Source organism: Terribacillus halophilus, assembly GCF_900162685.1.
GTDB lineage: Bacteria > Bacillota > Bacilli > Bacillales > Amphibacillaceae > Terribacillus > Terribacillus halophilus_A.
This window is the reverse complement of sequence record NZ_LT727828.1, coordinates 1-230,686: the sequence shown is the minus strand read 5'-3', so window position 1 is coordinate 230,686 and position 230,686 is coordinate 1. Positions and strand designations below refer to the sequence as shown.

227 protein-coding genes, 3 tRNA genes, 1 rRNA gene, 1 other RNA gene, 2 pseudogenes and 3 other annotated features (1 of these 237 cut by a window edge) are annotated in these 230,686 nt (G+C 42.3%); of the genes and pseudogenes, 95 read left to right on the top strand and 139 right to left on the bottom strand.

The window, feature by feature from the left end:
- Window positions 1-121, bottom strand: partial view of a glycosyltransferase family 2 protein gene (locus B1K52_RS05965; protein WP_077306327.1) — the 5' portion only. It extends 1,163 nt beyond the left edge of the window; 121 of the gene's 1,284 nt are visible here — the first part of the coding sequence; it begins with the start codon at window positions 119-121; its stop codon lies off the left edge, out of view.
- Window positions 122-1,145: 1,024 nt separating this feature from the next.
- On the opposite strand from B1K52_RS05965, the gene B1K52_RS05960 reads away from it, so the two are divergent.
- Complete coding sequence (locus B1K52_RS05960) at window positions 1,146-2,669, top strand: glycine betaine uptake BCCT transporter (protein WP_077306325.1); 1,524 nt, start codon at window positions 1,146-1,148, stop codon at window positions 2,667-2,669.
- A 44-nt stretch (window positions 2,670-2,713) separates the two neighbouring features.
- On the opposite strand, the gene B1K52_RS05955 is transcribed toward B1K52_RS05960, so the two are convergent.
- Window positions 2,714-3,268, bottom strand: a complete 555-nt coding sequence (locus B1K52_RS05955; protein WP_077306323.1) for a class I SAM-dependent methyltransferase — start codon at window positions 3,266-3,268, stop codon at window positions 2,714-2,716.
- A 330-nt stretch (window positions 3,269-3,598) separates the two neighbouring features.
- Here B1K52_RS05955 and B1K52_RS05950 point away from each other — a divergent pair, with 330 nt between their 5' ends.
- The gene (locus B1K52_RS05950) at window positions 3,599-4,498 is read left to right on the top strand and encodes a CPBP family intramembrane glutamic endopeptidase (protein WP_077306321.1); all 900 of its coding nucleotides are present in this window, start codon (window positions 3,599-3,601) and stop codon (window positions 4,496-4,498) included.
- Window positions 4,499-4,525: 27 nt separating this feature from the next.
- Here the strand turns inward: B1K52_RS05950 and B1K52_RS05945 are convergent, their stop codons facing one another.
- Entirely contained in the window at window positions 4,526-5,368 is an 843-nt protein-coding gene (locus B1K52_RS05945; protein ID WP_077306319.1) for a sulfurtransferase, read from the bottom strand.
- A gap of 265 nt (window positions 5,369-5,633) precedes the next feature.
- Here B1K52_RS05945 and B1K52_RS05940 point away from each other — a divergent pair, with 265 nt between their 5' ends.
- Window positions 5,634-6,998, top strand: coding sequence for a sodium-dependent transporter (locus tag B1K52_RS05940; protein WP_077306317.1), 1,365 nt, complete (start codon window positions 5,634-5,636; stop codon window positions 6,996-6,998).
- Between the two features lie 87 nt (window positions 6,999-7,085).
- Here B1K52_RS05940 and B1K52_RS05935 read toward each other — a convergent pair whose 3' ends face one another.
- From B1K52_RS05935 to B1K52_RS05925, 4 genes are all read right to left on the bottom strand, one after another.
- A complete protein-coding gene (locus B1K52_RS05935; protein ID WP_077306315.1) occupies window positions 7,086-7,907 on the bottom strand; it encodes a DUF368 domain-containing protein in 822 nt (273 codons plus the stop codon).
- Window positions 7,908-8,226: 319 nt separating this feature from the next.
- A complete protein-coding gene (locus B1K52_RS17870) occupies window positions 8,227-8,400 on the bottom strand; it encodes a hypothetical protein (protein ID WP_179106480.1) in 174 nt (57 codons plus the stop codon).
- A gap of 161 nt (window positions 8,401-8,561) precedes the next feature.
- Window positions 8,562-9,173 (bottom strand): NAD(P)H:quinone oxidoreductase, encoded by a 612-nt coding sequence (wrbA, locus tag B1K52_RS05930; protein ID WP_077310515.1) that lies wholly within the window; start codon window positions 9,171-9,173, stop codon window positions 8,562-8,564.
- A 182-nt stretch (window positions 9,174-9,355) separates the two neighbouring features.
- Window positions 9,356-10,291: a ring-cleaving dioxygenase gene (locus tag B1K52_RS05925; RefSeq protein ID WP_077306312.1), complete on the bottom strand. Its 936-nt coding sequence runs from the start codon at window positions 10,289-10,291 to the stop codon at window positions 9,356-9,358.
- 429 nt (window positions 10,292-10,720) lie between these two features.
- Here B1K52_RS05925 and B1K52_RS05920 point away from each other — a divergent pair, with 429 nt between their 5' ends.
- On the top strand, window positions 10,721-11,233 hold the full coding sequence (locus tag B1K52_RS05920; RefSeq protein WP_077306310.1) for a DUF421 domain-containing protein: 513 nt from the start codon (window positions 10,721-10,723) through the stop codon (window positions 11,231-11,233).
- 80 nt (window positions 11,234-11,313) lie between these two features.
- On the opposite strand, the gene B1K52_RS05915 is transcribed toward B1K52_RS05920, so the two are convergent.
- Window positions 11,314-11,523 carry a DUF5316 domain-containing protein gene (locus B1K52_RS05915; RefSeq protein ID WP_077306308.1) on the bottom strand — a complete coding sequence of 70 codons (210 nt, stop codon included), beginning with the start codon at window positions 11,521-11,523 and terminating at the stop codon, window positions 11,314-11,316.
- A gap of 262 nt (window positions 11,524-11,785) precedes the next feature.
- Between B1K52_RS05915 and B1K52_RS05910 the strand changes: the two genes are divergently transcribed.
- Entirely contained in the window at window positions 11,786-12,166 is a 381-nt protein-coding gene (locus tag B1K52_RS05910) for a VOC family protein (RefSeq protein ID WP_077306306.1), read from the top strand.
- A gap of 49 nt (window positions 12,167-12,215) precedes the next feature.
- Here the strand turns inward: B1K52_RS05910 and B1K52_RS05905 are convergent, their stop codons facing one another.
- Window positions 12,216-12,629 (bottom strand): YbaN family protein, encoded by a 414-nt coding sequence (locus B1K52_RS05905; RefSeq protein WP_256855848.1) that lies wholly within the window; start codon window positions 12,627-12,629, stop codon window positions 12,216-12,218.
- A gap of 171 nt (window positions 12,630-12,800) precedes the next feature.
- The gene (locus B1K52_RS05900) at window positions 12,801-13,292 is read right to left on the bottom strand and encodes an STAS domain-containing protein (protein WP_077306304.1); all 492 of its coding nucleotides are present in this window, start codon (window positions 13,290-13,292) and stop codon (window positions 12,801-12,803) included.
- Window positions 13,293-13,459: 167 nt separating this feature from the next.
- On the opposite strand from B1K52_RS05900, the gene B1K52_RS05895 reads away from it, so the two are divergent.
- Both B1K52_RS05895 and B1K52_RS05890 read left to right on the top strand, forming a co-directional pair.
- Window positions 13,460-14,524: a hypothetical protein gene (locus tag B1K52_RS05895; RefSeq protein WP_077306302.1), complete on the top strand. Its 1,065-nt coding sequence runs from the start codon at window positions 13,460-13,462 to the stop codon at window positions 14,522-14,524.
- Between the two features lie 95 nt (window positions 14,525-14,619).
- On the top strand, window positions 14,620-15,180 hold the full coding sequence (locus B1K52_RS05890) for a GNAT family N-acetyltransferase (RefSeq protein ID WP_179106479.1): 561 nt from the start codon (window positions 14,620-14,622) through the stop codon (window positions 15,178-15,180).
- Window positions 15,181-15,232: 52 nt separating this feature from the next.
- Here the strand turns inward: B1K52_RS05890 and B1K52_RS05885 are convergent, their stop codons facing one another.
- Window positions 15,233-15,658 carry a MaoC family dehydratase gene (locus B1K52_RS05885; protein ID WP_077306298.1) on the bottom strand — a complete coding sequence of 142 codons (426 nt, stop codon included), beginning with the start codon at window positions 15,656-15,658 and terminating at the stop codon, window positions 15,233-15,235.
- 65 nt (window positions 15,659-15,723) lie between these two features.
- Window positions 15,724-16,326, bottom strand: coding sequence for a TetR/AcrR family transcriptional regulator (locus tag B1K52_RS05880; RefSeq protein WP_077306296.1), 603 nt, complete (start codon window positions 16,324-16,326; stop codon window positions 15,724-15,726).
- Window positions 16,327-16,473: 147 nt separating this feature from the next.
- Between B1K52_RS05880 and B1K52_RS05875 the strand changes: the two genes are divergently transcribed.
- Window positions 16,474-17,211 (top strand): SDR family NAD(P)-dependent oxidoreductase, encoded by a 738-nt coding sequence (locus B1K52_RS05875; RefSeq protein WP_077306294.1) that lies wholly within the window; start codon window positions 16,474-16,476, stop codon window positions 17,209-17,211.
- A gap of 38 nt (window positions 17,212-17,249) precedes the next feature.
- Here the strand turns inward: B1K52_RS05875 and B1K52_RS05870 are convergent, their stop codons facing one another.
- Window positions 17,250-17,735: a tetratricopeptide repeat protein gene (locus tag B1K52_RS05870; RefSeq protein WP_077306292.1), complete on the bottom strand. Its 486-nt coding sequence runs from the start codon at window positions 17,733-17,735 to the stop codon at window positions 17,250-17,252.
- A gap of 235 nt (window positions 17,736-17,970) precedes the next feature.
- Here B1K52_RS05870 and B1K52_RS05865 point away from each other — a divergent pair, with 235 nt between their 5' ends.
- The 3 genes from B1K52_RS05865 to B1K52_RS05855 all read left to right on the top strand — a co-directional run bounded on the left by B1K52_RS05865 (window position 17,971) and on the right by B1K52_RS05855 (window position 20,950).
- Window positions 17,971-18,180: a TRADD-N-associated membrane domain-containing protein gene (locus tag B1K52_RS05865; protein ID WP_077306290.1), complete on the top strand. Its 210-nt coding sequence runs from the start codon at window positions 17,971-17,973 to the stop codon at window positions 18,178-18,180.
- 241 nt (window positions 18,181-18,421) lie between these two features.
- Window positions 18,422-20,104 (top strand): alpha-glucosidase, encoded by a 1,683-nt coding sequence (locus B1K52_RS05860; protein ID WP_077306288.1) that lies wholly within the window; start codon window positions 18,422-18,424, stop codon window positions 20,102-20,104.
- Between the two features lie 99 nt (window positions 20,105-20,203).
- The gene (locus B1K52_RS05855) at window positions 20,204-20,950 is read left to right on the top strand and encodes an SDR family NAD(P)-dependent oxidoreductase (RefSeq protein ID WP_077306286.1); all 747 of its coding nucleotides are present in this window, start codon (window positions 20,204-20,206) and stop codon (window positions 20,948-20,950) included.
- 454 nt (window positions 20,951-21,404) lie between these two features.
- On the opposite strand, the gene B1K52_RS05850 is transcribed toward B1K52_RS05855, so the two are convergent.
- Together B1K52_RS05850 and ftsW are read right to left on the bottom strand one after the other, a co-directional pair.
- A complete protein-coding gene (locus B1K52_RS05850; RefSeq protein ID WP_077310513.1) occupies window positions 21,405-22,550 on the bottom strand; it encodes an FtsW/RodA/SpoVE family cell cycle protein in 1,146 nt (381 codons plus the stop codon).
- A 41-nt stretch (window positions 22,551-22,591) separates the two neighbouring features.
- Window positions 22,592-23,731, bottom strand: a complete 1,140-nt coding sequence (ftsW, locus tag B1K52_RS05845; RefSeq protein ID WP_077310512.1) for a putative lipid II flippase FtsW — start codon at window positions 23,729-23,731, stop codon at window positions 22,592-22,594.
- 175 nt (window positions 23,732-23,906) lie between these two features.
- Between ftsW and uppP the strand changes: the two genes are divergently transcribed.
- Both uppP and B1K52_RS05835 read left to right on the top strand, forming a co-directional pair.
- Window positions 23,907-24,719, top strand: coding sequence for an undecaprenyl-diphosphatase UppP (uppP, locus tag B1K52_RS05840; protein ID WP_077306284.1), 813 nt, complete (start codon window positions 23,907-23,909; stop codon window positions 24,717-24,719).
- A gap of 443 nt (window positions 24,720-25,162) precedes the next feature.
- Entirely contained in the window at window positions 25,163-26,221 is a 1,059-nt protein-coding gene (locus B1K52_RS05835) for a tartrate dehydrogenase (RefSeq protein WP_077306282.1), read from the top strand.
- Between the two features lie 111 nt (window positions 26,222-26,332).
- On the opposite strand, the gene B1K52_RS05830 is transcribed toward B1K52_RS05835, so the two are convergent.
- Both B1K52_RS05830 and B1K52_RS05825 read right to left on the bottom strand, forming a co-directional pair.
- Window positions 26,333-26,830 (bottom strand): response regulator, encoded by a 498-nt coding sequence (locus B1K52_RS05830; RefSeq protein WP_077306280.1) that lies wholly within the window; start codon window positions 26,828-26,830, stop codon window positions 26,333-26,335.
- Between the two features lie 201 nt (window positions 26,831-27,031).
- Window positions 27,032-28,078 carry an NAD(P)/FAD-dependent oxidoreductase gene (locus B1K52_RS05825; RefSeq protein WP_077306278.1) on the bottom strand — a complete coding sequence of 349 codons (1,047 nt, stop codon included), beginning with the start codon at window positions 28,076-28,078 and terminating at the stop codon, window positions 27,032-27,034.
- 485 nt (window positions 28,079-28,563) lie between these two features.
- Here B1K52_RS05825 and B1K52_RS05820 point away from each other — a divergent pair, with 485 nt between their 5' ends.
- Window positions 28,564-29,559, top strand: coding sequence for a FecCD family ABC transporter permease (locus B1K52_RS05820; RefSeq protein ID WP_077306276.1), 996 nt, complete (start codon window positions 28,564-28,566; stop codon window positions 29,557-29,559).
- Window positions 29,556-30,560, top strand: a complete 1,005-nt coding sequence (locus tag B1K52_RS05815) for a FecCD family ABC transporter permease (RefSeq protein WP_077306274.1) — start codon at window positions 29,556-29,558, stop codon at window positions 30,558-30,560. Before B1K52_RS05820 ends, B1K52_RS05815 begins: the two co-directional genes overlap by 4 nt.
- A 28-nt stretch (window positions 30,561-30,588) precedes the next feature.
- On the opposite strand, the gene B1K52_RS05810 is transcribed toward B1K52_RS05815, so the two are convergent.
- The 5 genes from B1K52_RS05810 to betB all read right to left on the bottom strand — a co-directional run bounded on the left by B1K52_RS05810 (window position 30,589) and on the right by betB (window position 35,596).
- A complete protein-coding gene (locus B1K52_RS05810) occupies window positions 30,589-30,942 on the bottom strand; it encodes a DMT family transporter (protein ID WP_077306272.1) in 354 nt (117 codons plus the stop codon).
- 12 nt (window positions 30,943-30,954) lie between these two features.
- A complete protein-coding gene (locus tag B1K52_RS05805; RefSeq protein WP_077306270.1) occupies window positions 30,955-31,269 on the bottom strand; it encodes a DMT family transporter in 315 nt (104 codons plus the stop codon).
- Between the two features lie 4 nt (window positions 31,270-31,273).
- Window positions 31,274-31,810, bottom strand: a complete 537-nt coding sequence (locus tag B1K52_RS05800; protein ID WP_179106478.1) for a TetR/AcrR family transcriptional regulator — start codon at window positions 31,808-31,810, stop codon at window positions 31,274-31,276.
- 532 nt (window positions 31,811-32,342) lie between these two features.
- Complete coding sequence (gene betA / locus B1K52_RS05795; RefSeq protein WP_077306266.1) at window positions 32,343-34,025, bottom strand: choline dehydrogenase; 1,683 nt, start codon at window positions 34,023-34,025, stop codon at window positions 32,343-32,345.
- A 98-nt stretch (window positions 34,026-34,123) separates the two neighbouring features.
- The gene (gene betB / locus B1K52_RS05790) at window positions 34,124-35,596 is read right to left on the bottom strand and encodes a betaine-aldehyde dehydrogenase (RefSeq protein ID WP_077306264.1); all 1,473 of its coding nucleotides are present in this window, start codon (window positions 35,594-35,596) and stop codon (window positions 34,124-34,126) included.
- Between the two features lie 280 nt (window positions 35,597-35,876).
- On the opposite strand from betB, the gene cudC reads away from it, so the two are divergent.
- The 3 genes from cudC (at window position 35,877) to licT (ending at window position 38,540) form a co-directional block, all read left to right on the top strand.
- Entirely contained in the window at window positions 35,877-36,428 is a 552-nt protein-coding gene (cudC, locus tag B1K52_RS05785; RefSeq protein WP_077306261.1) for a choline uptake/conversion transcriptional regulator CudC, read from the top strand.
- A gap of 183 nt (window positions 36,429-36,611) precedes the next feature.
- A complete protein-coding gene (locus tag B1K52_RS05780; RefSeq protein WP_077306259.1) occupies window positions 36,612-37,481 on the top strand; it encodes a glycine betaine ABC transporter substrate-binding protein in 870 nt (289 codons plus the stop codon).
- 213 nt (window positions 37,482-37,694) lie between these two features.
- Complete coding sequence (gene licT, locus B1K52_RS05775) at window positions 37,695-38,540, top strand: BglG family transcription antiterminator LicT (RefSeq protein ID WP_077306257.1); 846 nt, start codon at window positions 37,695-37,697, stop codon at window positions 38,538-38,540.
- A 31-nt stretch (window positions 38,541-38,571) separates the two neighbouring features.
- On the opposite strand, the gene B1K52_RS05770 is transcribed toward licT, so the two are convergent.
- The 4 genes from B1K52_RS05770 to B1K52_RS05755 form a co-directional block, all read right to left on the bottom strand.
- Entirely contained in the window at window positions 38,572-39,609 is a 1,038-nt protein-coding gene (locus B1K52_RS05770) for a ribonucleotide-diphosphate reductase subunit beta (protein WP_077306255.1), read from the bottom strand.
- Entirely contained in the window at window positions 39,597-40,046 is a 450-nt protein-coding gene (locus B1K52_RS05765) for a flavodoxin (RefSeq protein ID WP_077306253.1), read from the bottom strand. Before B1K52_RS05765 ends, B1K52_RS05770 begins: the two co-directional genes overlap by 13 nt.
- Before the next feature lie 200 nt (window positions 40,047-40,246).
- A complete protein-coding gene (locus B1K52_RS05760; RefSeq protein WP_143588844.1) occupies window positions 40,247-41,140 on the bottom strand; it encodes a PhzF family phenazine biosynthesis protein in 894 nt (297 codons plus the stop codon).
- On the bottom strand, window positions 41,133-41,585 hold the full coding sequence (locus B1K52_RS05755; RefSeq protein ID WP_077306251.1) for an NUDIX hydrolase: 453 nt from the start codon (window positions 41,583-41,585) through the stop codon (window positions 41,133-41,135). The genes B1K52_RS05760 and B1K52_RS05755 overlap by 8 nt, the downstream gene beginning before the upstream one ends.
- Before the next feature lie 121 nt (window positions 41,586-41,706).
- Between B1K52_RS05755 and B1K52_RS05750 the strand changes: the two genes are divergently transcribed.
- Window positions 41,707-42,915, top strand: a complete 1,209-nt coding sequence (locus B1K52_RS05750; RefSeq protein WP_077306249.1) for an MFS transporter — start codon at window positions 41,707-41,709, stop codon at window positions 42,913-42,915.
- Between the two features lie 29 nt (window positions 42,916-42,944).
- Window positions 42,945-43,388: a MarR family winged helix-turn-helix transcriptional regulator gene (locus tag B1K52_RS05745; RefSeq protein WP_077310510.1), complete on the top strand. Its 444-nt coding sequence runs from the start codon at window positions 42,945-42,947 to the stop codon at window positions 43,386-43,388.
- A 32-nt stretch (window positions 43,389-43,420) separates the two neighbouring features.
- On the opposite strand, the gene B1K52_RS18400 is transcribed toward B1K52_RS05745, so the two are convergent.
- Complete coding sequence (locus B1K52_RS18400; protein WP_306278114.1) at window positions 43,421-45,103, bottom strand: BclA C-terminal domain-containing protein; 1,683 nt, start codon at window positions 45,101-45,103, stop codon at window positions 43,421-43,423.
- Between the two features lie 206 nt (window positions 45,104-45,309).
- On the opposite strand from B1K52_RS18400, the gene thiW reads away from it, so the two are divergent.
- Both thiW and B1K52_RS05730 read left to right on the top strand, forming a co-directional pair.
- Complete coding sequence (gene thiW, locus B1K52_RS05735; protein WP_256855847.1) at window positions 45,310-45,789, top strand: energy coupling factor transporter S component ThiW; 480 nt, start codon at window positions 45,310-45,312, stop codon at window positions 45,787-45,789.
- A 100-nt stretch (window positions 45,790-45,889) separates the two neighbouring features.
- Window positions 45,890-46,939 (top strand): glycoside hydrolase family protein, encoded by a 1,050-nt coding sequence (locus B1K52_RS05730; RefSeq protein WP_077306247.1) that lies wholly within the window; start codon window positions 45,890-45,892, stop codon window positions 46,937-46,939.
- Between the two features lie 32 nt (window positions 46,940-46,971).
- Here the strand turns inward: B1K52_RS05730 and B1K52_RS05725 are convergent, their stop codons facing one another.
- Together B1K52_RS05725 and B1K52_RS05720 are read right to left on the bottom strand one after the other, a co-directional pair.
- Window positions 46,972-47,190, bottom strand: coding sequence for a hypothetical protein (locus B1K52_RS05725; protein ID WP_077306245.1), 219 nt, complete (start codon window positions 47,188-47,190; stop codon window positions 46,972-46,974).
- 55 nt (window positions 47,191-47,245) lie between these two features.
- A complete protein-coding gene (locus B1K52_RS05720) occupies window positions 47,246-47,905 on the bottom strand; it encodes a bifunctional 4-hydroxy-2-oxoglutarate aldolase/2-dehydro-3-deoxy-phosphogluconate aldolase (protein WP_077306243.1) in 660 nt (219 codons plus the stop codon).
- Window positions 47,906-48,004: 99 nt separating this feature from the next.
- On the opposite strand from B1K52_RS05720, the gene B1K52_RS05715 reads away from it, so the two are divergent.
- Window positions 48,005-48,766 carry an IclR family transcriptional regulator gene (locus tag B1K52_RS05715; RefSeq protein WP_077306241.1) on the top strand — a complete coding sequence of 254 codons (762 nt, stop codon included), beginning with the start codon at window positions 48,005-48,007 and terminating at the stop codon, window positions 48,764-48,766.
- Window positions 48,767-48,799: 33 nt separating this feature from the next.
- Here the strand turns inward: B1K52_RS05715 and B1K52_RS05710 are convergent, their stop codons facing one another.
- The 4 genes from B1K52_RS05710 to kduI form a co-directional block, all read right to left on the bottom strand.
- Window positions 48,800-49,750: a sugar kinase gene (locus B1K52_RS05710; protein ID WP_077306239.1), complete on the bottom strand. Its 951-nt coding sequence runs from the start codon at window positions 49,748-49,750 to the stop codon at window positions 48,800-48,802.
- Between the two features lie 57 nt (window positions 49,751-49,807).
- Window positions 49,808-50,818, bottom strand: coding sequence for a 2-keto-3-deoxygluconate transporter (gene kdgT / locus B1K52_RS05705; protein WP_077306237.1), 1,011 nt, complete (start codon window positions 50,816-50,818; stop codon window positions 49,808-49,810).
- A gap of 212 nt (window positions 50,819-51,030) precedes the next feature.
- Window positions 51,031-51,807, bottom strand: coding sequence for a 2-dehydro-3-deoxy-D-gluconate 5-dehydrogenase KduD (gene kduD / locus B1K52_RS05700; protein WP_077306235.1), 777 nt, complete (start codon window positions 51,805-51,807; stop codon window positions 51,031-51,033).
- Window positions 51,808-51,819: 12 nt separating this feature from the next.
- On the bottom strand, window positions 51,820-52,650 hold the full coding sequence (gene kduI, locus B1K52_RS05695) for a 5-dehydro-4-deoxy-D-glucuronate isomerase (protein WP_077306233.1): 831 nt from the start codon (window positions 52,648-52,650) through the stop codon (window positions 51,820-51,822).
- Between the two features lie 326 nt (window positions 52,651-52,976).
- On the opposite strand from kduI, the gene B1K52_RS05690 reads away from it, so the two are divergent.
- The 3 genes from B1K52_RS05690 to B1K52_RS05680 all read left to right on the top strand — a co-directional run bounded on the left by B1K52_RS05690 (window position 52,977) and on the right by B1K52_RS05680 (window position 56,712).
- A complete protein-coding gene (locus B1K52_RS05690; RefSeq protein ID WP_143588843.1) occupies window positions 52,977-54,641 on the top strand; it encodes a LytS/YhcK type 5TM receptor domain-containing protein in 1,665 nt (554 codons plus the stop codon).
- A gap of 2 nt (window positions 54,642-54,643) precedes the next feature.
- The gene (locus B1K52_RS05685) at window positions 54,644-55,375 is read left to right on the top strand and encodes a LytR/AlgR family response regulator transcription factor (RefSeq protein WP_077306231.1); all 732 of its coding nucleotides are present in this window, start codon (window positions 54,644-54,646) and stop codon (window positions 55,373-55,375) included.
- Window positions 55,376-55,485: 110 nt separating this feature from the next.
- Window positions 55,486-56,712: an L-lactate MFS transporter gene (locus B1K52_RS05680; RefSeq protein WP_077306229.1), complete on the top strand. Its 1,227-nt coding sequence runs from the start codon at window positions 55,486-55,488 to the stop codon at window positions 56,710-56,712.
- A 104-nt stretch (window positions 56,713-56,816) separates the two neighbouring features.
- On the opposite strand, the gene B1K52_RS05675 is transcribed toward B1K52_RS05680, so the two are convergent.
- The 3 genes from B1K52_RS05675 to B1K52_RS05665 all read right to left on the bottom strand — a co-directional run bounded on the left by B1K52_RS05675 (window position 56,817) and on the right by B1K52_RS05665 (window position 59,499).
- The gene (locus tag B1K52_RS05675) at window positions 56,817-57,560 is read right to left on the bottom strand and encodes an alpha/beta hydrolase (RefSeq protein ID WP_077306227.1); all 744 of its coding nucleotides are present in this window, start codon (window positions 57,558-57,560) and stop codon (window positions 56,817-56,819) included.
- Window positions 57,561-57,695: 135 nt separating this feature from the next.
- Complete coding sequence (locus B1K52_RS18200) at window positions 57,696-58,040, bottom strand: GNAT family N-acetyltransferase (RefSeq protein ID WP_256855958.1); 345 nt, start codon at window positions 58,038-58,040, stop codon at window positions 57,696-57,698.
- Between the two features lie 262 nt (window positions 58,041-58,302).
- Window positions 58,303-59,499, bottom strand: a complete 1,197-nt coding sequence (locus B1K52_RS05665) for an AGE family epimerase/isomerase (protein ID WP_077306225.1) — start codon at window positions 59,497-59,499, stop codon at window positions 58,303-58,305.
- Between the two features lie 58 nt (window positions 59,500-59,557).
- Between B1K52_RS05665 and B1K52_RS17670 the strand changes: the two are divergent.
- Together B1K52_RS17670 and B1K52_RS05660 are read left to right on the top strand one after the other, a co-directional pair.
- Window positions 59,558-59,731: pseudogene (locus B1K52_RS17670) on the top strand (cation:proton antiporter domain-containing protein); the annotation flags it as partial.
- A 77-nt stretch (window positions 59,732-59,808) separates the two neighbouring features.
- On the top strand, window positions 59,809-60,084 hold the full coding sequence (locus B1K52_RS05660) for a hypothetical protein (RefSeq protein ID WP_077306222.1): 276 nt from the start codon (window positions 59,809-59,811) through the stop codon (window positions 60,082-60,084).
- 193 nt (window positions 60,085-60,277) lie between these two features.
- On the opposite strand, the gene B1K52_RS05655 is transcribed toward B1K52_RS05660, so the two are convergent.
- Both B1K52_RS05655 and lepB read right to left on the bottom strand, forming a co-directional pair.
- Window positions 60,278-60,610, bottom strand: a complete 333-nt coding sequence (locus B1K52_RS05655) for a CHY zinc finger protein (RefSeq protein ID WP_077306220.1) — start codon at window positions 60,608-60,610, stop codon at window positions 60,278-60,280.
- A 1-nt stretch (window position 60,611) separates the two neighbouring features.
- On the bottom strand, window positions 60,612-61,139 hold the full coding sequence (gene lepB / locus B1K52_RS05650) for a signal peptidase I (protein ID WP_077306218.1): 528 nt from the start codon (window positions 61,137-61,139) through the stop codon (window positions 60,612-60,614).
- A 186-nt stretch (window positions 61,140-61,325) separates the two neighbouring features.
- Between lepB and B1K52_RS17865 the strand changes: the two genes are divergently transcribed.
- The gene (locus B1K52_RS17865; RefSeq protein ID WP_373022244.1) at window positions 61,326-62,258 is read left to right on the top strand and encodes a collagen-like protein; all 933 of its coding nucleotides are present in this window, start codon (window positions 61,326-61,328) and stop codon (window positions 62,256-62,258) included.
- 14 nt (window positions 62,259-62,272) lie between these two features.
- Window positions 62,273-62,560, top strand: coding sequence for a carboxypeptidase regulatory-like domain-containing protein (locus tag B1K52_RS05640; RefSeq protein WP_077306216.1), 288 nt, complete (start codon window positions 62,273-62,275; stop codon window positions 62,558-62,560).
- 60 nt (window positions 62,561-62,620) lie between these two features.
- Here B1K52_RS05640 and B1K52_RS05635 read toward each other — a convergent pair whose 3' ends face one another.
- The 6 genes from B1K52_RS05635 to B1K52_RS05610 form a co-directional block, all read right to left on the bottom strand.
- Window positions 62,621-63,199: an AAA family ATPase gene (locus B1K52_RS05635; protein ID WP_077306214.1), complete on the bottom strand. Its 579-nt coding sequence runs from the start codon at window positions 63,197-63,199 to the stop codon at window positions 62,621-62,623.
- The gene (locus B1K52_RS05630; protein ID WP_179106475.1) at window positions 63,196-63,549 is read right to left on the bottom strand and encodes a VOC family protein; all 354 of its coding nucleotides are present in this window, start codon (window positions 63,547-63,549) and stop codon (window positions 63,196-63,198) included. Before B1K52_RS05630 ends, B1K52_RS05635 begins: the two co-directional genes overlap by 4 nt.
- Before the next feature lie 135 nt (window positions 63,550-63,684).
- Window positions 63,685-64,572 (bottom strand): helix-turn-helix domain-containing protein, encoded by an 888-nt coding sequence (locus B1K52_RS05625; protein ID WP_077306210.1) that lies wholly within the window; start codon window positions 64,570-64,572, stop codon window positions 63,685-63,687.
- Window positions 64,573-64,905: 333 nt separating this feature from the next.
- Window positions 64,906-65,490, bottom strand: coding sequence for an LOG family protein (locus B1K52_RS05620; protein ID WP_077306208.1), 585 nt, complete (start codon window positions 65,488-65,490; stop codon window positions 64,906-64,908).
- 4 nt (window positions 65,491-65,494) lie between these two features.
- On the bottom strand, window positions 65,495-66,586 hold the full coding sequence (locus B1K52_RS05615; protein WP_077306206.1) for a DNA alkylation repair protein: 1,092 nt from the start codon (window positions 66,584-66,586) through the stop codon (window positions 65,495-65,497).
- A 70-nt stretch (window positions 66,587-66,656) separates the two neighbouring features.
- Window positions 66,657-67,280 carry a LysE family translocator gene (locus tag B1K52_RS05610; RefSeq protein ID WP_077310505.1) on the bottom strand — a complete coding sequence of 208 codons (624 nt, stop codon included), beginning with the start codon at window positions 67,278-67,280 and terminating at the stop codon, window positions 66,657-66,659.
- A 79-nt stretch (window positions 67,281-67,359) separates the two neighbouring features.
- Between B1K52_RS05610 and B1K52_RS05605 the strand changes: the two genes are divergently transcribed.
- Together B1K52_RS05605 and B1K52_RS05600 are read left to right on the top strand one after the other, a co-directional pair.
- A complete protein-coding gene (locus B1K52_RS05605; RefSeq protein ID WP_077306204.1) occupies window positions 67,360-67,881 on the top strand; it encodes a GNAT family N-acetyltransferase in 522 nt (173 codons plus the stop codon).
- Between the two features lie 56 nt (window positions 67,882-67,937).
- Window positions 67,938-68,384 (top strand): YrvL family regulatory protein, encoded by a 447-nt coding sequence (locus tag B1K52_RS05600; RefSeq protein WP_077306202.1) that lies wholly within the window; start codon window positions 67,938-67,940, stop codon window positions 68,382-68,384.
- Window positions 68,385-68,405: 21 nt separating this feature from the next.
- Here B1K52_RS05600 and B1K52_RS05595 read toward each other — a convergent pair whose 3' ends face one another.
- The 6 genes and pseudogenes from B1K52_RS05595 to B1K52_RS05570 form a co-directional block, all read right to left on the bottom strand.
- Window positions 68,406-68,513 carry a YjcZ family sporulation protein gene (locus tag B1K52_RS05595; RefSeq protein WP_077306200.1) on the bottom strand — a complete coding sequence of 36 codons (108 nt, stop codon included), beginning with the start codon at window positions 68,511-68,513 and terminating at the stop codon, window positions 68,406-68,408.
- A gap of 175 nt (window positions 68,514-68,688) precedes the next feature.
- Window positions 68,689-69,069: a KGG domain-containing protein gene (locus B1K52_RS05590; protein WP_077306198.1), complete on the bottom strand. Its 381-nt coding sequence runs from the start codon at window positions 69,067-69,069 to the stop codon at window positions 68,689-68,691.
- Between the two features lie 258 nt (window positions 69,070-69,327).
- Window positions 69,328-71,622 (bottom strand): hypothetical protein, encoded by a 2,295-nt coding sequence (locus tag B1K52_RS05585; protein WP_077306196.1) that lies wholly within the window; start codon window positions 71,620-71,622, stop codon window positions 69,328-69,330.
- A gap of 191 nt (window positions 71,623-71,813) precedes the next feature.
- A complete protein-coding gene (locus B1K52_RS05580; protein ID WP_077306194.1) occupies window positions 71,814-73,229 on the bottom strand; it encodes a right-handed parallel beta-helix repeat-containing protein in 1,416 nt (471 codons plus the stop codon).
- Between the two features lie 112 nt (window positions 73,230-73,341).
- Complete coding sequence (locus B1K52_RS05575; protein ID WP_077306192.1) at window positions 73,342-73,737, bottom strand: thiol-disulfide oxidoreductase DCC family protein; 396 nt, start codon at window positions 73,735-73,737, stop codon at window positions 73,342-73,344.
- Between the two features lie 135 nt (window positions 73,738-73,872).
- Window positions 73,873-74,440, bottom strand: a pseudogene (locus tag B1K52_RS05570) (AAA family ATPase).
- A gap of 407 nt (window positions 74,441-74,847) precedes the next feature.
- Between B1K52_RS05570 and B1K52_RS05565 the strand changes: the two are divergent.
- On the top strand, window positions 74,848-75,780 hold the full coding sequence (locus B1K52_RS05565) for an LCP family glycopolymer transferase (protein ID WP_077306190.1): 933 nt from the start codon (window positions 74,848-74,850) through the stop codon (window positions 75,778-75,780).
- Window positions 75,781-75,815: 35 nt separating this feature from the next.
- Here the strand turns inward: B1K52_RS05565 and B1K52_RS05560 are convergent, their stop codons facing one another.
- Window positions 75,816-76,448 (bottom strand): YoaK family protein, encoded by a 633-nt coding sequence (locus B1K52_RS05560; protein ID WP_077306188.1) that lies wholly within the window; start codon window positions 76,446-76,448, stop codon window positions 75,816-75,818.
- Window positions 76,449-76,549: 101 nt separating this feature from the next.
- On the opposite strand from B1K52_RS05560, the gene B1K52_RS05555 reads away from it, so the two are divergent.
- Window positions 76,550-77,155 (top strand): DUF1232 domain-containing protein, encoded by a 606-nt coding sequence (locus tag B1K52_RS05555; RefSeq protein ID WP_077306186.1) that lies wholly within the window; start codon window positions 76,550-76,552, stop codon window positions 77,153-77,155.
- Window positions 77,156-77,205: 50 nt separating this feature from the next.
- On the opposite strand, the gene B1K52_RS05550 is transcribed toward B1K52_RS05555, so the two are convergent.
- Both B1K52_RS05550 and B1K52_RS05540 read right to left on the bottom strand, forming a co-directional pair.
- Window positions 77,206-77,949, bottom strand: coding sequence for an SDR family oxidoreductase (locus B1K52_RS05550; RefSeq protein ID WP_077306184.1), 744 nt, complete (start codon window positions 77,947-77,949; stop codon window positions 77,206-77,208).
- 626 nt (window positions 77,950-78,575) lie between these two features.
- A complete protein-coding gene (locus B1K52_RS05540) occupies window positions 78,576-79,556 on the bottom strand; it encodes an ABC transporter substrate-binding protein (protein WP_373022628.1) in 981 nt (326 codons plus the stop codon).
- Window positions 79,557-79,665: 109 nt separating this feature from the next.
- Between B1K52_RS05540 and B1K52_RS05535 the strand changes: the two genes are divergently transcribed.
- The 4 genes from B1K52_RS05535 (at window position 79,666) to B1K52_RS05525 (ending at window position 83,570) form a co-directional block, all read left to right on the top strand.
- The gene (locus B1K52_RS05535; RefSeq protein ID WP_077306180.1) at window positions 79,666-80,667 is read left to right on the top strand and encodes a FecCD family ABC transporter permease; all 1,002 of its coding nucleotides are present in this window, start codon (window positions 79,666-79,668) and stop codon (window positions 80,665-80,667) included.
- Entirely contained in the window at window positions 80,664-81,671 is a 1,008-nt protein-coding gene (locus B1K52_RS05530) for a FecCD family ABC transporter permease (RefSeq protein ID WP_077306178.1), read from the top strand. The genes B1K52_RS05535 and B1K52_RS05530 overlap by 4 nt, the downstream gene beginning before the upstream one ends.
- Window positions 81,672-81,841: 170 nt before the next feature.
- Entirely contained in the window at window positions 81,842-81,901 is a 60-nt protein-coding gene (locus B1K52_RS18460) for a putative holin-like toxin (RefSeq protein WP_371747644.1), read from the top strand.
- A gap of 544 nt (window positions 81,902-82,445) precedes the next feature.
- A complete protein-coding gene (locus tag B1K52_RS05525; RefSeq protein ID WP_077306176.1) occupies window positions 82,446-83,570 on the top strand; it encodes an FAD-dependent monooxygenase in 1,125 nt (374 codons plus the stop codon).
- A 163-nt stretch (window positions 83,571-83,733) separates the two neighbouring features.
- Here B1K52_RS05525 and B1K52_RS05520 read toward each other — a convergent pair whose 3' ends face one another.
- The 3 genes from B1K52_RS05520 to B1K52_RS05510 all read right to left on the bottom strand — a co-directional run bounded on the left by B1K52_RS05520 (window position 83,734) and on the right by B1K52_RS05510 (window position 85,814).
- A complete protein-coding gene (locus B1K52_RS05520) occupies window positions 83,734-84,507 on the bottom strand; it encodes an HAD-IIB family hydrolase (protein WP_077306174.1) in 774 nt (257 codons plus the stop codon).
- Entirely contained in the window at window positions 84,504-85,013 is a 510-nt protein-coding gene (locus B1K52_RS05515; protein ID WP_077306172.1) for a GNAT family N-acetyltransferase, read from the bottom strand. The genes B1K52_RS05520 and B1K52_RS05515 overlap by 4 nt, the downstream gene beginning before the upstream one ends.
- 102 nt (window positions 85,014-85,115) lie before the next feature.
- Window positions 85,116-85,814: a nucleotidyltransferase domain-containing protein gene (locus tag B1K52_RS05510; protein WP_077306170.1), complete on the bottom strand. Its 699-nt coding sequence runs from the start codon at window positions 85,812-85,814 to the stop codon at window positions 85,116-85,118.
- Window positions 85,815-85,876: 62 nt separating this feature from the next.
- Window positions 85,877-86,092: a binding site (T-box leader), on the top strand.
- A gap of 300 nt (window positions 86,093-86,392) precedes the next feature.
- Here B1K52_RS05510 and thrS point away from each other — a divergent pair.
- Window positions 86,393-87,586: a threonine--tRNA ligase gene (gene thrS, locus B1K52_RS05505; RefSeq protein ID WP_077306168.1), complete on the top strand. Its 1,194-nt coding sequence runs from the start codon at window positions 86,393-86,395 to the stop codon at window positions 87,584-87,586.
- A 33-nt stretch (window positions 87,587-87,619) separates the two neighbouring features.
- On the opposite strand, the gene B1K52_RS05500 is transcribed toward thrS, so the two are convergent.
- The 10 genes from B1K52_RS05500 to B1K52_RS05455 all read right to left on the bottom strand — a co-directional run bounded on the left by B1K52_RS05500 (window position 87,620) and on the right by B1K52_RS05455 (window position 99,052).
- The gene (locus B1K52_RS05500) at window positions 87,620-88,381 is read right to left on the bottom strand and encodes an ABC transporter ATP-binding protein (protein ID WP_077306166.1); all 762 of its coding nucleotides are present in this window, start codon (window positions 88,379-88,381) and stop codon (window positions 87,620-87,622) included.
- Window positions 88,378-89,166, bottom strand: a complete 789-nt coding sequence (locus B1K52_RS05495) for an ABC transporter ATP-binding protein (RefSeq protein WP_077306164.1) — start codon at window positions 89,164-89,166, stop codon at window positions 88,378-88,380. The genes B1K52_RS05500 and B1K52_RS05495 overlap by 4 nt, the downstream gene beginning before the upstream one ends.
- The gene (gene nikC / locus B1K52_RS05490; protein ID WP_077306162.1) at window positions 89,163-90,005 is read right to left on the bottom strand and encodes a nickel transporter permease; all 843 of its coding nucleotides are present in this window, start codon (window positions 90,003-90,005) and stop codon (window positions 89,163-89,165) included. The genes B1K52_RS05495 and nikC overlap by 4 nt, the downstream gene beginning before the upstream one ends.
- A 5-nt stretch (window positions 90,006-90,010) precedes the next feature.
- Window positions 90,011-90,949 carry a nickel ABC transporter permease gene (gene nikB, locus B1K52_RS05485; RefSeq protein WP_077306160.1) on the bottom strand — a complete coding sequence of 313 codons (939 nt, stop codon included), beginning with the start codon at window positions 90,947-90,949 and terminating at the stop codon, window positions 90,011-90,013.
- The gene (gene nikA / locus B1K52_RS05480) at window positions 90,949-92,478 is read right to left on the bottom strand and encodes a nickel ABC transporter substrate-binding protein (protein ID WP_077306158.1); all 1,530 of its coding nucleotides are present in this window, start codon (window positions 92,476-92,478) and stop codon (window positions 90,949-90,951) included. The genes nikB and nikA overlap by 1 nt, the downstream gene beginning before the upstream one ends.
- Window positions 92,479-92,621: 143 nt before the next feature.
- On the bottom strand, window positions 92,622-94,523 hold the full coding sequence (locus B1K52_RS05475) for an ABC transporter permease (protein ID WP_077306156.1): 1,902 nt from the start codon (window positions 94,521-94,523) through the stop codon (window positions 92,622-92,624).
- Between the two features lie 41 nt (window positions 94,524-94,564).
- Entirely contained in the window at window positions 94,565-96,508 is a 1,944-nt protein-coding gene (locus tag B1K52_RS05470; RefSeq protein ID WP_077306154.1) for an ABC transporter permease, read from the bottom strand.
- Window positions 96,498-97,259 carry an ABC transporter ATP-binding protein gene (locus B1K52_RS05465; protein WP_077306152.1) on the bottom strand — a complete coding sequence of 254 codons (762 nt, stop codon included), beginning with the start codon at window positions 97,257-97,259 and terminating at the stop codon, window positions 96,498-96,500. Before B1K52_RS05465 ends, B1K52_RS05470 begins: the two co-directional genes overlap by 11 nt.
- A gap of 105 nt (window positions 97,260-97,364) precedes the next feature.
- The gene (locus B1K52_RS05460) at window positions 97,365-98,366 is read right to left on the bottom strand and encodes a sensor histidine kinase (protein ID WP_077306150.1); all 1,002 of its coding nucleotides are present in this window, start codon (window positions 98,364-98,366) and stop codon (window positions 97,365-97,367) included.
- Window positions 98,363-99,052: a response regulator transcription factor gene (locus B1K52_RS05455; protein WP_077306148.1), complete on the bottom strand. Its 690-nt coding sequence runs from the start codon at window positions 99,050-99,052 to the stop codon at window positions 98,363-98,365. The genes B1K52_RS05460 and B1K52_RS05455 overlap by 4 nt, the downstream gene beginning before the upstream one ends.
- Before the next feature lie 131 nt (window positions 99,053-99,183).
- On the opposite strand from B1K52_RS05455, the gene B1K52_RS05450 reads away from it, so the two are divergent.
- On the top strand, window positions 99,184-99,702 hold the full coding sequence (locus B1K52_RS05450; protein WP_306278113.1) for a hypothetical protein: 519 nt from the start codon (window positions 99,184-99,186) through the stop codon (window positions 99,700-99,702).
- 41 nt (window positions 99,703-99,743) lie between these two features.
- On the opposite strand, the gene B1K52_RS05445 is transcribed toward B1K52_RS05450, so the two are convergent.
- Window positions 99,744-100,346 (bottom strand): flavin reductase family protein, encoded by a 603-nt coding sequence (locus tag B1K52_RS05445; protein WP_077306146.1) that lies wholly within the window; start codon window positions 100,344-100,346, stop codon window positions 99,744-99,746.
- Between the two features lie 87 nt (window positions 100,347-100,433).
- Between B1K52_RS05445 and B1K52_RS05440 the strand changes: the two genes are divergently transcribed.
- Both B1K52_RS05440 and B1K52_RS05435 read left to right on the top strand, forming a co-directional pair.
- Complete coding sequence (locus tag B1K52_RS05440) at window positions 100,434-101,144, top strand: ArsR/SmtB family transcription factor (protein ID WP_373022233.1); 711 nt, start codon at window positions 100,434-100,436, stop codon at window positions 101,142-101,144.
- 107 nt (window positions 101,145-101,251) lie between these two features.
- Complete coding sequence (locus tag B1K52_RS05435; protein ID WP_256855845.1) at window positions 101,252-101,845, top strand: C39 family peptidase; 594 nt, start codon at window positions 101,252-101,254, stop codon at window positions 101,843-101,845.
- A gap of 29 nt (window positions 101,846-101,874) precedes the next feature.
- Here B1K52_RS05435 and pbp4b read toward each other — a convergent pair whose 3' ends face one another.
- The 4 genes from pbp4b to B1K52_RS05415 form a co-directional block, all read right to left on the bottom strand.
- Window positions 101,875-103,206 carry a penicillin binding protein PBP4B gene (gene pbp4b / locus B1K52_RS05430; RefSeq protein ID WP_077306140.1) on the bottom strand — a complete coding sequence of 444 codons (1,332 nt, stop codon included), beginning with the start codon at window positions 103,204-103,206 and terminating at the stop codon, window positions 101,875-101,877.
- A 245-nt stretch (window positions 103,207-103,451) separates the two neighbouring features.
- On the bottom strand, window positions 103,452-103,646 hold the full coding sequence (locus B1K52_RS05425; RefSeq protein WP_077306138.1) for a helix-turn-helix transcriptional regulator: 195 nt from the start codon (window positions 103,644-103,646) through the stop codon (window positions 103,452-103,454).
- A 453-nt stretch (window positions 103,647-104,099) separates the two neighbouring features.
- Window positions 104,100-104,849 carry an HAAS domain-containing protein gene (locus tag B1K52_RS05420; RefSeq protein ID WP_077306136.1) on the bottom strand — a complete coding sequence of 250 codons (750 nt, stop codon included), beginning with the start codon at window positions 104,847-104,849 and terminating at the stop codon, window positions 104,100-104,102.
- Window positions 104,846-105,175: a PadR family transcriptional regulator gene (locus B1K52_RS05415; protein ID WP_077306134.1), complete on the bottom strand. Its 330-nt coding sequence runs from the start codon at window positions 105,173-105,175 to the stop codon at window positions 104,846-104,848. The genes B1K52_RS05420 and B1K52_RS05415 overlap by 4 nt, the downstream gene beginning before the upstream one ends.
- Before the next feature lie 193 nt (window positions 105,176-105,368).
- Between B1K52_RS05415 and B1K52_RS05410 the strand changes: the two genes are divergently transcribed.
- On the top strand, window positions 105,369-106,016 hold the full coding sequence (locus B1K52_RS05410; protein ID WP_077306131.1) for a DUF975 family protein: 648 nt from the start codon (window positions 105,369-105,371) through the stop codon (window positions 106,014-106,016).
- Window positions 106,017-106,030: 14 nt separating this feature from the next.
- On the opposite strand, the gene B1K52_RS05405 is transcribed toward B1K52_RS05410, so the two are convergent.
- The 6 genes from B1K52_RS05405 to B1K52_RS05375 all read right to left on the bottom strand — a co-directional run bounded on the left by B1K52_RS05405 (window position 106,031) and on the right by B1K52_RS05375 (window position 109,740).
- Window positions 106,031-106,996: a Gfo/Idh/MocA family protein gene (locus B1K52_RS05405; RefSeq protein ID WP_077306129.1), complete on the bottom strand. Its 966-nt coding sequence runs from the start codon at window positions 106,994-106,996 to the stop codon at window positions 106,031-106,033.
- Window positions 106,997-107,078: 82 nt separating this feature from the next.
- Window positions 107,079-107,732: a DUF3298 and DUF4163 domain-containing protein gene (locus tag B1K52_RS05400; RefSeq protein WP_077306127.1), complete on the bottom strand. Its 654-nt coding sequence runs from the start codon at window positions 107,730-107,732 to the stop codon at window positions 107,079-107,081.
- Window positions 107,733-107,886: 154 nt separating this feature from the next.
- The gene (locus B1K52_RS05395) at window positions 107,887-108,108 is read right to left on the bottom strand and encodes a hypothetical protein (RefSeq protein WP_077306125.1); all 222 of its coding nucleotides are present in this window, start codon (window positions 108,106-108,108) and stop codon (window positions 107,887-107,889) included.
- A 303-nt stretch (window positions 108,109-108,411) separates the two neighbouring features.
- Window positions 108,412-108,669: a hypothetical protein gene (locus tag B1K52_RS05385; RefSeq protein ID WP_077306121.1), complete on the bottom strand. Its 258-nt coding sequence runs from the start codon at window positions 108,667-108,669 to the stop codon at window positions 108,412-108,414.
- Window positions 108,662-109,111: an HIT family protein gene (locus B1K52_RS05380; protein WP_077306119.1), complete on the bottom strand. Its 450-nt coding sequence runs from the start codon at window positions 109,109-109,111 to the stop codon at window positions 108,662-108,664. Before B1K52_RS05380 ends, B1K52_RS05385 begins: the two co-directional genes overlap by 8 nt.
- Window positions 109,112-109,152: 41 nt before the next feature.
- Window positions 109,153-109,353, bottom strand: a binding site (T-box leader).
- On the bottom strand, window positions 109,354-109,740 hold the full coding sequence (locus B1K52_RS05375) for a PH domain-containing protein (protein WP_077306117.1): 387 nt from the start codon (window positions 109,738-109,740) through the stop codon (window positions 109,354-109,356).
- A 329-nt stretch (window positions 109,741-110,069) separates the two neighbouring features.
- On the opposite strand from B1K52_RS05375, the gene B1K52_RS05370 reads away from it, so the two are divergent.
- The gene (locus B1K52_RS05370; protein ID WP_077306115.1) at window positions 110,070-110,720 is read left to right on the top strand and encodes a DUF4352 domain-containing protein; all 651 of its coding nucleotides are present in this window, start codon (window positions 110,070-110,072) and stop codon (window positions 110,718-110,720) included.
- A gap of 43 nt (window positions 110,721-110,763) precedes the next feature.
- Here the strand turns inward: B1K52_RS05370 and B1K52_RS05365 are convergent, their stop codons facing one another.
- From B1K52_RS05365 to proC (B1K52_RS05325), 9 genes are all read right to left on the bottom strand, one after another.
- Window positions 110,764-111,405: a FusB/FusC family EF-G-binding protein gene (locus tag B1K52_RS05365; RefSeq protein WP_077306113.1), complete on the bottom strand. Its 642-nt coding sequence runs from the start codon at window positions 111,403-111,405 to the stop codon at window positions 110,764-110,766.
- Between the two features lie 72 nt (window positions 111,406-111,477).
- Window positions 111,478-112,221, bottom strand: a complete 744-nt coding sequence (locus B1K52_RS05360; protein WP_077306111.1) for an alpha/beta hydrolase — start codon at window positions 112,219-112,221, stop codon at window positions 111,478-111,480.
- A gap of 1 nt (window position 112,222) precedes the next feature.
- Window positions 112,223-113,263, bottom strand: a complete 1,041-nt coding sequence (locus B1K52_RS05355) for a FecCD family ABC transporter permease (RefSeq protein ID WP_077306109.1) — start codon at window positions 113,261-113,263, stop codon at window positions 112,223-112,225.
- The gene (locus B1K52_RS05350) at window positions 113,253-114,269 is read right to left on the bottom strand and encodes a FecCD family ABC transporter permease (RefSeq protein ID WP_077306107.1); all 1,017 of its coding nucleotides are present in this window, start codon (window positions 114,267-114,269) and stop codon (window positions 113,253-113,255) included. Before B1K52_RS05350 ends, B1K52_RS05355 begins: the two co-directional genes overlap by 11 nt.
- Window positions 114,270-114,272: 3 nt before the next feature.
- Window positions 114,273-115,223, bottom strand: a complete 951-nt coding sequence (locus B1K52_RS05345) for an iron-hydroxamate ABC transporter substrate-binding protein (protein WP_077306105.1) — start codon at window positions 115,221-115,223, stop codon at window positions 114,273-114,275.
- A gap of 159 nt (window positions 115,224-115,382) precedes the next feature.
- The gene (locus B1K52_RS05340) at window positions 115,383-116,420 is read right to left on the bottom strand and encodes a PTS sugar transporter subunit IIC (protein ID WP_077306103.1); all 1,038 of its coding nucleotides are present in this window, start codon (window positions 116,418-116,420) and stop codon (window positions 115,383-115,385) included.
- Between the two features lie 107 nt (window positions 116,421-116,527).
- Window positions 116,528-117,790: a glutamate-5-semialdehyde dehydrogenase gene (locus B1K52_RS05335; protein WP_077306101.1), complete on the bottom strand. Its 1,263-nt coding sequence runs from the start codon at window positions 117,788-117,790 to the stop codon at window positions 116,528-116,530.
- 18 nt (window positions 117,791-117,808) lie between these two features.
- Window positions 117,809-118,918, bottom strand: coding sequence for a glutamate 5-kinase (proB, locus tag B1K52_RS05330; RefSeq protein WP_077306099.1), 1,110 nt, complete (start codon window positions 118,916-118,918; stop codon window positions 117,809-117,811).
- A 48-nt stretch (window positions 118,919-118,966) separates the two neighbouring features.
- Window positions 118,967-119,788, bottom strand: a complete 822-nt coding sequence (gene proC / locus B1K52_RS05325; RefSeq protein ID WP_077306097.1) for a pyrroline-5-carboxylate reductase — start codon at window positions 119,786-119,788, stop codon at window positions 118,967-118,969.
- 311 nt (window positions 119,789-120,099) lie between these two features.
- On the opposite strand from proC (B1K52_RS05325), the gene B1K52_RS05320 reads away from it, so the two are divergent.
- The 4 genes from B1K52_RS05320 (at window position 120,100) to B1K52_RS05305 (ending at window position 124,597) form a co-directional block, all read left to right on the top strand.
- The gene (locus B1K52_RS05320) at window positions 120,100-121,470 is read left to right on the top strand and encodes a PepSY-associated TM helix domain-containing protein (protein WP_077306095.1); all 1,371 of its coding nucleotides are present in this window, start codon (window positions 120,100-120,102) and stop codon (window positions 121,468-121,470) included.
- A gap of 16 nt (window positions 121,471-121,486) precedes the next feature.
- Window positions 121,487-121,963: a FixH family protein gene (locus tag B1K52_RS05315; RefSeq protein WP_179106474.1), complete on the top strand. Its 477-nt coding sequence runs from the start codon at window positions 121,487-121,489 to the stop codon at window positions 121,961-121,963.
- A gap of 101 nt (window positions 121,964-122,064) precedes the next feature.
- On the top strand, window positions 122,065-123,216 hold the full coding sequence (locus tag B1K52_RS05310) for an FtsW/RodA/SpoVE family cell cycle protein (protein ID WP_077306091.1): 1,152 nt from the start codon (window positions 122,065-122,067) through the stop codon (window positions 123,214-123,216).
- A gap of 61 nt (window positions 123,217-123,277) precedes the next feature.
- Window positions 123,278-124,597 (top strand): MATE family efflux transporter, encoded by a 1,320-nt coding sequence (locus B1K52_RS05305; protein WP_077306089.1) that lies wholly within the window; start codon window positions 123,278-123,280, stop codon window positions 124,595-124,597.
- 2 nt (window positions 124,598-124,599) lie between these two features.
- On the opposite strand, the gene B1K52_RS05300 is transcribed toward B1K52_RS05305, so the two are convergent.
- The gene (locus B1K52_RS05300; protein ID WP_077306087.1) at window positions 124,600-125,856 is read right to left on the bottom strand and encodes a Y-family DNA polymerase; all 1,257 of its coding nucleotides are present in this window, start codon (window positions 125,854-125,856) and stop codon (window positions 124,600-124,602) included.
- 191 nt (window positions 125,857-126,047) lie between these two features.
- On the opposite strand from B1K52_RS05300, the gene B1K52_RS17860 reads away from it, so the two are divergent.
- The gene (locus B1K52_RS17860; protein WP_179106473.1) at window positions 126,048-126,221 is read left to right on the top strand and encodes a hypothetical protein; all 174 of its coding nucleotides are present in this window, start codon (window positions 126,048-126,050) and stop codon (window positions 126,219-126,221) included.
- 50 nt (window positions 126,222-126,271) lie between these two features.
- Here B1K52_RS17860 and B1K52_RS05295 read toward each other — a convergent pair whose 3' ends face one another.
- Window positions 126,272-127,597, bottom strand: a complete 1,326-nt coding sequence (locus B1K52_RS05295) for a 6-phospho-beta-glucosidase (RefSeq protein ID WP_077306085.1) — start codon at window positions 127,595-127,597, stop codon at window positions 126,272-126,274.
- A 179-nt stretch (window positions 127,598-127,776) separates the two neighbouring features.
- Here B1K52_RS05295 and B1K52_RS05290 point away from each other — a divergent pair, with 179 nt between their 5' ends.
- Together B1K52_RS05290 and B1K52_RS05285 are read left to right on the top strand one after the other, a co-directional pair.
- Window positions 127,777-128,775, top strand: coding sequence for a LacI family DNA-binding transcriptional regulator (locus B1K52_RS05290; protein ID WP_077310502.1), 999 nt, complete (start codon window positions 127,777-127,779; stop codon window positions 128,773-128,775).
- A gap of 72 nt (window positions 128,776-128,847) precedes the next feature.
- Window positions 128,848-129,120 (top strand): LPXTG cell wall anchor domain-containing protein, encoded by a 273-nt coding sequence (locus B1K52_RS05285; RefSeq protein ID WP_077306083.1) that lies wholly within the window; start codon window positions 128,848-128,850, stop codon window positions 129,118-129,120.
- 81 nt (window positions 129,121-129,201) lie between these two features.
- Here the strand turns inward: B1K52_RS05285 and B1K52_RS05280 are convergent, their stop codons facing one another.
- Complete coding sequence (locus tag B1K52_RS05280; protein WP_306278112.1) at window positions 129,202-129,660, bottom strand: NUDIX hydrolase; 459 nt, start codon at window positions 129,658-129,660, stop codon at window positions 129,202-129,204.
- A gap of 100 nt (window positions 129,661-129,760) precedes the next feature.
- Here B1K52_RS05280 and B1K52_RS05275 point away from each other — a divergent pair, with 100 nt between their 5' ends.
- Both B1K52_RS05275 and B1K52_RS05270 read left to right on the top strand, forming a co-directional pair.
- Window positions 129,761-130,120 carry a Lin0512 family protein gene (locus B1K52_RS05275; protein WP_077306079.1) on the top strand — a complete coding sequence of 120 codons (360 nt, stop codon included), beginning with the start codon at window positions 129,761-129,763 and terminating at the stop codon, window positions 130,118-130,120.
- Between the two features lies 1 nt (window position 130,121).
- Window positions 130,122-130,583: an 8-oxo-dGTP diphosphatase gene (locus B1K52_RS05270; protein ID WP_179106472.1), complete on the top strand. Its 462-nt coding sequence runs from the start codon at window positions 130,122-130,124 to the stop codon at window positions 130,581-130,583.
- A 10-nt stretch (window positions 130,584-130,593) separates the two neighbouring features.
- Here the strand turns inward: B1K52_RS05270 and B1K52_RS05265 are convergent, their stop codons facing one another.
- Complete coding sequence (locus B1K52_RS05265) at window positions 130,594-130,779, bottom strand: hypothetical protein (protein ID WP_077306077.1); 186 nt, start codon at window positions 130,777-130,779, stop codon at window positions 130,594-130,596.
- A gap of 427 nt (window positions 130,780-131,206) precedes the next feature.
- On the opposite strand from B1K52_RS05265, the gene B1K52_RS05260 reads away from it, so the two are divergent.
- The gene (locus tag B1K52_RS05260; protein WP_444851939.1) at window positions 131,207-133,609 is read left to right on the top strand and encodes an immune inhibitor A domain-containing protein; all 2,403 of its coding nucleotides are present in this window, start codon (window positions 131,207-131,209) and stop codon (window positions 133,607-133,609) included.
- Window positions 133,610-133,628: 19 nt separating this feature from the next.
- Here the strand turns inward: B1K52_RS05260 and B1K52_RS05255 are convergent, their stop codons facing one another.
- Both B1K52_RS05255 and B1K52_RS05250 read right to left on the bottom strand, forming a co-directional pair.
- Window positions 133,629-135,062: a sensor histidine kinase gene (locus B1K52_RS05255; protein ID WP_077306073.1), complete on the bottom strand. Its 1,434-nt coding sequence runs from the start codon at window positions 135,060-135,062 to the stop codon at window positions 133,629-133,631.
- Window positions 135,059-135,736 (bottom strand): response regulator transcription factor, encoded by a 678-nt coding sequence (locus tag B1K52_RS05250; RefSeq protein ID WP_077306071.1) that lies wholly within the window; start codon window positions 135,734-135,736, stop codon window positions 135,059-135,061. The genes B1K52_RS05255 and B1K52_RS05250 overlap by 4 nt, the downstream gene beginning before the upstream one ends.
- Before the next feature lie 203 nt (window positions 135,737-135,939).
- Here B1K52_RS05250 and B1K52_RS05245 point away from each other — a divergent pair, with 203 nt between their 5' ends.
- Complete coding sequence (locus tag B1K52_RS05245; RefSeq protein WP_077306069.1) at window positions 135,940-137,418, top strand: ABC transporter permease; 1,479 nt, start codon at window positions 135,940-135,942, stop codon at window positions 137,416-137,418.
- 15 nt (window positions 137,419-137,433) lie between these two features.
- Entirely contained in the window at window positions 137,434-138,111 is a 678-nt protein-coding gene (locus B1K52_RS05240) for an ABC transporter ATP-binding protein (RefSeq protein ID WP_077306067.1), read from the top strand.
- Between the two features lie 43 nt (window positions 138,112-138,154).
- Here B1K52_RS05240 and B1K52_RS05235 read toward each other — a convergent pair whose 3' ends face one another.
- Both B1K52_RS05235 and B1K52_RS05230 read right to left on the bottom strand, forming a co-directional pair.
- On the bottom strand, window positions 138,155-139,516 hold the full coding sequence (locus B1K52_RS05235; protein WP_077306065.1) for an amino acid permease: 1,362 nt from the start codon (window positions 139,514-139,516) through the stop codon (window positions 138,155-138,157).
- 35 nt (window positions 139,517-139,551) lie between these two features.
- Entirely contained in the window at window positions 139,552-140,172 is a 621-nt protein-coding gene (locus B1K52_RS05230) for an acetate uptake transporter (protein WP_373022225.1), read from the bottom strand.
- Window positions 140,173-140,323: 151 nt separating this feature from the next.
- Between B1K52_RS05230 and B1K52_RS05225 the strand changes: the two genes are divergently transcribed.
- Together B1K52_RS05225 and B1K52_RS05220 are read left to right on the top strand one after the other, a co-directional pair.
- A complete protein-coding gene (locus tag B1K52_RS05225; RefSeq protein ID WP_077306061.1) occupies window positions 140,324-141,745 on the top strand; it encodes an amidase family protein in 1,422 nt (473 codons plus the stop codon).
- A gap of 296 nt (window positions 141,746-142,041) precedes the next feature.
- The gene (locus B1K52_RS05220) at window positions 142,042-143,517 is read left to right on the top strand and encodes an amino acid permease (RefSeq protein ID WP_373022223.1); all 1,476 of its coding nucleotides are present in this window, start codon (window positions 142,042-142,044) and stop codon (window positions 143,515-143,517) included.
- Window positions 143,518-143,537: 20 nt separating this feature from the next.
- Here B1K52_RS05220 and B1K52_RS05215 read toward each other — a convergent pair whose 3' ends face one another.
- The 3 genes from B1K52_RS05215 to manA form a co-directional block, all read right to left on the bottom strand.
- The gene (locus B1K52_RS05215) at window positions 143,538-143,801 is read right to left on the bottom strand and encodes a hypothetical protein (protein ID WP_077306059.1); all 264 of its coding nucleotides are present in this window, start codon (window positions 143,799-143,801) and stop codon (window positions 143,538-143,540) included.
- Window positions 143,802-143,910: 109 nt separating this feature from the next.
- The gene (locus tag B1K52_RS05210) at window positions 143,911-145,929 is read right to left on the bottom strand and encodes a penicillin-binding transpeptidase domain-containing protein (protein WP_077306057.1); all 2,019 of its coding nucleotides are present in this window, start codon (window positions 145,927-145,929) and stop codon (window positions 143,911-143,913) included.
- A gap of 208 nt (window positions 145,930-146,137) precedes the next feature.
- On the bottom strand, window positions 146,138-147,091 hold the full coding sequence (gene manA / locus B1K52_RS05205; RefSeq protein WP_077306055.1) for a mannose-6-phosphate isomerase, class I: 954 nt from the start codon (window positions 147,089-147,091) through the stop codon (window positions 146,138-146,140).
- A gap of 201 nt (window positions 147,092-147,292) precedes the next feature.
- Between manA and B1K52_RS05200 the strand changes: the two genes are divergently transcribed.
- Window positions 147,293-148,093 (top strand): YtvA family blue-light photoreceptor, encoded by an 801-nt coding sequence (locus B1K52_RS05200; RefSeq protein ID WP_077306053.1) that lies wholly within the window; start codon window positions 147,293-147,295, stop codon window positions 148,091-148,093.
- A 34-nt stretch (window positions 148,094-148,127) separates the two neighbouring features.
- Here the strand turns inward: B1K52_RS05200 and B1K52_RS05195 are convergent, their stop codons facing one another.
- The 13 genes from B1K52_RS05195 to B1K52_RS05135 all read right to left on the bottom strand — a co-directional run bounded on the left by B1K52_RS05195 (window position 148,128) and on the right by B1K52_RS05135 (window position 164,638).
- Window positions 148,128-148,685 carry a TetR/AcrR family transcriptional regulator gene (locus B1K52_RS05195; protein ID WP_077306051.1) on the bottom strand — a complete coding sequence of 186 codons (558 nt, stop codon included), beginning with the start codon at window positions 148,683-148,685 and terminating at the stop codon, window positions 148,128-148,130.
- A 16-nt stretch (window positions 148,686-148,701) separates the two neighbouring features.
- Window positions 148,702-150,996 (bottom strand): YhgE/Pip domain-containing protein, encoded by a 2,295-nt coding sequence (locus B1K52_RS05190; protein ID WP_077306049.1) that lies wholly within the window; start codon window positions 150,994-150,996, stop codon window positions 148,702-148,704.
- Between the two features lie 368 nt (window positions 150,997-151,364).
- Window positions 151,365-152,576: a S1C family serine protease gene (locus tag B1K52_RS05185; RefSeq protein ID WP_077306047.1), complete on the bottom strand. Its 1,212-nt coding sequence runs from the start codon at window positions 152,574-152,576 to the stop codon at window positions 151,365-151,367.
- A gap of 57 nt (window positions 152,577-152,633) precedes the next feature.
- Window positions 152,634-153,431, bottom strand: a complete 798-nt coding sequence (locus B1K52_RS05180; protein WP_077306044.1) for an MBL fold metallo-hydrolase — start codon at window positions 153,429-153,431, stop codon at window positions 152,634-152,636.
- Window positions 153,432-153,444: 13 nt separating this feature from the next.
- Window positions 153,445-154,317: a two-component system regulatory protein YycI gene (locus B1K52_RS05175; protein WP_077306042.1), complete on the bottom strand. Its 873-nt coding sequence runs from the start codon at window positions 154,315-154,317 to the stop codon at window positions 153,445-153,447.
- Window positions 154,317-155,606, bottom strand: a complete 1,290-nt coding sequence (locus B1K52_RS05170; protein ID WP_077306040.1) for a YycH family regulatory protein — start codon at window positions 155,604-155,606, stop codon at window positions 154,317-154,319. Before B1K52_RS05170 ends, B1K52_RS05175 begins: the two co-directional genes overlap by 1 nt.
- Entirely contained in the window at window positions 155,603-157,453 is a 1,851-nt protein-coding gene (walK, locus tag B1K52_RS05165; RefSeq protein ID WP_077306037.1) for a cell wall metabolism sensor histidine kinase WalK, read from the bottom strand. The genes B1K52_RS05170 and walK overlap by 4 nt, the downstream gene beginning before the upstream one ends.
- Before the next feature lie 5 nt (window positions 157,454-157,458).
- Complete coding sequence (gene yycF, locus B1K52_RS05160) at window positions 157,459-158,163, bottom strand: response regulator YycF (protein ID WP_077306035.1); 705 nt, start codon at window positions 158,161-158,163, stop codon at window positions 157,459-157,461.
- A 180-nt stretch (window positions 158,164-158,343) separates the two neighbouring features.
- On the bottom strand, window positions 158,344-159,630 hold the full coding sequence (locus B1K52_RS05155; RefSeq protein ID WP_077306033.1) for an adenylosuccinate synthase: 1,287 nt from the start codon (window positions 159,628-159,630) through the stop codon (window positions 158,344-158,346).
- A 152-nt stretch (window positions 159,631-159,782) separates the two neighbouring features.
- Window positions 159,783-161,147 carry a replicative DNA helicase gene (dnaB, locus tag B1K52_RS05150; RefSeq protein ID WP_077306031.1) on the bottom strand — a complete coding sequence of 455 codons (1,365 nt, stop codon included), beginning with the start codon at window positions 161,145-161,147 and terminating at the stop codon, window positions 159,783-159,785.
- A gap of 102 nt (window positions 161,148-161,249) precedes the next feature.
- Window positions 161,250-161,696 carry a 50S ribosomal protein L9 gene (gene rplI, locus B1K52_RS05145; RefSeq protein ID WP_077306029.1) on the bottom strand — a complete coding sequence of 149 codons (447 nt, stop codon included), beginning with the start codon at window positions 161,694-161,696 and terminating at the stop codon, window positions 161,250-161,252.
- On the bottom strand, window positions 161,693-163,663 hold the full coding sequence (locus tag B1K52_RS05140) for a DHH family phosphoesterase (RefSeq protein ID WP_077306027.1): 1,971 nt from the start codon (window positions 163,661-163,663) through the stop codon (window positions 161,693-161,695). Before B1K52_RS05140 ends, rplI begins: the two co-directional genes overlap by 4 nt.
- Before the next feature lie 36 nt (window positions 163,664-163,699).
- Window positions 163,700-164,638, bottom strand: coding sequence for a YybS family protein (locus B1K52_RS05135; protein ID WP_077306025.1), 939 nt, complete (start codon window positions 164,636-164,638; stop codon window positions 163,700-163,702).
- Window positions 164,639-165,465: 827 nt separating this feature from the next.
- Between B1K52_RS05135 and B1K52_RS05130 the strand changes: the two genes are divergently transcribed.
- Window positions 165,466-166,281, top strand: coding sequence for a histidinol-phosphatase HisJ family protein (locus tag B1K52_RS05130; RefSeq protein ID WP_077306023.1), 816 nt, complete (start codon window positions 165,466-165,468; stop codon window positions 166,279-166,281).
- A 189-nt stretch (window positions 166,282-166,470) separates the two neighbouring features.
- Window positions 166,471-167,793, top strand: coding sequence for an APC family permease (locus B1K52_RS05125; RefSeq protein WP_077306021.1), 1,323 nt, complete (start codon window positions 166,471-166,473; stop codon window positions 167,791-167,793).
- Between the two features lie 15 nt (window positions 167,794-167,808).
- Here the strand turns inward: B1K52_RS05125 and serA are convergent, their stop codons facing one another.
- Both serA and B1K52_RS05115 read right to left on the bottom strand, forming a co-directional pair.
- Window positions 167,809-169,392 (bottom strand): phosphoglycerate dehydrogenase, encoded by a 1,584-nt coding sequence (gene serA, locus B1K52_RS05120; protein ID WP_077306019.1) that lies wholly within the window; start codon window positions 169,390-169,392, stop codon window positions 167,809-167,811.
- Window positions 169,392-170,552: a pyridoxal-phosphate-dependent aminotransferase family protein gene (locus B1K52_RS05115; RefSeq protein ID WP_077306017.1), complete on the bottom strand. Its 1,161-nt coding sequence runs from the start codon at window positions 170,550-170,552 to the stop codon at window positions 169,392-169,394. Before B1K52_RS05115 ends, serA begins: the two co-directional genes overlap by 1 nt.
- 484 nt (window positions 170,553-171,036) lie before the next feature.
- Between B1K52_RS05115 and B1K52_RS05110 the strand changes: the two genes are divergently transcribed.
- Entirely contained in the window at window positions 171,037-171,756 is a 720-nt protein-coding gene (locus tag B1K52_RS05110) for an NAD-dependent protein deacylase (RefSeq protein WP_306278111.1), read from the top strand.
- A 29-nt stretch (window positions 171,757-171,785) separates the two neighbouring features.
- Here B1K52_RS05110 and B1K52_RS05105 read toward each other — a convergent pair whose 3' ends face one another.
- The 8 genes from B1K52_RS05105 to B1K52_RS05070 form a co-directional block, all read right to left on the bottom strand.
- Window positions 171,786-173,216 (bottom strand): MDR family MFS transporter, encoded by a 1,431-nt coding sequence (locus tag B1K52_RS05105; protein WP_077306013.1) that lies wholly within the window; start codon window positions 173,214-173,216, stop codon window positions 171,786-171,788.
- Window positions 173,217-173,445: 229 nt separating this feature from the next.
- Window positions 173,446-173,676: a 30S ribosomal protein S18 gene (rpsR, locus tag B1K52_RS05100; protein ID WP_077306011.1), complete on the bottom strand. Its 231-nt coding sequence runs from the start codon at window positions 173,674-173,676 to the stop codon at window positions 173,446-173,448.
- A gap of 20 nt (window positions 173,677-173,696) precedes the next feature.
- On the bottom strand, window positions 173,697-174,203 hold the full coding sequence (ssb, locus tag B1K52_RS05095; protein ID WP_077306009.1) for a single-stranded DNA-binding protein: 507 nt from the start codon (window positions 174,201-174,203) through the stop codon (window positions 173,697-173,699).
- A 12-nt stretch (window positions 174,204-174,215) separates the two neighbouring features.
- Complete coding sequence (rpsF, locus tag B1K52_RS05090) at window positions 174,216-174,506, bottom strand: 30S ribosomal protein S6 (RefSeq protein WP_077306007.1); 291 nt, start codon at window positions 174,504-174,506, stop codon at window positions 174,216-174,218.
- A 152-nt stretch (window positions 174,507-174,658) separates the two neighbouring features.
- On the bottom strand, window positions 174,659-175,759 hold the full coding sequence (ychF, locus tag B1K52_RS05085; RefSeq protein WP_077306005.1) for a redox-regulated ATPase YchF: 1,101 nt from the start codon (window positions 175,757-175,759) through the stop codon (window positions 174,659-174,661).
- A gap of 329 nt (window positions 175,760-176,088) precedes the next feature.
- Window positions 176,089-176,298, bottom strand: coding sequence for a DUF951 domain-containing protein (locus tag B1K52_RS05080; protein WP_077306003.1), 210 nt, complete (start codon window positions 176,296-176,298; stop codon window positions 176,089-176,091).
- Window positions 176,291-177,211 carry a mechanosensitive ion channel family protein gene (locus B1K52_RS05075; RefSeq protein ID WP_077306001.1) on the bottom strand — a complete coding sequence of 307 codons (921 nt, stop codon included), beginning with the start codon at window positions 177,209-177,211 and terminating at the stop codon, window positions 176,291-176,293. The genes B1K52_RS05080 and B1K52_RS05075 overlap by 8 nt, the downstream gene beginning before the upstream one ends.
- Window positions 177,212-177,256: 45 nt before the next feature.
- A complete protein-coding gene (locus B1K52_RS05070; protein WP_077305999.1) occupies window positions 177,257-178,276 on the bottom strand; it encodes a YkvI family membrane protein in 1,020 nt (339 codons plus the stop codon).
- A gap of 86 nt (window positions 178,277-178,362) precedes the next feature.
- Here B1K52_RS05070 and yyaC point away from each other — a divergent pair, with 86 nt between their 5' ends.
- A complete protein-coding gene (gene yyaC, locus B1K52_RS05065; protein ID WP_077305997.1) occupies window positions 178,363-178,956 on the top strand; it encodes a spore protease YyaC in 594 nt (197 codons plus the stop codon).
- A 58-nt stretch (window positions 178,957-179,014) separates the two neighbouring features.
- Here yyaC and B1K52_RS05060 read toward each other — a convergent pair whose 3' ends face one another.
- The 10 genes from B1K52_RS05060 to rpmH all read right to left on the bottom strand — a co-directional run bounded on the left by B1K52_RS05060 (window position 179,015) and on the right by rpmH (window position 188,193).
- Window positions 179,015-179,854, bottom strand: coding sequence for a ParB/RepB/Spo0J family partition protein (locus B1K52_RS05060; protein ID WP_077305995.1), 840 nt, complete (start codon window positions 179,852-179,854; stop codon window positions 179,015-179,017).
- Complete coding sequence (locus tag B1K52_RS05055) at window positions 179,826-180,608, bottom strand: ParA family protein (protein ID WP_077305993.1); 783 nt, start codon at window positions 180,606-180,608, stop codon at window positions 179,826-179,828. The genes B1K52_RS05060 and B1K52_RS05055 overlap by 29 nt, the downstream gene beginning before the upstream one ends.
- Window positions 180,609-180,759: 151 nt before the next feature.
- The gene (gene noc / locus B1K52_RS05050) at window positions 180,760-181,611 is read right to left on the bottom strand and encodes a nucleoid occlusion protein (protein WP_077305991.1); all 852 of its coding nucleotides are present in this window, start codon (window positions 181,609-181,611) and stop codon (window positions 180,760-180,762) included.
- Window positions 181,612-181,827: 216 nt separating this feature from the next.
- Window positions 181,828-182,544: a 16S rRNA (guanine(527)-N(7))-methyltransferase RsmG gene (gene rsmG, locus B1K52_RS05045; RefSeq protein ID WP_077305989.1), complete on the bottom strand. Its 717-nt coding sequence runs from the start codon at window positions 182,542-182,544 to the stop codon at window positions 181,828-181,830.
- Between the two features lie 21 nt (window positions 182,545-182,565).
- The gene (mnmG, locus tag B1K52_RS05040; RefSeq protein WP_077305987.1) at window positions 182,566-184,452 is read right to left on the bottom strand and encodes a tRNA uridine-5-carboxymethylaminomethyl(34) synthesis enzyme MnmG; all 1,887 of its coding nucleotides are present in this window, start codon (window positions 184,450-184,452) and stop codon (window positions 182,566-182,568) included.
- 17 nt (window positions 184,453-184,469) lie between these two features.
- Window positions 184,470-185,846: a tRNA uridine-5-carboxymethylaminomethyl(34) synthesis GTPase MnmE gene (gene mnmE, locus B1K52_RS05035; protein WP_077305985.1), complete on the bottom strand. Its 1,377-nt coding sequence runs from the start codon at window positions 185,844-185,846 to the stop codon at window positions 184,470-184,472.
- A gap of 198 nt (window positions 185,847-186,044) precedes the next feature.
- Window positions 186,045-186,683, bottom strand: coding sequence for an RNA-binding cell elongation regulator Jag/EloR (gene jag, locus B1K52_RS05030; protein WP_077305983.1), 639 nt, complete (start codon window positions 186,681-186,683; stop codon window positions 186,045-186,047).
- Entirely contained in the window at window positions 186,683-187,462 is a 780-nt protein-coding gene (gene spoIIIJ / locus B1K52_RS05025) for a YidC family membrane integrase SpoIIIJ (RefSeq protein ID WP_077305981.1), read from the bottom strand. Before spoIIIJ ends, jag begins: the two co-directional genes overlap by 1 nt.
- A 39-nt stretch (window positions 187,463-187,501) precedes the next feature.
- Window positions 187,502-187,867 carry a ribonuclease P protein component gene (gene rnpA / locus B1K52_RS05020; protein ID WP_077305979.1) on the bottom strand — a complete coding sequence of 122 codons (366 nt, stop codon included), beginning with the start codon at window positions 187,865-187,867 and terminating at the stop codon, window positions 187,502-187,504.
- 191 nt (window positions 187,868-188,058) lie between these two features.
- Complete coding sequence (gene rpmH, locus B1K52_RS05015; RefSeq protein WP_077305977.1) at window positions 188,059-188,193, bottom strand: 50S ribosomal protein L34; 135 nt, start codon at window positions 188,191-188,193, stop codon at window positions 188,059-188,061.
- A gap of 607 nt (window positions 188,194-188,800) precedes the next feature.
- Between rpmH and dnaA the strand changes: the two genes are divergently transcribed.
- The 8 genes from dnaA to B1K52_RS04975 all read left to right on the top strand — a co-directional run bounded on the left by dnaA (window position 188,801) and on the right by B1K52_RS04975 (window position 198,919).
- Window positions 188,801-190,150 (top strand): chromosomal replication initiator protein DnaA, encoded by a 1,350-nt coding sequence (dnaA, locus tag B1K52_RS05010; RefSeq protein ID WP_077305975.1) that lies wholly within the window; start codon window positions 188,801-188,803, stop codon window positions 190,148-190,150.
- A 188-nt stretch (window positions 190,151-190,338) separates the two neighbouring features.
- Window positions 190,339-191,472, top strand: a complete 1,134-nt coding sequence (dnaN, locus tag B1K52_RS05005; RefSeq protein ID WP_077305973.1) for a DNA polymerase III subunit beta — start codon at window positions 190,339-190,341, stop codon at window positions 191,470-191,472.
- 157 nt (window positions 191,473-191,629) lie between these two features.
- A complete protein-coding gene (yaaA, locus tag B1K52_RS05000; RefSeq protein WP_077305970.1) occupies window positions 191,630-191,851 on the top strand; it encodes a S4 domain-containing protein YaaA in 222 nt (73 codons plus the stop codon).
- Window positions 191,852-191,881: 30 nt separating this feature from the next.
- The gene (gene recF, locus B1K52_RS04995; protein WP_077305968.1) at window positions 191,882-193,006 is read left to right on the top strand and encodes a DNA replication/repair protein RecF; all 1,125 of its coding nucleotides are present in this window, start codon (window positions 191,882-191,884) and stop codon (window positions 193,004-193,006) included.
- 1 nt (window position 193,007) lies between these two features.
- Window positions 193,008-193,253: an extracellular matrix regulator RemB gene (remB, locus tag B1K52_RS04990; RefSeq protein WP_077305966.1), complete on the top strand. Its 246-nt coding sequence runs from the start codon at window positions 193,008-193,010 to the stop codon at window positions 193,251-193,253.
- Between the two features lie 20 nt (window positions 193,254-193,273).
- Window positions 193,274-195,202, top strand: a complete 1,929-nt coding sequence (gene gyrB / locus B1K52_RS04985; protein WP_077305964.1) for a DNA topoisomerase (ATP-hydrolyzing) subunit B — start codon at window positions 193,274-193,276, stop codon at window positions 195,200-195,202.
- 43 nt (window positions 195,203-195,245) lie between these two features.
- Window positions 195,246-197,765, top strand: a complete 2,520-nt coding sequence (gyrA, locus tag B1K52_RS04980; RefSeq protein WP_077305962.1) for a DNA gyrase subunit A — start codon at window positions 195,246-195,248, stop codon at window positions 197,763-197,765.
- A gap of 80 nt (window positions 197,766-197,845) precedes the next feature.
- Complete coding sequence (locus tag B1K52_RS04975) at window positions 197,846-198,919, top strand: HD-GYP domain-containing protein (RefSeq protein WP_077305960.1); 1,074 nt, start codon at window positions 197,846-197,848, stop codon at window positions 198,917-198,919.
- 9 nt (window positions 198,920-198,928) lie between these two features.
- On the opposite strand, the gene B1K52_RS04970 is transcribed toward B1K52_RS04975, so the two are convergent.
- Window positions 198,929-199,885, bottom strand: coding sequence for a YaaC family protein (locus B1K52_RS04970; protein WP_077305958.1), 957 nt, complete (start codon window positions 199,883-199,885; stop codon window positions 198,929-198,931).
- Window positions 199,886-200,020: 135 nt separating this feature from the next.
- On the opposite strand from B1K52_RS04970, the gene guaB reads away from it, so the two are divergent.
- The 10 genes from guaB (at window position 200,021) to proC (B1K52_RS04920) (ending at window position 210,742) form a co-directional block, all read left to right on the top strand.
- Window positions 200,021-201,496 carry an IMP dehydrogenase gene (gene guaB, locus B1K52_RS04965; RefSeq protein WP_077305956.1) on the top strand — a complete coding sequence of 492 codons (1,476 nt, stop codon included), beginning with the start codon at window positions 200,021-200,023 and terminating at the stop codon, window positions 201,494-201,496.
- A 157-nt stretch (window positions 201,497-201,653) separates the two neighbouring features.
- The gene (locus B1K52_RS04960) at window positions 201,654-202,646 is read left to right on the top strand and encodes a TAXI family TRAP transporter solute-binding subunit (protein ID WP_306278110.1); all 993 of its coding nucleotides are present in this window, start codon (window positions 201,654-201,656) and stop codon (window positions 202,644-202,646) included.
- A 70-nt stretch (window positions 202,647-202,716) separates the two neighbouring features.
- Complete coding sequence (locus tag B1K52_RS04955; protein WP_077305954.1) at window positions 202,717-203,241, top strand: DUF1850 domain-containing protein; 525 nt, start codon at window positions 202,717-202,719, stop codon at window positions 203,239-203,241.
- Window positions 203,234-205,342, top strand: coding sequence for a TRAP transporter permease (locus tag B1K52_RS04950; protein ID WP_077305952.1), 2,109 nt, complete (start codon window positions 203,234-203,236; stop codon window positions 205,340-205,342). The genes B1K52_RS04955 and B1K52_RS04950 overlap by 8 nt, the downstream gene beginning before the upstream one ends.
- Window positions 205,343-205,409: 67 nt before the next feature.
- A complete protein-coding gene (locus B1K52_RS04945; RefSeq protein WP_077305950.1) occupies window positions 205,410-206,090 on the top strand; it encodes a uracil-DNA glycosylase in 681 nt (226 codons plus the stop codon).
- A gap of 107 nt (window positions 206,091-206,197) precedes the next feature.
- Window positions 206,198-207,526, top strand: coding sequence for a serine hydrolase (locus B1K52_RS04940; protein ID WP_077305948.1), 1,329 nt, complete (start codon window positions 206,198-206,200; stop codon window positions 207,524-207,526).
- Between the two features lie 426 nt (window positions 207,527-207,952).
- Window positions 207,953-208,155: a binding site (T-box leader), on the top strand.
- Between the two features lie 49 nt (window positions 208,156-208,204).
- Entirely contained in the window at window positions 208,205-209,479 is a 1,275-nt protein-coding gene (gene serS, locus B1K52_RS04935; RefSeq protein WP_077305946.1) for a serine--tRNA ligase, read from the top strand.
- A 61-nt stretch (window positions 209,480-209,540) separates the two neighbouring features.
- Window positions 209,541-209,632: transfer RNA gene (locus tag B1K52_RS04930), tRNA-Ser, on the top strand.
- 62 nt (window positions 209,633-209,694) lie between these two features.
- Window positions 209,695-209,787, top strand: a tRNA-Ser gene (locus B1K52_RS04925).
- A gap of 133 nt (window positions 209,788-209,920) precedes the next feature.
- Complete coding sequence (gene proC, locus B1K52_RS04920; RefSeq protein WP_077305944.1) at window positions 209,921-210,742, top strand: pyrroline-5-carboxylate reductase; 822 nt, start codon at window positions 209,921-209,923, stop codon at window positions 210,740-210,742.
- A gap of 25 nt (window positions 210,743-210,767) precedes the next feature.
- Here the strand turns inward: proC (B1K52_RS04920) and B1K52_RS04915 are convergent, their stop codons facing one another.
- Window positions 210,768-211,448, bottom strand: a complete 681-nt coding sequence (locus tag B1K52_RS04915; protein WP_077305942.1) for a deoxynucleoside kinase — start codon at window positions 211,446-211,448, stop codon at window positions 210,768-210,770.
- Complete coding sequence (locus tag B1K52_RS04910) at window positions 211,445-212,086, bottom strand: deoxynucleoside kinase (RefSeq protein ID WP_077305940.1); 642 nt, start codon at window positions 212,084-212,086, stop codon at window positions 211,445-211,447. The genes B1K52_RS04915 and B1K52_RS04910 overlap by 4 nt, the downstream gene beginning before the upstream one ends.
- A gap of 150 nt (window positions 212,087-212,236) precedes the next feature.
- Between B1K52_RS04910 and B1K52_RS04905 the strand changes: the two genes are divergently transcribed.
- Window positions 212,237-212,309: transfer RNA gene (locus B1K52_RS04905), tRNA-Arg, on the top strand.
- A gap of 202 nt (window positions 212,310-212,511) precedes the next feature.
- On the opposite strand, the gene B1K52_RS04900 is transcribed toward B1K52_RS04905, so the two are convergent.
- The 3 genes from B1K52_RS04900 to B1K52_RS04890 are packed head-to-tail and all read right to left on the bottom strand — an operon-like array spanning window position 212,512 to window position 216,335.
- A complete protein-coding gene (locus tag B1K52_RS04900) occupies window positions 212,512-213,753 on the bottom strand; it encodes a Ger(x)C family spore germination protein (RefSeq protein WP_143588840.1) in 1,242 nt (413 codons plus the stop codon).
- On the bottom strand, window positions 213,750-214,841 hold the full coding sequence (locus B1K52_RS04895) for a GerAB/ArcD/ProY family transporter (RefSeq protein ID WP_077305936.1): 1,092 nt from the start codon (window positions 214,839-214,841) through the stop codon (window positions 213,750-213,752). Before B1K52_RS04895 ends, B1K52_RS04900 begins: the two co-directional genes overlap by 4 nt.
- Before the next feature lie 15 nt (window positions 214,842-214,856).
- Entirely contained in the window at window positions 214,857-216,335 is a 1,479-nt protein-coding gene (locus B1K52_RS04890; RefSeq protein ID WP_077305934.1) for a spore germination protein, read from the bottom strand.
- Window positions 216,336-216,521: 186 nt separating this feature from the next.
- Between B1K52_RS04890 and B1K52_RS04885 the strand changes: the two genes are divergently transcribed.
- Window positions 216,522-217,271, top strand: a complete 750-nt coding sequence (locus B1K52_RS04885) for an N-acetylmuramoyl-L-alanine amidase (RefSeq protein ID WP_077305932.1) — start codon at window positions 216,522-216,524, stop codon at window positions 217,269-217,271.
- Between the two features lie 163 nt (window positions 217,272-217,434).
- On the opposite strand, the gene B1K52_RS04880 is transcribed toward B1K52_RS04885, so the two are convergent.
- On the bottom strand, window positions 217,435-217,626 hold the full coding sequence (locus B1K52_RS04880; protein ID WP_077305930.1) for a CsbD family protein: 192 nt from the start codon (window positions 217,624-217,626) through the stop codon (window positions 217,435-217,437).
- Between the two features lie 245 nt (window positions 217,627-217,871).
- Between B1K52_RS04880 and aldA the strand changes: the two genes are divergently transcribed.
- The 4 genes from aldA to B1K52_RS04860 all read left to right on the top strand — a co-directional run bounded on the left by aldA (window position 217,872) and on the right by B1K52_RS04860 (window position 222,535).
- Window positions 217,872-219,314 (top strand): aldehyde dehydrogenase, encoded by a 1,443-nt coding sequence (aldA, locus tag B1K52_RS04875; protein ID WP_077305928.1) that lies wholly within the window; start codon window positions 217,872-217,874, stop codon window positions 219,312-219,314.
- Window positions 219,315-219,484: 170 nt separating this feature from the next.
- Entirely contained in the window at window positions 219,485-221,188 is a 1,704-nt protein-coding gene (gene acsA, locus B1K52_RS04870; protein ID WP_077305926.1) for an acetate--CoA ligase, read from the top strand.
- 66 nt (window positions 221,189-221,254) lie between these two features.
- On the top strand, window positions 221,255-221,767 hold the full coding sequence (locus tag B1K52_RS04865) for a type 1 glutamine amidotransferase domain-containing protein (RefSeq protein ID WP_077305924.1): 513 nt from the start codon (window positions 221,255-221,257) through the stop codon (window positions 221,765-221,767).
- Window positions 221,768-221,818: 51 nt separating this feature from the next.
- Window positions 221,819-222,535: a DUF3891 family protein gene (locus B1K52_RS04860; RefSeq protein WP_077305922.1), complete on the top strand. Its 717-nt coding sequence runs from the start codon at window positions 221,819-221,821 to the stop codon at window positions 222,533-222,535.
- Between the two features lie 29 nt (window positions 222,536-222,564).
- Here the strand turns inward: B1K52_RS04860 and B1K52_RS04855 are convergent, their stop codons facing one another.
- Both B1K52_RS04855 and B1K52_RS04850 read right to left on the bottom strand, forming a co-directional pair.
- A complete protein-coding gene (locus B1K52_RS04855) occupies window positions 222,565-223,851 on the bottom strand; it encodes a glycoside hydrolase family 18 protein (protein WP_077305920.1) in 1,287 nt (428 codons plus the stop codon).
- A 60-nt stretch (window positions 223,852-223,911) separates the two neighbouring features.
- The gene (locus tag B1K52_RS04850) at window positions 223,912-224,436 is read right to left on the bottom strand and encodes a cysteine hydrolase family protein (RefSeq protein WP_256855843.1); all 525 of its coding nucleotides are present in this window, start codon (window positions 224,434-224,436) and stop codon (window positions 223,912-223,914) included.
- A 101-nt stretch (window positions 224,437-224,537) separates the two neighbouring features.
- Here B1K52_RS04850 and tadA point away from each other — a divergent pair, with 101 nt between their 5' ends.
- From tadA to B1K52_RS04810, 8 genes are all read left to right on the top strand, one after another.
- On the top strand, window positions 224,538-225,017 hold the full coding sequence (gene tadA / locus B1K52_RS04845) for a tRNA adenosine(34) deaminase TadA (protein WP_077305916.1): 480 nt from the start codon (window positions 224,538-224,540) through the stop codon (window positions 225,015-225,017).
- Window positions 225,018-225,086: 69 nt separating this feature from the next.
- An RNA gene (ffs, locus tag B1K52_RS04840) (signal recognition particle sRNA large type) lies at window positions 225,087-225,352 on the top strand.
- Between the two features lie 115 nt (window positions 225,353-225,467).
- A complete protein-coding gene (gene dnaX, locus B1K52_RS04835) occupies window positions 225,468-227,150 on the top strand; it encodes a DNA polymerase III subunit gamma/tau (RefSeq protein WP_077305914.1) in 1,683 nt (560 codons plus the stop codon).
- A 30-nt stretch (window positions 227,151-227,180) separates the two neighbouring features.
- Window positions 227,181-227,498 carry a YbaB/EbfC family nucleoid-associated protein gene (locus B1K52_RS04830; RefSeq protein ID WP_077305912.1) on the top strand — a complete coding sequence of 106 codons (318 nt, stop codon included), beginning with the start codon at window positions 227,181-227,183 and terminating at the stop codon, window positions 227,496-227,498.
- Window positions 227,499-227,514: 16 nt separating this feature from the next.
- Window positions 227,515-228,111 (top strand): recombination mediator RecR, encoded by a 597-nt coding sequence (gene recR, locus B1K52_RS04825; protein WP_077305910.1) that lies wholly within the window; start codon window positions 227,515-227,517, stop codon window positions 228,109-228,111.
- Between the two features lie 14 nt (window positions 228,112-228,125).
- Window positions 228,126-228,341, top strand: coding sequence for a YaaL family protein (locus tag B1K52_RS04820; RefSeq protein ID WP_077305908.1), 216 nt, complete (start codon window positions 228,126-228,128; stop codon window positions 228,339-228,341).
- A 74-nt stretch (window positions 228,342-228,415) separates the two neighbouring features.
- The gene (locus B1K52_RS04815; RefSeq protein WP_077305906.1) at window positions 228,416-228,676 is read left to right on the top strand and encodes a pro-sigmaK processing inhibitor BofA family protein; all 261 of its coding nucleotides are present in this window, start codon (window positions 228,416-228,418) and stop codon (window positions 228,674-228,676) included.
- Window positions 228,677-228,911: 235 nt separating this feature from the next.
- Window positions 228,912-230,473: ribosomal RNA gene (locus tag B1K52_RS04810) — 16S ribosomal RNA — on the top strand.
- Window positions 230,474-230,686 lie beyond the last annotated feature (213 nt).

The window sequence follows — 230,686 nt, the reverse complement described above, 5'->3', positions numbered from 1 at the left end:
CCTCTCTTCTTGCCTTAAACGCAACAACTACATAGATCATCTTATATACAAATAACAGTGTAAATAAAATCCCTATATAGAAAATAAAGTGACTCAAAACCTCTAACATATCTCTGACCATGACGCACCTCATATCTCAGATTAATAGTCTGACAGTCTTGTTGTTGTTCCTAGCTTCATTTCCTATATTAGTAACTAATTTCTCACGATATTTAACGAAGACTACGCGTGTTATAAGCGTTTAAGGCTCACTCCTTTCCCTGCTGCTCTGCAACAGGCAGCCGATTTGCTCCCTTAGGACAGTTATCTGCTTCTTATTCCTCTAATGATTAGGCAATCCGCAAACCTCCACTCTCTATAAAATGTAGCAAACATTAGCCGTTATAGCTGTTTGGTTATTGTTAAAATTTATTAAACAAAAATTAATATCGATGAAACTCGTAAATCTTTTGTAGATTGCTGCTGTATCTTGCTTCTTTTTGTACTGACAAAGTTTACTTTTTCTCCAGATTCGAGAAAAGCAAAAAAGGAGAGGTACCCTTTGAAAGGATGCCTCTCCTTTTTCATGACAGCGCACCTATAAATAGAAGATTCCCACAATTTATACCACTGCATTATAGGAGAATCAAAATTTATTATCACTGTTCACCACTACCACAAAATGTAATATTAAGTTGTTTGATCACTGTATTATTGCTGCTCTCCTCGGGAATAATATATCTATTCAATAGTATATTTCATGAAATAAGGCGGACTTGTGTGTCATATAGTCCATAATCTAGAGCATTATGGAGTATTAAGACGGTCAGATTACTCTAACACTGATTAACGGCTCTAGAACTCAAATAAATCGTGTATATCGCATGTGCTTTATAGTTTTCTCTTTGTTAAGCTATATAAGTACCCCAAAAAGTCCCATTACCTTAGTATACATACCTCTTACGAGATTTTTTATCTGTAGCTTAGCGGGGCTAGAGTTAAAAAATTTGTTATCACTTCTAATTATTTGTTAGTTTTAAGCAGAGTATGTATGGATGATAATAATTGCTTCTGTACAATTTATTTTACTGGTTTTTCATTTCTACATGTTCTCCACTAAAGTAAAAAACCACGAAAAATACAACGATAGGAGTTATACATAACATATGAAGAATGCCTCAGCAGTGTTTTATGCATCGATAGCGATTGTGGCAGCTCTTGTTATTATGGGAGTGACTATGCCAGACTCTCTTGAAAGTGCCACAACGAGCACACAATCTTTTATTACGGATACTTTTGGTTGGTATTACTTAGGTATTGTATCCGTATTTGTTTTAGTATGTTTTTATTTACTAGTAAGTCCAATTGGCCGTATCAAACTGGGGAAACCAGATGATAAGCCTGAATTTTCTAAGCCAACGTGGCTTGCCATGCTATTTAGCGCCGGTGTGGGAATTGGTTTAATTTTCTACGGAACGGCTGAACCAATCAGTCACTATGCAATTAGTTCACCTACAGGAGAGCTTGGAACGGATCAAGGTATTAAAGATGCTATGCGTTTTACATTCTTCCATTGGGGAATTCATGCATGGGCAATCTATGGAACGGTTGCTTTAGTACTTGGTTACTTTACGTTTAGAAAAGGTGAGCGTGCCTTAATCAGTAAAACCTTGCGACCATTGCTTGGTAAGCATGTAGATGGGCCGCTTGGTAAAGTGATTGATACAATCGCAGTTATTTCTACTGTTATTGGGGTTGCCACGACACTAGGGTTTGGTGCAGCACAAATAAACGGCGGACTAACGTATTTATTCGATGTCCCTAGTAATATGACGACGCAAACGATTATTGTCGTTATCGTTACCATTCTATTTATGATTTCCGCTTTAACTGGTTTGAGCAAAGGAATTAAAATTTTGAGCAACTTGAACATGGGGCTTACTGGTCTGCTATTTCTCCTGGTGTTCTTCTTTGGCTCAACAATCTTCACGCTTAACTTGTTTGTTGATACTTTAGGTGGTTATGTGCAGCAATTTGTTGATATGAGTTTACGAATTGCTCCATTAAATGAAGAATCACGCAGCTGGATCAATGGCTGGACGATCTTCTATTGGTCATGGTGGATTGCTTGGTCTCCATTTGTTGGTATCTTTATCGCCCGCGTATCTAAAGGAAGAACAATCCGTGAATTTGTTACTTATGTTCTTATTGTTCCTTCACTCATCAGCTTCCTATGGTTCACTACAATGGGGGGAGCAGCAATCAAAGCCGAATTAGCAGGAATGATATCTATTTCTTCTTTAACAGAAGAACAATCGTTATTCGGCGTATTAGAAGGGTTCCCAATGAGCATGGTGTTATCAATCCTAGCTATTCTAATTATCGTAACATTCTTTGTTACTTCTGCTGACTCCGGTACATTTGTTATTGGTATGATGACAACGAACGGATCCCAAAATCCAAGTACGAAGATTAAGATAATCTGGGGTATATTCCTGGCAATTACCGCTCTTGCTTTGCTTTACTCTGGAGGTTTGCAGGCCTTACAGAACACCATGATAATTGTAGCCCTCCCGTTCTCGGTTATAATGGGCTTCATGGTAATCAGTTTACTCAAATCATTAAATAAAGAAGCAAAAGAACTGGGAATTGGTCAAATTAGAAGACCAAAACCAAAACATACAAAGTAAAACGAAAAGCCTTGTGCCAATTTGGGTGGCACAAGGCTTTTTTGTTATTTTTGAGCAAGAATCATGTACACAGGCTGGTTCATGATTTTAGTTGCTGGATAAATCGTATTAACGATAGTAAAGCCCGCATTTTTCATCTCAGCTACCATATCTTTTGATGACACTCTCCTTCCTGAAGCCGATTCCGTTTCCTCAAAATCAATACACAAAAGCAAGCCCTTATCATCCAGAACTCTGTTGATTTCCTTCAGAGCCGTTGAAAGGGGCTGCACTTCATGCAAAGAAATCGAGGCAATCGCGATATTCAACAGCTTGTCATCTAATGGTATCTTGCGGAAGTCTCCTGCAACTGTGTTAATGTTCGATATGCCCCTTTCCTTTGCCTGTGTATCCAAGTAGGCAAGTATGTCTTGATCCATATCGAATGCATATACCGTATTAACTCGCTTTGCAATGGCCAGCGAAACATAACCTGTACCAGCTCCAAGGTCTAATACGTTATCACTTTCCCTAATAGTCAATAACTCGAAGATTTCTTCTGCCGGCACTCTCTCTATACTGTCTAGTTTGTTGATTTTCTTCTGTAATTTAGGATCCATCTATTTATCTCCTTTTATTATAGATATAATAAGTCTTTAATAACTATAATGCATCGAGCACAATTTGTAAACAAGCATGCTTTATCATAACTGTTATTTATTCATGCTTATCTTGATTGCAATAAGAAAAGATTCTACATTTCCTTTGTAGCTGAAACCAGCAGGTGGATATTGCATTAGAAGATTTATTTGTACTAAGTGGGAATAAAAGGTAGAATTTAAACCGAATGCTCCCTGACTTGGAGAATGAGCATATGTAATTAAAGAAGTCGCTGTAAAGAGTATTAGTCTTACAAGTAATAATCCTAATAACATGAAAGGAACATTGTGATGACAAAATCATTTACAAGCATTGAACAAGGAAAGAATAGTTTTTGGCGCTATTTACTATCTCTCCTAACCATTATATTTTTTATTCTAATAAGCGGTTTCTTCTATGCACTCGCATTATTTCTAATAGACCCAGCAGCATTAGATACACCCGAATTAATCTTAGGAAGACCAATAGCAGATCTTGCTTTATCTCATATATCAATGTTTGCTTGGGTATTAGGTATCTGGTTCAGCATTGCTGTCATCCATAAAAGATCATTAAGAACCCTGATTACACCATATTCAAAAATCAATTGGAAGAAGATAATTTATGGATTTCTAGTTTTCTTCGGCCTTATGGCAATGGAGAATATCGTGGAATTTATCATCTTTCCACAATCTTATTCATTACATCCGTTCGATTTCTTAAACTATATGTGGCTGGTATTGGTTGCAGTCTTACTCGTGCCAATCCAAACTACTTGTGAAGAGTTGATGTTTAGGGGATTTATCTTGCAGTGGGCAGGAAAATGGTTGAGAAACCCTATCTTATTGTCTGTCATAGTAGGCTCGATATTCGGTTCTCTGCATTTTGTAAATCCAGAGATGAGTAGAGGAGCTATAGTTGTAGGTTTCCATTATGTATTCATTGGCTTTATGTTCACGTATATTGCAGTCAAAAGTAACTCTGCGGAATTATCTATTGGAGCTCATGCCGCTAATAACGTATTCCTTATATTGTTTATTGTAAGTGATAACAGCGTAGTAGGAGCTATTCCATCTCTATTTATCGTTTCAGAACAGTCTCCTTATATTAGTACAATATCGTCAGCTATCGTGCTAGTTGCTTTCTACCTTATAACAGTAAAAAGAAAGAAGCATAGACGTTCAAACGAGGAAGAAGAACAAACCGCTTAGGTTACGTTCTTCTTCCCCATTTGAATCTTAAAACTCTTTCCCTTTTGCCACCGGGTTTTCCTCATAAGACACCCAATCACTATAACTACCTGCATACAGTTTTACATTTTCAAATCCGGCCATCTTTAAAGCAATATAGTTAGGCGCAGCTGTTACACCCGATCCGCAATACACAATGACAGGATTAGCTGGATTCAGCTCGGCAAATCGTTTTCTCTGTGCTTCCTGGTCCTTAAATGAACCTTGCTCTAACCCTTCTGCCCAGAATTTATTAATCGCACCTGGTATATGTCCGGCTACTTTATCAATAGGTTCGACTTCGCCTAAGTAGCGTCGCTCGTCTCTTGCATCAATTAATACTGCAGATTTCTTCTTTTGATCTACAAGCTCTTTTACTTCTTCATAAGAAGCTAACATGTCGTCTTGCATCGTCACTTCAAACAATGCTGGTTGATATTCCGGCACTTCCTTGGTCGTGCTGTAACCAGCTCCAGTCCAGCTTTTAAAACCTCCGTCCAGTATATACACTCTTTCATGCCCTGCGTACATCAGCAGCCACCAGAAGCGAGCTGCAAACTGACCATCACTGTCGTCATAAGCTATGACTGTCGTTGTGTTATCAATTCCGGCTTTTTCGATAGCTGCTTGAAATTGTTTCATATCAGGAAGCGGGTGCCGGCCGCCATGCTTTTCTACAGAACCTGATAACTGCTTGTCTAAATCAAAATAGACAGAACCAGGGATATGGCTTTCTTTATAAAGGTTTTCTCCTTTATCAGGCTCACTTAATTCAAATCGACAGTCTACGATTCTAACTTGCGGATTATGTAACTGTTCATAAAGCCATTCCTTGTTAACTTTATAACTCACTGCAACCAGCCCCCATAGATTAGATTATTCATACATAGTTCTCTTACTGTAACAAAATATCCTTTTTAGCAGTATAAACGTTTTCCCTATTGTTTCTGATAACTGTTTACTATCACACAATCACCCTTTTTATACTAGATATGTAAAATCAATTCAGGTGCTCACCTATATATTAACTAAATATTTAAAAAATCAAACTATTCCTTTGCTGTATATGTTAATATCTTTATTATGCCTGAATTACACATTCGGAAAGGAGTCATGTATGTCCCAAGAACAGTGGAAGTCTAAACTTGGTTTTATTTTTGCAGCAGCTGGTTCTGCTATTGGCTTAGGTGCCATTTGGAAATTTCCATATATAGCCGGAACAGGAGGAGGCGGTGCTTTCTTTCTGATCTTTTTATTTTTCACAGTATTATTAGGGGCCCCGTTATTATTAGCGGAATTTGTTGTGGGCCGCAGAGCTCAAAGTGACGCTGTCACAGCTTATAATAAGTTTGCGCCAAACTCATCCTGGAGTCTGATCGGAAAATTAGGAATTGTAACTTGTTTTATCCTCTTATCCTTTTATAGTGTTATTGGCGGCTGGATTATTATTTACTTGTTTGAAGCAGTTCGCGGTGGATTAAACGGGTTATCTCAGGATCAATATGGCGCTTTGTTTGGTGAATTGATTGCCAAACCTTGGTCGACGCTGCTTGCACAGCTTGTTTTCATCTTAATGGCTATTGTTGTTGTAGCAAAGGGTGTACAAAAGGGAATAGAAAAAGCAAGTAAAATTATGATACCTGCACTTTTTATCTTATTTCTTATATTAGTTATCCGGTCTGTCACTTTAGATCAATCAATCGAAGGAATTGAGTTTTTACTCGTTCCTGATTTCACAAAGCTAACATCAGAATCCATTCTATTGGCACTTGGTCAGGCGTTTTTCACCTTATCATTAGGTGTATCAGTTATGGTAACGTACGCCTCTTACTTGCCGAAAACACAGAACCTGCCTTTCTCAGCCATATCTATTATTGTCATTAATATTTTGGTGGCGTTATTGGCTGGATTGGCTATTTTCCCGGGAGTATTTTCATTTGGGATGGAGCCAGACGCTGGACCTGTACTAATATTTGCGGTCTTACCCGCTGTATTTAGTCAGATGCAGTTTGGTGTTATCTTCTTTATTATCTTTTTAATATTGTTCTTGTTTGCAGCATTAACATCCGCCTTTTCCATGCTGGAAATATTTGTTGCAGCTACTACAAAACATGACAAAACAAAGCGTAAAAAACGCGCTTGGACGCTCGGGCTGCTGATCTTCGTACTCGGAATCCCATCTTGTCTGTCGTATGGTGTAATGTCAGATGTTTTGGTGTTCGACAAAACGATATTTGATCTTTTCGATTTTACCGTTAGTAATGTATTAATGCCTTTAGGTGCATTGCTGATTTCGATCTTTGTTCCATTGAAAATATCAAAAAGTGCACTGTATGAGGAGATCTCACTCGGTTCTAAGAGCGGCAAACTGTTCTTTAATGTTTGGTATTATCTACTGAAATATGTGACACCAATTGCGATCGTTATTGTCTTTTTAGATGTCTTGGGTTTTCTAGATAAAATACTTAGCTTATTTAATTGACAAGTAAACTAACTAAAAGCCGAAATGAATAACTGAAATAAAACAGCCGACTCCTCCTCTTAAGGAAAAAGCCGGCTGTTTTGCTATTTAATTCTTTACATCTATCCCACTTAATAGATAGGCACTAATCACACCTGCAATAAATGCGATGATGCTCACAATGATTAAGACTGCATTGCCCGGCAATCCCGGATAAATAATGACTATAGATCCCACTATAAAGCCAATCATAACTGCATAAGTCCCCGCTTTAAACTTAGCTAGCAGGATGGTAATCAGCTTACTTGTAACTAGTACACCAATTAAAACACCCGCTCCAACTGTAAGAATAACCGCGAAATTAAGATTGGAAACCGCATTAATCACGGTTGGATAGACACCTAATAGCAGTAACACAAACGAACCGCTAATTCCAGGCAAGATCATAGCAGAACTCGCAAGCCATCCAGCAAAAAATAACAAGATATAATCACTTTGACCAAGATGCTCGATAACCGCAGTCATGTTGTCATCTTTTACGAACGCAGTACTGGCAACCAAAACTGCCCCAATTAACAGCAAAACATAATGGACTGGAGTAAATGACTTCTTATAATCAATCTCCTTCAGCAAAGTAGGGATGATTCCGATAATAAGCCCCAGGAAGAAAATAAACGTTGGCTGAGGATACGCCTCAATCAGCCATTCTACTAAACGGCTTACCAGCAAAAGCGCAAGCACAATCCCAATTCCTATCGGGATTAAAAACAGCAAGCTTTGCTTCCATCTCTTTGAAAATACGCCATTAATTGAAGCAATGAACTGTTGATAAATTCCAAGCAATAAAGCAATGGTTCCTCCGCTTACGCCCGGAATAAGGTCACTGACTCCCATTGCCATACCTTTAAATATATTACGCCATTGAAACAAATTCTTCTCTCCTTTAAGACAAAAGTATATGTATCTCATAAAACTTAACAAAACTTCGATAACTATCAAAAGTCATCTATTAATCAATTAAGACTGTTCATCGATAAACTGAACTCGCCTATATATCTAGTATACTGCGTCAACATCTTTCCATCTACCTGATACTACTAATTCTCAATAGATTTCCATGCGTAAATCGTATTTCTTGATACTTTATCATTTTGTTACTATATAACAGTTGCGTTCGTCATCTTTATTTAAAGCAGACAAGAAATGAAGTCCTTTCTGATACAAAGAAAGGAACCCGCTAGCGGATTCCCTACTCTGATGCATGCTGCTTTTTAAGTTGTCTGATGTATTCAATTGTAACTGCTACAGCAACAATACACATTGCATAACCAAATACATTTCTGTCATTAATAAAAAACATTACTGCCAATGCAATAGACAAGACAGCAGCAATGAGAAGTCTTATTTTACTCAGAAAGTTCACCTCTACTCCTACTCCTACTCCTACTCCTACTCCTACTCCTACTCCTTCAGTATAGCATGTACATTTTATGTCAGATGTGTCCGTCTTTGCAAGGATGTCTTGTGACTATAAAGAAAAACCCTGCGCTCTTAAACGCAGAGTTCTGAACCTCATATCTTTTCTTACTGATTCCCTTTTTTAACCCATTCTGCAACAGAAACTGTACGTTTTGCTTGGTGCTTCACAGCTGCTTCTACGTCTTCGATCATCTTACCATCTTGACCTACTGTTACGCTTGTGCCGTATGGGTTGCCGCCAGCTGCGAATAGCACTGGGTCCGTGTAGCCTGGTGTTGCGATGATAGCGCCCCAGTGCATCATGGACGTGTAGAGGGATAATAGTGTCGCTTCTTGTCCGCCGTGCGGGTTTTGAGCGGATGTCATTGCGCTAACTACTTTGTTTACTGTTTTGCCCGTTGCCCATAGGCCGCCTTGCAGATCAAGGAACTGCTTCATTTGAGATGGCATGTTACCAAAGCGTGTTGGCACGCTGAAAATGATAGCATCTGCCCATTCAATATCGTCAGAAGACGCAACAGGTACATTTTGCGTTGCTTCTACTTGTGCTTTCCAAGCTGGGTTATTATCAATTACAGACTGTGGTGCTAGTTCTTGCACTTGTAGTACTTTTGCTTCTGCGCCTGCCTCTTTTGCTGCTTCTGCTGCCCATTTTGCCATCTGATAATTTGTACCGCCCATGCTGTAATATACGACTGCTACTTTTACGTTTTCCATTGTTTCATTCTCCTTTGTTTTTCCGAATAATTTATTTAGAAATCCCATTTATACATTCACTCCTTCTATCGATCCACCCGCTCAACACGCGATAAGAACCACCTCCGCAAATGACTTCAACAGTTTTATCGGAATATCTTATCTCTAATTCGAGATATACAGGTGTTTTTCCTTCCATAGCCTTAATCTAGTTCTCTCACTTTAAAAGGTACAACATGATTTTCTATTTTCTCACGATTCTGCTCGTATTGCGGCGGCAGCATTAGTTTCTCGCCCATTGCGTGCTCCTCCTCATCAATAGCAAAGCCTGGGGGATCTGTTGCAATCTCAAACAAGATTTCTCCGTGTTCACGGAAATAGATAGCGTTAAAGTAGTTTCGGTCTTGTACGGGTGTAACTCCGTATCCCAAATCCGCTATATAATCGCTCCAGTCCAACTGATCTTGATCATCGTTTGCACGCCATGCAATATGATGAACGGTACCCACACCCATTGAGCTGCGTCCGCTTGTTGTCTGTTTAATATCAATGATGTTTCCAATCTCACCAGCTGCGCGATAGCGAACATATCCGCCTTCCTCGCCAACATTTTTTAGCCCCATGTTTTCAAGGAGCTCTCCTGTGCTTCCTGGTCTTCTGGAATAAAGCGTTGCACCGCCAAAGCCTTTAATTGCAACATCAGCAGTCACATCACCAAATGTCCACGAGTTTAGCTCACCAGCTTCTCTTTCAACTATCTCTAAATGCAGTCCGTGTACATCATCAAACTGCAAATAAGTTTCGCCAAAGCGTTCCGTTTTCGTATATGCAATATCAAATTTTTCGAGACGGCGTTCCCAGAAAGGCAAAGCTCCTTTTGGAACTGCATAAGAAGTGACACCAACTTGACCGTCACCTATTTTCCCTTGATAGGCATTTGGCCAAGGAAAGAAAGTAATGATGGTGCCTGGTTTTCCTTTTTCATCACCAAAATAGAGATGATAAGTGCCAGGATCATCGAAGTTTACCGTTTTCTTCACGAGACGAAGTCCCAATACGCCGGCATAAAAATCAGCGTTCTCCTGCGGATGGCCGACAATTGCGGTAATATGGTGAATACCTTGCGTTTGTTTGGTCATAATATACACCCTTTATTTATCTCTAATTCGAGATATGTAATTAAAAAAATAGAAGTTGCAATTTATCTCTAATTCGAGGTATTAGTCTAAAAAAATATAATCACGCTTTTTATTTCATTTATCTCTAATTCGAGATAATTATATAACATAACGAATTGTCATGTCAACAGCTTCTTATCTAAATAGAGACCGGGACACTGTAAACTCACGACAATATTGAGCTAATCTCCATATTGTTAGGAAGATACAAGCTCTCAAAACGATGTACTATCGAAATAAAACTAAACGGCATCCTCCTCCTGACAAACTAAACGCATCTATTCAACTAAACTAATAAAATGAATTCCATATTAGACAATATCACTTTCGTTTATCGCCTTTAACTACTGGGAAAACACTTTTACTTTGTTTTATAAGTGAGGTGTAGTTTTGTTTTTTAACAACTGGCAAACGATTGAAAGAACATTAGTAGTCGGAATTCTAGCTTACATTGCATTAGTTCTTTTTTTAAGGGTTTCAGGTAAGCGTACGCTATCTAAAATGAATTCTTTTGATTTTATTGTGACAATCGCACTCGGCTCTACCCTCGCCACTATCTTACTTAGTAAAAAGGTGGCTCTAGCGGAAGGATTAACAGCTTTTTTGGTGCTAATCGGCATGCAGTACCTGATGACCTTTTTGTCTGTGCGTTCTGCTGTATTTAAAAGAATAATTAAAGCTGAGCCTGATTTGCTCTTTTACAATGGAGACTTTATAAAAGAAGCGATGAAAAAGAAGCGAATTTTAGAAGTAGAAGTTTTGCAAGCCGCTCGCACGAATGGAATAAGCTCTATGAAGCAGGTAGAAGCTGTTGTTTTGGAAACTGATGGAAGTATATCTGTTATCAAAACAACCGAAAAAGAAGAACAGTCCACTCTGTCTAATACTACAAAGCCAGAGTGAATGTGTTAAAACGCGAACCTCTCTAATGTCAGGGAGGTTTCATCTATATATTTTCCTCTTATTTTGCTAATCCCCTGCTTCTAAAAAACAAAATAGAACAGCATCCCTATGAGCAGCGATACAAGACCAATGAGCCCACATACCTTACCCACCTTAAACCGCAGTCTGCGTTCTTCCTCCGTTTCCGTGTAGTAGTTCGCGCGTTGCTGCTGCCCTGCAGTAAATGCACCCATAAAGATACCTGCATTTAAGATACCGACAATGCCTATGATCAAAAATATGGTGGACATATGCAATCTCCTCCTATTACTTAGCTATACGCTGTGAGTTAACAAAAAGTTTGTTTTTCCCTTCTTATTAAGACGCCTGCCAAAGGTAAAGGAAGATTGTGGATTCCTATCCTTATCATTTTTTTCATTCTCAAGGAGGAAAAATCACGGATAAGACCGTATTAGAGTAAAATAAGGAGGAAAGCAAAATGAAGACCTTATTTAACTATCGAAACTTTCTAATCACACTGCCTGTTTACTTTCCCGCGAAGGATGCATTTTGATGAAGCTGCCTTTCTTTTCTCATTCGCTGCAGATTTTTCCTTGTCCTAATATGCAAGCAACAGCTGCTTATTATAAGAAACTTGGTTTTCGTGCTGTCGCTTATTTAAGCGGATCGGAACCTCACATACGGCTCTATCGCGATCAAATTGAACTGATGTTGACACAGTCTGCTTTAAACCGGATTTTTCCAAATCGTAAGCAGTATGGATATGGGTATGATGCTTATTTCATCACGGATCAACAAGCTGCGATGCAGCAGGAATTGGTTGAAAAAGGTGTTGCCATTGTACAGCCATTAGTTGTGACGGAGTACGGCAATAAAGTGTTTGTCTTTGAAGATGTTGATGAAAGATGGATTGCGGTAGGGAATAGGCTATAAAAAGGCCGTATCCACACAGGAAACGGCCTTTCTCTTTATCTATACTGAACTATGCTTGGTTTTTTAGTTCTTGCGCTTGCTCAGGCGTGATTGTTTTAATTTTCTTTATGAAGTAATAATGCTTAATCAGACCAAGTATGATTAAGACAATCTTTACTAGTAAAATATCAATATAAAATACCGAGAACAAAATAAAAGCATCCGCAATAATATTGATACGGATCTTTTCCTTTATAGTCATGCCTCTGTTTTCTTTTAAAGCAAGAACGTACTTTTTATAAAAAGTGGTGCTTTGAAACCAAGCTTCGATTCGTTTGGAACTTTTCGCATAACAAAAAGAAGCGATTAATAGAAACGGCCCCCCTGGCAATACAGGGAGAATGATTCCCGCTATACCAAAGCCTAAAGCAATGGTTCCCAGCAGGAAAAACAGAATGCTCTTCAGCTTTCTTATGATAATCACCCTTTATCAATTTCCTTGTATTTACTCGCATTATAACAAATGTTACGGATTGGAAGTAAGCCGTTCGCTCCCCATTTTCCTCGTTAATCTCAAACTGTTGGAATTCTGCCATATTGATGGAAAAGGATAGAAAAAGAGTTTCCACATGTGTGAAAACTCCATACAGTAACCCTATTCTTCTCTTTCTTTTATCTCCAAGCCTTTTTTCTTCAAAAGACTTTTTAATCCAAGACGAAAATTTGCATAAGACTCAAAACCTTGGAAACCGGAGTTGGACAGCACCAGTTTCTGAACTAATTTGGCTGAGAATCCAACAAACATCGTATCTATTCCCATTAACTTTAGAGCATCAGTCAAGTTCTTAATGTTGGCGCTTAGCTCTTGATAGCCAGTTGCATCGATATCCAAGTAATTAATACCTGTCAGATCAATCACAACCGTATCTGTATCCGTCTTAACGACGCTGTTAACGATTGTATTCTGTATATGAATGAACCGCTCTACCGTAAACGTACCAGTCAGCGGCACAAGCATCGTATTCGGTACAATCGATGGAATCATGGGCGCGGCTAGCTCTTTAATGATTGTTTCGTACTTTGCCACCTTTGTCTTTAGCTGCTCTATCTCCTGCTGCAGTTGTTCTTTAGTAGCTATCTTACTCATCACCTTAGTATGAAATTTTCATTGCCATAATTGCTATATGTATTATACACGCTCTCTCGAAATTAGAGAATATCCATTATTTTTATTCTCTCTCTGATGCTTCTTCATCTACAAAAAACGGCGAAAATGGTAATATATAACGACAGACTATTACAAAGGGGACGCGTATGGACAGGAGTTTGCTCGTATTAAATCAAGACGTGACGACGGCTTTGGAAGATTGGTATATGCAAATTCGGCTCGGACAGCAGCAGGCTGCTTTGGATTTGTATCTTGAATTAAGACAGCGAGAAGGGGAATTGAAACAGCAAGACACGCTATACGTCGTGTACTTACTGCTGTCTTGCCGGTTTCACTTGCTTACTTCAGACTTAGATAAGAGTGGCGAATTTCATGAAGAGGCTGCCAAGTACCAACACGTCTTTGTTCCCGCACTTCATTATTATTATCATTTAGCGAAAGGGATGCGCCATTTTGCAGAAAGATCCTACACCTGTGCATTAGCAGCTTACGAGCAAGCAGAGGATTATCTATCTTCTATGGATGATGAAGTGGAACATGGTGATTTCCATTTCCGGAAAGCAGCCGTCTATTATTATTTGGATATCAGCTCTCTGTCTGTTTACCATACAGAGTACGCCATAAAAATATTTGAAAAACACCCCGCTTACCGCTACCTATTAGCCCGCAGTGAATTGATGCGCGGTTTGAACTTTATTGAACGAAAAGAATTCACGCAGGCTGAGCAAGCACTAAATGATGCGCTGGCCCACACAGATGTCGCTCGAGAGAATTCACTTGTGACACTCATTCAGCATAATATCGGCTACTTATATACAGAACAGGAAATGCCGCTTGCTGCGATTCCTTATTTGTCGGCAGCTAGGAGAGATTGCACGTTCCCTGGTTACTTGAAAACTTTATATCTTTTAGCTGATTCCTGCTGGAAGACTGGTCAGCAAGAAATCGCATTTGATGCTTATCAAGAAGGTTTCCAGTTAAGCATTGCGCAAAATGATGATATTTATAAGTGGGAGTTTGCCATGCTGCATAAAAAATATGCAGATCCTGCTAATTTTGAATCAATTTGGATGGAAGGAATTGAATTCTTTCAAGCAGAAGGCGACAGATATAACGTCCGGACCTATGCAAGTGAGCTAGCAGCATATTTTAATGAGACAGAACAAGACGAATTGGCCGTGTATTATTACAAGCTATCTTTGCAGTACTAGCAGATAACTTGTTTTTTTCGTCTTCTCTAGTATTGTTCGATATAATAAAAATGACAACAAGAGGCAGCAGAAATTATCCTGACAAGCAGGAAGATATGTCTCACAAGCTAGTTTTCTTAAAGCCTATTGCACTTGAGGATGCGGAAGCGTTACTGCCGATTTGGTCAGACCGAGAAGTAACAAAATGGACACGGTATCAAACCTTGCAAACACTCACAGAATCGAAAGCAAGAATTAAACGGCTGGAAGAAACGAAGCATACAAGCCGATATACAATCCGGAATCAGGTAACGAAAGCGATTATAGATACGTGTGGATTCAAGCGTTTGAACTTCTTACATGAAACAGCGGAGATTGAGTTCGAACTTGGCAGTGCCTTTTGGCGTCAAGGCTTTATGACAGCTGCGCTGCAAGAGCTGCTGCATATCGGCTTTGACAGGGATCAGCTGAATCGGCTTGAAGTAAAGGTAAATGCGGATAACATTCCCTCCCAACGACTTGTGCAACAAGCTGGCTTCTACCAAGAAGGCATTATCCGTCAAGGACGGAAATGGGAAGAAACATTTCAAGATGTCATCCTCTTCAGCCTGCTGCAAAGCGAGTTCCGCTCTTCTTCTGCTGCCACGGAATCATCTTATGATCTGAAAGTTAGGTAATATTAGTGCAATAAACAAAAAAGAGGCATCGCGATCAATGCCTCCTTTCTCCTTAATTATCTATTAGTGCGCTCAATTCTGCTTGGAATACTTTCACGTCATTTTGATTGTATGTGTTGAGCTGGATAGTCACAATACCGTTGCCTCGTCGTTTCGGCAGGATTTCAATTACTTCCACTACTACACGCAGTTCATCATCCGGATAAACCGGCTTAATGAACTGGATATTGTTCATTCCAGTACCTGCTACAACCTCTTCTCCATAAATTCCTTCTTCAACCCACAATTTAAAGGAAACACTCATCGTCTGCATGCCAGACGCAATAAGATCGCCAAAACGCCCCTGCTTGGCCTTCTCTTCATCTATGTGCATATATTGCGGATCATAGACATTCGCAAAGTCTATGATTGATTCTTTGGATAGCTTGATTGATTTTGTTTCATACCGCTGACCTACTTCAAATTCGCTGAATCTCATCTTAACACCTCTGTTTGCTGTTTCTGCTTATCTACTTTATCGGAAAGACGATAGGTCAGCAAGCACTATTCCCCAATGTATTTGAAAGACTGGATATGTGTCTGTGATAATTCAATCACGTCTTTGGTGAATTGTTCTTCTGAGATTTGGAAATCCTTCGCAATTAAGTTACGTACAAGTCCGTAAAATCCATAAGCTGTATACACTTTAAAGTATGTCATATTCACATGCATATCATTGATTGTTCTGAACTCAAATTGCTTTTCGTAAATACTAAGAATTGCGCTGGGAAAACGCGTATGCATCCCTGGAAGTGTATCATCATATTGGATTAACTCGAAAAAATCCTTATGTTCATAAAAATACGCGATGAGTGAGAAAGAAGGTACATCCAAAGCTTTAGTATCTGTCTTTTTCCCTGGTGTATAATTAATGCCCGCTGACTTCTCTAATCCAGTAAACATCTTGTTGAGTATATCTTCCGCCAAATCGATCTTATCTTGATAGTGAAAATAAAACGTACTTCGATTGTATGCTGCTTCTTCAACAATATCTTTCACCGTTACCGCCTGATATCCTTTTTTCTTAATTAGCTTAATTAACGCTTCGCGAAAATGCTTTTTTGTCCGATTACGCCGCTTGGATGTCGAATCATGTACATGTTCCATTAAGAAAACCCTCCATTCGTCCAACAATATCGATTAATCTGTCTAATTAGCAGACATTTGTCTTTCAGCTACTGATTGAGATATATAAGCAAAGAACTATAATTTAATTGTAACCGATTTATTTCAATTATACTGGGGGAAATAACAATGGGGAAATTACAAAACAAAGTAGCTTTAATCACAGGCGGAGCATCTGGAATTGGTGCCGCTACGGCTCGCCTTTTCGCTTCAGAAGGCGCAAAGCTTGTCCTTGTGGATTTGAATGAAGAAAAAGGAAAAGAAGTAGAAGCAGAGCTAAAGGCGAATAATGCCGAAGCAATCTTCGTTAAGACAAATATTACAAAAGAAGAAGAAGTAACAGCTTTGTTCAAGCAAGCAGCGGAGACATTCGGCAAAATTGATATTGTCTTCAATAATGCCGGAATTGGCCGCGTACATCCAACTCACGATTTGGACTATGCAGAATGGCGCAACACCGTGAATGTAGATTTGGATGGTGTCTTCCTTGTAGCTCGCGAAGCGCTTCGCAGTATGCTTGTGAATGGCAGCGGCTCAATCGTTAATACCGCTTCTATGTACGGCTGGGTCGGCTCACCTGGTTCTGCAGCATACAACGCAGCCAAGGGTGGGGTTGTGAATCTGACACGTTCGCTTGCATTGGAATACGCAGAGAAAAACATCCGCATTAACGCGCTATGCCCAGGCTTTATTGATACACCAATCATTCCAGAAGATGACAAAGTGGTACTTTCGACGATGACACCAATGAAGCGTCTTGGTAAAGCGGAAGAAATGGCGAAAGCTGTCTTATTCCTAGCATCCGATGATTCATCTTATATGACAGGTAACAGCTTGATTGTTGATGGCGGTTATACAGCTCAATAATGAATGCAGCTCATCTCCTAAAGTGGAGATGGGTTTTTTTATTTATTCCAGACTGTATCCAAATTGTCCGCATAAAAATGGATCGCCTTTTGATATGCCCGAATCTCTTCATCTGAACTTGTTTCCGCCAGCAACTTCAAAAGAATCTGCATGGCTTCTCCATACTGGTTGCGATTGTATTGCACCATGGCATAAAAAACGAGAAGAGAATTGTTATTTGGGAATAATTCGATGGCATTCCTCAACGTTTTCTCCGCTTTCTCATATTCTCCTAGTGTTCGGTACGTACTTCCTAAGCCGAGGTATGCTCCTTCCGCTTGCTCCTCTGGTAATCCTAGCGCAATGGCCCGTTCATAATAAGGAACTGCAGCTCTTTCCTGTCCCAGCACATCAAAACTCCACGCACATTGATAGTTCGTCTCTGCATGATCCGGATTAGCAGCTGCTAGTTTGACCAATTGCTTATTAGCTTCTGTAAGATTACCTGCTTCCCGTTGTGCGATTGCCTCTGAAATTTCCTTCATAGCCTGCTCTCTCCTCCTTCGTTAGTATTGCTCGAATGCGCTTTGCACATTACAAGATGGTAGGTAGGTTCATTGCGGTCACAAGATTCTAAGCTGAGCATGATGTACAGCGTCTCCCGAATTCTATTGCTTTCCATTTTATCGGAAAGCGAAAGACATTCCTAGATAATGCCGAAAAAGACGCCTCCTTTCTGTTATAATAGTATAAGTTTAACCGTGTTTAGGAGGCTGTTTTATGTTAAAGAAAAACGCCCTTTATATTATTTTCCTCGGCACAATCTGTATCCTTGCAGGAATAGGAATTATGATTTGGGCTAGTGATAAATTTTACTTAGGTATTGCTTTTGCTGCACTCGGTCTCATTTATGGCTTAGCAGGTATTCTGCTTTATCACCGAGTAAAAAAGAAAGAATCCGAACCAATAAAAGAGCAATCCGAGCAATAAGCTCTTGAGAGAAATGTGACCGACTTTAGCTGGAGGTAAAACTAATGAAACTTTCTATTAAAGTAAAGGTAGAAATCTCTCCATATGTTGCGGCAGGACTTGCAGCAGCCGCATGTATTCTTATCTTCAAGAAAATCCGAAACTGACCCGCTTTGCTGTTTAGCAAAGCGGTTTTTTATTTGCATGCTTTTACGGAAGGAAGGGAATAGTCCTGCAAAAGCACTGGAAGATAGGTGATGAAATGGAGAGAACGTATTGGAAGGAAAGCATTATTTACGAATTGTATACGCGCAGTTTTAAAGATAGTAACGGCGATGGGATTGGCGACTTAGGAGGAATCTTAGAAAAAATAGATTACCTCGATTATCTGGGGATTGATGCCGTCTGGCTGCCGCCAATCTATGCTTCCCCTAACATTGACCATGGCTATGACGTGAAGGATTATCGTGCAATTCAGCCCGAGTACGGAACAATGGAAGACTTTCATTCTGTATTGACTGCTTTTCACCAGCGCAACATCAAACTAGTTCTAGACTTTATTCCCAATCATACCTCCCAAGAACACGAATGGTTCCAGCAAGCTAAAACATCCAAAGATAACCCGTACCATGATTATTATATATGGCAGCAAGCAAAGTCTGACGGCAGTCCGCCATCTAATTGGACTTCCCATCTCGGTCACTCTGCTTGGACTTGGAATGAGCAAACAGAAGAGTACTACTTACACTTATATAGTGACAAGCAACCGGATTTAAATTGGGACAACCCTATGGTACGTCGAGAAATGTATGCAGTTATGCGTTTCTGGCTCGAAAAAGGTATAGACGGTTTCCGCATTGATGCGGTGAATGTTATTTCTAAAGATCGCCGATTTCCTGATTCAAATAAGGATAAGCTGCAAGCCAAAGGCGAAGAATATTTTAAAAATGGTCCCTATGTTCATGATTATCTGCATGAGATGATAAGTGAACTGAAACAGGATTTTGAATTTTTCACCGCTGGGGAAACTTCTGCTGTTCATGATCATGATGTACTTAACTATACGAAGCCCGACCGAGAAGAATTAGATATGGTCTTATCCAGTGAGGCAGCTGAGCTTGCTAATCAAGAAAAGGATAAATATAAAACTAAAACGTGGTCTGTTCACGATTTCCGTGAAGTACTGCGCAAATGGCAAAAAGACGTCGGTGACAACGAAGGCTGGTTCGGCTTATATTTGAGTCATCACGATGCTCCAAGAATGGTTTCTACATTTGCAGATGATGGCAAGTATCGTATACCTTCAGCAAAGCTGCTGGCGACTTTGCTGCATACATTGCGCGGTACGCCATTTATCTTTCAAGGGGAAGAGTTGGGGATGACGAATTATCCTCACTTTGACTCGATTGATTCCATAGAGGAACAAGAAGCCCGCAGCTACTATAACCTCAAAGTAACAGAGCAAGGTGCATCGAAGACTATGATTATGGAAAGGATTAAAAAGAAAACCCGGGATCACGCCAGAACACCAATGCAATGGAATACCTCCGCTCACGCAGGTTTTACAGGTGGAGATCCATGGCTGCCAGTTAATCCGAATTACAGTGAAATTAATGTTCAGGCAGGTATAGATAATTCCGATTCTGTATTGCAATTTTATCGGAAGCTTATTCAAATGCGAAAAAAGAACCCCATCATGGTCTACGGTGAATTAGATATTATTCTAAATGATCATGATCAGCTATTCGGCTACATTCGCCGATTGGGTAATGAAGAATGGGTTATCCTGCTAAACATGACCGATAAAGAGGCATTGTACGATATCCCCAAAGAGTGTGTGGAAGATTGGGATAAAAAGCAATGTATGGTTAGGAATTATCCACATGTGGATAATAATAATATTTTAAGACCTTATGAAGCAGTTGTGTATAAGTACAGAAAATGATGGTTATCTACTTTTAAGTCTTAAAATTTGATAAGTCTAAAAATAAAGTTCATTATTAAATTGAAGTACAAATTACCCATTACATTGGAGGCGGTATTTATGACAGCAATCGAGGGAAAAGTAGCAATTGTAACAGGAGCGGCATCCGGAATCGGACTGGCAACAGCAGAAGCATATGCAAAAAAAGGTGCAAAAGTAGTTATTGCAGATTTCAATGCGGAAGCTGGTCAAAAAGAAACAGATAAACTGAAACAATCTGGTGCTGATGCACTGTTTATCGAGTTCAACGCCGCGGACGAAGAATCAATTAAGAGCTTAATCGATCAAACAATCTCACATTATGGTCAAGTTGATATTCTTGTTAACAATGCTGGCATTGGTAATGAAATGGGACCGACTGATGAGCTGTCCTATGAAGATTATCGCAAAGTCATTGCGGTGAACCAGGACGGTATGTTCTTAGCATCTAAGTACGCTATAAAAAACATGCTAAAAACTGGCAGCGGTGTAATTATCAACACCTCTTCCATCTTAGGATTTGTAGCTCAGCCTGGCGCATTTGCTTATAACGCTAGCAAGGGCGCAGCCAATACACTAACTAAATCTTTAGCAGTGGAATATGCTGACAAAGGTATTCGCGTAAACGCTATAAACCCAGGTTTCGTAGAATCTGGTATGATGAATAAAGAAGCACTAGGTGATTTCTACGACTCTCTTGTAGCAAAACATCCAATCGGACGCCTAGGTAAAGCGGATGAAATCGCCCATGCAATTGTATTCTTAACAGAAAATGACTTTGTAACTGGCGAAACGCTTGTAGTAGATGGCGGTTACTTAGCACAATAACGTAAAGACCTGTAATCTCGGAACTGAACCACGTTTTTGAGACAGGGATCCATACACCTTCAAACAGCCAATTGCCGATATTATATCGGTGATTGGTTGTTTAGTTTCGTTTGAATACGAATGTTATTACTTTAATAAATGTATATTTCGGCAGTACGCTCTACGATAGCAGACCCGTAGTTCAAACTATGCTCTTGAGATGGAATGTTTCAGACTTTAGGGAGCAATGAAACGATTCGATGGATTATCAATGGCGGTTCTTTCCGGGACATGCTGCCTTCTGTTTTATTTCCACTGGATAGCTCACTCTTGTCCCCATAAAAAACCTCCAAGTATTTTTTCGGATAACAACCATCTGCTTTTATCCTTGAAGGTGTTTTTTACTTGTCTCAGCCTATGGGGGTAGTTCTAATTTATACTTCTTACAGTTTATCTATATACTCGCAAACTTTTGTCAGGACACTTTGCCACTACCAAAAAACTGGTGACTATATGTATTCCGAACTGACATAACCATTCCTAACATAATCATATTTGAAAATAAGGAACTGCCTCCGTATGTCAGGAAGGGAAGTGCAATACCTTTAACTGGCAGCATACCTTCAACCATTCCAATATTCTGGACGATTTGAATCGTCAGGCTTAAAGCCAATCCTGCACAGATATAGGCACCATATGCATCATTTGATTTTATACCTATCTCTATAATCCTCACAATTAAAAGAAAGAACAGCAAGATAACAACGGATCCGGTTATAAACCCGCCTTCTTCCGCAATGGATGCAAAGATAAAATCTGTATGTTTTTCGGGTACATACACATCTCCTGCTTCTATCCCTTTTCCTGTCAGACCACCTGTACCAACAGCTAGAACGGATCTGCTGCTTTGAAATGACTCGTTGCTGTTACCACTGGGATCCAGCCAGCCAATAATACGTTCCTGCTGATGAGGTTTGAGTTTCGGGATAATGTCATCGTAAATTAGTTCTGGTTTTACCAGAAACAAAAACACAAGTGTACTGACAAGCAGCATTGGAATTAATATCCCTAGTGTAACAACAGCTTTATGAAGCTTAACCATCCCTAACATTGCTAATATCGCAAACAAGTACAGCATGACCATCCCTGTATCAGGCTGCTGGTAGACGAGTAAACTAGGTATTAAAGTCACAAGTAAAATCTTACCAAATAGTAGGAAATCTCCCTGTATTGACTGACTCAAATGCTTCTCTTTATGCTCAAAAATTAATTTTGCTACTATTAAAATCACTGCAATTCGGAAAAACTCAGATGGCTGGATGGATCCTAAGAGGGGGATGCTAAACCATCTATTCGCACCAAGTATATTAGGAGCTATTGATTCCGGAGCAATAGAAAGGACAACTAATGATAGTGCTGTAAAAAAGTAAAATGGCCATGCCAGCGCACGAAGCTGATTTAAGTCTAGAAATCGAAACAAAAACAGTAAGATAAAACCAATAATATAATTGATGCCTTGCTTTAGTGCAAAGTTCTGTGCACCAAAGTGCCAGCTGGATTGTGTACTGAATATAAATAAAATACTCAAACCGCATAGAATACTTAATAAAATAAGAATCATTTTATCTAATTCATGTAGTCTTAATTTTTTGCCAAGCACAATTAACGCCTGCTTTCTATCCTATACATTCTGATATGTTTTGAATTACATGATACTTGCAAGATAATTCCCATCGAAAATAGATTTACGATAAGAGAAGAACCACCATAACTAATAAAAGGTAATGGGATCCCTGTTATAGGTAAAAGCCCCGAAACGGCACCTAAATTAAAAACTGCTTGCACCATTATCTGAAACAAAAGTCCAATGGAAAGCAAGGTAGCGAAAGAGTCTCTTGCTCGCAAAGCAATGGACACACCTTTAAAGAGAAGTCCAAGATACAGAAAAAAAACAACGCCCAGCCCTAGAATACCTAACTCTTCAAGTACGACAGCCATAATAAAATCTGTGTGTGCTTCAGGAAGGAAACCAAGCTTCTGGACTCCTTCTCCTATTCCTCTTCCAAGTACACCACCTGATGAGATTGCCTCGTATCCATTGATAAGCTGATATCCTTTCCCATCTGGATCATTAAATGGGTCGCGAAAGGATAGAACACGCGCCAACCGATATGGAGCAGATACAGCTAAATAAACCACACCGCTAACACTCAACGTAACGATCGCAAGTATATGGCGTTTTTTTATCCCCGCACAAAGCATAATAAAAACACATGGAAGCGCTATGGAAGTAGCGGTGCCTAAATCAGGTTGCAAAATGATGAGCAGGAATACCACGCCTAACACCAATAGCGGGGGTAATACGTCCTTCTTAAAGCTAGATAACGTCTTTCCTCTCTTGCCAAAAATAGATGCAAAATATATGACAATTGTAAGCTTAACAAGCTCTGCTGGCTGAAGGACAATAGGTCCAATCTGCAGCCAGCGCTGCGAACTATTTCGCATCTCTCCAAACCACGGTGTAAGCACAAGTATTAACATTAGTACAGAGCCTAAGACGAGAACTGGGCTCCATTTACGGTATAGATTGTAGGGGAGAAAGAACCCAATTGTCATAGCGAAGAGTCCAATGATTAAGGACATTCTTTGTTTGTGAAAGAAATACGAAGAGGCATTATACTTAGCAGACGCTAGTGGATAACTAGCGCTATACACCATAATTAGTCCAAATACACAAATACATATAATAAAAAACAGATAGGTTTTGTCTATATTCTTCACTTTTTCTAACACATCAAGCATCTCCAATTTTAAAACGTCAACCTAACAAAATTAGGCTTCCATCATCATAGCGATAGTGTTGACATTTTGTCAACACTATCGCTATATTTCTAGTAGAAGATTGACAAGTAATCAACAATTCTATAAGGTATGCAAGTAGAAAGAAAGTCGGAAACGTTAAGAGAGGAAACAAATCATGGATCTTTGGATTTTACTCGGGAAGTATTTTATTTTAGGCCTTATTCAAGGAATATCAGAACCCATCCCAATTAGCTCAAGCGGGCATTTGATAATTGCGCAGGATTTATTCAAACTGGGAGTTGAGGACTTAAGTTTTGAAGTAGTTGTTAATACAGCTTCCCTTCTAGCTGTCATACTAGTTTATCGGAAGGATATCGTTCGGTTATTTACATCTACTATTAGCTACATAAGTAAAAGAGAAGAATCAACAAAAGATGACTTTAAATTGGTTATCTATCTTATTATTGGTACAATTCCTGCGGCTCTTTTAGGTCTATTATTTAATGACTTTATTGGAGAGCATCTAAAAAGTACTTTCACTGTAGGTATTGCTCTTTTGTTTACAGCTTTCTCGCTATTCTTCATCCGGAACCTAAAAGGCACGAAGAACAGACATGCAATGACTTGGAAAGAAGCGCTGCTTGTCGGCCTTGGGCAAGCTGTTGCCTTAATTCCTGGTGTAAGCCGTTCAGGAGCTACAGTAGTAACTGCTATGCTGATAGGATTAAAACGGGACACTGCCCTTATGTTCTCTTTCTTGCTTTATATACCTGTAAGCTTAGGTGCAAGTGTCCTGGAGCTTCCAGATATGCTAAAACAAGATTTCTCAAGTGACATGCTAATTGCCTATTCTCTAGCATTTATCGCCTCACTTGTAGCAAGCTATTTTGCTTTGAAATGGTTCATCGACGTGATGAAGAAAGGGAAATTGATTTATTTCGCTATCTATTGTTTATTGATAGCAATCATCACACTGTTTCTATTATAAGTATGGAAAAATCCCGGTAAGCATCTGCTTACTGGGATTTTTGTTAAGTACAATTGTAGAGAATCATCTTAAATCAAGACCCGATAACAGCATTCATGCCCCTTCTTATCCTTTCTTAAATTAGTAAAAAGCTTCTTCTCTGATCGTTCCCGTTCCACCTGTCCAAGCCAATATGCTTTCATTTTTAATTCTTTCACCACTCAGGTAAGATAACAGTAAGCCTTTTCAGAGGCGCATCATATGTTTGTTTTATTGTAACTTATAATTGGATTCATCTTTGGTGTCATCCTGTTAATTGGTCTCAGTATGTATAAACCGCTTTGTCAAAAAGCAGTACCAGATAACATTTATAGACCCTTTGATTAAATTACTTCTGTTTCACAGGATGAGTTTCATGAAGAAAAAAGGGAAACAATTACTGATTCAAAACAAGGAGGAGACGTATGAAAAAGCTGAAGATTGCCAGTTTACCAGGAGACGGTGTCGGCAAGGAAGTTGTTCCTGCTGCACAGACAGTTTTGAAAGCGGTTGCCGAGGTACATGGCGGATTGCAATTTGATTTCACGGCTTACCCTTGGAGCTGTGAATATTACCTAGAACATGAAAAAATGATGCCAGACGATGCATTGGACCGCCTGCGGGATGCCGATGCTATCTTTCTTGGTGCTGTCGGAAACCAGAAACTCGTTCCGGATCATATATCGCTTTGGGGTATGCTGATTAAAATACGTCGTGAATTCGAGCAGGTCATTAATGTTCGACCCGCTAAGCTGCTGAGAGGGATTACATCTCCACTTGCCAACCCAAACGACTTCGATTTATTAGTTGTACGAGAGAACAGCGAGGGAGAATACAGTGAAGTGGGCGGGAGAATATTCCGCGGAGAAGATGAAGTGGCTATTCAAAACGCTGTATTCTCGAGACGAGGCACAGAAAGAGCGATGCGCTATGCTTTTAACTTGGCTGCCAAGCGTCAGAAACATGTAACGAGTGCTACAAAGTCAAATGGTATTGTCCATTCGATGCCATTCTGGGATGAAGTCTTTCAATCTGTTAGTCAGGATTATCCGGCCATTAACACAGACAGCCAGCATATCGATGCTCTCGCTGCCTTCTTTGTCACCCAGCCGCAGCGCTTTGATGTGATTGTTGCGAGTAATTTATTTGGGGATGTTCTCACAGATATTGGCGCCGCTATTATGGGCAGTATTGGTATTGCGCCTGCCGCCAATATCAATGTGAACGGTAAATACCCATCCATGTTTGAGCCTGTACACGGCTCTGCACCCGATATTGTTGGAAAAGGCATTGCCAATCCGCTCGGTCAGATATGGACAGCAAAACTTATGCTGGATCATTTTGGTGAGGAAGAACTCGGTGAGAAGCTGCTGGATATTATCGAGGAAGTGACTGCAGCAGGAATTTTGACGCCTGATCTTGGCGGGAAGTATGGAACGGACGATGTTACTGGAGCTATTCTGAAGAAAGTTAACAACTTATAGATTAGAAGTTAAGAAACCCTAGACTATTATATCAGCCTAGGGTTTCTTATAATATGCCAGTTCATTGCGCTAGCTAAGCGTCTTTACTTCTAATGTTTTCATTAGCCTTTATCAGTTAATTACATCTTCTAAATGATTTGTATATCCGAATATACCGTTGTTCCTTTCATCCCTATATACCTCATCCAAAAGGAATCTTGCCAACTTACCTGACAAGACCAGTTCTTCTCTAAAGATATTGCGGATGCTGTCTATAAAGTAGGCTGGATCTGATTCGTATAAGAGGAAACTAGAAGTTCCTAATTGCCAACCCTTCAAGAGGATATTCCGATTAATCTCAGGAAGCATAAAGACAATTTTGATATCTGGAAATCGATATTTTATGTATTCAATCGTAGTAAATGCATGCAAGCTAAGTTTATTCGTATCTACTAACATTACCTGTGGATTTTTCTCTGTAATCAGTTGCACGATTTCGTCAACGTAATTAGAGATACCGACAACTTCCATATCTATTTCACCATTTAAAATTTCTTGGATTCCTTGACCGAGAACGCCATTGTTATCAACTATCAAGATACGAATCATCTCTTCCAACCTTTCATGCATAGAATTCTGTTTCTACCTACTATATGTTTCTAGCCTGTACAATTTCTGAACATGTTCACACAATTCGTATGCTTCTGCTTCTTTCGGTTAGTCGTTTGGAGTTAGTTGGGTTCCTAAATAGCGTTTTTTTACACAAAAAAAGCCAGAAGGAATATTAAGTACCCTTCTGGTCTTGTAATTCTGATATGTGATTTAACCGTTTTATACTAACTTCTTCGATAGCTCGCGGTTTCGCTGCTGGAATAATACATTGTGAGATGAAACCATTCCGATCTTTTCTGCTGTAGGTTCCACATACTGTTTCGCTTTATTAACCGCGTTTGCTGCATCTTGGAAACAGCCGGCAATCAGGTTGACCTTGCCGTCGTGTTTCAGAATATCTCCTGCCGCAAACAATCCTGGAACGGACGACTCGCCGCATGGTGTTCCTGCGATATAATAGTTATCAAGCAGCGTAATATCTACTTCACTATTTTCAATCAGATTCATATCATGCTCATAGCCGTGGTTCACAATGACTTCATCGATTGGCAGCTGCATAATTTCGTTCGTTTCGTGATTTGTCAGCTCAACACGTTCAATATTATGCTGGTTCGGACAAGCTACCAGCTTCGTAATGGAGGTGCAAAGGAAACACTTAGCACCGCCGCACATGAGGCGCTCTACAGATGCTTCATGCCCTTTTAATGCTTCATTTCGATACGTCACATAAACCTTTTTAGCAACCGACTCCAACTCATTTGCCCAATCAACAGCTGAGTTTCCGCCGCCAGAAATAATGACAGTTTTGTCCTTGAATCGCTGCATATCTTTTACCGTATAGTTGAGATTCGCTACCTCGAACTTTTCACAGCCTTCAATGGATAGCTTTTGCGGATTGAGGATACCTCCGCCAACAGCAACGATAATTGCCTTGGAGTAATGCTTCACTCCGCTTGCTGCATGCAGTTCAAAGATGCCATCGTCATTTCGTTTAATGCTTGTTACCTTCTCGTTCACTACCACTTCAGGATCAAAGGTCAGCGCTTGTTCTGTGAGCTGATCAATTAGCTTTCCTGCTGGAAGCGGTGGCATTCCGCCTACATCCCAGACCATTTTTTCCGGATACACATGCAGCTTGCCGCCAAGATAAGGCTGAAACTCAATAATTTTTGTTTTCATTTGCCTTAACCCACTATAAAAAGCAGAATATAATCCCGCCGGACCTCCACCAATGATTGTAACATCATACAGCCACTCTTCCTGCACACTAATTCCTCCTCCATCCGATAGTGATAATCATTCTCATTCTAATATATCGCAAAGTTTTCTGAAAATCAATGTTGACATCCACTTTTTCAGCCCTTATGATGGAGTTAAGCGAGATTGATAATCATTCTCATTCTCATCGTATTGCCTTAGTGCCCTGTCCCCCTAACAGGGCACCCCCCCCTTAATATAATGTAGAAATGGATACATAATGAAAGTAGCCGTTTAAAGGCGTCAAAAGAAAGAAAAATTACAAATCTACGGATTGACCAGCAAGACTAGCATCGCGTATTCTTATTGGTGGATCGTTTGGACTGAATATTTCGATTCTTAAAATATCGTTATCAAAATTGAAGCCCTACTTAAACTTCAGACTAATGACTCCATTCCACGGGCTCACTAGTTGAATCTTTATTATTAATGATAGCTTCCTAGAATAATAGGAAGCTTTTTTACCTTATCTTACATAGAAAGATGCGTGGCTGATGAAGAACATATCATTTCCATTAAAACTTATTGCTGGTGTTTTATTATCACTTGCGGCATTCTTTGTGGCTTTATCGTTCGGCGCTGCAGATGTTTCTTTACGTGATGTTTGGGGAGCACTATTCAGCAGTCCTACAAATGAAGATATGCTGATTATTCGAGAAAATAGACTGCCACGGGAAGTAGGTGCTTTCTTTGTCGGAGCTGCTTTAGCTGTTGCAGGAGCGATTATGCAAGGCTTAACACGTAACCCGTTAGCAGATCCCGGCCTGCTTGGTTTGACAGCTGGTGCCAACGCAGCATTGGCAGCAGCTATGGCGTTTATTCCAGGTGCAAACTACGTTGTTATCATTATTGCTTGCTTTATCGGTGCAGCAATTGGAGCAGGACTCGTCTTTGGCATTGGTTCTCTCCGCCTTGGCGGACTATCTCCAGTAAAAGTGGTCTTAGCGGGGGCAGCCGTTTCGGCATTGTTATATGCTGTCTCCGAAGCGATTGGCTTGAGCTTCGAGCTCTCTAAGCAAGTATCTGCCTGGACTGCTGGCGGTTTAGTCGGTGTGAATTGGACGCAGCTGCAGCTTGTCATTCCTATTCTGTTAGCAGGCACTATTCTTTCCCTATTTCTTTCCCATCAGCTGACATTGCTCAGCTTAAGTGATGAAGTGGCAGTTGGCCTTGGACAGAAAACCTTTGTTATTAAAGCTTTGTTATTTCTGGTGACCATCTTGCTAGCTGGAGCATCTGTTGCTTTAGTTGGAAACATGACCTTCATTGGCTTGATGATTCCGCATATTGTTCGCTTCTTTGCTGGAACGGATTACCGCTACATTTTACCGCTATCCTTTTTTGCCGGCGGGACTTTCATGCTTCTCGCTGATACAGCGGCGCGAACAATCAATGCACCATTTGAGACACCACTTGTGGCAATTGTAGCAGCACTCGGTTTGCCGTTCTTTTTATTCATCGTGCATCGAGGAGGTCGAGCTTACTCATGAAAACAGCAAAGAAAAGCAGACAAGCTATTGTGATGATTGCTCTGACCGCTCTAATTATTCTTACTATTATCATCGGCATGGGGCTCGGTCCGGCTTCCCTTTCTTATTCGCGCTTGCTGCCGACAATAGTAGGTAACGGAACTTTTCCAGAGTCATTTGTGTTATTTGACGTGCGGCTTCCGCGTATTGTTATTACTTTGCTAGCGGGAATGGCCTTAGCTATTGCCGGAACCATCCTTCAGGGGATTACGAGGAATGATTTGGCTGACCCTGGTATTATCGGTATTAATGCCGGAGCTGGACTAGGTATTGCGCTATTCTTCTTGTTCATGCCAATTGATGCGGGAAGCTTTGCTTATGCTCTGCCAATTGTTGGTTTTGCAAGTGCATTTGTTACAGCTATCCTCATTTACCTGTTCTCTTACAGCAAGCGCCATGGCTTGCAGCCGGTTCGCCTCGTATTAGTTGGAGTGGGCTTCTCCATGGCGTTATCTGGTGCGATGATTGTGTTGATTTCTTCAGCCGAGCAAACAAAAGTTGATTTTATTGCGCAGTGGCTAGCAGGGAATATTTGGGGAACGGATTGGCCCTTTATCCTGGCTTTGCTTCCGTGGATTGTTATTATTTTGCCGCTCACGCTTTATATGGCCAATCGCCTGAATGTGTTAGCTCTCAGCGAAGAAGTCGGTGTTGGGATTGGTGTGCAGCTTAATCGAGACCGTATTATTCTATTGGTAGCCGCTGTGGCAATTGCTGCCGCCGCTGTATCGGTTGCGGGCGGTATTAGCTTTGTTGGTTTGATGGCACCGCATCTTGCCCGGGCGCTTGTCGGAGCTAGACACCAGCTCGTGATTCCGGTTGCTGCCCTAATCGGCGGTTGGCTGCTATTGTTAGCCGATACAATTGGCCGTAATATTACAACGGCAGACGGGCTGCCGGCTGGAATTATCGTAGCCTTTATCGGCGCTCCCTATTTTCTGTATTTACTGTTGAAAAAATAAGAGGTACTGCGCCTACGCAGTACCTCTTTTATTGGGAAGCAGAAGATCCCTTTTCCTTTTCTGCTTTATGTTGTGTATTTAAAAGCACCAACCCGATGATAACAAGCAGCAGTCCGCCAAACTTCATTAGAGACACAGCTTCCCCGAAGATTGTGACGCCAATCATAGCTGTTAAAGCTGTACCTGCACCAGACCATGTCGCATAAGCTGTGGACAAGGACATGGACTTCAATGTAAGCGATAGGAGGACGAATGCTCCAAGATATCCAATGACGACAATGATGGATGGAAGTAAAACAGAAAATCCATCTGACACCTTCAGCATGGATGAAGCAATTGTCTCTAATACGATTGCTGCTGCTAAGTATAAAGCTGCCCTCATTTTCCTTCCTCCTTATTTAGATAAGTTCATTAATACAAGGCCTGCAAGTAATACAGCAATCCCTAAAATACCTTTTTTATTAATTCTTTCTTTGAAGAGCAGCACACCAATTATCACTGTCAGTATGGTCCCCACACCGCTCCAGGTCGCATAGACGATACCTAGCGGCAATACTTGCAGCGTTTTGGATAGTGCATAGAAGCTGACGCCATATCCTGCAACTAATATAACTATAGGAATTATGTGCTTAAAACCGTTCGATAATTTCAGCATCGTCGAGCTTAATACCTCAAAAAGAATAGAAGCTGCTAAAAATAGATAGCCCACATCCTCACTCCTCTTCTTTATCTATACGCACAAGCAGCTTGTGTAATAAGTCGGCTGCAAAATCAGATACACGCATCGTACCAGCCACTTCGTTAAACCAAAGTCCATCACAGACAAAGCGAATGGTGGCAGCAGCTTCCCACGTTAAGCCGTCTTGTTCAAACCGCTGCTGCCATCTGGTATAACCTTCCTGCCAAACTGCCATGATTTCCGGATAATCACTAAAGATGGAAATAAGTGCTGTGCTGCGAGGGGTACCTTCTCTCTTAATATCTTCTAATGTCGCCAGCGCATACGCTCTGGTAAAAGCTCCCTTGCCATTCGGCTGCTCTGCAAGATGACGAGCCATTGCTTCTTCAAATTCACGAATCGCCGCGAAATTAAGTTCCTGAAACAGTGCTTCCTTTGTATGGTAGTGATATAACAGACCACCCTTGCTGATAGCTGTCTTCTTGGCAATTTTCGCTAATGTGACGTTACTCACGCCTTCTTCCAATATAAGTTCAGCCGTAGCATCTAATATTTTTTCCTTTGTATTCACATCTTCACCCCTAACCGTCCAGACGGTACAGTAAACTATAGCATATCTATGAACAAAAAAGGTACTGATTTCACTCAGTACCTTTACCACATCTGCTTATATGTAAATCATGGCTGCAAACTGCTCGCCTATCCATATTTTGAGAAGCTAAGTGATAGGTTTTATGAGATTCGGCACACTTACCCTCGGTAATGATTATTCCTTCTTATCCCTACAAGAAATAAAACCGTCGACAATAAGGTTAACGGTATGAAGATGAGAAGAACAGAACCCATTTTCATGCCGCTGTCTCGTAGAAATACAAACAATAAAATACTGACGAATTCTATCAGGCCAGCAACTATAAATATTGGCAGCACTCCTGGAGCGATAATGAATACCTCCTTTCTTTACCCGATAACACCAATCTAGCATTTGTACATTATGGATGGAAAGAGAATACACTGTTTTCTCCATAGAAAAAGAAGGCACTCTATCTAGATGCATTGCTTTTAAGCAATTACATCTGAAAGAGACCTTCTTAAGCATATTGTTATTGGGTTACTGTTCCCGCATCAGCTGGATGGACGCCATGGCGATAGAAATCGGCATCAATCGGATCCAGCGGCTTACGGCCAAGGATAAGATCGGCTGCCTTTTCTGCCAGCATTAATACCGGTGCATGGATATTGCCGTTTGTAACATAAGGCATAGCCGATGCATCAACTACTCGCAGATTTTCCAGTCCGTGTACTTTCATCGTTTTCGGATCAACAACAGCCATTGGATCTGAAGCAGGCCCCATTTTAGCTGTACAAGATGGATGAAGAGCTGTTTCTGCATCTTCTTTTACCCAATCTAAAATTTCTTCGTCTGTCTGAACAGAAGGACCTGGTGACAGTTCTGCTGCATTGTAACGCTTCATTGCTGGTTGAGACATAATCCTACGGGTCACTCGTATCGCTTCTACCCACTCTCGTCTGTCCTGTTCCGTAGAAAGATAATTGTAGACCATGCTTGGATACTCTTTTGGATTTTTTGAGCGGATCTTCAATGATCCTCGAGCATCAGAGTACATTGGCCCTACATGCACTTGGAAACCATGATCTGTTGGTGCTTTTTGGCCATCATACCGTACCGCCAATGGAAGGAAGTGATACATCAAATTCGGATAGTCAACATCTTCATTGGAACGAACGAACCCTCCGCCTTCGAAATGGTTAGTCGCAGCCGGGCCTGTACGCCCAAGCAGCCATTGCAAACCAATCCAAGGCATGCGTGCTTTATTTAAACTAGGCTGTTCGGATACAGGAAGCGGACATGCATGTTGGATATAGACTTCCAAGTGATCCTGAAGATTCTCTCCTACACCCGGAAGATGCGCTACTGGCTTAATACCAAGTGAGCGAAGATGTTCAGCATCTCCAACGCCTGACAGTTGAAGCAGCTGCGGCGTATTAATAGCACCGCCTGAGAGAATAACCTCGCCAGCTTTTACTTGATGTGTCTTTCCATTTCGCTCATATGTTAATCCTGTCGCTTTTTTACCGTCAAAATCAATATGCTTCACAAAAGCACGTGTTCTTACTATTAAGTTTTCACGCTTCATTGCCGGATGCAGGTAAGCACGTGAAGCTGATAGACGGCGTCCTTTGTATACATGCTTATCAAACGGCCCGAATCCTTCCTGACGAAAACCGTTTACATCAGGGGTTCTTGAATAACCGGCTTCTACACCTGCATTAAAGAATGCTTGGAATAGCGGATTCGTCGCTGGTCCGCGTTCTAATTTGATTGGTCCGTCATGGCCGCGAAGATCATCATTTGGTGATCCTAAAGCGTTTTCTAAGCGTTTGAAATAAGGAAGACAATGCGCAAAGTTCCATGTTTCCATTCCTTCATCCGCACCCCAGCGTTCATAGTCCATCGGATTTCCGCGCTGATAAATCATTCCGTTAATGGAACTTGAGCCGCCAAGCAGTTTTCCTCGTGCATGCTTAATTCGGCGTCCATTCATGTATGGTTCAGGATCAGATTCGTATTTCCAATCATAAAGGCTTTTACCCGCTGGGAATGGCAATGCTGCCGGCATTTGAATCAATAAATCCCATGCATAGTCACTGCGCCCTGCCTCTAAAACAAGTACACTTTTCGTCCCATCTTCACTTAAACGGCCGCCGAGTACAGAACCAGCACTCCCGCCTCCTACGATGACAATATCATATGTTTCACTCATATACTGTTCCTCCTTGAAAGTTGGAATTGGAAGGAAGGAATATACCCTTCTTCATTTATTTAATCTAGTTAGCAGTTATATTTTTTAAGATAATCACTTTAGAACCAATTAATAGATTCAGGTTTAAGATTTTGGAAGATATGCTTTGTTTCTGTATATTCTTCCATTCCTAGTCTGCCTAGCTCGCGTCCAATACCAGACTGCTTAAATCCTCCCCATGGAGCATGCGGGAAATACAGGTTAAAATCATTAATCCAAACAGTTCCCATGCGCATTTTCGCTACACAGCGCTCGGCTTTGGCAATATCATTGGTCCAAACACCGCCAGCAAGTCCGTAAATGGAGTCATTAGAAAGCTTTATAGCTTCCTCTTCTGTCGTGAACTTTTCAACCGTGATAATTGGACCAAAAGCTTCATCTTGCACAATGCGCATGTCTGTTGTGCAGTCTGTAAAAATAGTAGGCAGGTAGAAGAATCCTTTTTGCAGTTCCGGATCTTCTGGACGTTTGCCGCCAACCGCTAAGGTAGCTCCTTCTTCCATCCCTGTTTCTACATATTTCTCTACTTTCGCAAGATGTTCTGCTGAAATAAGCGGCCCCATTTGCGTATCTTCGTCAAAACCGCTTCCAAGCTTGAATTTCTTCACTCTCTCCACGAGTGCGTTCACAAACTTATCGTGTATGCTTTCTTCGACAATCAATCTGGTACCAGCAGAACAAATCTGTCCTGCGTGGAAAAACACACCGTTTAATGCTTGATCAACAGCTACTTCAAAATCTGCATCAGCAAATATGATATTCGGATTTTTTCCGCCAAGCTCTAGTGCAAGCTTTTTCACGTTCACGCTTGCTGCTTGCATGATTTTCTTTCCGGTCGCTATGCCGCCTGTAAATGAGATAAGGTCTACATCTGTATTATTAGAAAGCTCTGCGCCAACTGTATCGCCAGCTCCTAGCACTAGATTTGCAACACCAGCAGGTACGCCTGCCTCTTCCATTAGTTCAAACACTTTTATCGTAGTCAGCGGTGTAATTTCACTTGGCTTCATGATTAGCGCATTTCCTGTCGCAAGTGCCGGAGCAAGTTTCCAAGATGCTTGCAGCAATGGATAATTCCAAGGTGTAATTTGACCGCAAACGCCAACAGGTTCATGCACTACTTTACTAATAGCGTTTGGTACTGGGGAATTTATTAATTCTCCGCCATCTTTATCACCAAGTTCACCATAGTAGCGAAATACACCCGCTATGTCATCCATGTCTCCGCGGCTTTCATCCATTGTTTTTCCTGTATCCAATGATTCAAGATAAGCAAGCTCTTCTTTGTCTCTTTCAATTAAATAAGCAATCTTCTTTACCATATTTCCTCGCTCAATCGCAGGAAGTGATGACCATTCTCCTTTATCAAATGCTTCTCTTGCTGCCGTGATGGCTGCCTTCGTATCTGCTTCATCACCTTCTGGGACAGTGGCGATGATTTCTTGGTTAAATGGATTGATAATCTCACGAGTGTTTCCGGAGATCGCATTCACCCATTCACCATTTATGTATTGCTGCAGTTTTAAATTCATATGTATCAACTCCAATTTCAAAGAGTATTAATTTTGTTAAGAATTTATTTAACGTTTTAAACGATACCATGTCTTTTTATGGCTGTCAAAGCCATTTGAAAGATTAAAAAGAATTACAATAGCCGCAGATAGTTAGGATTTATGAGATTGCGACCGTTTTCACCCGAGAAAATGACTGCCTCGATTTGACATTTCATCTGAGTACGTTAACATATAGTCCGTAAATAACATTTGAAATATATTTAATGGGATTTACTTTATATTTTGAAGGAGCGACCTTATGAGTGAATCTACTGAAGGATCCAACAGCAGACTAGAACAGGCGAAAGATAAAGTCATCGGCACCATTGCAGAGACGATGGATTTGTATGGGGTGACACCAGCTACAGCCAATTTATATGCGATGATGTACTTTAAAGACCAGATGACGCTTGATGAAATGCGCACCGAACTCGAGATGAGCAAGCCGAGTATGAGTACTAGTGTACGCAGGCTTCAAGAGATAAAGATGGTAAAAAGAACATTTACACGAGGCTCCAGGAAACATACTTATATAGCGGAGAAAAACTTCTTCCGTTCCTTTATGGGCTTTTATTGTCAGATGTGGGAACGAGAAGTCAAAATGAATATGGAAGCTATTGAGGAATCTCAAAAAGATTTTATCGATATTATAAAAGACGCTGCCAGCACACCAGAAGTTGCAGCTGAAGCACAGCAATACTATGATCAATTAGAAGAATCGAAGACGTACTACCATTGGCTGGACGATTTAGTAGCAAGTATAAGAAGCGGAAAGATATTTGAATTCTTACCGAAAGACCAGCCAGATTAAATGGCAAGAAGTGATAAGGTGGTCTATAGAAAGCAACTGCTATAGACTGCCCAATCAGATAAATATCTCAGTTTTCTGCAGAAAGATGCTATTACTTTGTATTTTCGTTAAAAATTTTCTTAATATATTTAATTTAGGGTGTATTTTCATTACTATACAAATAGATAAAGGGAGTTTTGTTACATGAACAAATGGAGAAAACCACTTAGTCTTATTGCAGCAATTTTAATGGTCGCAGCACTGGCAGCATGCGGAAACAACAGCAGTGCTGATGCAGACTCAGGAGAAATAACGATTGGCCAAGTTAACTGGGCTGAAAATGTTGCTATCACAAATATGTGGAAAGTAATTTTAGAAGACGAAGGCTATGACGTAAAGCTAAACAACTTGAATATGGGTGTGACGATGAAGGCGTTAAAAGGCGGCGACTTAGATGCTAGTTTAGAGATATGGCTGCCAGTACAGGATGCTAATTATTTGAAGCAATACAAGGATTCCGTTAACTTCTCGGATGCTACTTGGTATGACAATGCGAAAGTTGGACTTGTTGTCCCTTCCTACGTAGAGGATGTTAATAGTATAGAAGACTTAAACGAACATAAAGAACTTTTCAATGGCGAAATAGTTGGTTTTGACCCGGGTGCAGGTACAATGGAAGTCACAGAACAACTGCTGAAGGATTATGACCTGAATTACGAACTGTTAAAAAGTTCAGAATCTGCGATGTTAGCTGAAATTAAGAAAGCAGTAAAAGATAAAGAACCAATCGTAGCACCACTTTGGAGCCCGCACTGGATTTTCTCAAAATATGATCTGAAATTTTTGGAGGATCCGCAAAATACATATGGCGGTGTTGAAAAAATTCACCATGCCACAAGACAAGGATTTGAAGAAGATTATCCTAAAGTAAGCCAGTGGTTTAAGAATTGGAAGATGAATGATCAGCAAATTGGTGAGCTGATTGAATATGTAGAAGGTGCTAATACACCTATTGAAGGCGCTGAAAAATGGGTGGAAGAAAATCAGGATTTGGTGAATGAATGGGTAAAATAAAAGCCATTTGTTAAAAATAAAGAAGTTGGTCTCCCTTATTATAGGGAGCCAGCTTCTTTTGCATTTGTTGAGAGAATTAGATGAGAAGATTTGAGAAATTAGTTATGTGCATAGAAGTTTCACATTATTTAATCACCACCGATTGTAATCGTTATCATTTTCTTATACTATAGACCTAGATAGTTTAACCCTCTTAAGGAATAGGTGATCCTGATGCAGATCAAGCAAGTGTTGAATAACAACGTCATCACCGTCTTGGATGAACAGGACCAAGAACTGGTTATTATGGGACGGGGCATTGCCTTTGGTCGCAAAGCTGGCGACGATGTGGATGAATCACGGATTGAGAAAACGTTTAAGCTAGACGATAAGGAAATGAATAAACGGTTATTGGAATTATTAGCGGAAATCCCTCTATCATTTGTAGAAGTATCCGAAAATATTATCCAATATGCCAGAAAGCATACAAATAAAAAAATACATGACAATATCTATGTGAGTCTGACAGATCATATCTATTATGCTGTAGAGAGATTTCAGCAGGGGATTGATATAAAAAATGCACTGCTTTGGGAGACAAAGCGGTTTTACCCGGAGGAATATCGAATTGGGCAGCACGCCTTGTCCATCATCGCAGAGAAGGTCGGCATCATTCTGCCAGAGGACGAAGCTGGCTTTATCGCTTTACACATCGTTAATGCGCAAATGAATGAAGATATGCCGGTAATGATTAATATTACGAAGTTTATCCAGGATGTGCTTCACATTGTGAAGTTCCACTTTGGCATTGAATATGAAGAAGAATCGTTGGCATATTACCGTTTTGTCACGCATCTAAAATTCTTTGCTCAACGAATTCTAAATCATCGTACACAGAGAGAAGACGATAACAGTCTCTTTGAAATGGTGAAAACCAACTACAGCAGAGCTTATGTATGTGCCCAGAAAGTACAATCTTATATTCAAAAGATGTACCAAGAGCAGCTTACGAATGAAGATATGCTTTACCTGACAATCCATATTCACCGGATTGTCCAGAAAAAAGAAGAAAACAGCTAGAGCCAGCCGTCACCGGCTGGCTCTAGTTGTTTTATAGATCATCAAATCCGTTTAAGTCACTTGTTTTCGTGTACTGACGGGATTTTTGTTCGAAGAAGTCTGATTTTGTACCGTTGAAGTTATCTGTATAAGCACGGATCCACTTCATCGGATTCTTTTCATAGCCTTCATAAATTTCGCTTAATCCAAGCATACGAAGCATTTTATTCGCACGGTACTTCACGTAACCTTCCATGTCATCTAAGTCGATGCCATCGATTCCATCTAGTACGTAGCGGCTCCATTTTGTCTCTTGCTCGACAGAATGGCGGAATTCATCATATACCCATTCAATGAACTGTTCGTTATTGTATTCTGGATTCTCAGCTAATGTTGCACGGAACAATTCACTGATGAAACGACCATGATGCAGCTCATCACGATTAATATAGGAAATCATTGTAGATGTACCGACCATTTTTTGGTTTCGTGCTAAGTTATAAAAGAATGCAAACCCACTGTAGAAGAATAGACCTTCTAACAATGCTGAATATACCATGGCCTTCAGCACCGTCTCAATTGTCGGGTTTTCGGCGAATTCGTTATAAACTGCGGCAATTCGTTTATTCCGCTCCAGCAGTACTTCGTCCGTACGTCCTTCATTAAAGGAAGCGATTTGGTTATCGTAATTCGTAACAGAAGCTAATACATACGTATAACTATGGTTGTGCTCGCTTTCCTGGTCAGCTATTGTTGCCAAGATTGATTTGACACTTGGGTCTGTCGAATAGGCAGCGATTTTGGAGGCGATATCCGTTTGCGGACCATCTAATGTCGCAAGCAAACCGATAATCTTCAAGAATGCTGTACGTTCTTCATTCGATAGACTCGCAAATTGCTTCGTATCCGCTACCATGTTTACTTCATTTGCAGTCCAGAACAGACCGCGGATTGTCTTACGCAAGTCATAAAAATGCGGATAAGCTACGTTATCCCAATGCAGGATGCCGCTCGCTTCTCCATTGAATAATGCAGTTGCTTTATTTGGATGCTTCGGCTCAAGTACCGTCGCTTTCATCAATTTAGCCATTCTATTACTCCTCTCGTCCATTCCACTACTTCTTGTTCTTGTGATCCCCTTGGTGACTGCTCAATTTTGAGCGGTGCAAGCGGAGAATGATAAAATTTTGCCAGCTTGTCCGCTGCCATGCAAAACATATCCTCCCCGCCAAACTGGGTATCACCTGTTCCAAAGACAAATACATTCTCCGGTTTATATCCGACATCCGCCACAAAATCCTTCACATCAAATGGCGTATCTCCTGAACCCCATGTATACGTACCGATAAGCATAGCATCATAATCCGGTACATGAGGAAATGGCTCACTGCCGCTAACACAGTAAAGCGTAATGTCCTGTTCCATATGTGTCAGTTCTTTCGCAATCAGCTCTGCAACTTCCTCGGTGTTGCCGCTGACAGATGCATATGCGATGAGTAAGTTTTTTGTTTGGATAGGTTTCGGCATTGTAGCAATTCCTTTTTCAGAATGCACCAGTAATCAGTCCAATCTGTTCATTTTAACATAATCTTAGCCACGATTCGAAATCTTAATAAGGTATTCCCCCATCATCGTAAAGAAACAATATATAGTTTCACCTTAGAAATAATAACACAGATATAGTGTTATCGCCTGCAATAATAGGAACTTATATTGACCTATTATTGCTATTTATCACATGGAACTTCCACTGTTATTTGTTGGAGATATGAGGCCGAGCCGCCCACTCGAACTAATAGATCTCCATCACTGCTTACATCCAACAAAGTTTTCAACTTGGAGACCTGTTTCAAAGCGTGACCTTGTTCAAACATATATACCTTTTCTTCTAGTGGTAACAAATTGTTCTTATACAAATAACACGTAAGTGCCCCCATTGAGGTTCCTGTAGCACTTTCTTCATCGATACCATATAAAGGTGCAAAATTACGACAAATGGCTATTAAACCTCGCTCTGCCTCCAGCGTAAATAAGTGATACCCTACCGTATTATATTTACGGCATAACGCCATAACCTGAGGTAAATCTGGCTTAATTGTATTCAGTGTATGTAAGTCCTTAATCGGAACTAGAATATCCTTTAAGCCTGTTGATACTATCTCAATTGGCAATCTGTCATCCAGATTCGCAGAAGTTATATGCAAGGAATTCAGTATTTCATCCTTGCTATCTATTTCATAATATGCAGGAGGCAATTGTTCTAAAAATACCTCGCCTAAACCATTAATTTCAACTTTTAGTATTCCCGCCCTACATTCAAATGAATAGCTTCCTTCTTTGACAATATCCTTTGATAGCATCAAAGAGAAAGCAGCTATTGTGGCGTGACCGCATATATCTACTTCGTCATTTGGCGTGAAGTAGTGAATCCTGTAGTCTGTCTCTGAATTAGATGACCCTAGGACAAATGCAGTTTCCGAACATCCTACCTTTGCCGCAATCTGCTGCATTTGCTTAGAAGATAATAATTCTTTGTTTACCACTACACCTGCAGGATTGCCTCCTGTTTCTCCATTAGTGAATGCATGTAGAATATTTACTTCCAAACTGATTTCAGCCATTAGTATTCGTTTCCTTTTTACTAGCTGTGATAATACCTTCATCTACATATGGAACTCCTGAACTAATGATACTCTGGATTCCTGCCGGATAATAAGTCATTACGTGATCCACTTCTTCATAGGACATCCATTTGGCTTCAGCTATTTTATCTGTATCTTGTATTTTTATTTCTTCACTAATTTGCTCCGCACGGAATGTTACAAAGGTAGCATGCTCGTTATTGGCTTGCATTTTCGCTTCATTGACTGCCAAGATAGTTGTTACTCGGATGTCTAGTCCTGTTTCTTCCTTTGCTTCCCTGACAGCAGCTTCTGCAAGTGTTTCACCAGGTTCCACTAGGCCACCAGGCAATGTCCAACTTTCGTTCTTTTTATTAGATACCATAAGAATTTGCTTTGTTTCTTCGTTATGAATTAGTGCATAAGCTACGCGAACTTCTCTCATATTTATCCCCCCGCAGATCACTTTACACCATTATATACCAATTTTCGTCGCCTGCATTGACAAGAAAGAAAATCACTTATATAGTTTAGTTTAGTTAACTTAATTATCAGAGGTGTACTCCATGAAAGCTTTATTAAAAAACAAACAATTTGTCTTCCTTCTGCAATCAGAGTTATTTTCTGTCCTAAGTTTTTCTATGTTTATGATTACTATCTCCTGGTATGTCGTAGATGTGCTGCATCATCCGCAATACCTCGGATTAATCATGGCTGCTGCATCCGTCCCGAGAATGCTTACTATGCTCATCGGCGGGGTGCTCGCAGATCGCGTACAAAAATCCAAAATACTCTTTAGTACACGATTGATGCAGGCGCTTTTAATTGGAATCTTATTGTGGGGACATGCCAATGACGCTCTCTCTATTTGGTTATTGCTCATAGTCTCTTTCTTCATTGGGGCATTTGACGGCTTATTTTTCCCAGCTTTGTCATCATCCATTCCAAGTGCTGTATCGCAGAAAGAACTGCAGCCTGCCAATACGCTCATCCATAGTTCACAAGAGCTGCTCTATCTGATCGGTCCAATTGCTGCAGGAGCTATCTTGCATTATTTCAGTTTCAGCGCTACATTTGCAGTCAGTATTGCTGCTTCTATAGTTAGTGCTTGTTTTGTTTTTCCACCGTTTATTAAGGATACAAAACCAATGAAGGCAGAAGTAAAAGTATCTTATATAAAAGAATTCAAAGAAGGCTTCCACTATTTGCGGTCTTCTTCTATCTATGTATCTGCAATCAGCATTATCATCATTGTGAATTTCTTTGTTTTTGGCCCAATGTTCCTTAGCCTGCCTATTCTCGTAGAAGAACTTGGCGGTAGCGCGCTTAACCTTAGCTTTTTAGAAGCTGGTTTTTCAGTTGGGTCTTTAACTGCTACCGTTTTGTTGCTTTTCATTGCGTTTAGAAAAAATCGTGGAAAACTAGTACTCGTTTTCCTGATTGCTAGTGTCCTTTCACTTGGGATATTCAGTCAGATTCCTAGCTTAATATGGCTAATACCTGGTGCAGCATTGATTGGTTTCTTTAGCTTTATCACCTATATTCCAACAGATATCATTATCCAGGAGAAAACAGATCCTGAGATGATGGGAAGGGTGATGAGTATTGTATTTTTAGCTTCTACAGCTTTTGATCCAATTTCTCAAACACTCTTCAGCTCCCTAATGAGCATAGGGCTTTCAGCTCGTGTCCTGCTGGCTGCGTTTGCTGGCACTGGATTGATCCTAGCAATCCTTGTATTTGCAAAAGCAAAAAAATGGCGTAATATGCAATAAAGAAGCCATTAGTGGAAGGAACGATGTATGTGAGCTATTCCTACAAGGAAATCATCCGAAAAATGAATGAAGCATATGAAGAATTCGGGATCCTTACCTCAAGAGAAACAAAGAAATTAGATGATCTTGATTTAACTGTACAGCAGGAATTTATCCTGTCTTATATTTCTAAAAATGAGCAGATTACAGCGAATGATATTGCTGCTGTATTCGATATCTCTAAAAGTGCGGTTAGCCAAGTACTTTCTAAATTGGAGAAGCGAGAAATGATTACCAAGGAAGCTAATCCTTCTAACAAGCGAGAGTATTTCCTAGCCCTCGGTGTGAATGGGCATAAATATATGGAAAGTCTGCTTCAACTGGATGACATACTAATTGACAAGTATTATTCCAAAATAGAAATTGAGGCATTGCAGCAAATGACAGAAACCATGCTTCGAATAAATGAAGTAATTCGCAAACAAAAAAAGTAGAGGAGCTGCCAACTTGGCAACTCCTCTTTCTTTTAACTCAAACGAATGATTGTAAGCGTCGCACCAGTTGACCCACCACCGGCTAATATTGCCGTACCGACTAAACCAAACAATTGTACTGAGACTGTATTACCTGCGGTGAGGTTTACAATAACATTTCCTTCATAGTTGGAGATTGAAACAGCAGGAGATACTATCGTACCAGGAACCGCCGCTCCGTTAACAACAATTCGGGAAGAGATTAGTAACGCTGCTGTTGTGTTAAGCGTGTACGTAATGTAGTATCTTCCGGTTGCCGGTACTGTAAATACCGTAGAACCACCATTAGCTGTAAAGCCATCAAGGTTCTGTGCATTCGGCAAAGGCACATCCGTACCACCAAGGAGAACAAGCACTGTACTACCAATTGTATTTGCAGCATACATAGAGTTTGCTGTAACAGAAGTTCCGGTTGCTCCCGTGATTCCTGTTACTCCCGCAATCCCTGTTGCTCCTGTAGTTCCGGTCGCTCCGGTGATTCCCGTTACTCCTGTTATTCCGGTTGCTCCCGTGATCCCTGTTACTCCTGTTATTCCGGTGGCTCCTGTAGTTCCGGTTGCTCCCGTGATTCCTGTTACTCCCGCAATCCCTGTTACTCCTGTTATTCCGGTTGCTCCTGTAGTTCCTGTTGCTCCTGTAGTTCCTGTTGCTCCGGTGATTCCCGTTACTCCAGTTATTCCGGTGGCTCCCGTGATTCCTGTTACTCCCGCAATCCCTGTTGCTCCTGTAGTTCCGGTCGCTCCGGTGATTCCTCCTAAAAGGAGTGTATAGTCTGGGGAAGTTGATGGGAGTCCAGTTGGTGCAGCTACATCTGTAATATACAATCCGCCTTCATAACTTACTACTTGACCAGCAGGATAAAATGGAGCTGCCGCTGCACTAAATGGAACAACTCCACCTAGCCCAATCCCAGTTGCACCTGTAACACCTGTTAGCCCTGTAGCTCCTGTCGAACCAGTTACTCCTGTAATCCCGGTCAAAAGTGTTGTGTAATCCGGTGATGTTCCTGGTAAGCCCGTTGGACCTGCAACGTTTGTAATATACAGTCCGCCTTCATAACTTACTACTTGGCCGGCTGGATAAAATGGGGCTGCTGCTGGATTAAACGGTACTACTCCACCTAAACCTACTCCTGTTGCTCCAGTGACTCCTGTCACGCCCGTAACACCAGCTGGACCTGTTGCTCCGGTTGCACCTGCAGATGCTAATAGCGTATAATCTGCCGATGTTCCTGGTATCCCGGTTGGCGAAGCAACATTAGCAATGTATAAACCGCCATTGTAGGTGACAACTTGCCCAGCTGGATAAGTTGGCGCTGCAGCAGCACTATAAGATACTACCCCGCCCAACCCAATTCCGGTTGGACCAATCGGCCCTGGAATACCAGTTGCTACCGCAGATGCTAAAAGTGTGTAATCAGGTGAACTGCCTGGTACACCGCTCGGGGAAGCAACGTTTGAAATGTACAGACTTCCGTTATAAGTAACAATTTGCCAAACAGGATAGAAAGGGGCTGCTGCCGGACTGAAGGGGACGACACCCTGCAGCCCGATACCTTGTTCTCCGGTAGTGCCAGTTGGTCCTGTTGGCCCGGTAGCTCCGGTTGCAGTGACAATAACCCTGTTATTATAGATCGTACCCCTGTTACATCCCTCTCCATTGTTTAAAGGAGCCAATATGGTACACCTCCATAATTTCTCACTGCTCACAGCATATGTGCAAGGAGCTGAAAGGCAACCATGAATGCTTTATATGTAATTGAAATAATAACCGTGAGGATAAATCCCCCTGCATCTATAATGGATATCTATCCTTATGCATGATAACCTCTTAGAAAATAACCAATATAACGAAAACAGAATACATAGCGAAGGAGATTCTAATGCAAACAAAAACAAAAAAACTCACCCTCATGGCTGTTCTTATCGCGATTGGGGTGCTCGGAGCCCAGTTTATTTGGTTTCCGACAGGTGTTGCCCGTGCTTTTCCTGTCCAGCACGCCGTGAATGTTATTACTGCCGTTCTGCTTGGTCCTGTTCCGGCTGTTGTCGTTGCTTTTGTTATTGGACTTATTCGTAATATGCTCGGTCTCGGAAGTTTACTAGCTTTTCCTGGGGGAATGATTGGCGCCTTGCTAGCTGGACTGTTTTATCGTTTCTTTAAGCGAAAAGGTGCTGCAGCAATCGGCGAGATGATTGGCACCGGCGTTTTCGGCTCCTTACTCTCGGTCCCATTGGCCAATTTGCTGATGGGACAGAAAGCCGGTGCATTAGCATTTGTACCAGGTTTCTTAGCTAGCTCCATTACAGGCGCTTTGCTCGGCTGGCTGCTCATTAAACGACTAAACAGACCACCAAATTAAGACTTGCCGTAGTAACGAAGTGCAATGCACTTGAATCACTATCACCCTAGTATGATTAGCCGCCCTTCCGTCCATACTGCTTGCTAGTGAGGTGGTAAAGATGGAGGCAAAACCAAATCTATTATATTCCATGCTGAATGGCTATAAGCCAATCCGTAATTTACTAGGATTAGGTGATCCATGTGTAGAGAAGATTGATGATCAATGGTGGATGTTTTTTGGTGGGTTTCAGCGTAATTTTAAAAATAACTTATTCAGTGCCAGTCTTCCCAAAGGAGAACCGCTGACTACAGAAAATAAATGGCGCATCTCAACTTATCCTGGCAAATCACATAAAGCAAAGCCATTACTGCCGCAGCCGAAAGAAGCTGCTTGGGATCGTTATGGATTGCATGAACCTTGTTATGTTGAGGGAAAAGCGGACGGAGAACCTGTCCGCCGTATCTATTACACAGGACGGAGCGCCAGCAATGTGTTGGGAAATGAATCTCCTTACAGCATAGGCTGCCTGGAATTAAGACACGGCAGATGGTTCCGACACCCGAACCCAGTAATGATCGGAACAGTACGAAATGACAGTGTACTTGCTCCAAAAGTGATTTACGATGAAGGAAAGTGGAAAATGTGGTTTGCTGCAACGCCGCACGAACCAGGCAAAGGGGATATTCCCATGCATGAAGTGTATGCCGCTGAAAGTGAAAATGGCCTGGATACCTGGTCAAAGCCACGTTTGTTTTTCACCCGGGAAGATGCCTTTACACATGCTCGGCCAAAGAAAATTAACAATACGTACTACTTGCTCGTCAGCCGCTGCGGCAATGCTTTTGGTGAAGATACGTATAAACCGCAAGATCTCTGGTTATTTAAAAGTGAGAGCGCCAGCTTTACCAGAGCGAATTGGTCAGAAGCGCCAGAACTGCTGATTAAGGCCGATACGGGAGAGGATTGGTACCAAAACGGCATATTTGGCTCATGTTTATGCATGGATGATAATGGCGAAATGGTGATCTTCTTTTCTGCTATCAACAAATCAATTTATTGGCTTAACGAAGCAGGATCCAAACTGAAGCAAGGAAAGAAACCGCCATTCCCTGCTCCATTTTATTTTACTGTCGGAAATCTGCGGGTGAAAGATGTACAAACAAAATAAGCAGGAAGTGCTGACTAGCATTTCCTGCTTTATTACTTTCGCATCTGCCTTACATTCCGAACTAGCTTCGGTCCTCTTTTAATTCCCTCTACACCTGCCATGCTGCAGATAGAAGCAATAATTATTCCTGCTCCCAATAATTTCGCTGTCATATAAAGTCCTGAACCAGCTGCGATATCCACAAGAAGAAATGAATAAATAGCAGTCGCGTTTACAACAATGATAACAATTTCTTTCTTCTTTACCGCCATAAAGCAAGCCCCCTTCACAATGTCCAGTGTATGCCAAGGAAAGCTTGACTCATGTTCAGATATTCACACGTTCTACTCTTGCTTCTTTTACCTTTTGAACGTATTGCCGTGCCATGGAAGTGATTTTGGCAAAGTCACCTGTGGCTGCTGGCGCCACAAGATTCCCGCCAACCCCAACTGCAACTGCCCCGTTCTGCAGCCACAGTCCAATGTTCTCCAAGTCCACTCCGCCTGTAGGCATTATATTAACTTGTGGCAACGGAGCTCTGACAGCCTTCATAAAGCTTGGTCCATAAACACTTCCTGGAAAGAGCTTTACAATATCCGCGCCCGCCTCCATTGCGTGTTTGATTTCAGCAATTGTCATGCAGCCTGGCAAGTAAGGAACTTGGTAGAGGTTGCACATCCTGGCTGTCTCGGCATCAAAAGCCGGGCTAACGATAAAACGGGCTCCTGCCAGCATCGCAAGACGAGCTGTTGTACTATCCAGCACTGTTCCTGCTCCGATTAAGACATTTTCGTTCTCTTTATATTGCGAAGAAAGTTCTTTTATCACCTGATCTGCATCACGGACTGTAAATGTCACCTCAATACCTGTAATTCCACCTTCAATACAGGCACCTGAAATCTGGATCGCCTCCTCTGGCGAATCAGCACGAACAACAGCTACAATCCCTTGCTCGCTAAGCTTAGTTAGAACCAGCGCTTTTTCCATCTGTATTCCCTCCTATTTTATATAAGGCGTTTTACAAACGTTAACCGTTCCCGTATCATAAGATATAGTAATGATCGCAATAGAAACGGAGTAATACCTATGTCTAATGTGCAATCACTCGAACGTGCTTTGACCATTTTGAATACGCTTTCCGATTACCCTGACGGCCTGACGATAGCCAAGCTTTCTAAACTTGTAAATTTATCAAAGAGCACTACACATCGGCTTCTCGCTACACTTGTTAATATGAATTACGTAGCAAAGAATCCGGAAAACGACCGTTACAAAGTTGGCTTGCAGACACTCTATGTCGCGCGCAGCGTCTTGAATAACAACAACATCGCAACTGTGGCAAAACCATACTTAAAGCAGCTTTGCAGTGATGTTAATGAAACTGTTCATCTTTGCCTGGAAGATAAGGGGGAGATTGTTTATATTGATAAGCTGGAAAGCAATCAGACAATTCGCATGTACTCCCGCATTGGCAACCGAGCACCAATGTACTGTACCGCTGTCGGTAAGGTACTTTTGTCCGGTATGACTCCCGGACGATTGGAGGAGATTGCTGATGCTACAACATTCTCTCCGCGGACACCTCGCACCATCACTTCAACAGAAGAACTTAAAGACGAAGTGATAAAAGTACAGCAGCAAGGCTATGCGCTTGACGATATCGAAAATGAAGAAGGCATCCGGTGTATCGCAGCTCCAATTTACAGTCATGAGCACCGTATCGTAGCGAGCTTTAGCATTTCCGGTCCGAGTAACCGCGTGACAATGGAGCGGGTGAATAATGAGTTAATCAAAAAGATGAAAAACTGCAGCCAAGCCATTTCTCGCGCTTTAGGCTATACCAGTTAATACGAAGACCTTCCAAACGGAAGGTCTTTTTTGTCAGCCAATTGGCTCCCGTTTCATAAATTGCCGCAGTTCTTCTCGGTTCGGCAAACCATCATTGTCTCCTGGCGACATAACTGCTAGGGCACCAATTGCAGCTCCTCTAGCAATGCAGTCAGACAACTCCAGTCCTTCCAGCATTCCGCTTACAACGCCGACCGCAAAACCGTCTCCTGCTCCAACTGTGTCGACGACTTCCTTTACCGGAAAACCTTCTGTATAAAATTGCATTCCATCCGCACAGCTTGTAAACGCTCCTTCCGCACCAAGTTTTAACACAACATTAGGTACGCCCGCCGCTTGATAATACGCAGCAATATCCAATACATCACGCTTGCCAGTTAATTGTTTTCCTTCAGCAATCCCAGGAAATATAATATCTGCTTGACTAGCAAGTGCGTTGATCACCTGCACCATTTCTTCCTTATCCGGCCACAGACCTGGACGGATATTTGGATCGAACGATATTTGCAGTCCTTGTTCTCTCGCTTCTTTCATCATTTGGAATACAAGCTCACGGCAGCTACCTGATAAAGCTGGCGGAATACCAGTAAGATGGAGATGATCATATTCCGTCCACTTGATTTTCTTAATCAGCTTTCTGTCCATATGAGATGCTGCTGAATTTTTCCGAGCCGAAAATACCTCAGGGTCTCCACTCTTCACTTTCTGTTTCCATTGCATGCCTGTTAAAAAAGCAGCATCATAGTTTATATAAGATGTATCTATATTGTTTTTCCTTAGGAATTTGTGAATATTTCTGCCAAACGGATCTAAGCCAAGCTGTGTTATATAGGTTACTTCATGCCCAAGTCGCGCCATTCCAATGGAAAAGTTGACCTCTGCTCCGGCGATAAAGCGAGAAAAGCGTTCCGCATCATCCAGTAATCCTTCTTGTTCAGCAACAAATAATGCCATCGGTTCCCCAATTGTAAGAATCCTGCTCATCTTTCAACATCTCCTTTATGCAAAGAGAGACATACTGTATATGCCTCTCCATTTGTTTTATACAGTATTTGAGTTAATATTGTCCGAATCAATAGTAGAATCATCCGAATCTTGCTCTTCTTTCTTCTTCATAAACTGCGCCCAATAGGCCGTAATGATTGGGACAAGAACAGAAGTAACAACAACAGATGCTGCGACAAGTGCAGTAGCCGCTTCTGCAATAGGCATGAACTCCGGTATCATTGTCGCAATAATCATTGGGTTGGCAACAGCTGCTCCGGCTGTACTTGACGCTGCAATTCCAGCGGTTCCGTTTCCGCCTCCAATGAACTTATCAGCGAGCATAAGCGGTATACCAGTAACAACGATAACTAGGACACCAAGAAGAATACCTGCAATACCAGTATCAAGAATAACTCCCAGATCAATTGAGTTACCTAATGCAAAGCCGAAAAATGGGATCATTGTCTGCGTTGCTTTGCCAAAGAAGGTACGAAGATCGCTATCGAGGTTTCCTAGCAGGAAACCGACTAAAAATGGAAGTACTGCTCCCACAAATACTTGCGGTTCAAAAGCAGCAAGTCCGGTGGAGCCAAGAATCACCATTGTCATCAACGGACCAGATTCCAAAGACATCAGCACAAATGCTCCGGCTTCTTCCTTTGACCCATACTGCTGCATGATGGATGCATATAAACCGCCATTGGTCATATCCATCGCTGCAACGAGTGTTAACACCGAAAATCCAGCAAACAAGCCAGTCTGAATACCGCCTTCAGGCAGGAATTGCGCAGCAATAATCGCAACGACCCATGCAACCGCAATTTTTGTGATGACGAGTGTACCCGATTTTCGAAGAATAGTACCCGTTGATTTCAACTGAATGCCAGCTCCCATACAGAAGAACCAAACTGCCAAAATAGGAACGGTACCAGTCATAAGTCCACCTGTAAACGAACCAAAATAATCTGATGAATTTGGTGCAAAGGTATTAATGATTGCCCCTAAAAATAACGGTACGAGCATAAGCCCGCCAGGAATTCTCTCCATCGTCTTCATTATTTTCATTTTGCATCCCTTACCTTTCGTTATAGGTAATCGAGCAAAAGAAATTGAGATATTTGAATCACACGAGGTGATATGCTATTTTAATAATGATCGCCCAGATCATTGGATGAGAGGGTGGCATACACAAAGATGTTCCAGATCTTTGGTCACCTTCCCAGTCCTCTCAATCTCTTTTTCCCGTCAATCAGCTTTGACGCAATTCATCCACATTCCTATCTTGCGAGCCAGCCACCATCAACAGCCAGTACATGACCATTCATATAGTCGGATGCTCGGCTTGCCAGAAATACAACCACACCCATTAAATCAGACGGATCCGCCCAGCGACCGCTTGGAATTCGCGATAAGATTTCCGCATTTCGCTTTTCATCCGCACGAATCGGTGCTGTATTCGCTGTTGCGACATACCCGGGTGCTATGGCGTTTGTCTGGATATTGAACGCTCCCAGCTCGTTCGCAAATGCCTTCGTTAATCCCGCTACTGCATGTTTGCTTGCTGTATAAGACGGTACGAACTTTCCGCCTTGGAATGACAGCATAGATGCCACATTGATAATTTTTCCGCCGCCTTGTTCTTTCATCACTTTCGCTGCTTCCTGCCCTAACAAGTAGACCGCGTGCAGATTCACGTCCATGACCTTATCCCAATCTTCTTCCTTGTACTCTAGCAGCGGCGTCCGAATAATAGTCCCAGCATTGTTTACTAATATATCAACTCTGCCAAATACATCTACGCAGCTGGCAACTACTTGTTTTACTTGCTCTCTATCTGTCAAGTCAGCTTGATGGAACTGCGCCTTGCCGCCGGACTGTTCGATCAGTACCTTTGTTTCCTCCCAGTCATCTCTATGCGTTACCACAAAAACAGCTGCCCCTGCTTTTGCCAAAGCGACAGCGTATCCTTGGCCAAGTCCTTTACTGCCGCCTGTTACAATTGCAACCTTGCCTGCCAGATTAAAATAATCCATTGAAAAGTCCGTTAAGCTCATTGTTCTCCCCCTTTAGCGAAGCTCATCCATTGCCACTTTATCCATGTCGGTGTATGTCTTGTTTTCACCAGCCATCCCCCAAATGAATGCGTAATTGCTTGTTGCACTTCCGCAATGAATGGACCATGGCGGAGAAATAACGGCTTGTTCATTTTTCATGACAAGATGGCGGGTTTCCGTTGGCTCTCCCATTAAATGAAACATGCGGGCTTCCTCATCCAGATCGATATACAAATAGGCTTCCATGCGGCGATTGTGGGTGTGAGTCGGCATCGAATTCCAAACACTGCCGTTTTCGATAATGGTGATACCCATGGCAATTTGACAGCTCTGAATACCTTCGAGGTGAATAATACGGCGGATAACGCGTTCATTAGCACTTTCCTTAGCTCCCATAGCATCACCTGGAACATCTTGGAACGATACATGTTTAGTAGGATAAGAAGTATGTGCAGGTGCCGAAAATAGATAGAACTTTGCAGGAGCTGCTTCCTCACTGCTTGTAAATAGTAATTTTTCCTTGCCCTTGCCGATGTAAATACAATCCTTATTCGCCATTTCAAACGATTCACCGTCTACTGTGATCGTTCCATTACCGCCAATATTGAAAATCCCAACTTCCCGTCTTTCCAGGAAATAATCTGCTTTAATTTCGTCATAACCTTCCAAGGCAATAGCACTGCCCGCTGGTTGGATACCACCGATGATTGTACGGTCCTCCATACTATAGACAAGTTTGGTTTCTCCAGATACAAATAGGTCCTCAACTAAATAATGTTTGCGTAATTCCTCTGTCGTGAATGTTTTTGCATGCTCTGGATGCGTCGCATAACGCAGTTCCATTCCAATCATCTCCTTCCTTAATTTGCGTTGCTTATCCCGCAACCATGAAACCCCTTACATTTAAGTCGAAATAAAAAGTACCCAAAGTTCGATACCCCCATCGTTCCACTATGTGGTACGGTGTTTCATTATAAGTATTATAGCGCTTTCATCGCCTTAAATCCAGCCTAATTCTCAAATATGTTATATTAATTCCTTTTTCTATAACCTGGTTTTATTTATCAAATAAATCTACTATCTACCATCTTAATCATTATCTTGCCAATTCCCTTCCAGTCTAAAAATCTGATAAACTAACACTAACCATGATGAAAGGGATTACACCTATGAACCCAACTTTAGAAATGATTATTTCCATATTTGAGCGTGCTGCTTTACTGCTAATTATTCTTTTCTTCCTGACGAAAATAAAAGGGTTTAAGGAGATTCTGCAGAAAGAGCATCACTCCGTTAGAGAACTTAGTGTATTGACTATCGTTTTCTGCAGCTTTGCTATTTTTGGCACCTACTCTGGAATTGAAGTGGAAGGATCTCTTGTTAATATTCGCACAGTTGCTATTATTTCTGGAGGCATCTTATTCGGACCGTGGGTTGGTATTATTACGGGGATTGTATCCGGTTTGCATCGCTATCTAATTGATATTGACGGGATTACCTCTCTTCCCTGCTTGATTACTAGCGTGACAGCTGGCTTTGCTTCAGGCTTTATCAATAAAAAAATTAAGAAGCATCGCTGGTGGTATGTTGGTATTCTCACCGGGGTGCTGTCTCAAGCACTAACGATGACGCTTATCATTGTACTTAGCGAACCTAAATCATTGGGAATTTCTATTGTGGAGCAGATTGTTATACCAATGATGGTTGGAGAAGTGAGTATTGGATTACTCGTCCTGCTCGTACACAACATCGAAGGCGAGAAAAAACAGATTGCTGCTGCACAAGCGAAACTTGCATTGGATATAGCAAATAAAACACTACCTTACTTCCGTTCGATTACACCTGCTTCCCTGCAGCGCATTTGTCAAATTATCAAAGAAGAAATTGGTGCAGATGCTGTAGCCATAACAGATACCAAGACTGTTATTGCCTATCATGGCCTAGGTGCAGAACGATATCAGAATACATCTCGCATCGTAACCGATATGACCAAAGAGGCACTATCCAGCGGTGACATCGTCATTCGTAATGAAGTCGATGACCTGCATTTACCGCAAATGCACTGTTTGCTGATTGTTCCTTTTCAAGAAGGAAACGAGGTCACAGGTGCTTTAAAAATTTATTATGAGAAGAAAAACAGAATCACAGATTCTCTGCAAACACTTGGAATTGGACTAGCACAAATTATTTCAAACCTTATGGAGATATCGCGGATTGAGCAGATTAAAGAAGCTGCCAATAAAGCGGAGTTAAAGGCACTGCAATCGAAGATCAACCCGCACTTTCTCTTTAATTCACTTAACGCTATTGCCTCTACAACGAGACGTGATCCAAACCGCGCGCGTGAACTGATTCATAATCTGTCTGGCTACTTGCGTTACAACTTGGAGCTGCATGATGAAATGATTGCTATTGAGGAAGAACTAAAGCAGGTTCGCGATTATGTAGAAATTGAGAAATCGCGCTTTGGTGATAAGCTTCACATCATCTATGATATTGACCCTGTGCAGGTAAAGGTACCAAGTCTCCTGCTGCAACCTTTAGTAGAAAACGCTATTCATCACGGGGTGCGAAAAAGCAGATGGCAGGGCGCTGTTTACCTTTCTGTAAAAGCGCAAAAAGATTTTATACGCATAAATGTATCAGACACCGGTGCTGGTATTGAGGAAGAAATTGTTGAGAAGCTATATAAAGATGAGGCACGTGTTAAAAATATTGGATTGGCAAATGTACATCAGCGAGTCCGCCTAAATTACGGAAAAGGCCTAACGATTAATCGGCTTGATCCTGGTACAGAGATTTACTTTGATATACCGGTAAAGGAAGGTAAATAACTATGACGTTACGCGCAATCATTGCAGAAGATGAATTCCCCGCTCAAGAGGAGCTGCAATATTTAATTCAAACATATAGTTCAATTGAAGTAACAAAATGCTTTGATGATGGCTTGGATGTGCTGAAATATTTCCAAGAAAACACAACGGATGTACTTTTCCTCGATATCAACCTGCCTTCATTGGATGGGATGATGCTCGCAGGAAGTTTAGCCAACTTCAAACAAAAACCGATTATCGTGTTTACAACTGCTTATAAAGAACATGCTGCAAAAGCATTCGAGCTGGAGGCTTTTGATTATATATTGAAGCCCTATAGCGAGGAGCGCGTTGCCTCGATGCTTAAGAAACTTGAATCAAAAGGGCAATTACCAAAGCCCGTAACACCAGAACCCAGCCAATCAGCCGAACGATTGAATGTTTGGAAAGAAGAAAAAATCTACGTTATCAACGTACAAGATATCGCATACGCCGAAGCTGATGAAAAACAGACAGTAGTTCACACAAAGGACGGTATTTACACGTATCCTGGTTCGATTAGTACATATGAGGAATTACTTCCTTCCGGGATGTTTTTCCGCTGTCACCGCTCTTATATTGTGAACACCGAGAAAATTCATGAAATCCTGCCTTGGTTTCATAATACGTACCTCGTAAAAATGAAAGGAATGGACGAGCAAATACCAGTCAGCCGCAGCAAGGCAAAACAGTTTCGACAAATCATGCGCCTTTAACGACCATTCATTCCGCTGCACATGCAATTCAGGAGAAACCGCTTTCAGAAACATTTGCAAAGGATATTATAAAACTATCAAAACAACGCAGATGAAATGAGGGATTTCTCATGAAAACAGGAATGAATCGCTGGCTGATCGTCCTCGGTACGATTATTACACAAATTGGTCTCGGTACCATTTATACTTGGAGTTTATTTAACCAGCCCTTGGCTGATGCATATGGTTGGAGCACCTCAGCTGTGGCCGTCACCTTCTCTATTACAAGTTTTGCACTAGCAATTGCTACTTTATTCGGCGGAAAGCTGCAAGATAAGTTAGGTATCAAAAAGCTCGTTATTTGTGCAGGTATCTTGCTTGGAGCCGGCTTGATGCTAAGTTCCTTAGCTTCATCACTATGGCTTATCTATCTGCTGGCGGGTGTAGTCGTCGGCTTTGCAAACGGTATTGCTTACATTACGACACTATCTAATGTAATCAAATGGTTCCCAGAAAAGAAAGGCCTTATATCTGGTATTTCCGTAGGTGCTTTCGGTACAGGAAGCCTTGTCTTTAAATATATCAACCAATCCTTACTTGCTTCTGCAGGTGTGCAAGGCACATTCTTAATTTGGGGAATTGCTGCACTTGTCTTAATTAGCGGAGGCGCATTCTTGCTGAAGGATGCATTGCCGCAAGAAACAAACACAAGCACAACTCAAAAGGACTTCACTGTTAAGGAAATGCTGAAAACCAAACAAGCATACATCCTATTCGTCATCTTCTTGACTGCATGTATGAGTGGATTGTACTTAATCGGAATTGTGAAAGATGCTGGTATGGAGCTAGCTAATCTGTCTGCTGCCACAGCAGCGAATGCTGTCGCTATCGTAGCAATCTGTAATACAACAGGCCGTGTTGTGCTAGGTGCTCTTTCTGACAAAGTAGAGCGATTGTATCTAGTTGCTGCAGGATTGATTGTGACAGCTGGTGCTGTTGCAGTACTTAGCTTGGTGGAGCTCTCCACAACCTTATTCTTTGTTTGTGTAGCAGCCGTCGCATTCTTCTTTGGCGGAAACATCACCGTATTTCCAACGATTGTAGCAGATTACTTCGGTCTGCAAAACCAAGGTAAAAACTATGGTGTCATTTATCAAGGATTCGGTATTGGAGCACTAGGCGGTTCCTTTATCGCTACACTGCTTGGCGGTTTCCAGCCAACATTTGTCGCCATCGGTATTCTTTGTGTCATCAGCTTCTTCCTAGCTGTTACGGTCCGTAGTCCGCAGCAGCCAGCAGCTGTTAAGAAGCAGCGCCAACGTCAGAATACAAGAGCGGTACCGTCTCAGCAGCATTAAAGTTATACCCTCGGTCTTGTTAGTAACCGAATACAAATGAAATATTAAAAAGGATGGATTAGCAACTATCATTGCTAGTCCATCCTTTTGTGATTGACTCTTCTTTAACTATTTTGTTTGATGAACTCTAGTGTTTTATTTATTATATGTTGCTGGTCATGATCCAGTGTAGCAACATGATAACTATTTTCCAAAGGATGGATATTTTTCTCATGTGCATGTATTGCATCGTAAATCACTTGCGTATTATTTGGCGGAACTACATGGTCTTCTTTCGAGACAAAAATCAGAGTTGGACATGTAACTGCACTTAAATCTGCTTTTACTTTATCCATAAGCGTTACTAATTCTTTGATAGACTTCACTGGCGTTTTTTCATAAGCTAATTCCTGTACACCATCTTTTTTAATATCTGATCCAATAGCATCTAAAAATCTGGTTTCTGTTTGATTAGGAGCTGATGTCATTGAAGGTATCTCAATAGCTGGATTAATAAGTGCAATAGCCTTTACTTCAGGGTGCTTTTCAGCCATATACAAAGATAATGTTCCCCCCATTGAAAGACCAACTACGATAATAGCATCACATCTCTCGTCCAACCATTTATAACCTTCCTCCATGGATGTTATCCAATCTTGATGTGTTGTATTTTCCATATCTTCGTAGTGCGTCCCGTGTCCTTTTAAACGCGGTCCGCATACTGTATAACCAGCATCAGCAAATGCCTCTCCAAGCGGTCGCATACTTTGTGTTGACCCCGTAAAACCATGTGAAACTAAAATTCCAACTTCATTTCCTTCAAAGTAAAATGGCTCTGCACCTGATAAAAGTACATATTGCCCACTCATAAAACCCCTCCGTCTCTATATTGTTTCCGCTTACATCAAGTATATGACAAAGACACTATAACAGCAATTAAAGCACTTCATGCATAAAAATAAAAAGCGTTGTTAGAGATAAGTCCAACATGGTGCGAATAATAGCTACTTTGTCCGGTTATCTGTCGCCAAAATTGAATACATATAATGATCTTCAAACTTCCCATCTATCCGCAATACGTCACGTTCCAACCCTTCCCGCTGAAAACCACATTTCTCTAAAACAGCAATGGACCCTTGATTTCGGGGCACTACGCCTGCTTCTACACGATGGAAATGCGCTTCTCCAAACGCAAAATCAAGCACAAGCTGGACTGCCTCTGTCATATAACCTTTTCCATTGTGTGCTTCATCGAGCGAATAGCCAATCATGCATCGTTCAGCTGTTTTTCGTTCAATGAAAAATAAAGATATGGTACCAATCAAACTGTCTTTCTCTTTTAGGAAGATTCCGAATTCGTACCGCTTATCTGCTTTCCAATCATCTAAAGCAGCCTTAATATTCTTCTGATATTTGCATGTGTATAATCGGAATCGTGTCGTTTTACTGGCGAAATTGATTCAAATAGCACCCGGTTACGTAAGTTAAGATCCAAAAGCTGTTCGGTATCCGTTTCCTTCAATGGTCTTATTAGCAATCTATCACTCTGATACAACTGATTCTCCCCCTTTGCCTCATTATACCGAACGAAAAAAGGACCTGCGCATAATGCTACAGATCCTCCCCGCGGTAAGACATAATCAGATAGCTGGCACTGACTGGATGGTAGTCCGTTTTTGGTGAAGGGCTTTTTACCTCTCCTTCAACTTTATTCTCTGTTGTCAGCCATTGATACCATGCACCGTGTTCCGGATCGATGAGGACATCCTGCACATAACAGAATAGCTCTTCGTAATGTTCACTATAGATATCATTACCTGTCTGGCTGTGAAGCAGCGCTGATGCAGCTAAGGCTTCCGCCATAACCCAATATGATTTCCCTTTATCAATAATCTCTTTGTCCGGACTCATCGCGAAATAAATCCCGCCATTGCTTGAATCATGATAATGTTTCCAGCCCGTTTGATACAGCTCCTCCGCTCGTTCCAATAGCCAGCTAGTTGGCTGATGAAGATTTAACCAAGCTAAGAGCTTGCTCCATTCCAACTGATGACCTCCGACAAATCCGTATGCCCGGAATTCATCTCTCGTTTCACCATAGTTAAAGTTTTCATCCTTCATCCACGCTTCGTCGTAGTTCTCCCAAATGAGTCCGTTACTTTGAGCTGCGAGCTCATTGGTTACTTTGTCTGCAATACTTAATGCTTGATCAAGATAATGGCGTTGATCTGTTGCTTCATAAGCTGTAATTAACGATTCACACATGTGCATATTACAGTTTTGTCCGCGATATTCCAGGAAGCTTGACCAATCGCGGCTTGCTTCGTCTTTATACAGTCTGGCAGACGGCTCATACAATTTCTCCGTAAGCACTTGATAAATATCTGCAAGCAGTTCGTCCGCTCCCTCTATTTCTGCCTCCACTGCAGCGACGGCTGCCCGGAAGATAAATGCATGTCCGTAGGTTAATTTCCGATCATCAGCTGCACTACCTTCTTTCCATTCTGTGTAATAACCGCCGTAATCCTGATCTCGCATTCTATTCTGGAAGAAGGTGATCCCATGTTCAGCTGCTTCTTTATATTCCTCTTTTTCTGTAAGCGTGTAACCAACGCTGAAGTTATACAGATGACGTGCTTGTCCAACGATGTGTTTCGTTGTGGCATCAGTTAATGATCCATCCATGTAATAGCCTTCATGATAGCCGCCATACTTCCTGTCTAATGCTTGCGGATAATAGAATGCCAGAGTTTCTTCTATATGTTGCAGTAGACCTTGTCTTGTATGAAAATCGAACGTATTTTTCACGTCACGCCACCCCTCTCGTTTTGGTATGTGTCTTTTATTTTCCCTTTTTTGCCATAGACAAACGAAGCATAAGGAAACCGTAGAGCACAAATTAGAACCAATCGCTTATGGTAGCTTCGTGCCTGTCTTTTTTGTCAGTATTGGGTTGAACATCAGCTTCGAAGGCGTTGGTTCACAAATGCTTATCAGTATTTTGGCAATCGCAACGAAGCTGTTCAGTAGTGCCCTTGGAGACTAACGAAAAACAACAATCAGCTTCTTAGAAAGGCTCTTAATAGATCTTAAAAAAGCGTATACTAGGAGAAAAGGATGTGGAGTTTGGTGCGAAAAGCTGCTTCTTTCACGTTGTACGGTATGTTGATTCTGATTGGGACTGTTACGGTATTACTGGCTGTCTTTTGGCTGCCATCCGCAGCCAGTACAGCTGCTGTGCAAAATCCAGACTATGCTAATTTGCAGGTGCCAGTTTTATTTGGAATTTACGTAACGCTGTTTCCGTTCTTATTGTCAATCACAGAGGCACGCAAACTTGTAAAGGCAATCCTGTCCAAACACGCCACACCTGCACGGACCCGAATCAAATGATACGCTTACTCTTTTGCGTAGTGCATGTATTGGCTTCCTGCTGTTACAGTGAGCTTTGTTCCCTGGCTTCACGATCATCGGACTAACCGTCATTGTCACTTGTTTTACAGCGGCAGCTTTTGCAGTATTTATGCGTCACATATTAAGTCCAAGCGCTTAGCTAGAATACAGCATAAACAAAAGAGGCTGTCGGTTAATGACAGCCCCTTTGTGTTGATTCAAAATATAAATGATGATGCAGCTGGCACCCTGGGTTGAATGCTGCATGACAATGCGGGCAGTAATCTGTATCCATGTATGCATGGATGGTAAGCGTTGATTTACACACACCGCATAATATAGCTTGTTCATCGAAATGTTCTCTCGGCCATACGGCAGCTTTGTGTCCAGCTGCCTCTTCATGGCATTTATAGCAAGGATAGAATTTGTTACAGCATGCAAACTTGATTGCGATGACATCGAGCGGAGAGTGATAATGTGTACACCTTGTCTCTCTATCAACTGTTTTTCCGTGTACTTGGCACATGCTACTTACCAATATGAAAATCAGAGAATGGATAGAAAGTCATCTTCACTTCACCGATTACATCTTCTTTCGATATAAAGCCAAAAATCCGGCTGTCCTTGCTGTTTGTACGGTTATCACCCATGACGAACAGCTTTCCTTCAGGTACAGTTTGTTCGCCAGTCAGTTCTTTTAATTTGAAGTCGCCAGTAATCATATCCTCCGGAAGATAAGATTGATCCTGCGCTTCTCCATTTACATACAACACATTATCTCTCACTTCAATCGTATCACCCGGTAATCCAATTACCCGCTTGATATAGTGGGCATCTGCATCTGGTGCGTTAAATACGACAATATCGTCTTGTTCAATCTTAGATATCTTGCTGACAATGACATGGTCACTGTTTTGATATGTCGGCATCATCGATTCGCCGTGGACAGTCGATGGTGTGAACAAAAAATAGCGGCAAGCGAAGGCAATAATGACAGCAATACCAATTGCTTTTATCCAGGAGAGAATTTCTCTCGTAGTTTTGTTTTCTGACATAATTCATTCTCCTAACCTATCTTTTTGTGAAGTATAGGGTACATTTTTTATTTTAGCAGTGTCAAAGATAGATGCAAAGCAGGATCCTTTTCTCCATAGCCCAGACTGATTCATTTTATTCTGCATACGTTAGGATTGTGGCCCATAAGGCAGGCTCTAATCCTTTATTACAGGAAGTGATACACAATGACTGATAAAAAAAGATGTGATGATTGCAAAGAGGCCAGATGCAGATGCTGTCAGCCTCCTCTAATCATTGAGATACCAGGAAGAACTGGAGTGACCGGACCAACAGGGGGCACAGGACCGTCCGGACCAACAGGTATTACGGGAGCTACTGGCGTAGGACTTCCAGGTCCGCCTGGGCCGACCGGACCTTCTGGGGGACCTCCTGGACCGACTGGGCCTTCAGGACCAATTGGACCTACGGGCATCACAGGAGCTACTGGCGTAGGACTTCCAGGTCCGACTGGACCAACTGGGCCACCCGGACCAGCTGCTGCAGGTTGCTGTCCGTGTACCAACCTGTTAGCTAACCCCGGCTTCGACTTATCACCACCTGGCGCAGCACCAGCGAGCTGGACATCTGACACTGCGACTGTCGTTACCTTTCCGAATGCGCACAGTGGTAGATTTGTAACGAGCCCAACTGTTCCAGTGATTCAATCCGTTGGTATAAGGGGACTAAATTCAAATCCCGCAGAAGGAGAGGTCGCAACACCTGGATTCATTAACCAAATTGTTTCCGTATCACCTGGTTGCTGCTACACATTGACTTTTGCTGGAGACGTGCGGGCAAATGGTATTCTCGTTGCGTCTGTATCCTTTCCGCCACAGCCTTGCCCACCTCTGATTACGAATACTGGTACACCTGGTGGAACTGTAACAACAAATCCGATACTAACCAATAACATTCCGCACATCATTGCCGTTTCCAACCAGCCACAGAGTGTGTTCCAACATTACACGTTAACAGTCTGCGCACCGCCAGGAGCCACGACAGCCTGTGTTACGTTCCAAAACGTCGGTAATGTCGCACCTGGCAGTACAGCATTTGTAGATAATGTTGTTTTCAAAACTACTGGCGGACCATGTGATACTTGTACGCAGAATTTTTAAAGGTGGTGTAACAGATGGGAGATTGCGGATGTAGTGTTCCTGATTTGGAATTCCTGCAGAAGACCGAACTGACATGTCCAGCCCTGGAAGCTACGAAGGAATTCAATGGACACGTTCATGGAAATGTTTCCTGCGGCGGCAATCCGCTTGAATATGTCAAAATTACACTTACAAATGATACGAACGCAGAGGTAGCTACTACGTTTACAGATAGTAAGGGCGATTTCAGCTTTTCTTCTAGTAATTCAGGCAGTTCTGTTTTTATCGTTGCAAATGGCGAAAGAACTACAATGTCTTTATAAACAGGGGCGATAACTTATGCCCCTCTCTTTTTTTGAGAGACCGTATAAACAAACTTCGCTTTATCTCCATCTAGATGTCATTCGCATCCAGCGAACCTTCCACCACGGCCGGCAGTCTTTACGCAGCGTAAGACCTGCTCGTTCAGCTATAGCAGCCGCCACTTCATCTACTGTTAATTCATCTGTCACGAGCTTATTCTCGAATATCGGGTCTGCTAAGCCGTTCATACAGCGTGGAATCTGCTGAACAGCCCACGAATTCGCCCTGTTCCCCAGTTTGGCTAAGCGTTTACCGAGTGTTTCAGCTGAAGCAGCTAGCACAAAGTGAAGCACCTCATGACCATCTTTACGCAATTGTCCGATAATCTCTTCATAGTTTGACGACTCTGTAATTGTCATTGGTACGAGAATAATCTCCTCTGTGTTCATTGTAAGATAAGCCAAATGATCACGCACAACGGACCGCCATAAGCGATGATTCTGAAAATCTGCTTTCTGCATGGAATCCGGTAGATTTTTTCTTATGTAGAACCCCGCTTGTTCTGGATCATAGAGGAAAGCGTGTGGAAGGCGATGCTGAAGAGTGATTGCGGTCTGAGTCTTTCCTGCACCGAATGCGCCGTTAAGCCAAATAATCATTGCTTCTGTTGGCAGACCATGACAATATTCCCATCAGGATCATGAAAGTTGAAAAATGCGACTGCTTCATCCTCTTCCAACTCCCGTACAATCTTGCCGCCTTGTGCTGTTACTTTCTTGTATGCCAGTTGAATAGCTTCTGTTTCGAGCATAAATGCCGGACGAATACCTGCTGCATTATTTCGGTTATCATCAATTACGAGACCTCTTCTGTCTCCCATCTCCATGAACTGAACTGGCCCAGTCGTTGGGTAAGATTCTGGCTTCCCTAATAACTTTGCATACCAATTTGCCGCTTCATTTACATCCTTTACATGAATAAAGACACTGCCTAATTGGAATTCAGACACCTTGCACCGCCTCATCTTTTTGAATATTTTACCATAAAACACAAGAGGTAGTATAGGGAAATAGAACAAGGAAAAGGACAGGCATATTACGTATGCTGTCCCTTCCGTGTCCTGTATCTATCAGCATACCGGACATCACACTAGCTCTTCCTCAAAAGAAAGATTAACAGGCTCCTCCTGTATTTCATACGTCATATCCAAATTGGTTGTCGGAACAGACTCATCCACTTCTTCAAACCGAAACCCATCAGCCCAGACCTGTCCCTTGCCAGAAAGAATCACTCCGAATGAGATAATCGCACTGTTTTCCGGAACATCCAAGACAATACGGTATCTAGTCCAATTTGTTGTACCTTTAATTGGCCGGTTGCTCATGTTATCAAATTGAATAATATCATCTGAAGAATTATCGACCCGCATCCACATACTAGCTAAGCTATGCACGTTTTCTGTTTTAAGAAAGCAGGTGAGCTGCATTCGCTTGCCTGCATACTTTGCCGCCTTAAATTGTTGCATCATGGTCGCGAATTCTTCCGCCCCCATGACGGTTTTTGATTTTAAGTATCCTGAAGCCTTGCCTTGGTGCACGTGCTTATAATCAATTCCCATTTCATAATTGTGCGGATCTGTCCCACTCAATAACCAGCCTGTTACTGTTTTTTCTTCCATATTCTCCTCCTTCTGATGCAGCATAGCATGCATCATGCGTCGATATTTTCCTGGCGGCAGCTTGTAATACTTTTTAAAAGCCCTTGTAAATGCTTCTTGGGATTCAAAATGATACATAAACGCAATATCCAATATGCCCATCTCGGTGTTTAGCAGCATGGCCGACGCCCCTGCTAATCTTCTTCTGCGGATATAGTCTGCGATTGTTAACCCAATAGTAGTTTGGAATAGTCGTTGAAAATGATACTGAGAAAATCCTGCTTGGCGGGCCACCTCTTCAGCTGAAAGGGATTCATGTAAGTTATTTTCTATATAGGCAAGTGCATGTCGTATAGCTTCCTCATAAACCTGCATACGTCTGCCTCCTTTGATTACAGCTTACATCAAGCTACCTGTTACTTTTTTGATTTTTTTAGCTAAAATGTAAAACCTTCTCTGCTAAACTAGATGCAGCTGTCACCCATTCTATTTGCGTAACAAGAGAGGATGAACACAGTCCTTATAAAATACTCACACCATGCGGCATCTGTCAGGAGAGACTTGTATATCGGGGTCGTGACGTGCACGTAGCAGTGACACATGAGGGGGAATCTATCCAGTATGTATCCTTACAGGAGTTACAGCCTTACCACTGGACATATGCTTATCCAGAGGAAGAAATGTTTCATAAGTAAAAGAGCAGACACTTTATGTCTGCTCGGGTCTTCTGATATACGTTTTAACTGCTGGTGCTTCATACTCTCGGAATTTATCGAGGAGACTAGCGGGATTCGTATCGGATAACGTCATCTCACGGTATTTCTCATGCATGAACTTTTCATCTGCCATATGATTGAATAAATTGATCAGCAAATCATAATAGCCTTCCACGTTCAAAATACCGAGCGGTTTCTTATGCAGTCCGAGCTGCGCCCAAGTAAAGATTTCGAAGAATTCTTCAAGCGTCCCTGGCCCGCCTGGCAGTGCAACGAATCCATCTGCCAGCTCTGCCATCTTTGCTTTTCGTTCGTGCATAGAAGAGACGACAATCAATTCAGATACGTGAGAATGCGCGACTTCTCGTTTTTCCAGAAAATCAGGTATAACACCGATTACATGGCCTCCTGCTTTCATGCTACCGTCTGCAACTGCTCCCATCAGCCCTACACTTGCACCGCCATATACTAGCGTCAGCTTCTGTTCTGCTAGTGTCTTACCAAGTTCTTTAGCCGCCGCAATGTAAGCCGGGGATGCACCTTCACTAGACCCGCAAAATACTGCGATACATTTCATACCTTCACTCCTTTTTGATTAGTTCCAATTCGGTATTCGCTACCTCTATACCATTTGCTAACAGTGCAATCCGATGCACACCTGGATAGTGAATCCTGGTCGTCAAATCGCTCCATTTATGTACGCGTTCCTTGGCAATATCTTCGCCTGCTGTAAATACTCGATCAGAAAGAAGGAATTTCTTTGTTGTGATTTTCCGTTTTTTAATAAAATCAATGCTATATTCAATACGCAATTTTGCCTGCTGCTTCACATGGAAAGCATAAGCGAGAGTAACTGTTTCACCGATATTCACTCGCTGTCTATCTGCTGCAATGGCAGCATCCGACAGTGCGCCTTTGACATCTTCGTATCCGAACAATGCCATCACCTCTGGTTCTCCGCTTCGCAGCAGTGTCCGACAGCCGTGCCGAATAATCCAATCTGTTTCCTTTGAAAGAGCCTTCCACCGTTTGGCGGTTTGGATGACAAGCTCGGGGTGATCTTTGCTAATATCATTTAAATTGTTGGCAACACTCTTCCGCACATACAGTGAGGAATCAGCTTTAAGTAATCCCAACACCTCCAGAACAGGCTGCGGATCAGCTTTAAATTGCCGGATAGCTTGTCCCCATGGCAGTCTTGGTCGACATCCTTCACTTGCCAGACGGCGAACGTGGTGATTCTCCGACTGTGCCCATTCTTTCATCTTATTCATAACGCGCTCTGGTGCTCTAATCAAAAACGGTCTAATTGCAAACTCTGCAGTCGACCTTTTCGTAAAAACCTCTAAAGCATGCAGCGAAAGTTCTTCATGCACAGGATCTTGCCCAAATACCTCCACGAAGTCCGGAATAAATAGATAAGGAAATCCTTCACATTGTGCTTCAATTGCTATTAATATGGTTACTGCCTCCGGATAATCATCCGGCAGGAGCGAACCCAAAACGAGCGTAATACGGCGTATTCTTGCTTTTAGCTCCAGCTCTTTCCAACTTGCATCCATCACTTCGGTCAAGAATCTATTCTCTTCAAATTCCTCGAATTCCTTTTTCACTACAGAAGCGAAACGTTCAAGAAATTCTTTCGTATACATCTCCTTCATCGGCTCTGCCACTTGTACCGCCTCCATGTTATCTCTATCTATATTTTACAGGAGATAAGCGGTAAACTACAAATAGACCCAATCAAAATATTCTGCTTAAGAAACGCACAAAGAATACAATGGCAAAGTAGCTAAGTACCAACCCTGCACCAATTGAGACCCATTTCACAACTGTTTCATTCACTACTTTTCTTGTCCCAGCCACAATGCTCATTAACCCAATATCATGAACCTGAATACCTGCCAATACGCCAAGTCCAGCTACGATGAAGGAAAGTTCGCTCCCTTCCGCAAAACTGCTGGATAGAAAAGTACCAAATACACTAATCCAAAAAACAAGATTACTAGGAGAAACTGCTACAAGAAGCCCATTTTTGTAAGATAAAGCTAGCTTTTTTGTCGTTTTTTCGCCGCCTAATGTGATTTGCTTGTCCGCATTTTTAATACTATCGTACGCAATATACATTAAAAAGATTGCACCTAACAACCACATGCCCGTTTGGATTGTAGGGGTAGCTAAGATGGGAGCAAGCCCCAAAAATAGTGCCGCCATCAGCAGGAAATCGACTGTCATCCCGCCAACGCCTACCATCCATCCATGCCAGAAACCATTCTTTAACCCTTGCTTTGTCATTTCTATCGTTACTGTACCGACTGGCAAGGCAATTGAGAAACCTAATAGCACGTTTGTCAAAAAAATAGAAATCACTACAATCAACGCCCTTATAATATGGATTAACCATACAATTTTTTTAATAAAAAATATAATAAGAGGAGTATATATGATGAATAGTAAGCAACTTGTCCACCTTCGTCCTATAGCGGTTTCCGATGCAACGCATCTCTTTGAATTCTGGTCTGATCCCGAAGTGACAGCTTTTATGAATATTTCGCCCATGCAACGTGTTAAGCAAGCAGAAGAAATGATTGCTTACATCACCCAGCTTGATAACGCAAATCGTTACACAATTGTATTAAATGAACATACAATTATCGGAACCTGCGGCTTCAACTATATTGATCCTGCAAATCAGCGGGGTGAAATTGGCTATGAATTAGGAAAGAAATATTGGAGAAAGGGATATATGAGTCAAGCATTGCAAGCTTTGCTTCAAGAAGGATTTTTCCGGTTACATTTAAACAGGATAGAAGCCAAAGTGGAACCTGGAAACAGTGCATCACGTATGCTGCTTGAGAAAATTGGCTTTCAGCAGGAAGGCACGCTACGGCAATATGAGAAACTGAATGGCGTTTTTCTGGATATGGTCTTCTACAGCTTGCTTCAGACTGACTATACAGCTATATGAAACTTCCAGATGATATATTCGTAGAGTAAAGCAGTGTATGTATGAGGTGATGATAAATGAGCAAAAGAAACAAAAAATCAAAGACTTTCATTACCTCCCTTTTAATAATAGCAGCGGTATGTTCCTTTGCATTTGTAGCTTTACTGTATTATTTTGGCTTTCTAGGCGCTTTCAGCATCCTTGATGTCTTCTATGAAACGCCCAAGCACTTAGCTGTTTTTGTCGGCATCTATCTCATTTTAAGTATCATAGGGGAACTTTTCGTCAAAGGCATTTACTATATTAAAAAAAGAAAGCGCAGGGCCGATACATTCTCTGAATACATGCTATTATTCTGTATGAACTTTATAATGAATTGGCTTATCATTTCAATGATTAATGGTCTTTATCAACCTGTTCATGTAGAGTGGTACACGGAAATTGTTCTCGGTGCTTTCATTGCTCTGGCAGAAGTTCTCCTTGATAATGGAAGCAAAAAGAAGAAAGGAGACCGCAGCAACTGACTGCGATCTCTTTCCTATTGATTAATAACCGCCACCAACGTAAGAAGCACCGATGATAATCAACAAAATGAAAAGCACTACTAAAAGCGCGAATCCGCTGCCGTAACCGCCACCGTAACCTTCAGACATGTTATCCCCTCCTTTTCTTTTCAAGCCATTCTATGTAAAAGGAAACCAATGCGTACCGACTAGCCGCATGGAAAATTACAAACAGCAAAAATCGCTTCCGAATATAGTTTTACAACTGCATTCGGAAGCGATTATTTTTGCTTTCTCAATGGTTCACACTGCTCTCATGTTTATATTAGTTGTTGTTATTGTTGGAACGGCCGCCTTTAGAACCAATCTCTTGGAAATGCTTTTTGTCATGAGATTCTGCATTGGCTTTACCGCCCTTGGAACCGATATCTTCATAGAAATCTTGACCATGGCTGTCTGCTGTAGCTTGTCCGCCTTTAGAGCCGATGTTTTGGAAATGTCCTTTATCATGCTCATTTGCGTTAGCGTCTCCGCCTTTGGAGCCAATGTTTTGGAAATGCTCTTTATCATGCTCATTTGCGTTAGCGTCTCCGCCTTTGGAGCCAATTTCTTGATAAAATTCTTTATCATGATTTTTAGATGTTGCTTGTCCGCCTTTTTTGCCCGCTTCTTCATAACTCATTTTACCGTTATTATTGTCTGCCATGTTAATCTCCTCCTCCAGAAATATATGTCTCTTTCGTAGTAGCTTAACTAGTAGTTTAACGATGCGTGGCCACGCTTAATGAATGTATTCCCGGAACACATCTATCTAAACAACAAGAAGGGAAGTTAGGAAAAAAGTTGGGCTATACATGTCGTCATTTTTTTATGCATAATTATCTCCCTATAATCCAAGGTAGCACGCAAACCAAAAGAAATGCATTAAAAAAAGCAGGCATCCTTCTGCCTGCTTCCTTTTAGATTATGCTGCACATTTCCAGCTCTTATCGTGCCCTTTCCCTTTGCCTTTTCCTTTATCTGCTCCTTTATGCTTTCCGTTATCTGTTTTGCATGGAGCAGGAAGAGGTTTTTCTTCTACAGGTTCTTCTGTTTGTACAAAGTCAGTAATGTTATCTGGCGCCACAGGTTTCAACTGATATATCCCATTGAAAATGGAGGATACGCCGGTAATGTTTACTATATCTCCTTCTTGGAACTCTGAAACGAAGGTTGAGTAATCCAATCCAATTCTATTATCAACCCGCACTCGCGTTACATGACCATCTGCTGCTTTTGCGTCAAACTCAAATGTACCGTAAGTGTTAACTTCTTCTACGTTTGTTACTGTTACTTCCGTTAATTTTACTAACTGTCCCTGATTTGTTTCATCAACTGCTGAAACAACTTTAGGCGCAGGAATATCTGCTTGTTCAATCACTTCAGACTGGATAATGTCTGTTAATTCTACTTCGTCGTTATATGTTGTCTTTACCCCAGTAATTTGAATACGATCTCCTGGCTGGAAGCTTCCACTGTCCTGGAAAACATAAATACCGGCAGTGTCGTCTTGCATATAAAAACCTTTGCCTCCAAAGCTGCCTGTTTCAGAAGTTACGATACCTTCCAGTGTCACTATTTCTCCGTCCGCTGCTGTACGTGCTTCCTGGATAGCTACAGGGTCTGGCAGCTTCACTTCATCTCCAGGCAGCGGTTCAGTTGCTACATTGCCTACCTGAACCGAGTTCGTCAGCACATTATCACCATCCTGACGAACTCGCAAGTTGGCTGTACCATCAGCTGTTGCAGGATTTAGCTGTGCTGGGACTTCGACTGCTGCTCTTCCCGTTGCATCTGCTGTAACAGAGAAGCGGCTGCTGTATCCATAACCGCTCGGCCATGTTCCTGTTGTATTGAACTTTCCAATCTGCTGTCCGCCAGGCAAATATGCGCCCAACTGAAGTCCAGTCAACGTTTCACCTGGCTGTAAGTTTTCTACTACTATACGTACTGTAAATTCCTGCTGTGTCGGCAAGGTTGCTGGTGTCACAACGTCGTATGTCGGATTTGATGCCACTTCATCAGATCCGTAAGCACCAGCTGCGAACGTACCTGGATCATACCAACGATAGCCCGTTGGCGGATTTCTCCAGGGCTCCGCTTCTGTTTCGGTTGTCAGTTCTGGATTTTCATTAATTTCTGCTGTTTCAAGAAGTGGTGTTACTTCACTAAGTGTGATAGAAGTTTCTTCGAAGCTTGCGTAGTTTTCTTTCTCACTCAGCCAGTTCATCACGTTCAGCAAATATTGGCCGTTATTCCCTTCTCCAGTGAAGCCATCATACGTACGCTTCGTACTGCCGCCATCTTCTCGAAGGTACTTCGGCGTAGCATCTTCTACTGGTGAGGAATCACCAAGAAATGCTGCTTTCCCTTGGTCAACTTTTGAGATAGCAGCAAAAGCTCCCTCATCAATTCCACCATTCGCGTATACTCCCTGGTCAACAGCATTCGGCCAAGCCGGGATATTTTCCGGGAAATAGATAAGACCTTTCGCTTTTGTCGGATCGAGTATTGTCAGAGTAGCACCTGCATGAGCTTCTACAACGTCGATTCCATCTGTAATTCCGAAAGAATCAGCTGAACTAACGACAGTTTGTCCAGATTCGATATCACCTACTGCATTGAAGCGGAAACGAATGCCAAAATTGTCGCCAAGCCAGTCGGAACTTTCTACACCTTGCATTCGGTCAGAGTTTGCTTCGTCCTCCGTCATTCCTTTTGCAGGATTATCGAATGCACCGCGACGGTATCCGTTGAAAATCTCACCAGAGTCCCAGCGATTGTAGTTGCGATCCGCATTATAATGATCGCCAATGAAGAAAATACTTCCACCTTCCTGCGTATAGCGCAGCATGGCATCCTGTTCCGATGCTTTAAAAGGAATATTTGGTTCCGGAATTACAAAAACGTCATAAGCGCTTAAATCATTGTAAGTAATTGGCGAAGTTTTTCGCAGCTCTTTTACATAATAGCCATCCTTCGCTAATGCATTCCCAAAATCAGAGAATGCGCCATCGATTACCCAATCGGACGCACCTGCTGTTTGTCCGTGCGTGTTATCAAATAATACCTTCTTGCCATTAGCTTCTCCTGATGGCTGCAACTCCGGCGCTGGATCAGCTGCTGTTTCAGCATCACTTTGCTGTGCATAGCCGAACAGTGTTATAGGGATAAGTAAAACCGCCAAAATGAGACCTTTCCAATCCATCGCTTTCTTCACGAATAGATTCCTCCCTCTGTTTTATAGGATGAGCATAGCAAATCCTCCACTATCTGTGGGCGTCTTTACAAAAAAGCTACACACGTTGAGGAATATTTACGCTATTGTCATCTTAATGTATAAAAGGAGAAACAGAAGTCCTATCACAACCTCAGGACAAAAAAACTGCATGCTTTTGCATGCAGTTGCACTTAATCTATAACGACTTGCGCCGGGGTGCCTTCCTTTAAGGTAAAATCTTTGCTGGAGATGTCTGTGTATTGTACTTCCAAATAAACAGAATTGGCTTCTTGTCCGGTTGCTTGTTGGTAGCTTGCGAAATCATTATATTCCTCTTGCTTCCAAGTCCAGGTTACATCCAAGTTCTGTTCTTCCTGATAAACGTTTCGATCTAAATATGTGTTCGCATTTGCCTGGAAGTCATTCGCAATAAACACTCCTGTCTCACTTGCCGTAAAGACATTATGAGAAATTGTATTGTTTTGAATATCATACTGCAAAAGAAGCTGCCCGCCATATAGATCTTCCGTATCGTTTCGATAAAGAACATTGTACGTAATAGCAGTGTTCTTCGTACCGCCTCGGTCCTCATCGTATCCACCAATCGAAATGCCTGTATAATGGTTTTCGTAAACCTCGTTCTTTGTTATTTTTATATTATCTGCATAGCGGCCTTTGTGCTCGGACGTCGCTTCAATGCCTATATCATTATTAAAAACTCTATTATCTTGGACTGTGACATTACGAGCACCGTCGATATAAATGCCACCTGCCGAATAATCTTCACCATATGCAGGATTTCCGTACGAAGAATTATTATGAACAGTATTTCCTTCGACTTTACCGTTTCGTACGTAATCGGCTTCCCGATCCTCTGCTATGCCCTCGTAACCAATTAGATCGATGCCTATATTGTTGTTATTTCGAACTCTGTTTCCTGAAACAGTGAAACCATCAATGTTACCGTTTAAGACGACTGCCTCACTGGCACCAAGTGTCAATTCTTCCACGACATTGTCCATAATCTGTATCTGTTCCGTTTCACCAGTTCCATATACCGCGATACCATGTGCATTTCCTTCATCCGAGGTAGTTTCTATATGCTGGATATAGTTCTGGATAATCGTGATATGACTACTTTCTCCTGTCACAAAAATACCCATCACAGCTAAATCAGAAGAATTTGTCTTCAGATCTTGAACGGTTAATCCTTGAATCATTATGTAGCTTTGGCTGTCTATATGTATTAATGCTGTATCTTCTTCCGGTTCCAAATCACGGCCGCTTATAATGACTTTTTCGTTGTCATAATTACGAATTATGACTGGCGCAGCCTTCTTACCACTGAGGTTAACCTCAACACTGCCGAAATAAGTGCCGCCACGAACATAGATTGTGGTTCCAGCTTTAGCTTGATCAACTGCGGCTTGAATAGAACGCAGCGGGTTCTCTTTTGTTCCATCATTCTCATCGTCACCATCTGTTGCGACGAATAGCTGTTTTGAAGTGGTTACTGCTTGCACTTCCTTCTTGTTGTTTGCTGTAATTGCATAGATACCTGCACCGATTAAGCAGAGTACTATTGCAATCAGGACGGGTAATCTCATTTGTTGACTCTCTTCTTTACGTAAATTTGCCGTTCAGGCCACTGCTAGTATGATACAGTGGATACAGCTATTTGTATAGAAGAAATCCCTATTCTTCACAATAACTTCATTGTCATAAAAATCGCTCTTTTAGTGCAGGGGATGGCAGCATGCATTCATTTTGCCGACCGAACCAGCGATAACGATTTTTAGCTACATAACGATACATTTTATTCCTAATGGGACGCGGAATCACCCACGCTGCGGCTGCTAGTTTCCACGCTCCATCCAAGTGTCTGGCGATACGCACGATCGCACTCGATTCGGTATACACCTTCCCTGCCTTAACGAATAAAATACTATCCACATCATCTGGTATTTGGTGATCAGCAGCTAGTGCCGTGCCAGCGTCGCTTTGCAGGGAAGCAAATTTGAAGTAAGCTTTTTGATCGCGCTTTATAATAAATTGAACACTATTATTGCAAAGGTTACACACCCCATCGAAAAGAATGATTGCATTGCTGTTCATTTTTTACCTCCTGCTCTTTATGCCGCTTGCTTGTGTAAAATTTAATAAGATACGCAATACTAACCAGCTAAGCCGTTCTTCCTTTATATACCCAAGTATGACGTCCTAAAATTTGTGACGCCGCATCAGCTATCTTTACGTTCCCTCCAAACCAAAATAGCGGACAATCTTATCAGCTGTTTCAGAAGCTGTCAGTTCATCCGTCTGGATGCGTATGTAATTCTCTTCGTAAATTTCCCCTTCTCTTGATTGCAGGCGCCCCGTTTTCATACTGCGGAGCAAGTTTTCTTCCGAGCGTGCAATATCTCGTTTCGTTGGTTTATGCACCAGCCTGTTCTCCGTCACATTGCGCTTTAGTCTGCGTTCTACATTCGCTTGCAGTTCCACAAAATAGATTGGTATTTGCTGCTCCCGAAATATAGAGCACATGCGCTCAACAACTTCCCAATCCTCTTGATTGGAAAAGTCCCATAAAAAGGTGAACGTAAAACCTGGAAGGTCTGTCTTTGCTACAGATCGGAATATCTCTTCTCTAAAATGAGTAGACAGCCGCCACATCTCTTCACTAAAACCAAAGAACGGCACTAATAAATCAATTGTCATGTGATTATGTAAAAGTCGATAACCAAGCTTTTTTTTAAAGTTCTTGTCCCACAGTCATTTTACCAACAGCCTGTGGTCCAAATATCATAATAAAATTCATCCTATCCCTCCTTTTCCATAGATTGTATCAAGGAAAGAAAGAAAATTGTAAATTTAATTACAAATTAACCGCAGGGCAGCTAGCCCCACGGTAATTACTTAAAAAAATAGTTGAAACAGTTTCACCATTTTATGAGCGGCGTCGAGTATCTGGTTGCATGCAGTAGGTATGACAGTGATGAGAGCTAGAAGAAGAGCCATATTATCATTAGGCTGTTTCGGGTTGTGGGGGTGTTCTTTCATCGCAGACAATCCTCCCTTCGATTTCACATCGACAGGTTCGTTGCTTGGATAAAAATGTTGGTTGTTAGAAGGATATAGTTAGTATTTCCCCCTTGCGTACATTTATGCATATTGTTGACAAATCGTCAACAAGAGCGTACCTTGTAATAGTTAGGGAGGTGCTTTATGGAAAAACAACGACACACAAAACGAAAACAGAAACGTCGAATTAGCAAATATATTTTGCTCATCCTCTTTGTGCTGCTAATTGGAGCTGGTTCCTTTTTCTTTCTAACTGCAAGGGATGTAAAGCAGACAATAGACAGCATCCAGAAAGATTCAGCAGTAATCGATGAAGGGGTGACATCTAAAAAAATCAAGAATAAAGAAAGGATTAATATACTTTTGCTTGGTATTGATGAACGAGAGTTTGATTCTGGAAGGTCTGATGCTTTACTGCTCATGTCATTGGACCCAACTACTGAATCGTTGGATTTGGTAAGTATTCCGCGTGATACTAGAACAGAGATTGTCGGACATCATACAATCGACAAGATTAATCACGCCTATGCTTTTGGCGGTGTAGACATGTCCGTGGAAACAGTAGAGCAATTGTTTAACACTGATATTGATTATTTCGTGGAAATCAATATGGAAGGTCTTGCTGATCTAGTTGATGCAGTTGGCGGCGTAACCGTAAACAATGACTTGGATTGGTATGATGAAGGCTTCTACAAGAAAGACTATCATTATAAAAAAGGTCAAATCAACTTGGATGGAGATCAAGCATTAGGATATACAAGGATGCGTCACTTAGATCCAGATGGTGATTTCGGAAGAAACGGCAGACAGCGTCAGGTAATTGAAGCCATCATTAATAAAGGTGCTAATATCAAGTCTGTCAGTAAGATAGACGACTTGCTAGATGTATTGGGGAAAAATGTACAGACAAATATAAATCTCGCTTCTATGCGTCATTTGTTCACGGATTACCGTAATGTACGCAACTCTATTCAGGAGCATGAGATAAGGGGCCAAGGTACAAAGATTGATGGAATTTATTATTTGATAGTTCCAGAGGATGAGCTAGCCGCTGTACATAAAAGTATAAGCAAATGAGAAGAAAATCCTATTTGGATTTTCTTCTCATTTTTTTAGCTCTTCTTTCTTTGCACCAGCAATACAAACGCCAGAATTGCTATACCTAACCAGATTGTTGTAAGTCCGATAAACCTTAGACTTAAGCTGGCTGCCGATGCTCCAGCTAAGTAAAGGAGAATTGCCCCTCCTCTTAGAAATACGTCCAGTGACAGCTTCTGAGAGCCTTTTTTTATTCTAAGCATGATTCCTTCTATCAGTGCAGCAAGTGTACTTGTCAACACTGTTGAGGAAAGTCCGGCAATCTTTAAGTTCCTTCCTGCTATCGTCTGCATTCCCATTGCCGTGCTCAACACGAAGAGTACAACTGCTGATACTCGCCCACCTATTGGGGTAAATTGGATTACCATTGCCACTAGTATAAGCAGGATAAATTCCCAGAATAAAATTGTGTTCGTTCTTTGCACAAACACAGCAACCGCAACTCCAATAATAAAACCAGTTAACGCCAAGGCGGCATTACTTAAGATAACCTCTCTGGCATCACCAACTCCTATGCCTAATAACACAATGTTTCCTGTCATGTTAGCAGTAAACACATGTGATAAACCGATATAACCAATTACATCAATCACTCCCGCTGCTGCACATAGGAGCAAGATGGTCATGCGGTCTCGTTTTATCTGCATTTTCACACCTCTTTCCTATGTATTTCTACCGTAAATGTTGACAATTTGTCAACCTCTTAGTACGGTTAAGGAGTGAATTTGAAAAGAGGAGCTGCGTTATCATGAAAGTTGAAAAAAAATCGATAGGAAACCTTCTGCGTGAGTTAATCCAAAGTAATAAATTATCGATTCGTGAATTGAGCAGACGCACCGCCATCGATGCTGCCATCATATCTAAAATCATAAATGGCAAACGAAAAGTAACTGTTAACCATCTTAAGAGATTTAGTGAAGTTCTAAATGTATCACATGAAGAACTTATGCGTACTGCAGGATTTCTAGATCAAAATGTATTACAACAAACAGAACAGCATTTGGAAGCACTATGTAAACAGGCTGATCCTTCCTTTACAGCAGAAAGAGTACGGAAACAGCTCGCTGATTATGAGGAAGTTGCCCTTACAGAAGGCGGAAAAAAAATCATTGAGGAGAAATTTGATGAAAAGATCCAATCTGTTGGAAGTGTTGGTAAACTGGTGAACGACCTGAAAACCATGTTTTCCAAACTTCAATCCGGGTTAGCAACAAAGCAGGAAATAATTATATTTGGTGCTGCTTTGCTTTATTTTATCAACCCCATTGATGTCTTGCCTGATTATATATTTCCGTTTGGATATCTAGACGATACACTAGCAGTGCAGGCAGCTTTGCTGAACAACAATAAATGACGGCTGGATTAATGCATAGTAGTGGTAAAACAAGTCTGACCAGATCAGGATTACCGCCGGTCAAATCCGCCTTCTGAATGCAGTTCCTGTCCCGTTACCCAATAGCCATCATCTCCTACGAGAAAACGAATTAATCTTGCCGCATCATCAGGCTCTCCAATTCTTCCCATTGGAAAGTTTGGCAGCAATGCTTGCCGTATGTCATCTGTCATCCATGTGCTGTCTGTCGGTCCTGGATTAATTGCATTTACGTTAATCCCTATAGAAGCTACGTCAGCTGCTAAGGATTGGCTAAATGCAGTGATAGCTCCTTTTGTAGCAATGTAGGCCAGTTCTCCCGGCATTGGCCCTTTGCTCTGACCTGAAGTAAGATTTACGATACTTCCCCAACTCGCGGGTTTTTTCTGATCAAACAATCGTGCAAATCCTGTACATAGGAGGAATACACTACGCATATTTACCGCATAATGCCGATCTAGCTGCCTCTCATCCAATTCTTGATACGTACCGTTCTCCGAAAAAGCCGCGCAATTAACTAATACAGATGGAATCCCAAGCCGCTGCACTTCCCTTAGAATATATGCAGCTGCCTCAGCTTGTTCTAAATCCACCTCAAGCCCTTCACATCTGACACCATAAGCATGCATTTCACTGACAAAATGATCTGGCCACGTTTCACCTGCCTGCCAGTATGTAAAAAAGATATCCATGCCTTGTTCAGCCAATCGGCGGCACACAGCAGTTCCAATGGAGCGCGGATACGAAACACCCGTTACAATCGCTAGCTTTTTCATTTAAGAACCTCCCTTTTATCTGCTATTAATACTATTCGTGTACAATGTGATTAAATCCTTTGAAAGGAGACTCCTCATGAAAAAACACCTTATCTTTCCTTCAGTTAGTATCTTAGTCATACTTACTGTCTTTGGATGGTTGCTTTACAAAGCATTCAATGACAGGACATTTTCCGAAAGTGACACCACCATGCTCCTCCTTATCCCATGCTTTATTATTACATGGAGCTCGAAAAACATAGCGACCTTTTCACTTTACGGCGCATTCCTGCTTGTAACAACTATATGTACGGCATTAGAGAGTTTCCTGACTGAGCAGCCTAGCATTTACATCCTTATGACCCTTTTTGTCGGGACGCTTTTGCTTCCAATTCAAACCCTTATTACGACAGCACAAAAGCAGGAGTAGCCCTCCTGCTTTTCATCGCCCTGCTTATGATTGTTCTTTCATCCGTTCAAACGACATGTTGAAGCCTATCATTTTGCATACGGCCTTATTATTCGACATGTAACTGCAGCGTTTCCCCTTCAACCTTTACATTCTTTGATTTCTCCTGTTTTTCATAGAATACTTCTTGCAATACAAAAAACTTCTCCCCCATTTTCCACAGGGAAGAAGCTTGTCCTTACTCCACTAAGCTTTCAACTGCATCGTCTACAATTTGTTCGTTTGCAACTGGGCCTGTGTACAGCCAGCTTGTGTCTTTATCGTATTTGTAAACATTTCCTTCTTTGATAGCTGGTACATTTGCAAGCAGTGGATCTTCCAGAATTTCAGATCCATCACCTTCATCACTATTGATTAAGAAGAGGTGGTCCACATCCATGGTTGCCAATTGTTCAAGGGAAACTTCATTCCAGTTAGCTGCTGCACCTTCAGATATTTCCTTCACGCCTTCTGGAACCGTGATACCTAAATCACCATAAAGCACTGCACCGCTGGATAAGTTTTCATTTACGATATAAAGCTTTCCGCCAACAAGCCAGATAGCTGCTGCAGATTCATCTCCGATGGCTTGCTGAATCTGTTCTTTTGCTTCAGCAGCTTTTGCATCATAGTCATCCAGTACTTGCTGCGCTTTGTCTTCTTTGCCGAAAATCTCACCGACTGTTTGCAATTCCTTGCGCCAGTCTCCATTTTCTTCCGTACCCATTACATACGTCGGAGCAATCTTATTGTACTGATCATATTTATCGCCTTCTACCATGGATGCCGAATCCATGATGATCAAATCTGGCTTGTAACTAGCTACTGCTTCAAAAGGAAGCGTAGAGTCAATTGTTGGAACGTCTTTTAAACTATCCTGCAAGTATCCTTGCGGAGAACCATTATTTACAGACCATTGTGCTGCTGGTGTAATATCTAGTGCGACAAGATTATCTTCCAGATAAGAAGCAATTACATTATCCGGATTAGCCGGAATTTCCACTTCATTCCCTAATGCGTCAGTCATTGTACGCGTTTGGTTACTCTCTGAATTGTCAGAAGCGTTATTTTCAGCTTTATCACTTGAATCGTTGCTGCCGCAACCTGTTATAATAAACACAACACTGGCGAAGACTGCCAGAAGTAAAGAAGAACTCTTTCTTTTGAACAAGGGACTCACCTCTTTGTTTATGATATAATCTTCAATAAATGATAACAATTATCATTATCAATTACAAGTATATTTCATATATTTGGCATACATATAGAGTGAAGAAAGCGGGTTAACGATGCAAGCACGCAGACTTATTGGCACAATCATCCTTATCGCAGGTACGCTCCTGCTGATTTTCTCAATTGGACTTTCCATTATATTCGGGGTTTCGGATATTTCCCTCGGCACTGTCTGGAATAGTATTTTCCATTATGATACAACAAATACATCTCATCAAATTATTCAGCGTCTCCGGCTGCCTCGTGCAGTGGCGGCAGTCTTAATTGGTGCTATGCTGGCGGCATCTGGAGCAATTATGCAAGGTATGACACGTAATCCGCTCGCCTCTCCGCAGATTATGGGGGTTACTTCGGGTGCCACATTCATGATTGCGATTGCACTCGTTTTCCTGCCGGATTTGTCTAATGTAAACCTGCTCCTATTCGCATTTGCTGGAGCGGGACTTGGTCTTGGGCTTGTCTTTGGTGTCGGTCTGCTGGCACGTACGGGATTAACACCCGTAAAGCTTGCTTTGGCAGGTACAGCAATCACTGCATTGCTCGGTTCGTTTTCCAATGCACTGGCTATCCATTTCGACGTGGCTCGGGATTTGAGCTTCTGGTATGCGGGCGGTGTAGCAAATGTACAATGGGATACAGTGAAACTGTTATTTCCTGCGGCAGTGATCGGAATGATCTTAGCACTGTTCATTAGTGGATCTGTTACCACACTCAGCTTGGGAGAAGATGTTGCAACCGGTCTTGGTCTTAAAACAGGTGCAGTGAAAGTTGCCGGTGTACTTGTTGTTCTTATTTTGACAGGGGCGGCTGTTTCGGTCGGAGGAACAATCGGGTTTGTTGGCTTGGTTATTCCGCATATAACACGCTTTATCGTCGGACCTGATTATCGCTGGATTATTCCTTGTTCAGCTATACTAGGCGGCATTTTGCTGAACTTTGCAGATATTCTATCCCGTATGGTCAATCCGCCATTCGAGACACCCGTCGGCGCCCTCACAGCATTGATCGGCGTTCCATTTTTCATTTATCTAGCTCGCCGGGAGGGTAAGAACATATGATACATTCCACGAAAAAGACAAGCATTGTAGCGATTGGTATCATCGCCGCTATCCTTATTATCTTCTTCATCAGTTTAAATACAGGGACAATTCCAATCGGACCCGCAGATGTGCTTAAAACCTTATTCGGTACAGGAGACGGTTCTTATGATGTGATTCTTTTTGATTTTCGCCTCCCGCGAATGATAATTGCACTTTTGATTGGAATCGGCATGGGCATTGCAGGAGCCATTCTCCAAGGTGTATCCCAAAACGGGTTAGCTGACCCGGGTATTCTCGGCATAAATGCAGGTGCTGGCTTTGCTGTTGTTCTTTATATTTTCTTCTTGCAGGACCAACTAGCAGGAAGCGGTAATCTGCAAGTATTCATCATGCCGATATTCGCTTTTGCAGGGGCTTTTCTAGCAGCAGGCCTCGTCTATACGCTGGCTTGGAAGAAAGGTGTAACACCTGTGCGTCTCATTCTAGTCGGCATCGGTATCAATGCTGCATTTGGCGGATTGATTATTGTGTTCCAACTAATGATGGAACCAAAAGATTTCACGCAAGCCACCGTATGGCTCAACGGCAGCATCTGGCAAACGAGCTGGAACTATGTGCTCGCCCTTTTGCCGTGGATCCTTCTGCTCGTGCCATTCGCTATGTATAAAGCCAAAGCGCTGAATGTGCTAACACTCGGTGACCAGCTTGCTACTGGAGTTGGAGCTCCCGTACAAAAAGAACGTACCTTGCTGCTGCTGACAGCTGTCGGATTGGCAGGAGCTTGTGTTTCTGTCGGGGGAGCCATTACGTTTCTTGGACTCGTTGCACCGCACTTGGCAAGACGTATTGTCGGCCCGAACCACAAGCATCAGCTTCCGATCTGTGCATTAATCGGTGCGCTTATCATGCTAGTTGCTGATACGTTATCACGAACTCTATTGGCACCATCAGAAATTCCGATTGGTCTGGTCGTCTCAGCAATCGGTGCACCATATTTTATTTACTTATTAATTAAAGAATGAACCTCTGCAAATGCAGGGGTTCATTCTTGTTTTTCTCCGCCAGGCTGGAATGTTTGGTATAATATGTTATGTACAAGTTAACGACTCACTCAAGGGCGGTCTGACTCATTCCCCAAAAGGGGGTGAGGCATATAGCGATACTCGAGCTCCTGTTGTCGATTGGCAAATTAATGTTTGCATTTGGCATGTTTCTGCTCGCATTGCTGACTTATTTAGACAATAAAAAATAGACCCCCTTGAGCCCTGAACAAGTCTAAGGTGGTCTATTTTCTCATGAAAATATTCTGAGTCAGCGCCATGATGGTCGCTTGTACACAACCAGGGTGCGCCAACACCCTGGTTTTTTTATGGTATTCAATATCTACGTTCAATATACCACTTCTCATGGCAGTTCTTCAAGTAGCACCTTTTGACTGCTATTTACTATCTTATATAAAAAACCTATCCATCATTCTTCATGCCTTGATAAATGATCTTCTCTGGATAATAGAAGCCGTAAATCTGCACTTCTATTAACATGCTTGTCATTTATTCGTTAAGCGAGTCACACATCTTGTAAGAATCAAAGTCTTAAAATTTCCTTTTATAATATATAAAATATTACATGTAGGATTTAACTTAAATTACTAAATGACGTCACAACTAGAATTTTTTATACAAACTGTACTACGTCTAAAGAGTAATAAGTAACCTCTCTGCTATTAATTCTGAACAAGATATCTTTATTTTTCAAGCAATTTCTTCACGCATGAAACTTAGAAGGGTAGTGTAACTATGCAAAAAGGATTAAAAAATGCCACAGTAATAGGAGCTGGAATTGGAGGTTTATCTGCTGCTATTGCATTAAGAAAAACAGGCTTAGACGTAACCGTATATGAAAGAAATACGAAAGACCACGCAGGCGGAACTGGCATTACACAGCCTCAAAATGTATTTAGCGTCCTGAAGGATTTAGACATATATGAGGAATGCCTGAAAAGCGGAGTCCAATTAGATTATATGGAGATGCTGGACAAAGAAGGCAATCTGCTTTTTGAAGCCAACGAAAAGTTTATAGATAAAGAAGGACCTGGAAGAAATGCTATTTGGCGCTCCACGTTAAAGGATGTTCTTCTTTCGAAAGCATTGTCACTTGGCGTTAACGTAGAATGGGAGAAAAACCTTATTAATTATAAGGAAAGTGAACACAATGTCTCTCTCTCGTTCCATGATGAAACGCAAATCACAACAGATCTGTTAGTAAGTTTTGATGGAATACGATCTAACGTGAGAGATATTATGTTAGGAAGAACCGTTTCCCCTCAATACCTAGGAATGGGAGCATGGAGAATTCCAATCACTTTTGAGAAAAATGCGTTGTCTAAAAAAGGTTTTATCATGAAAGACGGAACGACAAATCTAGGTGTTTTCCCTCTGACCGATACGGATGGATATGCATTTATTCTGACGCCTGTTCCTGCAGACTATTGGGATGAGGAAGAGAAACGTTATGACACTGTTCGTAACATGCTCGAACCTTTTCACGGAAAAGGAGATTTTATAAAAACATGTTTTACAAGAGATACTCCGATTATTTTCAGTCCCATTGAAGAAGTAGTATTAAAGGAGAAATGGTACACTAACCGTGTCGTAATTGGAGGCGATGCAGCTCATGCCAGTGCTCCAACGCTCGCTCAAGGAGCCGCAATGGCTTTAGAAGACGCAAGTGTATTAGGACAAGAAATCTCTAAAGTTTCTTCTTTAGCACAAGCTTTACATGCTTATTACACAAGACGATTTCCAAGAGTCAATGCGATCCAATCCTTTTCTTCAGAAGTTATTCGGAACGAATTAGCTGGTAATTTTAATCAAGCAGAAATTATAGCTAAGAGTAACTCGATTCTCCAGCAAGCATACTAATATTTCTTAAATATTAGTATGCTTGCCTCATATTAGATTGCTTTGCGTCTTTTAGTCTACATAAAGTTCGGTATCGCATGTATATAGATGGATTTGTAAAGCGGATAGAATATCCTATCCGCTTTCTTTGAGTTCTCTTATAAAAAGCACTTCGCATTGCGCTTTAGGAGTGTACAAAAACTCTTCCTGCTGCAATATCCTCTAAACTATCCACAATCGTTTGTTCACAGGCATCGCCAAGCGGGATATCCACATGTGCATAACCTATTAACTCTTCCTGTTCACCTATCCTAACAGCGTACTTCGCATGGCGAAGCATCTCGATGTCATTCGCATCATTGCCAAAAGCGATATATTCCCCTTTACTGATCCCAGCTTGTTGGATAGCTGTCCATTTATCAATACCTGGAGGGCTGATGTCTACAATATCCTCTCCATGATGGCGATGCACCCGCAATCCTAGTGCTTCGGCTTTTGCAGCTACTTTTTCTTGATTGGCAGATTGAAGAATGAGTATTTTTACTACTTGATTTAACTCGTTCAGCTGAACTTGCTCTGCCAGATTATCTGGGTCAAGATTTGCCTTTATTGGGTGCATTTGATCTCCTGTATACGCGTAATTCCAGTCCCCATCTATTAAATAAGCTGCATCATACGTCTTAATTATTTCTTTCATAGCAGCTAATTGATCGGATGAAAAAGCTTGGGAGAAAACAACCTTTCCGTTACGGGAAATAAGTGATCCGTTGCCACCTATTAAGGTAGCCGAATGAAAGTGCTGGTCAATAACGGGTAGCAAATCACGAATCGGCCGAGCTGATGCAAATAATACTTGATGGCCATTTTGCTCCAGTTCTTTAAGCATATCCATTATTTTTTTCGTCACCGGTTTGCCTTTAAAACAGATTGTACCGTCTAAATCAAAGATAAAATTCATGCTTGTTCCTCCAGCATTAGTGTCATGTGAATTTCTGTAATATATGTATCTTCTAATTTTAATGCATTCTTCTCAATTGCAAATTGCTTAAAACCAGCTTGTTCATAAACATGCTTCGCCACATGATTGGTCGCTGCCACAACAAGATTTACTTTCTCTATTCCTTCTCGCTCACGAGCTACTTGAACCATATGCTTTATCAGCATTTTCCCGTACCCTTTCCTTTTGACTTCCGGGGCTAGGTATACTGCAACTAACTCCGCTCGGTGCTGCAGCTTGGATAGTGTCTCATAGCGCAGCGTTGCATTTCCTGCAAGATTCCCTTCTATAAATATTCCATAGGTTTCTGCAGTCGGACTCTCCAATTTCGCTCTCACTTGTTCAATGGGCTGATTTACCGCTTCCTCATAAGAAGCACCAAAAGCATCCGGATGATCCTGCAAAGCTTGTAATCTTAGTTCCCAATATGCTTCTGCATCTGCGGCTGTTAATTTTCTAATGTTCATCGTTTATCCCCCCCAATATAGCATAGATAAAGTTTCTTTATATTTTGTCATTCCGTTGCAGTTACACCGTGGATAAATTCCACTACGGCGTGTCTTTACCGCTTAACCTACGTAATACCCATCGAACAATCGTCCGCCATAAGGTTGCAGGCAAATCTCAGCTAAGTCTACGATAGCTTGTTTGTCATGCCTCTGATAAAATGCTACTAAACTTTTTTCAAACTGATTTGCTAGCGCAGCATCCATGTTTCTAAGCTCACGGAACATCCACTTCCCGGAACCAATCCAATGTTTGTTCGTGCGCAACGTGAAAACGGCTATATCATGGATAATACTATTAGCTAAAAAATAAGCCTCTCCGTCTGCTTCTTTATCCAGAAAATCGTCAATCAGGTTAGAAATCATGTATCGATTATGATTAATTAGACGTTCATTCCAGGCTAGCGGTCCTTGCGCAAGGATTCTTTTCGCCTCTTCCTTCATCTTTAACAAAGCTTCAGAGTCTTTCAGCACAATCGCTTCGCTGACCATTCTTGGCAAGGAAGGTATCGCACGTGCCGCATCATTGTGAAAGAATTCATGATATGCATCACCTGTATACACAAACACCTCGACCGGCCAGTCCTCATAAAATATGGATTCTCGATAGGCACTGTCTTTCCCTGTGTAAAGGATAATAATATCCAGGTCGGAAGTCGCTGTGGATTCCCCTCTGGCACAGCTTCCAGCCAGCATAGCGCCGTCACAATCCGGGTGATTAATCTCGATGAATCTTTTAGCAGTCTCCAATGGGTCTCTCAAAAGAATTCCTCATTTCTATTTGACGTCAATATCCAGTATATGTATAATGAGCATACAACAAAACAGAAGCGTTGATAAGGACAAGATGCTAAGCGCCCCTATCTAACAGAGAGTGAAGGATTTGCTGAGACCTTCGCAGATAAGCACATGCATTACCACCTTGGAGCTATTACGGGGAAATCACAGTATCCGTAATCGGGAAGACCGTTATCGAAACTTGGAGCATCAGTATTTTCTGATGGAATTAGGGTGGAACCACGACCGCAATCGTCCCTTTATGGGAATGAGTGCGGTCTTTTTGTTTACAATTTTATAGATAAAAGCAATGCGAAGGACATGATTTTAGGTCATCCCTTTCCTGACAGAAAGCAGGGTCACCGGCTGAGAGCCCTGCAGGAAAGAGACCAGGATTACCACCTTCAAGCTATGATGGGAAAATAATAGTATCCGTCATCGGTAGAACCGTTATCTCTTGTATGAGCGCCAGTATTGGCGGAATTCAGGGTGGAACCACGACCACAATCGTCCCTATTTGGGGAAGATTGTGGTCTTTTTTTATTTCAAAGGAGGATATATAAATGAACAAACAAGCAGAAGCAGAGAAACGGAATCACCGTAAACTTGGACAGCAGCTCGAACTTTTCATGAGCATGGAGGAAGCCCCAGGTATGCCTTTCTTCCTGCCAAAAGGAATGGTGCTGCGCAATAAACTGGAGGAGCTGTGGAAGGAAAAGCACGCGCGAGCAGGGTACGACGAAATAAAGACACCTATCATGATGAAGCAACAGTTATGGGAACAGTCTGGGCATTGGGATCATTATCATGAGAATATGTATTTCTCAGAAGTAGATGATCAGCGCTATGCCCTTAAACCGATGAGCTGCCCAGGTGCCGTGCTCATCTACAACAGCAAGCTCCGCAGCTATCGGGATCTGCCGCTGCGTTATGCAGAATTGGGGCTTGTTCACCGACATGAATTATCCGGCTCACTTAATGGACTGCTCCGTGTCCGGTCATTTACACAAGATGACGCACACCTATTTGTCCGCGAGGATCAGATTGAACAAGAAATCGAAAAAGTGCTGCAGCTGATCGATGATTTTTACAGCTTATTCGGCTTTTCTTATGAAGTAGAGCTATCTACTCGACCTGAAGACTATATGGGCGAACCTGCTATTTGGGATCAGGCAGAAGCATCACTGGAGAATGTACTAAAGCGCCAAGGTGTTGCTTATAAAGTCAATGATGGTGATGGCGCATTTTACGGACCTAAAATTGATTTTCATATACTCGACAGTCTCGGCCGCAGCTGGCAGTGCGGCACTGTTCAGCTGGATTTCCAAATGCCAGAAAAATTTGACTGCAGCTATGTCGATCAAGCAAACAGCCGGCAGCAGCCAATTATGATTCACCGCGCTATTTATGGCTCGATTGAACGCTTCATGGCTATCCTGATTGAGCATTATGCAGGAAACTTCCCATTCTGGCTAGCACCAGTTCAAGCACGCATCCTTCCAATTAGTGACGCACATAAAGATTATGCAAATGCTGTTTGTCAGGAGCTCCAGCAAGCTGGTTATCGTGTATCCGTTGATAATCGCGCCGAGAAGATTGGCTTGAAAATCCGAGAAGGTTCCCAGCAGAAAATTCCTTACTTGCTTATCATTGGTGATAGTGAGATGCAAAATCAGACAGTCGCTGTACGAAAACGGCCGGAAGGAAATCTTGGGGAAATGTCTTTGGCGGATGTTAGGAAGCAGTTTGAACTGTAATAAAAATAGCGGATGCTCTTGTGGAGTATCCGCTTAAAAAATATCAATTAATTCTTTGGTATAATCATGCCTGCTCGTATGATATATATCTTCTTTTCTAAACATATCAAGTAATTCTCCGTCCCTCATCACAGCGATCCGCTGACAAAGCTGATAGACAGCGGCCAAGTCATGTGAAATGAACAGATACGACATACCTAGTGTTTGCTGCAGTGAACCGAGAAGTTCTAGGATTGCACCTTGTGAAAGAACATCCAGGCTTGCTGTTGGTTCATCCAGGACAATCAGATTCGGTTCGATGCTGATTGCACGTGCAATTGTTACGCGCTGCTTTTGTCCGCCGCTCAGTTCGTGCGGATAGCGGTCTGCTAATTCTTTTGGGAGCTCTACCGTTTCAAGCAGCTGCTGGACAAAGTCTTGTTTCGATGTAAAGTGAAAGTGCTTCAACTGCAAGTCATCTTTGAACTGCAAATAAGGATCGATCAGAGAATCTTTAATTTTCAGCTTCGGATTTAGCGAGGCTGTTGGATTTTGGAAGACTGTCTGCACATTTCGCCGGTAATTCCGCAACTGTTTTCGATTTGCATGCGCGATCGGTGCATCGTTATAGACAATCGACCCGTCATCCATCTTCTCAACGCCTAATAAACAACGTGCCAATGTGCTTTTCCCGCAGCCGCTCTCACCTACTAAACCGAGACTCTCACCCTTCTGGATAGTTAAAGAAACATCGTTTACCGCAAGTTTCCCTGGGTTATAGCTCTTCTTCAGATTATGAATCTCAATTACGGTCATGACTTGCTAACCTCCCTGATGCGCATAGGAAGTGTAGGCGCAGCCTGAATCAGCTGTTTCGTGTACGCATGCTCTGGCTGGTGGACGAGTTTTTGTTTTGTTCCCGTCTCAATAATCTTGCCATCTTTCATCACGGCAATTTTATCGGAGTAGCGAACAACATGACGCCAATCATGTGTAATGAAAAGGATCGCACAGCCTTTCTTTTGCTGCAGGTCTTGAAGCAAGGATAAAATACGGTGAGCTGATACACTATCAAGTGCCGTTGTTGCTTCATCTGCAATCAAAATATCAGGTTCCAGAAGAAGCGCAAGCGCAATAGATGCCCGCTGCAGCTGTCCGCCGCTCAGCTGGAACGAATAACGCTTCGCAAAACTAGCTTCCAAACCGACAGATTCCATCGCTTCCTTCATCATTTCCTTACGTTGTGTCTTCTGGTGTACACCGTGCGTTTGCAAGTATTCTTCCATATGCTGCTGAATTGTCAGGAATGGTGTAAACGAGCCATGGTAATCTTGGAAAATGTAACTGATTGCCTTTCCGCGTAACTGATTCATTTTTTCTTTTGGATATTCCAAAACATTGTCACCTTGATACATAATACGTCCGGAGGCTCTCAAATTAGTACCAAGCAACTGACCAATTGCTTGTGAAAGCATCGTTTTCCCGCTCCCGCTCTGCCCTACAAGTGCAAACCATTCTCCTTTATCGATTGTCAGACTGACTTTATCAACAATTTTCTTTTCTCCATGTGATACCGTTAAATCTTCTATCGCTAGAATCATGGCTGCACCTCCTTTTTCACATCAAATTTGTCTCGCAGATAGTCGCCCAGTACGTTGGCCGCTAGTACGACCGCAACAATTGCCAAACCAGGATAGACCATCATTTCTGGATTCGCTTGGAAATATGGTCTCGATTCATTCAGCATCGCGCCCCATTCCGGTGTTGGCGGCTGTGCTCCAAGGCCGATATAAGAAAGCGAAGAGATAAGCAGGATGATTTTTCCGAAATCCAAGCTCGCAAGCACTAATACATTCCCAATAATATGCGGCAGCAGATGCTTACGCATAATTGTGAATGTAGACAGACCATTAATTCTGGCAATTGTGACATAGTCTTTCTGTACTTCCGTGAGCACCGTACTGCGCACCATCCGGGCATAGTTGACCCATTTGACAAGTACGATAGCAAATAATAAATTACCAATACCCGGTCCTAGCAGTCCGCTTAAGACAATGGCAATGACTGTATCTGGGAAAGCAAGGAATCCATCGGCAATTCGCATAAATAAACGATCAACCCAGCCGCCTCGCAGTCCTGCCATTAAACCAAATGGAACACCGATGATGACTGCAGCTGCCAAAGCAATCAAGCTGTAGCCAACAGTTAAACGAAAACCAAGTAACAGCCTCGTCAGCACATCCCGACCTAGATGATCTGTTCCGAGCGGGTGGCCCCATGTTGGCGATGCTAGCCGATTCCCTACATCTGTCATGGTGGCATCATGCTTCAAATAAAGAAAAGTATACGCAATAGCTGCTAGTACGATGAGCAGGATGATACTAATGAGCCACACTTTGGCTTTTTTTATTCTTTTTTGGGAATGAGCCAATACACTCATCTAGCTTAGCTTCCTTTCTTTAATCGAAGTTCTGGATTTACGTACCGATAAGATAAATCTACTAATGTATTTACAACAAAAACAATCGCTGCCATCAAGACAATGTAACCTTGGATAAGCGGATAATCACGCTGACGGATGGAGTCTACAACGAGTTTCCCTACACCCGGATAAGCAAATAGCACTTCTACTACGACTACCCCTCCGATCAAACTGCCGAGACTGACACCAAACACTGTAATGACCGGCGGCAGGCTGTAGCGAAAAGCATGCGAAAAGAAAATACGCTTTTCAGCAATACCACGCGCTCTTGCTGCCCGAACAAACTCTTGTCCGATTGAATCTAAAAGACTGGAACGAAGCAGCCGCACATACACACCTGCAATCGCGAGTCCTAATGTTACTGCTGGCAGTACAAGCGACAGCAAACTGTCGCGCCCCATCGTTGGGAACCAGTTTAGCCTCACAGCGAACATATCAATGAATATAAGTCCGAGCCAAAAACTTGGGACGGCTGCGCCAATAATAGAGAAATAGCGGCTGATATGGTCAATCCAACTTCCTTTATAAAGCGCCGATAATGATCCCAATGGTATAGCAACGATAAGCATGACAATTAAAGAACCAATTGTCAGTTCCAAGGTTGCTGGAAGACCCGTCATCAGCATCTCCGATACAGGCTGATTCGTAATATAGGAATTACCAAAATCAAGACGGATGAAATCCAGCAGCCATTTGCCGTACTGTACGATTAACGGATCATTAAAGCCCATATCCTCACGCAGTGCCTCCACTTGTTCCTGGCTGACATTTAGTTCATCCACATTCAGAATGGTGAGCGCTGGATCACCAGGCGCAAGACGAAGGAAAAGGAAACTGCAGAAGGTGACGAACAAAACGAACAGCACAACCTCTACCAATCGTTTCCCAATAATACGAAACATTACTTCACATCCAATTTATTCGTAATCATGTAGTACTCACTTCGCGTTGTAACCCAGTTTTTCACTTTTGTCTCATCGTAAGCTACCAGCGTATCTGGATAAATAACAAAGGAATTAATTTGATGCTCATCCACATAATTCGCTGCAGCTTCCGCCAGCTCGGCACGCTTATCTGCGTCTACAGTCACATTCAATTCATCAATAATCTTCGTTAATTCCGGTTCATCTGCTCCGCTGAAGTTCAAAGCACCATCCGGATGGTACGTTGCATTTAAGTAATAACCAGCATCACCGCGCGGAGCTGTCAAGTTACTATAAGTGGCCAAATCCCAGTCGCGATTTGCTGCCATATACTCTTCTGGAATTTCAATTTGACGAAGTTCCACTTCAATACCAAGCTTTTTCGCATCCGATTGGAAAATCTGTGCAATCAATGGAAGATCCGCTCTAGCAGAGTAAGTCAGCATGGTTAACGTAAGCGGCTTCCCGTCTTTTTGCATTTTCCCGTCTTCTAAGGAATAGCCCGCCTTCTCTAGATATTGCTCTGCTAAATCAGGCCCTGTTTCATGTTCACTGTAGCTAGGTGCGAATGGCAATGAATCCGGGAACGGCCCTTTTGCCGGCTGTGCATATCCTAGTAAGACAGAATCAGCAATCTTATCGCGATCGATTAATGCATCTACTGCTTTACGTACATTCACATCCTGCAAAGCCTCACGTTGCATATTCATTGTCATCTGGTGCACACGAAATGTTTCCGTTGATTCAACTTTCAAGCCATCCTTTGCTTCCAAGCTTTCAATACTCTCCACTTCCGGCCGAAAAACAACATCCGCATTACCAGACTCTAATGCTAATGAACGTGCGTTTGCATCTTCATTAAAGGAAAACGTGACCGAATCAAGTTTTCCTTTTTCATCCCAATAATCTTCATTGCGAACAAGTTCAAGCTTGCTTCCTGGCGTGAATGATTCCAGCTTGAAAGGGCCTGTCCCAATTGGATTATTTACAAAGTCTCCCGCTTCCACATTGATAATAGAAACATTCGGATTAACTAATTCAGAAATGAATTCTGGAAATGCCTGCGTATTCGTGACATGTAATGTGTTGTTGTCAATTGCTTCGATTGAGTCAATCTTCAATGCATTCTGAATCGCTACATTATCTTTCAAAGAACGTTCCAGCGATGCTTTTACAGCTTCTGCATCCATTGTCTCGCCATTTTGGAAGTGAACGCCTTCTCGAAGTGTAATGGTCCATTCTCTTCCTTCATTTGTTCCTTCCCAGCTTTCAGCCAGCCACGGTTCAATTGTAAGTGTTTCTTCGTTCAATCGTACTAAAGTTTCTGTTAAACCCGCTCGCAAAGGTACATAGCTGGAGTCCACATTTGGATCCAAGGAGTTTGTCGCGAAATTATATACAAAAGTTAAATGCTTACCATCGCTCTCAGAGCCTGCGTTATCTGAACATGCTGCCAGCAGCAGAACTAGTCCAATTAAACCGATTGCTTGTATCCAAAGTTTCCTCATGCTTTTTCTCCCCCAATTTATATGTATAAGTTAATTTCGTAATTATTACGCTTTGTATCATATCGTAACGATTACGTTTTGTAAAGTTAAAGTTCCATAAAGATGCAGTACTACGAAAAAACAGACCAGCCAGAGCTGATCCGTTAGAGTGATTGTTTTATTACGTATTGATAATATAGAACAGAAAGTACACCGAAAACAGAATAAAGTAAGGTAAACATAACCATCACCACCAGCATTGGCGTCCATAAAGAAGAACCAAACCAAAACCAGCCGGATTTAACAGCAAAATAGCTATGAGACAGTCCAATAGCTATAGGAATACCAAAGTGGAAGAGCTGCTTTTGAATAACCCCCTTCCGTAAATCAGCTTCTGTAAAACCAAGCTTTCGCAAAACTGAGTAAGTAGGCCTCTCACTATCCCCTTCGTCCATTTGCTTAATATATAGGATACAGCCGGAGGTGAGCAGGAAAGCCAGACCTAAGAATCCAACAATAAACATGTATAAGCCCATTGCTATTCTAGATATTTCTGAGGAGGCCTTCTTAGAGACAGCTATTTCATCTGGTTTTAAACTAATAAACAGATTGGCTGCTTTTTCTTCATCTTCCCTATCTTTAAGCGTAGTGAAATGAAGTGTTTGCTGTTTGGCAGCTTTGTCATTGTGAACCTTCTCAAAGTCAGCTGGTGATAATACCGCTGCCGGACCGCCGAGAGTCACGATAGATGGTACGATTGAACGTTTTACAATGTCATCTAGCTGGTAAGATCGATTCCGATCTGATGCATGAACAGCTAGCGTCCCCGCTTGAAATGACGTGTGAGCATAATCATCATCTTTAACGAAAATAACATGACCTGCTTTCACAGCAATATCTGCTTGATCAGATGAGATGAATGTTACTTCCTGTTCAGGCGACAGCGTACTGTCCTTTGACAGGGTGTCTGCGATATTTCCTTTTATCTGAGCAATTTCCTTCTTCGTCTGCTCATAATCAATTTCCGATTCGCCTAGCTTCTTCTGAAATTTTTCCTGATCATCTTCAGAGGCAAAGTAAAAATCAGCACCTCCTGTACTAGCATCAGCTTCTTTTCCTGAAGAATAGTAGGCTATGTAACCAAGCGACAGGAAACCAATTGCTAAAGCAGTGACCGTTGTTATCACCGTCAGCAGAAAAGCATTTGTACGCATTCGGAACATGATGGAGCCCATGGACATCACTTGTTGGATAGTCAGATAACCTTGCTTGCTTTTGCGAATTAGCAGGAACAGCAGTGTGACAGAACCTTTATAGAAAAAGTATGTACCGATAATTGTACTAGCGAGCGTATATCCCATCTTTCTCGTTAAGGCAGTAGAGTTCTCCGTGTTACCGTCAAAAAGAGTGGTCGACGTGTAATAACCTGAGGCAATGAAGAAGAGACCCACAATACCAATGACCACTTGGAACCATCGGATGCGCTGGCCAGACTCTGTTTTACTTTGCTGGCGGAATAACGCCAGCAGTGTATATCTCCTAATCTGCAGTGATGTCATTATCATAAGTAGTGCATATAAAATAACAATGACAATGATTGTTTGGATGACAGCTTGCCAGGAGAACTGCAGCGTGGCAACCTGCTCTATCCCAAGCAGTTTGTATAAAGTCATCATTAACAGTTTGGACCCAATGAACCCAGTGAATATGCCGGCTAACAGACTACCGGCATAAAGCGCAGCATTTTCTATCAAAAACAACAAACTGACCTGTCTTTTTGTCATTCCTGCCAATTGATACAATCCAATTTCTTTTGTTCGGCGCTTTAGAAATAATCCATTCGCGTAGAGGAGGAAAACTGCGACGATAAAAACGAGCATATAAGATGCTACTTCAATGCCGGCCTGTACTTTAAATGATTCACCTAACTTACCGACTACCGCCTCGTATTGAAGCGTGACAAAAGCGAAATACAATGCAATACTGCACACAAGCGCAAAGAAATACAAATAATAATGCCGTAAGTTCTTCTTTATGTTACGAAGAAGTAACTGGTAGATTGTCATGTAGCTCCCTCCAAAATAAAAGGGCTGGTTGCAGCCCTTCCTTAAAGTGAGTTTTTAATAACTTTGTTGTAATGAATAACGGAGAGAATTCCAAAGATAGAGTATAGGATCGTGTAAATCACCATAACGATAATCATCGGTGTCAGCATGCTAGTGCCGAATAAGAACCAACCAGATTGGACTGCAAAGTAACTGTGAAATAGACCAATGACTAGTGGGATACCAAAGTTAAACAGCTGCTTCCGTTGAATACCGCGGCGAAGATCGGTTGTTGTGAAGCCAAGCTTACGCAAAATTGTATAATTCGCTTTCTCACTTTCTGCTTCATCCATCTGCTTGAAGTAAAGAATACAGCCTGAGGTGACCAAGAATGTCAAACCGAGAAATCCTACAATAAATAGTACTAAACCAATGGAAGACTTCTGATCTTCAGCAACATCTATTCTTGAATCACTAAAATCTGCCGCTTCCAAATCTAATTGTTTGAAAAGTTCATTCGCTTTTTCTAGTTGATCTTTACCTTCAATCTCGTATCCAAAATACAAGGTATATTCCTGTGCAATCTCTGGATCAAGATCTTGCTTCAACTGCTCAAATACAGTTTCATCCACTACCATGGTTGGCAGGCCACCCATGGTGTAATAGTTCGATACAGGGTATTCATCTTGCAGCCCTGTGTAGTGCAGTGCTACCTCTGAATCTTTACCATGAACCGTGACATCCCCTTCACCCTTTAAAGACATGAAGCGCTGCAGCATCTCATTATAGCCCGTCAATTTCAACTCATCCGGAGCTACTTCTATGCCAGCTGCATCTTCACTAATGAAGACCGTTTCCATCATTGAAGCATCAAAATTCATCTCTAATGCTGTTTGCAAGATATCCTCAATATCCAGCATCGTTGTATACACTTCCGCTTTGTTTTCCTTATAAGCTATATCTGCCTCATCTAATACCTGACGGAAAGCTTCAGCATCCTTTTCTGTTAGCAAGTAGAAATCCTTTCCGCCTGTATAGTTATAAGCTGTCGACTCAGCAGAGTAGTACGTGATATAGCTTAAGGACAATAGCCCAATAGCCAATGCAGAAACAGTGGTAATGATTGTTAAAAGTGCGGCATTCGATTTCATACGAAACATGATAGACGAAAGAGACAGCACTTGCTTAATATTTAGATAGCCGCCCTTTTGTTTTCGTATGAGACTGACTAAAAAGGCAACCGACCCTTTGTAGAACAAGTAAGTACCAAGAATGACAGAAAACAAGATGAAAATCATGCCTCCGAATAATTCCACCATGGTGGAGAAGTCTCCATCAAAAAGCTTTCCTGACAAGATATAACCAGTGGCAATGAAGGCAATACCCAAGATACCAATAATAACTTGAAAGACTGACAGCTTGCGTGCTGTCATCTCTGTTTGTGATTTTACACGGAATAATGATAAAATCGTCTGCCGCTTGATAAAAAATAGATTCATCAACAGAATCAGCACATAGACGCATAGGAAAAAGATAAACGTTTGGAGTAAAGCTCTAGGTGAGAAAGATAAAGAAGCAATTCCTTCCACTCCAGTAATCTTGAAAAGAATCATAATCAAGAGCTTGGAACCGATAAAACCTAAAGCAACCCCGATCACTAAACTACCAAAGTATAGAATCGCATTCTCTGCACTAAGCAGACCAAAAACTCTATTCTTCGTCATTCCAATCAACTGAAAAAGACCGATTTCCTTACTGCGCTGCTTAATGAAGATCATATTTGCATAAAGCAGAAAGACAGCAACAATCGCGATAAGAAGAATAGAAGCAGTTCCGATACCAGCAGATCCTTTTACCGAACCTTCCACCGGATCCATCGACTTATCATACTGCAGCGTTACAAAAGCAAAATACAATCCTGAACTAAAGATCAAAGCAAATACATACAAATAATAGTTACGCAGATTTTTCTTCAGATTACGGAGTATCAGGCTATTAATGTTCATTTTGCACCCCGCTGAGCACGCCTTGCGTGGCCATGATATCTTTGAAGAAGGCTTGTCTTTCTTGCTGTCCTTTGTTCAACTGGGTATAGATTTGGCCGTCCTTAATGAAAATAACGCGGCTGCAGTAGCTGGCGGCGGCTGGATCATGTGTGACCATCACGATGGTTGCTTTCCGGTTCTGGTTAAGCGAACTAAGCTTGTTGAGCAGATCAGATGCTGATTTAGAATCAAGCGCTCCTGTCGGTTCATCGGCAAATATGATGCTTGGTTCATGAATAAACGCACGAGCTGCTGATGTACGCTGCTTCTGACCGCCGGATATTTCGCTAGGATACTTGTTTTGAATATCAAAGATTCCAAGCTGATTGGCTACTTCTTCAAACTTTTGATTGGCTTCTTTTTTCGGTACTTTCTTGATAGACAACGGAAGAAGGATATTTTCTTTCACCGTTAATGTATCAAGCAGATTGTACTCTTGGAAAACGAAGCCCAAATGATTTTTACGGAATTCTGCCAGCTGCTTTTCCTTCATATTTGTGATTTCATTGTTTTGGATGAGGATGGTACCGCTGCTTGCATAATCGATTGAGGATAGAACATTCAGCAGCGTTGTTTTACCAGATCCGGACGATCCCATAATCCCCACAAACTCACCTGCTTCAATGCTGAGGTCGACACCTCGCAGTACTTCCTGTTTATTAAATTTATTGCCGTAATTCTTCTGCACTCTTGTCGCTTCTAGAATTCCCATTTATTCGCACCTCTTTGTGTGATTTGTTACCTCAAGTATACGGATGCACCAAAATACGCTCCTGCTTTTCAGCTAACAAACGAACAAAAGCGTGTGACAATCTTGTCACACGCTCGTCATGCCGACCATTTCATTCCGTTTCGGGAAAGTGAGTGTAAAGCATGTGCCTTTTCCTATTTCAGATGCCACGTCAATGTTGATTCGGAGTGGCTTCGCTGCCTTTTTAGTCAGATAAAGCCCCATACCTGTAGCCGCTTTATCGTGCTGGACTGTTGATGTAAAACCCCGTTCAAATATCCGCGGCATGTCTTTTGCATCTATTCCGATACCGTTATCTTGAATATGTATCCGTATATGTCCATCCCGCTTTTCACTCATGATGTGAATATCACTGTTTTCACTATACTTGACGGCATTGGATAACAGCTGCCGTAGAATAAATGTGAACCATTTTGTATCACTGAGCACCATTGTTTCTTTTAGGTCTATTTCAAACCCAACTCCCTTTTGCATACACCAAGATCTTAGTGATCTAACTTCCTGACTTATTACATTCGGTAACTGGATTTCTTCTATAAATAAGTCGTTTTCAATGAACGTAATTCGTTTTTGATGGATTTGGGTGTCTAACAGCATATGTACACGAAGCCATTCATACGTGAGCTGCTGCTTTAATGTCATATCCTCTATCCGCTCCATGATTAGCTGCATCGCAGTTAAAGGTGTTTTTACTTCGTGGATCCAAGACAGTAGCTCATCTTTCTCTTGTTCCAAAGCTTCCCGACGATCAGCAGAAGTTCGATTTAAGAAACGCACTTGTTCTTGAAGACTTTCATGCACAATATACTCATAAGGACGATTGGGTTCAGGCAAAGTGGATGCATCCAGACTCTTTTCCCAATCTTTTATACCACGATAAAAGCGGGTTTCCCGATGATAGCGAAGGAATAGAAAAATAAGCAGCAGTAGCCAGAACAGCATTAAGAGATACAGAATCGATGCAAAGGGAATCGTCGAATCCACATAAGCTACTAGTAAAAGCAAACAGGATAGCAGGATAAACATACCGATCCAGCTCGCTTTATCACGCAAATAGCTACGAATCATAGATTATCCGCCTCAAGTGCAGCGTATCCTTGCCCTACTTTTGTTTCAATATGCTGACCAAGACCGATAGCTTCCAATTTCTTTCGCAATCTGTTCACATTCACTGTTAGTGTGTTATCGCTAATGAAGCGTTCATCGTCCCATAGACTTGTTATTAGTTTTTCACGTGAAACAATCTTGTTTTTTTGTTCAACTAAAAGCTTCAGGATAAACATTTCATTTTTTGTCAGTTCCACTTTTCCGACATCATTTTCAACTTCATTTTTTTCATAATCTACCGTCGCACCGTTCCATGTCTTTAATTTGACGGTATCTATGCTGTAATTATAAACACGTCGAAGAATCGCTTGGATCTTAGCAATCAGCACCTCAAAGTGAAATGGTTTTTGTACGAAATCATCTCCGCCCAGCTGCATCGCCATAACCATGTCCATCGGGTGATCTCGAGAGGACAAGAAAATGATTGGTACATTGGAGTGCGCTCGAATCATGCGGCACCAATGAAACCCATCATAGCTCGGCAGCTGAATGTCAATCAGCACAAGCTCCGGCTTAACTGCCGAAAACTTTTCCATTACTTGCCCAAAATCATCTATCCCTTGTACGTCATAAGACCATTGCGTCAAGCGTGCCTTAATCTCTTCGAATAAGCTTTTATCATCTTCAATCAACAAAATCTTAAACACGTTCGTCACCCCATTCGTCTTGCTTAGAATTGTAACGAATATCCCATATTTTTACTACCGTCTATTTTAAAGATTGTTTCTATATCAAGCATGTGCTAGAGTTTTCTCATATAAATAAAGCGAGGTTCTGCATGATGTTCGATCCAACTGTATTTGATAACTTGAAAATAGCTTTTGAAAACCAGCTTTATGATCTGGACAATCTGGATAATGAAATCAACATTATATCTCGGCATGACAACATGGAAATGGCAACAATGTCTCGTGAATTTCGCTTGGGCTTTACGATGCAAGACAATGCCGACATCACTGCGGAAATTTGTTTAGAAGCGTCTCTAAAGGATTTAGCAGATGAAATATTGGAAGCACCAGACACAGATCCAGGCTGCACATTACGTGTGTTCTTTACTATGACAGTTGAAGATCCGGAAACAGAGTGTCCTATTATTGAATCGATTCTAACCAAAATATGGACCCCGCCAAGCCGGCCAAAACAAACATTACAATATGTATTTGATAACCAGCAAGCACACTACCAAAATACCGTAGAAGTTCATTTTGACCGTAAGATTAATGAAAATCAGATGGAGGATATTCCAAGTTTGATTGACCACATTTTAGATTCGCTTGAAGCTTTGATGACAGAATAAGAACAGCCTGCAGATTTAACTGCAGGCTGTTCTTTATGGTATTATGCTCGAACTGTTTTTCCTAACTCATTTCCAAGCTGGAAATAATGACGGAAATTATAAATCAACGGGCTGAATACACTCGGATCAATGTGATGATTACTTTCTTCCAGAATATCTTTATGGGCTTGAACAGTTAAAGCTTCTACCTCCACGATCGCAACTCCTTCCAAATAATCAGGCTTCCTAATATGCATTACTTGTGCTTCAATATGGAGCGGACATTGTGCCACCGCTTCCACATCTACCATCGCAGAAGGTTGCCTTATAAGTCCCGCATAACCGAACTTGTCTTGGATTGATATACAGCCATATGCTTCTTTTCCAAGAGGAACTTTTTCTTTTCCTGTGCAAGACGCTAATCTTTCAACGTGAGTCCATAAATCAGGACCTGGAAGATTCAATACACATTCTCCTTGCCTCTCTAAATTCTCGTACGCTTTTCCATCTGTACCAAGACCAAGAACTAACATATGACCTAAAGCCCAAGATGAAGATATCGGACTTATATTCGTCGTACCATCCTCATTTGCTGTAGTCAGAAGTACCACTGGATTACCATAATACAAAATTTTAGGGTGAATCGTTTGTTTTTTTATGACCATGTATCTTCTCTCCTTCCATATATTAGCTTAAAATAAATATGATAAGAACCTCATCGAAATATGGATGTAAGGAAAGGAGAAAAGCCATTGTACCGACAACACACTGCTGAAGCTGCAAGACTTCTGATTGATCCATCTCGAAGCGTTATGCTTACTTCGATGCTGGATGGGCGGTATCACACATCCGGAGAACTAGCCAGATTCGCTGGCATAACACCGCAAACTGCCAGTTTTCATCTAAAAAGATTAGAAGATGCCGGTATTATCCATCAGACCAAACAAGGGCGCCATCGCTATTATGGATTGATGAGCCCCGATGTTGCGAAGATACTTGAATCGCTGCTGACTATTTCACCACCACCACGAATTTCTTCCTTTAAACAGGCTGGAGAAGATCAAGCTATCCGGTATGCCCGGACTTGCTATGATCACCTTGCCGGTACACTTGCAATAAAGATTACAGAATCCTTAATAAACGATGGTTACATCACACAAGAAAACGAACATTATTTGCTAAGCGAAAAAGGAGAGCATTTCTTCTCCCACTTTGGTATCGACCTGGAACTAGCGAGGAAAAAGAGACGATCTTTCTGTCCTTGCTGCTTAGACTGGAGTGAACGAAAGCATCATATTGCTGGGGCTTTAGGGAACGCAATGCTAATACGTTTCTTAGAATTGGGTTGGTTTAATAAGAAAGCTGCTTCGCGGGCTCTGCTTCCCACAGAAACGGGGAAGAAAGGATTCAAGACTATTTTTGGATTAGATGTTTCTAACTCAAATGAAACAGCTGTGAAATAAAAATCTTCAGCTGGTTGAAGTTTTCTGTACTTTAAGCGAAATTTGTTAGTACTGCATAATCTATACTATTGCTATAATTAGGAAAATAAAGGTGAAGGGGGATGCACGTGAATTTACTAGAAATACCATATACCAAGCAGCGACCCGAACTTCCTTCTGGCTGTGAAGTCACAGCACTGACAATGGCACTCTCTTTCTATGGTGTATCGGTCAGCAAACTGACATTAGCTCGTGAAATGCCGATGGATCAAACACCTATAGCCCGCGATGAAGATGGAAAAATAACAGTTTGGGGCGATCCCGAAGATGGCTTTGTCGGAGATCCTTTTGATAATGGTATTACCATAAATCCAAGACCGCTCAAACAGCTAGCAGATAGATATCGTCCTGGCAGCTTGGCTCTGTATGGCGAAGCATTCCCAAGCATCGAAAGTCATCTGACAGATGGTCGACCTGTGCTAATCTGGTTCACAATTCATCATGAACTGCCTATTGAGCGTTCCTGGAAGACGCCTGCCGGTAAAACTGTACCCGCACCCCGTCCGCTCCACTGTATTGTTTTGACTGGGACAGACGATGATTATGTCTATTTCCATGACTGTGAATCGACGGAAAAAAGCGGGGCACATGTAAAAGCAGCAAAAGAACACTTCATTCGCATATATGACGCCATGGGCAGACGCGCTCTTGTCGTCACATAGAAAAACACGGTGTTCCAACCGTGTTTTCTTCATCTCATCGCCTCATATATTGCTTGAACAATGGGTCCATAATCGCCGGTAGCATACTCATCCCCTGCAAATAGATTGCTGTTTTGTTCCGGATTCACTACAGGTGTATGCTTCTTATTTGTCAGCAGCACGATGCCTAAATCATACGCAGGATCAATAATAGTTACTGTCCCCGTCCAGCCTGTGTGTCCATAAGCAGTTTCACTTGCCAATGAACCGAACATCCAATCCATTTTCCCACCACTTCCATTCCGCCTCCAGCCCAGTCCATAGGTTTCATTCGTCGGAGAAGCTGCTGTAAATTCGTCCATCACAGCTTCATCGAAAAATCGATGAGCGCCATAGTCACCACCATTGAGCATCACTTGCAGGAGTACTGCCATATCCGCTGTCGTGGAGAAAAGACCAGCGTGACCAGCGATACCATTCATTGCATAATAGCTCTTTTCATCATGTACTTCTCCAATAATTGTCTCATGGCGAATGTGCGGGAAGGAGATATATCCATCACGTGTATTACCCAGACGCTCTGTCGCCGCTATATCTTTTTTCTTTACGCCCTTGTCCAATGGATTGAACATTGTATTACTCAAATGAAGCGGTTTGTAGAAAGTTTCCTCCACAAACGTATCTAGCTGTTTCCCCGTCACCCGCTCCACAATGACGCCCAAAAGCATATAATCAATATCACTGTATAAATGATTTGTGCGAGGTTCATATTCCAGCGGTACTTGTGGAAGAAGTTCAAGGGTGCGATCCCTATCTTGAGAATAGAACACACCTGCTGCGTTCGGATCATGGAACTCTATACTTGCAGGGAAGCCTGCTTGATGCTGTAGCAGATCTTGAATTAAGATAGTATCTTTCCCTTTTATGTCTGCGTCTGCTTTATCCTTGAATTCCGGAATATACGCACTGACTTTATCTGTTAAAGCGATCTGGCCTGTACTCACTAGATGCTGCAATGCAATGTTTGTAGCATACATTTTCGTATTCGAAGCCAAGTCATAAAGTGTTTCCTTCTTCAACTTCTTTGGATGCTTCAGCTTTTCTAGTCCGTCATATACTTGCTGATAACCGTAACGAGACTCTTTTGCGATTTTCCTGTCTTTTATAATGATTAAGGACGCTCCCGGAAACCCGTTCTCGATATCATTTTCGATTAACTTATCAACTTTAGCTAAGCCAGCCTTCGTAAAGCCTGCTTCTTCTGGATTTTTCACTTTCTTAAGTATCGTGGGTTCATTTGACATAGCCACCACCTCAGTCGGTACGAACAATAGCAATAACATTAGAGCCAGAACCGCAGTTTGCAGACCCGTTCGTAACATTCACATTCCTCCTTCGTCTTTTCTACTGTTTCCGCTAAAAAGAAATAAATCCTTTCGCAACAGTAAAAACACGAAAAAAGCACTGCGCTAAGCAGTGCTCTAGAGTCATTTTGTTCATTAGTCGATTAGTTTTCTGTTCTTTTGGTAGGACCTTCGGAGAGAGGCATAATCAGTTATAAAAAGTATATATTCCTTCTTTTATACTCATCATCCGGCAGTAAAAAACGTATCCATGTTTTCTCCATTTAGTCTACCTCCCAAAATAGATCATCCAATGTCTTTCCCAATGCTATTGCAATTGCTGCACAAAGCTGCAAGGTTGGATTGTACGCTCCTTTTTCGATTAAACCAATTGTTTGTCGCGTAACACGTACACGGCGTGCAAGCTGCTCTTGCGTCATTTTTTGTTCTATTCTGGTGATTTTCACTTTATTTTTCATATGTTAGCCCCTATGCAATTTATATATTGCATTTGTAAGGTATACATTACATTTTATGGAATGTATTTGTCAATAGAAAAAGCGGGACATAACAAGGTTAATTCATCCTAAAAGCGAACGATAACTAGATCCGTACTTTTTAATGCAGCTCTCTGACGACTGCTGCTTTATAACTTTAGCTGTTATCGTCGGACAAGAATGGCTTTTGAAGTAGACACCGACAAGAAAATCGCTATCTTTTTCGAGGAGTCTACGTACTCTGCCTACACGAGTGAAGATTTCCTATAACAAAAATCAGCGCAGGAAATACATGGAGACTCCCGCGGGAAAGCGGAGTGTATTTCCGAAGCGATGCTCTCATCTTCGTTTCCAATGCAAAAATCCAAACAATGCTGCTGTTGATTGCAAAATTGTTTGGATTTTTATATAGCTTAAACAGTTATGTTCCAGCCTCTAGTTTTCTTTCTTTAGCTGCCAAATCATCCATATTGCAAGCCCAAGCATAAAAAAAGATTGTATACAGGTTAGCAAGATTAACTCTGTATTCTCATCTATATGGATATAGCGCAAAATTATTTGTGGTGAGAAAAACAGAACCGGCAAGACAATGACCAACCATGTTTTAGAAAAGACAGCTAGACCCGCAAAGACAAGGAGTGACATAAAGATCAATGCTGTGTTCCCTACTGGACTAACGGTCAATACTGGTGTTTGTTTCCAATCATTAGCAAATAGCAGGCCAACAAATAGGGAAATCTGAATGATACTAAATAAAAGATAACTCAGGATTTCTGCTTTTTTTGAAACTTTATTAGCAGCAACATAACGATATAAACAAAAAAGTGCGAGAATGCTAAAAATGAACAGCACTGGATTTCCAATTAAAATTAGTAAGGAATAGCTCCTATCATTATCTAACGCTTTATCCATCACAAGATAAGCAAAAGCTCCCAGGATAATCATTGGCATATACAAAATCCAAAATCGGCCATCCTTATCTACTTCTGCCTCTACCTCCTTCATATAAGACTTGGGGGATTTCCCGATGATGTGCTCGATACTTTTCCCATTCTGTTCCGCCTCATACAGATGATCCTCAAGTTCCTCAAGCAGTTCATTCACTTCTTCTTCTTTTTTATTGCTGGCAAAAAGGTAAACACGCAAGTTATCGAGAAATGTTTGACTTTCTTTGGATAGTGTCATGATTGATTCCTCCTTAGAATGTTATCAACACTGGACGAAATTGCTGACCACCTTACTTCAAAGTCCTTCAATTCTTTCTCTCCCGCTGGTGTCAGCTGATAATATTTCCGTTTCGGTCCGCCAGACGGCAAGGCTTTGCTTGTTGTCGTTACGAGCCCTTCCTTTTTCATTCGCAGCAGTAAAGGGTAGATACTGCCCTCACTGACCATCGTAAATCCATAAGAAGCAAGTTTCTCCACCATTTCATATCCATACGTCTCGCGTTCTGCAATGATAGCGAGCAAGCACCCTTCCAGAATCCCTTTTAATAATTGGCTAGATGACAAAATCGACTTCCTCCTCAACTATATTGCTTTACAAGGTAATTGGGTAAAAAGAAAGCCACTACATTGTTTTACAAGTTAGTAACAAAATTAACACATTAATTACCACTTAGCAACCATACTTACCATAATTTTATGGTATTATCGATATTGCAATATACTTATACAGCATAGAGAAAGACCGGGGGAATTTTTAATGGATACTAACCAAACTCTTAAACGACAGGCATTGGATAGTTTGAGCGGCAAATGGGGAAAAAGTGTACTAGCTGTTTTTCTTTTCTCTGTTGTCTCTTTTGCGCTAGTTCTGCTGACAGATCCTTTGCTTCACATACCGGGGTTCTTTGAGGAAACAACTTTGCGCGATGACATTATTAGTGATATCCGAGACACTATCATAAATTACGTAATATTAATGCCTTTATTTATAGGTACCACCTGGCTGTTTCAAAGCTTTGTACAAGGGGACCGCCCTTCATTCGGCTCTATTTTTAGCCCATTTAAACGATTTTGGCGGTATATGCTGACTGGGCTAATCCTTACCGTCTTACTCACCTTCTGGACGCTGCTCCTGATTGTTCCTGGCATTATTAAATACTACAGCTACTCTCAGACATTGTTCATTCTGCGCGAGAATCCTGATTACACACCCTTACAGGCTATTAGGGAAAGCAAAGCGAAAATGCACGGTAATAGAAGTGAGTTGTTTTTTTTACAGCTTAGCTTCATTGGCTGGGCACTCTTAGTTATTTTAACGCTAGGTATTGGCCTGTTTTGGCTCGAGCCCTACTTCCGCACAACAATGGCCAGTTTTTATGAGCGCAAAATAAAGCAGGAATCGTGATGATTCCTGCTTTTTCATTCAAAATCGAATTCTATCTCCCACTGCCGCCTCAGCTGATCCATAATCCTCATGACGTCCTTCGTGTACGGTAATGTTACATGTGGAACATCATCTTCAATTAATTCTTTCATGGCTCTTACTTCATAACGTAATGCGTTCTCTGTTACTCCGTTCTCTATTGTCTCCGTTTTCTCTTCTTGTACATAACAAACAGTTGCTTTCTGTGCACGCGAGAATTTCTCAATATCAATAAAACCTTTTGTGCCCATAATAGTCGCACGTTCAGGCGACTCAACCATAAACGATAATGTGATGGTTGCCATTTGACCTTGCTCGTTTCTAAGAATTATTCCTGCTTGCTGATCAACACCTGTTTCATGCTTTGTTACGGTGCTGATAATTTCGCTAGGCTGCTCTTCTATAAAGAGTCGGACAAAGGATAAGGCATAAACACCAATGTCCAGCAAGGCTCCACCAGCTAAGTCAGGGTTAAAGAATCGATTTGTCGGTGAGTTTTCCTTAATACTGTTAAAATTGACACTTAGAGATTGCACTTCACCAATTTTACCCGCAGCAATTAGCTGCTGCAGCTCTTTATAAATCGGCATATGATAGATAGTCATTGCTTCTGCTAGGATTAGCTGTTTTTCTTCCGCTAAAGCTGCGAGTTCCTCAAGCTGCTGATAATTCACTGTAATCGCTTTTTCAGCTAATACATGCTTTCCATGCAATAAGGCTTCTTTTATTGTTTCATAATGGAAGGCGTGCGGAGTTGCTATGTATACGACGTGAACATCTGGATCATCGAACACGCCTTGAAACCCTTCGTATACATGAGGGATATCAAATTGCTCTGCGAATACTTCTGCCTTTTCTTTGTTACGCGCTCCTACTGCGTGAATTGATTCTCCCTCTTTCTTCAGTGCTTCTGCAAAATGGTGTGCAATCGAACCCGGTCCTAAAATTGCCCAATTAATCATCTTCCTCTCCCCATTTCCTAATTGTCGTAATATACGTATACCCTAAAAAGCCATGGAATTAGCTTTATCCATGGCTTCTTTTTTAACTATATACTTTCATTGGTATCTTGATTACTTGGTTGCCTGAGACATACGGTGCAATCTCATACTGCTGGAAGACGAGTGCAATCCCATTGTCTGTATAAAAGAAGGCTGTTTTCTCGTCCAGAGGGATATCCTCTTTTTTCAGATCTGGATAAAAGATCTCTGGTCTTGCTTTTGCGTAAGTATAAACATATTGCTTCACCTTTTCTTGCTGTCCTGGTGTTTGCAGAATATCCGTCAGATAGACGCGTTGTTTTTCCTTCAAGTCATAGTTATAGGATTCAACAACTGTAGACCCGTGAGCGCCTCCGGTAAATATGTAACTGCTCATTAATACGCTCAGCTTACCGTCTGTATTGTATTTGACTTCAAACTCCGTCTGGAAATCTGGTTTGTACCCATATTTTCGGCCAGCTTCTTCATTTTGCTTCCGCATTGCTGCTGCTTTTTCTATATAATCCTTAAAATCTTTGTTTATCTTTCTCGTAAGCTTTGGCGTTCCTGCATGCTTAACTTGCGGGAATTTTAATTCCTCGATGTCATCGTAATACTCTGTTTCTACAATGACATTTTTTATCGGCTTTGCTTGTACAGGTTGAGCCAATGCAAAAAGAGCAAGCAGCATTATAAATAAAGTTAGCGTTTTTTTCATCCGTTTCCCTCCACTGTTTTTCTCTTTTACAGTGTGCACAGGTAACGGGTTATTTATGAGAAAGGGATCGAATGCAAATTCCTTCGCACAAAAACTTGCTTTTCTGGTGAGAAAGAACGCGTCTAAACTCTTTCCTTAGCAAGAAAGGGACTGGTTATTCTTGGTCACTTGGCATCAATCCTTCTTTACTCATTTCTACTGTCCAACATGCGAAAGTACAGCTATCCCGTACTTCATGCTTCTCCAAATTAAGAAGCAATTCCTCCGCAAGTTTCATGTCACTTTTATCCAAACTCTTTTCCCACAGCACTTGTCCATTTATAGATAACTCTCGACACTCCAACAAACCATCTGTTGTCAGAAAAATTCTATTCATACCCCTCCGCAGCTGACGCGTTCCTGTCGTGTAAGAGGGAACTGGTAATGCCCACGAATTCCTCTCCCCGATCCATTCATAAAAATGCCGTGTATTTTGTTCAAATTCCCCCATTGCGCTAATTGCTCGTGGAATATATAGAGCTGGCAATCACCGACTGACAGCCACCACAAATAGGAACCCTTTCGAAAAATGAACAAGCAAGCAGTTTCTCCCTGAACCTGTTTGCAAGCTTCCAGAAAATTAGGATTTGATAATTGCTCTGTTACTAGATTAGGTATTTGATAAAAGGCATTCTCCGCATCACTTGCTGCTCTCAAATACCTCTGCAGCAAGAAAAGCAGAAGCAACCAATTCTGCACTTGCGGCGGAGTTATGTGCATCCATTAGCAGTATGAATTCCCAATCCCGACCACTAAAAAGTAAAAATCCATCTTCGTTTTTTGTTTGTCCTGCTTGTGTCATGCCGCCTAATCTGCCTAATACTACACGGCCAATTTCTTTTGTGTCTGATTGATTCAGCCATGCTTCCTGATTACCTGTCCAACAGAATTTATGCATGGTGATACCTGCTCATGTATTGCTGCAATTTCCTGGAGACAAGCCGAATGTCTTCCTCATTGCCGAAGGGCACATCTGGCCAATCATAGACATCCATTGGTCCCCAGTATTCTACCGGTGTTCCTGGATATCGCGGGACAATATGCATGTGTACATGGGGTACTGCATTGCCAGACACAAGGGTATATACATGCTCAGCTTCCAAAACTTCCTGCAATGCTTGTGCTGCTCGTTTCATCGCGACACCAAAAGCCTCGGCTTCCTTCTCTGACATATCTCCTATCTGCGGAACATGCCTTTTTAGATCCAGCATAATATGACCAATATAGGTTGGCTGGTTCTGCTTGTCGATATGGCTGATATAAATATAGTCATCTTCAAAAATACAATCACCATTAGCTTCGATACGCCCTACATGCTTATCACAAATAAAACAACCCATCTCTTTTCCTCCTTTATGATAAAAAAATGTCCATCATCTCCTAAAGAGACAATGGACATTGTGGTACCACTCTTTTTCAGCGAGCAAGCTCGCCCTCCTATGCTGATAACGGCAGCTTGCCGGTCGGACATTTCCTTCCGAACACTCCCAGCTGAGTTCAGATGATCCTCTGACTGCCTTGCACCATCCGGCAGCTCTCTAAAACAGATTCCCACCTTACTGTGCCTGTTCACTGTGTTTATCTATTCCAAAAATTGCTTGCGGTTGAATGTATTCCGAAACAAGAGATCCCGCTGGTGATTGTTCACAAACATACGAACAATATCACTTACACCTTTAAGATGAATCAGCTGGTGACTTGTCACATACTTAATATCGCCGCTATTTAAATGAATCGATAACTCTCCTTCACCTGTGCCTTCGGTATAAAGGACATAATCGATGTTCTCATAAAGCGTCATATCCAGGTAAGCAGGCTTCATTAACGGCTTATGCGTAAACAGAATTCGATTTTGTGTGACACCAACTATGCCGTTCTTCTCCTCTAGCTTACAAGGTGCATAGAGAAAAATTCGTTCATCTTCATCTAAATACGTGGACAACACCTTCAGATCTCTTTTTTGTCCCATTCTCCGCGTTCTCCTCACTTAATATACTCACTTCACGACTTTGTTCCATACCTTCTAAATATATATAGCATTCTGGAAATTATGCAATGATAAGTAACAGCTATTGTACTTCACAAGCAGTTAAATGTTTACTGATCAACCTACATTTTACCAGCACCTTATTCAGAATGATACCACCTTGATTCGTATTTTCCAGTCCTTCCTAGACTTTCTTCTAGGAATTTAGGCTCTTATCATTTCAATCCATATAGTGTTACGGTATGATGTTTATGTCTTTATTTGTTTATTATTAGAAGACAAGACCTGTTAACAGAGAGGATGAAAGAAATATGAAACTGTTCCGTACACCGGTTGCAGTATTTTTATTCGCACTCACCCTTGTTTTATCAGCTTGCAGTAACGAAGAAAAATCTGCGGATACGGCAGAAGCTGCTGGTACAAATAAAACAGAGACATTGCCTGCAGATTTGTCGAAAGCTGTAGCAGCGGATAATCCCTTCTTTCCTGATCGCCTGACTAGAGATGCAGTCGCGGAAAAGGAAATACTGGCTGAACAGAGCCTTGATCAGTCTCAAACTGCTGATAATTTGGAAGTAACCCTAGAAGGGATTCAATATACGAAGTTAACACCCGCTTCATCTTATGCGTCATCATTTACTGGCTTTCAGGACCCGAATAAAATTGTAGCGGCTACGGCTAAGCTGAAAGTAAAGAATGATACTGATCAGGAGATACCATTAAGCGAGCTTGGTGCCTTTCTGGAAACATCCACCTACCGTATTCTAAATCACAATATACTCGAAGCAGATACGGGCGAAATCGATCCTGGTAAAACTTCTACTAAATATGTTGTTTTTCTAATGGATCAGAAGGATTTCAAAAAAGAGGACACGTTCTCTCTGCGGATCTCCAGCGTTTTAGGTGAAGAGGAAGAAGATCTGCTGGCAGCAGACTTAACGTTCGACTTGCCAGCAAATTAAAAGAAGAGCACATGGCTATGATGGCGCATGTGCTCTTCTTGTATTAAGAGGCATGCAAATGAGACAGAAAGCTATAAAACCGATGAATGTCTGTAAGGTTTCTGTTGCATTTGGCACTATCTCTGCATACATAATTTCCGCGTTTCACGTACGTTCCGTGGCTGCGGCTGACTGGATCAGCCATAAAAAGACCAACACTTTCTAATTTATTGCAAATCGTACAAATTCCTGGCTGTGAGGAAGGTGTAAATGTACCGCGAGCTGCCAGTGTTCCTCCCTTATACGGGGCAACCAAGTACTTTGCCTGCTGGCCATTATCATTCCAGCCGAGATAGGAGGTTTTTTCTAAGTCTACTTCACTTAATTTCGGCAAGTACAGCTGCTTTACTTTTGGGAACAAATCTCGCAGCTGCTGCTCTGTATATGCAGGGAAAGGTTTAATAGACGGACGAAGCTGTGCCAAGTAAAGCTCTGCATCAATTTCATCGCGCACCGTTGAAATGCGCTCTAGCATTTCTGCTTGTTCTTCTGATAACTCCTCGAAACGGTCTTTGATTTTCTCTTCCGCCAACGAGCGAAGTCCGTAAATCATATCTATGTCTTTTACTGCAGTTGAACTGTTCACTAGCTGCTGCGCCTGCTCTTTAATATTGTTATATTGGTCGTTTCGGATAAAGGCTTGCATGTGGACATCCCTCCGTTTTGATCGCTTCCTCCTATTTTAGCAGATAATGAGCAGGATACAAAAAAACGGGTGTTAACGGAAGAAATAGCGAAATGCGCGGCTCATTGTTGCTGGGACAATAGAAGCGTGATTTTCATCCCTTGCAACGTAGAATTCTGTTGTTTCCTTCATCATACTAGGCAAACAATCAACGAAGAACATAGAATCTTCGACCATAAAACCTTCCTTTTCTCCTACAGCAAGGAACAGCTTAGAATTCGTCGTCTGGTTCAGGAAGTCATGAACCTGTTTTTCGTTCCACCATATAGAGGGGCTGATTGCCAGATAACACTGGAAAGCGTCCGGACGTTTGAGCATGGTATATAGAGAAAATAATCCACTCAACGAATGACCATACAGGCATTGCTTATCAACCTGTACGTGATAGGTGTCCAGGATCCTGGGCTGCAGTTTTTGGAGTAGCCAGTCCAAAAAGTGTTCTGCTCCTCCATGCTTACCCATTGTTTTTCCTTTGAACCTTTCCGGATAGGTATAGTCAGATGCATGCGGCGTGAAATCATAGAAACGTCGCTCCCGAATCGCAGAATCCTCAGCATCCAACGATATCCCCACCACCATTGCCGGCTTCACTCCTGTTTTCTGCGCGTTTCCAGACTGGAGACGGATAACATCGGAAGCCATTCCAAAGTAATTATGGCCATCCAGTACATAAATGACCGGGAGAGCCTCCTGCTGCGGCGGTAATTGCGGAATGCTTATTTGGATACGGTAGCTTACGCCTGGTTCATCACCTTCCATAACCCATTCTTCTATCATTTTATCCGCCTCCTCTATTTGCTCTTGCCAATAAATATAAGAAATAAGGTACACCAATAATAGAAACAGCGATACCAACAGCCAATTCAGCCGGAGCGAAAACAGTCTTGGCAATATAATCACAAAAGACGAGCAGTACCATACCTGTCAAAGCACTGATTGGCATGCTATATCGGTAATCATTTCCGACTAGCCGCCTACTGATATGCGGTGCAATCAGACCAACAAATGCAATTCCACCCGAAACAGATACACAAGCACTGACAAGCCCAATGCTTGCCAGCAGTAAGATTGCCTTTTCCTTTTCATTACGAATGCCTAAGCTCCGAACTGAATTGTCATGCAGCTGAAAATAATTGAGTAAATACGATTTCCGATAGAGTAGCGCACCAAGGCAAATGATCCAAGGAAGCATGGCATAGATATAGATCCAATTGGCATTGTAGATGCTGCCAGATGTCCAGACTGCAGCCATTTCAAAATCATTGGCATTCATTTTTAGCGAGATGTAGAGTGATAATGCGCCAAATCCTGTACCAAGCGCAATACCAGTCAGGATAAGCCGCTGCATATCCAAGGTATCTTGCCGCCAGGAAAAAACAAAGATTAATAACGCTACCAGCAGTCCGCCAATAAACCCAAAGATCGGCATCATCAGAACAGCTAACCAGCCGCCAATTGACTCCGACTGTATCATTTCTTGGAAAAAGAAAATATACACCACAATCGCCGTACCGGCACCAGCATTAATACCGAGTATTCCGGGGTCTGCCAATCCGTTACGCGTGACACCTTGCATTACTGCCCCAGCTATTCCAAGTCCTGCTCCGACAAGTGCGCCAATCACAATACGTGGCAGACGAAATTGGAAGATAACTAGTTCGAGCTTGCGATCATCGTTTAACCCGAATAATGTCCGGAAAATTTCACGGAGGGTCATCGTATAACTCCCGCTTGTAATATGCAGATAAATAGCCAGCAAAAGAAATGCCAGTATGATTAACCCACTTCGTACAAGCTTCAAACCGAGCTTATGCTGCATACTTCTTACCCCCCTTTTGCCAAATGAGGTAAAGGAAGAACGGCACACCGATGAATGCTGTTACGACGCCTATCGGTGTTTCGAAAGGTGCATTAATAAAGCGGCTGACAACATCAGATAAACAGAGAAAAACACCTCCGATAACTGCTGAACAAGGTATTAACAGCCGATAATCCACACCAATCAAAAATCGTGTAATATGCGGCACCACAAGACCAACAAAAGCAATTTTCCCAACAAGTGCAACTGCTGTACCAGTCAGACAGACAACACTTAGCATACTGATAAGCTTGATGTAGAAAGTCTTTTGCCCCAATCCAGCGGCCATCTCTTCCCCAAGAGCCATGACTGTAACAGATTTAGAAACTGCCATAGCCAGCACTAAGCCGATGATGCCGAGCGGCACAGCCAATTTCAGCATATGAACATCCACACCATCCATCCGAGCGTTATACCAGATGCTCACATTCTGAGATACCTGGTAATAGGATGCGAATGCTGCAGCAAACCCGCTTAAGAAGGTTCCGATGACAGTTCCGATAATGGCTAGCTGTACAGGTGCTAGCCCGTTTCTCAGCAGTGAAGCGAAGCCAAACACGATACCTGCCCCAACTGCAGAGCCTGCCATAGAACAAATAATCATCATATGACCCGATAAACCTGGAGCCAACACCATACATAACGTGATAACGAGTGCTGAACCGTCATTGACACCCATAATAGAAGGAGAGGCAAGGTAATTCCTCGTAATTCCCTGCATGATAGCTCCTGCTATTGCTAGAAAAGCTCCAACAAGCAGGGCTGCCAGTGCCCTTGGCAACCTTGCAGATAACAAGATTGTATGGTTAACATTGGTTGCATTGTAATGAAAAATCACATCCCAAATCGTATGGAGAGGCATCTCTTTTACCCCATATAAGACGGAAATCAGTACAACGAGCGCTCCTGTCAAAGGAGCGGTAAACAGTACTAGCCATGCAAGTCTATTCTTCTTTTGATGCTGCATTGCTTACTCTGCCAGTTTCTCAGTTGCTGCCTTCAGGAACTTGGTCTTGCTCCAAGCTGTGCCACCCTGTGCCAGTGGGTCAATTGCATTGATGAATACGTGATCATTTTTCGCTGCATTTGTTGTTTTAAAGATATCATTAGCCTGCAAGTCTTCTAACGCACTAGCATTCTCTGCATTCTCAGTTGTTTCAAACTGCAGGAACAGATAGTCCGGATTCACATCTGCCAGCTTTTCCATGGAGATTTCTTCTTGTGCTTTTGCTGCTGTAACTACTTCCGGCACTGGCAAGCCTAAGTCTCCGTACAAGACAGAATTCAAATAGACATTCTCTGGATAGATATACAGACTTCCTGATCGGATTCTTACGACTAAGATTTTTTTATCTTGAAGCTTCTCTCCTATTTCAGCTTTTGCTGACTCCGTATCTGCATGATAATCAGCGATAAGTTCCGCAGCCTCTTCCTCCTTGCCTGTCAGTGACCCGAGGAGCTCCAAATTTTCTTCCCAGTTTTCTGCAATATGCGAATACGGAATAGTCATAGCAATATCGTTCAGTGATTTTCTCACATCTTCTGGGAATTTCGAGGACCCAAGAATGACATCTGGTTCCAAAGTGAGGATTGTTTCATAATTCGGCTGCATCTTTTCCCCAATCAGTTCAACACCTGCCAAATTTCCTTCTAGGTAGGCAGGTGTTTCCCCGCCCACGGATAGTGCCCCCGCAGGTTCTACTCCTAATACAGCGGCGTCCTCCATTGATTCAAGACTGGCTGCTACGATTGTGTCTGTTTCCGTTGGCAGCGTATACGCTTTATCCAAATATGTAAGCTGCTGTTCATGCTTATTTGATGCTTCGCTTCCAGCAGTTGTGTCTTCTCCATTTCCACAGGCTGCCAATGAAAAGCTCAAGAATGCAGCAAGACCAATACCCGATACTTTTTTCCAATTCATTTTGCTCTTCTCCTTTTTGTACTTTAGTTTGATCAGGACTAACGTACAAATATAATTGATAATGATTATCATAATCAATTAGAAAGGAAGATGCAACACTATTTAGAACGGAAGTGTATAAAAATAAATAATAGGCTGCAGAAATCTGCAGCCTATTATTTAATCGAAATGTAATTTATAGTCACCTGATTTTATCCAGCTCCACTTTTTCGAGAATACATACAGCAAGATGACGTTTAAAATAAACGGCAGGATAAAGAAAGTTCCTGCCATAATGAAGATGTTAGCCGCAGACCAGCCTCCTTCAGCTAAACGCATATAATTCAATGGACCAACGAATCCGGATAGTCCAAAACCTGCACTGTATGGTGTTCCTTGAATATTTAATACCCCCGCCAAACCTCCTAATACAGCAGCTGTCAGGAACATCGGAAAAGCTATTTGCGGTTTCATAAAAAAGTTGCGCATCTGAATCTTCGGTGAACCAAGAACATGCGCTAAGGCCGTTCCTAACGAATTGGCTTTATAGCTGGCAATGGCCAAACCGATACCGGCTGCAACAATACCAAGATTAGCAGCACCTGATCCAATTCCCGCTAAGGAGATGACAGTTGCCACGCCAACTGTAGAGATAGGAGATAAAATAATAAAACAAAAAATAACTGCTAGCAGTGCTCCCATTAAAATCGGCTGCCAATTTGTCATCAAGGCAATTCCTTCTCCAATAATACCTGTGCCGCTTCTTATGTAAGGCAGCAAAATCAAACCTATCATGCCAGGAAATAAAATACTTAAGGTCGGCAGCAGCAGAATACTGTATGCTTTCAATCTATTCCCGATAAAAGTAACGAATAAGACTGCTAAGGCTGCAGTTATACCAGTATTAATAACAATACCAATACCTTGTAATGCGAAAAGGCCATCTGCAGTCTTCTGGACTGATCCGCCGCCTACCATTGCAGCAATACCGATGCTAGCTGTCTGAATGGGTGTGAGCTTGAATGAGATTCCGACCATCACACCGATTAAAATAGGCAATAAGCTCATAATGAAAACAGTTGAGTCGTAAACGGCTTGCAAGACGGGGGCGTGGGGAATTGCAAGCTTGAGCAGTTCACCTAACAGCGCATTGGGAATCAAGGCAACGACAATGCCAATACTCATACCATTCAGCAGCTTGCTGAAGAATTCTCTCATCTATTTCTCTCCTCTCATATAGCGATTGATTATAGATATTTAATTCATAATTGTCAATAAATTTTGAATAAATAAATAGCCCATCCAAAATTGGATGAGCTATCACTTTATCTTGTTTGGCCATTGCCTTTCATGACATATTTATATGTCGTTAAAGCCGGCAATCCCATTGGTCCGCGAGCATGCAGTTTTTGGGTTGAAATTCCGATTTCCGCCCCAAAACCTAATGCATGCCCATCTGTGAACCGAGTGGAAGCATTATGGTAAAGTGCCGCCGCATCAACTGTTTTCATAAATAAGTTAACTGCTTCGTCATCTTCAGCGATAATGGCCTCGGAATGCTTTGTTCCATATTGATCAATATGCTTAATCGCTTCTTCGACTGAATCTACAACCTTCACAGCAACATCAAGGCTCAAATATTCATTGGACCAGTCGCTTTCTGTCGCTGGTTTGCAGTCAGGAAGCAGCTGAACCGCCGATTCATCACCATGTGTTTGAATGCCATTATCCTGTAATGCCTTCACTAAGTCTGCTTTATGCGCTTCTAGCCACTCCCGGTGAACAATTAACGTTTCCAGCGCGTTGCATACAGCAGGTCGATCTGTTTTCGCATTCAAAAATGTTGCCAGCGCCATTGTCACTTCTGCACTTTTATCAATATACATATGACAGTTACCCACGCCTGTTTCCAGTACCGGTACGGTTGCTGAATCAACAACTGCTTGAATTAACGAAGCACCTCCGCGAGGGATAAGCACATCAATATGCTCCTTCATCGTAAATAGTTTCGCTGTCTCTTTGCGATCTGTTGATTGAATGAGCTGCACTGCCTCCGCAGGCACTTTCGTCTGTTCCAGCGCTCGCTTGATTACTTCAACGATAGCCGTATTTGTATGAATGGCAGAGGAACCGCCTTTTAAAACAATACTGTTACCGGATTTAAGCGCTAAACCAGTTGCATCCGCAGTCACGTTCGGACGCGCTTCATAAATCATGCCGATAACGCCCAATGGTACAGTGATGCGGCTGACCTGTAAGCCATTTTCCAACGTCCAATCACTCGTAACTTTGCCAGTCGGGTCGTCAAGGTCAACTACTTCCTTCAATCCGTTGGCAAAATCCTCGATACGATTTCTTGTGAGCTTCAAACGATCCAGAAATGCCGCATCAAAGCCTTTTGCTTCCCCCGCCTGCATATCTTTATCATTTGAGGCTAAAATCATTTCGTAGTCCTTTGCCAACTGATCGGCAACCGCCAACAGTGCTTCATTCTTCTCGTCTGTTGTTAAAAGTGCAAGCTGCTTGCCAGCTGCTTTGGCAGAGATTGCCTGTTCTTCAACTGTTAGTCCTTTTAATGTGTTCTCCACGGTTTTCCTCCTTGTATATTATTGAATCGGTACAGTATGATTTAGTTCACAAACAAATGCTTCTTGATCGACAATCGTCTCTTCCATATTCTTCACTGGGCTTGCCAATGCCTGCCAAAGCTCGGATGCATCATGGTTCACGATGCCAAGTCCAATTCTTTCTCCAGCTTCATTCTGAATTCGAACAACATCGCCTTTTTTGAAATTACCTTTAACTGTTTGGATGTCACTCAAATTGATTAATATTGGTGATTGATTAATATGCTTAATGATAATTTCACCAACGGGACCGGAATTAAAAGCAATCCATTGTTTTTTACGGTTCAGGGAATCTATATCCTCACTGGCCTCAAAATAAGTACCTTCCGCATCTCCGAGCACAGAGCGATAGATGATGTCTTCTGCTGTTGCTTCACCAAGAAAGCCCTTAATACCAGAAGCCATCGCTATCTTGAAGGCATCCAGCTTGGATTTCATACCGCCAGTTCCAATCGTACTGCCAGCATCGCCTGCTGCAGCTTCTATTTCCGGTGTGATCGCTTCTACAAGCTCAATGCGTGTCGCTTCCGGGTTCTTGGCTGGGTTATCCGTGTACAATCCATCGATATCAGAAAGGACTGCAAGGAAATCTGCTCCAACCAAGCCAGCTACCTTTGCTGAAAGTGTATCATTATCGCCAAAACGAAGCCTGTCAACTGTTACTGTGTCGTTTTCATTAATGATCGGGATAATGCCTCGATCTACTAATACATTGATTGTATTTCTAACATTATTATAGCGAGTTTCATCCGAGAAGTCGCCGCGGGTAATCAAAATTTGTGACGCAACATAGCCATGCGACAGGAAGAGGTCCGAATAAGCCTCCATCAGCAGCCCTTGCCCGATTGATGCTGCAGCTTGTTTTTCCGGAAGTGATTTCGGACGCTCCAGAAAGCCTAGTTTGCGGTAGCCGGCTGCTACTGCACCTGAAGAAACAAGCAGTACTTCATAACCATTGTCCTTCAGCTTCACAAGCTGCTCTACTAGCTTTTCAAGCTTCTTGCGGCTAATCTCTCCGTGTAAACTCGTTAACGAACTGCTTCCTATCTTGACGACAATACGCTTTAATTCTGTTGCTGGTTTAGAAATGATAAGTTCCTCCAGTTTTCGATTTTTGACCGAGTGTCTGCAATGGCGTTAGCGTGTCAGTAATTGTTTTTTTAACTCATCACTGATTTCATTTGATCGTTCTGCTGCGGAAAGAATGGCTTTCGTCATCGCCTCTCCTGCTCCAGCATCGTTCAATGCTTCCAGACCCGCTGCTGTAGTTCCATTTGGAGAAGTAACTTTCTTACGCAAACTAGCCGGGTCTTCTTTTGTTTCAACTAACATTCTGGCTGCTCCCAGCATCGTCTGAATTCCGATTTGTCGGGCTGTGTCCTGGTCAAATCCTGCAGCTACACCTGTTTCCGTGAAATGTTCCATAAGCTTATAAAAGTAAGCAGGTCCGCTGCCAGCCATACCGGTGAATACATCCATTTGTTCTTCTTTAATAACAAACGCCTCACCAAAGGTCGCCACAAGTTCTGTCACCATGTTAAGCTGCTCAGCTGAAACATGTTTTCCTGGTGCAATGGCTGTAGCTGATTCCCCAATGGTGCTGGAGGTGTTAGGCATAATACGAACAACGGGTTGATTTTTGGGAAGATAATGCTCGATCTGTTCGTTCTGGATGCCTGCCGCTACTGATATAAGCAGCTGTTCTCCCTGAACCTTGTCTTGCAAATCGATCAATGCAGCAGTAAGATCCTTCGGTTTCATTGCCAGTATGATTACATCCATACTGTTCCAATCCACCTCACTTTGCGATATTGCGGTTAGACCGTAACGCTCCTGCAGCTCACGAAGGCGTACAGCATTACTTCGGTTTGTCACGAAAATCTGCTCACTTTGCAAGCTGTCTGATCCGCACATCCCCGCAATCATTCCCTCTGCCATTGATCCTGCTCCTACATACATAATCCGTTTGTTAGTTAAGATACCTAATCGCTCCTTTTAGAATATTTCGATCTCTGTTAACAGTTATCTATGCTAACACTATAGGATACTATGTCAAGGAATGTCACAACGAAAAAGCCTGTCCCATCAGCGTTTCAGCCTTAAAGACAACACAATGAAAGCGCTTTACAAATTATATTGAAGAAGTTCAAGAAATGGTCATAATATCATGCTCTTTCCCACTTGTACTGGAGGGAAAATTGACCTAAGCTTATGCTTGTACGACTACGTCCATTATTCATTTTTATATAGAAAAAGGAGTTGTCCAACTAATGGAGGCACAACAAAAGCCACCGGCACATAAGAAGAAACTGCGAAGCCATTCTCTTTATCAGTCCGTTTGGCGCTGGCATTTTTACGCTGGTCTCATTATCATGCCATTTCTTATTATTTTGGCTGTCACTGGCGGTATCTATCTCTTTAAGCCCCAAATTGAAGCCGCCCTTTATGAAGACTACTATGAAGTGACACCGCAGACGACTGCCGCAACTCCATCGGAACAGATTGATACGGTAGAAACTATCTATCCGGATGCAGCCGTAACATCGTATCGACCAAGTGACAGTCCGGATCGATCGGCTGAAATAGGCATACAGCAGGATGGTACTGCATTTACCGTTTTTATCGACCCTTATACAAACGTGGTACTCGGCAAATTGGAGGATTCCTATCGACTTGTTAATGTTATTGAAAAGATTCACGGCGAACTCTTAATGGGAACTGTCGGGGATCGTATCGTAGAGTGGGCTGCTTGCTGGGCACTCATATTGCTTATTACCGGCATTTACTTAGGCTGGCCAAAATCAAAGAAGCGAATCCGCGGTGTACTCGTTCCGCGACTGAATAAAGGAAAGAAATTGCTTGCACGCGATCTGCACGTTGTACCAGCTTTTTGGATTTCCTTAGGACTGCTTTTCCTGATTCTCACCGGTCTTCCTTGGTCAGGATTATGGGGTAACAATTTTCAGGCACTAACGACAAATGCTGGCATTGGATACCCGCCATCCATTTGGATCGGCGATGCACCAGCATCTGATGTAAAAACAAAAGAAATAGCCGATGTACCATGGTCAGCTGAGAATCTGCCCGTGCCTGTTTCTACTAACCAGCAATATGCACAGCTGTCTGTAGATGATGTCGTGCAGATAGCCGATGAGGAAGGCGTAAAACCTGGCTATAATATCATGATTCCGCAAACACAAGATGGCGTGTTTACGCTGTCTGCTTTTCCGCCGAATGCTCGTGATGAAGTAACGATGCATATTGATCAGTATACAGGAGCTGTTCTCGCAGACTATCGATATGATAATTACCACCTCCTAGGCAAGATTATTGCATATGGTATTACCATTCATAAAGGAACCGAGTTTGGCATTTGGAACCAAATTATCGGTGTACTTGTTTGTCTGGGAATTGTCGGTATTGCAGTGAGTGGGTTTATTCTCTGGCTTTCTCGTAAGCCGGAAGGAAAGCTTGGTTCACCAAAAGCACCGTCCAATAAGGTTATGAAAGGTGTCATTGCCATCATAATCATTCTGGGCATTGTTTTCCCGCTTGTAGGAATTTCTATTATCGTTGTCTGGCTGTTTGATCGATTCGTCATTCCGCGTGTACCTGCACTGAAACGGTTCTTCAATGCTTAAGAAAGGGGGGAAGCAGATGCGAAGGCTTGTTATTACAAGTTTGTTACTGATGTTATTTCTGCTCGCTGCCTGCTCCGCGGATCCGGATGCAGCTGATCACTATGCCCAACGGAAAGAAGTGAACGTGAACATTGAAGTACCTGAATCAATTGAAGCTAATTCTGTTCCTCGCATTGATGCACAGCTGACAAGTGATGGGAAAAACCTCGGTCAGGAAGCAGACGTTACCTTCCTTGTCTGGAAAGATAACAACAAAGCTGATGCAGATACAATTCCGGCATCACGTAACGAAGACGGAAGCTATCATCTGGAATATAACTTTCCATCAGAAGGCGTTTATTACGTAAAAGCAGACGTTAAAGTAGATAATATCCATCTGATGCCGACAAAACAGCTCCGAGTTGGGGAATTGACAGAGGAAGAGAAACAAAAGATTCTGCAAGAACAAGAACAAAGAAAACAGAAGGATAGTGGCGGTCATCATCACCATTAATCGATAGAAAAAAGTCGTATTTTCGAGAAATACGACTTTTTTCATTGGAAATTTCTGTTACGATAGAGTCATATCTTATTACGTTATGAAATGGTGAAACGATGCAAAAACTACTATCATACTTTGAGAAATTCGATTATATATATTTTTCACTTATCATATTGCTTGGTCTGGCGAGCCTTGTCAGCTTATATCAAGTTCAAATTCTACAGGGTGAATATTTTGTTATGCAGCAAGTTGTCTGGTATGTCGTTGGTTTAGGGGGCTGTTTTGTTGTCTCGTTCTTTCTTGATTTAGATATTATAAAGCGTCTGTCACTTTATATATATTTGTTTTTCCTGCTGCTGTTAATCGGTATTCTTGTTGCGCCAGCCAGTATTTCTAAAGAAATCAATGAGGCGTATGGCTGGTATTCTATTGGCGGTTTTTCATTCCAGCCAGCTGAGTCGATGAAAATCGGTTTGATTTTGTACCTTGCTCAGGTTATCAGTAAAGGAACAGACACTTCTCCTACACTGAAAGAAGAGATGTTGCTTGTTGGAAAACTGACACTTATCACCTTAATTCCTGTTGCTGTTGTAATGAAGTTTCCCGACTTTGGAAATGCAATGGTTTATCTTGCTATCTACGGTGTGATGCTGATTGTCTCCCGCGTGCGTATGAAGACAATCCTTTTGATTTTCTCGATTCCTATCACGGTTGTACTAGCATTGGCTATTACTTATTTCGCCGCGCCCGACTTTTTCCTTGACCGAATTCTTGGCATGCTGCCGAGTTACCAGGCAAGTCGTTTCTACGGCTGGCTGCAGCCGGAGAAATATGCTATTTCAGGCTATCAGCTTAACCAATCCATTATGGCAATTGGAGCTGGGAATATGAGCGGTTATGAACAATTACCCCATGTGCCATACGCATACTCTGATTTGATTTTTGCTGTTATTGGCGGTGTGTTCGGCTTTCTCGGCACGAGCATTGTCTTGCTGCTTTACTTCACCCTGATTTACAAAATCATTATGATCTCTCAGCGTTATCATGACTCCTTCGGTTCCTTAATCGGCGCTGGAATTGCTGGCTTTTTAACGTTTCAAATATTCCAGAACGTCGGCATGAGTATTGGATTAATGCCTGTTACCGGACTTGGATTACCGCTGATCAGCTATGGCGGCAGTGCGCTCGTCATTACACTTGCTTCACTTGGACTAATCCTTAATATGCGCGTGAATACGATGACGTTTATGTTTGGGAGCAAATAACGTTTACTTCTGCAAACAGTTGCGTTATATTATTCGTAATTACTACTATTAAGGAGAACGTATGCAACATAAACAATATCTAGCCTTAGCTTTGCCACTGACCCTCTCGACAATCACAACCCCGCTTCTCGGTGTTGTTGACACTGCCGTTGTCGGTCAGCTTTCCAATTCTTCCTATATTGGCGGAGTTGCGATTGGCACGATTATATTTAATACCATGTACTGGCTTTTTGGTTTCTTGCGGGTCAGCACCTCTGGTTTTGCAGCGCAAGCTTCCACTAGTCTTGATACCGAAGAACATGTTATGGCACTATTGCGGCCTTTTGCGGTCGCTTTTCTGGTCGGTTTGCTATTTGTTTTGATTCAGCAGCCCATCCTGCACTATTCCCTTTCCTTCTTGGGAGCGAGTGAGGCAGTAAATGCTAGTGCTTCAGCTTACTTTTCCATCCGAATTTGGGGAGCACCCTTTGCACTTGCAAACTATGTTATCCTCGGCTGGCTCATTGGCATGTCTTATATTAAAGCAACACTTATCCTGCAGATCAGTACAAATGTGCTGAATATTCTTCTGTGTATCTTGGCAGTTCATGTGTGGGATTGGGGGGTAACCGGGGTAGGTGCTTCCACCCTCATTGCGGAGATCTTTTCTTGTGTATTCGGGTTCTTGCTGCTGCGAAAATATGCCAGAAGCATCTGGCAGCATCCGTTGGTACAGCTGCTCAAACGGGCACTGGATCCTAAACCGATGTGGCAGATGATGAAAGTTAATCGTGATTTGTTTATCCGAACCATTTGTCTGCTTGTTGTGTTTAATCTGTTTACTGCAAATGGCGCTGCATTTGGAGAGGATGTATTAGCAGCTAATGCTATTCTTATTCAGGTCCACTATATGATGGCGTACTTCTTTGACGGTTTCGCCAATGCCTCCAGTATTGCAGCTGGCCGGGCACTTGGCGAACGCAATGAAAAACTCTTCTCGCAGTCACTTCGGCTGTCTTTACAGTGGGGACTGGGTATAGGAATCACACTTGCGCTTGTTTTCCTGGCTGGAAAGCAGTGGATGTACCCGTTCTTTTCGGATCAGCAGCATATTATTGATCTAACCAGCACTTACGCAAATTGGCTTGTCCTGTTTCCGATTGTCGCTAGTCTCGGCCTTGTTTATTACGGTGTATTCACCGGCATGACAGAAGTAAGGTTCGTGCGTAATTCAATGATTTTAGCGGTGCTGCTTTATCTGGCTGCGCTTTTCTCGCTCCAGCCACTTGGCAACCATGGACTTTGGCTCGCGTTTCTGCTGTTCAGTCTCGGGCGCTCTGTTTTTCTTATCCTTTATGTACCAAAGCTGCGCCGTCTGTTTAAACAGACGGCAGCAGCATAATCTCAAGCTTGGTGACCGCCAATTTTTGTACTGCGCTCAATCGTCATTCCGGCAGCTTTATAACTGCTGGCTCGCAGTATGGCAGTCGTTCCGAAGCGAGCTCGGATTTGATCCATCGCTTTGCTCAAATCCTTTTGCTTACTTTTGTCCTCGAACAAGCTGAGCTGTGTTGCTTCTTCGTCATATAAATTGGTCAGGGAGACAGACACACGTCTGACTTCGTGGCCTTTTTGGTAATTTTCATAAAATAACTCCAAGCATAACTTATACATATCGGTTGTTAAATTGGATGGACTGGTGAAGGAACGCGAGCGGCTGAATCCCCCGCCATACTGACTCGCATATCCGACAGACAAGTGCACAGTATTACCTTCCTTCTTATCCCGTCTTGCCCTCCTGCAAGCCTCTTCGCACAGCTCCAAAATGATTGTCGGTATTTCTTCTCCCTGATAATTGCGAAGCAAGGTAATGCCATGTCCATAGCTCTTTTGCTCTTGTTTAACGAAATCACCGAGCACTTCACTTTCATCAATTCCCCATGCATGCCAATACAACTGCTCTCCCATGACACCATACCGTTTCTTGAGCTGCTCAAGAGAAGCATTTGCCAAGTGACCGAGTGTCACTATACCCATTCTGTTCAAGTTTCGCTGCATCCGGCGCCCTATTCCCCAAATATCTTGTATCGGAACAGGCCATAATAAGCGCGGAACATCTTGATAACGACAAACAGCTATGCCGGAAGCCTGCTTTTTTGCGTGAATATCCATGACAACTTTTGCGAGAAACTTATTATCTCCAATTCCGATTGCTGCCGTGACACCAAATTGCTCCAAAATATCCGCCTGCAGCTTAGCTGCTGTTTCTTCTGCTGATCCGTGCAGCTGTTCCGTCCCATCAAGTGTTACCCAAAATTCATCGACCGAGTAGACGTGGATGGCCTCCATCGGCACATACTCGTGAACCAGCTCTGTAATCGCTACGGACACTTCTAAATAATCCTTCATATGTGCTTCTGCAATTACAATATCAGGATCCTCCGGCAGCTCAAAATAACGACTCACATTACTGACACCATGCTTTTTCTTCAATGCAGGACTTGCTGCCAGCACAATACTGCCGGGCCGCTTCGTATCTCCGACTACCGCAAGCAATGTCGTCATCGGATCCAAGCCGCGTTTCACACATTCTACACTGGCATAAAAACTCCGCATATCCACACACAGCAACTCATGCTGCTGAAATCCGCTGTAATCCATTCTCTCCACCTCCGAAAAGGAACATATGTTCTTGTGAATAGCTTACCCGATTTCTGGCTGTTGTAGTAGCTGTAATTTATGGATAGGGAGGAAAATGGGGATAAAACTGCTCTAACAGCTGAATGGCAACCTAAATTTTGGTATCATGGTGATGCAACAAGAATTATACGTATTGTTAAAGGTGGATTCAGATGAAAAAATGGTTAATTCTAAGCTATATAGCGGCATTTTTAGCAAGTGCTGAGCTTATCTATCAATTCGTTCAAGAAGGCAGCATCAACTGGTTTTACCTCGTTATACTAATCAGCCAAATAGGTGCTATATATGCGGAGAGAAAAGAAAAGAAAGAGCAAGTTGTCGAATAATACATATGTAAATAACCCGCGCAGTTTAGCGCGGGTTATTATTATTCCTTTTATGCTTCTATCTTTTTAAAGAACTGGGGCAAATGCTCTTTATGTGCTTCCAGCATCTCATCCATGATTTTCTTCGCTGTCTCATCAGAAGGAACTAGCGGGTTGATTGTCATTGCCAGCAGCGCCGTATTGTAGTCACCTGTTACAGCTGCTTCTGCTCCCACACGCTCAAATGATTTGATTTGCTGAACAAGTCCGCGTACGGCAACTGGCAGGTCACCAATTCCGATTGGTTTTGGACCATCTTTTGTAATGACACTGTTGATTTCAATGGCAGAATCGTTCGGAATGCTTTGAATAGCACCGTTGTTTATTGTGTTTACTGTTTGGATATCACGTTTATCATTGTAGATTGAGTTAATTAAGCTGCAGGCTGCATCGCTGTAGTACGCACCGCCACGCTTAGAAAGCTGTTCTGGTTTATGTGCCAAATTCGGGTCTTTGTAAAGCTCGAACAAGTCACGCTCCACGCCTTGAACAATCTCGGCACGAGTACCTTCATTAGCCGCTGACTCCAGCTCAGCTTCCAGCATGCTGGCTGTTTTATAATAATAACGGTGGTATGGACAAGGAATCGCCTTCAAGCCTTTGATAAAGCCAGGCTCCCAGTCCATCGCTTTGATGTTTTGCATCGTCATCTTATTGTCGTCGCTCGTCATTTTATCAAGTACTGTTTCTGTTACATTTTCGCCGTCCAAGTAGACATTCAAACCAAATACCATATGATTCAGCCCAGCAAAGTCAATATGCACACGATCTCCGTCTGCCCCAAGCAGCTCTGCTACTTGCATTTTCATCATAATCGGCACATTACATAAGCCAACGACACGATTAATATTAGAATAGCGAAGCACTGCTTCTGTAACCATACCAGCTGGATTGGTGAAGTTTACAAGCCAAGCGTCCGGACACAGCTCCTCCATATCCTTGCAGATACCTAGAATAACTGGAATTGTCCGCAAGCCTTTGAACAAGCCGCCTGGTCCGTTTGTTTCCTGACCGATAACATTATATTTTAATGGAATACGCTCATCTTTTGCACGGGCATCTAATAGACCGACACGGAATTGCGTCGTTACAAAGTCGGCATCCTTCAATGCTTCACGACGATCCAATGTTAAATGTACATCAATTGGAAGTCCTGCTTCTTTGACCATGCGCTTTGCCATGTTTCCTACAATCTCTAGCTTCTCTTTTCCTGCTTCCACATCAACAAGCCAAAGTTCTGTAATCGGCAGCTCCTCATAACGCTTAATGAATCCTTCTACGATTTCCGGTGTATAGCTGGAACCTCCGCCAATTGTAACGATCTTCAATTTTTCCATGATTTCGGCCTCCTGTTTGGTTATGTTTTATCTCTGCAAACAAAGCTTATATGCTGGAATGCATCCCAGGTCAAGTACAAATTCGTAAGGAAATTGTAAAGGAGTATCCGAAAGCATACAAAACCATCCTTTTCCGCTACAATAAAGTAAAGAAAGCGATTTCCAAAGAGGTGATGCACTTGAGTAATATTAAGCAGATTGCCAAGCTAGCTGGCGTTTCCCGCAGCACTGTTTCCCGTGTCCTCAATCACCACCCGCACGTCCACGAAGAGACAAGAAACAAAGTACAGAAAATTATTGATGAGTTGGATTATATACAAAACAGCAATGCTGTTCAGCTGAAAAAAGGCAGAACAAATACAATCGGCATTGTATCTCCTTCTATCAGTCACTATTTTATGCAAATTGTTCAAGGCATAGCTGAGGCAGGCGCTTCCTGCCATTATCAAACATTACTTTATCAAACGAATGGAAAGCCTGAACAGGAACTGCAGGCGTTGGAAATGCTACGCCAGAAACGCCTAGATGGACTGATCATTTTGCGCTGCGAAACAAGTTGGGAAAAAGTCAGCACCTATACAAAATACGGACCGATTATGACATGTGAGCCTTTGCAGCACTCAAAAATACCATCTATTTATATGAATCATTATGATGGCTTTCAGCTCGGGCTGGAGCATTTGATTGAGAAGGGCTATACACGCGTCGCTTGCACAATCGGCAGAACAGACAGCAGAAATAGCCTGGAGCGAAAGAAAGCATTTGAGGATGTGTTGAAAAAAAATTGTCTTCCTGTTCATAAAGAGTGGATTTTAAACGAAACATTCACTGTTGATGACGGACGTAAAGCCCTTCAGGAGCTGCTAACCAGCAGAAAGATGCCAGATGCAGTTATTCATGCCAGTGATTACGTGGCTGCCGGCATGGCGGCAGAAGCACACAAAAAAGGCATTTCCATTCCAGACGAGCTAGGGCTAGTCGGGTTTGAGTCTGATCAGAGTGACATAGCCGGCCTCATGGAGCTGACACATGTACGTAATCCGCTTAAGGAAATGGGAGCAGAAGCATTCCGCCGCTTGTATGCCGTGTTAACAGACTCTGCTTATACTGCTAGACCACTTTCCTTCTCGATTACCGAGCGACAATCAACTGCCAGAGCTGTGACACAAGAGACATAAGATTACAGAGAATTTTCTATATAAATAGATTTTTTTCTATGCTAGGATAGTCACATAGGAGGAATACATAATATGGTAATAAGACAACTTACTAATTTTACAGTTTGTACAATCCATCTAGGTATACTTGTGTTTTGGCTGGTAGCATGGGAGAAGCTTTTTACCACGTCCGGCCTTGTCATCTGGGGGGCTGCCGCGTTACTAGGTGCCGGTCTATTCTTTCTATGGAAACGCAGAGAAAGAATAGACAATAGCGACCGGTTATTAGCGCTATCCACCTCTTTGCTTATTCTGCTGGCATTTCTATCTGTGCTCATTGAGATCTCCGTTTCCTCAATGCCGTGAAGTTACTTGATTAGGATAGCAGGGAACAGTTCCATAACAACAGTAAAGGAGCTGTTCTTCTGTGCGACCTATCCTAAACAGCTACTCCTTCTCACTAAACTCTTTCAAAATACGCCGGTGACTGCCAATCATCTTTTCCGGTAATTCGTCCAGCGGGAAAAATGCCAGCTGGATTGACTCCGTTTCGTCATGCATGAGTTCTCCATGGTAACGATTTGCATGATAAACAATCGTTACATTGTAAAATTCATCACCATTTGCAGCTACTGCAAAGTTATTTTTTCCGGAGTACACATCGACCAGCTTTAGGCCCTCAACAGTCAGCCCGGTCTCTTCTAATACTTCCCTAGCAGCTGTTTGTTCTGCTGATTCACCGAGCTCCATCAATCCTCCTGGCAAACCCCATGTTTCATGAGGATGAACCCGCTGCTGCAATAGAACACGGTTTTCACGATCAAAAAGTAAACATAACGCTCCCACTAATATGACCGGCTGATGCCCGACATATTTACGGAGATTTTCTACATAACCCACAAGCATTCCACCTCTCTTTATCAGTTTACCAAATGTACACCCAGCTAATAGAATTCTTTGTCCTCGATGTGATACAGTTAAGATAATGAGAACAAGGAGTGATTATATGGATAAAATCATGTTCATCCAAACTGGATTCGGTGTTGATGTTCATGGTCAGGATGTGACCAAGGCTGCAGTGCGCGCAGTTGTTAATGCGATTCACACGAACTCAATGCCGGGTATTACGAGTGTGCTTCCCGAGAATGATTTACATAATATGAAAGTGAATGTACGACTAGCAGTTCCTGCTGACAAGGATAAGCTGGACATCGAACAAGTAAGAGCTCGTATTCCATACGGCACTGTTACAGTAGAAGTAATCGATGGCGGGATGCTGACTTCCAGCGCTATCTTCTTAGAGGAAAAACAGGATAAAAACGATATGATGTATATCGTCAATGCTTCCGTCGAAACAGGCTACTAAAATGATTGCCCACAAACTTTATAATATGGTCCTGGTGCACACAGAAGATCACGTACTTTTATTAGATCGGCAGCACGATAATTTCAGCGGTTTTATTCCACCCGGCGGGAAGGTGGACTTTCCAGAGAGTCTCACATCCAGCGCCATCCGTGAAGTAAAAGAAGAGACTGGGCTGGATGTGTGGGACTTGGAATATAAAGGTATACAGCATTATGTGAACGAGAAACAAAATGTTCGTTACCTGATTTTTTACTATGTCACTAGCTCCTTTTCCGGTGATTTACTGACAGAATCACGTGAAGGTAATCCATCTTGGTTTAAAAAGTCAGAAGTGATGGAGCTGCCCATGCAGGATGTTGTTCGTACTGCCTTCCCATTATTCTTTCAAGAAGGCACCTTCGAGCTATATCTTCAAGCGGGCGCTGAGGAATCGGTTTACAAGGAAGAGATTTTGTATACATAAAAAGAGGGAGCTAGTTAGCTTCCTCTCCCCCTTTTAAGATGTACATCAACGTAAAACAAAAACCACCAAAGATGGCACTTCCCACCGGATAAAAAAATAGTGTTCTAGAGATTACTGTAAATTGTTCTACCACTTGCAGCGTGAATAACTGCAGAAACGCAATAATCAACATTGTAATACCTACTCTACTCCACAAGTTAATCCCTCCCTTACGGTCTATTATATGTTAATGCCAGTTATTGTAACTAACAGATTTGAAATGGCAGATTTATATATAGGTATTTGTACTTATTTTTATATGTGAAGCATAATTTTCAGCAGTTTCACACTTTCCCAACTTCCTGCATGCTTCTACACGTTTATAGGAATTCTGTAATTATTTTTCTCATCAGCTTTCCCAACTCCCCTTCTTATTCTGTCGGATTGTGTGAGAATAGCTAACGAAAACCGCATGAAATCAAGGGAGATGCTGCCTCACCCCTTCTAAAGGACCATTGTAAATCTAGCAAACTTGAAGCTATACTATCTTTCAAGGAAAACTTTACCTACATACAACATCTGTTTTCCGACTATTTAAACTATTAGCACAAGGGAGTGTGACCTATTTGAAGAAGAATAAATGGATGGCTTCTGCAATGGCAGCTGTTATTGGATTTAGCACTTTTACATTATCATTTACGCCCGTACATGCAGAAGCCGCATCTAGCGAGAAAGCACCTGCTGTAACCTATTCACCGAAAACTACACAAGGCGGTCCTTTTGACAGTGCAATTGCCAACACAGATAAGCTGATTGAATTACTAAAAGAAGAAGGAAAGATCAGTAAGGATGCTACAGAAACAGAAGCACAAGAAGCAGTAAATGCTTACTTGAAAGAGCGGGAAGAGAAAAGTGCAGAAGCTGCGAAAGAACCGCTGCCAGAAGCACTGGAACAAGCGAAAATTGATGAAACTGTTGTAAGCGACACGGATAAAGAGAATGGGAACGCAGATAATGCTGCGAGCCAGTCGAAGCGAGAAGATTCATGGAAAAAAGGCAAAGATAAGAAGAAAAACAAGAAAGTCGATAATGTAAAGAAAGAAACATATAACGGAGAAGTACGGGAGGATAAAGTACTTGTGCTGGCAATTGACTTCCCAGACTACGAGAATAGCTCCATTACACCAGAAGAAACAGATATGTGGTATGAAGATTATACACATGACCACTTCCAAGACATGGTCTTCGGTGACAATGGCTACACTGGTCCTGATGGCCAGAAGTTCACTTCCATGAAACAGTATTATGAAAATCAGTCCGGCGGAAGCTATACAGTTGATGGTGAGATTGCCGGCTGGTATACAGCAGACCATCCTGCTGCTTATTACGGCGGAAATGACCCTGCTCCAGACGGAAGTGATGCGGCAGCGCGGGAATTGGTTTATGAAGCTTTAACAAAAGCGGGTGAAGATCCGAATGTCGACCTTAGCGAATATGATCAGTGGGATCGTGATGACTATGATGGCGACGGCGTCTACAATGAGCCCGATGGCATCATTGACCATTTGATGGTTATTCATGCAGGTGTTGGTGAGGAAGCTGGCGGCGGAAGCCTTGGCGCAGATGCGATCTGGTCTCACCGTTGGAATCTTGGCGGACTTGTAGCTGTTCCAGGCGGAAGCTCTGCAAGTGATCGCTTTGACGGACAGCTGGCGGCATATGATTACACAATAGAGCCTGAAGATGGTGCAATGGGCGTGTTTGCACACGAATATGGCCATGACTTAGGTTTGCCGGATGAGTATGACACAAATTATACAGGTCAAGGTGAAGCTGTAGCTTATTGGTCCATTATGGCAAGCGGAAGCTGGGCTGGTGATGTTCCCGGAACAGAACCGTCTGGATTCAGTGCTTATGCAAAGGAATACTTGCAAAATGCGCATGGTGGTAACTGGCTTAGCGGTACAACCATTGATGTTGAAGATCTGAATGACGATGGCCTTGAGCTGCTGTTGGATGAAGCTGTGACAAAAGGAACCAATAATGATGTAATTCGTGTGAACTTGCCAGATAAGGAAAAAGAGATTACCAAACCTGCCAGCGGTACTTATGCGTACTTTAGCGGAAAAGGAAATGACCTTGATAACAACATGACAACTACGGTTGATTTAAAAAATGCTTCTTCCGCCGAGCTTACTTTTAAGACGTGGTATGACATTGAGCAGGATTGGGATTACGCTTCCGTTCAGGTCAATGGGGAAACAGTTCCAGGCTCCATTACAACTACAGATAATCCAAATGAACAAAACCCAGGCGATGGTATCACTGGTACTTCTGATGGCTGGGTAGATGCAACATTTGATTTAAGTGCCTATGCAGGTCAGGAAGTAGAACTGTCACTAAACTACTGGACAGATGTAGCGGCAACCAATGCTGGATTCTATGTCGATGACATTCAAGTGAACGCAGATGGCAGCCCTGTTTTAACAGACGATGCGGAAGCTGACAGCAGCTTTAAACTAAACGGATTCACACAGGATAAAGGTGTTTCTCTGTCCGAGCATTATTACTTGCTCGAGTGGCGTACGCATAACGGCGTAGATGCAGGTCTTAATCATATCCGCCGAGGCGACAGCCTAATGAGCTACAACACTGGGCTTCTTGTATGGTATGTTGATAATTCTTATGACAATAACTGGACAGGCACGCATCCAGGCGAAGGATTCCTAGGTGTAGTCGATGCGGATCAAAAAGCGCTTTACTGGAGCGATAAATCTGTTGCTTCCAGCCGCTATCAAATTCATGATGCTGCATTTAGCAAAGACAAATCAGAGAAAATGTTCCTTGATTATCGCGCTACAACCGGTCTGACACTTAAAGATAACCATACAAAACGCTACGATGAGTTCGAGGATGATAACAACTACTTGAACAAAGCACTTCCAGATGCCGGACGTAAGTTACCGGAATACGGATTAGAGTTCGAAGTTAAAGCAGACAGCAAAGACGGTTCAGTTGGTAAAATTGAAATCTCGCGTGAAGACTAAATGATAAAGCAGGAACCTGTTATGGGTTCCTGCTTTTTTTCGGCAGCAGGACGGTGAAGGTCGTGCCTTTCCCTTCTTTGCTCTCTACTTCAAGTGTCCCTTGATGTGCTTTTATAATGGAATGACTAATGGATAGACCTAGTCCTGCACCGCCTTGCTGGCGTGTACGCGAACTGTCACTGCGATAAAAACGATCAAATATATGCGCCAAATGCGCAGCAGGTATACCTGAGCCATTATCAAGAACACGAATTTCAGCTGCATCACTGTCTGTTTGCAATTGCATCTCAATGACACCTTGCTCTGGATTGGTGTGTTGGACAGCATTATAAAACAAGTTTAACAGTACTTGTTTTAACTTATCGCTATCAGCCTCAACTGTAATCTGCTCCTTCATCAAAAACAGCAACTTCCGATTTCCAGCAAGCATTTCAAAATGCGGCTGCATTTCCTCTAATAAGCGGTTCAAGTTCAATTGCTGTACCTGCAGCCCTTCCGATTGATCAAGCTTAGTAAGCAGCAGCAGATCCTCGACTAACTTTTTGATACGCTGTGATTCCTTTAGCATACTCTCCAAGGCAGGATACAGCTGGTCTGGATTATTCGCAGCTCCACGCAGCAGCACTTCAAGAAATCCGTGAATAGAAGTAAGCGGTGTGCGCAATTCATGAGAAGCATCTGCAATAAAACGCTGCATCTGCTCCTTTGCTTCCCTTTCCGATTGAAACGAACGGTCAATCCGTTCTACCATTTGGTTAAATGCAAGTGTGAGCCGTTTAATTTCAACTTGTTCTGTTTCTTCTTCCAACCGTTCGGACAAGTTCTCAGCACTTGTTCGCTCCACCTTGCGAATAATCCGATGCAGCGGATCTAGTGCTTTTCTGATTACTTGCGTATATAGTAAGATACCTGCTCCTAATGCCAAGATAGCTATTAGGATGAACACTTGCAGTTGTCCATTGATGACGTCGTTTAGTGGTGCTGTTTTTGTCCCTGCCTGCAAATAGCCTGTTACTTCACCGAAACGACCCTCTGCAATAACAACAACAAGCTGCTCATTTCCCTCTTCATCTTCTGTGACACTATATTGCGCATCCTTATCATCTCTGTTATTCACAGCTCCCTGAAACTCCTTCGGTTCGAGGTGAGGACTGGAAAGACTCGTTTCATCTGAAAAATCTGTGTAATTTCCGGATGTATCTATTTTCGCCAATGAGCGATCAAACAAAAATGGCTTGGGCATATCTGATGCATCTTCATTTAAGAATGCCGGTGGAATTGAATGCAGTTGCGACTGCATGGCATCTGCCTCATTTTGATAAAGAAAATCTTTCATTAGAATATACTGCAGAATACCGACTACGATTAGAATGATGGCTAAAATCAGACAAGATAAGGCGACAATCTGTTTATTCAGCGTTTTGGGTTTTACGTGCTGTAATCGTTTTTTCATTTCACGTCCAGGCGATAGCCTGCTCCCCGAATCGTTCGAATCATCTGCCGATCTTTGTCATGCAGCTTTTCTCGCAAAGACCGAATATACACTTCCACTATATTTTCTTCGCCATTGAAACTGTATCCCCATACTTTATCTAGAATAAGCGCCTTGCTCAGAACAATACCTTGATTCATTGTTAGATATTTAAGCAGTTCATACTCTGTCGGTGATAGCTTTAATACCTCTGCTTCCAAGTATGCTTCCCTCCGCCGGTCATCGATTCGCAAAGGACCTGCTAGCAATGAATCACCTAATTCGGGAAATTGATTACGCAAACGCGCTTGCATTCTAGCGAGCAGCTCCTCAAAACTGAATGGTTTGACTAAGTAATCATCGGCTCCGTCATTCAGCCCTTTAATTCGGTCATCTACTTGATCTCTCGCAGTCAGCATAATAATAGATAGTTTTCTGCCTTTCTTCTTCAGCATACGACATACCTCAAAACCATCCATTCCCGGCATCATCACATCCAATATAACAAGATGCGGTTCAAATTGTTCTGCTTTAGCAATTCCTTGCATACCATCAGCAGCACTCTCTACTATATATCCTTCATTCTGCAAACCGAGTATCAGAAACTGTGTGATTGTTTCTTCATCATCAACGATTAGAACTTTAATTTTCTCCATCCTGTCATCCATTCTTTCTTTTTTCTTTATTATGGAACAACTAGCTGAAAAATAGCTGAAGAATCCCGATTTTTTCACTTTCAGCAAATCTTCAGCTAGCTTTCATGTGCACTTCAGCACGAGATTTCATACTAGCTATTAGTCAGAGCAGGCATGCACAGACGCATTATAGCATGCCTGAAAAACATAAAGGAGACGGTGTAATGAATTTCATAAAACGTGCATTTTGGAGTATGAAAGCAAAAAAAGGCAAGACATTGCTTCAATTGGTTATTTTCACAGTCATATGTGTGTTTGTATTATCAGGATTAACCATTCAATCTGCTGCCAAAGCATCTAGTGAGTTGGCTAGACAAGAACTTGGAGGCTCTGTCACACTGCAGGTTGACCGAGAAGCAGCAATGGAGCAGCAAAGAAGTGAGCAAAGTGAGACAGAAGGACCGCCGCAATTTACAAGTACACCAATAAGCTTGGATGATGCAGCGTCTATTGCAGCTTTGGATCATGTGAATAGCTACAACTATTCTGTATCAGCATCAGCGAATGCAGAAGACTTCGATATTATAGAAAGCAGCACCTCATCAGTAAGTGACAGCAGTGAAACTAATAGTGAACAGGCCCCTGGCGGAGATCAAGGCCGAGGCGGTATGGTCCAAGCTGACCTGACTGTCAACGGTACACTAACGAGTGATGAAGCAGACAGCTTTAGCGATGGAGAAGCAGAAATTGTTGATGGCCGCGGTATTGAAGCATCTGATGCTGGCAGCAATGTTGCTGTAATTGAGCAAACACTTGCTGAGGAAAATGATTTAGCAGTTGGTGATACCATCACAATCAGTTCTTCCAATGATGAAGATACAACACAAGAATTAGAAATTGTCGGTATTTATGAGACTAGTTCTGCAGGCAGTGACCAAGCAATGAATTTTTCGTTCTTAAACCCGTACAACACGGTTTATGTACCTTATACTGCAGCAAATACGCTAAAAGGCGAAGAATATACGGATACCGTAGAATCGGTAACATATCAAATGGATGATGCAGAGAACATTGATGCATTCCTTCGTACAGCTGAGAAGACAGATGTCGATTTTGATGTATATGAATTAGATGCAAACGATGATCTTTACCAGCAGATGGTAGGACCAATCGAAAACGTGGCATCATTTGCTAAAAATATCGTCTACCTTGTCACAGTTGCCGGTGCGATTATCCTTGCACTAATTGTTATGCTTTCTATTCGAGAGCGTAAGTACGAGATGGGTGTTTTGATGGCCATTGGTGAGAGCAAATGGAAGCTCGCAGGACAATTTGTAACAGAAATTGTGGTAACTGCCATCGTAGCAATTGGATTGTCTTCTTTATTCGGAAACCCGATTGCAAACGTGTTAGGCAATCAACTATTAGATCAGCAAACAACTGCATCAGCGGAGGCTGCATCAACTTCTATGCAGCAAGGACCTGGCGGCGGTGGTCCGATGGGCGGCGGTCCAGGACAAACTGTGTCTGATGTATTCAGCCAGTCTAGTGACGCAGTCAGAAGCTTAAATATTAATGTGACGTGGGAAAATATCCTATTGCTTGGCGGTATTGGGTTGGCAGTTGCGATTATCTCAGCACTGATTCCGTCCATTTCCATCCTTCGATTACAGCCGAAAAACATTTTAACTAAACAAGAATAGAAAGCAGGTATAACGATGAAAACAGCTCTACTGTCATTTAAAAATGTTAGCTATTGGTATACAGATAAGGAAAATCCACTCTTTCAATCAGTGAATATAGATTTCTATAAAAATACATTCTACACCATTACTGGAACTTCCGGGTCCGGTAAAACCACCTTCCTATCTCTAGCAGGAGGGTTGGATAAACCGCGAGAAGGAGATATTGAATACGACGGAAAATCAATTCGCAAAATGGGACTTGGCAAATTTCGTCACGACTACGTCTCGATTGTCTTTCAATCCTACAATTTGATTCCTTATATGACAGCCTATCAAAATATAGCATCTGCGATGGCTATTACTGGGACAAAAGTGGAAAACCAAGAGGATTTTATCTTAAAGATGCTCGCAAAAGTTGGTATTTCTGAAGAACAAGCAAAACAGCGTGTTCTCACCCTTAGCGGCGGACAGCAGCAGCGAGTTGCAATCACACGTGCATTCTGCTGTGATACTGAATTGATCGTAGCAGATGAACCGACAGGGAATCTTGATGATGAAACGTCAAAGGACATCTTAAAGCTGTTTATCGATCTTGCTCACCAGGAGAATAAATGTGTCATTATGGTTACCCATGACCCTCAAATTGCAGCACAATCTGATGTTAATATCCAGCTGTCCAACGGCAGTTTCCGTATGCTGCAGCATGTATAAAAGCTAATGAAAAATGCGTATCCGCTAACGGATACGCATTTTCTTATTTCCTTTTTACTATATAACCAATAGACAAGATAACAATCCAGATTGGCAAAATGACAAGTGCCAGACGGTAATCTGGGATATATGCCATGATTACAACGATTGCAGCTAGAAATAGCATGACAAGATAATTGGATATCGGATAGAACGGTAGCTTGAACGACAGCTTCTGCTCTGCTGCTTTTCCTATTCGTTTCCGAAATCTTATTTGACTAATCATAATCATTGTCCAATTGATCACGATAGATGCTGTTGCAATTGACATCAAATAACTGAAGACTTTCTCAGGAAATAAGAAGTTGAGAACGACTGTGATAGCAGCTGCACCTGAAGAAACTAAGATAGCAGGAACTGGTGCACCTGTCCGCTTGTCCACCTTTTGAAGAAACTTAGGTGCACTTCCTTGCCGGGCTAGTGAATGCAGCATACGGCCGTTACTATACAGACTGCTGTTGTAAGCAGAAACTGCGGCAGTAAGGACCACGACATTCAATATACCCGCAGCAGCGGGTATCCCTACGCTATCGAAAATTTGAACGAACGGACTGCTATTGCCATCCACTTCATTCCACGGGAATATCGCCATAATGACGAGTAATGCGCCAACATAGAAAATCAGAATACGGTACACAACCTGATTGATTGCTTTTGGTATCGTCTTTTTCGGTGTTTCTACTTCACCTGCTGTAATACCGATAAGCTCCACTCCGCCGAAACTGAACATAACAAGAACGAGTGCCAAAACAACACCAGTCAAGCCATTCGGCATGAAGCCACCTTCATCAAACAAGTTAGAAAGTCCAGTTGGAACTCCACCATTTCCGATTCCGGTGAAAATGATGAGCAAACCGAGAATAATCATCCCAATGATTGCCACAACTTTTATAATCGCAAAATAGAATTCAAATTCTCCATACAATTTAACACTCAATAAATTGATACACGTAATGAACACTAAAAAACCAAATGCTGTTATCCAAGTTGGAATGTCTGGGAACCAATATTGCACATAGATGCCGACAACAGTCAGTTCTGCCATACTTATGGCAATATAGTTAAACCAATAATTCCAGCCAGATATGAATCCAAAATAATCGCCCATATTTTGCTGGGCGTAATAACTAATTGAACCAGAATTCGGTGAGTCAACAGACAGTTCGCCCAATGCGCGCATAATAAGGAAGATCATCAATCCACCGACTAGATACGCAAGTGAGATTGCCGGTCCAGCTAATCCGATGGAAGAAGCAGAACCGTAGAACAAGCCTGTTCCAATCGCCCCGCCAAGTGCTATCATCTGCACGTGGCGGTTCTTCAACCCTTTGTGTAATGTATTCGATGTTTGATCTTTTCTTGCCATGTCTATGCTCCTTGCCAACTATCTTATAAATTGTTTTAGTCTTTCTTGATGAAACGGCCAAATGCTTTGCCGATTGGCAGCACTGTGTGACCATAATGTCCATTTAGTACTGCAGCGGCAGAACCATAGAAAGATAATAGAGATATGATTAACTCTGCAATCCCTGCGATTGTATGTGTTACTTCATATGCTATATCAAATGAACTTAAAGATAAACCGATAAATAGGAAATCAATTGCTACGAAAATAAAGAACAATACTTTATGTGTACCCATAGCCCCCACTGTCATGAAGAGACTAAAGATAAGATACCCAATGAAAGCTACGCCTAGCTGATGACCGTCTGCTCCTGTCTGCAAGCTTTCTCCAAGTGCTCCAAGCTGCATAAGCCAGCTCATACCCACGCCAAACCAGAAAAGTCCAAAAGCACCAAAAGCTGTTGCTCCAAAAATATTATTATGTTTGAAATCCTGAATAGAAGCGATTAGCTGCGCAATTCCTCCTAAGAAAAATGCCCATGGAAGGATCATAGAAAGTCCATCCGTTAAACCTAGCTTCTGAGAAGATGCAACAAGCGTTACCATTGCAAGACCGAATAATCCTATTGCGCTCGGGTCAGCTGTAACAATCTTCACAGATGTTTTTGATGTTTCCAAATTTAATACCCCTTTCTTAATTACCTTTGTAAATCGGAAAAATACGGGAGACCTATTGCAAGAAAATTTAGTATAATTATATGAATGCCCGTCTTGTCCAAATACAGCAGATTTTCTAATCATACACATTTTACAGGGGAGAATCTAGTCTATGAGTAAATTTGTAATCGAAGAAGCCAGCATTTCATCCTTACAAGCAGATCTTGCATCAAGTAAAGTATCCTCCGTGACCTTAGTGCAGATGTATTTAGAGCGTATTGCTAAGAAAGATTCCATTGAAGACGGCACAAACAGTGTTTTGGAGATCAATCCGGATGCCTTGTTCCTTGCCGAACAAATGGACAAAGAAAGAACAGACCAAAGTTTGCGCGGGGAGCTTCACGGCATTCCGGTCCTCCTAAAAGATAATATAAATACAGCAGATGGTATGCATACAAGCGCTGGTGCACTAGTGTTGGCCCATCACTATGCTAAGTCAGATGCCTTTATTGTAAAAAAGTTACGAGAAGCCGGTGCCATTATTTTAGGTAAAGTGAACATGACGGAATGGGCTAATTTTATGTCCGATGCTATGCCGAATGGCTTTAGCAGCCGCGGCGGTCAAGTACGTAATCCGTATGGCAGTTTTGACGTTGGCGGTTCAAGTTCAGGAACAGGAGCTGCCATTGCTAACAACCTCGCTGCTGCAGGTATTGGTACAGAGACAAGTGGTTCCATTCTCAGTCCAGCAAGCAGTAATTCATTAGTAGGTATGAAGCCAACTGTCGGACTCGTCTCCCGAACTGGCATTATCCCAATCGCGCACAGCCAAGATACAGCTGGACCGATGACAAAAAATGTCCGAGATGCAGCAATACTGTTGCAAGTAATTGCAGGTTCAGATGCGCATGATCCGGCAACACTCTCTGCACCACAGTTACCGAATTATACAGACTTTCTGAAGGACAAAGGACTGAAAGACAAACGACTCGGTATAGATGGAAACACATTAGAGAACTTAGATCCTGACAGACGGGAGCTTATGGAAAGAGCATTTGCTGCCTTACGCGCGGAAGGTGCGGAGCTTATTGATGTACATGTGCCAGAAATCAAGCGGGATTCCAGCGTCTTATTCCATGAGTTTAAACATGGGGCAAACCGCTACTTGCAGTCTGTGGAGCCGTACTTGCCTGCTCATACGCTAAAAGAGGTTATTAAATGGAACCGCCTGCATACCGATAACGCTTTGCCATATGGCCAGGATCTTTTGGAAGCAGCTGAGAAAACAGACGGTACATTAAAACAAAGTGACTATCTAACGGACCGTTTCGCAGATCTTCATGAATCCCGGACCGAAGGCATTGACAAAATAATGACAGAATTTGCTTTGGATGCGATCGTCTTCCCAAGCTATCATGGATGCGATATTGCAGCAAAAGCGGGATATCCATCCTTAACTGTTCCAGCAGGCTACACAAAAACTGGTGAGCCGTTTGGAATTACGTTTACTGCTGGTGCTTTTGAGGAATCTACCTTAATAGAAATCGGCTACAGCTATGAAGGTGCCACAAAGCACCGGAGAGCTCCAAATTAGTCCCATTCTAAATTACAGTTGAAATCTCCCGCCTTGTATAGTAAGGTTATAGAGGTTTTCAATTGCATAAGAACTCATCAAATTGCATAGCCAATCATTAATTGATGAGAATTTGCAGCTTATTTGAGTGTATCTCTCAAGCAAAAAGCTGTCAAAGCTCGGTATATTTCGAGCTGACACTATCTTTTTATTTAGAATGATGCTGTTGTATATAATAAGCCGTTCGGATAGAGCAAGTGTATCCGCAGCGGCTTTTTTTAGTAAACAGATAAAACAAAGCCCATACTATAGACGAGGTGAAAGAAGTGAGCAAACAACATAACAAGACGGAACCCGGACTGCAAAGAAAGCTCAAAGCCCGTCATTTGGGAATGATCTCCCTTGGTGGCACAATCGGAACAGGATTGTTCTTAGCGAGCGGCGGAGCAATCAGTCAAGCAGGTCCTGGGGGCGCGCTGCTTGCATACGCTCTAATTGGCAGCATGGTGTTCTTTCTAATGACCAGTTTGGCAGAGATGGCAGCCTTCATGCCTGTATCTGGGAGCTTTAGCACATATGCCACCAAATTCATCGATGAATCACTTGGCTTTGCGCTCGGATGGAATTATTGGTTCAGCTGGGCAACAACCATTGCAGCTGAACTCGTTGCTGTTACACTGATTATGGATTTCTGGTTTCCAGATGTACCATCCTGGATTTGGAGCGGAATCAGCTTAATCATCATGTTTTTATTAAATTACATTTCTGTCAAAGGTTTTGGAGAATCTGAATACTGGTTCTCTCTCATAAAAGTGATTACTGTCATTGTATTTATTATCGTCGGTATATTAATGATCATTGGTATATTTGGCGGAGAATCTCCTGGTTTCTCGAATTTCACAATAAAAGATGCGCCATTTAATGGCGGCTTTCTTGCACTGCTTGGAGTATTCATGGCAGCAGGTTTCTCATTCATGGGGACTGAACTGTTAGGAGCTGCGGCTGGTGAAGCAGATAATCCAAGAGTATCCATACCAAAAGCGATTCGATCTGTTTTCTGGCGAATTCTTTTGTTCTATATTCTCGCAATTTTTGTTATTGGTATGCTCATTCCCTATACAACTGAAAGTTTGGCAAGCGAAGATGTTCGACTTAGTCCTTTCACTTTAGTGTTTGAGAAAGCTGGGATTGCTTTTGCTGCCTCTGTCATGAACGCTGTTATTTTGACTGCTGTGCTCTCAGCTGGTAACTCGGGCATGTATGCTAGCACCCGTATGTTATGGAACCTTGCAAAAGAAGGCAAAGCTCCGCGTTTCCTTGGCAAACTTAACAAAAACGGTGTACCTGTAAACGCTTTGCTTGCAACAGCAGCAGTCGGATGTGCAGCCTTCCTAACCTCGTTCTTCGGAAATGGTATTGTCTACACATGGCTTTTGAGTGTGTCAGGAATGACCGGATTTATTATTTGGATTGGGATTGCTCTCAGTCATTATCGCTTCCGTAAAGCTTATGTAGCGCAAGGTTATGACATCAAAGATTTACCTTACACAGCGAAGTTCTATCCATATGCGCCGCTGTTTGCACTCGCCTTAAGTATCTTTGTTATTATCGGGCAGAGTGTCTCATCCTTCACAGAGAATGGATTCGATTGGGGAGGTTTTATTGCTTCATACATCGGTATCCCAATCTTCTTATTGTGCTGGATTATCTATAAAGTGAAATACAAAACAAAAGTGCATAAATTAGAGGATGTTGATTTAACAACTCCTGATCATGAAACAGCCCCGGACTAATGTCCGAGGCTGTTTTTTTATTACCAAGAAGGCATCGAAATGGCGAGTGCTATGATAAAGATGAAATAAAGAACGAAAAGCCCTTGATAGCACAAACCAATAATTGCGCATACTCTTCCGCCTAAATACAACGCTTTAATTGCCTCTGTATCCTCTGTAGTTTGGAGACTCTTGTTAGCGAATATAATCGCTATGATGCCTGTGATAAGACCAATAATAGGTATGAAGATCGCTAAAATACCTAATGTTAATGTACCTGATGGTGAATAACGTTTTTCTTCCACGACTAAATCTCTCCCTTTTTCTGTCTAATTCTATTCCCGTGTGAACTATTATTATAGCTTATTTTCCAAAACATAGAAAAAGCATGCGGCTGGACCGCACGCTCTTCATTTACTTGAATACATTCTTTACTTTTTCAACTGTATAATGGCTGCCGCCCTTATTTTTAACATCTTCTATCATCATACTAATCAACATATCTTGATTGTCATAATCATATGCCACAAACCAGCCATTCTCTTTACCGTTTTCATCATCTTTGCTTTGCTTCAGCTCAGCTGTACCAGTCTTACCAGCAATTGTTAAACCGTCTACTGCTGGCCGATGTGCTGATCCGCGTTCATCTTCTACTACACCTCGAAGTCCTTCTGTTATAGCGTTTGCTCCCTCAGCCGGCAAGACATCCTCATGCCACACTGTAGGTTCAGCCGCTTTTGACTTCAGCAATGTAGGTTTAATCAAGTTCCCTTCATTCAAGAATGGTGTATAAGCAGCCGCTAAATGCAGCGGAGACATGAGCACTTGGCCTTGACCATAGCCTGAATCTGCTAGCAATGTTTCACTGTTAAGACCATCATTTGAAATAGACGATGCTTTAGTCGGAAATGCGTAGTCCAATTCCTCATCAAAGCCAAACGACTCCAAACCTTTTTTGAAGTTCTCTGCTCCTGTATCCACCGCTGTCATAGCGAAATAAATATTATCGGAAGTAATCAGAGCATTCTCCAAGTCAACATCAGACAAACTACTCGATACACGCGTAACACTGTAGTCACCGAATTTGCCATCGTTGTCCCACGTTTTTCCTTCGATATGTTTCGCCTCATCTGGTGAAATAACGCCATTCTCTAACCCAACAGCCGCCGTTAGCGGCTTGATTGTTGAACCAGGTGCGTATGTTTTATTGAACTTCGCTGAAAATGGGCTATTCTCATCATTAGACAGCTTTTCATATTCTTCCGCATCCCATCCGAAGATGAAATTATTCGGATCATAAGATGGTGTGCTTACTAATGCCAATGTTGCTCCTGTCTTTGGATCTAAAGCTGCAGAGGCACCACTATCACCTTTCAGCTGGTTATAGATTTCTTTTTGGGTATTACTATCAATTGTTGTCTCTACGTCTTCTCCGTTTTGAACGTCCGTTTCCGCAATGATTTCTTGTTCTTCACTGGAGTCCGTATAAATCTTCCATCCGATATTCCCACGAAGTTTATCCTCAAAGACAGATTCTAATCCTGTTGAGCCAACATAGGAAGTCGAGCTATAATTGGAAGCATTGTCGTCTTTCTCCAAGAATTCTGCATCTACTTTCTTCACATAACCAGTCAAATGTGCTGCAGCCTCCCCAAGCGGGTAGAATCTCGAAGTTGTCTCTGTACTTTGCACACCAGGTAATGCGGTTACTTCTTTCACGAGATCACGCTGATCTGGGCGCAATGTCTTGATTGGTACATTCACCTCATCTGTCACCCAGCTCTGCTCTAAAAGTGAATCAATTTCTTCACGATCCATCTCCAGAATCTCGGCTATTTGATTCAATGCCTCGTCCCTTGTCTTGCCATCACCTTCGATCTGACCTGGGATAAGTCCGATGGATGGTACAGTTGCGTTAAATGCCAGTTCTTCTCCATTTACATCAAGAATGCGACCACGTTCCGGTTCTACAGATGAAATCCGCACACTTTCTTCTCCGTTCAACTGTGCAAAAATATAAGATGGATCCCAGTTTACTTTCCAAACAGCCCCATCTTCTCCCTCCACTTTGACAAGCTCTGCATCCTTATCAAAAGCTACTTCTCCAGCAACAGTTTGCATAGAGACAGATAAAGGAAGCTGCTTGGACTCTGCATCAGAGTTCGCTTCTTCCTCAGAGACATCGCCAACTTCCACTTTTAAATCCGTGACGCCTGTCTGTTCATATATATCTGTATAACGCTTTATAAACGCTTCCTTGGTAATATTCTGTTGCGACTCTTCCGTTAACTGACCGTACATTTTATCAAAATCCTGTGCATTCCAATTGTCGACGAACTGATTCAAACCATCTTTCGCTGATTGATCATCCGAACAAGCAGAAAGCAAGAATATCGCACTAACGATAAACAACACTGCTGCTAAACGTTTCATAGTTCACCTTTCCTCTGCAATATGCTGTCCCCAATTATAGCATAGCAAAGGAAAAACTTTGCAGAATTAAGCCAAGTATTTCCCTGGAAATATCCTAAAAGTGTCGATAATGCAGGTATAGTAATTAAAAAACCGAACCTCTGACAATTCTAAAATAGAATTGTCAGAGGTTCAGTTTTTTGTGCGTTATAATCTTTAATTTTAAGCCTTATACATGTGAAACAATAGCTTCCATGTTGCCTTTCATGACATAACGATCGATGTGAACCGGCATGACAAAGTGATCGCCTTTTTTCAATGCAAAGGACTGTTCGCCTAGAATGACTTCCCCCGCTCCACCTATGATGCTTACTTGTACAAAGCTGTCAGGTGTTTCAACTTCTGCCTCGCCAGTTATATCCCAGTGATAAACAGAGAAATACTCATTTTGTACAAGCAGCTGCTCTGTACGGGCACCTATGGTAACAGCAGGCTTTCTAGTATCGGTTGTTTCATGTGGAACAGTTGAAACAGCCTTAGCCGACTCTAGATGCAAATCACGCGTGTTTCCTTGATCGTCTTTCCGGTCATAATCATAAACACGATATGTGATATCAGAACTCTGCTGTGTTTCTAAGATAACAATACCCGCACCAATAGCATGGATAGCGCCACTTGGAACATAAACAAAATCCCCTTTTTTTGCTGGAATACGACGCAGCAGCTGATTCCATTCACCTTGGTCGATCATTTGCTCAAGCTGCTCTTTTGTTTGCGCATGATGTCCAAATACAATTTCAGCACCTGGTTCCGCATCTACGACATACCAGCATTCAGTCTTCCCATACGGTTCATCCTCAACTTTCTGAGCATATGTATCATCTGGATGCACTTGCACGGATAAATCCGTTTTTGCATCAAGAATCTTCACAAGCAAAGGATAATCTTCATTGTCATGTTCGCCAAATAACTCTCGATTATGCTGCCAGGCATCTAACAGTGTCTTGCCAGCTAAAGCACCATTCTTTATTTTGCTTGGTCCGTTTGGGTGTGCCGAAATTACCCAAGCTTCTCCAGTATGCTCCGATGACAGATTATACCCGAAGACTTCCGCCAATTTCGTACCTCCCCAGATTCGCTCCTGTAAAACAGGATCCAGAAAAATGGGTTCTTGTGTATACATTATCTAAATCATCACCTTCCGATTCTTTTAACCTCCTTTATTTTACCAATAGACTTATACTGCTGACTATACTTAATTGTTGTCTGATTCTTCCGATTTATATAAAATAAATATAATAATCTATCAACATGCAAAAACGTTTAGAAACAACCAGATGAGGAAGTTATAGAGTGTACTCTTACAAAGGAAGGAAAGAAAAATATGGAGAAAGAAATCCATTATTCTACGAATATCAGCGACGCTTTCTTCCGTCAGGTCATTGATTATGTAGGCGCAGGGGTAGTCATTACGGATCCCGCTTTGCCGGATAATCCGATTATTTATACGAATTCAGCATTCGAGAAGATTTCTGGCTATCTGACGAAAGATATCATTGGCCAGAATTGCCGCTTTTTGCAAGGAGAAAAGACTTCTAGAGAAGAAGTGGCAAAAGTCCGTGAGGCAATCGCGAAAGAAAAGTCTGTCGTTGTAGAATTAGAAAATTATCGAAAAGACGGGACAATGTTTTGGAACGAGCTTGCTTTGTATCCAATCTATGTGCCGAGTGAAGATAAACTATATTTTGTTGGCGTGCAAAAAGATATCTCCGACCGAAAGTCTGAACAAGTGAAAAAAGAAGGTTATAAGCAGGAAGCATCCTTGCTATCCACACCATTTGTCCCTATTACAGAAAATATCTGCATTCTGCCGCTTGTCGGAAATATAGATGTACAACGTTGGGAAGAAATATATCAACGCATCTCTGCTCATGTGTATGATCATGATGAAGAAATTTTCATTATGGATCTCCAAGGAATCCAGGATTTAAATGATGATGTGCATAAAGGTATTTTGAAATTACAGCAGCTGCTTCAAGTTATGGGAGCGAAGTTGATTGTGACAGGAGTTGAACCGGTCACTGCCAAAGCAGGAGTCAACCTGGCAGACTTCCGCAAAAATAAAATATCTTTCTATGCAAGTGTTCAGCAAGCTTTAGAAGGTATCCGTGCTCTAAATACTTAATATAGTAGAAAAACCGCTGCTGTGCAGCGGTTTTTCAATGTATTTGCGATTTGATTATCTCTGTAATTGTCTCTTTCGGCAGCGGTGTATGCTGCCGTTCCCAATCCGAGATAAGCGCAATATAGGTTCGATAGATTAAAAATGCCAGCAGCTCAGAATCATGCTTTGTGCTTATTCCTTTTGCTTGCTCCGTTTCGATGACAGACTTGATATAATCAAGAATCATCCTTTCTACTTGTGTTAAAATCTCCAGTACTTCAGCTGTACCTAACTCCTTCGCTTCCTGCCCCAGCTTAATCAACAGCTGATGATTTTCCCGAAAATTTAGGATGGCACCCAGCATCGCTTGGATATTCTCATGGAAAGCTGCCTCTTCTTGTAAGGCTGCTTCTGCCGATTGACGCAGATTCTTCATCGTTCGATCAAGAATAGTAGAAAACAATGTTTCTTTACTGTCAAAGAACGTATAGATCGTACCTTTAGCCACCCTGGCAATCTTTGCGACAGATGCCATGGTCGTTGCTTTAAATCCGAATTGGCTGAATGATGTCGCAGCAGCCTCTATGATTCGTTCTTTTTTATCTATTATCATTGTTTTCTACCCCTTTTTACATGGAGACCGCCGTATCTTCCTCTGTCTCTATTTTATATTTACGCGCCTGCAGTGTGTAAACTAAGATCGTCAATGCTAAGAATAGCACAGAAAAGATACTCAAGTAACCTGCTTGCTGCCATAGAAATCCCCAGTCATCCCCAATAGAAATAATCTCCCGAAATCCGCTGATTGCATACGTCATAGGGACAAACTTGTGGATTACTTGGAAGAATTCCGGAAGCAATGCAACCGGATAAGTTCCCGCGCCAGCTCCAATTTGGAATAGCAATACAATAATACCTAGGAAACGCCCGACATTATCCAAAGCTACTGTAAGCAGCTGAATTAACAGGAAGCTTGTTAAGCTGAAAAGAATGGCAAAAACGAGCAGGCGCCATTCACTATGCACTTGTAAATGAACAACATGAACGAGCATAATAACCGCAAACAACGATTGCAAGATACTTACAAAGAAGACAATACTAAATTTGCTTAAGAACCAAGAAAAACCAGATGTTGGTCTGCCTACAGGATCCCGAAGCGGAAAGATATTTGTGAAAACCAGCGCTCCGACGAACAGCCCGATAGAAAGAATGTATGGAGCAAGCCCTTCCCCATAGCTATGCACTGTACTTAATTTTTCATCGCGTACACCCGTCGGGCTGGCAAACATCGTCTCTGTCTTATCATTGGTACTGATGTTTGCATCCGCTGCACCCTTGGCCAGCTTATCATACAGTTCGCTGCTGCCATCCGTCACACTTTGCGTTCCATCAGACAATGTTTTAGAGCCATCTGTCAGCTTGCTCGTACCTTCAGCTAACTGTGGGCCATTGGCATTCAATTGATCAAGTCCATTGGTAATCTTGGAGCTGCCTGATTGAAGCTCTCCTAAAGCATCACGCACTGCTTGGGAACCGTTCACTAAGGCAGGCGCTCCATTTGCAGCTTGACTAACGCCATCCGTATAAGCACCAATGCCGCTATTAAGTTCTGACTGACCAGACTGAATTTCTGCTGCCCCGTTATATAATTTGCCCGCAGCTTCATTGATACCAGTCAATGCGGTCTGTGTTTGCTCGGCTCCATCTGCTAGTTTTTGAATTTGACTAACCTGCTCATTGATTCCTTCAAGTTCCTGTTGGATAGCTTCTGGATCAATATTTGGCAGTTGAATTTCTGGAGAAGATGCACGATCAGCAAGTTCTTGCACCTGTTTTTGTAATTGCTCCTGCTTTTCCTCTACTGATAAATTTTCGTTTGTCAGAGTAGCTTGCAGCTGACTAATTTGAGCCGCCTGCTTCTCCTGCAGCCGCTGTGCGAATTTGTCTAATTCGTCCAGTCTTGTTTCTATAGTTTTACCGGCATTTTGCACCTTTTCATTCGCAGCCGCTATCCCATTATTTAGTTCTGGAAAGCTCCCAGCCAATTGACCTGTCGCTTGCTGCAGCTGATCAAGCCCGCTTGTTAACTCATTCGTACCAGTGACTAATTGATCCGACCCACTTGTCAGATCACCACTTTTACCATTCAGTGTTTGCAAGCCTTTATTTAATTCTAGGATGCCGTTATCAATGTCAGGATACTGAGAAGCTAAGCTTCCTACACCTTCATTTAATTCCTGCATGCCTTGATCCGCTTCTCCGACTTTCTCTGTATAAGTGGCAGTGCTATCTGATAAGCTGGCTAAGTTTTTGTTCAAGTTTTTCGCACCTTCATTTATCTCACTTGAGCCATCCGCCAACTCTTTCGAACCATCACTTGCCTGTTTCAATCCATCTGCTACATCCGTTAAGCTAGCGAATACAGCGTGCGCATATTCTTCGGTCACTTGTTCAGCAACTTCTCTCTCTAATTGCTGGATAGCGCTGTCCGTTATTTTGGAAGCCGGATAGTTTTTACCAGGGTTCGAGTAGTAATCAATATCCATCTGTTTTGGATTATCATCAAGAAGTGTCGCTGCGTTAGCAGAGAAATTTTCTGGAATTTTGACAACCATATAATAATCTTCAGTCTTTAATCCATCCATCGCTTGCTTTTCTTCTACAAACTGCCAATCGAATTTATCATTATCCTGCAAATTATCCACAAAATCCGACCCAACATGGAGCTCTTTTCCTTCAAAAGTTGACCCTTTATCTAGATTGACGACAGCAACAGGCAATTGATCCGTATTGTTATAAGGATCCCAGTTTGCCGCTAGAAAAATAACACTGTATAGCAACGGTACAACAAGAATACCGCAAATAGCTAACAGCATTTTACGGTCCTTCCAAATTTGCCGCCATTCTTTTTTCAACATGTTCATAACTTTCCTCCCGTATTCCTGTATATACTTATCCACAAATACCGATTGACCGATATGGGTTTTTGGTCATTTTACTTGCTTATAATAGCAGAAAAAGCCTATCTGCACAATAGATAGGCTAATCTCTCATCAAGTATCCGCTTTCACTTTGTTATCCACCTTTACTGTGTATAACTTGTGGACAATCGTCTTATGCACAGCATTCCACACGCTATAAACAAATTATCCACACACTTATACACATATGCACAATCGCAATTCTTTATTTAGTAATAAGAATACTTGTTCGCTACCAAATAGGCTATCTTATCCTCATTAAATCCACAAGCTGTGCATAACTAAAAAAGAGCAGCCACGAATGGCTGCCTTTACTGCTGTTGTTCACTTAAAGTCACTGTTGTTTCCTCGCGCTGACCATCACGATAATACGTTACGTTCATTTTGTCTCCAATTTGCTTTTCCTCATAAAGATGCTTTCGTAAAGCTGTCATATCTTTGATTGCCTGACCATCAAGTTCGGTGATAACATCCAGTTCTTGCAGCCCGCCTTGTTGAGCAGGAGATGACGGAACCAGACTCCAAATATATACACCATTCTCGATGTCTTCCGGTAAACCTAGATGGCCTGTTCGTTCTGTAGCTGGAATCTCATTCAATGAATAAGCTTCCACGCCTAGATATGGCCGTTTGACCTGGCCATTCTGCTCAAGTTGTTCCATCACAGGTACCGCAGAATCAACAGGAATAGCAAATCCAATCCCTTCAACAGACGATTCCGCAATTTTCATGGAATTGATTCCAATTAACTGACCCGCCATATTAATAAGTGCTCCGCCGCTGTTACCAGGATTAATGGCTGCATCTGTTTGCATAACGTCTGCCTGCCAATCAGATCTGCCATCTCCATTGAAATCCTGCGGAACAGTACGATTTATCCCGCTGATGATACCTTGTGTAACGGAACCAGAGAAACCAAGCGGATCACCGATGGCAATGACTGGCTCCCCTGTTTTGACAGAAGAGGAAGTCCCAATTTCAATTACCTTCTCCACTCGGGAAGCGTCAATCTCCAGCACTGCTAAGTCTGTGAAAACATCACTGCCTAGCAAATTAGCAGAGATCTCTATACCATTATGCAAAACAACATCCACATCCGTTGCCCCTTCAACAACATGATGATTTGTCACCACATAAGCTTTATCCCCTTGCTTTTTATATATAACACCAGAACCGCTCCCTGCTGCACTTTCTTCCTGAGAAAACAAGGCATCTCCTTGCTGGAGATTGACAACACCTACAACCGCTGGCGATGTTTCCTCGACAATGTCTGTAATACCTGATTGAACATCAACACTCACATTCTGCAAACCAGCATCTTGATTGGTGTCAGAAACCTGCTGCACAGTTCCCTCTTGCTGAGACTGTGATTGATCGTTCCTCGTCATACTGTTCTGATCAAGTCCATAAGCAACAAGCAATACAATACCAGCACCGATAATACCGCCTAAAATAGCTGGCAGCAGCCAATTCATCCGCTTCGGCTTTTTCGGTTCTTTGTGTTGATCATCAAAGTAATCCATATGAGCCTCCGTTCCTACATCTTTGGATATAGTTTATCTTTCCACCGTTTTGGATATTTAAACTACTTGGAAGAGCGGTGTTGGCATTTTTGGATCTGTATCATGCAGTTCAATATGTCTTTTAAGATCAAAGCCTCGTTCCTCTAAGATGTTACCTACAGCAAGACGTGCCAAATCCTTCATGTTATTATCTCGGCTTAAATGCGCAAGATAAATACGTTTCGTGTTGTTATCGATTAAATCGGTGAGCGCCAAAGCACTATCTTCATTTGACACATGACCTAAATCACCTAAGATTCTCCGCTTCACATTCCACGGATAACTCCCCATCTGCAGCATGCTCACATCATGATTCGCTTCAAAAATATAAGCATCTGCCTTCTCAACAATTCCTTTAACCCGTTCCGAGACATACCCGGTATCTGTCACTAAAGCGACTTTCTTTCCTTCATGATGGAATGTATAAAACATGGGTTCGGCAGCATCATGTGAAACACCGAAGGACTGCACATCCAAATCACCAAACGTTTTTGTTTCTTCCATTTGAAAAACAAATTTATGATCTAATGGAATTTTTCCGATGCTATTCTCCATCGCTTTCCACGTTTTTTCATTTGCATAAATCGGTAAATCAAATTTCCGTGCTGCTACTCCCAATCCTTTTATATGATCACTATGTTCATGCGTGACCAGGATCTTCGTGAGCGAAGCCGGATCAATACCCGTTTCCTCTAATAAACGCTGCAGCTCCTTGCCCGTTAGACCAGCATCTACCAGGATGCGCTCTTTTTCCGTTCCGATAAAAAATGCATTACCAGAACTGCCTGATGCAAGTACGCTAAAGCTTAACGTCATGCTGTTTCACCTCTTATTGTATATCTTCTGTCTCTGTTTCTTTCTCCAGCTCTATGTTGGTAATAAACGCTGATTCAGTTTGTTGGCGTATATAGGGATTATTATCTGGAAGCATCAAATAGAAATAATGTTCCGTATCATTAACAGTTATTTTATAAGCGGGAGCATAATTCGGCTTAGATGAAAGTTCAATAATTGGATAGAAGCCTTTCTCCACCTTAATTGTGTCCCCGCGTTCAATATACTGCTTTGCTGTGAGCATCTCCACTGCCTGCTTCTCTGAATAATGATTCTGTTCCCAGCCTTCCTCATTCTCACTCTTCTTAAAGTTTTCAATATATGTTTGTGTGTAGCCAGTTACATGATAGTCCCCATTAATTGTTACCAACAGCAGACTATCTTCACTAAAATAAGTCTGCCCCTTATCGGTCTCTTGAAAGAACAGCATTTTATCTCCTTGCCTGCCCCAATACGTATAATCTTCCCCATGCAGGACATGTTCGTCAATAAAACTGTTTAAGTCGTCACGAGACTGTTTTGTATCTTTATCAAAGGGAAACTCGACAGGCAATTCCTCAGGTTCCTTAAAAGTTACATCTAGCTCCGTACCTGATTTAATATCAAATTCCATATTATCTTTGTACGGAATCTTCTCCAAGTCTTTTTCTTTAAATTGCATCTTTGTTGCTTCGTACTGCTGATTTGTTTCCGTTTCCTCAGCAGACAGCTCCTGATACCCCTTTACGCTAGTTAGAACAGATGCCGTGGATTCTGTTTCCAATCCGATTTGTTCTGTCTCTTCCTGTGGAAACAGCTGAATAACGAGATAGACATTCAAAACAAGGAAGGCAAGGATAAACGTCAGCTTAATTTTATTCCATTGCATCAGTCTGTGCCTCCTGTCGTATTGTCTCCTACTTCAATCCATCTTCCTTCGAATTCTACATACCAATATGGTATCAGCTTGTATTTATAGATATCTGAATCAAACTCTTCCAACTGGTAGCCAATTACAACGTCTTCTATATCGCGTGTAATATAATTATTATCCGCCACCCAATCCTTTACTTCTTGGGCCGTCAGCGCTTTTTTTCCATCTGGCCTACCTGATGTTGAGCTTATATTAAGCAGGGTCCTTTCGTATCTTCCAGGGTCAGGGTGACCATATTGCATTTGGATAGACAAAAGTGATAATTTATTTTGCTGAAATACCGGGAAGCCATTTTGCATCATCCGGAACTCAAATGTGTAGTTTCCTTTTCCTAATACGCCATATAAGCGAAAATCATTTGTCCATCCTTTATGAGAATTGACTGCTCGAATTGCTGCTTGCAGCTGCTCTGCTCTGCTTGCTGCTCTCGTGGAAGAAGTCCGATTCGTATAATAGATGCCATAGTTTCCGTTATTGCTAATCTTGACAGATTCCAGATGATTGGAGTCAATGTATTGATCGCCTAATGTAATAGGTTCATCCAAATAGATATCTGAGAATACATTTCGGGAAATCGTCTCACTTCGAACAACTCTGTTTTCTATCTGAAGGTTTTGCGGCAGGTAAATCTGATTCCAATCACTGGGTTCGTTCTCAGCTAATGGTACAGCTGCCACCAGATCTTCCTTATTATTTATCACATCACTTATGCTGGTTACGACGGTTGCCGTTACAACGTTTTCTAATGGATTATCCGAGTCTTCATTCAGAAAAATCAGCTGTGTAGTGTTATCCTCATTGCTTGATAGGTATATTCTTGTAAAGCCGTTATTCCCCAGACTGCTTGTATCACTATTTGCTCCTTCTACCTGAAATAACGTATTCAGCTGCGAATAGGAGATGGTTACTGGATACACTAGCTCTATATTAGTATCCGGTAAACTAGCTAAATCAACTTGTTTCATATTAGTCAGCGTCCATTCGGCCAGCCCATTCACAAAAGCCCGTTCTTTATCTTTTGAAGAGAAGACAAAATGGTTACGCTGTTCATTAATATAGGTGTGGTTCGGTCTTACCAAGTCTGCCAGCTGCCTCTCTGTCCCATCTAAGGTCTGCGGCTCTTCGGTAACATTTTTTACAGATTCAAAACCATTCGGTTGGAATGTCCACACAAAAGCTGTTAACACCAAGCTAAGTGCCACAAGAATGACTAGTAAAATTGTATTGAATGTTTCCAGCTTCATCGCAGCTCACCCCTTTTCCGATTAAGCGGAATGGTGAAGAGCACAGTTGTACCTCTTCCTTCCTTGCTTTCAGCCCAGATTACCCCATGATGTGCATCGACAAGATCTTTCGCGATTGCTAAACCTAGTCCAGTACCACCTAGTTTTCGGGTACGCGCTTTGTCTGTTCGGTAGAAACGCTCGAATATTTTATCAAGTTTTTCATGCGCAATCCCCATTCCTTCGTCGGAGATGCTGATGAGAAGCTTCTGGCTATCCTTACGAAGACGGAAACGAATCGTCCCGCCATCTGGAGAATATTTAATCGCATTACTGATGATATTATCCAGCACTTGCATCATCTTATCTTGGTCTACTGTGACAATTGCCTCACCCTTTGGCAAATAGCGTTCAAAGTGGATATCCTCACGTTTGTTCATATCAAATCGATCAATCACATGATGGAAGAATTCCACAAAATCAATCCGCTGCCACTCCATCGTGTAATTACTGCTATCCATACGGGAGAGCTGCAGCAAGTCATTAACAAGACGTATCATTCGGTCCGTCTCCTGTTGCGTTACATCAAGAAAATGAGGAGCGATACCTTCGTCTTTCCATGCACCATCCGTTAATGCTTCTAAATAACTTCGCATCGTAGTCAGTGGTGTTCGGAGCTCATGAGATACATTTGAAACAAATTCCCGGCGTTCCTGTTCGATTTGTTCTTGCTCTGTCACATCACTGATTACGGTAATAAATCCGCTAATTTGCTCATATTCATCCTGCACAATCGAAAAATTGCAGCGCAGCAGTAAATATTGGTCATCATCACTCATATCAATAATGATTGAGCCAGTTTCTTGTATTTCTGTTATATCTACTATCTTTTCATTTAGATTTAAAACCTCAATTAGGAATTGTCCGCGAACTTCTTCAGCACTGCGCCCAATCAGACTTTCTGCTGGTGCATTCATTAAGGTGATTGCTCCATTCCTGTCTGTTGCGATAACGCCATCCGACATGTGCGAAAGAACCGAGCTTAACTTTCTGCGCTCGCCTTCTGTACGCATATGTGCCTGACGCAGCTCATCGTTCATATGATTAAAGGTACGGGCAAGCTGTCCGATTTCATCTTCGCCATATACATTCACTCGTTTGGAAAAGTCTCCTGTAGCCATGACGCGTGCTTGCTTCTGCATCTCTTTAATTGGCTTCGTTATTGCCCGGGCAATGAGAATTCCTAATATGGCAGCAAATATTAACGCAATAAATGTTGCTTGCAAGAAAATAATATTCGTACTTTTCAGCTGGTCATATACATCTTCTATCGACTTACGCACGTAGATAATTCCGAGTAATTCTTCTTCTCCATTACTGCCTGTCCTCATTATTTCATCGTAATATCGAAGCGTACGATTACCTGATTCCTTATCAATAACGATATTCGACCGCTCTGCAGAAGGAAGAATTCCATTATTGGTAATGGCTTGAATAATATTATTCTCCACCACGCGAGCACCTATTAAGTCCTGTCCGCCGGGTTCACTCGTCCCTACCAACTGTCTCTGGTTGTCGATTACTTGAATCTTTGTATTTTCCCCGTCCGAGTAATTGACGAGCAGATCGGCAATATCTTCTTCTAAAGTTGGGTCATTAGGAGATCTTTCCTCTTCGAATTCCTGAACTAACGATTGATTCAGCCACTCAATGTTGGACTCAAGTGAGACTCTGGTATTATTGATAAGCTGGTTCTCCAAGCTGTTTGTAAAAAAGACGCCAATCAGTAAAAGTGCGATGATTAGCAGCAAAATGTAGACAAGAACCAGTTTCAGGCTCACGGAACGAAAAAAGCCTATTTTATTCATTGATATTACTCCTGTTCAGGGCTGCGCAGATAGTATCCTACACCCCTTCTTGTTATAATCCAGAGCGGACTGCTTGGATTGTCCTCTATCTTCTCACGAAGACGGCGGACGGTTACATCTACTGTACGGACATCTCCAAAGTAGTCGTATCCCCAAACTGTCTCTAACAAGTGTTCGCGGGTCATAACTTGTCCGCTGTGACGTGCTAAATAATGAAGCAGTTCAAACTCTCGGTGTGTCAGTTCCACTTGTACACCATCATTTGTGACTGTGTAGGCCTCGGGGTGAATAATAAGTTTCCCGATTTCAATGTCTTTGTTCTCTTTATTGTCTTCTTCAGGAATTTGTGCCTGTCGGCGAAGGTTCGCTTTCACACGTGCGATAACTTCTCTATTACTGAACGGCTTTGTGACATAATCATCTGCACCAAGTTCAAGACCAAGTACCTTGTCAATTTCTGCATCCTTTGCTGTCAGCATGATGATTGGCATATTGTGCGTCTTGCGTACTTCCCTGCATACTTCATTACCGTCTTTATTCGGCAGCATAATATCCAAAAGAATCAAGTCCGGGTTCTCCTGCTGCACAAGTTCAACAGCCTCATCACCGTCATAGGCACAGACTACCTCGTATCCTTCTTTTTCTAAGTTAAACTTCAATATGTCAGCGATTGGTTTCTCGTCATCGACCACTAGTATCTTATGGTTCATCGTATTCCCACGCTTTCTCGTATAATTTTTATCTGAATGAAATTACTTTTTCTTATTAGTTCAGTTTGTGCATACTTCTTCTATTTTACAGCAATTCGCGAAAAATGTCTTTGTAAGGGGGGTGTCATGGGGCTATTTGGAAGTAAAAAGAAAAATCGCCCAGAAGGACGATTTTTCGATTTAGCTATATACACTTCTTACTTCATTTGTTTGCATACGATCTGGTCCAACAGAGAAGATGCTAAGCGGAATACCTGTCAGCTGAGAAATGCGCTCAAGATAATGACGCGCGTTTGCTGGCAGCTCATTCAAGTTGCGAACGCCTGTAATATCTTCTGTCCAGCCCGGAAGTTCTTCATAAACTGGTTCGCAATCAGCCAGTTCTTTCAAGCTAGCCGGGAAATGTTCCATGATTTCGCCTTTGTAACGATAAGCAACACAGATTTTCAATGTCTCGATACCTGTGAGTACATCAATGGAATTCAGAGAAAGGTCCGTGATACCGCTAACGCGCTGTGCGTGACGTACTACGACACTGTCGAACCAGCCGACACGGCGCGGACGGCCTGTAGTTGTACCATATTCACGGCCAACTTCTCGTATTTGATCGCCAATTTCGTCATGCAATTCCGTTGGAAACGGGCCATCACCAACACGTGTTGTGTACGCCTTCGATACACCAACTACATGATTAATCTTTGTCGGTCCAACACCAGAACCGATCGTAACCCCACCAGCAATCGGGTTGGAGCTTGTAACGAACGGATATGTTCCTTGATCAATATCCAGCATTACACCTTGCGCACCCTCAAAGAGGACACGGCGACCTTGATCAAGCGCTTCGTTCAGTTCAACAGAAGTATCTGTTACATACTTTGCAATCTGCTGCCCATAATCGAAATACTCTTCCAAAATTTCCTCAACTGTGAATGGCTCACATTCATATACCTTTTCAAATAAACGGTTTTTATCTTCCAAGTTCTGTTCTAACTTCTCACGGAAAGCATCTTTGTCCAACAAATCGGCAATACGGATACCCATGCGCGCAGCTTTGTCCATGTACGCTGGTCCGATTCCCTTTTTAGTTGTTCCAATCTTATTTGCACCTTTAGACTCTTCTTGCAATTCATCTAATTTTAGATGATACGGAAGAATAACATGCGCTCGGTTTGAAATAACAAGATTATCTGTGCTGACATTACGCTCATGCAAGTATTCCAATTCCTCAACCAATGCTTTAGGGTCAATAACCATACCATTGCCTAAAACACATTTCTTATCTGAGAAGAAAATACCAGATGGAATTAAATGAAGCTTATATGTGACATCATCGAATTTAATTGTGTGACCTGCATTGTTACCACCTTGATAACGTGCAACAACTTCGGCATTTTGTGAAAGAAAGTCAGTGATCTTTCCTTTTCCTTCATCTCCCCATTGGGTTCCTACTACGACTACTGAGGACATCTGTGTGGCACCTCCGCCAAATAAACTATTTTTAACACCTCTAAAGTTTATCAATCCCCAAAACACATGTCAATGATACATCCGAACAATTATTCACCACTCAACATATTCGTTCGTTAAAAAACACCCTATCAGATGATAGGGTGTTGATATTATGCAGGCGGTATATCACTTTCCGAATATCGGTGATCTAAATCTACGAATTTATTATATTCTTTTACGAATGCCAGCTCGACTGTTCCAACTGGACCGTTACGCTGCTTGGCAAGAATAATTTCAATGATATTTTGTTTTTCGGATTCTTTGTCATAATAATCATCTCGATATAGGAAACCAACAATATCGGCATCCTGCTCAATACTTCCGGATTCCCGTAAATCGGACATCATTGGACGCTTATCTTGACGCTGCTCTACTCCGCGAGAAAGCTGAGATAGAGCAATAACCGGCACTTCTAGTTCACGTGCCAAAGCTTTCAAGGAACGAGATATTTCCGATACTTCCTGCTGACGGTTTTCGCCTTTCCCTGAGCTAGAACCCATAATGAGCTGCAAGTAATCAATCAGAATCATCCCTATGCCGCCTTCCTGTTTTAGACGGCGGCACTTTGACCGAATATCACTTACTCGAATACCTGGAGTGTCGTCAATATAAACACCTGCATTGGACAAGCTTCCCATCGCCATCGTGAGCTTGGCCCAGTCTTCTTCCTGCAAGCTTCCTGTACGCAATCGCTGTGCGTCAATATTCCCTTCCGCACAAAGCATACGAGATACAAGCTGCTCCGCTCCCATCTCTAAGCTGAAGATTGCTACATTCTCTCCTGCATGAATCGAAACATTTTGTGCAATATTCAAAGCAAAGGCTGTCTTACCTACCGAAGGACGAGCAGCAATGATGATTAAATCATTGCGCTGGAATCCAGATGTCATCTTATCCAAATCCCGATAACCTGTCGGAATACCAGTTACAGATGCGCTTTGGTGATGCAGTTTCTCGATATTATCATAAACATCGATCAAGACATCTTTGATATTCTGGAAAGCACCGGAGTTTTTACGTCCGGAAACTTCCATAATCGTTTTCTCCGCTTCATTCAGGACATCTTCTACTTCGTCTTCTTTCGCATAGCTTGATGTCACAATATCTGTAGCAGAACGGATTAAACGTCGTAATAAGGCTTTCTCAGCAACGATTTTACTGTAATAATCGATATTTGCTGCTGTCGGAACGGCATTTGCTAGATCACTGAGATACGAAACTCCGCCGACCTCCTCCAACAGTTTTGCATTTGCAAGTGCAGTGGTGACAGTTACCAAGTCAACTGGTTCTCCTCTGTCGGACAAGCGCATCATCGCATCAAAAATGCGCTGGTGGCTAGCTCGGTAGAAATCATCTGCAATTAACTGTTCGGAAGCTCTGGATAGCGCTTCAGGTTCCAGGAAAATAGCACCAATCACTGCTTGCTCTGCTTCTATATTATGTGGAGGGGTCCGGTCATTCCAGACTTCTTCCATCATGATTCCCCCATTTCTGGCATACTGCTTTTATTGTACCGAAATATCCCCCTTTTGTGTCAAAAGGGGGATGAAAAGCTATTGGTATTTTGCTGGAAAAAATTATTGCTCGCTAATATGAACTTTAATTTTACCGGTTACTTCTGGATGTAGTTTTACATCCAAGTCGCGGTAACCAAGCGCACGAATCGGATCATCTAATTCGATTTTCCGTTTATCGATCTTGATTTTGTGTGTTTTTTTCAATTCATCCGCAATCTGCTTGCTCGTAATTGAACCAAACAAACGGCCGCCCTCACCGGATTTTGCTTTCACTTCCACAGTAAGGCTTGCCAACTTCTCACTTAACTTTTTCGCATCTTCTACTTCTTGCTGCTCCAGCTGCTGCTGTTTATTTTCTTTTGCTTCCTGCACTTTTACATTTCCTTTTGTTGCAGGTGCAGCCAAATTATTTTTAAGCAAGTAATTGCGTGCGTAGCCGTCTGGCACTTCTTTTACTTGTCCTTTTTTACCTTTGCCTTTTACATCTTCAGTGAAAATTACTTTCATTCTTCTGTTCTCCCTTCAACATAATCATCAACAATCTGCTGCAGTTCTTCTTTCGCTTCCTGCACAGTCTTGTCAGCAATCTGTGTGGCAGCATTGGTTAGGTGACCGCCGCCATTCATTTTTTCCATAATCACTTGCACATTCACTTGTCCAAGCGACCTGGCACTTATACCAATTCGGCCGTCTTCACGTTCTGAAATGACAAAGCTGGCGCTGACGCCATCCATTGTCAGCAGTGTGTCCGCAGCTTGGGCAATCACAACCGGTCCAAATACTTGCCCTGTTTCTGCTGTCGAAATAGCAATGCCTTCCCGGTAAATCTCTGTATGTTCTATTAAATGTGCCCGCTTCACATACGTATCTAAATCTTCTTTCATAAAGCGCTGCACTAAGACGGTATCTGCACCCTTCGAACGAAGATTGGAAGCAGCATCAAATGTACGTGAACCCGTGCGAAGTGTAAAGCTTTTTGTATCGACGATAATTCCTGCAAGCAAGGCACTTGCTTCTAATGTGGAAAGTCGCAGCTTCTTAGGCTGGTAGTCCAATAGTTCGGTCACAAGCTCCGCTGTCGAAGAAGCATACGGTTCCATATAGACAAGCGTCGGCTTCTCTATAAACTCTTCTGCCCGTCGGTGGTGATCAATAACTACGACATGCTCTGACTTACTAAGCAGTCTTTCTTCTGCAACCAGTACAGGTTTATGAGTATCTACAACAACAACAAGCGTGTTCTTTGTCACTCGATCTAACGCTTCTTCCGGACTAATGAATTGTTCCCAAAGATCCTCATCCGCTTGGATAGCTGTCGTCAGCTTCGAAACACCGCTATGAATATCTTGCTTATCCAAAACAATATGTCCAACCGTATCATTTGCTTCGGCAATCTTCAAAATGCCGATTGCAGCTCCGATTGAATCCATATCAGGCGCCTTGTGTCCCATAATGAGTACTTGTTCACTCTGTTTAACCAATTCCTTTAATGCGTGGGAAATGACGCGAGCTCTTACTCTCGTCCGCTTCTCCATCGGATTTGTTTTACCGCCGTAGAAGCGCACTTTACCGCCTTCTCCTTTAATGGCAACCTGGTCACCGCCTCGACCGAGTGCAAGGTCTAAGCTGGACTGTGCAAGCTCTCCAAGCTCAGGCAATGACTGTCCACCTGCTCCGACGCCGATGCTCAGTGTAATTGGAATATTCTGATCTGTAATCAGTCCGCGAATTTCATCTAGAATTTCAAATTTAGCTTTCTCTAAATCCCTCAAGATGCGATGATTCAGCACAGCAAGAAAACGCTCTTGTGAGGTACGTTTCAGATACAATCCTTTTTGGCGCGACCATTCATTCAATTGTGCCGTGACACGGGAATTTATTTGACTCTTTGCCGTATCATCTAAATTCTGTGTCATCTCTTCGTAGTTATCTAAAAAGATAATAGCTAAGACTGTTTGTTCTTCGTTGTATAAATTCTGTATCTCCAGCTGCTTCGTTCGATCAAACAGGTATAACAACCGCTCTTCCTTCTTAATTACGGTCAAGAAATCATAATCGTCAAGCGTTATCCATACCTCGTTCTTCTCGTCTTTGATTGCCGGGATAAGCGCTTCTGACAAATCATCCAGCGGCTCACCAACAAGTGTATCCTCAGCAAATCTGTTCATATACGGTGTTGTCCACTCAATCTGATAGTTTTCACTGTAAAGCACAATGCCGATTGGCATTTCCAACAGCGCTTCCTCACCGACCTTTTTCACACGGTGAGACATCGTCGAGATATATTCCTCCGTTTGATCTTGCATCCGCTGCTCCGTCACGATGCTGTAAAAGAAAGAAAGAGCCAAGAGTACTGTCAATGGCAGTCCAAGCTTCCATTCATAAAACCACACACAAACAAGCAGGACGACAGCAAGTGCATATGTCACGATTAAATGCTTACTCAATGTTGGTTTCTTAAATATCTCTGGCATATATGTCAGCTCCTAAACCTAAATTCCGCGACCATGCTATTTCTTGCTGCTCAGCCGTTCCCGAAGCCTGAATCCTATATCAATTATACCCAAAATCCGTACGAGATACAGCAGGATAGGCCCTAAAAGAATAGAGAATATAACAGTTAAAATCGGAAATACCTTTGCTAATTTCCGCTCATAAGCAAAATAAAACATAAACGCAAATCCTTGAATGATAAGCAATATTCCTGCAAGCTCTGTTATGTTTACAATAAATGGATATAGACCGCCGTTTGGATCTATATCGAACCAGCGAGCAAAAGATCCAATAAAGTAAATGAACAACACAATAACTGGCAAGTTGAAACGGCGAAATGGCGGATACAAGATTTTTTCCTTACTCTTCCGGTTATGAACCTTTTGCGCCAGCCATTGCGTGACAAACGCATACAAGAAGGAATAAACTGCAATCAAGGTCGGTACAAGAACAAAAATATAATCAATCATTTCAGTCACTTGCGTCCATCGATCTTCGGGAGTCGTTACACCTAAATTATTCATTTGGGTGCGTACCTCTTGCATTGATTCTTGCATTGTGGTCTGTGCTGCATCAATAATATTAATGCCAGTTATTGCTTGAGTTAACACCCAGAAGATTGTCGCGCCAAGCGCATAACCCACTGTTCCCTTTAGCAATGCTTCGTAAGTTGATTGTTTATGATGTAATGCATACCCCGTCATTGAGGCTCCAATTGCTGTTGCTAGAGTAGTCAATACACCCGCCGAACTCGCTATAATAGAGAACAGCAGAATTGCTGCAGAAAAAGTGAAACCTGGCTTGATTCCATGGCGAAGCCAATACAAAATAATCGGTACTGGCAAAACAAAATAGGCAACCATCCCAATGAAAGGAACATATATAGCAATCAGCAGCAGTACAAGGTAAATTCCCCCCAGCATAGCTCCTTCCGTCAGTTGTCGAGCGTTTTTCATGAATCGTGACACCCCATTTGAATATGTAATGAAGCAAGTGTAGAAAAAGCACAGCTGCTTAGGCTGTGCTTGCGTTCGCTTGAAAGAGATGAAGGTGCACAAATAGCCCTCTCATCTAAAAAAATGCTACCCTTTAATTATACCCGAAAGCAAGTATGCAAACAAATTATTCGCAGGAAATAGACTGAGACAAACGAAAGCAGTCAATAGGACTTCTTATATGCGTTGTCGTGTCCTGTCGTCGGTGTATCAGCAGCTAATCAGTTTAAACACTTCCCCGGCCGCCTTTGTAAAATGAAAAATAACTGTTTATTTTTTTAAAACAAGACTTTATAATGGGTAGACAACCTTACATTAGATTTACACTAAATACTTTACACCTCATTAGTAACTAATGAGACGATTCTAAAATCGGCAGCATCGCGACAAGCATGCTGCCGATTTTTTCATTCCACATTTTTTCCACAATTTTTATACACGATCGAGAAGAAATACAGCCGGCTGCGTGCTATGATAATAATAAGATCAGAGGTTACAACAATAACAAAACGGGTATAGATAAAACTAACGAATATAATTCAACAGAAAGGATAGGAATACCATGAAAAACAGTCGCTTTAATGTGATCCTTGCAGCAACATTACTACTGAGCAGTGTCGGTGGCTACTTGAACTCTATTCTTTAATATTTTCCTTCTTGAAGCTCTCCTGAAAAGGCAGAGCTTTTTCATTTCCCCTTTTTAAAAGCTTACCTAACAAATCTCCACTTGGAACATTTCATTTTATATGTCAAAATATTTTTAACTTAGTCGATAGGAGTGAAATGTATTGCTGACAGATTACCATGTACATATGGCAGAAACAGGCACTTTCTCAATGGATTATATTCACGAATACCTTGAGGCGGCACGCAGGAAAGACATTGAGGAATTTGGAATTTCCGAGCATGCATACTTCTTCCAAGAAACAAATAAAATCTTATCCAATCCCTGGGTAGAGAATCGGCGGACGCTGCATTTTCAGGATTATCTTGCCTTCTTCGGAGAAATAAAAAAACAAGCGCTCCCGGTGAAGATGGGCATTGAGATGGACTACACGCCTGGTAAAGAAGCAGAAATGGCAGAATTTCTAGATCAGCATCCATTCGATTATGTGATAGGTTCTGTTCATTGGATTCGGGAATGGGGAATTGACCTTGCTATTTACAAAGCGGAATACGAAAAAAGAGATTTGAAGCAAGCATACCGTGCTTATTATGATCAAATCATTACGTTAGCTGAATCAAAACTCTTCAGCTTTGTCGGCCATATCGACTTAATTAAGATTTTTGGCTACAAACCAGATGACCAAGCATTTGTAGAGGGTGAGTACGATCGGGTCGTCAAAGCACTTGCGGATAACGATACATGCATTGAAATTAGTACTGCCGGTTTACGTAAGCCGGTTGGAGAAATATACCCAGATCCGCTTCTGCTGCAGAAATGCTTTGATGCAGGTGTCGGTATTGTGATCAATTCAGATGCACACGCCCCTAAACATGTTGGTTATGCCTATTCGGAAGCAATACAACTTGCCAAAAAGGTTGGCTATACAGAGATTCAGACATTCGAAAGAAGACAGCGAAAAGCCGTACCACTTGGCTGAAAAAACTGTATAAGTCCCTTGATTACGGGCAATTTATTTGAAGGAGCTGCAGCTACTGCAAGCTCCTTTTTCATGTTAGAAGCCCTTACATGTCAGAATACTTTTTCTAGTTTCTATTTATAGCTGTATTTCCTATAATGAACTACATATCTTCAAGCATGCAGTAAGGACAGAAAAAGGAGTGACAACATGAATCAATCAGAAAACGCAGCATTAAAGAAAGACATCGGACTTTTTCTAGGTTTATCTATTGTAGTAGGTACGATTATTGGTTCTGGTGTATTTATGAAACCTGGTCCCGTCCTAAGTTATGCTGGCAGCGCTGAAATTGCCATGCTTGCCTGGCTTATTGGCGGACTTTTGACGCTTGCAGGCGGTTTGACAATTGCTGAAGTTGGTGTCCAAATTCCAAAAACTGGCGGGTTATATGCTTATCTGGAGGAAACATACGGCGAGATGTGGGGCTTTCTTTGCGGATGGGTGCAGACCATTTTGTATGGACCAGCGATCATCGCTGCTCTAGGCCTTTATTTTGGCACGCTAATGGTTAATTTGTTCGGCTGGAGTACTGCTTGGACAGCTGGTGTCGGTATTGCGAGTGTCGTATTTCTTTGTATCATTAATATTATCGGAACGAAATTTGGCGGTATCGTACAATTGGTCACGACGATTGGTAAACTGCTGCCTATCATTCTTATTGTCATCTTCGGCTTTTGGAAAGGTGACGCAGATTTCTTTAGCGCTATCCCTGAAGCGCTCTCTGAAATAAACTTTGGCGCTGCTATACTGGCAACTTTGTTTGCGTATGACGGCTGGATTATGCTAGCTTCCATGGGCGGGGAAATGAAGAACCCAGAGAAAACACTGCCTAAAGCAATGGTGGGCGGTATCTTGATTGTTACAGCATGTTACCTGCTAATCAATGCTGCTATGCTTTATATTTTACCAGCAGCTGAAATTGTCAGCTTGAACACCAATGCCGCGAGTACTGCAGCGAAACTTGTGCTTGGTGATACTGGTGAAGTTATCGTCAGCTTGGGTATTATTGTGAGTATCTTCGGCTGTTTGAATGGTAAAATCCTTACCTTTCCTCGTATCCCGTTTGCAATGGCAGAGCGTGGACAATTGCCATTCTCCAATCTGCTGAAAAAGGTGCATCCTACATTCCAAACACCTTGGGTTGCAGTTATGTTGCAGCTTGTGTTGTCCATTATTTTTATGCTGGTAAGTAATCCAGATAAACTATCAGAAATCAGCATCTTCACCATCTATCTATTCTATGTTTTGGGCTTTTATGCTGTTTTCATCCTACGAAAACGAAATAAAGGAAAAGAACGTGCTTATAGCGTACCGCTCTATCCCTTTATTCCAATAGCTGCAATCATCGGCTCTTTGTTTGTCTTAATCAGTACACTGTTCACTGACTTCCTAAGCTGTCTGTTATCTATTGGAATAGCAGTTATCGGACTGCCAATATTTTATGCGTTGAAAGCGAAGAAGCGAGCAGAGTAATCTGCCCGCTTCTTTTTATATCGTAATAGCTGTTACATCAAAAATATCCGCCAGCTGCTTCAATTCTTGTACTTCTTCTGCCTGTGGTTCTTTATCGACAGTGAGCATCATGATGGCATCGCCGCCTTCATTTGACCGCCCTACTTGCATGGTTGCAATATTAACCGCGTACTTGGCAAGCAATGTTCCCACACGCCCGATAGCTCCCGGCTGGTCTTTATGCCGCACGAGCAGCATATGGCCTGCTGGTGTAACATCTACATAATAGTTATCGACCTTTACGATACGTGCTCCCAGTCCATTTACAAGTGTCCCAGCCACCTTATGGGTTACCGAAGCTGATTTTGCTTCTACTGTTACCAGACTGGTGAAGCCTCTTGTTGTAGATGTTTTTTGTTCATTGATCGTAATGCCGCGTTTTTTAGCTAAATGTGTCGCATTAACATCATTTACATTTCCTAAATAACGCTGCAGCAGACCCTTCACCGTATTTCGCGTTAAAGGCGCAACCTCTTTGTCAGCTAGTTCCCCTGCATAATAGACCGTAACTTCTTCAATAGCATCCGGCATTGTCCGCGCAAGGAATGCACCGAGCTTTTCCGCCAAATCAAAGTATGGCTGGATTTTCCGCATTAATTCTGGTGAAACTGACGAGAAATTAACAGGGTGTATGGCCTGTCCGCCGCGAAGAATCTGCATAACATCCTCGCTCACATCAATTGCTACATTCTCCTGCGCTTCCACCGTGCTGGCACCTAAATGGGGGGTCGCAATCACTTGGGGGAGCTCCAATAATTTATGATGAACTGCTGGCTCCTCTTCAAATACATCCAATGCTGCTCCTGCCACCTTGCCACTAACGATGGCTTCATACAAAGCATCTTCATCAATGATACCGCCTCTGGCACAGTTCATAATCTGCACGCCATCCTTCATCTTGGCAAAAGCATCTGTAGATATCATATGCCGTGTTTCCTTCAGCAATGGTGTATGAACCGTGAGGAAATCACTAGCCGCAAACACCTCGTCCAGCGTTCCATAAGCGATACCCATCTTATCTGCACGATCTTTTGTTAAAAATGGATCATACGCAATAACGTCCATTCGCTGTCCCTTAGCCCGATAAGCAACCTCCGCGCCGATTCGACCCATTCCGACGATACCAAGTGTCTTCCCTTTTAATTCCACGCCGATATGCTGTTTGCGCTCCCAGCGTTCCTGTTTCAAAGCAAGGAACGCTTGCGGAATATTACGAGCAAGTGACATCATCATGGCAACAGTATGTTCTGCAGCAGAGTTTGTATTCCCGTCAGGAGCGTTGACAACAACGATGCCGAGTTCCGTTGCTGCTTCCAAATCAATGTTGTCCACACCGACGCCTGCACGCCCGATTACTTTCAAATTAGAAGCTGCTTCCATAATCGCTCGTGTAACAGTTGTCTGGCTGCGGACAAGCAGTGCGTGGTAGTTACCGATTTTCTCGATAAGCTCTGCTTCTGCCAATCCTGTGTCAACAGTCACATGGAAGTCATCAGCTTGTGTTAGTGGTGCCATTCCCTCTTCACTTAACGGATCACTAATTAGCACATTATATGTCATTATTTATTCGCTCCTTGCTCGAGATAGATTTGCTGGGCAGCCTGTGTACCCGCTCCTAGTATTATTTGCTTCCCAATTTGCATTAGGCCGATTTCTACTGCACTAATTACTTGCAATACATCTGCCGGGGAGCAATATCCCATATGTCCAATCCGGAAGATTTCTCCCTTCATGTGCTGCTGTCCGCCTGCAAATGCTAAATTGAATTCCTGCTTCACTTGCTTACGTAGCTGTTCAGCATCAAAATCTGCTGGTTTAATTGCCGTTACTGTCGGGGAAGCATAGGCATCCTCTACAAGCAGCGGTATATCCAATGCTCGAAAGGCAGCTCTTGTCATATCCCGCATTAAGCGATGCCGTGCATACACTTGCTCTAACCCTTCTTCTTCCAACAGCGTCAATACCTGCTCCAGTCCAAACAAGATAGATAAAGCTGGCGTGAAAGGTGTACTGTCTTTTGCAATACCCTCACGATATTTTGTTAGGTCCAGATAAAAACGCGGCTGTGTATTTGATTCGATTACTTGCCAGGCTCGTTCACTTACTACCGCAAAAAACATTCCTCCAGGCAGCATGAATGCCTTTTGTGTACCTGTAACGAGAATATCAATTCCCCATGCATCAAATTCCGTCTCGACACCTGCAACACAGGAGACGCCATCCACGATAACTAATGCATCAGAAACTTCATGAACTGCTTCCGCAATCTCTTTAATTGGGTTTAACACACCTGTAGAAGTCTCACAATAGGTGACAAAGACAGAGCTGATTTCCGGATGTTCTTGCAGTACCGCTTTAATATCTTCCGGTTTTGCTGCTTCTCCCCATGTGACGTCTAATTGGTGAACAAGCAGCTGATAAGCCTTCGCTATTTTAACGAAACGATCTCCAAAAGCACCAACTACCACAACCAGTACTTCATCACCAGGCTTCGCCGTATTGGCTACTGCCGCCTCTAATCCGGCAGTCCCGCTGCCCGTGACTAGCAAAACATCCTGTTCGGTACCGAAAACAGGCTTTAATTTTGGCTTAATTCGCTGCAACAATGCGGTTGTTTCCGCCCCCCGGTGACCAATCATTGGCTGACTCATTGCCCGCTGCACACTCGGCGGTATTGGTGATGGTCCTGGAATACGTAGTAAAAGCTGATCTGGTAACATAGTTTCTTTTCCTCCTTGGTTTGTGAGATTTCTTCACAGGTAAAAAAGCCAATAAGAAAAGCCTTCCACTCCCTTACCTGTTTGTAAGGGGCGAAAAGCTTGAATCTACTCACGCGGTGCCACCCTTTTTCACCGTCTGTGTTTATGCACAGAACAGCCTTCATTGAAGCTATGCGTAACGGGCATATACCGGACAAACCTACTTTATTCAGCCTGCCTATTCCGAAGTGCTGCCCTTTGCCGGATTATGCTAGTTTTCACCATCCACTAGCTCTCTTGGATAATCACTGGACAAAGATATGGTCTTCATCAACATAGTTGGTGTTTGGTTCAATTTTTTATTTATCATAGCAGACACACAGCTGATGTCAATATGTTTTCAAATAATTTTACCAAATGTGATTGTTCGGATTTTGCTGTAATCTGCTTCCTTATCGTTTTTTTGCTATACTGGAAAAAATAAAAAAAATTGGAGGGATATATGATGCAAATAGAAGCAGCATCCCGAAAAATAGCCACAGCATCGTCGATTGCAATTCTGACTGGAGCTGGGGTATCCACCGCCAGCGGTATCCCCGATTTTCGTTCCACAAATGGTCTCTGGACAGCTGACGAAGCGCGGGAATATTATATATCCAATCACTATTTTCATAAAGAACCTGAAGATTTTTGGAAGAAATATAAAGACATCTTTCGGGTCAAGCTGCTGAAAGACTATGGCCCTAATAATGTGCATCGCTACCTCAAACAGTTGGAAACAGATGGGAAGCAAATTAGCATCATCACGCAGAACGTCGATGGCTTACATACACTGGCGGGTAACGAGAAAGTCATTGAATACCACGGCACGTTAAACAGTGCTACCTGCCAAAACTGTGGTCAATCTTATGAATTAGATTATTTATTACAAAATGATGTACCCGCCTGTCAAAATTGCCAGCATATATTAAAACCAGACGTCGTCTTATTTGGTGATCCTATTACAGAGCATCATCGAGCAGAACACGTTATCCAGCAGAGTGAATTAGTGCTTGTATTAGGCACATCTCTGCTTGTCAGCCCATTTAACTTGCTTCCTGAATACGCCAGCTCCATTAGTAAGCCGTCTATTTTAATAAATCGAGAACCTACTGTGATGGATCATCTTTTTGATATTGTCATTCATGATGATCTTTCTAAGATTATAAAACAACTGCAAAAATAGCGAGCTCCTTATTAGGAACTCGCTATTTCTCATTCATATTGATAATGGTGTGCAGGCTTGGATTGTTTGACGAATAGGACGAACACAACAGCAGCTATTGCGAATGCACCTGCAATCGTGAAAGCAAACTGAAATCCAGCTGTCATTGCCTGATTGGCATTGTCGTTGGATACAGCTTGGCTTCCGCTGCTCATCAATGTGATAAACAATGCCGGACCAATTGCTCCTGAGATTTGATTAAATGCATTCAGAGAAGCACTACCATGTGAATAGAGCTCTTCTGTCAGCTGATTGAGACCTAAAGTTGTCATCGGCGTCAAGATAAGCCCAATCGCAAATGTAAAGCCAACGTATAACAAGGTGAACTGCAGCTTCGTCGTATCAGTAGATACCGTCGTCATTATACCTATCATTGCTACAAGAAGCACTGTACCTGTAATCGCAAATGGCTTTGGTCCGTACCGATCTGAAAGCCGGCCCGTAAGCAATGCCATAATGGCAATCATGATTCCCCCTGGAAATAGTACAATACCAGAATCAAATGCACTAATTCCTAATGCATCCTGCATAAACACTGGCAAGAGAATCATCGCGGCGAAGAAGCACATCATTACCGTGATTGTCACTAGTATGGCCATCAAAAAGTTCTTGTTTTTATATGGGCGCAAATCTAACATTGGTGTTTCCAAATGGAACTGGCGATAAGCAAAATAAGCAATCGCAAGCACACCAACTAGCAATGCTCCAAGTACCAATGGACTCGTCCAGCCTTGTGCACTAGCGCTGCTGAATCCAATTACAATAGATCCAAAACCGATAACGGCTAGAACAACAGATAATATATCAATCTTTGTACGCTTTGTCTCGAGCACATTACGAACATAATACGCTGCAAACCCAAGCAAGATAAGTGTCAATGGCAATACGCTAATAAAAACATAGCGCCAGGAAGCTTGTTCCACTACCATTCCAGAAAATACAGGCCCGATAGCTGGTGCAAATAAAATGACAACCATCAGCAAACCTAACATAGAACCACGCTTAGCTAACGGTGTAATCGTAATGATGACAGTTGTTACAAGCGGGATAATAATCCCCGAACCAGAAGCCTGGACAACACGTCCGATCAGTAAAACAGCAAAGTTAGGAGCGAAACCTGCAATCAGTGTTCCAATAAAGAAAAACGAGAGTGCAGTCAGCAGCAATTGCCGTGTCGTAAAACGCTGCATTAAATAAGCACTAATCGGAATAAGAATACCAATTGTCAGCATATACCCAGTAGATAACCAATGAGCTGTTGTCGTTGGAATCCCAAGTGTTTCTTCTATATTGGGCAATGCGACATTCATAACTGTTTCGTTTATTAGTGCGATAAAATTCCCCAGCATTAAGACAATAATTAACGGAATACGGTTTTCCACTTGCACGTGTTTTTCGATTGGTTGTGTAGTAGCAGCCATATATAGATGCCCCTTTCCTTCTGTTAGAATAAGAATCAACTTTTCCCATTATAGAAGTTTTGCTGTGAGATTCAAGCATCTTGTTCGTATATGGCTTATAATGCCAAATTAATTATTTTCAGAAAACTAACCATAAAAAAAGTCCCGTAAAAAGGACTTTAATTCATGTGTTATCTATTAATATTTATGTACAAAAAAAGCATCATCCAAAAGGATGATGCTCTTCTTCTTACTCGCTCACGTATGGCAATAGAGCCATTTGACGAGAACGTTTAATTGCGATAGTCAATTTACGTTGGTATTTTGCAGAAGTTCCAGTTACACGGCGAGGAAGAATTTTTCCACGCTCAGAAATGAAACGTCTTAGCAAATCAACGTCTTTGTAATCGATGTAAGTGATGCCATTTGAAGTGAAATAACACACTTTTCTGCGCTTCGCGCGACCACGACGTGCTGCCATGTTTGATTGCCTCCCTTATATTAAAATGGTAAATCATCATCAGAAATATCAATCGGTTCACCTTTATCACGGAAAGGATCTTGATTACTGTTATTCTGATTCTGATTGTAATTATTGTTATTGCTATTGAAGTTATTATTGTTGTTATTAAAGTTCGAGTTCTGATTTTGGTATCCAGAAGAACCTTGTCCGCCTCCTTGAGAAGCACCTTTCGATTCAAGGAATTGCACGCTGTCTGCAACGATTTCCGTTACAAAGACACGATTGCCTTCTTGGTTATCGAAACTTCTCGTTTGAACACGGCCATCTACGCCAACCAGACTTCCTTTGCTCATGAAGTTCGCCAGATTTTCAGCTGGGCGTCTCCATACAACACAGTTAATGAAATCTGCCTCACGTTCGCCTGACTGATTAGAGAAAGGTCGGTTTACTGCTAAGGTAAAGTTGGCAACTGCCACTCCATTTGGTGTATAACGCAGGTCCGGATCCTTGGTTAATCTGCCGACAAGTACGACACGATTTAACATCAGAACCCCTCCTTATTGCTCGTCTAGACGAAATGCCATCTGACGAATAATATCATCAGAGAACTTCGCTTGACGGTCGAATTCATTAATAGCGGCTTCATTGCCTTTTAGATTAATGACGTAGTAGTAGCCATCACGGTAATCGTTGATTTCATAAGCAAGACGTTTCTTGCCTTTCTCGTCAACTTTCACGATTTCCGCGCCGTTATCAGTTAGGATTCCGTTGAAACGCTCTACTAGAGCAGTTTTCGCTTCTTCCTCGATATCTGGGCGGACGATGTACATGATTTCGTAATCTCTCATCCGTTTGCACCTCCTTTTGGACTTAACGGCCCTTATCTTTCATAAGAGCAAGGAGTAATCTTAAATACGTAATTACTCACAATAATAAATTATAGCAATATTATTGTCGTTAAGCAAGCTTATTTCGTATATTTGCAGATGAGGACCCGACCCTATACGTTAAAACGGAAATGCATAACATCTCCATCTTTCACCAAATAGTCTTTTCCTTCCAACCGAACTTTCCCGCGTTCTTTTGCAACACTCATAGAACCGCCATCAACCAGGTCATCGTAGGAAACTGTTTCCGCACGAATGAAGCCTTTTTCGAAGTCACTGTGGATGATTCCAGCTGCTTGTGGCGCTTTAATTCCTGTAGGGAATGTCCAAGCTCTTACTTCCTGTTCACCAGCAGTAAAGTAAGTTGCTAAGCCTAGCAAGCTGTAGGATGCTTTAATCAGCTGGTCCAAACCTGACTCGGAAATACCTAGCTCTTCGAGGAACATTTCTTTTTCCTCTCCCTCAAGCTCAGCAATCTCTGATTCAATCTTGGCACAAACTACAATCACTTGTGCGCCTTCGTTGGAAGCAAATTCCTGTACTTTTGTTACGTTTTCATTGGCAGATGGATCGGCTACTTCTTCTTCACTCACGTTTGCTGCATAAAGAACTGGCTTGCTTGTCAGCAAATGCAGCCCTTTCACAATCTTATGTTGTTCATCCGTGAATTCGAGCGCACGTGCTGGCTGTTCATTTTCCAAAGCATCTTTTACTTTAGATAGAACTTCCTGCTCTGCTACTGCTTCTTTATCTTTCTGACGCGCAAGCTTCTCTACACGCTGCAGACGCTTGTTGACAGAATCAAGGTCTGCGAAAATCAATTCCAAGTTGATTGTCTCGATATCATCAATTGGATCCACTTTTCCGGATACATGTGTGATGTTTTCGTCGTCAAAACAACGTACCACATGAACAATCGCATCTACTTGACGGATGTGGGATAGGAATTGGTTGCCTAAGCCCTCCCCCTTACTTGCACCTTTCACGATACCAGCGATATCCGTAAACTCGAAAGCAGTTGGAATCGTTTTTTTCGGTTTGACAAGCTCAGTCAATTTATTTAAACGTGAATCTGGAACTTCTACAATGCCGACGTTTGGGTCAATTGTACAGAACGGATAATTGGCTGATTCGGCCCCCGCCTGTGTAATTGCATTAAACAATGTGGATTTACCAACGTTCGGTAATCCGACAATACCTGCTGTTAAAGCCATGTAATCTTCCACTCCTTAAGTGTCCTGACCAGCTTTGTTCGGACAACTGGTCAATATAAATCTGTTTACTGAACACTCCGCCCAGAGTTAGGGAAGATGGGGCAGCACCGGTAACTGACTTGTGTTTAGCATGCCAGGTAACCGTTGCTTTGTCCAAGTAAACATACGTAATTCTAGAGTACACTATTCTGGCTAAAACAGCAAAAATATCTGAGCATTTCAGCCTTATTGATTCGTATACATGCAAGAAAATTGATTTTAACTCAAAAAAGCAGAAAACCTGTCCATTACTGCATCGGACGGGCTTCCTGTTTCACGTGAAACATGTACTAGTTTGTCGTTTCTTCTTCTGCACGTTCTAGGACTTTTTTTAACTTTGTCTCAAACTTCCTCCGAGGAACAAGTACGCTGTGACCGCAGCCCTCACACTTGATTCGAATGTCCATTCCAAGACGGATAACTTTCCAGCGGTTTTCCCCGCATGGATGAGCTTTTTTCATTTGTACTATATCATTTAACTGATAGACCTTATCACTCATGAGCTTCCCCCCTCATTGCACTTTCTGCCATAAGATCTGCTGCTTCTTGTTTATTATACATGACCAATCTTGGAGCAGGAATACTAATATTCCGCTGTAATAGTCTTGTTTTAATGCGATTTCTAGCTTCCCTCGCCACCCCAAAGTGTTCCATTGGCAGTGTCTCAATTATTGCACGCATGACAATATGAGAAGTTGATAATGTCTCCACTCCAAGTAATTCTGGTGTCGATTGGATTTCCGGAAAGTCAGCTGGCATTTCCAGCAACACCTGCATGATGACTTCTTCTGCCACATGTAGATCTGCTTCATATGGAACATTGATATCTAGTACCGCCAAACTATTATGAACAGAGAAATTCGTCACTTGTGTAATATTGCCGTTCGGGATAATATGCAGTTCTCCTGTCCAATTCCGGATCTTACAAGTACGCAAACCAATCTCTTCCACATCGCCGCGCACCCCTGCTGTCTGGACATTATCTCCTACTGAAAATTGATTTTCGAATATAATAAAGAACCCGCTGATAACATCTTTTACTAGGTTCTGTGCTCCAAAACCAATAGCGAGGCCAGCAACTCCTGCACTTGCAATTAAGGCACCAATATTCAAACCTAATTGAGACAGCACCATAACGACAGCAGTGAAATAAACAACGTAAGTGAGAACATTTTGAATGAGTTTTCTCAATGTATTCTCTCGCCGCTCAGATACTATTGGTGATTTTATTTTTGCTTTTTCACGGATAGAATTATGAAATGTTCTATCAACAATATTGTTACCTACCCGTACGACAATCATGGATAATATGATAATCATTATAATCTTAAAGGCTGCTAAGCCGATGGTTGTCCAGAGCTCGGCACTTGTCAAATAGTCATATATGGTTGTCCACTGCTCCTCTACATTCATGATTGGCTTCTCCTCAATAGTGTTTTCTTTTATAGTATCAAAATTCTATTTCATTTTGTAATAATTCAGTATTGGATATACGAGGATAGCAGAAAGCAGATAGAGATTAGCGAAACCGAATAACGGGTACATAAAAGCTATCAAGTCTGCGAAGCCAAGCTGTGTCAGCGGCAGCATAATTAATACAAGAAAAGCAGCCTGGATCCACAGCGGTCCCTTAAATTTTTTCCGAAAGCGCGAAACAATACCCAATATCCCAGAAACAGCGGATGTGTAAATGGCTAACCACAAGACAACACTAATAGCAATAAACACAATGGAAGGGTAGTCTTTCAAGATATAAAATAAAGGAATGTCATAATGAGGAATTGCATGACTGATATGCATTAAATCATTATTATATAAGTACGTAAGTGCACCTATAATGAGTCCGCTCCCAATGCTTGCAATCCATAGCTCTCCTTTCGACTTCATCTGATTGCCAATTGCGCCGATGATAGCGACAACGGGCAAAATATTTAATGCAGTAAACGGGAAAGCAGCTCGCCAATTTGTTTGTACACGCCAATCATGAAGTAAGTTAATTTGTTCATGTTTGGTATAGAGAATTAGCACGAGAACAAGTCCTCCAACTAAAAGTGGCAGGATATAGCTGTTCATAGAAACCACGCCTTTTACATTCGTGGTGAAGATTAATATAATCATGCCCGCAATAAACAAGATACCAAGCCAATTCGGAATCTGATACATGGTGCCTGTAGCTCCTCCAGCAGCAATCATAACTACTGTCACTGTAAACAAATAAAATACAATTAAAACATCATATACTGCAGCTAATTTCTTACCAATCAGCCGTTCCAGTACCGGGATGTAGTGCATGCTTTTTTGCTTATAACTGATATGCAGAATCACTTGACTGCACAAGGTAAACAGGATGGTAAAGATAACTATAGCTAGTCCGCTTCCAAAACCGAAAAATTGCCAAATTTCTCTTCCAGAAGCGTATCCCGCACCGATTAAAGTTGCCAATATTAGAAACATCCATTTTAGACCTGCAGCCAACATCACAGTCCCTCCAATTTTTAACTGCCACGTATAGAAAAAGCAGAAAAGCTATATACTATTACCAATATGTGTATGGAGGATAAGCTATGAGCCTGAAAAGAATATTTACGAAAAAAAAGGAGTTCCGCTGCGACTATCAAGATCCCCTTCTTATGAGTAAAGCTTATGAAACAATCAGCTCATGGATTCCTGAAGATCGTGAGATTATTGTTCTTTGCATTGGTACAGATCGCTCAACTGGAGATGCATTAGGACCAATTATCGGTTCCTTCCTGACAGAAAAATCGCTGAACAGACTTCATGTGTACGGCACACTAGAATCACCTGTCCACGCTGTTAATCTTGTGGAACGTCTGCAGCTAATAGAAGAAAGACATCCAAATGCCTTTATTATTGCAATTGATGCTTGTTTAGGCAGAACTACATCAATCGGATCTATTATTGTTTCCCCTACCCCATTGCGTCCAGGGGCTGCCTTAAAAAAGAACCTTCCAGCTGTTGGAGATGCGCAAATAACCGGTATTGTGAACGCTAGCGGCGACATGGAATACTTCGTACTGCAAAACACACGGCTGCATCTCGTTATGCAGCTTGCTTATAAGATCAGTGCCTTATTATTAGCAGTTGATCAAAGACAAGTACCTATCCTATCTCCCGACAAAACTGCTGCCGAAAACTGATATGTTTCACGTGAAACAAACAAAAAAAGCCAAGAGAAATTGCTGCTTCTCTTGGCTTTTACTTATTTAATACATTTAAAATGCGCTCTAAGTCTTCATCGGAAAAGAACTGGATTTCAATCTTACCTTTTCGCTTACCACGATGTATTGTCACATCTGTTCCAAATTGATTACGGAGCTGCGATTCGGTTTGAACAAGGAAGATGTCCTTTACTGGTTTTTTCTTCTCTGTTTCAGGCAAGTTATTGTTCAGCTTCATAATTAGCTGTTCTACCTGCCGAACATTTAATGATTCCGTTCTGATCTTTTCTACTAGCGGCTGCAGTTTGTTCTTATCTTTAAGTCCTAACATCGCCCGTCCGTGACCCATGGATAACTCTCCCTGATTGATTAAATCGCTTATATCAGGGGGGAGTGCCAGCAGACGAACGAGGTTAGCAATATGAGAACGGCTTTTCCCTAAACGCTTTGCTAGAGTCTCTTGTGTAATATCCAATTCATTCATTAAATTGAAATATGCTTGTGCTTCCTCAATTGGTGTAAGGTCTTCACGTTGAAGATTCTCCAGAAGGGCAAGCTCCATCATCTTTTCATCATCCAATGATTTAATGATAGCCGGAACTTTTTTCAATCCTGCTGCTTTTGCAGCACGATATCTTCTTTCACCAGCTACAATCTCATAACCTTTAATACTCTTTCGCACAATAAGCGGCTGCAAAATACCGTATTCTTGTATGGATTGTTTTAGTTCTTCAATAGCTTCGGCAACAAAGACCTTGCGCGGCTGATACGGATTTGCCCGGCAATCATTGATTGCGATTTCCTGAATTTGATCTTCTTCCTTCATTTCTAATTCCGGAAAGAAAGCATTAAGACCTTTCCCCAACCCTTTGGCCATGCGCCATCACTTCCTTTGCTAAGTCTAAATAAACCTCTGCTCCACGTGACTTCGGATCGTAGATAATGATCGGCTGACCATGACTAGGTGCTTCCCCTAGTCTTACGTTCCTTGGAATGATAGACTGATATACTTTATCCTGAAAATATTTCTTAACTTCTTCAATGACTTGAAGCCCTAAGTTTGTACGTGCATCCAGCATTGTCAGTAAAACACCTTCTATCATCAGGTGTTTGTTCAAATGCTTTTGTACGAGACGAATTGTGTTCAATAACTGACTAAGCCCTTCCAATGCATAATACTCACATTGGACTGGTATGAGGACAGTATCGGCTGCTGTCAATGCATTTAATGTCAGCAAACCTAAGGAAGGCGGACAATCGATAATGACATAATCATAGTTATCTTTCACACTATCAATTGCTTTTTTCAGACGAACTTCTCTTGATATTGTCGGTACTAGCTCAATCTCGGCTCCTGCAAGCTGAATCGTTGCCGGTATAACATCCAAATGATTAACCGCAGTAGGTACAAGAACTTTTTCTGCTTCTAAATCTTCGACAAGGACGTTATACACACAATTTTCGACATCTGCTTTGTTTACACCAACACCGCTAGTAGCATTTCCTTGCGGATCAATATCTACAAGCAATACTTTATTACCTAAAAAAGCCAGGCAAGCACTCAAATTGACGCTGGAAGTCGTTTTTCCAACACCGCCCTTTTGATTTGCTATTGCGATTACTTTGCCCAATGGTGTCACCTACCTCAAACTCAATACATTTATTTTATCACTTTTTTGACGAAACCAACGGATAAATTCATAGATTTAAAAAAGTCGCTCGTTCTTCCTATACAAAATCCCATCTTGCAGCAAGATGGGATCCTATGAGGCGTACATATAGTTAAGATTTTTTCGGTATCTTAATTGTTATTTGATAATAATCGTCCAAGTCTTCTTCCTCTGTCTCCAAATTGATTCCAGTATCAGATACCATAGAAAGCGACTGACGTATTGTGTTCATAGCGATGCGCATATCTTTGTTGACACCCTTCATTTTCGGCCGTTTCTTTTTCGGCGGTGCGTTGACCATGCGGGCGATACGTGCCTCTGTCTCTTTTACATTCAGTTCTTTTTCGATAATCTCCTGCAGTATAATTTCCTGCTTCTCTGCATCTTTTAATACAATGAGTGCACGAGCATGCCGCTCTGTAATCTTCTTCTCCAGCAATGCTGATTGCACAGCCTCAGGCAATTTCAACAACCGCATTTTATTAGCGATAGTCGATTGGCTTTTTCCAAGCCGCTGCGCCAATGCTTCTTGTGTTAAAGAATGCAGTTCCAGCAGACGCTCATAAGCAAGAGCTTCTTCGATTACTGTCAGTTCTTCTCGCTGTAAGTTTTCAATTAGTGCTACAGATGCCGTTTCTGTATCTGACATCTCGCGGATGATGGCAGGCACAGTTTCCCACTCCAGCGACGTTACCGCACGCCAGCGTCGTTCTCCAGCAATTAACTCATAACCGCCCTCCGCTATTTTCCGCACGACGATCGGCTGAATGATACCATGTGTGCGAATAGTCTGGGCCAATTCTTTGATTTTCTCTTCCTGGAAAACCGTTCTTGGCTGGTATTGGTTCGGAACAATGTCCTGTACCGGCAGGTTCATTACTTCATCCTGATGCACATCGTTTTCCGTTTCCGCTGAATCCGATTTATCACCTAGCCCAAAAATACGGCTGAAAGGGTGTAACATCCTCAGACACCACCTTTTTTACAATCCTAATCTAGCAAGCAGGTACATAAGGAATAGTAAATGTTTCACGTGAAACAAGTATAAAAAGGCGCAGCAGTTCTCTTTAGAAGCTGCTGCGCTTGCATAAGCCGAGCCAGTTCCTTATCTACTATTTTAGCATAGATTGGTTGAGAATGGTAAGCTTGTATGGTACTTCATTTACTAATTTTCTTTTCCTTATTCGATTGGTTCACGATTCGGAACACCGGCTTTTCTTGGGTATTTCTTCGGTGTTTTTCGATGCTTAGCGATGATTGCTATATTCCGCTCACCGCCCTCTTCCGGCAAATCAAATGTAAAACTTTCTACCAATTCGCCGCCAAGCAACTGGATAGCAGGTTCTGCATCTTGCAGTTCTGATTCCATATTCGGTCCTTTCATCGCGATGAAATGTCCCTTTGTTCGGCAAAGCGGCAGACAAAGTTCACTAAGGACAGACATCCGGGCTACAGCTCTAGCTGTTACTAAATCAAATGATTCCCGGAAGCTATCATTTTTCCCGAAGTTTTCTGCTCGATCATGATAAAATGCGACATTTGTTAATTCAAGCTTCGTCGCTAACTCATTCAGAAAAGTGATTCGTTTCTTCAGCGAGTCGACGATTGTCACCTTCAAGTCTGGATAGACAATCTTAAGCGGGATACTCGGGAAACCTGCACCGGCGCCTACATCACAAATACTTTCAACCCCTTTAAAATCAAAGAAGAAAGCTGCAGAAATGGAGTCATAGAAGTGTTTCAAATACACTTCTCCTTTCTCCGTAATGGCAGTTAAGTTCATTTTTTCATTCCACTCTACTAAGAGATGGAAATAGTCTTCTAACTGCTGCTTCTGCCGGTCAGATAAGGTGATTCCTTGCTGTTCCAATTGTTGTAGAAAATCTGTTTGGTTCATCCTGTACCTCTTTTCGACGGATTATTGGTTTGCTGCTTTTGCAGGGCCACCTTGTTCGATATAAACGAGCAGGATGGACACATCAGCTGGATTTACACCAGAAATACGGGAAGCTTGGCCAACAGACAGCGGACGTACTTCTTGCAGCTTCTGACGAGCTTCAGTAGCAAGTCCACTGACGTCATCATAATTAATAATATCTGGGATCTTTTTGTTTTCCATACGTTTCATACGGTCAACCTGCTGCATGGATTTTGCAATATATCCTTCATATTTCGTTTGTATTTCAACTTGCTCTTTTACATCGGCTGGCAGTTCTTTATCAGCCGGTACAATTTTCTCCAACAAGCTGTACTTGATTTCCGGACGTTTTAACAAATCTGAAGCGCGTTGAGCTTCTTTCATGACAGATCCTACTTCTTCCATCAGTTCCAGCACATGCGGTTCTGTTTTGATAATAATTCCTTCCAAACGTTTGCGTTCTTCTTCAATTAAGCGTTTTTTCTCTTGGAAGCGCTCATAACGTTCATCACCGATGGTACCAATTTGATGGCCTAGTTCAGTCAGGCGCATATCGGCATTGTCATGACGAAGCAGCAAGCGGTACTCAGCACGTGATGTAAGCAGTCGGTAAGGTTCATTTGTTCCTTTCGTTACCAAGTCATCGATTAAGACACCGATGTATGCTTGTGAACGGTCAAGAATGACAGGGTCTTTGCCAAGCGCTTTTGCAGCTGCGTTAATACCAGCCATGATACCTTGGCCAGATGCTTCTTCATAACCGGACGTACCATTGATTTGACCCGCTGTGTAAAGACCAGCAATTTTCTTCGTTTCTAATGTTGGCCAAAGCTGTGTTGGTACCATCGCATCATATTCAATGGCATAGCCGGCACGCATGATTTCTGCCTTTTCCAATCCCGGGATCGTTTGCAGCATCTCTTTTTGGACATATTCAGGTAAAGAAGTCGACAATCCTTGCACATAAACTTCTTCAGTATTGCGTCCTTCAGGCTCCAAAAAGATTTGGTGGCGCGGTTTGTCGTTGAAACGTACAACTTTATCCTCGATAGATGGACAATAACGCGGACCGGTACCTTTGATCATGCCGGAATACATCGCAGACAATCCTAGATTTTCATTAATAATGTTGTGTGTAAATTCATTTGTATACGTCAACCAGCAAGGAATCTGATCTGTAATGAATTCTGTCGTTTCATAAGAGAATGCCAATGGCTCATCATCGCCTGGCTGAATCTCTGTTTTGGAATAGTCAATAGATCGGCTGTTTACACGCGGTGGTGTTCCCGTTTTAAAACGAACCATTTCAAAACCAAGTTCTTCTAAGTGCTCGGACAATGTAACCGATGCACGCTGGTTATTAGGACCACTTTCATAAGATATATCACCGATAATTACGCGGCCGCGCATAAATGTTCCTGTTGTAATAACAACTGTTTTCGCGTAGTAAGCTGCTTTTGTTTCGGTGACCACACCTTTGCAGACGCCGTCTTCAATAATTAGACGTTCTACCATTCCTTGACGCAATGTCAGGTTCTCCTGACTTTCCAGTTGTTTTTTCATTTCTGTAATATATAGCGGTTTATCCGCTTGTGCACGCAATGCGCGGACAGCAGGACCTTTTCCTGTGTTAAGCATACGCATTTGAATGTGTGTTTTATCAATAACTTTACCCATTACGCCGCCAAGTGCATCTATTTCACGCACTACTACGCCTTTTGCAGGGCCGCCGACGGATGGATTACATGGCATGAATCCTGTCATGTCAAGGTTCATAGATAGCATCAGAGTGTTCGCACCCATTTTTGCTGCACCAATACCAGCTTCACAGCCAGCATGTCCTGCACCAATGACAATGACATCGTAATGCCCAGCATCGTATGTCATGTTAATTCTCTCCTTTTTTATTTTCCTAAACAAAACTGTGAAAACAGTTGATCAATTAAACTTTCATGCACGGTATCCCCGAGAATTTCACCGAGTAATTCCCATGTACGTGTTACATCTATTTGGACAATATCCATCGGCATTTGCATTTCAATGCCATTCATCGCTTCCTGCAGCGAAGATAATGCCTGCTTCAGAAGCTGAATATGCCGGACGTTTGATATATAACTCAAGTCGCCGCCATCAATCTCTCCTGCAAAGAAGGTATCCTTGATGGCTAGCTCCAATTCATCAATTCCTTTTTCCTCTATAAGCGCTGTTGTAATGACAGGTCGATCTCCTGCCAGCTTCTGTACTTCATCCAAATCGATTTTCTGCGTAAGGTCCGTCTTGTTCACAATAGCAATGACATCAAGTCCTTTAACAGCTTCGAATAAATGACGATCTTCGTCAGAAATTTCTTCTCCATAATTAAGCACAAGTAAAATAAGATCACTTTGTTTCAATACTTGGCGGGAGCGCTCCACACCAATTCTTTCAACGATGTCTTCTGTTTCCCGAATACCTGCTGTATCCACAAGTTTTAATGGAACACCGCGCACATTGACATATTCTTCGATTACATCTCGCGTAGTTCCTGCAATTTCTGTGACAATTGCCTTGTTTTCGTGTACAAGTGCATTCATCAAGGAAGATTTTCCAACATTCGGGCGGCCAATAATCGCAGTAGCCAGACCTTCCCGCAAAATCTTACCTTGTTTCGCCATCTCCAGCAGTTTTTCAATTTCTTTATATACGTATTGTGTTTTCTCAATCATCATATTGTGCGACATCTCTTCTACATCGTCGTACTCTGGATAATCAATATTTACTTCTACGTGTGCTACAGTTTCCAGCAGTTCCTGACGCAGCTTTTGGATGAGTCGAGAAAGTCTGCCGTCCATTTGTTTCAGCGCCACGTTCATCGCTCTATCTGTCTTTGCACGAATAAGGTCCATGACAGCTTCTGCCTGGGACAAATCAATTCGGCCATTCAGGAAAGCACGTTTTGTAAATTCTCCTGGCTCTGCCAAGCGTGCTCCTTCTTGCAATGCAAGCTCCAACACGCGATTAACAGAAACAAGACCGCCGTGACAGTTTATCTCTACAACATCTTCCCGCGTAAAGGTCTTCGGAGCTTTCATAACAGAGACCATCACTTCTTCTGCGACTTCCCCGGTAATAGGGTCAATTAGCTTGCCGTAATGAATTGTATGGCTTGGCACGGTCGTCAATGCTTTGCCATCAAAAAGCTTTGCAGCAATTTCTACTGCTTCTGGCCCGCTTAGCCGCACAATGGCAATTGCTCCCTCTCCAACTGGAGTTGAGATAGCTGCAATTGTTTCATGCTGCATGCTTTTCACCTCTTTCTATCTATTGTTCATTTCATCTATTTATCCACAGTTTAAACCTGTGATTGTGTTTATACTCACTAACATATAAGAATAGCACAGATGCCTATCAGAAAGAAAGATATCCACAACAAAAATAGTGTCTGCCAGCCTGTTAAAATTTGTCCACATGTGAACAAATTGCACAAAAAAAGCCTTGGCTTATTGCCAAGACTTATTCTGTGATGGTTGGATGATGAGATAACGATTGGGTTCTTTCCCTTTCGAAGCTGTTTCAACATCGTTTTGTTTTTGCAGCACAGCATGGATGATTTTCCGTTCGCTTGCCGGCATTGGTTCCAGAGGTATCGCTTTTTGCAGCGCTAATGCTTTGCTGGCAGCATTCACTGCTAGCTTTTCAAGTGTTTCCCGTCTTTTTGATCGATATCCTTCCGCATCGACGGTAACTGTAACATGATATGCTTTTTGCTGATGCAGGAATTGTTCGACGAGCTGCTCCAGCGCATTAAGCGTCTGTCCTCGTTTCCCAATCAATATGCCAAGATTTTCTCCGTTAAGCGTGAACATCACATGCTTTTTCTTTCGAGTGGTGATCTCCACCTGTACATTCGGGTGCAGATGGCGGATCACACTTTCCAAATAAGCTTTTGCTGCTTTCATAACATCTGTCTTTATAACGACTTTTACTACAGCCGGTTTGGCACCGAATAAACGAAGGAAACCTTTGCTTCCTTCATCAATGATGGTAACTTCAACATCTGCTTTGGCAGCATTTAACTGCTGAAGGGCCGAATGGATGGCATCATCTACGGTTTTACCGCGAGCAGTGAGCTGTTTCATTACTTTTTGCCGTCAGCTTGCTGCTTGTTCCCCGCCATCATTGGTTTGTTGATCAATAATGTTTGGGCAACCATAAAGATATTACCAACTACCCAGTACAATGCTAGAGCAGAAGGCAAGAACAAAGCAAAAACAGTAATCATAACTGGCATGATATAAAGCATCATTGTCATTTGCGGATTGGCAGCCATCGCTGTGTTTCCAGCCATCATCAGCTTTTGCTGTAAGAATGTCGCTAAACCTGCAACAATTGGCAAGATATAATATGGATCGGGTTGACCTAGCTGTACCCATAAGAAATCATGTTCTTTAATCGCTTGTGTTCTGCTGATTGCTTGATAGAAAGCAAGCAATATTGGCATTTGAACGATAATTGGCAGACATCCTGCAAGCGGATTTACACCATGACGCTGAAATAGCTGCATCGTTTCCTGCTGAAGTTTTTGTTGTGTATTTGCATCTTTGGAACTGTATTTCTTTTGCAGCTCTTTCAATTCCGGCTGAATCGCCTGCATTGAACGAGAGCTTCTCAGCTGTTTAATGTTAAGCGGCAGCAGGATTAGGCGAATAATCACCGTAACGATGATAATTCCCAAGCCATAGTTTTCACTGAACAATTCAGCAAAGTAGCGAATTACTTCGGATAAAGGAAAAACTGCATATTTATTCCAAAATCCGGTACTTTCCGATGTGATCGGCTCCGAGTTCGGCGCACAACCTGCCAAGGCTGCAACAAGCAGCACAAGTGCTAACGCTAATATACCTTTTTTACGCACCATGTTTCCTCCTTAACTTCCTTACATAAGACTTTCTCTATTCTATATCTTTGTTTCGTTTTTTTGCTGCTTCAGCAGACGCGATTTCCACAGCACGTGGATCAAGCTTTTTTTTAGCTCTTGATAAGACATGTCCTTTGCTGGCTGTCTTGCAATGACAACGTAATCATAACCACCAGCCACCTGCTCGTCCAATTCATGGAAAGCTTGTCTTAAATAGCGCTTTATCTTGTTCCGCATAACAGCGTTTCCAAGTTTTTTGCTGACAGACAGACCAATACGGAAATGCGCATCTCCGTTATCCTGCTTCTTATAATATAGAACGAGTTGGCGATTCGCAAAGGAGCGTCCTTTCTGGAACACTTCCTGGAATGCCTCATTCTTTTTAATTCGATATTCTTTCTTCATAAGAGGATCCCCTCAAGCATGCCTATTTAGCAGAAATAATCTTTTCTTAATTTGAAAGAAGGAGAATAAACACGGCATTTAAGCTTCTGGTTTATTCTCCTTCTCCACTCATGTAAAAGCACAGTCGGAACTGTGTTCGTACACTGCTCAAGTATATAAAGTCAAAAAGACCACTATTACAGTAAGTGGTCTTATGCAGACAATACTTTTCTTCCTTTACGACGACGACGAGCTAGAACTTTACGTCCGTTTTTACTGCTCATACGCTCACGGAAGCCGTGTACTTTTTTTCTTTTACGGTTATTAGGTTGAAATGTACGTTTCATATATCAAACACCTCCCTCGAGGATATATAAAAAATATTGCGAAAGGTCATAGACAGTCTTGAACATTATACTTTTAAATGCACAAACATGTCAACCTCTCATATTTTGCTGCTAATTGACTTTCTTTTATCCACAACCCATGTTAATCTAATACCCCTGTGCATAACTTTTTCCACACAAGTTTTCGACAGCTTACTCACATAATCGCAAGCTGTGGATATTTTTTGTCTACACGAAGAAGTACATGTGGATAAGTGTCGAATATGCATTGCAACACACGGATTATTCTGGTATCATGTTTGTGTTTTACTGATTGAATAACTACTACCCATAAAACTTTTATCCACAATGTGTGGATAAACTGTGGACATCTATTCACAGCCCTGTAGATGCAGTTATCAACAAGGACGTGGACAACTGGAGAAGCCTCTCTAATTCCACAATTTACGCGGTTTTATTATCCACACTTATATAATTGAGTTGCACGGCCTTTTTGGCATGACCGTATTTTTCGTATGCCTCAAAAAAGGCCTTTTAATACCTACTATGATGCAGTTTCTAATTAAAGTGACTGCTTCTTTCATTTTTTCAGAAAGGGGGATGCCTGTTGGAGAATATTCAGGATTTATGGAAAAAGACGTTACAAGCAATTGAACAGAAAATCAGTAAGCCAAGCTTTGATACATGGCTCAAAAATACAAACGCATATGCACTCGAAGAGGATACCCTCATTATTCAAGCTCCCAATGAGTTTGCCAGAGACTGGCTGGAAAGCAGCTACTCCTCCTTGATAGGAGACACCCTTTTTGAAGTAACCGGTAATCGCCTGCAGACAAAATTCATCATTCCAGAATTCCAGCAGGAAGAAGAAGCTGCTAAGCCAGCTGTACCTGCTAAAACGTCTGCTAAAGATACTGCAGCGGATTCGCCAAAAACGATGCTGAATAGCAAATATACGTTTGATACATTTGTTATCGGGTCCGGCAACCGCTTTGCACATGCTGCATCTCTAGCTGTTGCAGAAGCACCGGCTAAAGCCTATAATCCGCTTTTCATCTATGGAGGTGTCGGGCTCGGCAAAACGCACTTGATGCATGGAATCGGACATTATGTACTTGATCATAATCCAGGTGCAAAAGTGGTGTACTTATCATCTGAAAAATTTACAAATGAATTCATTAATGCTATCCGAGACAACAAAACAGCAGAATTTCGGGCAAAATACCGCAATATTGATGTCTTGCTTATAGATGATATTCAGTTTTTGGCCGGAAAAGAACAAACGCAAGAAGAGTTCTTCCATACTTTTAATGCGTTACATGAAGAAAACAAGCAAATTATCATTTCCAGTGACCGGCCGCCCAAAGAAATACCAACATTAGAGGATCGTCTGCGCTCCCGCTTTGAATGGGGACTAATTACAGATATTACACCGCCAGATCTGGAGACGAGAATCGCAATCTTACGCAAAAAGGCCAAAGCAGAAGGTTTGGATATTCCAAATGAAGTTATGCTGTACATTGCCAATCAAATAGATACAAATATCCGAGAGCTAGAAGGTGCACTTATACGCGTTGTTGCTTATTCCTCTCTTATAAACTCGGATATTGATGCTTCTTTAGCAGCAGACGCACTTAAAAATATCATCCCTAGCTCCAAGCCAAAGGTCATTACAATCCATGCGATTCAGGAGCTGGTCGGTGAGCGTTTTAACGTCCGATTAGAAGAATTTAGTGCAAAAAAACGAACGAAGGCTATTGCTTTCCCTCGTCAAATCGCAATGTTCCTATCTCGTGAACTCACCGATTTCTCTTTACCTAAAATAGGTGAAGAATTTGGCGGAAGAGACCATACAACTGTCATTCATGCGCACGAGAAAATATCTAAGCTTCTAAGTGAAGATCAGGAATTTCAGCGTGAGATCGATGAGATAAAAGAAAGACTAAAATCTTTCTAATGAGAAGGCCCTGTTGATAAACGTGCATAAACTCTTTTTTTATTCACATATTATCCACAGGGTGTTTTTGTTGTTGTAACTGGGTTTTTTGATGGTTATCCACATAATCACAGCCCCTATTACTACTACTGTATTTTTATAAATAATAATTAATATAAGAACACCCCTTTAGGAGGCACGCAATTATCATGAAATTTGTCATACAACGTGATCGACTATTAGCTAGTATTCAAGATGTAATGAAAGCAATCTCATCCAGAACAGCTATTCCAATTCTGACAGGAATGAAAATTGAAGCAAAAGAAGACGGCATCACCCTAACAGGAAGTGATTCAGATATCTCAATTGAATCCTTTATCCCAAAAGAAGAAGATGGAATTGTATACGTAGAACAAATAGAACCTGGAAGCATTGTCTTACAAGCCAAGTATTTCCCAGAAATCGTTAGAAAAGTACCGATGAACGCCGTGGAAATTGAATCAGATGGACAATTGAACGTCACCATCCGATCAGGAAGTGCAGAATTTAAATTGAATGGGCAAGATGCTGATGAATATCCACAGCTGCCAAAACTTCATAGTGAAGACAGCTTTGAACTTCCTGCTGACTTATTCAAAAACGTAATCAAAGAAACAGTTTTTGCTGTATCTACCCAGGAAACACGCCCTTTATTGACCGGAGTAAATGTTCGTGTACAAGATGATCAATTGCACTTTGTTGCAACAGATAGTCACCGACTAGCTTCCAGGCAAATTCCGATTTCAGCAGCATTTGCTTTCCAGAATGTTGTCATTCCAGGAAAAAGTTTGACAGAACTGAATAAAATACTTGATGAAAATCAGGATCCTGTGGAAATTCGAATTACAAATAATCAAATTCTATTCCGCACAAAACATTTATATTTCCTTTCTCGTTTGCTGGAAGGTAATTATCCAGATACGTCTCGTCTGATTCCGAATGAAAGCAAGACTGTCCTTCAAATCGACACAAAAGAATTGCTTCGTTCCATCGATCGCGCATCTTTACTTGCAAAAGAGAACAGAAACAATGTTGTAAAACTTGTTACCCAGGAGTCAGGAAAACTAGAAATTAGCAGTAACTCACCAGAAGTTGGTCGAGTGGTAGAGGAAATGTCTGTTCAAGAACTTTCCGGAGAAGAACTACGCATCAGTTTCAGTGCCAAGTATATGATGGATGCACTGAAGGTTATCGAAAGTGAGCAGGTAAAAATTGAATTTACGGGAGCAATGCGTCCATTCCTCATCCGTCCAACCGATGATGAAGACCTGCTGCAACTAATTACACCAGTTCGTACGTACTGAGTTATGCACATGTGGATAAAGGCACTGCCAATCGGCGGTGTCTTTTTTCTGTGCATAACATGTTGTCCATTCAGTTGGGCATAATGAAAATAACTTTCAATGTTGTGGATACTTTAGTAAAATAATAAGAAGGCACTTAAAAGTAAGGAGAGCGGAAATGAACGAAGAAATTCAGATCAACACCGAATATATTCAGCTAGGAAAATTCCTGAAGCTGGTGAATGCTGTGGAAAGTGGCGGAATGGTCAAATTGTATCTAGCTGACTATCCGGTGCTAGTGAATGGAGAAGAAGAAAACAGACGCGGCAGGAAGCTGTATCCGGAGGATCGTGTCGAGCTGCCAGCGACATCCGATGTATTTATTGTCAAAAAGGCATAGCAGCTTGCCGGATACAGAAAGGACCTGAGCATGCATATTCAAGAGCTAACGCTTACGCATTATCGGAATTACGATAAGCTGCAGCTTCAATTCGACGATAAAGTGAATGTGATCATCGGCGAGAATGCACAAGGTAAGACGAACCTTATGGAGGCCATCTATGTTCTCGCTTTTTCTAAATCCCACCGGACTCCGAAAGATAAAGAACTTATCCAATGGGACCAAGAATATGCTAAAATAGAAGGGAACATCCTGAAGCGAAAACAGCGGTTTCCGCTGGAAATCGTATTATCGTCCAAAGGCAAAAAAGCAAAACTGAATCATCTGGAACAAAAACGCCTAAGTGATTATATCGGGGCGCTTAATGTAGTCATGTTCGCTCCTGAGGATCTGAACTTGGTGAAAGGCAGTCCGCAAATTCGCAGGCGTTTTATTGATATGGAGATCGGACAGATTCAGCCTGTTTACATTTATCACCTTGGACAATACCAAAAAATATTAAAGCAGCGGAACCACCTGCTGAAGCTGCTTCAGCGGCGGCAAGCTGATCCGACGATGCTTGATGTACTTACAGAGCAGCTAATCACACATGCTGCAATTATTTTAGAAAAGCGTTTCTTGTTCCTTGGATTGCTGCGGAAATGGGCACAGCCTATCCACCAAGGCATCACGACAGGACTGGAGATGCTTGATATAGAATATCTTTCCAATCTTGACGTATCAGAAGAATCCGATAAGGAAACGCTGAGAATAGCTTATGAAGAGAAATTCTCAGCACTTAGAACGCGTGAAGTGGAAAGAGGGACAACATTAGCAGGCCCCCATCGTGATGACCTGTCTTTTTATGTGAACGGGAAAGACGTACAAGCCTTCGGTTCACAAGGTCAGCAGCGCACAACAGCATTGTCACTGAAACTTGCTGAAATAGAGCTGATTCATAAAGAAGTAGGAGACTATCCGATTCTTTTGCTGGATGATGTATTGAGTGAATTGGACGACAGCAGACAATCCCATTTACTTGAAACGATACAAGGAAAAGTACAGACTTTTGTATCAACCACAAATGTATCTGGCATCCAGCATGACACATTGAGACAGGCAGAACTGTTCAACATTCAAGCAGGCAAGCTTGTTTGTGAGTCAGGAGGGGCCTGATATGTTCCTGTCAATTGGTTGGGATAACGTCGTCAGGGCAAAAGATGTTGTGGCTATTTTGGAATATGATCAAGCAGCCAAAACGGTTGACCCCGTGAGGGCAGAAAATGACGAAGCGGATGATGCAGCAGCCAAATCTATCATTGTCACCACAGAAGGGATCTATTCCAGTCCTTTGTCTGTGCAAACACTGAAAAGACGGGCTGCTGTATCAATTCCGAGAATGATAGAAGAAGAAAACCTATAAAGAAACGCAGGTGAAAGCATATGGCAATGGAAGATAAGATGCCGGAAGAACAGTTATATGATGCAGATCAGATACAAGTACTGGAAGGTCTAGAGGCTGTACGAAAACGTCCAGGAATGTACATTGGTTCAACAAGTGAGCGCGGACTGCACCACTTAGTGTGGGAAATCGTTGATAACAGTATCGATGAAGCACTTGCTGGCTATTGTGATCATATTAAAGTGACAATCGAGGAAGATAACAGCATTACGGTTGAGGATAATGGTCGGGGTATCCCTGTAGGTACACATGAGAAAACTGGCCGACCTGCAGTTGAGGTCATTATGACGGTTCTACACGCCGGAGGTAAATTTGGCGGAGGCGGTTATAAAGTATCCGGCGGTCTGCACGGTGTTGGTGCGTCTGTTGTAAATGCTTTGTCGACGCAACTTAACGTAACAGTTCACCGTGATGGCAAAATCCATGAGCAAACTTTTGAACGAGGCATTCCAAAAGGTGATTTGAGAGTCACTGGGGAATCTGACAAAACAGGAACCTTTACTCATTTCAAGCCGGATCCGGAAATCTTTACGGAAACGACGGAATATAACAAAGAGACGCTGCTTGTCCGTATTCGAGAGCTTGCATTTCTGAATAAAGGATTGGCCATCAGTCTGGAAGATAAACGCGAAGAAGAAGCTGAGGTTGTTACCTTCCACTACGAAGGCGGTATCCGTTCATATGTCGAGCATTTGAATCGTACCAAGGAAGTATTACACGAACCGTTTTATGCAGAGAATACGGATTCCGATATTTCAGTAGAGATTGCCCTGCAATACAATGACGGCTACACAAGCAGTATCTACTCTTTTGCGAATAATATCCACACGTATGAAGGCGGAACACATGAAGCTGGATTCAAATCTGGTTTGACACGTGTTATCAATGACTATGCACGGAAGAATAACATGTTCAAGGAAAATGATCCTAATCTGTCTGGTGATGATGTAAGAGAAGGCTTAACTGCCATTATATCAATCAAGCATCCTGATCCGCAGTTTGAAGGCCAAACAAAGACGAAGCTAGGTAACAGTGAAGCACGCCAAGTTACGGATGCAGCTTTCACAGAGTTATTTTCCAAGTTTATGTTTGAAAATCCAGATACAGCAAGAATTGTTGTTGAAAAAGGGTTAATGGCATCTCGCGCTCGAATTGCGGCAAAACGAGCACGTGAACTAACACGACGTAAAGGTGCTTTGGAAGTAAGCAGCTTGCCAGGTAAACTTGCAGACTGTTCTTCCAAGGATGCTTCTATCAGTGAATTGTACGTAGTAGAGGGAGACTCTGCCGGCGGTTCAGCGAAGCAGGGGCGTGATCGTCACTTCCAAGCGATTCTGCCATTGCGAGGTAAAATTATCAACGTTGAGAAAGCTCGACTAGATAAGATTCTTGCCAACAATGAGATTCGCGCAATGATCACTGCTTTAGGAACAGGCATTGGAGAAGAATTCGATATTTCAAAAGCACGATACCATAAACTTGTTATCATGACGGATGCGGATGTCGATGGCGCACATATCCGAACCTTGCTTTTGACATTCTTTTACCGCTACATGCGTCCGCTGATTGAAAATGGTTATGTGTATATCGCACAGCCGCCGCTTTATAAAGTGCAGCAAGGGAAAGCGGCATACTATGCATATAATGATCGTGAGATGGATCGAATCATGAGCGAACTGCCAAAAATTCCGAAGCCTGGTGTTCAGCGTTATAAAGGACTCGGAGAAATGAACGCAACACAGCTTTGGGAAACAACAATGGATCCCGACAACCGCACATTGCTGCAAGTCAGCTTAGCGGATGCAATTGATGCCGATCAGATTTTCGATGTGCTGATGGGCGACAAAGTTGAACCAAGAAGAAATTTCATTCAAGACAATGCAGAAAATGTGCAGAATTTAGATATTTAACCAATTGAGTATTGGTACTGGCAATTGACAGGAGGTTTTTCGCATGGCGGATGAATTACGTCCAAGTGTGCAAGAAAGAGATATTGGTACAGAAATGCGTACATCGTTCCTTGACTATGCAATGAGCGTTATCGTAGCACGTGCTTTGCCTGATGCTAGAGACGGATTGAAGCCTGTACACCGCAGAATTCTTTATGCAATGCACGATTTGGGTATGCATGCAGATAAAGCATATAAGAAATCAGCTCGTATTGTTGGGGAAGTAATCGGTAAATACCACCCGCATGGTGACTCAGCAGTGTATGAAGCGATGGTACGTATGGCGCAAGATTTCAGTTATCGTTATATGCTCGTTGACGGACACGGAAACTTCGGTTCTGTGGACGGTGACTCAGCAGCAGCAATGCGGTATACAGAAGCACGTATGTCTAAGATATCAATGGAGCTGCTGCGTGATATTAATAAAGATACAATTGACTATGGCGATAACTATGACGGCTCCGAAAGACAGCCACTCGTATTGCCAGCCCGCTTCCCAAACCTGCTCGTAAATGGGGCTTCTGGTATTGCGGTCGGAATGGCTACGAATATTCCGCCGCATAACCTAAATGAAACGATTAATGGTGTTCTGGCTCTTAGTAAGAACCCAGATATCACAGTCGAAGAATTGATGGATGAGCATATATTTGGACCTGATTTCCCAACTGGAGCTCAAATATTGGGCAGAAGCGGCATCCGGAAGGCTTATGAAACAGGACGAGGTTCTATCACTGTTCGTGCTAATACAGAGATTATTGAACATGATAATGGTAAATCCACTATCCTTGTATCAGAACTTCCTTACCAGGTGAATAAGGCTCGTCTTGTAGAGAAAATCGCAGAACTTGTGCGTGATAAGCGAATTGAAGGTATCACGGATCTGCGTGATGAATCCGACCGGAACGGAATGCGTGTGGTTATTGAAATCCGCCGTGATGCGAACCCGAACGTAATACTGAATAATTTGTATAAGCATACAGCTTTGCAGACGTCCTTCGGAATTAATATCTTGGCGCTTGTAGACGAGAAGCCACAGATTCTGAACTTGAAACAAGTACTTAAACATTACTTGGATCACCAGCAGGTTGTTATTCGCCGCAGAACTGAGTTCGAATTGCGCAAAGCGGAAGCAAGAGCTCACATTCTGGAAGGTTTACGTATTGCGCTCGACAATCTGGATGAAATCATTCGTTTGATTCGCGGATCCCAGACAACAGATATTGCTCGTGAAGCGTTAATGACTAGCTTTGAGCTATCTGAAAAACAAGCGCAGGCAATTTTGGACATGCGTTTGCAGCGATTAACAGGTTTGGAACGTGACAAGATTGAAGAGGAATATCAAGAGCTTGTAAAACTTATTGCAGAGCTGAAAGCAATCCTTGCTGATGATGAGAAAGTATTGGAAATCATTCGAGAAGAGTTGACTGAGATCAAGGAACGCTTTGGTGACGAGCGCCGTACGGAGATTGTTATCGGCGGTACAGACTTTATTGAGGATGAAGCACTTATCCCAGAAGAGAATGTTGTCATTACTTTAACGCACCAAGGTTATATTAAACGCTTGCCTTCTTCCACTTATCGCAGTCAAGGACGCGGCGGCAGAGGTATTCAAGGTATGGGAACGAATGAAGATGACTTTGTTGAACATCTCATATCTACTAGTACGCATGATACGATTCTATTCTTCTCGAACAAAGGGAAGGTATATCGTGCAAAAGGCTATGAAGTACCAGAATTCAGCCGGACAGCGAAGGGTATCCCGATTATCAATATGCTGGAGATTGAAAAAGGCGAATGGATCAATGCCTTGATACCTGTTAAAGATTTTGTTGATGACTGGTATTTGATCTTCACAACAAAACAAGGTATCTCTAAACGGACAACACTTTCTCAGTTCGCCAATATCCGCCGAGGCGGTTTAATCGCATTGAATCTGCGCGAAGATGATGAATTGATCTCCGTTCGCATGACGGATGGAAACAAGCACATCATGATCGGAACGAAAAACGGTTATTTGATTCGCTTCCCTGAAGAACAGATCCGTCCGATGGGCCGGACAGCTGCGGGTGTGAAAGGAATCAGCTTGCGTGGTGAAGACGATTCAGTTGTATCGATGGATATTATTGATGAGGGCGTTGATATCCTGAACGTCACAGAAAAAGGATTCGGGAAGCGTACGCCAGAATCAGAATATCGAATTACGAATCGTGGCGGTAAAGGTATTCTTACCTCCAAGATCACGGATAAAACAGGTCAGATGGTCGCTGTTAAACCAGTAAGTGGTGATGAAGATATTATGATTATCACTGTTTCTGGCGTCTTAATCCGTATGCCTGTTGCCAGTATTTCAGTCACTGGCCGGAATACACAGGGCGTCATTCTGATTCGTATTCAAGAAAATGAAGCAGTTGCTACTGTTGCTCGGATTGATAAAGAGCAAGAAGAGGAAATTGAGGGTGTTTCGGAAGAATTGCTGGATGAACCAGTACAGCCCGAAGAAGATAACTCTGAGGATTCCGAATAAGTATGATTAAAAGCATTCCCGCTCCCATAGTGGGAGTGCTTTTTTTTACATAATGAAGTGGAAGAAAGGGTGCGTAGGATATGATCGTCTCAGCTAATCAACTTGTAGCTGGCTGTATTGTAACTGCAGACGTGATGGGAAAGAGTGGTTTACCGCTTGTAAAGAGTAAAACAACACTGACAGAGTCGGATATCTTTTATCTGCAAAAACTACTTGTGAAAGAAGTAGCAGTAGCTAGCCACTTAGAAGACGGCACCAGTTTTGTCCCAAGTAAGGAACCTGTGCAGCAAAAGGTCCTCAAAAAAGAAATGAATTTTCTAGATGCATATGAAGCAGCAGCAGATGAACATCAGAAACAGTTCGCTTCTTGGCAGCATGGAGCTGCTGTTGACGTTTCTAGCTTGCGGAAGAAGCTTTTAACTATGATAGAGAAATTAGCGAAGTGGGATGGAAATATCTTTAATTTGCCGTCCTATCGGAAGCAGAATGATTATGTATCTGATCATGCAATTGGGATGGCGCTGCTTGCAGCAGCAGTGCTGCAGAGAGCAGGTTATACAGAGGCAGATATTAATCAGACAGCTTTAGCTGCTTTGTTGGCTGATTGCGGCATGGCAAAGCTTAAGCAGCCCTATCATCTGCAAAAACGCAGCTTGCATGCACTGGATCGGGAAGATATGGAGAAGCATCCTACATTGTCTTATCGAATGATAGAGAATGTTTCTCTTCTTTCAACAAAGGCAAAACTTGCGATTCTGCAGCATCATGAACGAGCAGATGGAGCAGGATATCCGCTCCGTTTGGGTAAAGATAAAGTCCACCCTTTCGCAAGTCTTATTTCTATTTGTGATACCTATCATGCACTCATATCTGAACGGGCTCATCAGCGTGCCGTATCTCCTTACAGAGCAGTTGAAATGATATTGGAAGAACAGTTTGAACGGTTTGATCCTACAATGGTGCAGCACTTTATGCAAGCATTCCTGGATGCACAGCAGAAGACGACAGTCCGGTTATCTTCTGGCGAACTTGCTGAGATTGTATTTACAGATAGCAATTATCCGGCTAGGCCAATGGTCCGTGAGCTAGAATCTGGAGAAGTGAAAGCAATGAATGAATATCCAGATTTACAGATTGAAGAGGTTATCCAATGAAGCACGCATTTAGCGTGCTTTTTTTGTATCTAATAAGCGTTGCTGCATATAGGAACCAATTAGCAGCGGAAATTTTTCACAAGTGATTTCTAGAAAACGAACAATTAGTGGGTAGTCATGGCGCTTACTCACATGCAGAAAATCTGTCCACCATTCTGTTTCGTAACGACAAATCATGCTGAGGTTATACAGCAGTACATAATGGGCCATGCATTCATGAATAGCAGTTAAACTTCGCTGCTTGAGAAAGTGGAAATTCTTTTCTGTTGTACTATAAAAAAGCGGTCCAGCTGTTTGCCAAATTGTATCTGGAGTCTCGATAGCTAGCTGTTCGTTACTGGTTAATTTTAGAGAGAAAGAATGCAAAAGTTCACGGAAACGCCGCTGTGTGTATTGAAAGTTATCAGGCAAGGAGGAAGGCAGATATATGGTGTTTTGCTGCTGTTCTGCTAGAGACAGATGCTGCTTCTCTTCTTGCATCAGCAAAAGACCTTGTAATTCTGGAATTAAACCTAGCATATCGCCCATCGATAGCTTCTGGATTGAGAGTAAATCTTTTTGACAAACATATCGTGAGAAGTAAGGAAATAAGCCGCGCTGCTGGACAAGAACTTCATCAAGACTGAAGTGATAGTCACGTTTTTTACGCTTTCGAGTCGACAGCCCGTGCGCTAAATCAGCTGTTGATTCTGGATATGCCGGCCGCGTTAGCAGTAAACTTGCTTTCATAAAATGCGTCATTCCGTAAAACAATAAGACAGGCTTCATAAATAACGGGGCATCTTTACCATAGGAATAATAAGCTTTCCCGTGGTCCATATAGGCCAGGAAAGCAGAAATGTTCTGGTAGCTCCGGCTTTCTGCATCGGGAACAGCGAGTTGCTGATAGTTTTTTTGCAGAAGAGAAAGGGCTGCATCTTCTGCTTCCAGGTAGGTTAGAAAGGTGGAGACGTTTTCATCTTTCATACAGGATCCTCCAGTAAATTTTCAGTGCTTATATAGTTGAAAAACCGCGCATCTTGGCGTATTGTAAGTAACAATAGGTTTTTATAGAAGTATTTTAACCATATATAGTCATTTCATGATAAAAGGAGGATAAACATGCGGGAAGACAAGTTTACAAAAGAGGGTTTGACCTTTGATGATGTCTTGCTTATGCCAGCAAGATCTGAGGTATTGCCACGTGATGTGAAGTTCCAAACTGCATTAACCAAAAATATTACACTAAACATTCCACTTATCAGTGCAGGAATGGACACTGTAACAGAGGCTAGCATGGCTATTGCAATGGCGAGACAGGGTGGACTAGGCATCATCCATAAGAACATGTCCATTGAAGAACAAGCAGAGCAGGTGGATCGTGTAAAACGTTCTGAGAGCGGCGTTATAACTGACCCATTCTTCTTGTGCCCAGAAAACCAAGTGTTTGATGCAGAACATTTGATGGGTAAATTCCGCATTTCAGGCGTGCCAATCGTTAACAACCGAGAAGAGCAGAAGCTGATCGGTATCCTGACAAATCGTGATCTTCGTTTCGTGCAGGATTATTCGATTGCAATCTCCGATGTGATGACAAAAGAAAACTTGGTAACTGCGCCAGTCGGCACAACGTTGGATGAAGCAGAGAAAATTCTTCAGAAACATAAGATCGAAAAGCTGCCGCTTGTAGATGAAAAAGGTGTGCTTAAAGGCTTGATCACTATTAAAGATATTGAGAAAGTAATTGAGTTCCCGAATTCTGCAAAAGACAAACATGGCCGCTTACTCGTAGGAGCTGCTGTCGGTATTACTGGTGATGCGATGACACGCATCAGCAAGCTAGTGGAATCTGGCGTGGACGTACTTGTAGTTGATACTGCACACGGCCATTCAAAAGGTGTTCTGGAACAAGTACAAGCAATTAAAGAGAAGTTCCCTGAAGTGGACTTGATTGCTGGTAATGTAGCAACAGCTGAAGGTACACGTGCACTTATCGAAGCTGGTGCTGACGTAGTTAAAGTTGGTATCGGACCTGGTTCAATTTGTACAACACGCGTGGTAGCAGGTGTTGGTGTACCACAGATCACAGCTGTTCATGACTGTGCTGTAGAAGCTGACAAACACGGTGTCTCCATCATTGCAGATGGCGGTATTAAATACTCTGGAGACATTGCAAAAGCACTAGCAGCAGGCGGACATGCTGTAATGCTCGGCAGCATGTTTGCGGGTACAGCAGAAAGCCCTGGCGAAACAGAGATTTTCCAAGGCCGTCAATACAAAGTATATCGCGGTATGGGGTCTGTTGGAGCGATGAAATCCGGTTCCAAAGACCGTTACTTCCAAGGCGAAACAGAAGAAGCGAAGAAATTGGTACCAGAAGGCATCGAAGGACGTGTTGCTTTCAAAGGAGCACTTGCAGATACAGTACACCAGCTGCTTGGCGGCTTGCGTGCAAGCATGGGCTATTGCGGTGCTGCTGATCTTGTGTACTTCCGTGAGAATGCACAATTTATCCGCATGACTGGAGCAGGCTTGCGTGAAAGTCATCCGCATGATGTTCAAATCACAAAAGAAGCACCAAACTATTCCGTAACTTAATTAGAATTTGAAACGACGTCATCATTGGCGTCGTTTCTTTTTTATAGTACATAATCTAACAAATAAACTGACTTTTTTCAATATGAATAATATTGTAATAGTTGAAAGGGTTTGCTACATTTAAAAGGAACTAATTTAGAAATAGGGGGTAGAAGAGATGAGAATGAAGAAAAGATCTTTTATCGTAATTAGTATGATAGCGGCATTGACTATTATTTTGACAGCATGCGGCGGGGGTACAAGTGACAGCTCTTCGTCTGAGGGCGGTCCGCAATTCATCGATTTGCTGACAGGCGGAACGGAAGGTACATATTATCCGCTAGGGGGCAGCTTGGCTGAGATTATCAACTCAAACGTGGATGATGTAGAAGCACGTGCTACATCTACAGGAGCTTCTGTAGAAAATATGAATACATTGAGTGAAGGTAACGACGATGTGATTGCCTTCACCCAAACAGATATTGCTGCTTATGCATCAGAAGGAGAATTGATGTTTGAAGGAGAAGCAATCGATAATATCCAGGCTATTGGTTCCCTATATCCAGAAACAATTCAGATTGTTGCGACGAAGGCTAGCGGCATCGAAACGATAGATGACTTAAAAGGAAAGACTGTATCAATTGGGGCACCAGGATCCGGTACAAATGCAAGTGCAGAGGATATCTTGGGTATCTATGATTTGACAGTGGATGATATTGAAGTGCAGAATCTTGACTTTGGTGAGTCTACAGCTGGCATGCAGGATGGGACGATTGATGCTGCCATCATCACAGCGGGTACACCAACAGGCGCGGTAGAAAGTCTTTCTGCTACAACGGATATTACAGTAGTCGGTTTGGATAAGGATAAGGTCGATCAATTGATTGAAGAGAAACCATATTATGCGCCTTATACGATCGAAGAGGGCACATACAGCTTGGAGCAGCCTGTCGAGACAGTATCTGTTAATGCAATGCTTGCGACAACTGCAGGTATGGATGAGGATCTTGTTTACAATATCACTAAATCCATTTATGAAAATACAGATGAAATTGGACATCAAAAGGCTGAATTTATTAAACCAGAGAGTGCAGTAGAAGGTGTGAGCATTGATTTCCATCCAGGTGCATTGCGTTACTTCGAAGAAGCAGGGGTAGAAGTACCGCAATAACGTATAAGTATGTGATCGCCGGTATCCCTCGGTTACCGGCGATTTTTTGAGGTTGAAAGGGTGTTAGGATATGAAACTGCCTCGCTTTCTAACTAAATATTGGCTGCTGGCTGTACCTCTTGGAGCTGTATTTTTATGGTATCTAGTTTATCCATCACACCAAATTCTTGCTTTAGAGGACCCTGATAACGGGGAGCTGCTAAGCTATTTGCCGGTAACAGATGGTGACCACTTCCAAATCAAATACACACATTCCATCCACTTATCGGATGTAAACGAAGAATATCGTGTACAAGGAGGGCGTTTATATCCTTATCAATTGATTTATGAAGATACAGGAGTAGGGATGCCAGCGAATGCGGAAGCAGGTCAAACTTTTACGATGGATGATGGGAAGTACATCATATCCAATCTTCAAGGTTCAACAGACAAGCTTTATCTCACGATTGGAGCAGTAAAAGCCAATCATCAAATCATCTTTAATAATACATCCTATTCGCTGCAAGCTAACATCGGTCCAGGTGAGACGATTGCGATTAAAACACGTAACGTAAATCACTGGATGCTTTGGAAAGGAGACAGATTACATGAGTAACAAGCTAGCACAAGCAGAAAGAATGACAGAAGAACAACAGCAGCAGCTAATAGAGAAATACGATTCCGAATCGAATTTCCGAAGACTTGCTGGATTCATGAGCATGATTGTTTTTTATGGGTTACTCGCTTTCTCCATTTATCAGCTGTATACATCAACTTACGGAAATATCCCTACTCAGATTCACCGTTCCATTCACTTAGGATTTGGACTCGTATTAATATTCCTGCTTTTTCCTGCTTCTAAGAAAAGCAGCCGGACAAAAATTGCCTGGTATGATTACCTGCTGGCTGCTCTTGGATTTGTCGTAGGTGCTTATTGGCCGGTGATGTACAATGAGATTATTTCACAAGCCGGACAGATTACAACGATGGACTTCGCTGTTGGCACGCTGGCTGTACTTCTCGTACTAGAAGCAACACGCCGGACAGTCGGTCTGCCGATTGTCATCATCGCAGTCGCTTTCTTGGCTTATGCGTATTGGGGACGGCAAATGCCGGGATTCCTGCTGCATCCAGGTGTTGACGTAGATACATTGGTGCAGTCACTATTCTTTACGACACAAGGAATTTTGGGTACTCCAATCGGTGTATCGGCTACATATATCTTTCTGTTCTTGCTGTTTGGGGCCTTTCTTGTTAAGACAGGTGTTGGACAGTACTTTAATGATCTGGCTTTGGTCATTGCTGGCAGGAGAATTGGCGGTCCAGCAAAGGTAGCAATCTTCTCAAGTGCTTTGCAAGGGACAGTAAGCGGGAGCTCAGTTGCTAACGTTGTGACTTCCGGGTCATTTACGATTCCTATGATGAAGCGCCTTGGCTATTCAAAGAATTTTGCTGGTGCTGTGGAAGCATCCTCTTCTACAGGAGGACAAATCATGCCGCCTATCATGGGGGCAGCTGCCTTCTTAATGGTCGAGTTCATTGGGGTAAGCTACTGGACGATTGCAAAAGCAGCGGTTATTCCAGCTATTCTTTACTTCTCGGGTATTTGGATTATGACCCATTTTGAAGCGAAAAAAACAGGATTGCGCGGTTTGAAGAAGGAAGAGATGCCAAATAAGAAAGAAGTGCTGCAAAATCTTTACCTGCTTCTTCCAATTGTTGCTATGGTATTTTATCTGAGTTCTGGGTTAAGTATAATGCGCGCTGCTGTTTATGGGATTATTACATGTATCTTAATTGGTTTACTGCGGAAAGAACGTTATAAGCATCTTTATCCAATTGTTTTTGCGGCTACATTCGCTGCCTATCTCGTGTACGGTGCACTTACAGGCGGAATGTCGGTTGAAACAGCTTTAATAGTAGCCGCTCTTATTACGGTTCTTGTCAGTTACTTTTTCAATGAAAATTTCATTGATACCATCCAGGCATTAGTTGAAGGAGCAAGAACAGCTCTAAGTGTTATCGCAGCAACAGCAGCAGCTGGGATCATTGTAGCTGTTGTGACAAAGACAGGCCTTGGGCTAAGCTTAGCTAACAGCCTGGTCGATCTGGCAAATGAGAAACTGCTGCTTACTTTGTTCTTTACAATGATTGCATCCTTAATTCTAGGAATGGGAGCCCCGACAACGGCCAACTATATTATCACGTCAACAATTGCAGCACCGGCAATCATTTTGCTAGGTGTGAATGATTTATCGGCTCATATGTTTGTGTTCTACTTCGGTATTATGGCAGATATTACACCACCAGTAGCGTTAGCAGCGTTTGCGGCAGCAGGAATGTCTGGAGGAAGGCCGATTGCCACTGGATTAAATTCTGCAAAGTTATCCATTGCTGCCTTTATTATTCCATACATGTTCGTATTGGAGCCGCAGCTTTTGCTCTACGATATAGATGGTAACTATCTGCATGTTATTTGGATCTTCCTTACAGCCTTTCTCGGTATGATTAGTATTGGAGCAGGAATTATTGGCTACTGGTACCGTAAGTTATATATCGTGGAACGATTTGTTGCTGTAATTGGAGGACTAGTGCTTATCTATCCCAATCTATGGACAGGAATAGCAGGTATTATTACTTTCGCAGCTTTGCTTGCGATTCAGTATTTCGTAAAACGTTCTGAATGGAATGTACCTGTAACGAAGCCGTCTTCTTAATTGAAGGTGGCTTTTTCTTTAGGGTAATTCGGGTATAGGTTTGGTACAATGTCCGGGAGGTGAAGGTATGGTAAAACAAATGATTGATAATGACTGGCAGAATATTTTGCAGGATGAATTTGAGAAGGAATATTACAAGGAACTGCGAAGCTTTTTAAAAACCGCCTATGAGGAGCGGACAATTTATCCAGATATGCATCATATATATGAGGCTTTGCAAGTCACGTCTTTCCAGCATACAAAGGTTGTCATTCTTGGCCAGGATCCATATCATGGGCCGAACCAAGCACATGGACTCAGTTTTTCTGTCCAGCCTGAAGTAGCAGTACCGAGATCACTTGTAAATATTTATAAAGAACTGGCTGATGACATTGGCTGTTCCATTCCGAGTCACGGATATTTGAGGCACTGGGCTGAACAAGGGGTGCTTCTTTTGAATACAGCTTTAACAGTAGAAGCGCATCAAGCTGCATCCCACCGCGGCAAGGGCTGGGAACATTTCACTGATCGTGTGATTCAGTCACTCAATGACAAGCAAGATCCAGTTGTCTTTATCTTGTGGGGAAAACATGCGCAAGAAAAGCAGAAGCTAATTGACACAGACAAGCATTATACACTTACTTCTGTCCATCCAAGCCCATTGTCAGCAAGACGCGGATTTTTTGGAAGCAAACCTTTCTCCAAGACGAATGAAATACTAATAAGCAATGGACTCGAGCCAATCGATTGGTGTGTTCCTGACTTGTGAACAAAATGTAGAATCGTCATAAAGTACGTTCCCCTCTAGCTGCTGTCTATGGTAAAATAACGAGGATATAAAATAACGATTCTATATATTTGTGGAGGTAGAAACACTTGAAACATCTTTTGAAAGCATCGATGATCGGTTTACTCGCGATGCTGATTACGTTTAGCACTTTTATAGCAAAGCCACTAGACACACAAGCTGCGGGAAGCTTGAATATCAAAGCGGAATCCGCAATTCTAATAGACGCCAATTCTGGTGAAATATTATATGCGAAGAACCCTGATCTCACTTTACCTCCAGCAAGTATGACAAAAATGATGTCGGAATACCTGATTTTAGACGCAATTGAAGCAGGAAGTATTTCCTGGGATACAACAACGCAAGTGAGTGATTATCCGTACGCCATCTCAGCCAATAAGGATTTCTCCGGTACGGGGCTTACACAGGACAAAGATTACACAGTACGTGATCTTTATAATGCAATGGCTATCTATTCTGATAATGCAGCTACTGTTGTTCTAGCAGAACTTGTAGCTGGCAGTGAAACAGAATTTGTGAAGATGATGAACAAAAAAGCCGAAGAAATCGGTATGAAAGAATACAAATTTGTAAATGCTTCTGGTCTTGCCAATTCTGACCTTGGTGATGACCGTCCTGAGGGTACTGGAGCCAACGAAGACAACCTTTTATCAGCAAGGTCAACTGGTATTCTTGCTTACAACTTGATTAAAGATCATCCGGAAGCACTAGAAGTTGCCGGTACAACACAAACAGAGTTCGACGGTAAAACGATTACAAACTGGAACTGGATGCTTCCCAATATGCCTGGCTACCTAAAAGCTTATGGTTATGAAGGCATGGATGGTTTGAAAACAGGACACACAACTGCAGCAGGCTACTGCTTCACAGGTACAGCGGAAAGAAACGGTCAGCGATACATTACAGTTGTGATGAAGACAGCGAGCGAAGAAGCACGCTTCCAAGAAACAGCGAAATTGCTTGATTACGGTTTTAATCAGTTTAAACAAACAGAGCTTTATAAAGCAGGCACAGAAATCAAAGACCATAAATCTTTACCTGTAGCAAAAGGAAAAGAAGATACAGTAGCCATCTCAACAAAAAATGCAGTTACAACATCTGTTAAAAACGGTGAAGAAGATAAATATCACCTTAAATTCAAAGTCGACAAGGACAAGCTGAATAAAGATGATGAACTTATAGCCCCAGTGAAAAAGGGCGACAAAGTTGGTACAGCTACACTCGTATATGATGGCGATGATTTAGGTAACATCAATGGCGGTTCTTACACTGTTGACATCGTCGCATCAGAAGACGTTGAAAAATCAAACTGGTTCATGCTCTCCCTAGGCGCCATCGGAGACTTCTTCTCCGGCATCTTCACTAGCGTAGCAGATACAGTTAAAGGCTGGTTTTAACTAAGAAAAGCGGAGAAAACCGTTTAGAAACGGAGGGATAGGTGAGAAAGCCCGGAGTGAGGTGTATTTCCTTGTGCAGGGATTTATCGCCTATACTGCAGTTTCTGGTCTGTGCAGCTAGACACCATCGAAAAGCGGAATAAGCCGTTTAGGAACGTAAGGATAAGCAAGGGAGCGCGGAGTGGGCGATTTCTCCCACGCAGAGATTCATTGCTTATCCTCTAGTTCCTGGCTTGTGCAGCTAGACACCATCGAAAAGCGGAGAAGACCGTTTAGGAACGTATGCATAAGCAAAAACCCCCCGGAGAGACTTTCTTTTCGGGGATTTTACGTATAAATCATCTTTTCTTAGTGGAAGCTAGATCCAGAATTGCATATCATACTTGCATAATTACCTGGAATTAGCTATTCTTTAGGAAGAATAACAACAACGTGATGATAGGAACTAGTAACCCATGGCATGCTAGAGAGAGTCGACGGCTGGTGAAAGTCGATGCAGCGCTGTGAGTGAATCCATCCTGGAATGGTATGGAGACATGCCCGGTACAAACCGTTATCTTGTTGAGCCGGAAGGCATTTTTTTGTCTTCAATCAGGGTGGTATCGCGGGTGAAACATCTCGTCCCTTTTTTCTAAAGGGGCGGGGTGTTTTTTGTTTAAAAAAAAGGAGGAAGCACGTATGCTGGATATGAAATATCTACGCTCTAATTTTGAAGAAGTAAAACAGAAGCTTACAAATCGCGGTGAAGATTTAAGTGACTTGGATAAGTTTGGTGACCTAGATGAACGTCGCCGTAAACTAATCAATGACACAGAGGAATTGAAAGCGAAACGTAATGAAGTATCGAAGCAAATTGCTGTATTGAAGAAAGAGAAACAAGATGCTGATGCACAAATTAAGGAAATGCGTGAAGTAGGCGATCAAATTAAAGCTTACGACGAGGAGCTTCGTGAAGTGGAAAGCGAGCTGGATACACTATTGCTCTCTATCCCGAATATTCCGCATGAGAGCGTTCCTGTAGGCGAATCTGAAGATGATAACGTAGAAGCGCGTGTGTGGGGCGATGTGCAGCAGAAAGATTTTGAAGAGAAAGCACACTGGGACCTTGCTGCTGATTTAGAGATTCTTGATTTTGAACGTGCTGGTAAAGTTACAGGAAGCCGCTTTGTGTTTTATAAAGGACTAGGTGCGCGTTTAGAGCGTGCTTTAATCAACTTCATGATGGATCTTCATGCAGACGAACATGGATACGAAGAAATGCTTCCTCCTTATATGGTAAACAGAACAAGCATGACAGGAACAGGTCAGCTGCCGAAATTTGAAGAAGATGCCTTCAAGGTAGATGGATGGGATTACTTCCTTATTCCAACAGCAGAAGTACCTGTAACCAACTATTATCGAGAAGAGATTCTAAAAGGTGAACAGCTGCCGCAGAAGTTTGCAGCATTCAGTGCATCTTTCCGCTCTGAGGCTGGTTCTGCTGGCCGTGATACACGTGGTCTTATTCGCCAGCATCAGTTCAACAAGGTGGAATTAGTGCAATTCGTTAAACCAGAAGATTCCTATGCTGTTTTAGAAGAAATCACTGGCCATGCAGAAAAAGTCTTGCAGCTGCTCGGTTTGTCATATCGTGTGATGAGCATGTGCACAGGTGATCTTGGTTTCACTGCTGCGAAGAAATATGATTTAGAAGTTTGGCTGCCAAGCAGCGGCACATACCGAGAAATCTCCTCTGTATCCAATTTTGAGGACTTCCAAGCTCGTCGTGCTGGTATTCGTTTCAAACGTGATGAGAAGAGCAAGCCGGAATTCGTGCACACATTGAATGGCTCTGGTTTGGCGCTTGGACGGACAGTTGCTGCCATCTTAGAGAACTACCAGCAAGCGGATGGTTCTATCAAGGTGCCAGAAGTATTGGTACCTTATATGGGTGGTAAAACAGAGATCCGATAATGTCAGTTTCTTGACAGAGATAGAGAAAATATGGTGAGATAGCTTTTGGAGACAAAAGCATGGAGGGGTACCCAAGTTTGGCTGAAGGGATCGGTCTCGAAAACCGACAGGGGTCTAATAAGGCCCGCGGGGGTTCAAATCCCCCCTCCTCCGCTATTTTTTTCGTTCTTTATTGACATCTATAAATGTACATGGTATATTATATCTTGTCTTACGGAGGAATACCCAAGTTTGGCTGAAGGGATCGGTCTTGAAAACCGACAGGAGCTTAACGGCTCGCGGGGGTTCGAATCCCTCTTCCTCCGCCATATTTTACAAACGCATAAAATTGGAGATATACAAAATCGTTACGTTTTCGTAACGATTTTTTTTATATATTGATTTCTGGACAGCAGCGTCAGATAATACAACAAACGCGTTTCACGTGGAACGGAGGCTTCTATGGATAAAATAGCTTTTATAGGTGCAGGGGCAATGACAGAAGCGATTGTTAAAGGCGTGATTAAAGCTGAGCTCTTGCCTGCTTCACATATTTGGATGACGAACCATGCGAATGAGGAAAGGCTGCAGCGAATGCACGCGACATATGGTGTCACGGTAACTCGTAATCAGGCCGACTTGCTGAAGAAAACAGATATTATTATCTTATCTGTAAAGCCGAAAGATGCAGAACAGGCATTACTTAGCTTAGGAGAAGCGCAGCTGGGAAAAGAGCAAGTTGTCGTTTCGCTTATGGCAGGTATAACCACTGCTTACTTGGAAAGCTTCCTGCCGGCAGGGCAGTCAGTTATACGCGTGATGCCTAATACGTCTGCAACAATCTTAGAAGCTGCCACAGCAATTGCAGCAGGAACACATGCTACCAAGCAGCAGCTGCAGCTTGTACAGCAACTGTTTTGGACGGTTGGTTCGGCTATTGAAGTAGGTGAGGAATCAATGGATGCTGTCACTGCTATTTCCGGAAGCGGTCCCGCTTATATCTATTACTTGATGGAAGCATTAGAAGAAGCCAGCTTCCAAGTTGGGTTAGATGAAAAAATCGGGAAACAGCTTTTGATTCAAACTTTTAAAGGTGCAGCAGCTATGATGGAGCAGTCAGAGCTATCACCTGCACAGCTTCGGGCTAATATTACCAGCGCTGGGGGAACCACTGCAGCGGGTATTTCGGTGCTGGAGGAACAAAATGTGAAAGCTGCTGTTACAGCATGTGTACAAGCAGCTGCAGCAAGGTCGAAAGAGATGGGACAAGCATACAGCAAATGAAAAAATCCGCCACGAAGGCGGATTTTTAGTTAGGCTGACGGGATGTCCATTTACGTGAATGTTGAATAAAGTGGCCAATTTTTTCTAAGATCGGCTCTATCGAGGTTTTTGGATCATGCAGATCATAGTCGGCAATGTTTACCCGCAATACAGGACAAGCATTGAAGTTATTAATCCATTTCTCATAGCGATGGAACATCCCTTCCCAATAACTGATTGGTGTTTGTTGTTCCATCTCACGGCCGCGCTGCTTGATCCGACTGATAATATGGTCGAATGAACCCTCCAAATAGATCAGCAAGTCTGGATGCGGAAAATAAGGTGTCATCACCATAGCATCAAAGAGAGAGCGATAGGTTTCATAATCTACATCAGACATATTTCCTTCTTCATAAGCCATGCGAGCGAATATACCGGTGTCTTCGTAAATAGAGCGGTCTTGAATGAAGCCGCCGCCGTATTCGAAGATGCGCTTTTGCTCCTTGAATCGCTCAGCTAGGAAGTAGACCTGCAGATGAAAGCTCCAGCGTTCAAAGTCAGCATAAAACTTATCCAAGTATGGATTGCCGTCTACTTTTTCGAAACTTGTGCGAAAATCCAATGCTTGAGACAATGCTTGCGTCATAGTTGATTTTCCGACCCCGACAGTACCTGCGATAGTAATGACACTGTCAGCAGGAATCTGATATTTCTCTCTAAAATTCATGATGATGTTACTCCTTTATCCAAGTGAGAGGAAATCTTTTCACATATATACTTCCAATCCTGTTCGTTTTGCACAAAGTCCAATTTATCCCCACTAAGACGAAGCACAGGGATATGCGGATTTTCTTTTTCAAATTGCTCCATGAAGTTCCGATAATCAGCAGCCAATTGCTCTAAATAGTCAGGCTGGATGTGCTGCTCGGCAGTACGAGCCCGCATCTCAATTCGTTTCAGCAATGTTTCCAAGCTGGCATCTAAATAGATAACCATATTCGGCAATGCAACATCCTCTGTTAAGATAGAGAAGATTTTGCTGTACTTATCATATTCTGCTGGAGCAAGCGTACGCTGTGCAAATATCATATTTTTTGCAATATGATAATCCGCTACAACCGGTTTTTGCTGGGATAGATAATCCCTGCGAATATCGTTTAGCTGTTTGTATCGATTGGTTAAAAAGAACATTTCCAGCTGGAAGCTCCACTCATCAATATCTTCATAAAACTTGCCTAAGAATGGATTTTCTTCAACGATTTCCTTCAATAGTTCATAATGAAAATGTTCTGCAATTCTTTTAGCCAATGATGTCTTTCCGACACCAATCGGCCCTTCCACTGCAATAAAAGGCAGCTGGTGCATGCTGTATCCTCCAAACTAAAACGTTGTATGGCAAATAAATATAGTTTACCATAGAAGAGCTTGTGCTTCGATATTGCAAAGCCAGAAACTGCTGGAAAATACAACAGACTTTGCAAGGAAGCTGCAATTCGTTATAATGTACCTTATCGTGGCTCCGTAGCTCAGGGGATAGAGCATCGGTTTCCTAAACCGTGTGTCGCAAGTTCGAATCTTGCCGGGGCCGTATTAAAAAAGTCGCAGCCTTGTTGTAGGCTGCGACTTTTTTTAATACTTGTTTAAGAAGAAAGGGCTGATAACAATAGCCACAATAATAAAAATTACTGCTGTCATACCTGGTTTATTCTTTTCTTGGTAAAGAGAATAGGCAAATAGAGAGCAGTAGATAACAATGACTAAAATAAGCAAAGTCAAAAAGAATATTTGCACTAATCTCTCACCTCTTTAATTTCTGATTCCCGCATAATCTTTCCAAACTCCAAACCTCTTAATTCCAAATGAATGTTTACTTTCGCGTTTGGATAAACCTTATTCATCCAATCGGCTTTTTCGTATTCTGGGATATTTAAGAACTTACTTCGAACGTGCAGTGACCAATAAAAAGGCTGTGCCCTGTATTCCTCTTGCGTTTTCTTGATAAAATTATCTGCGCGTTCTCCAATCTGTTTATTGATAGACTTTTCCAGTAGCCTTTGTTTTTCTGTGTTCTTCATATAGTTTACAGTGCTAGGAATGGCATAGACATTTAAGCTGTAATTAACATATACATCGATGGTGGATTGCTTGTCTTTTAAATAATTTACATTCACGTCAACATTATTTATTTCAAGTCTTCCTGCCACTTGAAATTCTGGTTTTACAGGATCTGTATAGGAAGCAATAATATCCTTTTGTGTGAGTGTTGAATCAAACATTAAGCAAAACCTAGTTTCTTCGCCGGTGAGTGTCCCAATCATCTGTCCTTCTTTAAACACAGCAGAACCCATAAACTGCGTCTGGTTTTTTCCGTTGACCGGAATCTCACCAGCTTTGTAGTGATCCTCCTCCCCAAATTTTGGATTTTCTTCTTCTGTTGTTGTATATGGTGCAATAAAAAGATCTGCATCCCCCTCGGTTATTTGGAAATAGCGAACAATTGGAGCATCCGGTATAATACCCGTCTCCTTTGCTCGGTCTAACATATACTGATAATATTTGTGGGGTCTGGATTCTAATTGCGGTTTATTATGGCGGATATACTTTTCAGCATCCTCTTTAGAAACAACTAACTGTGCGTTTAATTTAATATCTACTGTACTGGGGGCAGATTGCATCAAATAAATAAAATCGGTCGAACGCGCAAGTTTTTCAGAGACAATCAAGATTCTTGATTGATTCAATGAGATTTGCTTAGCTACAGTGGCGTTTGCAGCATTGGTAGCTGTCAGGAAATCAGTACCGAGGACGCTGATGACTTCTTGTGTGGGTTCATTAGCACTAGTACCGGACGCAGAATTGCCAACTTCAGGGTTTGCAATTTGGAAGGTAAAACGAAAGACCCCTTTTTGATTTGTATTGTCAACCCCAATACTGACTATAAACGCTTGCTCCTCTAACTCCTTTTGATCAAAGCATCCGCCAAGTAATAAGGGTAGCAGGAAAAGGCAAAGAATTAGCAAGGGATTCTTCATTGCTTTCTCCTTTCTTTCCAGTAGGAAGCTGCCCATAGAATAAAGGGAAAACATAGATAGATTGGCGAGATCCAATGCAGACTTGTTTTTCGAACCATTAATTCATTCACAATAAAGTTTGGAGGAATTAGTGAAATAATCATGGCAAGAAAGCCTATTGGCACAAGTAAACCTTTAAATCGTTTAATCTGAAATAAGGCTCCATATAACCAGCAGACAATGTACAAAAAGATAGCAAACCGCAAGAAGTTTGAGAATAGCCAACCTACCATAAAAATAGTACTGATATTGGTAAAAAAATGACCTAATGGGATGACTTCGGTTGATTCTTGGTACAGGTAAGCAATATTATCAATCGTATTATAATCGAATACCATTGTGTAGACTGCATAAAAAGAGACAATCAACATGGCAGATAGAATACCGCCTATACCGATTCCAATTCGAAATTTCCTAGTGTCTTGAAAAGCTTGATACATAATTGTTAAGAGAAAAAACTCTAAGAAAACGGAAGAAAGTGAGATGCCGTCCTTTATTACAACACTAGCTCCGCTTCCGAATATAGGAAATAAACGCTGCCACACGGAGTCCTGGAGATCGACAAACATAACCGAAAGAATGGTCACTGCTATGACTGGCAAGATAGCCCAAGCCAGACTTCCTATTGTATCTAATCCTTTATTTGCGACATATAAGCAAATAAAAAGGAATGCAGCGTATATAACAGTAGTAGGAGAATCAGGAAAATATAAGTAATTTATTTCTTCTACAATATTTCGCATGTCAGTGGCCATGGATATGAAGGCACTGATAAATAATAAGATCCCTAAGATAGTACCAACTCTTGTTCCGAGCAGATGCTTTATTAATTCAGCCAAATTCTTGGTTTTGTACTTTTTAAGAAGATACATAAGTGTTAAAAAAGGAGGCAGGATGACAAGAAATGAGATGATAGGCGAGAGCCACAATGCATTTTGGGCCTCGTCGGCAAATAAAGCTGGAGTTGTATCGCCACCTTTTAAGCCGATAATCATAAAAACAATTGCTACTAATTCACGAGCGCGCAATGGTTTTTTTAGTAACTCCATATGATCTTATCCTTTCTATTGTTTATCCATATCCTTTGGTTTGAGATAGCCAGGTCTCCACTTAACGTTCTTTAAAAGTTTACGGAAATAAGTACCATCAGAGGACTTAGTGTGCGGCGTTGCTGGTGAAAAATAAGAAACGCCGAAGGAATTAAGCGAAACAACATAAGTAAGCCAGATGGTAATGGCACCTAATAAACTAAGAACTCCAAAGAAACTAGCCGCAATAATGAATAGAAAGCGTGAAATTCGTAATGTATGGTTGATACTGTAGTTTGCAGCAGTAAAGGAAGACAAGCCGCTCAATGCCACAAGAATGACCACAATAGGGCTCACAATATTGGCCTCGACAGCTGCTTGCCCAAGGATTAGGGCACCAACAATACCGATTGTAGGACCTAAGGGAGTTGGGATTCTTACACCTGCTTCTCTTATCAATTCAAAGGCAACTTCCATCAGCAGCACCTCAAATGTAATAGGCAAGGGAACGCGTTCTCGGCTGGCAGCGATAGCTAGAAGTAAATCGATTGGGACTAGCTGGCTGTGATAATTCGTTATCGCTATGTAAGCTGCAGAGATGAATAGTGTGATCAGATAGGCCATTGCCCTCACTATTCTGCTGAAATTCCCAAATGCCCATCGGAGGTAGATGTCCTCTGGGGAGTGGAAAAATCCCCATATTGTCATCGGAGCAATCAAGCAGGAAGAGGAATTGTCCATCATAATCACAACGAAACCCTCTGAAACATAGTTGGCAGCATTATCGGGCCGTTCGGTATAGAGCAAGGTAGGAAACAGCGACCGCGGTCTTTCTTCCAAAAACTGTTCCAACACTTCTACGTTTCGAATATTATCAACAGTAATTTTCTTGATTCGATTTCTAATATTCTCAAGTACCTTTTCATTTACCAAATCTCGCGTGTAAACCAAGGAAACCGGATCGACAGGCCTTACCCCGACGTCTATACTCTCCACGATTAGATCCTTGGAAGGCATTTTTTTTCGTATCATCGAAATATTTGTCGTTACGGATTCAGTAAAAGAATCCTTTGGTCCCTTCACTGTCCTCTCATTGTCAGCTTTTTCTATGGCGCGATGTTTGAAGTCGGGTATGCTAGCTTCAAATCCCTCTGCAACGCCATCTTGGAATATGATGACACTTCCTATGTTCAAGCCTTTCTCTACATCATCCATATTTTTTATTGAGTTGAGACTCGAGACAGTAACAATACGATCTATCGGAATTGGTTTTTTAGATGCTAATAGAGGTTTAATGATATCGTCGTTGAGCTGTTTGGTACTGACTGTAGTGGTATAGAAGAATAGATGATACTTGGCTGCTGGTCCTTGTAATGATCTGGACTCAAAATCAAAGTTAACACCAAAGGAATACTGTTCTTCAATATAAGCTACATTATCTTTCATATTCCGGGATATCTTTCTGACTTTTCGCTTCTCAATTGCCTCTGTCTTATTTTTCTGCCATGGAAACATTTCCGCTCACCTCTTTTCCGTTCCCTTAGTGTGGCTAACTTGCTAACTTTTATGACACCATTCCTCCCTAACTTTCGATACTAATTGCAGAATGGGTTGTGAAATTGTGACATCAACCGCTTTTATTTAGTACAAGGCTGCATAAGGTACCACATGGCAGTCAAAAAAAGAAAGGGAGATGGTCGAATGGTGAAAATTTATGTAGATCCAGGACATGGAGGATCAGATCCAGGCGCAATAGCGAACGGTCTTCAAGAGAAAAATGTGACATTGGCAATTGGGACGTCGATTCGGGATATTCTGCAACTGGAGTATGAAAATACTGAGGTTCGGATGTCACGTACTGGTGATACATTCCCATCACTTTCCCAGCGAACAAATGATGCCAATGCTTGGGGGGCGGATTTCTTCCTCAGCATTCATATTAACGCGGGTGGTGGAATTGGTTATGAAGATTACATCTATCCAACGCTTTCCGACAGTTCTGAAACAGGAGTAATGCGTGCCCGTATTCATGAAGAGGTCATGAAATTAATCGATATGCCGGATCGAGGAAGAAAGAAAGCCAACTTTCATGTACTTCGGGAATCGGCGATGCCTGCTGTTTTAACAGAGAATGGTTTTATTGATAATAGCGCTGATGCAGCGAAGATGAAAAATAACGGGTGGATTCAAAATGTGGCACGAGGACATGTAAATGGTTTAGAGCGTGCGCTTGGTCTTCGTAAGAAAGCAAATTCTACCTTCTTGATTCGTGTAAAGGCGCAGTCACTGTACTATTACAATGCACCTGATTGGAATGCGCGTGCAGGAGTGGTCAGTCAAGGAGAGGTATTCACTGTTGTAGAGACGTTGACGGTATCGGGTTCTACAATGTATAAGCTGAAGAGCGGAAATTATATTACAGCTAATCCGCAGTATGTAGAGATAGTCTAAACAAAAAGGGCTGCCGAATTGGCAGCCTTCTTGTGTTAGAAATTTAGGGGAAATCTTATGAGATAAGTGTAGCACGAAATTTGACGAAATAGGATGCTAACCTGACTTTCCCAAGTTCCCCTGTTATTTTGTAAGTTTATCTAACAAATTGTAAGTTTCTTTCTTAGTGACGATCAGGATTTTCTTTCACTTTACCGGCGGCATCCTGTAAATTTCCTTTTGTCTTGTCCTTTTTCCCATCGGCTTGCTGACCTTTATCATTTCTTGCGTTGCCGATTTGATCTTTTGCTTCACCTTTTACTTTAGATACGGTGCCTTTCACCTTATCACTAAGACTTTGTTTATTTTCTGCCATGGTAACCCACTCCTTTTGTGAATAGTTGTATACAGAGTTTGTTCCCGCGAAAATTATTTGTAAACTTTTTAAGGAAATATGTTTATTTTTTTGGCAGAGGGGTATAGTGATAACAGGTATCCCCCATACCACTAATCTGCTAAGTGTAAGGAAAGGTCCATTCTGATGAGGAATGGACCTTTTTGTGTTTGTAATACTCCTCTTGGTGGAAATACATTACCAAGTACAAATAGAGGAGGATACACATGGATACGCATCAGCTGTATATCAATGGACGTTTTGTCACCTCACAAGCAGAAGGAACAATCGATATTTTGAACCCAGCAACGGAAGCAGTCATCTCAAAGATTCCGAAAGCAACAGAAGATGAAGTGAATCAAGCAGTGGAAGGCGCGGCCGCAGCTCAAAAAGACTGGGAGCAGACACCAGCAATTGAACGTGCTAAAATTGTCCGCCAGCTTGGCGATGAATTAGAGAAACGGAAAGACACTTTTGTGTCCTTGCTGCAGGAGGAACAAGGGAAGAATTACGATCTTGCCACGGGCGAAGTGGATATGGCAATTGACTTCTTCCGTTATACATCAGAATGGGCACGCCGCATAGAGGGAGAAATTGTTCCAAGTGACCGGCCCAACGAGAATATCTTAATCTATAAGAAGCCAATTGGGGTTGTTGCTGGTATTGTACCATGGAACTTTCCGGTATTTATTTTGGCGCGAAAAGTTGCCCAGGCACTAACAGCAGGTTGTGCGCTTGTGCTTAAGCCGAGCCAGCAAACACCGAATACGGCCTATGCATTCACAAAGATGGTCGATGAATTAGGCATTGTACCAAATGGCGTGTATCAATATGTCACAGGAACAGGCTCTTCCTTAGGTAATCAACTTGCTTCTCACAATAAAGTAGACATGATTTCCATCACAGGAAGTGTCACAGCAGGGACGAAGGTAATGGAAGCAGCCGCCCAGAACATTACGAAGGTTAATTTGGAACTTGGCGGCAAAGCGCCAGCTATCATAACAGAAAATGCAGATATAGACTTAGCGGTAGAACAGGTCAAAGCATCACGTCTATTGAATAATGGTCAAACTTGTACAAATGCAGAGCGCGTTTATGTGCATGAAAGTATTGCTGAAGATTTTACGGAAAAACTGAAACATGCTTTTGAACAAGTATCCTATGGCAACCCCGCAGAGGATCATGATGTGGAATTGGGGCCGCTTGTAAGTAAGGATCGTTTAGAGTCAGTAGAAAAGATGGTAGCGGCAGCACAAGAAGAAGGGGCAGCGTGTATTATCGGAGGAAGAAGAGCAAAAGCCGACTCCGGTTATTTCTATGAGCCGACTATCTTAACAAGCGTGCAGCAGAACTCCTCCATTATCCAAGAAGAAATCTTCGGTCCAGTCGTCCCAATTGTGACATTTACAAGCCTTGAAGAAGCGATTGAGATGGGGAATGACACAGACTATGGTCTTTCTTCTTCTGTATATACGGAAGATATTAACGAAGCAATGAAGGTAATCAATGAACTTAAGTTCGGTGAAACATATGTGAATCGTGAAAATATGGAAGCTGTACAAGGATACCATGCGGGCATTCGCAAGTCAGGGCTTGGCGGTACAGATGGAAAGCATGGCGTGGAGGACTACTTGGTTACACAAACTGTTTACATGCAATATAAGAAATAAGTGGGGGGCACCTGTATTTTTCCTGCAGGTGCTTTTATTGTTTTCCTTTCACTGGTAAAGAAAACAAGGTACAATAAGAATAACCTACTTGCCTTACTATCATAGACAAAGGCCTTTTTTATTTCAGTTTTTTGAAAACGCTTACAAATTTAAGGGAAGGATGTCGAACTATGAAAATGTTAGCCCCTCTCGCTGGAAAGCATAATGTAACTGATTTTGAAGCGCTTTGTAAGTCTTTTGAATGGAGTCAAATGGAACGGAATTTTTCTTGGTTTACGACAGGTAAAGTGAATGCAGCGTATGAGGCAGTCGATCGTCATGCGGAAAACCCCGCTAAATCCGACCAGCTTGCCTTAATTTATCAAGAAGGAGAAACGGAACAGAAATGGACGTTTGCGCAACTGAAGGAACGCAGCAACCAGGCAGCCAATATGCTTAAATCACTTGGTGTGACAAAAGGAGATCGTGTATTTCTGTTCATGCCTCGCTGTCCTGATTTTTATGCAAGTTTCTTTGGCATTCTCAAAAATGGTGCTGTTGCTGGCCCTTTATTTGAGGCCTTTATGGAGCAGGCAGTGGAAGACCGTTTGAAGGATAGCAGTGCGAAAGTTTTAATTACGACAGCAGAGCTGCTGCCGCGTGTGAAAAGGGAAAACCTGCCGGACCTGAAAGAGATTATTGTAATTGATTGTGAGCAAACGGATAATTTACATGATTATGAGAAACTGATGAATGCTGCATCAACATCATTTGAACCTGTTTGGTTAGATAAAGAAGATGGCATGCTGTTGCATTATACCTCTGGTTCCACTGGTAAACCCAAAGGGGTGTACCATGCCCATCGAGCTATGATACAACATTATGCTACTGGTAAATGGGTGCTGGATTTGCAAGAAGATGATGTGTACTGGTGCACTGCTGATCCTGGCTGGGTAACGGGAACAAGTTACGGTATTTTTGCACCTTGGCTAAATGGAGCAACGAATATCATTGCTGGCGGACGTTTTACCCCAGAAGCTTGGTATAAGACGATTGAGAAGCACAATGTAACAGTATGGTATACGGCGCCGACTGCATTGCGGAAGCTGGCTGCTGCAGGAGATGAGGTGGCGCATTCATTTGATTTATCCTCGCTTCGTCATGTCCTCAGCGTGGGAGAACCCCTAAATCCGGAAATTATTTACTGGGCCGAAGAAGTATACGGAAAACGCATCCATGATACGTGGTGGATGACCGAGACTGGCGCGATGCTGATTGTCAACCATCCAACGCTGACAATCAAGCCAGGTGCGATGGGAAAACCGATACCAGGTGTCGAAGCTGCCATCATAGATGATGCGGGTAACGTCCTGCCGCCGCATCAAAGCGGAAACTTAGCCGTGAAGGCTGGCTGGCCGTCGATGATGAAAACCATCTGGGGCAATCAGGAGAAGTTTGATAGTTATTTCATCAATGGCTGGTACGTGTCGGGGGATAGTGCCAAGATGGATGAAGACGGCTATTTCTGGTTCGAGGGGCGGTTGGATGATGTCATCAACACGTCTGGTAAGCTCGTCGGTCCTTTTGAGGTGGAAAGCAAACTAATTGAACATCCAGCTGTAACAGAAGCTGCGGTGATCGGAAAGCCGGATGAGGAACGAGGAGAGATTATAAAGGCATTCATTACATTGGATAAAGGGCATAAAGACTCGGTGGAACTGCGAGAAGAAATCCGCCTGTTTATCAAGAAGGGGTTAAGTGCACACGCGGCTCCTCGTGAGATTGAGATTGTTACTTCTATTCCAAAGACAAGAAGCGGCAAAATTATGCGCCGCTTACTTCGGGCCAAAGAACTTGGACTCCCGCTAGGGGATACGTCTACTTTAGAGGAATAAAAGGTTTAACTAGCTTCACACGTGGAACTATACATTGTGTAATACTTTTAAAAGGAGTGTTAGACAATGGCTAAGATTGCAACAGTAATTACCGATATGTTTGAAGACGTAGAGTACACAGATCCAGCTAAAGCATTCAAGGAAGCTGGTCATGAAGTCACAACAATCGAAATGGAAGCAGGTAAATCTGTTACAGGTAAGCAAGGAGATGCAACGGTATCCATTGATAAAGGCATTGATGAGGTAAATCCATCTGATTTTGATGCCCTATTCATTCCTGGCGGTGTTTCACCAGACAACTTGCGAGCAGATGATCGATTTGTTAATTTTGCAAAGCATTTCATGGATGAAAAGAAACCTGTATTCGCGATCTGTCACGGTCCGCAGCTGCTTATTACAGCTAAAACACTAGAAGGACGTAAAGCAACAGGATTTAAATCCATTCAAGTAGATATGGAATATGCAGGCGCTACAGTGGAAGATAAGGAAGTTGTCGTATGTCAGGATCAATTGGTAACAAGCAGACAGCCTGATGACATTCCGGCCTTCATCGAGCAATCCTTGAAACTAATCAAATAAGAACGAATTTACTCCCGGCGATTGCCGGGAGTTTTACATAGGAGGGAGAATATGATTATAAGAGAAAGCGCCAAGGGGACTATACTCATTCCGCAGCATGCACATGCCGCTATTTCCGGGGAAATAGCCAGACATTGGCGTACAGATGACCCAGAATCACCTGCACAGCGACCGGAGGCAATCATGGCAATTGAGCAGCATGATCGAGCCTGGATACCATTAGATGAAGTGCCAAAGCAAAAGCCAGATGGGAGCGGATATTACAGCTTTACTGATTATCCGTTAGTTGATAAGCTTCGTGCTTACGAGCAGGGTATTATGGAAGTGAGAGAGCAATCCCGTTATGCAGCTATCTTATGCAGCCGTCATTATTGCTCCTTCTTTTCTGATGATACAGATGATCATCGAATTAAAGCATTTCTGGAACGGGAGAAAGGTTTGCAGCAAGCAGACGAGCAAACACTATCACCTCGCGAACGAGAAACATTGGAGACTGACCAGAAGTTTCTCGAATTCTGCGATGATGTTTCCCTTTATATTTGTATGAACGAACCAGGTGCATCGAAGGAAGAGGAAGTAGGCTGGTTTAGAGACGGCTTCCGACAGCATTTTTCTTTTGCTGATAAGGTAATCGGAGCATGGGTATCAGCCGATCAAGCCACACTTACTCCATCCCCGCTGCAGAAGCCGCTAAAAGTGTTTATTCCGATGTATACAGCAGATGGAAATCAGTGGAGAGAAGAGAAGTACTGGGTAACAGTGACATAAGAAAAAAGAGCAGCTGCAAACACTGCTCTTCAAAGTTTTCTAATTGTGAAATTGTCGCGAAGCAGCAGCCAGTTCTGCGGGAAAGAAAGACCTAACTTCCAATAACTAATACCGCGCAAGTTCAATTCCTTAATCAAATCAAACTTAGCTTGGATAGAGCGGGCATCCTCAAACCATACCTCATGTTGGGCACCATCAGCATCCGTATAGGTGAAAAATGGTGCTTGCGCTGTTGTGTCGTATTGGATGGAAACATTATTGTCGCGTGCAAGTGCGATTGCTTGCTGCGGGCTAACGGCTTTAGCGTAGTCTCCGCCAGGCTCATAAGGAAGTGTCCAATCATACCCATATAAGTTCTGACCGAGTACTATTTTATTTGCTGGCATTTCTGTCAGCGCATACTCCACAACCTCCCGCACATTTGGTAAAGGAGAGACTGCAAGTGGAGGTCCTCCGCTGTACCCCCATTCATATGTCATTAGAACCACAAAATCCACAATCTCACCGTGAGCAGCATAATCATGTGCTTCATACCACTGTCCTTGCTGAGAAGCACTTGTTTTCGGCGCTACCGCTGTAGATACGCGCAGTCCTTGAGGACGAAGTGTGGCGACAGTGCGGCGGAGGAAATTATTATAGTCCTCTCGGCTTTCTGCCGGAAGAAATTCAATATCAAAATGAACCTCCCGGAACCCAACATTATTGGCGATATCGATGATATTTGTGAATAAGCGGTCTTGGACGGTTGTATCTGTTACAAGTGTTTTGCCAAGTTCTTCACTGAACTCGCCATTTTCAATTGTAGAAATAGCCAAGCTCAATGTTGTATTGTTATTCTCTGCAATTGTGGCAAAGTCGTTCAGCGGTGGTGCAGTTAGGTTGCCTTGTCGGTCAACTTGGTAGCTGAACGGCATTAAATAGGTCAAGTAAGGCGCGCGTTGTCTGGCTGCAGTCTCAAGTGTTTGAGAAACGGTATTTCCTGTTGGTTCAATATAGGCGTTGGAATCAATCTCTCTCTTTGGTTTGGCGGGCAAATAAAGGCGCAGCCCAGGCTGCAGAGTAGCAGTTTCTGAAATGTTATTGATACGGGCAATTTCTGCTGCAGTTAAATTGTTTTTTCTAGCAATGCTGTAAAGGCTGTCTCCTGTTTGGACATAATAAAATGAACCGATAATCGGGATGACAATTGCCTGGCCGATGACGAGGTTATTAGGTGCTTCTAGTTCATTTGCACGAATTAGTTCCTGACTTGTCGTACCATACCGGCTTGCGATGCTATTTAGTGTGTCTCCACGCTGTACCGTATATATTTGCAAAACGACTCCTCCTTTAAGTAGCCTCTATAAAAAGGCTATGCTCGGAGGAGCCGTTCTATGTTAGAGTGGATCGGTTTGGGCATTGAGTGTACTCTCAATGACGCGCAGGGCATCATCGTTTTCTTTCTTTGTATTAGAAGCTACGCAGTTTCTCGGTACATCCAACTTAAATTCCCGCATATGCGCATCATTTGCGGAGAAGATAACACAAATATTACCGGCGACCCCAGCAAGAATAACGCGCTCGCAATCCAATTCTTTTAATAGTGATGGAAGAGATGTTTGGAAGAAAGCAGAGTGCTTAGGTTTTAAAAGGAAGTAATCATCCTCACTCGGCATCATCTTGTCGATGATTTCTTTGTTGTCATCTGATCTGGTATGATCGGCAATTTTCTTAAAGTTATCCTGCCAGATACCATAGTGATCATTTACATAGATGACAGGCCAGCTGTTCTCTTTCGCTTTATTGCGCAGCTTCTCCCAGTTAGGAAGGATTTCCTTTGTATTCTCGAGCAGCTTATCACCACCGGGAAAGTCGAATGTATTAAATACATCTATAAATAAAACAGCTTTTTTCTCGCTCACAGTTATTGTCCCCTTTACTTCATAGTAAAAAGCTTTTTATACTTATACATTATCTACTTCAGGTAACTTTAAACCTTTAAATAGAAATGTGGGATATATATATGACAACAGATGCTTACTGGATGGAACAAGCAATAGAGGAGGCGAAACGAGCAGAACTCCACGGTGAAGTGCCGATTGGTGCAGTTATCGTGAAAGATGGTGAGATTATCGCTAGCGGCTTCAATTTAAGAGAGACAACGCAACAGGCTCATTCACATGCTGAGATGCATGCTATTCAGTCAGCGAATGAAAAAGTTGGCAGCTGGCGGCTGGAGGATTGCGATTTGTATGTCACGCTTGAGCCTTGTCCAATGTGTGCGGGAGCTATTATCCAATCTCGAATCCGCCGTGTGATTTTTGGTGCCTACGATCCGAAAGCAGGATGTGCAGGTAGTTTATATAACTTGTTGGATGACGCTCGATTCAATCATCAGACAGAAGTGATAGGCGGCGTGATGCAAGAGGAATGCGGCGGAATGCTTACCTCCTTTTTCCGAGATTTACGGAAACGTAAAGCAGCGAAAAACAGCCGGGATTGATTTTTTTTCTTAAACAAGCTATACTATGAATTGCGCTAATAAATGCGCCTAACTTTAATCACAACTTAGCCGTGCTAAGCGGGGAGGTAGCGGTGCCCTGTACTCGCAATCCGCTGTAGCGAGGCCGAATTCCCGCCCGAGGTAATACGGCTTTAAGGTCTGCCATAAGGAATTGGTGTTGACACCCGGGTCCTGCGCAACAGGAACCTGCGAACCCTGTCAGGTCCGGAAGGAAGCAGCAGTAAGCAGTTCCTCCTGTGTGCCGCGGGGAAGCCTGGGTCGAGCCATGAACTTATGTAACGCTTAGATCCGTATTATCGACGGTGGGTGCACGGCGCTTAATCAATAAATAATCAGAGTCCTTGCCATTTGGTAAGGGCTCTTTCTATGTAGTAACAGGTATCTAATTCCGTTATAATGGAATAACAAAGAAAAAAGGAGCGCGGCCTGATGAGTTATCAAGCGTTATACCGTGTTTGGCGGCCGAGAACATTTTCTGATGTAGTAGGTCAGGAGCCGATTATCCGCACGTTAAAGAATGCCATTATGCAGGATAAGTTCTCACATGCCTACTTGTTTTCCGGACCGCGTGGTACAGGGAAGACAAGTGCGGCGAAGATCTTTGCGAAGACGATTAACTGCGAACACGCACCTATAGAAGAAGCATGCAATGAATGTGCTGCCTGCAGAGGGATACAAGACGGATCTATCTCGGATGTAATTGAGATAGATGCGGCATCCAATAATGGTGTTGAGCAAATACGGGACATCCGAGACAAAGTGAAGTATGCTCCTAGCGCGGTGAACTATAAAGTATATATTATTGATGAAGTTCACATGCTCTCAATCGGGGCATTTAATGCGCTTCTAAAGACATTGGAAGAACCGCCAAAGCATGTAGTCTTTATTTTAGCAACAACAGAACCGCATAAGATTCCGCTGACGATTATTTCTCGCTGTCAGCGTTTTGATTTCAAACGAATCAACCAGCTAGCTATGGTAAATAGAATGCAGGAGATCTTAGATAAAGAGCAGATAACTGTATCTGATGAAGCGGTAGAATCTGTTGCACTCGCAGCAGAAGGCGGAATGCGAGATGCGCTCAGTCTTTTAGATCAGGCGATATCCTATAGTGAAGACACTGTCCAGCTGGAAGATGTCTTAGCGGTTACAGGAGCTGTTTCTCAAGATAGACTCACCGAAGTCATCCGGGCGTGCGCGAAACAAGATGTACAAACAGCACTCGAGCAAGTGGATTTACTAATTCAAGATGGGAAAGATCCGGGGCGTTTTGTCTTTGATCTTATCTATTATTTGCGGGACTTGCTTATGTTCCAAAGTGCTCCAGGAATGGAGAATATTTTGGAACGTGTGCTGGTGAATGATGCATTTAAGCAGCTGGCGGAAGACGTGGATGCAACTTGGATTCAAGAAGCGATAGTAGAGCTTAATCGCTGCCAGCAGGAGATTAAATGGGCGAACAGCCCAAAGGTATTTGTTGAGATTGCTATTCTCCATATTGCTGATCAAAGTGCTCCGACAGCGAGTGTAGAAGCAGAAGCTGTTCAGCAGCTGACGCGGAAACTCTCCCAGCTTGAGCAAGAGCTGAAGCAATTGAAGCAGCAGCCGCAGCAGACGAATGCGCCTGCTGCAGCAGAGCAACCGAAACGACCAGTGCGAACAGGCGGCAAGAACAACTACCGTGTGCCTTTCGAGAGGATTCGCCAAGTGTTATCGGAAGCGACAAAAGATGAATTGAAGCTGGTGGCTGAACATTGGGCAAGTTTCATGGATGCGTTGAAGCGGCAAAATGCCCCTGCTCATGCAACAATCTTGAACAGTAAGCCAAGAGCGGCATCTTCTAATGCAATTATTATTGGATTTAAATATGAGATCCACTGTTCACTTGCCTTAGAACATAAAGACACGATAGAATCATTACTAGCAGATCGTATCGGACATCAAGTTGCGATTATACCGATTCCAGAAGAGAATTGGACAGAACTGCGAGAAGATTTCTTGAAGAATCAAAAGCAACAAGACCCGGCAGAGGCTGCGAATCAGGAAGAAGATCCAATTATCGCAGAAGCAAGAAAGCTTGTCGGAGATGACTTACTCGAAATAAAAGATTGATATCTACTTATTCCAAGGAGGGATTTTTCCATGCGTGGTGGTGGGAATATGAACAATATGATGAAACAGATGCAGAAAATGCAAAAGAAAATGATGCAGGCTCAAGAAGAGCTTCATGAAATGACTTTCGAAGCAACTGCAGGCGGCGGTGCTGTAAAAGTAATCGCTAATGGTAAAAAAGAGATCACAGATGTAGAGATTCAAGAAGAAGTAGTAGATCCAGATGATGTGGAAATGCTGCAGGACTTAATCATTTCAGCTACAAACGAAGTATTGAAGCAAGTTGATGAAAAATCAAATTCAACAATGGGACAATTCACGAAAGGTTTACCTGGAGGAATGTTCTAGGAGGCAGCTATAACAGATGTATTATCCTGAACCGATATCGAAGCTGATTGACAGTTTTACGAAACTACCTGGTATTGGTCCTAAGACAGCCGTGCGTCTTGCTTTTCATGTATTGAGCATGAAAGAAGATGATGTGATGGACTTTGCGAAAGCGTTAGTGAATGCGAAGCGAGAGTTGACGCATTGCAGCGTTTGCGGTCATATCACGGATCAAGATCCATGCAGTATATGTCAGGATGAATCCAGAGACGGCACGATTATATGTGTAGTACAGGATCCAAAAGATGTCATTGCCATGGAGAAAATGCGAGAATTCAATGGGAAATACCATGTGCTGCATGGTGCAATCTCTCCAATGGATGGTATAGGACCTGAAGACATTAATGTTCCGTCATTGCTAAACCGTCTAAAGGATGAGGAAGTGGAGGAGCTTATCCTTGCGACCAATCCAAATATAGAAGGTGAAGCAACAGCCATGTATATATCCAAGCTAGTTAGACCATCTGGTATACGAACAACAAGAATTGCACACGGTCTGCCGATGGGTGGAGATCTGGAGTATGCAGATGAGGTCACTCTTTCCAAAGCAATGGAAGGCAGAAGAGAACTGTAAAGCAGGTGAGATAAATGGCTGCCAGAAGATTAAAAAAATCTGATGTGGACAAAGAGTTGTTGCAAGATATATTTAAAATGAAGAATGATTGGATGAGTATTCAATCTATTATTGATAGAAGTGTCGATGCAAGTGAACTGGGGCAGTATGATTTACAGGTCGCACAGGCCAAGTATTTATTCATGCTTCGAGAAGCAAGGCATCGTAATCTCAGCGCATTGCGTGTATAACGCAATGCGTGTTCTTTTTTCTTGCAGCTTTTCATAATGTAGAAAAGCAGGACAAGTTAAAGGAGAGATGGAATATGTCTTATATAATTATCGGCATCCTTCTAGCGGCGGTTGTCATCTTACTTATTTCAGGAACATCCAGTAAGTTGTTTGGTTTGGTGCTGAAAGGGTCGGTTAGATTAATTATCGGTGTATTTCTATTATTTTTATTCAATGTAGTAGGAGCACTTGCTGGTCTTCATATACCGATTAATGCAGCAACAGCAGTGTTAGTTGGGGTGTTAGGCATTCCGGGTATCGTTTCCTTGGCAGCGATTCAATATTTTTTATTATAAACTGTTGCTTTCTTTCTATAACCATGGTATATTATTTGAGTCGCTTCGGAACGGAGCAGACAGCATAAAAAATCATGTTGACAATGCAAATTGAAACATGATATGATGTTCTAGTCGCCAAATAAGTGGCAGAACAAAATTGATCTTTGAAAACTGAACAAAACAACCAATTACGAACTAAACGACATGGTCTTTTATAAGATCAACGTCAGCGCAAGAAGCAAAGCATCACACTTTCATGGAGAGTTTGATCTTGGCTCAGGACGAACGCTGGCGGCGTGCCTAATACATGCAAGTCGAGCGCAGGAAGCTAGATGACCCCTTCGGGGTGATTCTAGTGGAATGAGCGGCGGACGGGTGAGTAACACGTGGGCAACCTGCCTGTAAGACTGGGATAACTCCGGGAAACCGGGGCTAATACCGGATAGTATTTTCTTTCTCCTGATTGAAAATGGAAAGACGGTTTCGGCTGTCACTTACAGATGGGCCCGCGGTGCATTAGCTAGTTGGTGGGGTAATGGCCCACCAAGGCGACGATGCATAGCCGACCTGAGAGGGTGATCGGCCACACTGGGACTGAGACACGGCCCAGACTCCTACGGGAGGCAGCAGTAGGGAATCTTCCGCAATGGACGAAAGTCTGACGGAGCAACGCCGCGTGAGCGATGAAGGCCTTCGGGTCGTAAAGCTCTGTTGTCAGGGAAGAACAAGTACGAGAGTAACTGCTCGTACCTTGACGGTACCTGACCAGAAAGCCCCGGCTAACTACGTGCCAGCAGCCGCGGTAATACGTAGGGGGCAAGCGTTGTCCGGAATTATTGGGCGTAAAGGGCGTGTAGGCGGTTTCTTAAGTCTGATGTGAAAGCCCACAGCTTAACTGTGGAGGGTCATTGGAAACTGGGGAACTTGAGTGCAGAAGAGGAGAGTGGAATTCCACGTGTAGCGGTGAAATGCGTAGATATGTGGAGGAACACCAGTGGCGAAGGCGACTCTCTGGTCTGTAACTGACGCTGAGGCGCGAAAGCGTGGGGAGCAAACAGGATTAGATACCCTGGTAGTCCACGCCGTAAACGATGAGTGCTAGGTGTTAGGGGGTTTCCGCCCCTTAGTGCTGAAGTTAACGCATTAAGCACTCCGCCTGGGGAGTACGGCCGCAAGGCTGAAACTCAAAAGAATTGACGGGGGCCCGCACAAGCGGTGGAGCATGTGGTTTAATTCGAAGCAACGCGAAGAACCTTACCAGGTCTTGACATCCGCTGACAACCTTGGAGACAAGGCATTCCCTTCGGGGACAGCGTGACAGGTGGTGCATGGTTGTCGTCAGCTCGTGTCGTGAGATGTTGGGTTAAGTCCCGCAACGAGCGCAACCCTTGATTCTAGTTGCCAGCATTCAGTTGGGCACTCTAGAGTGACTGCCGGTGACAAACCGGAGGAAGGTGGGGATGACGTCAAATCATCATGCCCCTTATGACCTGGGCTACACACGTGCTACAATGGATGGTACAAAGGGCAGCAAGACCGCGAGGTTAAGCAAATCCCATAAAACCATTCTCAGTTCGGATTGCAGGCTGCAACTCGCCTGCATGAAGCCGGAATCGCTAGTAATCGCGGATCAGCATGCCGCGGTGAATACGTTCCCGGGCCTTGTACACACCGCCCGTCACACCACGAGAGTTGGTAACACCCGAAGTCGGTGAGGTAACCTTTTGGAGCCAGCCGCCGAAGGTGGGATCAATGATTGGGGTGAAGTCGTAACAAGGTAGCCGTATCGGAAGGTGCGGCTGGATCACCTCCTTTCTAAGGATAATTGGAACTACTACTTCGTAGTAGATGAGTCGTAATTGGTTGTTTGTTCAGTTTTGAGAGATCAATCTCTCTTGTGAACCTTGAAAACTAGATAAGAAACAACATGCCAGAACATCAAACTTTAAAGCAATGACAATTTATTGTCGTTTATTTTTTTAGCATCATGCGTTTAATTAGTTAAGTGAAGAAGGGCGCACGGTGGAT

Coding starts and splice junctions, on each gene's coding strand:
- B1K52_RS05960 (WP_077306325.1), top strand. CDS start 1,146: ATGAAGAATGCCTCAGCAGTGTTTTATGCATCGATAGCGATTGTGGCA.
- B1K52_RS05955 (WP_077306323.1), bottom strand. CDS start 3,268: ATGGATCCTAAATTACAGAAGAAAATCAACAAACTAGACAGTATAGAG.
- B1K52_RS05950 (WP_077306321.1), top strand. CDS start 3,599: ATGACAAAATCATTTACAAGCATTGAACAAGGAAAGAATAGTTTTTGG.
- B1K52_RS05940 (WP_077306317.1), top strand. CDS start 5,634: ATGTCCCAAGAACAGTGGAAGTCTAAACTTGGTTTTATTTTTGCAGCA.
- wrbA (WP_077310515.1), bottom strand. CDS start 9,173: ATGGAAAACGTAAAAGTAGCAGTCGTATATTACAGCATGGGCGGTACA.
- B1K52_RS05925 (WP_077306312.1), bottom strand. CDS start 10,291: ATGACCAAACAAACGCAAGGTATTCACCATATTACCGCAATTGTCGGC.
- B1K52_RS05915 (WP_077306308.1), bottom strand. CDS start 11,523: ATGTCCACCATATTTTTGATCATAGGCATTGTCGGTATCTTAAATGCA.
- B1K52_RS05910 (WP_077306306.1), top strand. CDS start 11,786: ATGAAGCTGCCTTTCTTTTCTCATTCGCTGCAGATTTTTCCTTGTCCT.
- B1K52_RS05900 (WP_077306304.1), bottom strand. CDS start 13,292: ATGAGTAAGATAGCTACTAAAGAACAACTGCAGCAGGAGATAGAGCAG.
- B1K52_RS05895 (WP_077306302.1), top strand. CDS start 13,460: ATGGACAGGAGTTTGCTCGTATTAAATCAAGACGTGACGACGGCTTTG.
- B1K52_RS05890 (WP_179106479.1), top strand. CDS start 14,620: ATGTCTCACAAGCTAGTTTTCTTAAAGCCTATTGCACTTGAGGATGCG.
- B1K52_RS05885 (WP_077306298.1), bottom strand. CDS start 15,658: ATGAGATTCAGCGAATTTGAAGTAGGTCAGCGGTATGAAACAAAATCA.
- B1K52_RS05880 (WP_077306296.1), bottom strand. CDS start 16,326: ATGGAACATGTACATGATTCGACATCCAAGCGGCGTAATCGGACAAAA.
- B1K52_RS05875 (WP_077306294.1), top strand. CDS start 16,474: ATGGGGAAATTACAAAACAAAGTAGCTTTAATCACAGGCGGAGCATCT.
- B1K52_RS05870 (WP_077306292.1), bottom strand. CDS start 17,735: ATGAAGGAAATTTCAGAGGCAATCGCACAACGGGAAGCAGGTAATCTT.
- B1K52_RS05865 (WP_077306290.1), top strand. CDS start 17,971: ATGTTAAAGAAAAACGCCCTTTATATTATTTTCCTCGGCACAATCTGT.
- B1K52_RS05860 (WP_077306288.1), top strand. CDS start 18,422: ATGGAGAGAACGTATTGGAAGGAAAGCATTATTTACGAATTGTATACG.
- B1K52_RS05855 (WP_077306286.1), top strand. CDS start 20,204: ATGACAGCAATCGAGGGAAAAGTAGCAATTGTAACAGGAGCGGCATCC.
- B1K52_RS05850 (WP_077310513.1), bottom strand. CDS start 22,550: ATGATTCTTATTTTATTAAGTATTCTATGCGGTTTGAGTATTTTATTT.
- ftsW (WP_077310512.1), bottom strand. CDS start 23,731: ATGCTTGATGTGTTAGAAAAAGTGAAGAATATAGACAAAACCTATCTG.
- uppP (WP_077306284.1), top strand. CDS start 23,907: ATGGATCTTTGGATTTTACTCGGGAAGTATTTTATTTTAGGCCTTATT.
- B1K52_RS05835 (WP_077306282.1), top strand. CDS start 25,163: ATGAAAAAGCTGAAGATTGCCAGTTTACCAGGAGACGGTGTCGGCAAG.
- B1K52_RS05830 (WP_077306280.1), bottom strand. CDS start 26,830: ATGCATGAAAGGTTGGAAGAGATGATTCGTATCTTGATAGTTGATAAC.
- B1K52_RS05820 (WP_077306276.1), top strand. CDS start 28,564: ATGAAGAACATATCATTTCCATTAAAACTTATTGCTGGTGTTTTATTA.
- B1K52_RS05815 (WP_077306274.1), top strand. CDS start 29,556: ATGAAAACAGCAAAGAAAAGCAGACAAGCTATTGTGATGATTGCTCTG.
- B1K52_RS05810 (WP_077306272.1), bottom strand. CDS start 30,942: ATGAGGGCAGCTTTATACTTAGCAGCAGCAATCGTATTAGAGACAATT.
- betA (WP_077306266.1), bottom strand. CDS start 34,025: ATGAGTGAAACATATGATATTGTCATCGTAGGAGGCGGGAGTGCTGGT.
- betB (WP_077306264.1), bottom strand. CDS start 35,596: ATGAATTTAAAACTGCAGCAATACATAAATGGTGAATGGGTGAATGCG.
- cudC (WP_077306261.1), top strand. CDS start 35,877: ATGAGTGAATCTACTGAAGGATCCAACAGCAGACTAGAACAGGCGAAA.
- B1K52_RS05780 (WP_077306259.1), top strand. CDS start 36,612: ATGAACAAATGGAGAAAACCACTTAGTCTTATTGCAGCAATTTTAATG.
- licT (WP_077306257.1), top strand. CDS start 37,695: ATGCAGATCAAGCAAGTGTTGAATAACAACGTCATCACCGTCTTGGAT.
- B1K52_RS05770 (WP_077306255.1), bottom strand. CDS start 39,609: ATGGCTAAATTGATGAAAGCGACGGTACTTGAGCCGAAGCATCCAAAT.
- B1K52_RS05765 (WP_077306253.1), bottom strand. CDS start 40,046: ATGCCGAAACCTATCCAAACAAAAAACTTACTCATCGCATATGCATCT.
- B1K52_RS05760 (WP_143588844.1), bottom strand. CDS start 41,140: ATGGCTGAAATCAGTTTGGAAGTAAATATTCTACATGCATTCACTAAT.
- B1K52_RS05755 (WP_077306251.1), bottom strand. CDS start 41,585: ATGAGAGAAGTTCGCGTAGCTTATGCACTAATTCATAACGAAGAAACA.
- B1K52_RS05750 (WP_077306249.1), top strand. CDS start 41,707: ATGAAAGCTTTATTAAAAAACAAACAATTTGTCTTCCTTCTGCAATCA.
- thiW (WP_256855847.1), top strand. CDS start 45,310: ATGCAAACAAAAACAAAAAAACTCACCCTCATGGCTGTTCTTATCGCG.
- B1K52_RS05730 (WP_077306247.1), top strand. CDS start 45,890: ATGGAGGCAAAACCAAATCTATTATATTCCATGCTGAATGGCTATAAG.
- B1K52_RS05725 (WP_077306245.1), bottom strand. CDS start 47,190: ATGGCGGTAAAGAAGAAAGAAATTGTTATCATTGTTGTAAACGCGACT.
- B1K52_RS05720 (WP_077306243.1), bottom strand. CDS start 47,905: ATGGAAAAAGCGCTGGTTCTAACTAAGCTTAGCGAGCAAGGGATTGTA.
- B1K52_RS05715 (WP_077306241.1), top strand. CDS start 48,005: ATGTCTAATGTGCAATCACTCGAACGTGCTTTGACCATTTTGAATACG.
- B1K52_RS05710 (WP_077306239.1), bottom strand. CDS start 49,750: ATGAGCAGGATTCTTACAATTGGGGAACCGATGGCATTATTTGTTGCT.
- kdgT (WP_077306237.1), bottom strand. CDS start 50,818: ATGAAAATAATGAAGACGATGGAGAGAATTCCTGGCGGGCTTATGCTC.
- kduD (WP_077306235.1), bottom strand. CDS start 51,807: ATGAGCTTAACGGACTTTTCAATGGATTATTTTAATCTGGCAGGCAAG.
- kduI (WP_077306233.1), bottom strand. CDS start 52,650: ATGGAACTGCGTTATGCGACGCATCCAGAGCATGCAAAAACATTCACG.
- B1K52_RS05690 (WP_143588843.1), top strand. CDS start 52,977: ATGAACCCAACTTTAGAAATGATTATTTCCATATTTGAGCGTGCTGCT.
- B1K52_RS05685 (WP_077306231.1), top strand. CDS start 54,644: ATGACGTTACGCGCAATCATTGCAGAAGATGAATTCCCCGCTCAAGAG.
- B1K52_RS05680 (WP_077306229.1), top strand. CDS start 55,486: ATGAAAACAGGAATGAATCGCTGGCTGATCGTCCTCGGTACGATTATT.
- B1K52_RS05675 (WP_077306227.1), bottom strand. CDS start 57,560: ATGAGTGGGCAATATGTACTTTTATCAGGTGCAGAGCCATTTTACTTT.
- B1K52_RS05660 (WP_077306222.1), top strand. CDS start 59,809: ATGTGGAGTTTGGTGCGAAAAGCTGCTTCTTTCACGTTGTACGGTATG.
- B1K52_RS05655 (WP_077306220.1), bottom strand. CDS start 60,610: ATGTGCCAAGTACACGGAAAAACAGTTGATAGAGAGACAAGGTGTACA.
- lepB (WP_077306218.1), bottom strand. CDS start 61,139: ATGTCAGAAAACAAAACTACGAGAGAAATTCTCTCCTGGATAAAAGCA.
- B1K52_RS17865 (WP_373022244.1), top strand. CDS start 61,326: ATGACTGATAAAAAAAGATGTGATGATTGCAAAGAGGCCAGATGCAGA.
- B1K52_RS05640 (WP_077306216.1), top strand. CDS start 62,273: ATGGGAGATTGCGGATGTAGTGTTCCTGATTTGGAATTCCTGCAGAAG.
- B1K52_RS05635 (WP_077306214.1), bottom strand. CDS start 63,199: ATGATTATTTGGCTTAACGGCGCATTCGGTGCAGGAAAGACTCAGACC.
- B1K52_RS05625 (WP_077306210.1), bottom strand. CDS start 64,572: ATGCAGGTTTATGAGGAAGCTATACGACATGCACTTGCCTATATAGAA.
- B1K52_RS05620 (WP_077306208.1), bottom strand. CDS start 65,490: ATGAAATGTATCGCAGTATTTTGCGGGTCTAGTGAAGGTGCATCCCCG.
- B1K52_RS05605 (WP_077306204.1), top strand. CDS start 67,360: ATGAATAGTAAGCAACTTGTCCACCTTCGTCCTATAGCGGTTTCCGAT.
- B1K52_RS05600 (WP_077306202.1), top strand. CDS start 67,938: ATGAGCAAAAGAAACAAAAAATCAAAGACTTTCATTACCTCCCTTTTA.
- B1K52_RS05595 (WP_077306200.1), bottom strand. CDS start 68,513: ATGTCTGAAGGTTACGGTGGCGGTTACGGCAGCGGATTCGCGCTTTTA.
- B1K52_RS05590 (WP_077306198.1), bottom strand. CDS start 69,069: ATGGCAGACAATAATAACGGTAAAATGAGTTATGAAGAAGCGGGCAAA.
- B1K52_RS05580 (WP_077306194.1), bottom strand. CDS start 73,229: ATGAGATTACCCGTCCTGATTGCAATAGTACTCTGCTTAATCGGTGCA.
- B1K52_RS05575 (WP_077306192.1), bottom strand. CDS start 73,737: ATGAACAGCAATGCAATCATTCTTTTCGATGGGGTGTGTAACCTTTGC.
- B1K52_RS05565 (WP_077306190.1), top strand. CDS start 74,848: ATGGAAAAACAACGACACACAAAACGAAAACAGAAACGTCGAATTAGC.
- B1K52_RS05560 (WP_077306188.1), bottom strand. CDS start 76,448: ATGCAGATAAAACGAGACCGCATGACCATCTTGCTCCTATGTGCAGCA.
- B1K52_RS05555 (WP_077306186.1), top strand. CDS start 76,550: ATGAAAGTTGAAAAAAAATCGATAGGAAACCTTCTGCGTGAGTTAATC.
- B1K52_RS05550 (WP_077306184.1), bottom strand. CDS start 77,949: ATGAAAAAGCTAGCGATTGTAACGGGTGTTTCGTATCCGCGCTCCATT.
- B1K52_RS05535 (WP_077306180.1), top strand. CDS start 79,666: ATGCAAGCACGCAGACTTATTGGCACAATCATCCTTATCGCAGGTACG.
- B1K52_RS05530 (WP_077306178.1), top strand. CDS start 80,664: ATGATACATTCCACGAAAAAGACAAGCATTGTAGCGATTGGTATCATC.
- B1K52_RS05525 (WP_077306176.1), top strand. CDS start 82,446: ATGCAAAAAGGATTAAAAAATGCCACAGTAATAGGAGCTGGAATTGGA.
- B1K52_RS05520 (WP_077306174.1), bottom strand. CDS start 84,507: ATGAATTTTATCTTTGATTTAGACGGTACAATCTGTTTTAAAGGCAAA.
- B1K52_RS05515 (WP_077306172.1), bottom strand. CDS start 85,013: ATGAACATTAGAAAATTAACAGCCGCAGATGCAGAAGCATATTGGGAA.
- thrS (WP_077306168.1), top strand. CDS start 86,393: ATGAACAAACAAGCAGAAGCAGAGAAACGGAATCACCGTAAACTTGGA.
- B1K52_RS05500 (WP_077306166.1), bottom strand. CDS start 88,381: ATGACCGTAATTGAGATTCATAATCTGAAGAAGAGCTATAACCCAGGG.
- B1K52_RS05495 (WP_077306164.1), bottom strand. CDS start 89,166: ATGATTCTAGCGATAGAAGATTTAACGGTATCACATGGAGAAAAGAAA.
- nikC (WP_077306162.1), bottom strand. CDS start 90,005: ATGAGTGTATTGGCTCATTCCCAAAAAAGAATAAAAAAAGCCAAAGTG.
- nikB (WP_077306160.1), bottom strand. CDS start 90,949: ATGTTTCGTATTATTGGGAAACGATTGGTAGAGGTTGTGCTGTTCGTT.
- nikA (WP_077306158.1), bottom strand. CDS start 92,478: ATGAGGAAACTTTGGATACAAGCAATCGGTTTAATTGGACTAGTTCTG.
- B1K52_RS05475 (WP_077306156.1), bottom strand. CDS start 94,523: ATGACAATCTACCAGTTACTTCTTCGTAACATAAAGAAGAACTTACGG.
- B1K52_RS05470 (WP_077306154.1), bottom strand. CDS start 96,508: ATGAACATTAATAGCCTGATACTCCGTAATCTGAAGAAAAATCTGCGT.
- B1K52_RS05465 (WP_077306152.1), bottom strand. CDS start 97,259: ATGGGAATTCTAGAAGCGACAAGAGTGCAGAAGAATTACGGCAATAAA.
- B1K52_RS05460 (WP_077306150.1), bottom strand. CDS start 98,366: ATGATTCGTAGCTATTTGCGTGATAAAGCGAGCTGGATCGGTATGTTT.
- B1K52_RS05450 (WP_306278113.1), top strand. CDS start 99,184: ATGATGTTCGATCCAACTGTATTTGATAACTTGAAAATAGCTTTTGAA.
- B1K52_RS05445 (WP_077306146.1), bottom strand. CDS start 100,346: ATGGTCATAAAAAAACAAACGATTCACCCTAAAATTTTGTATTATGGT.
- pbp4b (WP_077306140.1), bottom strand. CDS start 103,206: ATGTTACGAACGGGTCTGCAAACTGCGGTTCTGGCTCTAATGTTATTG.
- B1K52_RS05425 (WP_077306138.1), bottom strand. CDS start 103,646: ATGAAAAATAAAGTGAAAATCACCAGAATAGAACAAAAAATGACGCAA.
- B1K52_RS05420 (WP_077306136.1), bottom strand. CDS start 104,849: ATGACACTATCCAAAGAAAGTCAAACATTTCTCGATAACTTGCGTGTT.
- B1K52_RS05410 (WP_077306131.1), top strand. CDS start 105,369: ATGGATACTAACCAAACTCTTAAACGACAGGCATTGGATAGTTTGAGC.
- B1K52_RS05405 (WP_077306129.1), bottom strand. CDS start 106,996: ATGATTAATTGGGCAATTTTAGGACCGGGTTCGATTGCACACCATTTT.
- B1K52_RS05400 (WP_077306127.1), bottom strand. CDS start 107,732: ATGAAAAAAACGCTAACTTTATTTATAATGCTGCTTGCTCTTTTTGCA.
- B1K52_RS05395 (WP_077306125.1), bottom strand. CDS start 108,108: ATGAATAGAATTTTTCTGACAACAGATGGTTTGTTGGAGTGTCGAGAG.
- B1K52_RS05385 (WP_077306121.1), bottom strand. CDS start 108,669: ATGCATAAATTCTGTTGGACAGGTAATCAGGAAGCATGGCTGAATCAA.
- B1K52_RS05380 (WP_077306119.1), bottom strand. CDS start 109,111: ATGGGTTGTTTTATTTGTGATAAGCATGTAGGGCGTATCGAAGCTAAT.
- B1K52_RS05375 (WP_077306117.1), bottom strand. CDS start 109,740: ATGGGACAAAAAAGAGATCTGAAGGTGTTGTCCACGTATTTAGATGAA.
- B1K52_RS05370 (WP_077306115.1), top strand. CDS start 110,070: ATGAAACTGTTCCGTACACCGGTTGCAGTATTTTTATTCGCACTCACC.
- B1K52_RS05365 (WP_077306113.1), bottom strand. CDS start 111,405: ATGCAAGCCTTTATCCGAAACGACCAATATAACAATATTAAAGAGCAG.
- B1K52_RS05360 (WP_077306111.1), bottom strand. CDS start 112,221: ATGATAGAAGAATGGGTTATGGAAGGTGATGAACCAGGCGTAAGCTAC.
- B1K52_RS05355 (WP_077306109.1), bottom strand. CDS start 113,263: ATGCAGCATAAGCTCGGTTTGAAGCTTGTACGAAGTGGGTTAATCATA.
- B1K52_RS05350 (WP_077306107.1), bottom strand. CDS start 114,269: ATGCAGCATCAAAAGAAGAATAGACTTGCATGGCTAGTACTGTTTACC.
- B1K52_RS05345 (WP_077306105.1), bottom strand. CDS start 115,223: ATGAATTGGAAAAAAGTATCGGGTATTGGTCTTGCTGCATTCTTGAGC.
- B1K52_RS05340 (WP_077306103.1), bottom strand. CDS start 116,420: ATGAGAGAATTCTTCAGCAAGCTGCTGAATGGTATGAGTATTGGCATT.
- proC (WP_077306097.1), bottom strand. CDS start 119,788: ATGTATGTAGGAGCAGGATCAATGGCAGAGGGAATGATTGCGGGGATG.
- B1K52_RS05320 (WP_077306095.1), top strand. CDS start 120,100: ATGGAGGCACAACAAAAGCCACCGGCACATAAGAAGAAACTGCGAAGC.
- B1K52_RS05315 (WP_179106474.1), top strand. CDS start 121,487: ATGCGAAGGCTTGTTATTACAAGTTTGTTACTGATGTTATTTCTGCTC.
- B1K52_RS05310 (WP_077306091.1), top strand. CDS start 122,065: ATGCAAAAACTACTATCATACTTTGAGAAATTCGATTATATATATTTT.
- B1K52_RS05305 (WP_077306089.1), top strand. CDS start 123,278: ATGCAACATAAACAATATCTAGCCTTAGCTTTGCCACTGACCCTCTCG.
- B1K52_RS05300 (WP_077306087.1), bottom strand. CDS start 125,856: ATGGATTACAGCGGATTTCAGCAGCATGAGTTGCTGTGTGTGGATATG.
- B1K52_RS17860 (WP_179106473.1), top strand. CDS start 126,048: ATGAAAAAATGGTTAATTCTAAGCTATATAGCGGCATTTTTAGCAAGT.
- B1K52_RS05295 (WP_077306085.1), bottom strand. CDS start 127,597: ATGGAAAAATTGAAGATCGTTACAATTGGCGGAGGTTCCAGCTATACA.
- B1K52_RS05285 (WP_077306083.1), top strand. CDS start 128,848: ATGGTAATAAGACAACTTACTAATTTTACAGTTTGTACAATCCATCTA.
- B1K52_RS05280 (WP_306278112.1), bottom strand. CDS start 129,660: ATGCTTGTGGGTTATGTAGAAAATCTCCGTAAATATGTCGGGCATCAG.
- B1K52_RS05275 (WP_077306079.1), top strand. CDS start 129,761: ATGGATAAAATCATGTTCATCCAAACTGGATTCGGTGTTGATGTTCAT.
- B1K52_RS05270 (WP_179106472.1), top strand. CDS start 130,122: ATGATTGCCCACAAACTTTATAATATGGTCCTGGTGCACACAGAAGAT.
- B1K52_RS05260 (WP_444851939.1), top strand. CDS start 131,207: ATGGCTTCTGCAATGGCAGCTGTTATTGGATTTAGCACTTTTACATTA.
- B1K52_RS05255 (WP_077306073.1), bottom strand. CDS start 135,062: ATGAAAAAACGATTACAGCACGTAAAACCCAAAACGCTGAATAAACAG.
- B1K52_RS05250 (WP_077306071.1), bottom strand. CDS start 135,736: ATGGAGAAAATTAAAGTTCTAATCGTTGATGATGAAGAAACAATCACA.
- B1K52_RS05245 (WP_077306069.1), top strand. CDS start 135,940: ATGAATTTCATAAAACGTGCATTTTGGAGTATGAAAGCAAAAAAAGGC.
- B1K52_RS05240 (WP_077306067.1), top strand. CDS start 137,434: ATGAAAACAGCTCTACTGTCATTTAAAAATGTTAGCTATTGGTATACA.
- B1K52_RS05235 (WP_077306065.1), bottom strand. CDS start 139,516: ATGGCAAGAAAAGATCAAACATCGAATACATTACACAAAGGGTTGAAG.
- B1K52_RS05225 (WP_077306061.1), top strand. CDS start 140,324: ATGAGTAAATTTGTAATCGAAGAAGCCAGCATTTCATCCTTACAAGCA.
- B1K52_RS05210 (WP_077306057.1), bottom strand. CDS start 145,929: ATGAAACGTTTAGCAGCAGTGTTGTTTATCGTTAGTGCGATATTCTTG.
- manA (WP_077306055.1), bottom strand. CDS start 147,091: ATGTATACACAAGAACCCATTTTTCTGGATCCTGTTTTACAGGAGCGA.
- B1K52_RS05200 (WP_077306053.1), top strand. CDS start 147,293: ATGGAGAAAGAAATCCATTATTCTACGAATATCAGCGACGCTTTCTTC.
- B1K52_RS05195 (WP_077306051.1), bottom strand. CDS start 148,685: ATGATAATAGATAAAAAAGAACGAATCATAGAGGCTGCTGCGACATCA.
- B1K52_RS05190 (WP_077306049.1), bottom strand. CDS start 150,996: ATGAACATGTTGAAAAAAGAATGGCGGCAAATTTGGAAGGACCGTAAA.
- B1K52_RS05185 (WP_077306047.1), bottom strand. CDS start 152,576: ATGGATTACTTTGATGATCAACACAAAGAACCGAAAAAGCCGAAGCGG.
- B1K52_RS05180 (WP_077306044.1), bottom strand. CDS start 153,431: ATGACGTTAAGCTTTAGCGTACTTGCATCAGGCAGTTCTGGTAATGCA.
- B1K52_RS05175 (WP_077306042.1), bottom strand. CDS start 154,317: ATGCAATGGAATAAAATTAAGCTGACGTTTATCCTTGCCTTCCTTGTT.
- B1K52_RS05170 (WP_077306040.1), bottom strand. CDS start 155,606: ATGAAGCTGGAAACATTCAATACAATTTTACTAGTCATTCTTGTGGCA.
- walK (WP_077306037.1), bottom strand. CDS start 157,453: ATGAATAAAATAGGCTTTTTTCGTTCCGTGAGCCTGAAACTGGTTCTT.
- yycF (WP_077306035.1), bottom strand. CDS start 158,163: ATGAACCATAAGATACTAGTGGTCGATGACGAGAAACCAATCGCTGAC.
- B1K52_RS05155 (WP_077306033.1), bottom strand. CDS start 159,630: ATGTCCTCAGTAGTCGTAGTAGGAACCCAATGGGGAGATGAAGGAAAA.
- dnaB (WP_077306031.1), bottom strand. CDS start 161,147: ATGGAAGAAGTCTGGAATGACCGGACCCCTCCACATAATATAGAAGCA.
- rplI (WP_077306029.1), bottom strand. CDS start 161,696: ATGAAAGTAATTTTCACTGAAGATGTAAAAGGCAAAGGTAAAAAAGGA.
- B1K52_RS05140 (WP_077306027.1), bottom strand. CDS start 163,663: ATGCCAGAGATATTTAAGAAACCAACATTGAGTAAGCATTTAATCGTG.
- B1K52_RS05135 (WP_077306025.1), bottom strand. CDS start 164,638: ATGAAAAACGCTCGACAACTGACGGAAGGAGCTATGCTGGGGGGAATT.
- B1K52_RS05125 (WP_077306021.1), top strand. CDS start 166,471: ATGAATCAATCAGAAAACGCAGCATTAAAGAAAGACATCGGACTTTTT.
- serA (WP_077306019.1), bottom strand. CDS start 169,392: ATGACATATAATGTGCTAATTAGTGATCCGTTAAGTGAAGAGGGAATG.
- B1K52_RS05115 (WP_077306017.1), bottom strand. CDS start 170,552: ATGTTACCAGATCAGCTTTTACTACGTATTCCAGGACCATCACCAATA.
- B1K52_RS05110 (WP_306278111.1), top strand. CDS start 171,037: ATGCAAATAGAAGCAGCATCCCGAAAAATAGCCACAGCATCGTCGATT.
- B1K52_RS05105 (WP_077306013.1), bottom strand. CDS start 173,216: ATGGCTGCTACTACACAACCAATCGAAAAACACGTGCAAGTGGAAAAC.
- rpsR (WP_077306011.1), bottom strand. CDS start 173,676: ATGGCAGCACGTCGTGGTCGCGCGAAGCGCAGAAAAGTGTGTTATTTC.
- ssb (WP_077306009.1), bottom strand. CDS start 174,203: ATGTTAAATCGTGTCGTACTTGTCGGCAGATTAACCAAGGATCCGGAC.
- rpsF (WP_077306007.1), bottom strand. CDS start 174,506: ATGAGAGATTACGAAATCATGTACATCGTCCGCCCAGATATCGAGGAA.
- ychF (WP_077306005.1), bottom strand. CDS start 175,759: ATGGCTTTAACAGCAGGTATTGTCGGATTACCGAACGTTGGTAAATCC.
- B1K52_RS05080 (WP_077306003.1), bottom strand. CDS start 176,298: ATGAGTGATAAGGTCTATCAGTTAAATGATATAGTACAAATGAAAAAA.
- B1K52_RS05075 (WP_077306001.1), bottom strand. CDS start 177,211: ATGAATGTAGAGGAGCAGTGGACAACCATATATGACTATTTGACAAGT.
- B1K52_RS05070 (WP_077305999.1), bottom strand. CDS start 178,276: ATGTTGGCTGCAGGTCTAAAATGGATGTTTCTAATATTGGCAACTTTA.
- yyaC (WP_077305997.1), top strand. CDS start 178,363: ATGAGCCTGAAAAGAATATTTACGAAAAAAAAGGAGTTCCGCTGCGAC.
- B1K52_RS05060 (WP_077305995.1), bottom strand. CDS start 179,854: ATGGCCAAAGGGTTGGGGAAAGGTCTTAATGCTTTCTTTCCGGAATTA.
- noc (WP_077305991.1), bottom strand. CDS start 181,611: ATGTTACACCCTTTCAGCCGTATTTTTGGGCTAGGTGATAAATCGGAT.
- rsmG (WP_077305989.1), bottom strand. CDS start 182,544: ATGAACCAAACAGATTTTCTACAACAATTGGAACAGCAAGGAATCACC.
- mnmG (WP_077305987.1), bottom strand. CDS start 184,452: ATGACATACGATGCTGGGCATTACGATGTCATTGTCATTGGTGCAGGA.
- mnmE (WP_077305985.1), bottom strand. CDS start 185,846: ATGCAGCATGAAACAATTGCAGCTATCTCAACTCCAGTTGGAGAGGGA.
- jag (WP_077305983.1), bottom strand. CDS start 186,683: ATGAAACAGCTCACTGCTCGCGGTAAAACCGTAGATGATGCCATCCAT.
- spoIIIJ (WP_077305981.1), bottom strand. CDS start 187,462: ATGGTGCGTAAAAAAGGTATATTAGCGTTAGCACTTGTGCTGCTTGTT.
- rnpA (WP_077305979.1), bottom strand. CDS start 187,867: ATGAAGAAAGAATATCGAATTAAAAAGAATGAGGCATTCCAGGAAGTG.
- rpmH (WP_077305977.1), bottom strand. CDS start 188,193: ATGAAACGTACATTTCAACCTAATAACCGTAAAAGAAAAAAAGTACAC.
- dnaN (WP_077305973.1), top strand. CDS start 190,339: ATGAAATTTGTCATACAACGTGATCGACTATTAGCTAGTATTCAAGAT.
- yaaA (WP_077305970.1), top strand. CDS start 191,630: ATGAACGAAGAAATTCAGATCAACACCGAATATATTCAGCTAGGAAAA.
- recF (WP_077305968.1), top strand. CDS start 191,882: ATGCATATTCAAGAGCTAACGCTTACGCATTATCGGAATTACGATAAG.
- remB (WP_077305966.1), top strand. CDS start 193,008: ATGTTCCTGTCAATTGGTTGGGATAACGTCGTCAGGGCAAAAGATGTT.
- gyrB (WP_077305964.1), top strand. CDS start 193,274: ATGGCAATGGAAGATAAGATGCCGGAAGAACAGTTATATGATGCAGAT.
- gyrA (WP_077305962.1), top strand. CDS start 195,246: ATGGCGGATGAATTACGTCCAAGTGTGCAAGAAAGAGATATTGGTACA.
- B1K52_RS04975 (WP_077305960.1), top strand. CDS start 197,846: ATGATCGTCTCAGCTAATCAACTTGTAGCTGGCTGTATTGTAACTGCA.
- B1K52_RS04970 (WP_077305958.1), bottom strand. CDS start 199,885: ATGAAAGATGAAAACGTCTCCACCTTTCTAACCTACCTGGAAGCAGAA.
- guaB (WP_077305956.1), top strand. CDS start 200,021: ATGCGGGAAGACAAGTTTACAAAAGAGGGTTTGACCTTTGATGATGTC.
- B1K52_RS04960 (WP_306278110.1), top strand. CDS start 201,654: ATGAGAATGAAGAAAAGATCTTTTATCGTAATTAGTATGATAGCGGCA.
- B1K52_RS04955 (WP_077305954.1), top strand. CDS start 202,717: ATGAAACTGCCTCGCTTTCTAACTAAATATTGGCTGCTGGCTGTACCT.
- B1K52_RS04950 (WP_077305952.1), top strand. CDS start 203,234: ATGAGTAACAAGCTAGCACAAGCAGAAAGAATGACAGAAGAACAACAG.
- B1K52_RS04945 (WP_077305950.1), top strand. CDS start 205,410: ATGGTAAAACAAATGATTGATAATGACTGGCAGAATATTTTGCAGGAT.
- serS (WP_077305946.1), top strand. CDS start 208,205: ATGCTGGATATGAAATATCTACGCTCTAATTTTGAAGAAGTAAAACAG.
- proC (WP_077305944.1), top strand. CDS start 209,921: ATGGATAAAATAGCTTTTATAGGTGCAGGGGCAATGACAGAAGCGATT.
- B1K52_RS04915 (WP_077305942.1), bottom strand. CDS start 211,448: ATGAATTTTAGAGAGAAATATCAGATTCCTGCTGACAGTGTCATTACT.
- B1K52_RS04910 (WP_077305940.1), bottom strand. CDS start 212,086: ATGCACCAGCTGCCTTTTATTGCAGTGGAAGGGCCGATTGGTGTCGGA.
- B1K52_RS04900 (WP_143588840.1), bottom strand. CDS start 213,753: ATGAAGAATCCCTTGCTAATTCTTTGCCTTTTCCTGCTACCCTTATTA.
- B1K52_RS04895 (WP_077305936.1), bottom strand. CDS start 214,841: ATGGAGTTACTAAAAAAACCATTGCGCGCTCGTGAATTAGTAGCAATT.
- B1K52_RS04890 (WP_077305934.1), bottom strand. CDS start 216,335: ATGTTTCCATGGCAGAAAAATAAGACAGAGGCAATTGAGAAGCGAAAA.
- B1K52_RS04885 (WP_077305932.1), top strand. CDS start 216,522: ATGGTGAAAATTTATGTAGATCCAGGACATGGAGGATCAGATCCAGGC.
- B1K52_RS04880 (WP_077305930.1), bottom strand. CDS start 217,626: ATGGCAGAAAATAAACAAAGTCTTAGTGATAAGGTGAAAGGCACCGTA.
- aldA (WP_077305928.1), top strand. CDS start 217,872: ATGGATACGCATCAGCTGTATATCAATGGACGTTTTGTCACCTCACAA.
- acsA (WP_077305926.1), top strand. CDS start 219,485: ATGAAAATGTTAGCCCCTCTCGCTGGAAAGCATAATGTAACTGATTTT.
- B1K52_RS04865 (WP_077305924.1), top strand. CDS start 221,255: ATGGCTAAGATTGCAACAGTAATTACCGATATGTTTGAAGACGTAGAG.
- B1K52_RS04860 (WP_077305922.1), top strand. CDS start 221,819: ATGATTATAAGAGAAAGCGCCAAGGGGACTATACTCATTCCGCAGCAT.
- tadA (WP_077305916.1), top strand. CDS start 224,538: ATGACAACAGATGCTTACTGGATGGAACAAGCAATAGAGGAGGCGAAA.
- dnaX (WP_077305914.1), top strand. CDS start 225,468: ATGAGTTATCAAGCGTTATACCGTGTTTGGCGGCCGAGAACATTTTCT.
- B1K52_RS04830 (WP_077305912.1), top strand. CDS start 227,181: ATGCGTGGTGGTGGGAATATGAACAATATGATGAAACAGATGCAGAAA.
- recR (WP_077305910.1), top strand. CDS start 227,515: ATGTATTATCCTGAACCGATATCGAAGCTGATTGACAGTTTTACGAAA.
- B1K52_RS04820 (WP_077305908.1), top strand. CDS start 228,126: ATGGCTGCCAGAAGATTAAAAAAATCTGATGTGGACAAAGAGTTGTTG.
- B1K52_RS04815 (WP_077305906.1), top strand. CDS start 228,416: ATGTCTTATATAATTATCGGCATCCTTCTAGCGGCGGTTGTCATCTTA.